The sequence below is a fragment of the Psychrobacter sp. CR212 genome, from assembly GCF_059693765.1.
In genome coordinates this window covers 461371-692056 of record NZ_JCATIF010000001.1, presented here as the reverse complement: position 1 = coordinate 692056, position 230686 = coordinate 461371, and the positions used below count along the sequence as shown (strand labels likewise).

Below are 230686 nucleotides of genomic sequence, written 5' to 3'. Positions count from 1 at the left end.
GCGCCCGAATCAAAAACAACAGTCACGGCAAATCTGTCTTGAATCTGTTTGCTTATACTTGTACAGCGAGTGTCCATGCTGCACTTGCTGGTGCCAAAAAAGTCACGAGCGTTGATTTGTCACAGAATTACCTAGATTGGGGCAAACAAAACTTTGCCTTGAACGGTCTAGACGTCAGCCGCAATAAATATCAATTCGTTGCCGCCGATATTTTTGAGTGGATCAAGGACAATACCGAGCAGTTTGATATTATCTTTATTGATCCACCGACGTTCTCAAACTCGAAGAAGTTCCAAGGCACCTTTGATGTGCAGCGTGATCATGCAGCTCTGATCAATCGGGCCATGAACCGCTTAACCTCTGATGGCGTCTTGTATTTTTCTAATAACTTCACTCGCTTTGAGCTAGATGAGCAGTTAGTCGAGCGCTACGATATTATTAATATCACCCAAAAGACGATCGGCTTTGATTTTAATATCAAAAAACCTATTCATCAAAGCTTTGAGATTCGTCATCGTCAGAGTCTATAGATAAGCATTTATGAGTGAGCAATGCTGCTATACTGGCAAATGCCATGAACAAGGTAGCTATAATGAGTAACGTAACTGCCTGAAACTTAAGTTTTTTGGCCAATGTATATGAAATATAACCATGACCCAATCGGCTTTGATTGGGTCATTTTTTGTTGTTATGATAGAGCATTACTAGGCGATGGATTTGCGCAGTGATAGCGTAAGCATCGCCTTTTATGTCATTAAATCTCTAACGTCTAATAATAAGGATAACACTATGGCTCTATCACTTAACAAAGGCGGTAACTTATCGCTAACGAAAACTGATCCAAATTTGACCAAGCTACTAATCGGTCTAGGCTGGGATGAGCGCGCCACCTCTGGTGCTGAGTTCGATCTTGATGCCAGCGTATTTTTGCTAAATGGTGCAGGTAAAGTGCGCGGCGACCATGATTTTATCTTCTATAATCAGCTGAAATCTGATAATGGCGCGGTCGAGCACACAGGTGACAACCGTACTGGCGAAGGCGATGGTGATGATGAAGTTATCAAAGTAAACTTAACCCAAGTACCTGCTGACGTTGATAAAGTAGTCGTGACGGTGACTATCCATGACGCTGCTACTCGCAACCAAAACTTCGGTCAGGTAGCCAATGCCTTTATCCGCGTTGTTAACGAAGAAACCGGTACTGAAGTGGTACGTTTTGATCTAGCAGAAGATTACTCTGTTGAGACAGCCATGGTATTCGGTGAAGTATATCGCCATAACGGTGAATGGAAGTTCCGCGCGGTAGGTCAAGGTTATTCAGGTGGCTTACAGGCGATGTGTCATCAGTACGGCGTTGATATCTAGAGCCTTATTTTTATTGGCATTTGGGCTATCAGCCATTCCGATTATCACGTCCAAGATATCAAGCGAGCATCGTTGCAAATAGTCACAATTTTTAATGCCCCAATGACTAGTAATGCTTTACGTTTCGTTTAAAATTATGCATAAAAAGTGGTTAGCAATAACCACTTTTTTGCGGCTTGTGTCTATAATAGACCAGCTTTACGCAACCAGATAGGATGTGTCATGAGACATTTTTATTTAGATATTATCTTCACAATCATTGCCTTAGCAATAGCGGCATGGTGGGGATATTCACATGGCGGTATGGGTGGGATGATAACCACGCTATCGATTACCGCTATTTTGGCCGTCATGGAGATTTCGTTATCTTTTGATAACGCGGTGGTCAACGCTTCAGTCCTTAAGGGCTGGGACGAATTTTGGAAAAAGATATTTTTAACCGTGGGTATTTTAATTGCGGTATTCGGTATGCGCTTGGTCTTCCCTATTGTCATCGTTGCGGTTACCGCTGACCTTGGTATGATGCAAGTGATCGATTTGGCCTTGAACAATCCTCAAGAATACTCAGCCAGATTGATGGCGCACCATGCTGAAATCTCAGCCTTTGGTGGTATTTTCTTACTATTGGTTTTCTTGAACTTTATTTTTGATGACAAAGATGTCCATTGGTTTGACTGGCTTGAGAGCCGTTTGGTCAAGCTAGGCAAAGTCGATGCGATGAGCGTATTTGTTGCGCTTATCGTCTTAATGATTGCGGTATCATGGGCCAGTGCAGAGCAGTCAAGTGCTGTGCTCATTGCTGGCGTTTGGGGCATTCTAGTATACCTTGGTGTACAGGTTGTCTCTGGTATGCTAGAAGGTGATCTCGAAGAAGACTTAGAAAACGAAGGAAGTGGCGCAGCCGCAACCAGCGCTATCATGAAAGGCGGTATCATTGGTTTCTTATACTTAGAAATCCTCGATGCTTCATTCAGTTTCGATGGTGTGATTGGCGCATTTGCCATTACCAATGATGTCATTGTTATCATGCTTGGTCTTGCCATTGGTGCGATGTTCGTACGTTCGATGACTATCTTCTTGGTAGACAAAGGCACGCTTGATGAGTTTATTTATCTTGAGCATGGCGCACATTACGCCATCGGTGCCTTAGCCATCATTATGCTGTTGTCAGTGAAGTTCCATGTACCAGAAATTATTACTGGTCTTATCGGTATTGCCTTTATTGGTTTTGCATTATGGGCGTCGCTGAAACATCGTAAAGCGGAAGCAGCAAGGCTTAATTAGCACCTGTTGTTCGCATGATGCTGTATAGCTTTGAGCAGGTCGTATCATCAGATATGGCCTGCTTTTTTGCGTTATAATGGCAGGCATGAGTCACACAGCGAATCCTTACCTATCGCTAAAATACATGCGTATTTTGCTTCACATACAATTTTTTCATCACTACTATACGTTATTCGGTTAGAATCTTCGTCCTTTAATTGCTCACCAAAAATGAGACCCTTCAAGCACTATGCAACAGATTCTTGATGATATTGCCGCACAGATGGCACTTGAAACCGATCGTGGAAAAGTAGCGGACTATATCCCGCAACTGGCCCATGTAGATCCAAACCAGTTTGGTATTGCAGTAGCGACACCTGACGGAAAGATGTATACAGCGGGCAATGCGAGCACTCTGTTTTCGATCCAAAGTATCTCCAAGATATTTACTCTAACCATCGCACTTGGCAAATTGGGCGATGGGCTTTGGACACACGTTGGTCGTGAACCCTCAGGTGATCCTTTCAACTCAATCGTCATGCTAGAACATGAAACTGGTCGACCACGCAATCCATTCATCAATGCTGGTGCCATTGCGGTGGTCGATGCGATCATGATGGGTACGAACCTAGAGAAATATTGGCTGAGATTCTACAGTTTGTGCACTTTATTACGGACGATGAGTCCATCCGTTTTGACCACAAAGTGGCAGCGTCTGAGATGGCGCACAAAGACCGCAACGCCTCGCTTGCGTACTTTATGAAATCCTTTGGTCGTCTCAAGCACGATGTAGATAAGGTGTTGGGGTTTATTTTCATCAATGCTCGATTGAGATGAATTGCCAGCAATTAGCCAGCGCTGGTCTATATTTGGTCTCTAACGGAGTTGATAAGCACTCAGGGGTACGTGTAATTAACGAGCACCGCGCAAGAAGGATTAACTCGCTAATGATGATGTGCGGTCATTACGATGGGTCTGGTGAGTTTTCCTATCGCGTCGGTTTGCCTGGTAAAAGTGGGGTTGGTGGCGGTATTTTGACCATAGCTCCCGGCAAAGGCTCTATCGCTGTCTGGTCGCCAGGGCTGGATCATATCGGAAACTCCAAGCTTGGGTTGAAAGCATTAGAGCTGTTTGTACAAGAAACAGGCTGGTCGGTTTTTGCCGAATAAAACCTTTATCTAAATACTTTTATTAATGGATTATTCAGTACAATATTACGTTTAAATTTTATTGAGTTGTCAAGCTTATAGCGGGTCGTACCAACATATCTGGTACGACCCGCTTTTTTTGGTTATGTCTTTGCAACCTAGGGTAGGTTTCTCTTCATTCTATGGCTTAATCCAAAGGAAACAGTCATTAAATAATTTACCTTTGCATAACAATACGTTAACCACTATTGCTAAGATGATTAAAAAGTATCAAAAATGCAGGGTTATTATGTCGCTTAGTAAGCATATAGTAAGCATATAGTAAGCGCACAAAATACGCCTTGCTTAGTGAGCAAACGCTTAGTATAGTAAAACGTAATGATATGCAGAACGTGGTATACAGCTAGGTTCTTTACCAGTTGCCCTTTCATATCAGTCACTGCACAACTTTTAATTTATTTTTTCGACCCAATCCACTTAATTATTAATCCAAAGGGTATTTGTATGGCTATTAGCTTAACAAAAGGCGGCAACGTAAACTTATCAAAAGAAGCACCAGGTTTAACCAACATCACAGTTGGTTTAGGCTGGGATCCACGCGCAACTGACGGTCAAGAGTTTGATTTGGACGCTATTGCCTTCTTAATCAACGAAGCAGGCAAAGTCCGTAACGATCAAGATTTTATCTTTTTCAATAACTTAAAGTCAGACAATGGCGCCGTTGAGCACACTGGTGATAACCGTACTGGCGAAGGCGATGGCGATGACGAAAAAATCAAAATAAATCTTGCTAGCATCCCAGCTGACGTGAGCAAAGTTGCCATTTGTGCGATTATCTATGAAGGCCAAGCACGTAACCAAAACTTCGGTCAAGTTGGCGATGCTTATATCCGTGTTGTAAATGATAATGGTCAATCTGAAATCGCCCGTTACGACCTATCAGAAGATGGCAGCACTGAAACGGCTATGATCTTTGGTGAGCTATATCGTCATAACGGTGACTGGAAATTCCGTGCCGTCGGTCAAGGTTTCAGCGGTGGTCTTGGACCATTAGCAGCGTCTTACGGCGTAAACGTGTAACGTTAAATTGACGTAAATATCTAGCGAGCCAAGCGTTGCTATCAGTTTTCTGATAGCAACGCCTATGAGCCATCAAGTGTGCCCTTTTAACGCATTTGATGGCTTTAAATTTAATAGGCTCATCAATATAAAAACGCTAAAACACATAGGTCTATTCCCCCCACATTAAGAGCACCTATTAAAGATATCAGAATAAGGATTTGCACCCCATGGCCGCAACATTCAGTTTAATCGGTACTATTGAGCCTTTTTTGCATTGTAATCTCAAAAAAGGTGATTCAATTTATTGTGAAGCCAATGCAATGGTAATGATGGAGTCTAACCTTGAGCTAAAAGGTAAGCTACAAGGTGGACTGATGCAATCGCTTATGCGCCGCTTTGCCAATGATGAATCGTTATTTCAACAGCAGATTGAAGCAGTCCATGGCGAAGGCGACTGTTTGCTTGCCCCCACACTAGATGGCGATATGCAAATCATCGAGGTGGGATCACAGCAATATACCTTGAGTGATGGTGCTTTTGTCGCGGCGCAAACTGGCGTTGATATCAGAGCCAATATTCAGCGTAATCTGGGCGGTGCGGTATTCGGTGATACTGGTGGCTTTATGGTCATGCAGACGCAAGGAAAAGGTCAGGTTGTGGTATCTGGTTTTGGCTCATTGTTTGAGATTGAGGTCACCCCAGACAAAGATGTCATTATTGATAATGGTCATGTGGTTTGCTGGGATTCAAATCTCGATTATAAACTGTCCGTCTCGACCAGCAAGAAAAAAGGCATCATGAGCAATATCATCAATTCCGTCACCAGTGGCGAGGGTATGGTTCTGAACTTTTCAGGAAGCGGTAAAGTCATTATTTGCTCGCGCAATCGTGACAGCTATCAAGGTTGGCTGCAGAGTGTCTTAGGAACGAGCTCAGGTGGACGCGGCGGCGGCGGTGGTTTTTTAGATAATATCTTATAGCGTTTTTTAGAACTATGTTTAAGCAGTTTTACTCACAATTATTATAAGGATACTCACATGGCAGTTAGTCTACAAAAAGGACAGAAGATCTCCCTAAGCAAAGAAGCAGGCGGCGAGCTGACTCAAGTCAAATTGGGTCTAGGCTGGGATGTTGCTCAAAATCCACAAGACAAAAAAGGTGGCTTTTTAGGTAAATTATTCGGCGGTGGTAGCGGCGGCGATTCTATCGATTTGGATGCTTCGTGCATTATGTTTGACGCAAACAAACAAGCGGTCGATGCTATCTGGTTCAGTCAGCTTAAATCAAAAGATGGCAGTATCGTCCATACAGGCGACAACCGTACTGGCGACGGTGATGGTGATGATGAAGTCATCAACGTTGATCTCTCAAGAGTCCCAGCCAACGTGACTTCACTAGTGTTTACGGTCAATAGCTTTACGGGTCAGACATTTGAGACCGTCGAAAACGCGTTTTGCCGTATTGTTAATGCCAATAACAACAGCGAAGTAGCTCGCTACAACTTATCAGCGCAAGGTGGACATACTGCTATGGTGATGGCAAAAGTTTATCGGCATAACAATGAATGGAAAATGCACGCTATTGGCGAGACTGCGTCTGGTCGCACCTTCCATGATTTAATGCCTGCAATTACGCCGCACGCATAACTGAGTTGAGCCTTTAATTGGATAACGACTTATCTGATTCATTGACTTAGTGTGTAAAAAGCCAGCCCGTCTATCAATAGATTGGCTGGCTTTTTTTAATCAGTCGCTTTTGTGCTCATGGGCTTTCTATTCTATTAGTATGGTTCAAACCATTACTTGCGCCCACGCTTCCAGCTAAATCCCCAGTTAAAGGCTTTGTCCATCTCCTGATGCCCTTTAAAATACTGATTAATACGCTCGACATTGATACTGCCTTGCTGATTGACCAAACGCGCGATGGCACACATCGGCAAGTTACTAGCCCCTTCTGTTAAACGGGTCTCAATCGGTGACTGATCGGGTACATGAATGGTCACGACGCCATCGGTTTTTTCCCAGTTTGGCGCGCCCTCATAAATAAAGGCAAAGATAAATACCTCCTCAATCTGTGACCACTGCTTACCATTGATATCAAGCCACTCACCGCCACTCACCTGCCCCGTTCTATCATCGGCTCGCAGGCATACATAAGGCGCTGATTGCAGGCTACCAAAGCGATTACCCAGTGCTTGAATCAGGGTTTTTTCGCCGTTTTTTAGATGAATCATCGCGCCAACATCTAGATCGATACCGCTTGATTGATGCTGTTTGAACAGATCACCCAATAGGCCTTTCTTGGGTGCTGACTTATTACCATCTGAACGTTGGTTCCAGTCTAAGTTCACTGAGATTTTGCCAAAATCATCGCGCTTTTTCAGATTGATGCTGGACTGATTTTTGGTTAAAGTGATTTTGTTTAGGTTGACCGACGGGGTCGCAGGAATCGGTGGCGGAGTACTCGCTTGAGAGGTATTGTCTGCTTTTTGCGTATTAATCGGCTGAGCCTGATTTTGCGTTGTATTTTGGGGTGCTGGCGCATCATCAGCAATCTCAACGCCAAAGTGCTCCGACAACGGTTTCAAGCCGCCATTAAATCCTTGCGCGATAAAGCGAAACTTCCAGTTGCCTTGTCTGCGATAACACTCCGCCAAAATAATGGCTTTTTCATTACGCCCAGCACTGCTCAGCTGACAAGTCATCAATACCTGACTGCCTTGTAGTACCTGAATATCGACATCGCCGACTTGTGCCAATGTCTGCGCGCTAGAGAATGCCAAAGCGATTTTTTCAATACTCGCAGGCTGCGCAAGCAGATTGATATCAAAAAATCCGTCACTGTCATGACCGCGAAAACTAACATTGCCATCATCGCTACGTTTCTGACCATAAAATATCATGTCACCATCGCCGCGTACTTTGCCATCAGTCGTCAGACGATAAGCGGCGCAATCAATGGCGTTTTGGCTTAAGATGCGAACACTAATATTATCAGTTGGTAATGGTGCATTGGCACCTGCGATCAGTTGCTGAGGTTGTTTCATCATACGTCCTTTAGATTCTTTATTATGTTGTCGTTGTTGTCATTGGCATGCTCACTATCGTCATATAGTAGCATGAATATTATGAACATTTTAAACCGAGCAATTGCGCTACTAGCTACAAGATCACTCTTACAAATCCTTTTGCCTATTTCATCAGGAGCATTTATAACCTGTGCCATTTGTATATAATATATGCTGCCAAAAGATCCTTATATCGGCCCATTCATCTGCCCCTATATATAACAGTAACGCTGAGAGAACTATGAATAACCTTGCTAACGATAGCGTCCACTCCACATCAATAGCTGCTTGGTTAGCTGAGGGTCAATCCAGCCAGCGCGATATGTTAGAGAGTTTGCAGAACTTAAAAAGCAAATCGAACAACCCCTTTAATATTATTGCCTCACACCGTCATAACCGACCTGAGATTTTTGAATTTGCTGATAGGGTCTATCGCGAACCATATCCAGAAAAAGCAGCCATAGAGGATGAGGCGCAAGAGATAACTGAGCCTGTTATACCTCGCTGGCAATTTGTCTTGGAACATACCAAAGAGCACAACGTTAAAGTATTATTAACGGGGCGCAATGGGGTCGATTATGAAGCGCATCGTGAGGCGTTTGATGCCGCTGGTATTCGTTTGCTTACAGGCGCAACCAGCGTAGCAGCACTAGAGTCGATCGAAGATAAATTTGCCTTTATGCAGCAATGCCATCATCATAATATTCCTGTCGCTGATGCTTGGCGCTTTGATAATGTGACAGAGCTGGAAGCATTACTTGCCGAACACGGTCATCAGCCCCTATGTGTCAAACCAGTTGTTGGTATTTTTGCTCAAGGATTTTGGCGCTTGGACTCAGGTAAAGAACCTGATGAACACTACGATAGTTTTGAGCATTTGTACTTTACCGAAGAGAAAAAAATCAATACCGCGCAGTTTATGCACGCTTATAAAAACAGTCTAATGGTACGTGAGCGCCCTATTCCTATGCTGCTTATGCCTTATCTATCAGGGCAGGAATACTCTATTGATGTGGTTTGTGAATATGGTGAGGTCTTGGCCGCCGTCACGCGCTATAAAACCGGCAAAATCCAGCATATCGGCTATGAGCAATCCGTCATGGATGTGGTGATTCCATTGATTAAAGCCTTTGGCTGTGACGGTATCGTCAGTGTGCAGACCAAAGCTGATGATGACGGTCAGCACCGTGTGCTTGAGATCAATAGTCGCCCCTCTGGTGGTATTGGTTACACAACGCATAGCGATGTGGATTTGACACAGGTCGGATTTGGCTATTGGCTTGGTCTAACTGATAAGCCAACACTGGCTGATATCATGCAACAAATAACACCCTGTCAAGTACGCTCCATTATGGTAGGCGTAAAAATTGAAGATACTGCTGAATAAGTAAAAATAAGCAGGCAACATAAAGAACGACTGACAACCGAGTATATATCCAATAAAAGGTAGACGATGACAGCACAGACCACACTCGTGTTAGGCGCTAATGCTGTTATCGCAGACGTGCGCTGCTCGGTCGCATTTTCTAGCACTTCTCCGCTTAAGTTTGGACAGCAGCTTGGGCTACTTTGGTTGCCATTAGATGCCAATCGTCAGGCTGTTTGTAGCCCTGCTTATTTACATGAGCCCAAAGACTGGGCAACGATAGATGATGCCAATAACCCAAGCAAATGGCAGCTTAATCTACCCAAATTGTTTGAGCAACAAGGTGTGCATTTTTTACAGCTGATTGCTTATGCTTACGATGAGCCTAGCCTGAACTTGCCTGCGGTTGAGCTAAGCAATGTTTGCCTGACACTGAATGATGGCGCACTTCGCTACGACTTTACAGCGCGCGAACGCCACGTCAAAGCTGCGATTATACTAGAGATATATCAGCGGAATGGACAGTTTAAATGTCGGGCGCTTGGCGAAGCTTCGACCCAAGGTTTGACGAGTCTTGAGCAGCGAGTACAAGTCAGTCTTGATGTTCGTCCACCCAACACACATGCACGTATCCAAGCAGCACAGCAACAGCAAGCCTGCCCTCACAATGAAATGCGTCCGCCTCTTCACGTGCAGGCAGGTGAGACATGGACAGGGACGGCGTTTGCCATTGATCCGCACCACTTGCTCACCTGCTATCATGTGATTGAGTCCGCTCAAATGATTGGCATACGCCAGCAAGGTCAGCCTGATCGCGAGGCACAAGTCGTGCTCAGTGATATCGGTAGCGACTCCGCTATTATCAGAGTCAGTGACCCCCTGCCCAGCCATATACCATTGGCACAGCAATGCAGTGACATATTGGGTGAGACCATTACTACATTAGGATTTCCATTATCAGGGCTAAGCAGTCAACTACAAGTCACACAAGGCTGTATCTCAGGGCTAACGGGCTTAAACGATGATATTCGTTATCTTCAGTTTACCGCACCCATTCAGCCTGACTCTAGTGGTAGTCCTTTACTACTACCAACCGGTGAGGTCATCGGCATGGTGACTGCCAGTCTCGTTCATGAACACGCCCAAAACATGAACTACGCGGTGAAATTTCAGTTATTATCTGCCTTAATTGCGAGCGCTTGTATCAGTTTGGAGAGTAAGGCTGATTTGACAAGTGCCACGCCTCTGACCACACCGCAACTGAGCAAGCAAAGTCGCAGTGCATTATGGCTGGTTGGCTGTCAGGGTTAACGACATACTACAATGATAAGATCAAAAGAAAAACGGTATTAATCAAGGACTGTTATATCAATGAAACTCAACAACATAGCCGTTCTTATCGATGCCGATAATGCTTCAGCTAATAACATTAATTATATTTTACGTAAGATAGAGAGTATCGGTAATGTTACTTGCAAAAAAGTCTATGGTGACTGGGGCAATGTACATATTCAAGGTTGGCAAGAAGCACTCTTAAAACACGCTATCGACCCAATACAACATTTCGCCTATGCTAAAGGTAAAAATACGACTGATATTGGTCTAGTTATTGAAGCTATGGACTTATTACATAGTGGTCATTATGACGGTTTTTGCTTAGTATCTAGTGATAGTGACTTCACTGCTTTGGCGTTACGCATACGAAAAAATGGTATCAAAGTCTTTGGTTTCGGTAAAAAGCAGACCGTTAAAGCATTCACACAAGCCTGTGACAGTTTTTACTACGTGGAGGATCTAGTACCTTTACCAAAAGCACTGCCCATTAGCGAGCACAAAGACACGCCTAGCTTTGATACTAAGACAAAACCATTGCTGCCTGTCGCCGAATCCAAAACATCACCCGAAAAATGGACAACCAAAGCACTTCAAAAGCAGACACATCTTATTAGCATATTAAACAAGCTGATAAAAGAAGACCCAAATTCTGCCAAAGGCTGGTCAAATTTATCTTATCTTGCCAGCCAGATTAAACAACACCATACAAATATCAAGTTAGATAGATATGGCTATGCAAAGTTTTCAGAATTAATTATAGCAATGGCGTTATATGACATCCGTACTGTGAACAAAGTCATTTCTATTAAACTAAAAAATGGTACATTGCCAATGTCCAGTGTAGCACCAAACGGCAATGTCACGTCAACATGGAATGAGAGTCGCCTAAAATGTGATACAAAATTATTAAATAGTCTGCGTGCTTCCATTATCGATCACCCGAAAGCCGACCACGAGCGCTGGGTGAATTTCGGTTTGATTGGCAACGCCATAAAAACACACTACCCAAATTTCGATCCTAAAAATTACGGTTATGCCAGACTCTCTAGCATGATTAGAAATATCGGAATATTTGAAACCAAAACGGTAAACTCTACGCTCTATGTACGTCATAAAGCTAAGTAAACACTAGCAACAAACAAAATCTGATAATACATAGGACAACAAGAAATAATGAATGATACAAATCAAGATATAACTTCTAACAAAACCTATAAACGCAGCATCACCCTACCTCGCGGCACCCTTGATCTGACCTATCAGACCAACTCAATGGCTAACAAAAATAGCCTGAAACAAAACGACAGTTATCAATTAGAAGATCTGCTTGGTTTTGCTCAGCGTATTAATCCAAAACGGGCGTTTTTGTTTGTCTCCAAAGTATTGGGCCGTCATATCCCCGTGGCACCCAGAACGATGCGAAATGCGTTTACTGACTTGGCCAATTTAGTTCCTAGCGATTTGCCCAAGCCAATTTTAGTTATTGGTATGGCAGAGACCGCTGTTGGTCTATCCGCTGGCGTGCATCAAGCGCTACAAACACGTTATCCAAATGCGTTATTGCTAAACTCTACGCGTCACACACAGCATAGTGACAATAACTCCGAAGCGTTATTAACAACGTTTAATGAAGATCACAGTCATGCCAGCCAGCATTTAATTTATCAAAGTACAGATAGCGTCACGCAAGAGCAGCTGCTTACCAGCAAAACGCTGATTATGGTCGATGATGAAGCTTCAACAGGCAACACTTGTGTCAATGTCGTCACGGCTTTACGTGCTGCAGGGCTCACTCAGCTAGAGCAAGTACATCTAACGACTTTGGTTGATTGGTCATTGGATCAAGAAAATACAAACCAGCAGACAGATGATATTATGCCTGCGCGTATGGCAGATCGCTTAACTGGTATTGAGTTTCATCGCCATCACTTACTGTCTGGCGCATGGCAATGGACAGACGCGCCCAACCCAGAGCCTATCACCATGCCATCGGTTGATACCACTGCCGCTGGTAGTCAAGCGCTTGGATTTACAGGTAACTGGGGACGTTTTCCCACATTAAATAGCACAGATGGCTTTAATAACTATCTTTCGAGCTTTCAGGCTGCATTTGCAAGCTTCCATAGTCAAGACAGCTTTGATGTCACTCAATTGCCAAAAAAAATATTGGTGTTGGGTAGCAATGAGTTTGTTTGGTTGCCGTTTTTGTTGGCGGAATGGCTTGAGACAACATCTCAAAACCTCAAAGCTGACACAAATGCTATCGTGAAATTTAGTGCATTAACCCGCTCACCAATTGCGCTTGGCGGCGCCATTACTACGATGCTGAGCTTTCATGATAATTATGGGCTTGGCATGACCAACTTTGCTTATAATGTTGACCCTGACGAGTGGGACTTGATTGTATTATGTGTAGAAACACCAACGGATAGCGTGGATGCGATGTGGAAAGGTTTGGATAATGTGGTGGTGGTAAGTCCGACAATTCAAACCATTCTTTAACTTTCATACTTACTGTTTATGGACGACGTCATGACTATCCCATTTTTCAAGCCCAGCGCCGATATTATCAAACCCTATGCCTTAATGGATTTGGACGATACACTTTTTCAAACCCAGCGCAAGATTGATGCTTGGCAAGTCCCGACTGCAGAGCCAGAACACTTAATTTGTGCGACAGTCAATAAGCAAAACGAGCCCCTAAGCTTTATGAGTCAGCGCCAAGCGACTTTTTTTAATTGGCTACTCAATAGCACTGAATTAATCGTAGTAACAGCACGTGACCGCAGTGAGATCGAACGCGTGAAACTGCCATTCGACAGTTGGCAAGTATTGACCCATGGTGCCATTATTTTAACGGCTGATGGGCAGTTACTAAGCGCGTGGCAGCAACATATGCATAGCAAGCTTGCACCGTTGCAAGATAAGTTAAACCAACTAAGCGAGCTGTTTGCTAGTCATAGCAAAAATGAGCAGAGTCATTTGGTATTTACGCCGCATGTCGATAGCTTTAACAATGGGTCTGTAAATGAAGAATTAACGATTTATCTAGCGATCAAACACGCGCAAAAAGACCATCAAGCATTAGTTGAACTGGCCAAAAAACTGTCCACGTTAATACGCGATTTTGAGCAAGATTTTTATGTGCATGTGAATGCCAATAATCTAGCGATATTACCGCACGCGGTACACAAGCGCCATGCTGTACAGTTTTTATTAGACAATCATTTAGACCATCAGCGTCCCAGTTTTGGCTTTGGTGATAGCTTAGCAGACTTGCCTTTTTTGCAGCTGCTTGACTGGTACGGTATGCCAAGCCGCGGTCAGATGCATGAGCAGTATCAGCCTTAGCCATCTGTCTAATTATTTGGGCTAGAACATCAGCCCAGAAAATCAGCCAAAAAGCAGACACAGAACCTCTCTTTTATCATCACGAGTGCTATTATTCATACTATGACTTTACCTAACATACAGACCAACAGAGCCAATCTAAACAATTACGGCTCAGGTAGCTACCTTGCCAGCGATGTGACCGTCCTGCTCGATATCGTCGATAAAGACGCTGTTGCTGATGTGCCCGTCAGTCAAAAAGAGGCACTCATTCAAAGTGGGCAACGTCACTACTCTGATATGTTGACCTTGGAGCAAGCGCCTACCGCGATGCATGAAGAGCTATACCAACAGGCACTAGCGCAAGGTGGTAAGAGAGCCGCAACTGATATCGCACGCTTAGCGCATACCCTACATCATGTCTTTTGTCATGATGTCAGTGACGAGCATCCGCTAGTCTTGATTAGCTTGGTACGGGCAGGTCTACCGATTGGTGTGCTATTGCAGCGTGCGTTATCTGACACAGATAGCAGCTATCATTTGCCAAGTATACATTATGGCATCAGTATCATTCGTGATCGCGGGCTAGATCCTGTGGCGCTGCAAATGCTGCTTGACGCTTACCCAAACAGTCCGATTGTATTTGTCGATGGCTGGACAGGTAAAGGCGCGATTTATAAGGAGCTTGCTCGTAGCTTAGAGACATTTAGCGATCCCATTCACACCAGCTTTGCCAATATTTTTCATCAAGGTGCTGATGTCATTCCACTACTGACCCTTGCCGATCCGGCGGGCGTTGCTTGGCTCGCCGCGAGCGCGGAAGATTGGTTAATTCCATCGGGTTTGTTAAATAGTACCGTATCAGGACTGATTTCACGCAGCTTATACACCGAGCCGTCATCTGGTCTACACCGCAGTGTCTTTTATGAGGATTTGATAGACGCAGATCATAGTTTGGCATTTATCGATCATGTTGATGCAGCCAGACGCTCATTGACTATGCTGCCAGAGCATTTGCCAACCTATCAGCAGCCGCGCTACCAGACGGCAGCATTAATAGATGCGCTCGCCACGGACTATGACATTACCAATCGCAACCGTATTAAGCCGACTATCGCCGAGGCGACGCGCGCGATACTACGCCGCGATCCAGAGCGTATATTGCTCGCGACCGCGGCGCATCCCGATACCGCACTACTGCGTCATTTATGTGCGCAGCGAGGCATCACTATTGAGGTATTAGGTGATAAAATACACCCTTATCAAGCCATCACCCTTATCAAGCAACGAGCCAAAGACAGTTAATGCTTTTGGCTTGAGCACCACTAGCGCGATTGAACGCTTGCCCTTTACACTCTATTTATGATGCCAATTATGTCAGATATAACAAACAACGAGTCAGCGACTTACCTTGACACTCAGTCCTATGATACCCTGTCTTATGCGCATCTGATTACTGAGCGTCATGCGATGGTCAGACCGCACACGCACCATCCCTACCAACTAGGGGCGAGCCTCTATATGCCTGCCACTCGCCAAGACATCTGGCAAGTGATTAAGCGTGACAAACTACCAACGATCAATAGTATTATTATCTGTTTAGAAGATGCCGTCAGTCATGAGGATGTGGAGTTGGCGCTTGAGCGTTTGCGCACGCTGCTGGGTACGTGGGCTGAGCATGTCAATAGCATCAATGATCCATCGCGAGCTGCTGCTATTCATACTCAGCATCCAACACGTCCACTGGTTTTTATACGTCCGCGTAGTCCGATGATGCTACAGCAATTAGCTGACTATGCTCATATTGATCTTATCGATGGTTTTGTCATGCCAAAGGTCGATATGTATAGCTTATCCAATTGGCGCATGGCCTGTCAGAACCTCAATGCTGACCATCTGCTGATGCCGACGCTCGAAACGGCTGCATTATTCAATCCGCATCATAATCAAGAGCTGGCGATTGCTTTTAAAGAAGCCTTTAGTCAGCCAGTATTTGCGCTACGTATCGGGGGTAACGACTTATTTGCCGCATTGCGCCTGCGTCGTCCGAAGAACAGCATTGTCTATGACACGCCTATCGGCACCCTTGCCTATCAGCTGCTTGGCTGCTTTGTACCGCATGGTTTTTATCTCACCGCACCTGTATTTGAGTATTTAGATCAGCCAACCCTCTTTATGCAGGAGCTAAATCATGATGTCAGTTTGGGGCTGGTCGGTAAAACGGTCATTCATCCAAGCCAAATTGCACTCGTGCAGCAAGCCTACTGCGTGCCATTAAGTAAATTGGATGAAGCACAGGCAATCCTGCACTCTGAGGCCAAGGCCGTATTTAAGTACAACAATACCATGCTAGAACCTGCAACCCACCGGGCATGGGCAACCGAAATCGTCAATCGTGCAGAAGCATTTGGCACTATCGATGATGGCCACAGCCAATACAGCTCACGGATGTAATCGTTAACTATGTGATACTTCAATACGATGCAAAAAGCCGCTACCTTTTATTAATAGCGGCTTTTTTTGTACATCTTTATATAGTTGATCCAATTTAAGAGCGGTACAAGGCAACCGAGTGCAGATGTATATGTCATACTTCAAGCGAGGTTAACGCTGTAACGCTTTTATAGTGGATTGACTATAGACTACTGCTAAAACAGTCTGACTTTATGCGAATTTGCCTCAGCAGCTTAGCATTACACACAGCTTGTCAAAAACTGGCTGAGCACTTGGTTCACTTGATCAGGCTCTTCCACTGTCGACGTATGGCCAGCGCCTTTAATAATAGCAAGCTTCGACCCAGCGATAGCAAAATGCATACGCTCAGACTTTTTATAAGGCGTCGCTGCATCCTCATCACCGACCACAATCAATGTCGGTATCGTGATATCACCCAGTTGCTCATAAGTGCCAGTGCGATCGATGACACCCATTGTTGCCTTGACGACACCGCCCTTACGATTGCTTTGCAGCATCGTGAGCCACTGTTTGCGATCAGATTTGCGCAGCTTATCGGCTAAAAAGGTACTGCCAAACATAATCGGCATGACTTTATTGCTCACGCGCTTCATCCCAAGCCATCGAATGGCTTTGACCAGTTTGCGGTACTCAGGAATATTTTTTGGATCTTCAGGGTCGGCTGACGTCTCAAGCAACGTGAGTGATAACAGCAAATCCGGTCGCTTAAGCGCAATACGTTGAGCGACAAACCCGCCCATGGATAACCCAACAAAGTGACATTTAGCAATAGCGAGTGCGTCAAGTAACCCTAGCGTATCTTCGGTCAAGGTCTCCATATCGTAGCCAGAATTGGTAATCTGTGACTGACCCTGCCCGCGAAAGTCAAACGCAATGCAGCGATAATCGGTTTGAAAATACTCTACTTGCTTGTCATACATCTGCGAGCTCCACAGCAGACCATGGGCAAACACGATAACGGGTTTTTGCGTGTCATTGGGCGCGCTGTCTTCATAATAGATATCGACATCGTTGACTTTTATCGTTGGCATAATCACTTCCTTGTTTGGTGAAAACTTTGATTAATCAGTTGGGCTGCGCATGACCTAACGCGCTACCTGCATAGTAGCATAATCTATTAATAAGTCAGGAACTCACCTTTTTATGAACCATGCGTATTATCTGTATCTTATTCATACACTCTTTTTGTTCATACAGACATGGCAGTTTATACGAGCAGCTCAAAGAGCTAACCGCCATATAGATGTGTCTTAGGCGCCCACAAAACCTGCTTTTATAATGCACGCAAGCTGCTATAGTAATCAGCATTGCGTTATTTATTACCATCAATTTGTCCCGCTGTCTTTTATACGGGTACCAAAAATCGCTGCTTAACACAGTCATTGAAAATAAGGAAATCTCAAATGTCACAGTCTATCGTTGATTATCAAGTGAATAATCACATTGCCACCATTACGTTTAACGATCCAAAAAGCTTAAATGCGTTTGGCACGCCACTAAAAAACAACGTGTTAATAGCGCTAGATAAAGCAGCGGCTGATGATCAAGTACGAGTCATTATCTTGCAAGGCGCTGGTGGTAATTTTTCAAGTGGCGGTGATATCAAAGAGATGTTATCTGAAGGATTGGACAAGGACGTTATCTCAACCAAGTTGAGAGGTATGGTAGAAGGCGCAGGCGAAGTCAGCTTAAAATTACGTAATGTCCATAAACCAATCATTGCCAAATTAGAAGGTGCCGTGGCAGGGGCTGGCATGAACTTAGCGCTTACCTGTGATTTTCGTATCGCAGCGGATAATGCAAAGTTTGTCCAAGCCTTTGTCAATATTGGTTTAGTGCCAGATGCAGGCGGTATTTATTTATTGAATCAATTGGTTGGTACAGCAAAAGCCACTGAGCTTGTGATGCTGGGTGATAAAATAAAAGCGGAAGATATGGCACGCTTAAATCTGGTCAATCAAGTGGTTAGTGTGGAAGAGCTAGACGCCACCGTTCAAGCATTGGCTCTAAGATTGAGCCAGCTGCCAGGTAAAGCCCTAGCCTCTATGAAACATATGTTCAATATGCACGCGTTTATGGGTTTGAACGAGGCATTAGATATGGAAGTGGAGCAGCAGACCATGATGGCAAAAACCGATGACTTTATCGAAGGCGTCAGCGCCTTTATTGAAAAGCGCAAACCAGTTTATCAAGGTAAATAGCTAATCGATGATTTAGTAATATTGTCAAAAAGGCTGCTAATTAGTAGCCTTTTTTTATGCCATACCATTGTCACTACTTGATGGCATAATTGTTATGATACAGACGCTGAATCATGTTGATAAGGTAATGAGAATATCTTGTCAAAAATCAAAGTAAAGGTAAAAGTATAGATTAAGAAGAATAGCAGCAGCGCCACTTCCATCATAAAAGCTTTTACCAAACCAACATCATACCAAACCATATATAGCGGTAAGCAAATCAAAACCAAACCGACTTCAAATATAAAGGCATGAACACTACGAATAAGCAGCGTGCGCTCTGCTATTTGCCTGCGCTCCTCCCAAGTCTCAAAAGCGGTGTTGTATACAAAGTTCCAAATGATGGCTGCTAGAGAGACCATCATCGCAACGGGCAATGATTCTGACGCATCGCTATTGCTCAGCTTCATTAATACAAAGGTAGACAAGATGATTGCGACAATCTCGAAAACAGCCACATAGACAATGCGGCGTTTGAGTGGGGATAAAGTAATCAACCAAAACTCCAAAGCACCTGTATTTAAACAAAAAAGTGCATATCAAAGTATCGGTCCGTCCCGAGATAGAAAAGATAAAAAAGAGGTAAGTGAAGTGCAGAGCCACGGTTTCCGCCTGCCCTTATATTATACATAAGATAACTGGAAAAATCAGTTAATGCTTATATCAGGGAAGCGTTATCGCCTTTATAAAGAAGTTTCAGCCTGCTGGTCAGAGACCATTAGATTTCTAATAACCTAATCACTTTATTTAATAAACAAAAGCTCTTTATTATTTTGGTACAAAGCTTTCCTTTATTGAAGTATTAATCTCGGGAAAAACTTTTCATTATTAAACGTACAATTCCTGCACACAGACCTAACAACGATAAAGCCATGAAAGTAACATATGTAATAAAGCCTACGTTACTTATAAAGTCATTATTAGTTTCTTTTCCGTATATGACACCGAATACAGCGCAGATACCAAGTAAGGAGTACAGAAATAAAACTAAATTAACTATTGTAAATTTTGACTTTTTATAAAGTCCTATATTTTTTACTCCTTTTATTCTAGCCGTTATACATAGACTTTCATCGTAATCATTAAGTAGTATGTTCAAAGTAAAACTATCATTAGAATTAAGTAATAAAGGCTGGACTTCAACCCTATCTTCCGTCCTTATAATAGTGGCGTTCAATTCACTTGGATTTTGTTCTAAGACTTCATATGTAAGTATATTCGTACTATTGCCTAACTGTACCCTAATAGGTGTGGCAAAATCATCTATAGCAATAGGTTGGTTTCCATCGTTAATCAATCTAATAGATACTAAGTGTACGTTTTCAACTAATTTATCTTCATACAAGATTTTAATCTTATCTTGAATTTTGTTTTTGATACCTACTAACTGTGTGTTTGAGATAATTTCATACGAAATTTTTTTTCTACTTTTTTGTAGGAAGTAGATAATGAGTGGGACAGTAATAGCTGCTATCACTGCTAAAAACCCTAATAATATTTCTACTGAAAGACTCATCTTAATTCTCATAACAATTTTATTGCTCGATTATACATATATTTTAAGAATTTTGAGTATAGACGTATGTCTATTATGACAACTCCTGTCGTGATTATAGTTAAATGTATTATTGATATTGAAAACAAAAAACCCCGCATCATCACGATACGGGGTTTCTATTTAAATAAGAACGATAGAACTTAAAAACGTTCTACTTAAGCGTCAACCAAAATTAAGTCAACTGAGCAACGTTAATTTTATCCGCTTCTTCAGTATACTCTTCCATACGGTCGAAGTTCATGTACTGATACACTTCCTCGCCCATGCTGTTGAGCATGCCAGCGTATTGCTGGTACTCGTCATTGGTTGGCAGTTTACCGAGTACTGCAGCGACTGCGGCAAGCTCTGCAGATGCTAGGTATACGTTCGCGCCTTGACCCAGACGGTTCGGGAAGTTACGCGTTGAGGTCGATACCGCAGTAGATTTCGGTGCGATACGTGCTTGGTTACCCATACATAGTGAGCAACCTGGCATCTCAGTACGAGCGCCGGCTTGTGCATAGACGTTGTAATAACCTTCTTCCATCAACTGACGTGCATCCATCTTAGTAGGCGGTGCAATCCATAGACGCGTCTTGAGGCTACCTGCTGGTACGTCTTGTAGCAATTTACCAGCGGCACGGAAGTGACCGATGTTGGTCATACATGAACCAATGAATACTTCATCAATGGTATCACCAGCCACGTCTGCCAAGGTCTTGGCATCATCTGGATCGTTCGGGCAGCAAAGGATAGGCTCTTTGATCTCGCTCATATCGATAGTGATGTCGATAGCATATTCAGCATCATCATCCGCACGCATAAGGCTTGGGTTCGCAAGCCACTCTTGCATGGCTTCGATACGGCGGCTGATGGTACGCGCATCGCCATAGCCTTCACTGATCATCCACTTAAGCAGCGTGATATTTGAGTTTAGGTACTCAGTTACCGATTCTTCAGATAGCGTGATGGTACAGCCAGCCGCACTACGCTCAGCTGAGGCGTCAGACAGCTCGAACGCCTGCTCAGCGGTCAAATCTTCTAAACCTTCGATCTCAAGGATACGGCCGTTGAACTCGTTGATTTTACCTTTCTTATCAACCGTCAAGTAACCTTCTTTGATCGCTTGATAAGGAATCGCATGTACGAGGTCACGCAAGGTGATACCAGGCTGACGCTCACCAACGAAACGAACACGGACAGACTCAGGCATATCAAGTGGCATCACACCAGTCGCCGCTGCGAAAGCAACCAGACCAGAGCCTGCTGGGAACGAGATGCCCATTGGGAAGCGAGTATGTGAGTCACCACCAGTACCAACGGTATCTGGCAGTAGCATACGGTTAAGCCACGAGTGAATGATACCATCACCTGGACGTAAGCTGACGCCACCACGGTTCATGATAAAGTCAGGTAGTGTGTGCTGAGTCTCAACGTCAACTGGTTTTGGATAAGCCGCAGTATGACAGAATGACTGCATCACGAGATCCGCTTGGAAACCCAAACATGCCAAGTCTTTTAGCTCGTCACGTGTCATTGGGCCAGTCGTATCCTGAGAGCCGACCGTAGTCATCTTAGGCTCACAGTACATACCTGGACGTACGCCTTCTAGGCCACACGCTTTACCAACCATTTTTTGCGCTAGCGTAAAGCCTTTACCCGTATCGGCTGGCTCTTCTGGCTTAGCAAACACGTCTGAGTGACCAAGACCCATGTATTCACGCGCACGGTTGGTCAAACCACGACCAACGATCAATGGAATACGGCCACCAGCACGCACTTCATCAAGCAATGTTGGCGAGCTTAGCGTAAACGTTGATAGCACTTCATCAGAGTCATGCTTGGTGATTTTGCCGTCATGTGGGTAGATGTCAAATACATCACCCATATTTAGGTTATCAACCGCGACCTTTTCGATTGGCAATGCGCCAGAATCTTCCATCGTGTTGAAGAAAATCGGAGCGATGTTGTTACCGAGTACTAGACCGCCACCACGTTTGTTTGGCACGTTAGGAATGTCTTCACCCATCAGCCATAGCACTGAGTTGGTCGCAGACTTACGGCTAGAGCCGGTACCGACAACGTCACCAACGTATGCAAGTGGGTGGCCTTTTTCTTTTAGCTCATCAATAAGTTTCATTGGACCACGCACGCCCTCTTCGTCAGCAGTAATGCCGTCACGAGAGTTTTTGTGCATGGCTAATGAATGCAATGGGATATCAGGACGGCTCCATGCGTCTTGCGCTGGTGACAAGTCATCCGTGTTGGTCTCGCCAGTAACTTTGAACGTCGTGTAAGTGGTTTTCTTTGGTACTTCAGGGCGATTCAAGAACCATTCTGCGTCAGCCCAAGATTGAACGACTTCTTTAGCAATGGTGTTGCCCGCTTCGGCTTTTTCAGTCACGTCATTGAACGCGTCAAATACGAGCAAAGTTTTCTTTAATGCTTCAGCAGCGTTTTGTGCGACTTCGCTGTCATCTAGTGCCGCAACCAATGGCTGTACATTGTAGCCACCTTGCATCGTACCTAGGATTTCAACCGCTTTTTGCTTGCTGATCAATGGTGATGACGTCTCACCTTTTAAGATAGCTGCCAAAAATGCCGCTTTGACGTAGGCTGCTTGGTCTACACCAGCAGGGATACGGTTTTCTAGCAAGTTCATCAAAAATGCTTCTTCGCCCGCTGGCGGGTTCTTTAGTAATTCAACCAACTCTGCTACTTGTTTTTCGTTCAATGGTAGCGGAACCGTTCCTAGCTCAGCACGTTCTTCGACATGTTTACGATAAGCTTCTAACACAATAGTCGTCCTCGTCAGTTGGGATTTAGCACATTACGTGGGTAGTCAGCATGACCGCCTGCGTCTATATACTATAGAAAATAATTATCCGTGCAATCATAGCTTAAAACGCTCTAAATGTTAATGGCTGAGCCTTCAAAAGGCTCATAGTAAGGCCATATCCAACATTTATTATAAAAATAGTCCCATCAATAATATGATTGCACACCTTATAATCGCTCGTATTTACGTACCTGCACTGATTGATAAAAACTTGCTTTATGAGTGCGCAGACACCATATGACTGTGATACGCTTTTATCAGACATTTCTATAAGACATCAAAGGACAGCCAATATGGATAGCAACACCAACTATGATAATGGCCTCAAGGTACGCACAGAAGTGATGGGTGAAGCACATGTCAAACGCTCGCTTGATACGGCGACTGGATTTACTCAGCCGCTGCAAGACTGGATTATAGAGCACGCGTGGGGCAGCACATGGCAAGATGAGTCAGTACTACCACGCAAATATCGCTCACTGATTACCATTGCTTTTTTAATTGCGCAAAAAAGCCCAAATGAGTTAAAAGGACATATCAGAGGCGCGATTAATAATGGCGCTAGCGTCGCTGAGATTCGCGAAGTGCTGATGCATAGCCTCCCATACTGCGGCGCACCTGCCACGCAAGAAGCGTTTCGCGCGGCTATCGAAGTGTTTAATGAGATGGGTATAGATATTGACAACTTAAACAAAAAGCCATAGCACAAAAGGTTGAATAATAAACCCTGAGCGCAATATCTGTTATAATAAAGACACCTATAAAGCATGCTGATAATTCCATAAACCCTTATACTATAAAGGGTTAAGAGATCATTGATTATGACTACTGCCGTACAAACCCATATTCCTGCGCCAAGAGTAAAACCAAAAAAAGCCATTCAAGGTGAAAAGCTGCGTGGCTACGATAAAGTCGCCCGCATCCCGATTAAAGTAATCCCGACAGTCGAAGCGAAGAAAAAGCCGGATTGGATTCGAGTAAAAATGTCCTCACCTGCCGAGGTGGCGCGTATCAAAGCCAAACTACGCGAACAAAAGCTCTATACTGTTTGTGAAGAAGCCGCTTGCCCGAATCTTGCGCAGTGCTTTGGTGACGGCACCGCCACCTTTATGATTATGGGTGATATCTGTACTCGCCGCTGTCCGTTCTGTGATGTCGGTCATGGTCGTCCGAACGAGCTTGATAAAGATGAGCCGCGCCACACTGCTGAGACCATTCAAGGCTTGGGTCTTAAATACGCCGTGATTACGTCTGTTGATCGCGATGATCTAAAAGATGGCGGTGCTGGACATTTTGTAGAAGTGCTAAACGAGTCAAGAGCGCTTAGCCCAAACTGCTTAATTGAAATCCTTGTACCCGATTTCCGTGGTCGTATGGACATTGCATTGGACTTACTGACAGAGACCGCGCCAGATGTGTTTAACCACAATATTGAAACCGTGCCACGTCTATACAAAGCCTTCCGTCCAGGTTCTGATTATCAGCATTCACTCGACTTGCTCAAGATTTATAAAGAGCGCCGTCCTGATATCGCGACCAAATGCGGCTTTATGGTTGGGCTTGGCGAGACCGAAGAAGAGGTCTATGCGCTACTTGATGATCTAAAAGCGCATGATGTCGATATGATTACGATTGGACAATATCTACAGCCTAGTAAGAACCATGCCCCTGTTGACCGTTATGTCCATCCAGACGAGTTCCAACGCTATATGGACTACGGCAAAAAGATTGGCTTCTTTAGCATTTGGGCAGGCCCAATGGTACGCTCAAGCTACTTTGCTGATCGTCAGTACTATGGCGAAGATTGCCCAGCACCTATCCGCAGCAAAAAAGCATTAGAAGCGGAAGGCAAACTTGGCTGCTAATTGCTGATTTGATTGTTGTTAAACCAATATCAAAGTACTAAAGATAATAGCTAAAAATATAAAAGGGTGAATAACATATTTTGTTATTCATCCTTTTTTATGACTTACTCTAATATCAGTGGCTAAAACTAAACAATCACTGTCGGCGTTGGTGCCGCACTTGTCTTTATATTGAATACCGCAATGCTAAGTACAATCACACCGCCTACGATACCTGTCATCAACTCAGGATAAATCAATAACAAGGCACCAATCGCTAAGATGATACGGGTTATGGTATTCATCTCACCTCTGAAGTACCCCTCAAGCGCTGAGCTTAATGCAATCACACCTGTCACTGAGGTCACAACGACTGTGATAATATCCAAAATAGGCGGTAGCGGGAAATCTTTTGCCGTGACAGCCAGCCCCGTCGGATCTATCATGAGCATCGTCGGACTATAAATAAACATAAATGGTACGATAAATCCGGCAAGTGCCAGTTTGAGCGACAAGAACCCTGTTTTCATCGGGTCGCCACCGGATATACCCGCACCAGCAAAAGCAGCCAGACACACAGGCGGAGTAATATTGGCAAAGATACCAAAGTAGAAGACAAACATATGCGCTGACAAGATTGGAATATCAAACCCTGCCAATGCCGGGGCTGCCATGGTCGCGGTAATGATATAGGCAGGAATAGAAGGTAGCCCCATACCCAAGACCATTGAAGCTAACATCGTCAAAATAAGCGTAAAGAACAATGACCCTGCGCCTAAGGTCACGATAGAAGATGTCATTACCGTACCAAAGCTGGTCAGACTGACCACACCAATGATAATACCGACGACTGCACAAGCCGCCATAACCGCGAGCGACTGGCGCGCACCGTCTTCTAATGCACCCAAAATATCAGAGAAGCTCATACGTGTTTCAGCACGTAGCATACTGATTACCACGGTAAAACCAATCGTATAAGCAGCTGCATATCCCACAGGTACATTTCTGATTAATAAGAAAATCAAAAAGACAATCGGTAATAGCATGTGACCGCGAGCTTTTAACACTTCTTTTACCGCGGGTAAGCTCTCTTTGGCGATACCTTTTAGGTCACGACGTCCAGCGCGAAAGTGCACTTGTGCAATGACCCCTAAGTAGTACAATATCGCAGGCAATAAAGCGGCAAGCGCAATCGTACTATACGGCAGACCAGTGGTCTCCGCCATAATGAACGCACTGGCTCCCATAATCGGTGGCAAAATCTGTCCGCCAACCGAGGCACTGGCCTCAACCGCGCCTGCAAAATCTTTATGATAACCAACCTTTTTCATCAATGGAATGGTAAAGGCACCCGTACTTACCACGTTTGATAATGCAGAACCATTAATACTGCCCATAAAGCCACTAGAAATCACCGCGACTTTTGCAGGTCCTCCTTTTTTGTGACCTGCGATGGCTAATGCCAAATCATTAAACAGCTGTCCCATTCCTGAGCGTGCCAAGAATGCACCAAAGAGAATGAACAAAAAGATAAAGGTCACTGACGCGCCAATCGCAACAGAATAAAGACCTTCGGTTTTTAGGAATAATTGACCAAAAATATCGCCCATGTCATAAGGACGAGTCAGCAATCTATCAGGCATGAAATCCATGTGACTGACAAACGGATAGGCCAAAAATATCCCTGCCAATATTGGCAAAATCCAACCGGTGATACGGCGACTGCCTTCTAGCACACAGACCACCGTGATCAGCGAAAATATCACGTCAAGCGGATTGGCCATGCCACCACGTGAGGTCACAATGTCTTGATATTCGTAGATCAAATAGCTCATACCAGATAAAGACAATAAAAACCAAATCCAGTCATACCAAGCGACTCGACTGCGACTGCTATTTTTACTGGCGGGAAAAATCAAGAAAATTAAGGCAAAACCAACACCGACGTGTACAGAGCGCTGTAGCAATGCAGGCATCGGGTTAAAGGTAATATAAAGATGAAAAAGTGAATAGAGTATACAAATACCAGCAATGAAATACTTTACTGGCCCTTGCGTAATATGACGTGTGATTGACTCTCGGTCATATTTTTCCAGTACTGCTTTGTTGATCGCATCTGCATCAGCATCTTTATCAACATTGGCATCTGGCGTGGTATTCACGCTACCGTGATCCGTCACTTGGGAGTTCATGACACAAGTCCTTTTTAAATCTATCAATTAAACCATACGTCTTAGGCATGATCACCACTTCAGAATAATCCGGCACCCACTGATGAATCAAAAAACGGTGACCAGTATAATCGATCTCGCCTTTGGTCAGTCTAGAGACTACCCAATTTAGGCTAGGTAGTTTTTCATTGATTTGGTAACCCAGATAGCCAAGTTTTTGTATGGGGGCCAGGGGTTCGGTCGAAGGCGTACCAGCACCAAATGCTTCAAAGTATGTGGTGGTGAGGAGTAGCATAGCCTCTTCTGTGCTGCTTTTTTCTATGCGTTGGTACTGCTCTTCCCACCACTGCTTTTCTACAGAATGTATCCAGCGCAGCTGAAAGTCAGGGTCAGTGAAATAACATACCTTGTCGTCGCTACCCGCTATCGCAACACGCACTTCGACCACAGACTGACGCGCGACACCTATCCATAGGGTCAAAAAAACCAGCGCGGCAAGTCCTGCAGCGCCAGTCGATAACCATAATAAATTATTTGGCGGCTTGTTCGTCATAGTACTTTTTAGCGCCAGGATGGATTGGGGCAACCATACCGTCACGAGCGGTTTCTAAACTGATATCGTTGGCCGCTTGGTGTGCCGTTTTTAGACCGTCCAGATTATCAAATAACGCCTTAGTCAATTTGTAGCCATCAGATTCAGACAGATCAGAGTTCACCAATAGCGCATTCATGATTGCGGCAGTTGGAATCGCAGCATCATTGCCATAAGTACCAGCAGGAATCTCAAAGGTATTGAAATAAGGCTTGGTTGCAATGATTTCTTTTAGCTTGTCTTGATCAATAGTAACCAACTGCAAATCCACGCCTTGCTCTAGCTCCATAAGCGATGAGTTTGGCAGACCACTACTAAAGAATGCGGCTTCAATCTTGCCCGCTTTCATACCATCAGCTGCTTCAGCAAAGCCCAAGTAATCGACAGTGATGTCATCATAAGTGATACCAAACCCTTCTAGTAGGGTTCGCGCATTGACTTCGGTACCAGAGCCTTGATCACCAACTGCGATGCGCTTGCCTCTCAAATCTTCAATATTTTTGATACCCGTGTCTTTCGTGGTCACGATTTGCACGACGTTAGGATACAAAACGGCAATTTGCTGGATGTTGTCAATAGGCTTATCGAAGTTATTTTTGCCTTCGACCGCGTCCGTGACCACATCACTGAGCGCCAAGACCATATCGACTTTGCCTTGGGTCAATAGATTGACGTTTTCGACCGATGCGCCCGTGGTTTGTGTCTTTGAGTTAACGCCAAAGTTTTTTACATAGACTTCGGACAATGCAGTGCCGATGATGTTATAAGGGCCAGACGCACCGCCTGTGGCAATGGTTAGGAACTTAGTATCGAGTGTATCGGTAGCCGCATCAGCTGACGTACTATCCGCAGCAGCCGTCTCATTGCCTTCTGAGCTTGGCGATGAGCAGGCGGTTAAGCCTAGCATGGCGCTTAATATCGCTGAAAAAAGTAAGGGAGATTTTAGAGAAGTGAGCATTAAGTTCATCCTTGAAATAATCGATTTAATACAATAAACGGCATTAATATATAGGTATTAATCCGTTACACCTGAGTAATAATATAGCAATTTTTGTGATAAATAAACAAAAGACTGTTTTCTCTTTTGCTTTCAATGCCTTATATTTCAAGCTTTTTGAGAAAATACTTGCATCTTTTATCATAGCCAAAACTTATATTGTTTCGCTATGTGAAACTTAGTTTCAACTTTATTTAACCAAATTTCGATGCTGTTGTAAACCTTTATCACGGTTTATGTGCATGCATTACGCTGTATATAGTCAATCCACTATAAAAGCGTTACAGCGTTAACCTCGCTTGAAGTATGACATAGATATTAAGTTCTAGTAATATAGGTTTCAGTCTTGTCCAGTGTTCATCTTTGAGCATGGTGCGAGGCATAGCGAACGATATCTTTTTTGTGTGAGGACTTAAAGATTAACCGTTCGCTATTTTTTGCCATTAATTTGTCGCCAATGTTTAACACTACTAAGATTATCTACGCCATTTTCGATTATTTTCATAATCCAGTATTCACTTTATAAAAAAATAAGGCCACGAATGGCCTTATTTTTTCAATAGCTACTTTTGATAATAAGGATAATCGCTATAGCCTATTTCCGTGCCACCATACATTGTGGCTGGATCTACCTCATTGAGCGGCCAATGATGAGCTATGCGCTCTGGTAAATCAGGATTAGCAATAAAAGGACGACCAAAAGCAAATAAATCTCCATAACCTTTAGATAACATATTGAGCGATTTCTCTACAGTGTATTTTCCCGCATAAATAATACGTCCTGAAAACTCAGCTCTAACCGCTTGATAAAAGGGCTCTGGTAAATCAGGTGCATTATCCCAATCAGCTTCTGCAATGGACAAATAAGCGATGCCCGCTTTCTCAAGTACTTTAACCGCTTCAATATAAGTATGATGAGGATCTGATTCTACCAGCCCCAAGTACACACGATCCTCACCGGTACTAGCAAACAAAGGCGCAAAACGGACGCCTAAACGATCAGCACCGACCACATCACTCACAGCAGCAACCACTTCTTTTAGGAACCGCAAACGATTCTCTAGCGAGCCACCATACTGGTCATCACGTTTATTGCTATGCTCAGAGATAAACTGGTTCACTAAATAACCATTGGCACAGTGCAGTTCTACCCCATCAAAACCCGCTTCTAAGGCGTTGCGAGCGGCTTGAGCGTACATCGTTATCAACTCGCTCACCTCTTCTGTGCTCAGTGCCCGCGGCTCACTTGGATCAGCTAAAGCACCTTCGCCTGGACCTGTTTCAATGAATACTTTGACATTATCAGCAGTAATAGCAGAGGGCGCTACAGGCTGATTTTGGTTGGGTTGTAAGCTAGTATGAGACACACGGCCAACGTGCCATAGCTGAGCAAAAATAATACCGCCCTTGGCATGTACCGCTTGCGTGATTTTTTTCCAGCCTTCAATTTGTGCTTGCGTATGAATACCTGGCGTCCATGCATAACCTTGGCCTCTGGGTTCGATCTGTGTCCCCTCCGTCACCATAAAGCCTGCAGAAGCACGCTGGGCATAATAACTTGCCATTAAATCATTAGGAATATTGCCAGGTTGCTTGCTACGAGAGCGCGTCAATGGTGGCATCACAATACGATTTTTAAGCGTATAAGGCCCAAGTTTTACAGGCGAAAACAGTGCACTGGTATTAGGAATAGTTTGTTTCATAACATTCTCTTTTATAGCAAACAGATAGGCTTATTACTTGAAATTTATCCGTTGTTTTAAGGTTTGATTGATCACTTAAGTAATATGAGTAATCATAAAGTTTTAGAGGTACAATTAGAAACAACGTTTTCTTGTTGAAGATACAATTATTAATGGTACAAATGATGAATGGTATAAATCGGCTTGATATCAAACAGCTCAGAGTGCTACAGGCATTGCTTGATCTAAAGAACCTATCAAAAGTTGCACGCAAAATGGGCTTAACCCAACAAGCTATTAGTGAGCAGCTGCGTAAGCTACGTGATCTATTTGATGATCGTCTGTTTATTCGTCAAGGAAATAGCATGGTGCCCACACCAAAAGCACTATCGATGCAGCAACCTATTAACGATATATTAAGACAGTTAGAGGTGCTCTTGGAGCCGGATGTGTTTACGCCGCAAACCTATAAAGGTGTTTTTACGATTAGTGTGACCGATTATGCGACGCAGGCATTATTACCGCAGTTGTTTAATCTAACGCGCCGTGAAGCGCCTAACTTAAAATTGATAGTGCGAGATTTTGCCTCAGACAACATCAATCAGCTTATTGCAGCAGGCGAACTTGATTTACTGCTTACCTTTCCAGAGTTTATCCCTGATAATTTATCTTATGTCACTTTGTTTGAAGAACAACATTTATGCATTACAGGTTATAAAAACGAGTTCGCAACAAAGGTGTTAACACTGGCACAAATTGCAGCACACCCGCAGCTGGTGGTATCGCCTTCGCGTGCCAACTTGCGCGGTTCTCATGATCAGTGGTTTGCCGAAAAAGGGCTTAAGCGAAACATTGTGATGTCAGTGCCTAGCTTTTCAGCTGTGCCAGATATTTTGCATACCACTGACATGATTGCTTTTTATCCCGCGCGACTACTGCCAAACAGTAAAGTTAAAGCGCTTAAAGTAGAAGCCTTACCGCCTACCTTTAAGATAATAGCCGCTTGGCATCCACGTACCAATGACAGTGGCATTCACCGTTGGCTAATCGAGCAATTACGAGATTTATAATGGGTAGGAGTAGTTAGTATAGTCAATCCCACCTAAAAATGTTATAAACTAACTATCAAATTCAATTGTTATTATAAAGACCATGACTTACTCTCTAGATTTTCGCAAACAAGTACTAAAAAGCTTAGACGAGGGTATGACCTTTGCCGAGGCATCTGAATTCTATAACCTCAGCCCAACCACCATACAAAACTGGAAGCGGCGTGTTCATAGTAAAACAACCAGGCAAACCAAACCCTATAAAATACCAGATGACGTGCTACTCAATGATGTCAAAGAACATCCTGATGATTATCAGTATGAGCGAGCACGTCGGCTAAACTGTAGTAAAACAGGCATTTATCATGCCCTAAAGCGCCTAGGCATCAGTCAAAAAAAAGACATTAGAACATCCAAAAGCCTGTCCGATCAAAAGAGCGATATATCACAGTAAGCTTAATAGCTTTAGGCAGCAAGGCTATCCCATCGTTTATATATACACGCGCGGCTTTGAGGCTGAAACCATTCGCTCTCATGGTTATGTACCGATTGGTAAGCCTTGTATCGATCGCTACAACTGGCAAGGTAAAAAGCGAACCAACGTTATCGGTGCTCTATATGAAAAGATGCTGTTTGCCCTAGATTACTTTAAGCACAACATTAACAGCAGCATATTCTATCGCTGGTGCAAACAAACCCTAATCCCAAGTCTTAAAACCAAATGCGTGATTGTGATGGATAACGCCAGATTTCATAAGAGCAAGCGTATTCAAAAGCTACTGAATAGGCATGGTCATCGTATTCTATGGCTGCCGCCGTACAGCCCTGAACTGAATCCTATTGAAAAGAAATGGGCTCAGGTGAAGTTTCTACGCCAAGGCTGGATGGAAAACGACTTAGCCAAATTGTTTTATGATGTTTGTCCTAACCATAACCCATAACAATTTTATTTTGAACTGACTATATGTTAAAAATAGTGATAAACGTTTGAATAAGGAACACGCCCTAGTGCCTATCATAATAAGTAGCACAAAAAGCTTCTTACAAATAAGGTATGTCTGATAGACGACCATGATGATCGGGTGGATGGTATAAATGGCGTAGAGAATATTGATCACATTCATTTTTGTCGTTAAATGGTGCTAGCAAATATAGATTTTATTACCCTGTCACGTAACACAAAAAAATAAGGTAAAATGGTCGACCAATCAGCGCCCAGTAAAATAAAATCATAACGACGCCACCTAACTGATCGACATTTTTGAAATAACGATCCATAAAAAATATATAGTTGATCCAATTTAAGAGCGGTACAAGGCAGCCGAGTGCAGATGTATCTGTCATAATTCAAGCAAGGTTAACGCTGTAACGCTTTTATAGTGGATTGACTATAGACCATTAAAACCTGTCAAGGAAGCTTATATGAGTAACACTCTCGATACCAGTAATGATAAAATTCTCTCCTCCGACAACACTCACTACTTACACCACAACTTTTTTGAGCCAAGTGACAAAAATATTGCCATCAGCGCGACGCTATTGATTGTGCATGGGATGGCAGAGCACAGTGGTCGCTATGCAGATTTTGCACAGTTCTTGGCGGACAATGGCATCGCTGTTGCAACCTATGATCATCTTGGTCATGGTCAAACCATCAAAACCGAAGCAGATTTAGGGTTTTTTGGTGAAGAGCATCCTGTGCAGTCGCTGCTAAAAGATGTGATTGTCATGGCAGATAGCCTAAAAGCACGTCACCCCGATGTACCGCATTTTGTGATGGGCCACTCCATGGGCTCGTTTATCGTGCGTAACGTACTTAAGCATCATGCGCATAATTTCACTGGGGCGATATTGATGGGTTCAGCGGACGTCAATCCATTGACCAAAGTTTTGCTACCTATCAATAAAGTATTGGCAAAAGTAGCACCTAGACAGCCAAACACCGTCCTTGCCAGTACCATGAATAAGGTATTGAATAGTCAACTAAAGGATCGCACCGCATCATCGAAGTTTGCTTGGTTGAGTGAAAATACTGCAAATATTGAAGCCTATGAAGCTGATCCAAAGACTGGTTTTGACTTTACCAATAATGGCTTTATGACATTATTTACTTTGATGGATACTGGACTAAATAAAGGCTGGGCCACCACCATTGCCAAAAACTTCCCAATGCTATTTATCAGCGGTGAAGATGATCCTATTGGTAACATGGGACGCGGTATTCGCCGCGTGGTCAAACGCCTACATAAACAAAAATTTAACCATGTTGACATTCAACTGTATTCCAATATGCGCCATGAAGTATTGCACGAGACAGACAATCAAACGGTTTATCAAGACATTTTAGCGTGGATAAAAAACATTGCACCAGGCGCTTAAAGCACGATAAACAATTCATCTTGATCAGTCTTGTGAGCGCTTCTTCTCGAGCACTGCCACAATGAAATACTAAACTTGTTTGCTAAAAGTGGTCAAATTAGCGACAATATGGCAAGCAAGTTTTTTGGCCCAGTTATCTTGTACAATCGTCCATATTTTACAAGTATTGTATTTTAAGCCGTCCGCCCAAGTTATGTCACTATAAATACGAGTCACCTCTCCCTTTTACTTATTTTAGGAATCTTTATGTCATTACAACAAACCATCGAACAAGCTTTTGAAAACCGCAACGAATACAGCCCAAGCAACATGCCACAAGACGTGCGTGACGCGATTGAGCAAGTACTCGAGCAGCTAGATAATGGCAGCCTACGCGTGGCCGAAAAGAAAGATGGCGAATGGGTCGTCAATCAGTGGGCCAAAAAAGCGGTACTACTATCGTTCCGTTTGAACGACAACTACGTTCAAGCAGCGGGCGAGCATGTGCAGTTCTATGACAAAGTGCCAACGAAATTTGCTAACTGGACTGAAGCACAGTTCAAAGAAGCAGGCGTCCGTGTGGTACCACCAGCCGTTGCTCGCAAAGGTTCATATATCGCAGCGGGTGCGGTATTGATGCCTTCTTATGTCAACATTGGCGCGTACGTCGATCAAGGCGCGATGGTTGATACGTGGGCGACCGTTGGCTCATGTGCGCAAATCGGCAAAAACGTGCATCTATCAGGCGGTGTTGGCATCGGCGGTGTTTTAGAGCCATTACAAGCCAACCCAACCATCATCGAAGACAACTGCTTTATCGGTGCGCGCTCTGAAATCGTTGAAGGCGTGATCGTCGAAGAAGGCGCTGTCATCTCTATGGGTGTCTATATCGGTCAATCTACACGCATCTATGACCGTGAGACTGGCGAGATCCATCGCGGCCGTGTACCAGCAGGCTCTGTTGTCGTACCAGGCAGCTTGCCATCAGAAGACGGCACTCACAGCTTGTACGCTGCAATCATCGTGAAAAAGGTAGACGCGCAAACTCGTGCAAAAACCGCTGTGAATGAGCTATTACGTTTAGACTAGTATTTTAATATTTATAGCCTCGTACCCGAACGGTACGGACGTCGATAAATCATAGTTACTAAAGACGCTGAAGAAAACTTCAGCGTCTTTTTTGCACCCTAATGCAGAGCGTTGCGTTATAATCCGTTTTTTGGTTTTGTTTTATCCAAACATAAAACGACAAATACCACACAGCCTGCCTTCTTCTTTATTACGATTGATAACCGCTCCATCGCCTTATCAACCTTTAACTGTATTTGACATATTATGAGTGAATCACTATTGCGCACCGCCGCTATCCCCGTCACTGACCCTGAAGCGGGGTTACGTTTGACTGAGATTTTCTATTCCCTACAAGGTGAGGCCCTGACTTCTGGCTTGCCGACGATATTTGTACGTCTAACGGGCTGTCCGCTGCGCTGCGTCTACTGTGATACCGAATATGCCTTTACGGGCGGCGAGCGTCAGTCATTAGAAACCATCATAGACACGATCAAAAGCTATCCATGTAAGCGCATTTGTCTGACTGGCGGTGAGCCATTAGCACAGCCAAATGCGATTGAGTTGATGAAACGCTTGCTCAGCGATGGCTATGAGATATCCCTTGAGACAGCGGGCGCGCTCTCGGTGCAAAATGTACCACCAGCCGTCAGCAAAGTGATGGATATCAAAACACCAAGCTCAGGCGAAGTGGACAAAAACTTATGGTCAAATCTCGAACATCTCACCGAGCACGATCAGATCAAGTTTGTCATCATGAACCGCACAGATTATGACTGGGCAAAAGAAAAATTAGTCGAGCATAAGTTAAATGAATTGGTCGGTACCGTTTGGTTTTCGCCGATGTTCAACGTGGCAGATGATGTCGATGAAGCGCTCAGCCCTGAGGTACCTGTGTTGGCAAGAGAGCTTGCTGAATGGATGCTGGCAGATGCCTTGCCCGTTCGTTTTCAGCTGCAACTACACAAAATTATTTGGGCAGATGCCAAAGGCAAATAAAAAGACAAACCATACGCTAGTCACTGATAGAACATCCATTTAGAACAATAAATATAAATACAAATACAGGCACGTACTTTCAAGGAGGAAACATGATTCGGCTGATCTTGCTAGGACTACTGTCAGGTGCGTTTTTTAGCTCAACCTTTGTATTAAATGAGCTGATGAGCGCTGCTGGTGGGCATTGGTTTTGGTCAGCGAGCTTGCGCTACGTATTTGTGCTACTACTACTGACGGCAATGATTGCTGTTCAACACGGTATGGGACGCATCGAAGAGCTTTGGGCGATTTTTAGTCAACATATAGGTTTCTGGTGCATTACTGGTAGTATTGGCTTCGGCGTGTTTTATACTGGCATCTGTTATGCAGGTGATCACGCCAGTGGTTGGGTTGTGGCGGCGACCTTTATGTTTACCGTCGTGACCAGTTTGCTTGTCTTACTGGCATTCGGACAACGCTTTGATAAAAAATTCATTTTTTATGCCCTGATTGTCTTCGTAGGCGTGGTACTGGTCAACGTCAGTGAAGGTTTGCACGCGCCTAGTGATGCCAATGCCATACCACTGACGCAAATGCTACTGTATGGCGCGCTGCCAGCACTGATCGCGGCGTTTAGCTATCCTATTGGCAATCAGTTGGTTTGGCAGGCCTCTTACAATGCGAAACAGCCTAAAGCTAGACACCAAGATAGGCATCAAGATAGTGAGCACCACTCGCAGCTGATGCGCGCCGAAACAGCATTATTGGCCAGCGCGCATGATACTGCTGATACGCATAGCGCTGACCGTGATACTGCGAACAACTCCACACTGCAAACCCTGATCAGACGTATTCCTGTTATCGAGACGGATCTGTTACAAAATGCCTTTAACAAAGTGTGGTTGATGACCGTCGGGAGTTTGCCATTTTGGCTCGTTTTAGGCATCATGGTGCGCCCTGAGTTACCTGGCAGCGCGCAGGTATTTAACACGCTACTGGTCGCCTTGTTATCAGGGGTGGCCGCGACCAGTCTGTTTTTATATGCGCGTGAGCACGCGGTGACCTCAAGTGAGGTCGCGGGCGTTGACTCGACCCAAGCCAGTGAAATCATTTTTGCTTTGATTGGTGGTATGATCCTGCTGGGAAATCCACTACCCTCAGCCTTAGGTCTGGTCGGTATTGTACTGATTATCATTGGCTTGATACTGTTTGCAAAAGATGGCTAAATGACGCTCTAACGATGCGCTGAGTTTTTTACATCAGCCAAAAATTCATTATTCAAAACAAAAACTCCATCATTTTGATGTTCAATATTTGGCAATATAACCATGGTTAATGATTTAATTTTTCCTGATATTCTATTATATTTATTGGACATGGTGGGTATCATCGCCTGCGCAATTGCAGGGACATTGCTCGCTCAGCACAAAGGCTTTGATATTGCTGGCTGCATCTTGGTTTCGATGGTCAATGCCATCGGCGGCGGTACGCTACGTGACATGGCACTAGATCGTCACCCACTATTTTGGATGATGGATCTCAACTATGTGATCGTCATTACCGTGACATCCCTTGTATTACAAATATTCTTTCATCTATATCACAAGATCGACAATGCGCTTAAGCTTTTCGATGCCATTGGTCTCGCGGCATTTAGCGTGATTGGCTTTAAGGTCGCATTGACCCAAGACATGTCACCTCTTATTGCTATCATGATGGGCGTCTGGACAGCCATTATTGGTGGGATGCTCCGTGATATTATCTGCAATGAGATACCATTAGTATTGCAGCGTGAGATTTATATCACGGCCAGTATCGCAGGATCTGTGACATATTTATGCCTGCAGTATGTCGGTGTCAGCGCTGGCATCAATGAGTTTATTATGTTGTTTGTCATCTTTGCGGTACGCATGCTGGCGCTCAGATTCGACTGGCATTTGCCCTCTATCCGTTTGGTTGCTTAAATAGCTGATCAAAAATGCAATGCTTTTTGTACATAAAAGCTGACAATCATCAAAAATAGTGAGAATGGCTTATGTTGGCTATCGTATTAGATCCTGCTGTCCTAATCACTACTTTTGATCCGCGCTCTTTGATCTATTTTTTTGATATGATTGGGATTATCGCCTGTAGCGTTTCAGGGACGATACTAGCCAAGCATAAGAACTTTGATGTCTTTGGTTGCTTGCTGGTGTCTATTGTCACAGCCATCGGTGGCGGCACCGTACGCGATGTGATTTTGGATCGTCATCCGCTGTTTTGGATGGTAGATATGAGCTATCTGACACTCATTACGATCTCTTCCCTAGCCATGCAGATATTTTTTCATCCAAACTCAAGACGCGTTGATAAGTTCCTCAAACTGTCCGATACCATCGGTCTATCCGCCTTTACGCTCATCGGTATCAAGGTCGCTGATAGTATGGGTACCAATGTGCCAGTGGCACTGTTGTTGGGGGTGATTACCATCATCGTTGGTGGCATCATTCGCGATATGATTTGTAATGAGATTCCACTGGTATTGCAGCAAGAGATTTATATCACTGCGGCGTTAACTGGGGGTATTCTATATTTTGCTCTAAAGAACTTAGGCGTTACCGATTGGGTTGCTGATATCTCTGCGATGAGTACGATTTTTACCTTGCGTATGCTGGCTATTCGTTATGATTGGCAGTTCCCCACTCTTGAGTGGAAGTACTGATGTTAAGTCAAAAAGTAGCAAATATTATCAGTACACTCAAACTTGACTGTACTGATAATATTTAAGCCTTAACCCTGCTCTACCACAGCCAAGTCTTTTACCATCAGCTGTAAGCTTTGTTTGCCATTCCATTCATTGATATCTAGCTGAAATAGTAAATGCACTTTTTTGGCACGGTAATCCCAAGCGTCATTGTCAAAGTTAAAACAGATTGCCTCGATTGGATATTGGACGTCTGGATAACGCAGCGATAGTTTAAGATGCTTGTCTTTTAATATCTTAAAACTCAATACCTCAAACACACCGTCAAATATCGGCGGTGCAAATCCATGACCCCAAATGCTAGCATCTGCTAAATGTTCAGCAAACCACAAGCTAAAATCTCCCGCTTGCAAAGGTCCATCAGTGAATTTCTGCTCTGCAAACACGTCATCATCCATTTGTGCCATCACCTCATTAAAGGCGTCGACAAATGGCTCAAAATTACGACGCTTTAGGGTCAGACCTGCTGCCATCGCGTGACCACCAAAATGACTGATGAGATCAGGCTGACGCTCGGCGACTTGCTCAATCGCATCACGAATATGCACGCCAGCAATTGACCGTGCTGATCCCTTAATCGCATCGTCTTCACCAGTCTGCTCTGTATCTGCTGGCGCAAAAACAATACTAGGTAGGTAATGACTTTCTTTTAAACGTCCAGCGACAATACCAATCACGCCTTGATGCCAATCATCCTGATACAGAACGATACTTCGAGTGTCTGTATGGCTTGTCTTATGAGTAGTGGCGAATTGAGTATTAACTTCTTGAGTAATGAGGTCATCGCCACTGTCATTTGTATTTTCATCGACCTCAATATCAGTTTCAGTAGCCAATGTCTGTACGATACTATCTGCCTGCGCACGCATCTCGCCTTCTACATGACGGCGTGTACGGTTTAGTTGCTCAAGCTCTTGCGCCAAACGCTGGGCGGTGCTCCAGTCTTCGGTCAATAGGCACTCAATCCCGATACGCATATTATCCATACGTCCAGCCGCATTGATACGTGGCCCTAACACAAAGCCAAAATCCTGTGCGTGTAATTGCTTGGGGTCACGGCCTGCTTGCTCAAGTAACGCTAAAATACCCATACAACAGCGACCTTGACGAATAGCAGATAGCCCATGATGGACCAAGATACGATTGTTTTTATCGAGTACGCCGACATCTGCGATCGTACCAAGCGCTACCAAATCTAAATACTGACTAACCTGCACGGTAGACTTGCCAGCGTCGCGGCGCAGCTTTGCCAATCGTCCGAGCACATAAAACGCGACCCCTACCCCGACCAGTGCTTTACTGGTGAAATTGCAATCAAGCTGATTGGGATTGACGACGGCTTCAGCAGGTGGTGTTTCTTTGGTCGTGAGATGATGGTCAGTGATAATTACCGTAATACCATCCGCTTGGGCGCGCGCCACACCTTCATGACTGGAAATACCATTATCGACTGTCACGATCATGTCCGGCTGATAGGTTTCGATGCCCAATTCGACAATCTCTGGCGTTAGCCCATAACCATATTTAAAACGATCGGGCACCAAAAAATCGACGACTGCCCCCATCTTTGTGAGTGCGCGCATCATCAGCGCGGTACTGGTTGCGCCATCACAGTCAAAGTCACCAACGATCAGGATACGCTGACCGTCATCGATAGCGATGTCCAATAGACGCACGGCTTCAGTGATACCGTGCAGCATGTCAGCAGGCAACAGGCCAGACAAACCAGTCTCCAGCTCATCAGGTGCAGTGATACCTCGGCCTGCATATAAGCGAGCAAGCGTCAATGATTGTGCGGCAAGTGGTTGCAACGCGGCGGGCAACTCGTCAATGCGAGTGCTGGTATTACGGGGGGTTAAATTTAGCATGAGCGTATTTTACTGCCTTTAATGCAGGGTCACAACGACAATTTATAGCGTCTCTGTACACTAGCTAATATTGCATTTATTTACCAAAGATGTTGGCTTAAATGGTAATTTGGAAAAAGGATTTATTCAGTGAAAACGTATCGCATGTGGCTCTTCATTTACAAAAAGGATGCATAGTGACCGTAGTTTTCTGCATTTTGCTACAAAGCAATGATTGTATGGCGCCTATAAATTCATAGAATAGTAAACAACTGAGAGACTTGCTAATTATTGACGGTTACATCATCAATATTTTAACTATTTATAAGGATACTTTATGAAAACCACACCAGCTGCTGAAAAATTACCAAATACGATCGATCCTAGCTTAGATCTTGATAAAGTCAAAAAAGAATGCCTCGATATGGTAAAAAAACGCGCCAGAATATCTGCTGGTGTTGCCATTGTTCCTGTACCGTTCTTTGATGTGGCGGTTGATGCCGGCATGCTGACGCAATTGATTCCTGAGATTAGCGAACGTTTTGGTTTGATTGAAGACCGTCAGTCAGCAATCGATCTTCAGTCACGCGAAGTGCATTGGAGCGCTGTCAAAGATCGCACTGTAGATTTTGCAGGATTGATGGCAACACGTGGTATCGTTAAGAAAACCATTCAAGGTTTTGGTGGTCGTATTGCCGCCAAACAAGTCACCAAATTTGTCCCATTAGGCGGTCAACTGGTTGCTGCGACCATGGGTTATACGATTTTTAAGAAAATCGCTACTGACCATATCAACGAATGCTATAAGCTTGCAAAAGACATTCAGCAAAAAGAACATGGTAAAAATGTTTAATAAACATTAGGCAACGCTATATTTACAAAGCCAGCTATGAGATTTTTTAGCTGGCTTTTTTGTGAGTAAGCGCATTGTAGACTGTCTCAGGCGACGGGTTAATGATGTCATTACTATATTTTACTGATAATATACCACTTTAGAGATTATCAAATACCTTAAAGGATTCACTTATGAAAAAACTTCTGGCATCGACCGTTATGCTGGCTACTGTCGCGCTAGCAGGCTGCACCACGACAGGTGCTACAAATGACGGCACAGGCACAGCAATTGGTACCGCAAATGAGATTGGCATGAATGTCTTTAAAGCGGCAATCGACAACCAATGCCGTAGCCAAATTGAAAAACAAACCGCTTGGCGTGTTGCAAGCGTCGCCATGACGGAAGCGCAGCAAGAGTCTGTTAAAAGTAACGTTTGTGGTTGCGTGAGTGAGCAAGCCCCGCAGCAAGTGACCATCGTTGAATTGGGTAATGCCGCTATCGATTCTCAGTATCGCGCTCAACTGGTCACTAGAGTTGTCGCCAAATCGCTTCAAAGCTGCTATGCCAGTTTTGTCAAATAGAGCACAATATTAATAAATAAAAAACGTCACAAAAAAAGGGGTGCGCTACCAATAGCACACCCCTTTTTTTGACGCTTTATACTATCTACTTACGTTATCGCATTTGCCTAAAATTTGTTTGAATCAGCTGGGTTTTGGGATAGAGCAGCTGTAAAAGGCAATGTCTGGCTGCGCCGGAAATACTTAGAGGAGCCATCAATAATTTTATCCACCTCTTTTACTAATTCGGTAATAACATCATCATAAACACCATGATACAGCTCTTTTTCAAATGCGGTAAAAGGATGCTTGCGTGACGCTGAACCAACCTCAGTTACCCCTTCCTTGCTATAAAAAATATCTACACGCCCATCACTATTTAACACACAGTTTAGTTGACCACCTTCAAGCTCCATCTCTACCCGCTCAGGCATAAAAATATAATCGTCCACGTTGATAAGCTTTTTTTCTACTTCCCGCTTAAAAAACGACTTGATATCAAACATAAGTACTTCCCTAATTTTATAATTATCAGATACGTGAGCATGCCTAACTTTATAGTTATCGCACAGCATTTACATAGATGCTTATTGGGTCATGCTTTACACAGTTATCTTATAAGATAGAGAGCGATTTTTTAAGGTGCGATATGTAAAACTGCGTTTGATGTTGGTAAAAATAAAGAGCTTGTCTCAAGTCTTATCATGACACTATCCTATTTATAGTGATTAAACCCAGCCTTGTTCACGAAATGATTTGAGCACCTCAACGAATACTGCCATCTCATCAGGTCTGCCAAGCGTTAGGCGATTGAAACCTGTGATGGGCGCAAACTCGCGACCAACCGCAATACCATGCTCGTGCATTCTGTTGACATAGGTTTGTACGTCTCCCTTTATCTCATGAAATATAAAGCTGGCTTGTGAGGGTAGATATTGATAAGCACCATAAACAATACGCCTAAATTGTGTCGATTCCAAAAACTCCGCTGCATATGGCAAACTACCGAACCCATCATGAGCCAATGCTTTGGAATACTGTATGAATTATAAGATTGATACCGATATGGTAAGTGGCACTGGGTTCTATTTCAATCTTTGTCAGCGTCCTCCTATCGAATAGACCAAAAAAATGAGGTGCTCAGTGCGCACCCCATTTTTTATATTATTTAATACAGACAATCAGATCAAATGCGCTTTAAGCTCCAGCACTTTATCGCGGGTCTTCGCCGCCTCTTCAAATTTCAAATCACGCGACATTTGCTGCATTTGCTTCTCAAGACGTTTGATTTCTTTAGCCAATAAATCAGGACTACGCAGGATATTGATATCCACATCAGGCAAATTGCTCTTGACTGGGATGGCCTGATTGTCATTGGCATCTAGGCTTTCGCCTGTATCAATCTTATCAGTGATGCTACGGCGCGCGCCTTTTGGCGTAATATTATGCTCAAGGTTAAAAGCAATCTGTTTGTCGCGGCGACGTTCTGTCTCATCTATCGCCTTTTGCATACTTGGAGTAATGTGATCTGCATAGAGAATGGCCTTGCCGTTCAAATGACGTGCTGCACGACCAATGGTCTGAATAAGTGAACGCTCAGAACGCAAAAACCCTTCTTTATCTGCATCGAATATCGCCACCAATGAGACCTCAGGCATATCCAAACCTTCGCGCAGCAAGTTGATGCCGACCAACACATCATGCTCACCAGTACGTAGCTCATGAATGATCTCCATACGCTCTACCGTATCGATATCTGAATGCAGATAGGCGACCTTGATACCATATTCTTTTAGATAGCTGGTCAAGTCCTCTGACATGCGCTTAGTCAGGGTGGTAATCAATACGCGCTCGTCTTTTTCACGGCGTTTGGTAATCTCAGACAGCACATCATCGACCTGTGTCAAGACCGGACGTATCTCGATCTCAGGATCAATCAGACCCGTTGGACGTACAACCTGCTCTACTACCTGCTCACTATGTTCAAGCTCATACAGCGCTGGCGTGGCACTGACATAAATGGTTTTGGGCTTAATGCGCTCCCATTCTTCAAACTTCATCGGGCGGTTGTTCATCGCACTTGGCAGACGAAAGCCATAGTTGACCAAGTTCTCTTTGCGTGATCTATCCCCTTTATACATTGCACCGATCTGAGAGACGGTCACGTGTGACTCATCGAGGAACAGCAGAGCATCTTCTGGAATGTAATCAAACAACGTCGGGGGCGCTTCCCCTGATGGACGACCAGAGAGATGCTGTGAGTAGTTTTCGATACCATTACAGTAGCCAAGCTGCTGAATCATCTCAAGATCATACTGAGTACGCTCTTTGAGACGCTGTGCTTCAATCAGCTTGTTGTTTTCACGAAAATACTCCAAACGCGACTCAAGCTCAGCGCGTATGGTTTCACTGGCCGCTTCTAACTTATTGCGCGGCGTCACATAATGTGATTTTGGATAAATGGTAATACGCGGCACACTACGTACGGTCTTGCCCGTTAACGGATCAAACCACGTGATTTTCTCCACTTCATTGTCAAACAAATGCACACGTACCGCCAGCTGCTCAGACTCAGCAGGATAGATATCTAGCAGTTCACCACGCAAACGATAAGTACCACGGCCAAAATCTAACTCGTTACGGGTGTATTGCATTTCAACCAAACGCTTAATAGTTGCGGTACGATCTATCTGATCACCAACCACTACGTGCAATAGCATTTTTAAATAACTTTCTGGATCACCCAAGCCATAAATACACGATACCGATGCGACGATAATCGCATCACGACGCTCAAGTAGTGCACGAGTGGCAGACAGACGCATTTGATCAATGTGATCATTGATGGCGCTGTCCTTTTCGATAAAGGTATCGCTAGCAGCGACATAGGCCTCTGGCTGATAGTAGTCATAGTAACTGACAAAATACTCAACCGCATTGTTCGGGAAAAACGACTTAAACTCGCCATATAGCTGCGCGGCAAGGGTCTTATTATGCGCCATGATGATGGTTGGGCGCTGACATTCAGAGATGACCTTAGCCATGGTATAAGTTTTACCAGAGCCCGTCACACCTAGCAATAGCTGTTCATCCATACCAGAGTCAATACCTTTGACCAGCTTTTCGATGGCTTGCGGCTGATCGCCTGCTGGCTCAAAATCGGTGACCATCTCAAAGGCACGGCTGGATATTTTCGTCCCAGACGCATTAACACCACTGATTTCAGCTTCGCCTTGGAGCTGAGCGGCCAATTGGTTTAACTGACGCGATGAGCGCGGTTCAGGCATTCTCATAGTAATTTTCTTCTTATTAAAGTTTATAACAATATGGAGTCTGAGCAGCGGTTTTTAAAGGCTTTTTAACGGATAATGACGAGTCCTATCTTATACATATTGCCATATTGCGCTACATAAAATATAAGTCTGTAAAGATACTATTTATCGATAAATAAACCTGCCGTTGTCATAAAAAACGCACACAGACTTTGATAAATTTACAAAGATTTTCATGGTTAACAAACCCGTTACACGACCACCTAACAAAGCCTAACACTGAGGGGTTCCAACATCGATTTAAGCTGCTATTATCGATCATGAATTAACAAGCAGGTGACTTATCAGCCGGTAGATAGAGATATTTCTGATATTTATTTTGGATTGATTGTCATCAGGTAAGAGTAAAAGACTAATAACAATACATTGAGATTTTCAGTCAATATAATAATTTTAAATAAATAACGGAGTAAAATATGAGAGAACGTTACGCAAGTGGAATTTCAGACGATACCGCAAAAAAAATGATTGATTTGCTAAACGCTAACTTAGCAAACGTTATTGATCTAACCCTAGATGGCAAACAGTGTCATTGGAACCTACAAGGTACTGGTTTCATCGGTGTGCATCAGTTGTTAGACGAAACATCAGATCGTATCCTTGAAGTATCAGATACTATTGCTGAGCGTATTGTGATTTTGGGTGGTCAACCAAATGGTCTGGCAAGTCGTGTGGTAAAAGAGTCTATCTTAGATGATTACCCAACTGATATTACTGAAGTAGATCAACACGTACGCGAGCTAACTAACCGCTACAAAAAAGTAGCAGAGGCATTAAGAGAAGCCATTGCTACTGCTGGCGACGCCGGTGATGAAGATACCGCCGACCTATTCACTGAAGCTAGTCGCATCATTGATAAAGATGCTTGGTTCATCGGTGCGAATGCGCCAAAGAAATAAGTATCCGTGAATTAGTGGGTATTTTAGACTCATAATTACGAATGAAAAAAGCCGTCATTATTGACGGCTTTTTTGTGTCTTACACTTTTTTGTGTCTTACACAATGAATGATGTATCGAATATTTAACAATCTACCTGCTGTCAATGAATGCGTCTACTGTATTTCCTTTTATTGACTTGCTTTATAGCTCAATTATCTTCTAATTTCAGAATATCAGCATTTGGTGCCGATAGTGTCAAAATTGCCTCTTGGAATACAGGGTTATCTCGGAACAAGTTTTCAATCTCCTCAAACTTTTGAGCGACATGTTCTTCTTTCTGATTGCCTGCGATATCCACTGCGGCGACCATAAAGATCTTTTTAGGACCAACCCACTCTAGGTGTAGATAGGACACACTATCGATATCTGGATGATTGAGCAGTTCGCTCAAGACGTATTCGTGCATACGGTCAGTGACTCTATACCCCACCAAAAAATCACGGTTACGGCTAATCAAAAATATCGCGACCACCCCCAGTAATAAGCCTACAATGATAGAACCAAGCGCATCCCAATAAGCCTCTCCAGTATAGGCATGCATGCCCATAGCGGCGGCGGCAACCACCAAGCCAATAACGGCAGCTAAATCCTCAAAAAACACACCGCGCAAAGTCGGATTGGAGGTATCTACCACATAGCCAAGCGCACTCACATCTAATGCTTCGCCGTGCTTTTTACTCTGTCTATAAGCCTGAACCAGCGAAAACCCCTCAAGCACAAAGGCGACTGCTAAAACGATAAAAGCAATCGTATAATTGGTCTCAGATTCAGTAGCGTTCCATTCCTTAATACCCGTATAAATAGACACAATCGAGCCTGCCGTAAATACACCAAAAGCAGCAATCATTGACCAGACATAGGATTCTTTGCCATAGCCTAATGGATGGCTCTTATCAGCAGGTTTAACAGATTTTTTTTCAGCGACAATGAGCAACGTACCATTGCCCGCATCCGCCCATGAATGAGCTGCTTCAGCAATCATGGAAGCAGATCCTGTCAAAAAGGCAGCCACGGTTTTTGCAATCGCGATAATGACATTGGCACCAACGGCAATCAATACCGTAATGAGCGAGCCTGAGTGCTCATCGTTGGTTTCAGGACTCTGATTTAGGACATGCTTTAACTCGGAATCATTTGGGGTTTGCAGACTGCTAGCACCGCGCGCACGATGACTCGGCACTTTAGAAGAAGCTGACGAATGATGTTGGGGATTACCAACGGATGGCTTTAGACTCATACTAAACTCACTGGAATAACATTTTGATAGTGAATATATTCACCATGGACGAATGGCTTGAAATACCTATCAGCTTAAAGTAAGCGCTTTACAATATCAGTGTCTTTTTAGTGAGTCGTTGTAGCGTAAGGCCGTTATATCATCAACATCTGATAACCAGATCTAGTGACTCTATTTGGCAATATCTTCAGGCTCGCCAAAATTTTGATTCAAGCTTTCAATATCACAACTGGGACGATGTGCGCTTTCCATACGCAGTTTTTTTCGCTCTATCGCTGCATCTGCTCGGCATTGCTGTAATTTATTCTTGATGACAAGCGGAGGGACAGGAGTTGGCTTGCCATTATCATCGATAGCAACCATTGTAAAATAGCAGCTATTGGTATGGCGCACGGTACGAGCACGCACATCTTCTGCCTCAACACGAATGCCAATCTCCATTGAGGTATTTCCCACATGATTGACACTGGCTGCAAAGGTTACTAATTCGCCCACATAAATAGGCTCACGAAACATAACTTGGTCCACGGACAATGTCACGACATAGCTACCACTATAACGACTGGCACAAGCGTAAGCGACCTGATCGAGCATCTTTAGCAAATCACCGCCATGGACATTACCGATAAAATTTGCCATATCAGGCGTCATCAATATCGACATATATAGTTCATGATTCAGTGGGGCTTTTTTGGCAGTCGAGCTGGTATTGTATTGCGGCATAACGTTCCTTAAATGGTTTGACACTTATTTGTTGTGCCTACCATTTATACAGTAGGACACCAAATAGCGCAAACAGCCCTGTGTCTCTAATCGGTCTAGGTTATGTAAATTAGAGCTATATAGGGCCAGCTTTTATGAATAAGGGCGATCTTGGTTAGCTCAACCAATGAAAACGATAAGCCAGCCAAGCGACAATCGCGCTGACTGACCCCGTTAAAACACCGCCCCATACAAAATCAACGAGCGCTGTATCTAGCGTAAAGCCCTTGTATAGTGCCAAGTTAGTAAAGTCATATGTACCGTAGGCCATTAGACCAATCAAACCACCAAGTAAGAAAATATGACCAACTGATGCACCTGCTTTGATTTGTGGATATAGAATCAATATGCAGAGTGCCAAGATATAAAACATATAAAAGATACCAGCGGCCATCATGTTAGGCTCATCCGCCAATAGATGACCGATGCGCGACTCATAAAAAGCCCCTTTCATGGTCGTCAGCCAAACAGCATCCACTCCTAGAAAGATAACCACCGCGGCAAGATAAATAAAAACGTAACCCATGATAATACCCCTTATAAAATGAATAAAAACGGATAAAACTTATAATGTCAGTCGTGGCTGAATAAAATCTAAAAATGCTAAAATACGCGATGATACGGCACTGTTTTTGTAATAGACCGCCTGTATGGATTCGCGATTGTTTGGTGTTACTATAGCCTCAGGCAACACCTCAACCAATCGTCCAGATTTCAAATCGTCACCAATCATAAAATTTGACAGTAAAGCGATACCTTGATGATTTAAACACAGCTGACGCAAAGTCTCGCCGCTACTGCCAGTCATATGAAAGTTCAGTTTCACTGGTGTTTTTAGTGGCCAGCTATTTAGCTTTGACGCATCGTTAAAGCCAATTAATTTATGAGTGCTTAAATCATTAATATGAGCTACTTCATTATGCTGATATAAATATTCAGGACTGACTACTAGCCGCAGCTGACTTTTACCCAATAGACGCGCATGCAAGTTTGAGTCTTTTAAATCGCCAATTCTGATAGCCAGATCCGTCTTATGCTCAAGCAAGTCGATGATATTGTCATGCGAGGTCAAATCAAGCGTAATATGCGGATACTGCTGCACAAACTCACCAACCAAAGGCGTCAGCTGATGCAATACAAACGGACTCGCAGCGTCAATTCGTAGATGCCCACTCGGCGCTTGTTTTAACAGCTTAATTGCCTCTTCACCGGTATATAACGTATTTAAACTCTCACGCGCATATCTAATAAAGACATGTCCTTCCTCCGTCAGCTCTAAGCGCCGTGTCGTTCTATTTAATAGCGTGCATTGCAGCGTATCTTCGAGTCTGGACACCGCACGAGACACTTTAGCGACTTGCTGATTCAGCAAGTTGGCAGCGCCAGTAAAACTGCCCGTATCCACTACGGTCAAAAATATCTCTATATCTTCTGTTTTAGCATGTCCCATCATCATGATGACCTTTACAAAATTAACAAAGGTATTTTGTCATTTGTGCTGTTTTTTGCAAACTATAAATCGGTCAAACTACGCGCATTATTTAATTATTAGGATGTCGTTATGCCACTCGCTTTATGGGCGCTTACTCTAAGCGCATTTGCAATTGGGACAACCGAATTTGTCATTGTTGGATTGGTACCAACTATTGCCACCGATTTGGGCGTGAGCTTGCCTTCAGCAGGGTTGCTCGTCAGCCTATATGCCGTTGGTGTCGCTATCGGTGCCCCTATCCTTACTGCACTCACTGGTCGCTGGAATCGTAAAATAGTACTGATGAGCCTAATGGGTCTGTTTGTCATCGGCAACTTGCTGGCTTGGCAAGCACCCAGTTATGAAACCTTAATACTTGCCCGTATCTTGACTGGTCTGGCACATGGTGTGTTTTTCTCTATTGGTTCCATGATAGCTACTAGCCTTGTCAGTAAAGAAAAAGAAGCCAGTGCAATTGCCATTATGTTTGCCGGACTCACTGTGGCGCTCGTCACTGGCGTCCCCCTTGGTACATGGATTGGACAGCATTTCGGTTGGCGCGCTACGTTTTTGGTCGTCTCAGCACTGGGTTTAATCGCTTTAATTGGTAGCGCTATATTAGTACCAAAAAACCTAAAAAAATCTATCCCTGCAACCTTCAAAGAGCAATTACAAGTCATTGTAAAACCGCAATTACTACTGGTCTATTTAATGACTATTCTCGGCTATGGCGGTACGTTTACGGCATTTACCTACCTAGCACCTATCTTAGAACAACAAACCAAATTTGCGCCATCAGCCATCGGTATTATCATGCTAGTATATGGCGTGTCCGTTGCTATCGGTAATATCTGGGGCGGCAAACTTGCAGATAAACGTGGCCCTATTAGTGCGCTTAGCATTATATTTAGCGCCTTAAGCATTATTCTTTTATTATTCACCTTTACTATGCAATCCAAGATCGCTGCTGTACTCACTATTTTGGTATGGGGTGCGTTTGCCTTTGGTAATGTACCGGGCCTACAAATCTACGTGGTCAAACAAGCTGAAAAATATACACCGAACGCTGTCGATGTCGCTTCTGGATTGAACATTGCTGCATTTAATATCGGTATTGCACTGGGCTCAGTCATCGGTGGTAGCGTGGTTGAAAATATGTCACTGCAAGATACAGCTTGGATCGGCGCTGTCATCTCTTTAATGGCATTAGCGGTCACACGCTATTCAGGTCTGCGTGATAAGCGTGGCCTGCAAGCATCATAGAACCTTTCAATGTAAAACTTCTCAATATACAACCTCTCAACATAAGGGTCTCAAACTGTTTATGCAGTATGAGACCATATAAGTGTTATGAAAAAGCCGTATCTATATCACTTAACTTATACTGTCGCTGTGTCTGCCATATCTGCGTCATGAAAGGCCGTCTCATCATTCGAAACCGTTTCGTTTTTTAAGACCGCACTTGGTAAATCGGAAAAATGCAGCGTGTCAATATTGTTAGGCTTCACCGCAGTGACTTGAACCACACCGATGGTACGCTCCAAGAATCCCCCTTCGCAGTAACAAAAATAAAACGCCCATAGGCGGATAAAGGCATCGTCATAGCCAAGCGCCTGAATCTCTGCTCGCTGTGCCATAAATGCAGCACGCCAATCACGCAGCGTATATGCATAATCAAAGCCATAATCATGTAGTTGCTTGATGACCATGTCAGTCTGCTCAGTAAACTGTGTCGTCAGCTCTTGGTTGGATAGCAGACAGCCCCCTGGAAAAATATGCGTTTGGATAAAATCAACCGAATCGATATAGTCTTGATAATTCTGATCGTTAAAGGTAATCGCTTGCAGCACCATGAGACCGGTCGGTTTTAGCAAGCTATTACATTTAGCAAAGAACGTCGGTAAGTACTCATGTCCCACCGCCTCAATCATCTCGATACTGACCAGCTTGTCGTATTGCCCCGTCAACTCGCGGTAATCTTGCTTAAGAAGCGTGACCTTATCAGACAATCCTGCCGCTTCCACTCGTCTCTGCGCCTCATCATACTGGGCATCAGAGATAGTCGTGGTGGTCACATGGCAGCCATAATGGGTAGCTGCATAGATAGCAAAACCACCCCAGCCCGTACCAATCTCAATGACACTATCATCAGCACTCAGCTGTAATCGCTGACATATGAGCGACAGTTTGTGCTGCTGAGCATCGCTAAGCGTCACGTCAGGCGTCAGATATACGGCTGACGAGTACATCATCGTATCATCCAAAAAACGCTGATACATATCATTGCCCAAGTCATAATGCGCTAGGATATTGGATTTAGAACCAGATTTGTCGTTACCACGTAGCTGATGCTTTGCTTTCTCAAATGCTTTACTAACGCCCGCAAAACGGTTTTCTAATTTATTAAGCACTTCAAGGTTGCGTGCTGCCAAACGGATCAGGCCCGTCAAATCATCCGTGTCCCATTCGCCATCGATATAACTGTCTGCCAAAGCGATAGAGCCACCAAGCAGCAGTTGACGATAAACCGCACTATCATGAATCTCTAACGTGACGTTTAGAGAATGTCGACCTACTGCTGAACTACTTGCTACCTGAGGAGTGACTTTGCCAAAGCTAGTTGTCTTTGCTGTTTGCTCACCAAAGGTCTCAATCAAAGTAAGACCGCCAAACTGGATGTGCTGTAATGCGCGAAATATCAGTTTACGAGCAATATGATTCACGCCGTCACTTACTGGTTGTAGTACGGCACTTTCGTTAACCACTCTACTCATGCGAGCGGTTAATTTCTCTAATTTTGTCACTGGTGCTCGGTCGGTCGGTCGTACTGACATCGTATGGTTGTCCTTGTCTAGGTTCTTTTATTTTGAAACTGACTATATAAAATGTGTTGCTGATTTTTGGATTTCTAGATTATCAATCGTTTAAAGTTTCGCTTTTTAAAGAGGCAGATGTTTTCTGATCACTGTCGGCTAGTTTTTCATCATAATTGATATAAGGCACTTTTTTGATCGCATAGAGTTTAAAGGCTTGCCCATAAATACGTGCTAACGAGGTCATGTTCATCAATGGGTTTTTTCGCAAGCTATTGCAAACGGTGGTTTCTGTCAGCGGCACCCCTGATATCTTTACACCCGTTTTTAGGACCTCACCGCGCTCATCACTGATATCAATAGCGATACGAACTTGCAAGCCTGTGCTTGACTGCTTATCTACCGTATGTTGTTGTGTACGTTTTACCGTCACCTGCCAGCGATATAGCTGATCGATAGGATTAAAAGGTGACACATGAAAGTCCTTGTCATGACAAAACTCAGTCTCTTCTCCTTCTAACAAAAACCCATAGTAATGACGCTTGTCCCATGGTGTATTGGATACTTCAGCCAATAAGTGCGTCGGCGTCTGCTGCTCATTAAACCCTAGGTAAAAATTGACTGGGCTAAAATACATACCTGCATTACGGCATACGAGTAATCCCACCATATCTCCTGTAGGACTGCTACCTGCATGTTTGATAAATGCTTGGCTCAGACGCTGCTCTAGTGCTTGATTAGACGGTAGGTCATTATCAATATCTTCGTTGCTATTTATGCTCTCATTGTCACTTATGCTCTCATTGTCATTTAGGCTCTCATTACTACTTAGGCTATTGAAACCCTCTAGATAATCATTAGGGCAAAATTGTTGTAGCGCCTTTGTCTTAGCTGAAAATAAAGGCAATCCCTTTGCCAGTAACTTCTTTGGTAATATCTTGCTCAGGTGTGACTCGCCTAAAACCTTATGCTCACCAAAAGCTGCCGTGTTTACTTCTGGCAGTGCCTGTCCTGCCGCCAATGCACCGATATTGATGCCCCAATAGCGATACGGATAAACAAAATTATTCACACTAGGTAGCAAACGGCTATGCCATGTCGTGCCCTCAAGCAATTGATGCGCTAATGCAGTAGTATCACAAGCTAGCTCATGACGTAACATATCATTAGTAGGTTTGGTGGACACGGTCATAGACACTCTCTTCGGTAAAGGCACATGATGATAGAACAATTTGCAATATTGCTCGCAAAGCTATTTGGCTTTACGGCGAGCAAATAAACCACGTTTTTTATTTTGATTATTATCATCAGCCGCACTCTGTAAGCGCTCAGCATACTCAACCAACTCCTGATTGGTGGTCGCAGTGTTAATCTGACGCTTATCAAGTTTGCGTGCCTTTGTGTCAGCTTTTACCGGCAAGTCCTTATAACGAAACGGCATATGTACGCTATCCGCAGCAGGCAAATGCGCTGGATCAACCTCGTCTTTTATATCGATATCATGGCCGAGCGCCTGACACACACGTAGACCGCTGCGTACGCCATCTTCATGAAAGCCATTAAACCAATATGCCCCGCAAAAATGCGTATGCAACCCTGTGCCAGAGATACTTGACCATTTGGTTTGCGCCTCAATCATTTTTAGATCGAACACTGGATGGCTATAATCAATGCTTTTGACGATTTGCTGATCATCTATCTCATGATTCAATGTGACCAAATAATTATGCTTCTTGGTCAGACGTTGCAAGATATTCATATGATACGTTAGCACGGGTTTTGCAGGTGCTTGTGTATTTACGCTAGCTTGATTCTTATCTGTCACATTGTCTGAAGGTTTTTCATCAATAAGGTAATTCCAGCTTGCCCATGCCAGTGGCTTCTTGGGTAAGACGCTCGTATCGGTATGCAATACAGCCGTGTTTTCGGTGAAGCGGAAGTGACTCAGCACCTCAGTTTCAGTGGTACTGGCATCTGTTAGAATCTTCAGTGCGGTGTCTGCATGACAGGCAAAAACAACCTCGTCAAATACAAGGTTCTCGATGTTGTTAGCATCACCTTTGTTCTGAACCGTCAACAGCACTTTCTCACCATCACGTGTCACAGACTGTACTGGACTATTGACTCGCACTTTGCCACCCGCTTTGATAAAGCGTGGAATCAGTTTATTAACGTATTGTTTTGAGCCGCCTTTAATCGTGAACCACTGCGGACGATTGACCACATCGAGCAAGCCATGATTGTCAAAAAATTGCGCAAAAAACACCAGTGGGAAATCTTGCACCTCATCCAGACTGGTTGACCAAATGGCAGATACCATGGGCAGCAGATAGTTATCAGTAAACAGCTGACCATAGTTTTGTTGAGCCAAGTAATTACCTAGCGTCTGCTCAGTAAATCCGCTAATGTCTTGCCCCGCAGCACGCGCACTATCATACTCTTGACGGAGCTGCTTAATGTGTTTATTAAACTGCAAGATATCTTTGATAAACTGCCAGAACTTTGGATTGAGTACGTTTTTGCGCTGCGATAATAAGGTGTTGAGCGTATGCCCATTGTATTCAAAACGACGTGCGGTATTTTTGACCGAAAAGCTCATATCCGTCGCCTGAAATGGCACTTGCAGATCGTGGAGCAAACGGAAGAAATTGGGATAAGTACGCTCATTAAAAACAATAAAACCGGTATCTATGGCGCTACTCTCTACGTTACTAGTCTTTGCTTTTTTGCCGTCCTGTAGTGCCACATCAATGGTATTTACATGCCCGCCGATATAATCATTGGCCTCAAAAACGGTCACCTCATGTTGCGCGCCTAAATAATGCGCACAGGTCAGTCCTGACACACCCGAGCCAATAATGGCGATACGTTTTTGCGCTGCCTGATGGTCAGCATTTTTGGCATCATTGCTGTCCGTAGTTTTTTGGTTATTTGCACGCTTGAAACGAATAAACGGCATAAAAGCATTCCCTGTTATATTTTTGCGGTTGTTATCGTGGATGATCTGCTTATCAGTAAGTTATTTCTTATTGAGTTTCTCACTCACTTGCTGCCAGACCAAATCAGGCAATGTGCCCAATGCTTTTAGTGGCATCGTTAATTTTTTGGGGAACTCAATAACCTCGTGCCCGCTTTCTATGCCATCACGGATGGCTTGACTGGCCTGCTTTGGCGTCTGGATAAACGGCATAGGAAAATCATTTTGCTCAGTCATTGGCGTTTCAACAAAACCCGGTACGACCAAGCTCACCGACACATCGTGTGGTGCGAGGCTAATCTGTAATGTTTTCATCAGATAATGGATAGCAGCTTTTGAGCTACCATAAGCTTCAGCACGGGCAAACGGCACGTAAGCAGACGCTGAACCGATACCGACTAGGCGACCTTTAGACGCAATGAGCTTTGGCAATACGCCTTCGATGGCATGAGACAACGTACCCATATTGACTGACATCACTTTCATAAATACCTCGCTATCGAAGTTTGGCATATCTAAATACTCACACATGCCAGCACCGCAAATCGCCAAATCAATGGTGTCGACTTTTTCAAACGCTGCAATGACTTTTTCACGATCCATCAGGTCCAAATCAATCGTCTCTGCGCCGAGCGATTTTAGCTCAGCCAGCGCCTCGTCATCACGGCCGACAGCATACACGGTATGGCCCTCTAGCAGATAATCCTTGGTCAATTGATTGCCAATACCAGAGGTCGCACCAGTAATAAGAATGTGTTGTTTTTCAGCAGAATCTGTCATCGTGAATATCCTTTTTAAATGTTCTTATAATATGAAAAGCGTATCGCTCAACAAAGAGCTGAATAGAGCTGTTTTTAAATTCGGATGCAAGCTTTCATCTGAGCGTATTTGTGCTCTGTTATATGGCTTGTTTTTATTAACCTATACGCCATCTTATTTAACAAACCTAAATAGTTATAGTAGTCGGCTATAGGTTTATTGTTGTGTCTTCGCAATTGCCACAACGAAACCATCTTATCTTTGCTGTGGTCTTCATATTTATACAGTGAGTCATGCTAAAAGACAGTCCGCAATGTTTTGTTATCGGGGTAATAAGACAGCGCTATATCAGCATGCTACAATATTAAAATAGCCGCGCAGACATGGATGAGCGTCTCATTTATGATCGAATTGTGGCTATCTTCACGACAAGATGAGGTGATTGTCTAAACTGCCCGATATCTTGTCCTGATAGTGATAAAAGCGTTATATAATTAATATCGATTTTTACCAATCCCACTCCCATATAAAAAAGGATCTCTCATGAGCGAGTTGCAACTGTCTGACCGCGTCAATAGCATCAAACCCTCTCCTACGCTAGCGATTACTAATAAAGCAAAAGAACTAAAAGCAGCTGGCAAAGACATTATCGGTTTGGGTGCAGGCGAGCCTGATTTTGATACCCCTGACCACATCAAAAAAGCAGCAATCGATGCCATCAATAATGGCTTCACCAAATACACCGCTGTTGATGGTACGCCAGAACTCAAAAAAGCCATCATAGAGAAATTCAAGCGCGACAATGACATCAGCTATGAGCCAAACGAAATCCTAGTATCGGTCGGTGGTAAGCAGTCATTCTTTAACCTTGCCCAAGCGTTTATCAATCCTGGCGACGAAGTCATCATCCCAGCACCATACTGGGTGAGCTATCCTGATATGGTTATCATCGCAGAAGGCGTACCAGTCATCGTAAAATGCCCCGCTGAGCAAGATTTCAAAATCACCGCTGAGCAGCTAGAAGACGCCATCACTGAAAAAACCAAACTGTTGGTATTGAACAGCCCTTCTAACCCGACTGGTATGATTTATACCTTGGATGAGCTAAAAGCCATCGCTGAAGTATTGAAAAAGCATCCACACGTGTATGTGGCATCAGACGACATGTACGAGCACATCCGCTGGACGGGTGATAAGTTCTACAATATCCTCAATGCCGCGCCTGAGCTAAAAGACCGTGCCATTATCCTAAACGGTGTGTCTAAAGCCTATGCGATGACAGGCTGGCGTATTGGCTATGCTGGTGGCCCTGCCAAACTCATCGGCGCGATGAAAAAAGTACAGTCACAGTCTACTTCATGCCCAACCTCCATCAGCCAAGTGGCTGCAGAAGCAGCCATCAGTGGCGATCAGAGCGTACTTGAGCCAATGGTAGCGGCATTTGAGAAGCGCTGCGACCTAGTCGTTAATGGTCTAAACGCCATCAAAGGGATCACTTGCTTGCGCCCTGACGGTGCGTTCTACGTGTATCCTGAAATCAAGCCACTCATCAAAGCCGCTGGCCTATCATCATGTACTGAGTTTTCAGCATGGTTACTAGAAAAAGTCGGTGTCGCGGTCGTACCTGGTGATGCTTTCGGTCTTGGTGGCTATATGCGTATCTCTTACGCGACTGATGAAGCCACATTGCAAGATGCCTTGTCACGTATCGAAAAAGCCATTGCTGACTTGGACGTTGCCGAATAAGTCACAAAGCATCGTTAGCCTTACAAGTGCTTTAACAAAAAAGACGCCGCGTCGTTTCTATGCGGCGTCTTTTTTATGGTTGTTTTTGCTATTTATCCGTAAAAGCCCTCTCCCTCATCATTAAAGTGATATTTTTTACGAGTTATGAAAAAAAACGCTTGACGTATTTTTTATCTTTGCTAGAATACGCCCCACTTAGCAAGAACTCGTTAGAGACTTCTAAGGCTCGTTGTAAGCGATTAGTTACTTACAACCTATTCTCCAATAGCTCAGTTGGTAGAGCAACGGACTGTTAATCCGTGTGTCCCTGGTTCGAGCCCAGGTTGGAGAGCCACATTTTAGTAGTAAACCTTTTGAGTCACTATAGATTCAATTATGGCATTTGCCAAAACCCCCATCAGTTTGATGGGGGTTTTTTTATGGCTTGTATTTGAAAGCAACTCTGCACTGACTCTACTGTCTTAATTAGCTTGGCAGCATAGGCAGCCAAACAACCAAGGCCAAAAGCGTCACTAGTAACACAGGAGGCGTAATCAGCAGGCCTATTTTTATATATTGTCCCCAGCTAATTTTGTAGTTTTTTTCTGCCAATACATGCAACCATAATAACGTCGCAAGACTGCCAATCGGTGTAAACTTAGGGCCCAAATCGTTGCCGATTACATTGGCATAAATCATCAGTTCTCGCGTCGCAGCGGGCACTTGCGCCTGATCAATCGCGAGCGCACCGACCAAAGTCGCTGGCATATTATTCATGATAGACGCGACAATGGCAGATAAAAACCCAGTCCCTACTGTGGCAATGACTGCGCCCTGCCCTCCTAGCCAGTTAAGCACGCGCGCGCCATAGGCGGTAAGACCTGCATTGCCCAAGCCATACACCACCAAATACATACCAATCGAAAACAGGACGATTTGCCAAGGAGCTTTGCGTACGACATCACTGACAGAAATCACCGCGCCGCGTCCGCCTTGCCACAAACGACCAGCGATGGCCATTAGCAACAATGCGATAGCGCCAGTGACAAGTGAAATAGGTAACCCTAGCGGCTCGGTCGCAAAATAAGCAACCAGTAGCAAACCCAACAATGGAAAAGCGGCGCGAAAGACCAATGGATCGGTAATAGCGGATGCAGGGGCACTTAGATTATCGACTGGATAGTGCTTAGGAATATGACGGGCATAGACCATCCACAATACCAGTAGCGTCGCCAATACGGACACAATATTCACGGGCACCATAACTGCCGCATAACGCCCAAAACCAATATCAAAATAATTGGCGCTAACGATATTAACTAAATTTGAGGTGACCAAGGGCAGACTTGCTGTATCAGCGATAAAACCCGTCGCGATGATAAAAGCTAAAGCGGAAGGTGGTGCAAAATTTAGGCGCAGCAAGATCGCAATCACAATGGGCGTCAGTAATAGCGCCGCCCCATCATTGGCAAAAAACGCAGAAATAAACGCACCCAATATAACAATCATCGGAAACAGCAGTCGCCCTTGCCCATTGCCAAGGCGTGCCACATGCAGCGCTGCCCAACCAAAAAATCCTGCTCTATCCAAGATAAGCGAGATGATGATCAGCGCCACAAAAGTAAAGGTCGCATCCCAAACAATATCCCACACGATACCGACATCTGATAGCTGCACGACGCCAAGCGCTAACGCGACCAAGGCGCCGCCCATCGCACTCCAACCGATACCCAACCCTTTCGGTTGCCATATTACCAGCACCAGAGTGACAACAAAAATAGCGAACGCAAGCATGGCACAGCCTTACTTAAATAATAATGTTAATGTGATTGTATTGGGGTAACAGTCTTAGCGTATCCGTATCAAAGCGACTTTTGATTGACGCGGTTCGATACTTCTTCAGCGCTCTCGACGCGTTCTGAATAGCGATCGGTAAGATACGCTGAGCGTCCGCGGGTAAGCCAAGTAAATTTCACCAACTCTTCGCAGACATCGACAAGACGCAGATATAACGGCGACATATCCATGCGATTGTTATCGTTAAATTCTAAAAAGGCTTTGGGTATAGAGGACTGATTAGGGATAGTGATCATCCGCATCCAACGTCCAAGAATACGCATCTGATTGACCGTATTAAAGCTTTGACTGCCGCCACTGACTTGCATTAGTGCTAAGGTTTTACCCTGTGTTGGACGCACGCCACCCAAAGACAGCGGAATCCAATCGATTTGCGCTTTCATGATACTGGTGATACTGCCATGACGCTCTGGACTCACCCAAAGCATCCCTTCTGACCACTGCGCCAACTCTCGTAGCTCTTGCACTTTTGGATGATCTGAATCTACATCGTCAGGCAGTGGCAAGCCTGATGGGTCAAACATCCGCACCTCACAACCATACCAGCGTAACAGTCGGCTCGACTCTTCCGCGGCCAATCTAGAGAATGAGCGCGCGCGGACAGAGCCGTACAACACCAATATTTTGGGCGCATGACGTGGGTCATTAGGCGCGATCAACGACTCAATGTCGATTGGTTGAATATTGTCGACATCGATATTGGGTAAATCGTCAAAGCTAGAATTTGCTGAAGCAGTAGACTCCGTTATTGATGCTGGTTCGGCCTTAGTGTTTGCCATGATAAATGACCTCTCCATCTTCTTTTGTGAAGCTACTGACAGGGTTTGCTAGCAGTTCAAACACGCGCTCTGAAGGACGACATAAGGCCGCACCTTTATCAGTCACCACGATCGGACGATTGATCAAAATAGGATGCGCGATCATGGCATCGATGATGTGATCATCAGAGAGCTCAGGGTTGTCTAGGCCAAGCTCATCATTAACCACCTCTTTACTTCTTAGCAACTCTCTTGGAGAGATTTGCATTTGGGCTAATAACTCAACTAAGCGTGCTCGTGTTGGTGGGTTTTTTAGATATTCCACCACTTCTGGCGTCTCTCCTGATGCTTTCATAATGGCAAGTGTGTTGCGAGAGGTTCCACAATTAGGGTTATGCAAAATTAAAGGTTTCATCGTCATCTTACCTATTTTATCAGTATGTTTATTGAATCGATTATTGGTTTAATGATTATCTTGCTCAGCAGACTCATTTACCCTGCATCCACTTAAACTGTCGATGAGTGAGGCACACAATTCTGGATGGCCTGCACAGCAGTCTTGTAATAAAAATTGAATGACGCTATCCATATGTGAGAGCGACGCCCGATAGATAATTTGCCGACTCTGTCGCTGTGAGACCACCCACCCTGCTCTTGACAGCACTGCTAGATGCGCCGACATGGTATTGTGCGGCACAGAGAGCTGACGGGCTACCTCACCCGCAGGGAGTCCTTCAGGCTCGTGGCTGACCAGCAACCTAAAAGCCTTTAGACGAGTGTCTTGAGAAAGTGCTGCAAAGCTTGCAGTAGCATTAGTTATTTCCATATGTCCAATAATATAGACATATGGAAATAATTCAATGATTTTTGGATGAAATTTTTTCTTTTGGAAGTATCAAAGAACACTCACTATCGTTCAATGAGCCAAACTACTTCTAGCACTAGTGGCTATTATCCTTGGGAGTAATACTGGATAAATTGATTGTATTTGTATTTATAGTTACAGCTTATGGGTTATAACAAGCGCGGTATTACCTAACGCTATAACTTACCGCTGATTTGATAGGTTGTATACTCGACCGACATGAATCAAGCTGATCAGCTTGATCAGTGGCTTTATAAGTAGCTGTGCACTACCAAGAATAAACAGCCACGTCCCATCTGTGGTGAGCGACTCTTTTAAAAAGAAAGACCTACCAATCAAAAACTAAATAGCGATAAGTAAATCATTGACTGCGCCCAACGCATCGTAACGTCGCTGTATCACAATATGATCTTGTCCAACCCCTAAATCTAGCTTTTTACTATCACTCAAAATGCATCCCTTATATATCTATATTTATTAGGCAAACAGATATATCAGGCTGCAAATGCCGCTGTCAACAGAAGGCGCTGTAAGGCGTACGAAAATAAAGAGATTAATACCTGCTATGGCTTATTTATCCAATAATTTTAAGACTAATTTTTACTTATATTACATATTACTGAAAATAGTGGCAAAAAGGATTTTCGATTGATGATCGTGCTATCGTGGGTGGCTCATCTGCAATATACCAAAATATGATGACATTAAGCAAAAACACCTAAACACAAAAAAACCCCAAGTAAACTAATACTTGAGGCGAAACTTGCTTAAACTTTACAGTCTAAATTCGTTTTAAATATGGCGCAGCGGACGGGACTCGAACCCGCGACCCCCGGCGTGACAGGCCGGTATTCTAACCAACTGAACTACCGCTGCTTAGGTCGTCTTAGCTTCTTGCTCTTATTTAAAGAGCCCACTTGCTAAAAAGTGGTGGGTGATGACGGATTCGAACCGCCGACATTCTGCGTGTAAGGCAGACGCTCTACCAACTGAGCTAATCACCCTGAGAACCGTTAAAAAATTGCACTGCAATTTTAGGTTCGCAAGAGAAAATTCCTTAAAGGGAATTTTCTGAAGCTTTTAAAGCAATCAAGCTTTTCAACTTCTAAAGCTATCATCAGCTGTCACACTCAATGTTAACTTAATCAGCTGGGCTTATCTAAGTAAGTCCTCTTGCTGTGGGTGTGTATTATATAGATTTACACTTGGCTGTCAAACGCTATTTTTCAATTTTTTAAATATTTTTCAATTTTATATCGAAATTTTTAGCAAGCATATGTTTTTATTGATTTTATATTTTCATAAAAAATCATTTTTTTTAGACTCGATACTTACTTATTGGTTAATGCTTGCTCAATGTCTTTTTTGATGGCATCTGGCTTGGTCGTTGGCGCATAACGATCGATGACCTGCCCTTTGCTATCGATTAAAAACTTGGTGAAATTCCATTTGATGCCATCTGTCAGTAGGCCACCTTTTTGGTCTTTAAGCCAGTCATAGATAGGATGAGCGTCTGCGCCATTGACATCAATTTTCGCCATCATAGGAAAGCTGACACCATAGTTTTTTTGACAAAACGCGCCGATCTCGTCATTGCTACCGGGATCTTGGCTGCCAAATTGATTACAAGGAAAGCCGATAACGACTAGCCCTTGATCTTTGTATTGTTGATATAACGATTCTAACCCTTCGAACTGCGGAGTGAATCCACATTTGCTTGCCGTATTAACGATTAGCAATACTTTATCTTTATACTCGGAAAACGCTTGCGAGCTGCCATCGATACGCTCAGCGGTAAAGTCATAAATAGTACTCATCATCTATCCTTAAATTGAGAATTTTATTATTTTGATTATTTGTTTCAATAACGCCGTTTTCTTTATCACATGAATATTAGAAACCCTTGAAAAGGAAGCACTCTGTACTTCCCCTCTCACACTTCTAAAATCAGATAAAGGACTTACTTCTCAGATTTATCCAAATCAATAGATACTGAGTTGATACAATAGCGCATACCTGTCGTCTCACGTGGACCATCAGGGAACACGTGCCCTAAATGTGCACCGCAGTTGCTACAGGTGACTTCGGTACGAATCATACCCAATGAGTTGTCAACATGCTCGTCTATCGCGCTGTTATCAATCCCTTGATCGAAACTTGGCCAACCACAACCCGCATCAAACTTGTTGCTTGAATCAAACAAACTGGCACCGCAGCCTTTGCAGCGATAAACACCATCATCAGTTGCATCGTTATAAACGCCTGTAAATGGACGCTCTGTGCCCTTTTCACGCATCACATGATACTCGTCAGCGCTCAAACGCTCTTTCCAGTCAGCTTCGGTCAATTGGCTGATTTCTTCTTTACTCAATTGATTGTCTTGCATAATGTACCCTTATTCGATTATTTATTATTGATAACTATTTTATCGCCATATTATTATAAAAACGATGGGTTATATGTGAAGGTTCACAACTCACTATTCAAGGCATATTTAAAAAGAGTACTGCCAATGCTAGGTGATTTACAGTGCTTTGGGCAGCACCCTTCTAATAAAATACAGTCAATAATATTCGCTTATCTATAGATGTGAGCAAGATATGAGCATCCAGCAAAGAGGAAAAGACACAATATTGCAAGTTATTCTTGCATTTTATAAAAAGCGTTTCTATCTCTTGCAATATTTTTTGTAATGCAATAATATCTTGCATTGGTAAGTTATGAAAAAATATTCAATTTTGTATCATCTATACACGTTCACTGATTGATAAAGGCTCAAATAACAATGTCCGATAGCAATAGTAAAAGCACGCAAGCAGAGCGGCTAGTACAGCTACGCCGAGACAAAGGATTTACCGCAGAGCAGCTAGCACAGGCAATGACAGCCGCTGGTGCAAAGGTCAGTCGCGGCGCTATCTCCAACTGGGAGCGCGGCACTAATGGTATTGTCTCATCTAAGCTACCGACACTGGCTCGTATTTTAGGCTGTAGCGAAGGCTATCTCTTGCGCGGTGATCTTCAAAGTGAAGATACTAGTATGCTTTTATCCGAAGACAACTATTTATCTCAAAGTATGGATTTAGAGACAGCTCACGCTTCAGCTAGCCCATCAGACAATGGGGCAGCTAAGACTCAGCTTGAGACTTTTCCCGACACCGATAAACATTCACAAACCTACCCGACAAAGGGTCACGCTATGAACACCATAAAAAAATCCGATAAATTACAAAACGTCTGCTACGACATTCGCGGCCCCCTACTCCAAACTGCCAATAAAATGGAAGCAGAGGGTAAGCGCATACTGAAGCTAAATGTAGGCAATCCAGCGCCGTTTGGTCTAGAAGCGCCTCATGAAATCTTGCGTGACGTGGCGATGAATTTATCTGAGGCAACGGGTTATTCGGACTCACAAGGGATTTTTTCGGCGCGCAAAGCCATTTTGCAATATTACCAGTCTAAAGGCCTCTTATCAGCAGTTGATGTGCGTGACGTCTATCTGGGTAATGGTGTGTCTGAGTTGATTGTCATGACCATGCAAGCGCTAATGAACGATGGCGATGAAGTCCTGATTCCGATGCCAGATTACCCACTTTGGACAGCAGCGGCTAACCTCGCTGGCGGCACCGCTGTGCATTATCGCTGTAATGAAGCAGACAACTGGCATCCTGATGTTGAGGATATTAAATCTAAAATCACTAGCAAAACAAAGGGCATCGTGGTTATCAACCCCAATAACCCGACAGGCTCCCTTTATAGCGATGAGTTATTAAAACAAATTATCGAAGTTGCTAAAGAGCACAACTTAATCATCATGGCGGACGAGATTTACGATCGTATTCTCTATGATGATAATGTACATACACCGATGAGCACCTTGACCGATGAAGTACTGGTACTCTCATACAATGGCTTGTCAAAGTCACACCGTATTGCCGGATTTCGCTCAGGCTGGATGATGGTGTCTGGACGCAAACAACACGCGACTGACTTTATTGAAGGCTTGGATATGCTGGCATCCATGCGCCTTTGCTCGAATGTTCAAGGACAGTATGCCATCCAAACAGCGATGGGCGGTCATCAGAGTATGCAAGACTTGACCTCCGAAACAGGTCGCCTATATAAACAGCGCGAAATGGCGGTTTCACGTCTCAATGCGATTAAAGGCATTTCTTGTACCATGCCGCAAGGTGCGTTTTACTGTTTTCCAAAAATGGATCCAGAGGTTTACCCTATCACGGATGATATGGACTTTATGATGGACTTACTCGTCGAAGAAAACGTGTTGATGGTGCAAGGCACAGGCTTCAACTGGGACAAACCCGATCATTTTCGTTTGGTCTTTTTGCCTAACTTGCTTGATTTAGAAAATGCGATGGATAGATTGGACCGATTTTTTGCAAAAAAACGCCAGCAGTTTGGCACTGAGTAAATATTCATATGACATTAAAAAACGCTTATCGGCGTCATGCTGATAAGCGTTTTTTATGGCTCTAGAATAAGCTTTAGTGCAGAGCTCTAGCGCCTTAAGATTAAAAAATATTGCTCAATACAATATAGCTGATTGCTGATAGACCAGCAGCAACTGGCAAGGTGATGACCCATGCCAAACCGATTGGTTTCATGAGCGCCCAATTGGTATCTTTATTGACCATACCAATACCCAATACAGCCCCAACCAAGGTATGCGTGCTTGATACAGGAAGACCCATCGTTGATGCGCCCATAACGACAGCAGCAGCGGCCAGCTCAGCTGAGAATCCAGAAGCTGGATGCATCTTCGCTAGATTGGTACCGACAGTTTGAATGACTTCTTTACCGATAAACCAAAGACCAACAATCAGTGCCACACCAAAAGTCAGCATAACAGCAGGTGGTACAGCCGCTTCGGTCGAGATGCTATTGGTACGAATGACATCCATAATCGCAGCAAAAGGACCAACCGCGTTGGCAATATCGTTTGAGCCGTGACTAAAAGCAAATGCTGACGCGGTAAAGACCTGCATCCAGCTAAACATAATAAAGGTGGCTTTGGTCAGATCTTCTTTGTGCTTGCCGCGGATACTTTTGGTATAAATATAAGTTGCAAGCCAAACGAGGGCTGCTATCATCCCCATGATTAAAAAGCCTTGCAGCGTCGTCATACCGTTATTGACGTTTTTCAAACCTTTAAAGATAACCAAGGAGGCCATCACTGCACCGCCCGCAGCCGCAATAATAGGCACCCATTGCTTCAATGCTTTTAAGGTATCGAGGTTGCTGCGCTCGTTTTCAAGCTTATAAAGTTCTTTGTAATAATCCGTCTCTAAATCTTCAACCAAGCAATCATCATCTTTATAGATTTCTTGATCTCGTAGCATCGCTGACGTGTAAGCCAATTGCTCTGACTCTGTCAAGCCATCCAAAAACTCTTTATGGTTTTGCTTTAATACTTTTTTATTGGCTTTTAGCTCACCAATATGCGCTTCTGTTCTATCATTATATTCAATGATATTTTTCTTGATTTGGCCATATAGTAGATAAGACAAAACGCCGCCTAGTAACGGTGATAGAACCCAAGAGATAGCGATAGTGCCAATCTTGCTCCAACTTACCGTTGATAACGCCATTTCAGTACCACCTAACGTGATACCCAATACGATGGAGCTACCCACCACTCCGCCAATAATTGCATGGGTGGTCGACACTGGCAGACCTTTTTTGGTAGCAAATAACAACCAAAACGCAGCAGCAAACAACGCTGAGAGCATGACATAAATAAACTGGTTGGGCTCGACTGAGAGGCCGTCTAAATCGACAATACCGCTTCGGATGGTATCGGTTACTTCACCACCTGCCAGTACGGCGCCCGACACCTCAAATATCGCTGCGATACCCAATGCTTGCGGGATAGTCAGCGTTCCTGCACCCACTGAAGTACCAAAAGAGTTGGCGACATCGTTACCACCGATATTGAATGCCATAAAGACACCAAACGCGGTCGCTATAATAAACAGCGTCGTTTGCTGACGCATGGTGTAATCTAAACCCCACCACAAAAAGTAGATGGTCATCGCAATCAATAAAATGGCAAAAAATAGATTTACTTTCGTAGAGCCGACTGATTGGGTTGGCCCTGTAGAACTGTTGCTAATACCCATACGTTAATACGTCCTGCGTAAGCTGATTGAAATTATATGCGATTAGTAACATTGCGCAGCCATACATGTGAGTTTTAAAACCACACACTAAAGTAGCATGATGATAAATACGCAACGTGCTTTTTAAACAATGAATGCTAAACAATAATATTTAGCGGATTTTGCTGCCGTACCTTAGAATCATTCATCTATGCTTGATTCAAGGCGTTGATAGGCTTCTCTGTAAAAACACATCACATATCAAAAAGCCGCAAAGTATATTGCCCAATCATTTGATTACAGCATCTTGCGGCTTATCTTTCTGGTGATGTTACGGTCTTTATCAGTACATTTTTTATCAATACAGTGTTTATCAATACTTAGATACGGCGATAATGTCTTTTAAATATCTGTACTCATCATAAAATATGCATCTGTCAGCGCATTTTATGACAGGGTAAAGACAATTGCGGCCCTATTATATTAAATATAATCACATAATGCATAATGATATTGCAAGATTTGTAACTGTGAGCGTGTCCACAGAACTCATCCTTTATCAATGACAGATTAAATTTCGTATGTTTCCCTAAGCAAAATTGGGGAAAAATGGTTTTTCAAAAGTATAAATAACTGGCAAATCTTAGTTATTTTGTGATAGCTAATTGCCATCAGATGCTTCCGATAACTGCTGTATGGCATGATCTAAGACGTCTAAACGCGCTTGTCGCTTTTCATTGGTCGCGATAATACACCACGGCGCTGTTTTTGTATTGGTGCGTGCCAGCATATCTGCTGCAGATTGCACGTAATCTGACCATTTATCACGATTGCGCCAATCATCATCAGTGAGTTTGAATTGCTTGTGCGGTGTATCTTGACGGGCTTCGAAGCGTTTTAGCTGCTCTTTTTTATCAATAGCTAACCAGTATTTAATGACCAACGTTCCAGCTGTTGTTAAGTCGGATTCGAAACGATTGATTTCATCATACGCGCGTTGCCACTCCTCATCGGTGGCAAACCCCTCAACACGCTCAACCAATACTCTGCCATACCAAGTCCGATCAAAGATGGCAATACGGCTAACACGGTTGGTTTGTTCATTGGGCAGTTTGGTCCAAAAGCGCCATAAATAAGGGTGCTGAGTCTCGTATAACATCGGTGCGCCGATATTGTAAATTTGATATTCACGTGGATCGAGTGCGGCAACTAGCCTTTTGATTGCGCCTCCTTTCCCAGCCGCATCCATGCCCTCAAAGGCAAAGACAACATGACGACCTTGACGCGCCCGTAGTAATTCAGCGAGACGTGTTTGCTTCTTTGCCAAAGCATCATTATATTCAGACTTACTAATCTTTGAATCATCAATATTGGTCAAGCTTTTCGGTATCTTTACCGGTTCAAACGGCGCCTGTTCAACTTTTGGTTTGGATTTTTTTGTCTTGGACGGTGGTTTTTTTTCTGCAGATTCAGTTGTACTGGTACGACTACTAACGAGCGCCATTTGCATAGCATGTAAGACTTCATGACAAAAATCATCAGCCGCTGCCGATTTATCATCACCATCAATGATGATCCAGTCATCTTGTTGCCGTAAGAGAGTGGCTGCAACCTCATTAAATTTTTCGATCACTGTTTTGCTGTTCCAGTCAATTTGATACAAAAACTGCGGATCAGCCTTACTATCTTGTAGACGGCTATGCAGTGTTTCCATATCCACATGGAACCAGCATTTCAGTAGCCGAGTGTGATTGGCTATAAGATCCTGCTCAAATGCTTTGAGCTCAGCTAACTGCTGCTGTAAATAGGCTTGCCATTTCGCAATAGGAAGCGCATTTTTATCGATATGTTTTTGATTTTTTGACTGCTTCTTTTTATCTTCGTTATTTGATGTTGCTATGCGCATGACGTTGTATAACAAGTCAGCATACCAATTACCAAAATAAACCATCACATCGCCATGGCGCGGCATCGCGCCGGTATGAACTTGCCAAATAGGCTGATAGCTTAGCGGCGCATGGCCGACGGTTGCCTCAACTTTAAGCAATCTTGGATCGACCCATTGCCTCAATTGCTTAACAGCGGTACCCTTGCCTGCCTGCTCCATCCCATTAACGAGTACCAGCAGCCCCGTTGGTTTATTGAGCGTTGGCGGTGTCTGTTGCCGGGTGGCTCTTAGCGCATACTGCGCCGTAACCAAGGCGAGCCTAAGGGCATCCTTGTCCATAGAAAACTGACTCAAAGGATTGGGCGTTAGGCGCTCCTCGACGACTTGCTCACTAAACTGCGAACTGACCGCTTGTGGTGCCTCTGGTTCAGTAGTATCATTTTTTTGGGACATGATTGGACTCACTTTTATTGTTATTGAATGATATTGTTATTACACTGCTTTGCCATTGAATGATATTAGATACTCTCGCTTGGCAGACTCTTTTTGACACTGCGTTTTATGCTAGAGTAATTTCATCAAGCTATTTCATCATAGCATTGCGCCAATCGAGTAAATAATATTGCTATGTAACAGTTTGGCATTTGTATTCTCATTTATTTTCTTTTATGGTGAACACAATTTTTAATACTTGCTAAAATAGCTATTCAAAAGCCTATGCGGTTAAACAACCACAATAACGCTGCCTCAAATTTTCAATATTATCTATTTTTATTATAGGATTTACTGCCATGACCGCTCTAGCCGACTTGCAACAGCATTTGACACGTTTTTGGGCTCTGCCTCACCATGAAAATGACGTATTGAGAGCCAAGCTCAATGAAGTACAAACATGGCAACAAGTACGTATCCGTCACACCCATCGTGCACTGTTTGAACAACCCAAAAACCAGCTAATGGCAGATTATTTTTTAACGAAGCTATATGGTGGTGATGAGTTCGAGATACTAGCAAAACAACTGGCCCGTATCCTGCCAAAAGCCAAAAAACTAGAACGTCTTGCCAAAGAGTCTGCATTAGAGGCTGGCAGCATGGGTATTCAAGCAGCAATTTTGGCCATTGAGCTGGATCTACATTTGGCTGAGTGGCTACTCGATCAAAACTTACCAGTGAACGCAGACAATATGCTAGCTGCCTACCGTGCGGTTGATGAGGAAGCTGAACGCCGAGTACAGATTGCCAACCTAAAAGACGTTTGTTACCGCACTGACAAACACTTAAATACCTTTATGCTCAAAAAGGCCTTTGCATTGGCAAAAAGTGCTGCTTATCGCAGCAATTACCAGCCACTTTATGATTTCATCGACGCAGGCTTCAAAGCTATGAAACCTTTAAGTAGTGTAAGCAGTTTTATTGAACCGTTTTGTGAACGTGAACTGCTAATTGTTGATGAAGTACATAATGGCGGTAAGCCAGTAGGGTTTGGTGTATCATAGAATCAATACGCTAAATAGCCAATTAATTCTTGGCATATCTCAGGCTGTACATAGCCTAATAAAAACAAATCTTAGGATAATGTGATGACCGACACATCAAGTAATAACAACGCTCATTTGCAGAACAAATTGGTAAAAGACAGTATCGATCACAACCAAGATATCAGCGCGCAAATATTACGCGCGCAGACAGCTGCATCTAATAAAGATAACAGCAATAATGACTTTACTAAAGTCCAAGACCTACCAACTGGAACGCCACAAGGCCAACAAACGACTATGCCAAATACCGAAAAACCAACCAGCACGGATACTTCAGTACGCACAGAAAGGCAAGCGCTTTTCAATCAGCGTGATGATATCAATAACCCACATACGCCTGAAACTGATGGCAATGAGCAAACTCACTTTGGCTATAAGACGGTCAACAAAGCCGAAAAACAAGCACGTGTGGCTGATGTATTCACCTCTGTCGCCAAAAAATACGACATCATGAATGATTTCATGTCATTTGGTATTCATCGTCTATGGAAGCGCTACGCCATTAGCCTATCAGGGGTTCGTGCCGGTCAGCATGTACTCGATATCGCGGGCGGTACAGGCGACTTAGCCAAAGTATTCAGCCGTGAAGTCGGTAGAAATGGCCATGTTGTATTATCTGATATCAATGCTGCCATGCTAGAAGTGGGCCGCGAGCGCTTAATCAATGCTGGCTGCAATAACGTTGATTTTATATTGGCGAACGCTGAGACGTTGGCACCATTTGATGACAACAGCTTTGATTTGGTCACCATCAGCTTTGGTTTACGTAATGTCACCGACAAAGATGCAGCGCTGCGTGCGATGTACCGTGTCCTAAAGCCGGGTGGTCGCTTATTGATTTTAGAATTCTCAAAGCCCGTGTTTGAGCCATTATCTAAAGCATATGACTTGTATTCATTCACAGCGCTGCCAATGATGGGCAAGCTGATTGCTAATGATTCTGAAAGCTATCAATACTTGGCAGAGTCGATTCGCATGCATCCTGATCAGCAGACGCTCAAACAGATGATGCAACAAGCAGGATTTGAGAACTGTGATTATCATAACTTGACTGCTGGCATTGTCGCTGTACATCGTGGCTTTAAAGCGTAAAGTACGATTAGCAATACTATATTAAACCAAACATACTACGCGCTGACTCAAAGGCGCTCACTTAATGATGCGAGAGCCTTATGCTGACTGTCTTACTATTGGCTGGTGCCGAAAAGCTGATTAACATTGCTATTGCGAGTGACGAGATTACCAAGGCAGGGTTAGCGCCGCTTGCTGGTAAAGTACTGCGTCTCAACATGGGTATGCCTGACATTCATTTGGACGTGTTGTTCACTCATGAACGGTTGCGTTTTGAGCCAGTCACGACAGACAGTGTCTTTGAGCCAAGTGGTCAGATGAATGAGCGCCAAAAAGCCAGTATGGAGCGCGCCCGTTTTGGTCATAGCCGTCCGGACTGTACCATTACAGTCGATAATCCAGCGCAGCTACTCAATCTGATGCGCGGCGCGGAGGGTAACTTACCAATCGCGGGCGATTACAAAATACTGATGCAGCTCAAACAGCTGGTGGCTGGCTTCGATCCTGATTTGGCTGGGCAGCTTGAGCCATTAATCGGCAAACCAATGGCCAGTCAATTACATCTTCTTATCTCTCAGCTTAAAGGTAGCTGGCGTCATAGTGCCAAACGTGCATTTGATGATGTCAGCGATTGGGCTAATGATGTGGCAGGCAATAGCGCGCCTGACCCTATTGAGGTCGCTGAAGTCAACGATCTCAAACAGCAGATTCTAAAGTTGCGTGCTGATGTCGAACGTGAAGAGGCCAAACTTGCGGCTATCAAAGCAGAGCAAGCACTTTCCCACAATAACTCGTTTCACCAGTAGTTTGTTTTATTAGTAGCTTGTCTTATCAATGATGAGCACACGCTATTACTGATAGCATTGTCTATAATGACGCATAGCGCCTACCCTATTTTCGTTTTTGTCCAGAGTACCCAATCCCATGCTATTATCTCACCGCGCCCGTCTACTAGAGCTTTGGCGTATCGCCGCAACTTATCGCCTTGATACCCATTTATCTGTCGAAGAAGCGCCGCAACTGCAACCTTTAGCACGCTTAATTCGTACGCATCCAGCAGCATGGGGTAAAAAGCATCAGCCAAATGGAATCAAGTACGCGCTTGAAGAGATGGGTACACTGTTTCTCAAATTGGGTCAATTACTCTCAACGCGTCGCGACTTGGTACCGCCTGAGATTATCGCTCAGTTAGTACAGCTACAGGATAAAGTTAAACCTTTCGACGCTGATATTGCTGTCGCTCAAATTGAGCATCCAAAACATGGCCTCGGTCAGTCCATCGATACATTGTTTGCACGATTTGATATTAAACCACTAGCGGCAGCCTCTATCGCCCAAGTCCATACTGCAGCTCTGCATGATGGGCGTGAAGTGGTGGTTAAAGTCGTGCGTCCTGATATTCGCACGGTGATTGTCTCTGATTTTGAATTATTGCGAGAACTGGCAAGTTGGGCATCGGCGCGTATCGAAGCGGCGCGTGCTGTTCATATCATCGATATTGTTGAAGACTATCGACAAGTAATGCTCAATGAGCTGGATTTGACCCTTGAGGCGGACAACACTACCCAGATGCGCAATAACTTCTTGGGTTCAGCATTGATGTATGTGCCTGAAGTATATGATGCTGCCAAAAACGTGATGGTCATGGAGCGTATCCAAGGCGTTCCCATCTCACAAGTTGAGGTGTTTGATCAGTTGGGTTATGACCGTGCCGCGCTTGCAGAGAAAGGCTTGACGATATTTTTCACCCAAGTCTTTCGGGATAACTTTTTTCATGCTGATATGCATCCGGGCAATGTGTTTGTTGAGACGCCACCTGTCAAAACATTACATGCAGATATGGCAGCGGTTGATTTGGGTCATCAGCCACGCTATATCGGGCTTGATTGTGCCATCATGGGTACCCTGTCAAAAGATGATCAGCTTATCGTGGCACGTATGTTACTTGCAGTCATGAATAACAACTTCACCGCGGTCGTCGACATCGTTAGCCGTGCAGGTTGGATACCACCAAATGCTGATAAACATGCGCTGATGCGTGATATGAAGCGTACCGTAGGCCCCATGCTACAAAAATCAATCAACGATATCGATTTTGCTGGTGTGCTGATGCAGATTTTAGACATTGCTCGTCGCCATCATATGAGTATCCCGCCGCAGCTGATGCTATTACTCAAAACCTTGGTACATGTAGAAGGGCTCGGTCGTGACCTCTATCCTGATCTTGATATCTGGTCACTTGCCAAACCAATCTTGAGTAGCTGGATTAAAGAACAGTTAGACCCGATGCGTAACTTACAACAGTTGCGCCAACAGTTACCTGAGCTACTCTTGTCTACTACCGACATTCCAAAGCTACTGGATCAAGGGCTACAAAGCCTTGCCTCACAAGGCTCACGGCAAGACAGCCAACTGCGTGAAATACAACAAATACGCGCCGATATGCTCAACGACCGTCGCCGCGACTGGTTGGCATTGGCAGGATTCGGAATCAATATTGGCATTGCGACTCAAGTAGGCTGGTTTGCACCTTTCTTTTATTTGTTAGCTATTGTGGTGGTCATTTGGCGTATCCTAGCTTAATTACCATAGGACAAATTCCTGTCAATGACACATATTAAATAGATATTGAATATGCTTTAATGCTAAATAGTCGCATTATCTATAGGATTCATCATGTCATCACTACCATTGTCACAGACTCATAATACTATCAAGCCAGATCATAGCTTGGCTATTACAGCCTTACAGGAACGTTTTAGCAAACAACTGAGTGTGAATTCGACAGTGCGTGAGCAGCATGGCCATACAATGACGTGGTTCACCAATCAGCCACCAGATGCAGTATTAACGGTACAGGACAAACAGGAAGTAGCAGCGGCGGTCGAGATTTGTAATCAGTATGAGATGCCAGTGATTGCTTTTGGTATCGGTTCATCTTTGGAAGGCCAGCTCAATGCACCTTATGGTGGGTTATGCATCGACATGCACGCAATGAATGCCATTTTGCAGGTTCATAATGAAGATTTGACCGTTACCGTTCAGCCTGGCGTGACGCGTGAGCAACTGAACCATTATCTGCGCGATGCAGGGCTGTTTTTTCCGATAGATCCCGGCGCCAATGCCAGTATCGGTGGTATGGTCGCCACTCGTGCGTCGGGCACCAATGCGGTACGCTACGGTACCATGAAAGATGTGGTACTCGCGCTCGAGGTTGTCACTGCGAGCGGAGATATCGTACGTACAGGCACGCGGGCCAAAAAATCTGCCGCAGGGTATGATTTAACACGGCTGAAATCAAAACATACATAGAGTCAAAGCAATAATCAAAAAAAATGCGCCTGCTTTTAATTAGAAGCAGGCGCATTTTTAATGCTCATTGTCATAACATTTGATCAATTGCCATCTGTGTTAGCACCCGTCCACGAGCAGTACGCAATACATACCCTTGTTGAATAAGGTAAGGCTCAATCACGTCCTCAAGCGTACCTCTATCCTCAGCCATTGCCGCTGCCACGGCTTCCACCCCAGCAGGACCACCATCAAAACGCTCGTGTAATATCTCTATATAGCGTCTGTCTAGATGATCGAGTCCTCGTCTGTCCACTGCCAACATGTCTAACGCACTGCCTGCAATGGCACCATTGATACTACCATCGCCTTTTACCTCAGCATAATCACGCACACGGCGTAACAGGCGGTTAGCAATCCTTGGTGTACCGCGTGCACGGCGGGCAATCTCTATAGCGCCATCCTCACTCATTGGTACACGCATCAGGCGTGCTGCTCGGCTCACAATTGTTGTGAGATCCGCAATATTATAGAACTCTAAACGCTGGACAATACCAAAACGATCACGCAGCGGTGAGGTCAATAGCCCAGCTCTGGTAGTTGCTGCCACCAATGTAAACGGTGGCAGGTCAAGTTTAATAGAACGTGCGGCAGGCCCTTCACCAATCATAATATCCAGCTGAAAATCTTCCATCGCTGGATAGAGTATCTCTTCAATGACCGAGCTCAAACGGTGGATCTCATCAATAAATAATACGTCACCCGCCTCTAAATTGGTCAGCATAGCAGCTAGATCACCGGGACGCTCAAGCACAGGCCCTGAAGTAGAGCGCAGATTACCCCCCATCTCGCGCGCAATAATATTGGCAAGGGTCGTTTTACCCAGCCCTGGTGGACCAAATATCAGGGTATGATCTAAGGCTTCATCACGGCCTCTCGCCGCACCGATGAACACCTCCATTTGCTCACGTACCACTGGCTGACCAATATACTCAGCCAATAATGCTGGTCGAATATTGGCATCAGGTGCATCATTTGCGCCTTCTAGCGGATTAATTAAGCGATCTTGCATCATAGAATTTATCATTATATTAAAAAATTAGGTAACAAATAGCATAACCAAACGCTGCGCATAAGTCATGCAAAACATCATAAAGTAGAGGCCAAAACGAAAATAAGCGACAATCAATGTCGCTTATCTGTTAAATGCACTATTTTGTTATTATCGATAGATAACTTTGGAACGTGAGCTTAAAAACCAGATAGCTGCTGCAATGTGGCTTTTAACAACCCCTGAGTGTCTACAAAGGTGTCACCCTTACTTTTAGCCGCTTTGATGGCGAGCTGAGCTTCTTTTTCTTTGTAGCCCAAGCTAATCAGTGCCCCTTCTACTTCAGCAATGATACTGCCGTCGTGAGAAACAGCGGTTTGCTGAGGCATGAGCTCAAACGAACCGTTGTCCACTTCGATATTCTTTAGCTTATCTTTTAACTCAATCAATAGACGTTGAGCGGTTTTTTTACCGATACCCGGTATGCGCGTCAATGCCGCCTCTGACTCTTGCTCAACATGCATTTTTAGCTCAGCCGCTGACATTGCAGACAGCATTGCCAATGCCATTTTTGCCCCAACGCCATTGATCTTAATCAATTGGCGAAAGACATCGCGCTCTTTACGGTCAATAAAACCATAGAGCAGTTGCGCATCCTCACGTACATGAAAATGTGTCCAAATACTCGCCTGCTCGTTAAGGTGCAATTGACAAAATGACGGCAATGGCAGCTCGATATCATAACCCACACCAGCGGTTGTCATGATACAAGCCGTTGGCGCCATTAAGTATTGCACCTGTCCGGTAATCAATCCAATCATCACTCACCTCTGTTGGTTATTATAAAGTTAAGTCCGCTGCCATTCATTATGCAAGACCACCTTTCACTAGCATATTCTATTGATTATATACGCCTAGCCTTATTGGTAAAAATCGACCATGCCTTCAAGGCTAATTGGACGAATTTTATGCGCTTGACCAGCGGAACCAAACGCTTCAAAACGATTGGTGCAGATGTCTGACATCGCGACCATAGAGGCTTTGAAGTATTTACGTGGATCGAATTCGCTTGGATTATTTGCCAAGAACTCACGGATAGCACCTGTTGATGCTAGACGCAGATCAGTATCAATATTTACTTTACGCACACCATGCTTGATCGCTTCTACGATCTGCTCAACCGGTACACCATACGTTTCGCCAATATCACCGCCGTTTTCATTGATGACTTTTAGCCATTCTTGCGGCACTGATGAAGAGCCATGCATGACAAGATGGGTGTTAGGGATACGGGCATGAATCTCTTTTACACGCTCAATCGACAAAATATCGCCTGTCGGTGGACGCGTGAATTTGTAAGCACCGTGACTCGTACCGATAGCAATCGCTAGCGCGTCAACATTGGTGTCTTTTACAAATTGCTCAGCTTCATCAGCACTGGTCAAAAGCTGCTCGTGATCTAATACGCCTTCTGCGCCAGAGCCATCTTCTTCGCCTGCCATACCGGTCTCAAGGCTACCTAGGCAACCGATTTCGCCTTCTACAGAGACACCGCACGCATGTGCCATTTTGACCACTTCACGAGTGACGCTGGCATTGTAATCATAATCCATTGGCGTTTTGCCATCTTCACCAAGTGAGCCGTCCATCATAACTGATGAGAAACCAAGCTGAATCGAGCGCTGGCAGATAGCTGGCGACATGCCGTGATCTTGATGCATAACCACTGGAATATGTGGCCATTCTTCGATAGCAGCAATAATCAAATGACGCAAAAATGCCGACCCTGCATAGTTACGTGCGCCCGCACTGGCTTGAACAATAACAGGTGAATCACAAGCATCCGCAGCCATCATGATTGCACGCATTTGCTCTAAGTTATTGACGTTAAAGGCAGGAACACCGTAGTTGTGTTCAGCGGCATGATCTAGAAGTTGACGTAAGGATATTAGGGCCATAAGACGCTCTCTGATTGGATTTTGAATAGTATTTTAAATGCAGCTTTGTAACAATCATTCCGCTATCTGCTCGACCATACTGACTGTATATATATCAGTCAAAGTCTGACTCATTTGGGATATGATTATCACGCGGTGATTATAGCAAAAATTGTGCTGTCTTCGTAGCAGTTGCCTGACTATTTGTCAGTCTAATCAGTCTCTTTCTCTCATTGGTGTCTACAACAACTGAACCATTTTATCTATCATACTCATAGCCCAGGACGCAAAAAGCCTTGGCAATCACCAAGGCTTTTCTAGTATTTCGAGGCTTATAGAGCAATGACTATGATAATGGATGACTTATAATAGTATCCAAAAAGTCAGTCATTTAATTGCTTAGTTATGGCGTAGCTTAGTACTGTTGTTCTGCATCAACTGCAACATCGTTAGCACCGTCAGCAACAGCATTAGCGCCATCAGCAACTGCTTCAGCAGTATTTTCGACCGCTGTATTAGTACCTTCAGCGATAGCATCACCAGTGTTCTCCAGAGCGTCTGTTGCAGCTGCACCAGCAGTGTCTGCACTTTCAGCAACTTCAGCACCAGCGTTTTGAGCAGCAGCTTCAGCTTCAGCAGCAGCAGCGTCTACCTCGGCAGCAGCAGCATCAGCGTTTGCAGCAGCATCATCGCCAGCTGACTCAACAGCAGCTTCAGTGTTCTCTTCTGTTTGTTGGCTACATGCAGTAACTGCAAAAGTACCAGCAAGTATGCTAGCAAGTAACAAATGACGTTTTAACATAATAAACCTCTCGTAAATAATGCATGTCAAGATACATGGTCGCGCTATTTTATAGAGTGCGAATGAGACATGCAATAATAATTTTCAGTGTAGAAACAAATAATTACTGCTTAATAATCAATGACTATAAATTTTAGCTATACCGATATAAATAAGCCAAATGAAAGTCAAAATATTATTTTCACAGACTACCTTAGATGTTTACTGTTAGTTGTACGTCTAGTGTTACGAAAATACTGAGTAACGTTAATTAGTTAAGCGTTAATTTGCAACGCAGCAACTGCTGGAAGCACTTTACCTTCTACAAATTCTAAAAATGCACCGCCGCCCGTTGACATATAACTGACACCATCAGCGACTTGATATTTATCAATAGCCGCCAAGGTATCACCACCACCCGCAATTGAAAAACCGTCGCTGTCTCTTACAGCTGTTGCTAGTATTTGTGTCCCTTGACCAAAAGCATCAACTTCAAAAACACCGACTGGACCATTCCACAAGATGGTTTTTGCATGAATAATAGCGTCGGCAAGTTCCTTCGCGCTTTCTGGCGCGATATCCAATATCATGTCGTTATCACCAATAGCATCAACAGACTTGATTGTCGCAACTGCCTTTTGCAATGAACCAGTAAAGTCAGCAAAATCGATGTCGTCTTTATCAGCAACAACCACATACTCAGGTAGTAGTATCTCAGTTTTGGTCATGATATCGCGCGCAGTATCGATCAAATCTACTTCGTATAGCGACGCGCCCACACTATGCCCTTGCGCCGCTAAGAAAGTATTGGCAATACCGCCACCAACGATAATTTGTGTACAGACTTCAGCTAAGCTATGTAGCACTTCTAACTTGGTAGACACTTTTGAGCCGCCAACGATGGCAAGCATAGGCAGAGCTGGTGTTTCAAGCGCCAGGCTCAAGGCATCAAGCTCAGCTGCCAACAAAGGCCCTGCACAAACAGTTTTTTCTGCTTGACGCATCGCTTGCGTCACGCCTTCTGTTGATGCTTGCGCACGGTGCGCGGTACCAAAGGCATCCATAACAAAGACATCACATAAATCCGCGTACTTCTTCGCTAACGTCGCATCGTTTTTCTTTTCACCATCGTTAAAGCGCACATTCTCTAGTAATACGACTTCGCCAGGTTTTACAGCAGCGCCTTGAGTCAGGTAATCATTATTCAGGCGCACTGGTGACGCTAATTGCGAGCCCAATTTGTCTGTCAAATAATCAGCAACTGGTGCCAATGAATAAATAGACTCAGGATTGCCTTCTGTTGGGCGTCCCAGATGTGAACAAACAATAACAGCAGCACCCTTCTCTAGCGCCATCTCAATAGTAGGTAGACTTGCTTGTAAGCGAGCATCACTGGTAACTTTACCGTCTTTAATAGGGACATTTAAATCTTCTCGGATCAATACCACTTTATCGGTTAAGTTCAGCTCGCTCATACGCAAAAAATTCATTACCTGCTCCTATGCATCAATATATCTATTAATTTACGATTACTATCATGATTGATATGACTGATAATTTTTTAACTATCATCTATTATATATGCTCTAACAATGAGCCTTATTAGACTGCACACTTGCTATCTTTATATGTCTTTATCACTGAGTCTTTATACTAACTATCACACCAAGTTACTGGAACAGATAAGTGAGTAGAAATCAGTGGCGGTGTATTCTATCAGTTTTCTATGAGATGCTCACAAGCAAACTTTCACGATTTTTAAAAACATGAAAATATTGAGTGAGTAATTTTACTCCAGCATTGATAGGAAACGGTTGTAACTGCTAGCTTTGAACTCATTCAATAAACAGTAACATTTCGTGGTGGTACTCAGCAGTCAGGCTCTTTATGATAGAAGCGTTGACAATAACAATAACTTTTTAGGAGAACACAATGAGTATCGACTTAGACACTGCAAAGCAAAATCTATTAAAACTAAAAGATGAGTACGAGTCTCGCATTGACAAAATAGAAGATCATATCCAAAACCCACAAGATGATCTCAATGAGCACTGGGAAGATCAGGCTATATCCTATCGTCAAAATGATATGCGCAAAAATTTAATGAGCGAGGCACGTCAGAGCCTAATCTATGTCGAAAATGCCTTAAGTCGTATCGAAAATGGTACTTATGGCGAGTGCGAGGTTTGCGGTGAACCGATTGAAGAGCAACGTTTAGAAGCGCTGCCCTACGCTACTTTGTGTATGGAACATGCTGAATAGCTAATAAATTTCACCTAGAACAAATTTTATACAGCAGGTGTTTTCCATTTAGAAAGTGCCTGCTGCCATTGATAGCAACGCTCGGCGATTTTTTCTACAGGCAAATCCATAATATCGCCTACTACCGCCATAAGCGCAATTGGTATGCCTGCCAGCTCTGAAATATTTTCTGCAGTTAATCCGCCTATCACACATATAGGTATGTCTTGTTGACAGCCTTCAATCAACTTCTGACGCGAGATAATATCAGCATTCGGTTTTGTGGTAGAATTAAATATGGCACCCATCGCAGCGTAGCTTGCACCATCATCCTTTGCCTCTTTGACTAATTCAATATTCCCATGGCAAGTTCGACCAATTATTTGAGTCGATTCAAGAGACTGCAAAGCATCACCAATTTTGCCATCTCCTTGCCCAAGGTGTACACCAATACCAAGCTTGGCTGCTATTGCAATATCATCATTCATAACGACTGGAACGTCATGTGCTTTGGCCAGCTTAACAATCTGTTTGGCTTCTTCATAAAGCGTTATATGACCATCTGGTAGACTAAGTGTTTGCTTGCGCCGAATCTGCAACAATGCGATTAGCCCTGTTGATAAGGCGGCATCTAACTTTTGATACAACAATTCAAATTCATCATCATTGGTCAGCAAATATAGCTTGGGTATCGCAGATGAGGTTGATGACTGGTTCATAAGGCAGATCCTTAATCTTAAACTCAACACAATAAAAAGGCTGTCATATGGTATAACAGCCTTTTTTACATATTTAAAACAGCGCGTCTATACGGTACGACGTGTCGCCAAGCTGTTTAGAATGTTTTTAGCATCGCCCCAACGTGTTGCTGAGCTGTTTGCCCCTAGGATGACGATAATTGCAGGGCGATTATTGACTCGCGTTTCCATCACAACACAGCGCCCAGCTTCGTTAATAAAACCTGTTTTTGAGATACCGATTGGGTAATCACCTGCACGAACCAAGCTACTAGTGTTGTTGGCTTTATAAGTGCGATTACCACTTGAGTAGTTTGAAACAAAGAAGTCATAGCTCTTGGTGGTAGAGAAGCGACGAATCACATCGTAGTTGCCAGCAGCACGAACCATTTTTACCAAATCATTCGATGAAGCAACGTTACGCTTATCAAGACCCGTTGGATCACCGAAAAACGCAGTAGTCATACCTAGATCTTGTGCTTTTCTGTTCATTGCACGGATAAAGGCATTGTAGCCGCCTGGATAGTTACGCGCCAAGCTCTTTGCGGCTGGGTTTTCAGACTTCATCAAAGCCATCAATAGCATCTCGGCACGGTTTAAACGATCGCCTGATTTTAGGCGTGAGCTGGCGCGCTTAGGCCCTACAAAGTCTTCTGGATCAAGCGTGATTTCTTCACGCATATCGAGACCGGCATCTAGCACAACCATGGCTGTCATTATTTTAGTAATACTGGCCATAGGACGCGCGATGTCAGCGTCTTTTTCGTAGATAGATTCGCCCGTTTCAGCATCAATCACCGCAACACTGCGCGAGTCTGTACTGATTGGGATCATATCACTGCTACCAAATGCGCCGCGATAAGTCGTATTGTATCGAGCGGTATTGTTACTGCTAGCAAAACTGCTGCTGTTTGTGATATTGGTCGTACCATAGCCGTTGTCGACTTTTTTGATAGCAGAGCCATTAGACTTGTACATGATGTTACGCGCTTCAGACAAGCTATCAGCACCGCCCCAACTCAAGCGTGCACTAGAAGCTGTCTCAGTGCTACCATTAATTGTAAGTGCGGCTTGTGCAACACTGCCCAAACTCAATGAAATCATAGCAGCGATCAATTGCTGTTTGGTTAATAGTAGTTGCTTCATTATGCCTCCTGCTGTCGTTATCACGCCAGTTACATACTGCCTGACGCCAAGAACGTACGTAGCGTTTACAGATGTGTTTGTAAGTACTCACATAGAGCTTTTGTATTTTTAGTGTATCATGGTTTACATTTAAGTTTAATCTATCAAACTGATTTAACGGTTTTTTTTAGCTTCATTCAAACTTTGATACAACTGATTTATATTTTAGAAACACTGATTAACAATACAGAAATATAACTTAACTTAGAATGTTATGATTCTTTGTACTTTATTATATTAAATGAAGATATTGATACAGCATATTAGCCGTATCCTATGTATTTAAAATAAAAAAATGTATTTAAAATAAAAAACTGCATTTAGAATCAAAAAACGGCTTATGTTAACTTTGTTTTTTCTGTTATTTAATCCTTGTAAAAACATTCATTCTGACAAACGATAAAGAGTATGGTTATGATTAAAGTGTTGGTGGTCGATGATCATGATTTAGTACGGATGGGTATTAGCCGTATGTTGTCAGACAGCCCCGATATCGAAGTAGTGGGGGAAGCAGATAGCGGTGATATGGCAATCAAACAGGCCAAGCAGTTACGTCCTGACGTGGTCTTGCTAGATGTCAACATGCCCAATATTGGTGGCCTTGAAGCGACCAAACGCTTGATTCAGCTCGATATGGGTATCAAGATTTTAGCTGTTAGTAGTATGTCTGCACAGCCCTACCCCTCAATGCTCATCAAAGCTGGTGTAAACGGTTATATCACAAAAGGTACGCCACTTGATGAGATGATACGCGCTGTCAAAAAAATCTATCAAGGTGGTCGTTACTTTAGCCAAGACGTTGCTGAGCAATTGGCGGACGTCTTATTGTCTGATAATGCCAGCTCGCCTTTCGATTTGTTAAGTGATAGAGAAAAGCAAGTGGCTATGATGGTGGTCAATTGCCAAAGCCCGCAGCAGATTGCTGACCAATTATTTGTCAGCGTCAAAACCATCAATACGTATCGCTATCGTATTTATGAAAAAGTTGGCGTTGATAGTGATGTGAAATTAACGCATTTGGCCATTCGCCATGGTTTGATTCAACCATAAGTTGCTTAGTATCTCCTTTGTCATCATGGTCAATTTATGAAACCTGCTGCCACCATCATTTCTGCCATCAGTCGCTATTTACACCACGATGATACACTTCCTTTGCCGCAGCTGCGCAGACTAGGCATTATTTACAGCAGTTATCGTTTTGTCGTCAGTATATTTTCTATGTTGATGGTATATATATCTGCACGCGCCGGTGATAGCGCCTCTCTCCCCAGTTTTTTACAGCAAACAGCCCTGAGCTTTTATGTGATGCTGAGCTTGATTTTGCTCGGGCTGTTTTACGTTGTCACAAAGCAGATGCGCCGACAGTTAGCGTTTGGGCTCGTATTAGACGTTATTATATTAAGTTTATTGCTGTATACAGCAGGTGAGCCGGACTTACAACTGACCATGCTCTATATGGTCGTTGTCGCCGCTAGCTTTATGCTATTGCATGGTTCACAAGCGCTAGTTATCACCTTGTTGGCTATTATTTTTGTTATCTATCAGCAGTTTTTTTATGCCATTGCCAATAGTATGAATTTGGCCAATTTGGGTGATGCTTTGCTGATGTCAGCAAGCTTCTTGGCAGTAGGGGGTTTGAGTTGGTCTATCTCACAACGTTTGGTACAGCTTGAGAAAGTTGCACAAAGTCATGCCAAAGAGGTTGAACGACTCAATGTCATCAATCAAGAAGTTATTACACAAATGGTCAATGGTGTGATTGTCATCGATAAACAGAATATCGTCCTTGCAAATCTTGCGGCCCACCAACTGCTCAGTATCACACAAGATTCATCATTGCCTGCATCTAGCACTTCAACCAATATAAAAGAAATGAGAGGCGATACGCCTCATGCCATTCTATCTAACTTTAAACAACAACTTAGCAAACAGCATTCTCAGCTACTCCAAGCTTGCTTGTCAGTGGCAACAGGACAATCGCGTACGTTTACGTACGATGTGCCTGAGGTGGCAAACGCTTCGATATTTGGTAAGCTACGCGTACAAATCATCCCGCTAAAAGATGATAGCAAATTAATCCTATTGGAAGACTTACGCCGTGAGCAGGCCAGCGCCCAACAATTAAAACTGGCGTCGTTAGGACAACTCACTGCCAGTATTGCTCATGAAATTAGAAACCCTCTAGCCGCCATCTCACAAGCCAGCCAACTACTGATGGAAGACTTGACCGAAATTGAGGCAAATGCATCAAATGTCAACATGACGGGCAATCATGAGCTCTATGAAATGATATTTTCACAAACCAAACGCGTCAACCGTATTATTGAAGATATTTTAAAACTGTCTCGTCAGCAAGCGGCCTCTCAGCAAGCCATTGTTTTGGCTGAGTGGATGCCAGTATTTTTGGATAATTATTTTCAAGGGCACGACATTTTTCTGCATCTAAAAACCCAACCAACCATATCATTTGATCCTCACCAGTTAGAACAAATTTTGATTAATTTGATCAACAATGGCTTGCGTTATAGCAGCTATAGCCATCCTCACGCTTACGTAGAAATCGAGATTTACTGTGCAGACAGCGATGTTATAATTGACATATTGGATGATGGTGATGGTATTAAAACTGAGGATTTAAAACATTTGTTTAATCCATTTTTTACAACAGACAAAGCTGGTACGGGCTTGGGACTATATTTATCGCAAGCCTTTTGTGAAGCCAATCAGGCACGTTTGCTCTATATTCCTGAACATGAAAAAACGTGTTTTCGTTTTATTTCGCCTGCTATTGACTCTGAAAATATCTTGCAAGCCGTGGAAGAAAATCTTTATTAATCCCAGTCATAAATCAAAATACTACTTAATCACAAATGTTTGAACATTACCTATTGGTAGCTAATAGCCACCGTACATGATTGATTTACAATTTTTTTTGTAAAAGAAGTTTACCCCTATTTATACCTCGCTATGAATATTTTTTAGCCATTGAACTCAATGAGATAATGTATGACAACAAGCGCGCTAGTCGTTGATGACGAAGTGGATCTATGCCGATTGATGCAAATCACTTTGACTAAAATGGGTATCAAAAGTGATGTAGCCTATACTTTGGCGCAAGCAAGATCATACTGGCAAGACAATACTTATGATTTTTGCCTCACTGACTTGAAACTACCTGACGGCTCAGGGTTGGAGCTGGTCAAAGAAATCAGCAACAGCTCGAATACACCGATAGCCGTCATCACTGCTCATGGAAGTATGGATCTGGCCATTGAAGCACTGAAGCTTGGTGCTTTTGATTTTGTCAATAAACCACTTGAGCTACCAAGATTACGTCAATTGGTAGAAAACGCTCTAAAGGTTATTCATCAGGATAATGGGGCACAAGCCACGCCTGAATCCTCACCTGAGCAAAAGATGCTGGACGCTAGACTAATCGGTGAGTCTGCGGTCATGCACCCTCTTAAAAACACCATATTAAAATTGGCACGCTCACAAGCGCCTGTTTTTTTATTTGGTGCGTCTGGTACAGGTAAAGAGGTCGTCGCTAGACTGATTCATGATTTAAGTCCGCGACGAGATGGCAGCTTTGTACCAGTAAACTGCGGTGCAATACCTTCTGAGCTGATGGAGTCAGAGTTTTTTGGTCATAAAAAAGGCAGTTTTACAGGGGCTGTGGCTGACAAGCAGGGATTGTTTCAGCAAGCCAATGGCGGTACTTTATTTTTAGATGAGGTGGCAGACTTACCATTAGCGATGCAGGTGAAGCTGTTGCGTGCTATTCAAGAAAAGACCGTGAGGGCCATTGGTGACACCAAAGAAGTACCAGTAGACATCCGCATTTTATCCGCTACTCATAAAGATTTGAGCCGCTTGGTACAGGATGGCGCATTTCGACAAGATTTGTATTATCGTATCAATGTGATTGAGCTTAAGCTACCGACATTGAATGATCGACGTGATGACATCCCTGTATTAGCAGAGCATTTTTTAGCCATGATTTCTGCTGAGTGGCAGCTAGAAATACCCCCATCTCTCACGCGTGAAGCCAGCGAACGTTTGCAGCGTCATGACTTTGCCGGTAACGTTCGTGAACTACGTAATTTACTTGAGCGTGCGGTGACGTTGGCGGAAACTTCGGACATTGATATCAGTCATTTAGGCCTACCTGATGTTAGTCACGACCCTAAAGATACGCAAGCTCATAGCAATGCGCAACAATCTAACCATTACGCAAATGAGCAAAACCAATCTCAACCAACTACCCAAACAATGTCTAAAGCAATAGAAAACCGTGCACAGACTCTTCAATCTGACAGTGAGATCACGGCTGTAAAGCACAAGCAAGAAACAACCAACTTGCACCCTTATCGTACTAATACCCAACACTACCCTTCAATGATACAGCGCTCAGTGCCCAATAATACAGAACCATCAACCAGCTCAAGTGATACGAATGAAAAAGTACCCATCCATCGTCCTATTCAACCAAAAGAGAATGAGACTACAAGGCTGCAAGAACCGCTTGATGGTCAATTGCCAGCCCAAGGGTTGGAGCATTATCTACAGGAACAAGAAAAGCAATTAATCATCACAGCCCTCAAACAAACTGGCTGGAACAAAACCCAAGCAGCAGAACTACTTGGGACGACTTTTCGCTCATTACGTTATCGTATGAAAAAGTTAGAAATTGCAGAAGATCAATCTGAGTAAGTCTTCTATCGGGCCATTGGATTTTTATTTCAGAGATTCAATGGCTGCCTGACGGTATATTATTAAATCTATCAACAATATACTAATTTGCAGTAGTCTTTCGAATGAAGCGGATGCCAGAATCGAGCGCGCGGGGTTTTAATAAATCCAGCGCCTGCTGCTCCCATGAGCTCTCACTTCCTGACAAAGTAATGTCAGGCTCAACGCCGATGACATCGATCTGCCTGCCTGATGCTGTCATATAATTAGCTACTGTCAACTTGACTGCTTGCTCGTCATTGAGTGGTATGACTGACTGTACTGAGCCTTTACCATAGCTTACTTCACCGATGATAGTAGCTCGTTTTTGTGCCTGTAAACTACTGGCCAAAACCTCTGCCGCTGATGCCGAGTAGCGATTTTGTAGAACAACCATAGGTAGAGGCTTAAGTATCGCATCCCCTTGGGTAGTTAGTACGCGCGATTTGTCTTGACGTGCTTGTACTTGTACCACATCGGTATCATTCATAAATAAACTGGCAACGCTCACCGCCGATGTAAGAACACCGCCCGGATTGTCACGCAAATCAAGTAAAATACCTGAGATAGGTGCATCTAAATTAATCAAACCTTCCAACAGCTTTTCACGGCTATTGTTCTGGAATGCAGGTAGTTTAACAATCGCAATGCCATCGACGAGTTTTGTCTCGACAATTTGAGGGTGACTGTTATTCCGCTGCAATGTCGTCGTGTGCTTGCGGCGACCCGCTTTAGAAGTGATGATATCTACTTGGGTACCAGCAATCCCTGTTAATAGCTGCTCAACGTCATTACTTTGCCGATTTTCGTCAAGTTTGAATTCACCAACTTGGTGTAAATAATCGCCCACTGCGATGCCTTTTTTATCTGCAGGCGAATCATCAATAACTTCTGTGATGATCCAATAGCCTACCTCTGGCTCATAAGTAACTTGGATACCGATATCACCTACGTCCCCTTCGGTAAAAGCGCGTAGGTTTTCATAGGCCTCCGCATCCAAAAACTCAGCATGGCTATCGAGCTTAGTTAGCATACCGCTCATTGCATTATTAAATAACTCCTCATCATTGACCGCGTCAACATACTGACGGCGCACTAAATCAACAACAGCAACAAAGGTCTTTAATGTCTCAGGAGAAATTGCATTCAATGATACTTGCGCAACCTCTGATGGAATACTGGTATCGATATTATCATCATCGTCCATTACCGCACTTTCGTCTGGCATACTGTCTATTGAGTCATCTGATTCGTCGGCAGCATTCAGCATCTCAGTATCATCTTCAGCCACTATATCATCGGCATTCAAACTGATAAGCTGTAGGCTTGATGTCGGACTAGCATCACCGACTGAGGTCACTGCTGCTTGCGCGTCTATACTGACAACACACAATCCAAGCAAACCTATTGCTAGACTGGGCTTAAAGCCTATAAACTTGAAGTATACGGGTTTGGACATAATGGTCGCTAGCGACGACTTCATCATTCGTTGGTCTAATTGTTTAGACAAAGATGCGCACACAAAAGAGATAGGATGCATAAAAAACTCATTTAAATAATAGAATGTATAAAGTTATTGTTATGTATTACCGTATAAGTTAACACCAAAGGCCTCTCTCAAACTAGGGCAGTTTTGCAAATCGTCAAGCAAAATCCATCATAAAAAAAGGGAAAGGTAATAGCTACCCTTCCCTTTTCTGGTTTATATCATTCAGCTAACGAGCCATGTCTTTACAGATTATCCGATGTACGGATAATCTGAGACAACTGGCTTAAGATGCTGAAACCAATAAACTCTCACCAGTCATTTCGGTGGGTGCATCAACATTCATTAGTGCCAAAATAGTCGGTGCCACATCACTGAGCTTACCGCCACGACGTACCTGTAGTTTTTGTGTGCCTACGTAAATCAGCGGTACATGCTCTGTCGTATGCTGAGTATGTACTTGACCACTTTCGTAGTCTTGCATTTGCTCACAGTTACCGTGATCAGCTGTGATCAGCATATCGCCGCCAGCCGCTTTTACTGCCGACTCGATACGGCCCACACAGACATCCAACGCTTCGACCGCCTTTACCGCAGCATCAAAAACCCCTGTATGACCTACCATATCTCCATTGGCATAATTGACAACGAGCACATCATATTGGCCAGATTCAATCGCTTCTACTAATTTATCCGTCACTTCAGGCGCGCTCATCTCAGGCTTCAAGTCATAAGTGGCAACATCTGGAGAAGGTACTAGGATACGCGTTTCGCCATCATACTCTTCTTCACGGCCACCACTAAAGAAAAACGTCACATGCGCATACTTCTCAGTTTCTGCGATACGTAGTTGGGTTTTACCTTGATCCTGCAGATACTCTCCCAAGGTATTGGCCAAAGACGTTGGATAGTAAGCGATGCTGGTTTTTGGATTATCCGCCAATACATCAGAATACTTGGTCAACATCACAAAGGCGGCAAGTTTTGGCTGCTTTTGACGGGCAAAACCTGAAAACTCATGATCAGGTAAAACAAAGGCTTGGGCAAGCTCGCGAGCACGGTCGGCACGGAAGTTCATAAAGATCAGCGCATCATTGTCTTCGACGGTATAAGGCACCTCATCACGTCCGATGACAGTCGTCGGGCTGATAAATTCGTCAGTCTCACGTGCCTTATAAGCCGCTTGGACAGCACCGTCCGCACGTGTCGAAAAGCGATCTGCCTTACCTTCAGTGATCAGCTCATAAGCTTTTTGTACGCGATCCCAGCGGTTGTCTCGGTCCATTGCATAGTAGCGACCGATGATGCTGGCAATCTGTACGCGCCCGCCTTCATAATGAGCATTAAGCTTATCAATGTAATCGCGCAAACGATTGATATATTTATCCGCAGATTTGGGCGGGGTATCGCGGCCATCTAAGAAACAATGGATAAAGACGTTTTTGGCACCATGAACCAATGCTGAATGGCACATACCCTCGATATGGTCTTGATGTGAGTGAACACCGCCGTCTGAGAGCAGACCCATAATATGTACGTTACCGCCAAGCTCATTGGCCGCTTTTACTGCGTCAACCAATGCTTCGTTTTTGTAGAATTCGCGATTGGCAAGCTCATTTGAGATGCGAGTCGAGTCTTGATAAAGAACACGGCCAGCACCCAAATTCATGTGGCCAACTTCTGAGTTACCAAACTGACCATCTGGCAGACCTACATCTTCTCCTGAAGCAGAAATCAGTCCATGAGGGTATTTTTGGTAAATCCTATCTAGATTTGGCATATTTGCCGCAGCAATGGCGTTATCTTTATCTTCTTCACGATGACCGAAGCCGTCTAATATCATTAAGACATGCGGCGTTTTTTTATTATGTGCGCCGTCTTCTTGCTTACTGCTGAGCTGCTGCGCCTGATTGTCGCCAATAGATTCTGATGCTTGCTGGGTACTGGTCATATATTACCGCTCCTCGAGTGAATGAACGCCTTCAATGCTATGTTAGGGTATGGAAAGCCCTATATATTAACACATATCTTAAAATAGCTGAAAAACTGACAATATTTTACTAATGAGCAGTCCTTTTACATAGTTATCTAGAGTACGACATATATCGCCTATACCAATCGTCAATACTGCGTATCAATCTGTAAATCCTACTTGCAATCATTCATCTCATTGGTTAAGATGAATCTATTCTGAAGTGTTGGCTAGTAGATGTTTATTCCCTGAGCCGATAATGCTTTACCAGGATGTGGTACCTATCGTCTCATTGTGTATGCCTGCACCGTTTGCGGTGTATCAGGAAACCTGCAGAGAGGATGACGCATCCGCCCTGAACTTCACGGTTCATAGGTCACCATCTTACAGCGGCACTTCGGTTGTTTTATTCGGCTAATCAATATATTAACGATGATTAACATATTGGCAACCACTAAAAAGCCCCTTTCGTTAATGACGGAAGGGGCTTTTTCTATGCCTAATGAATGACTAAATCACTGTTACTCGTCATTAGCAGATTTGGTAATTTTTTTCACATCTTTAGGGATGTTTTTGGCCGTACCATCAACAGTCGTATGCTGTTTGAATACGTCACCAAATGGGTTTTGCTGTTGTTGACCAAATGGATTTTGGCCGCCCATTTGACCACCCATCTGTTTTGCCATCATTTCCATCATTTTTTGCTGATTGTTCATGACATAGTTATTGGCAAAGTCCTTGAGTTTCTTTTGTACTGGTGGCAAGATCACGAGTAGCGCGAGCACATCACTCAGCACACCTGGAATAAGTAGCAAGATACCAGCGACTGCCATGGCAATGCTCTTAATCATGGTGGACTCTGGTGGACGCATTGCAGGATTCATCATACCACCTGCTTTCATCTGCTGAGCCATTGGATTCAAAGAAGCCATACCTTTGCGTATAAGAGAAATACCGATCACTGCTGCGACAATAAACCACATGAATACCCACCAGCCGCTCATAAACTGAGCAAGCAAATACCACAGTAGCATCTCGATAATAAACCAAACGATGGCTATACCAACTATCTGACCCATAAAGTGTCGTCCTATAAAATAAAAACCAATAAATTGAGCGCCATGCAAATTAAAATGGCTAACATATGATGTATATGGGGATTGGTTGCTATACTATCAAACTTACGGCTGATTTTTAAGCCATAAAACAAAATGTAAGCAAGACGGAATACTATGGCAATTATTATCGGGATCGACCCAGGGTCACGCATGACGGGTTATGGAATAGTCCAGCAGACGGGTGATAAGCTCACTTATATCGATGCAGGCACGATTCGCACAGATACCAAAGAGATGCCTGAACGCCTCAAGCGTATTTTTAATGGATTGACCCGCATTACGCAGCATCACTTAAAATACACTGACGAGCCTATCTATACGGCGATTGAACAAGTCTTTATGGCAGAAAACCCTGATTCTGCACTCAAGCTTGGGCAAGCACGAGGCGCGGCTATTGCAGCGATGGTCGCCTTGGATTTAGAAGTATCAGAGTATACTGCTCGGCAGATCAAACAAGCGGTGTGCGGCTATGGTGCTGCTGCTAAAGAGCAAGTGCAGGAGATGGTTTGCCGCATACTACAGTTAGAAGTCGTACCACAGCAGGATGCAGCCGATGGTCTTGCTTGTGCTATTTGTCATGCGCACTCAAGCCATTCTATGAATAAAATACTACTTAATAGCTCTATGCGAGGACGCGGTGGCTCTAAGAAAAAGGGTCGTTGGCGTTTGACCGAAGAAGATTTGGGTAACTTGCGTTAAAGATAGGCGTTAAAGCAGACAAGCTTTAAAACCAATAGGCATTAAAATAGTGAGACAATAAAAAACACGCGCCATTGGATGCGTGTTTTTTATGAGTACCAGCACTGTCACTTTATCATTTGCAAGACGAAATTATAGCGGACTACTCTACGACTGCACTTTCAATGACAGCATCGAGTACATATGCATACTTTTCATCATCATTATCATTTTCTGTTGTCTCATCTGACTCTATTAATTCGTTAGTCTCTAATCGGTAGCGCTGCAATCGTAATACTTCTTCGTGCATACCGTCATGCTGGTATCCATCTATTTCTCCCGCAAATACTCTCCACTTCCCTTCACTAACTTTGACACCTTGGTCGTTGTAAGTGACAGGCCTAACTTGGAGACACTGCTTTTCACCATTCATATCACAATTGACTTCTTTGGCATTCACTGCCCAAAATACCGTCTCGCCCTTACTATTGTATTTCGCTTGTGGTGTGAGTCTGCCATTCCATACCAAAGTGACATTATCGTTGGTAAACTGAGTCAATACTGGGCTGTCACCTTGCTCTATTTTTAACTCACTATTTCCTAGCATTAATGTATTTAATGTGTTTTCTGCCATATCAAGATCGCTACAAGACATTTTGGTGCTCATTCCTTCCTCGATACCCAATGTATGTCCTTGCAGCTGATAAGCAGCGCTTATTGTATTACAACCGACACTATAGATAAGTGTTTCTGGATTAAATACCAGAGTCCCCTGACCATCGATATCTGTAAGCTCACTTATAGGCTGCTCATTGGCATCCGTTGCCCTAACCAAGCTCCAACGATGACGAGACAAAGTATTCATCAGCTTTTCTTCGGGAGTAAATGTCGTCGAGCCAGATTCAGTAGTTGCTGAGTTGGTATCCGAGGCCCTATCCTCGATCGCTAGTGAGTCTATTTTTTCACCAGTATTGGAGATACCTGATCCTTCATTGTCGTGAGCCGTGTTTTCTTTTTGACAAGCGCTCAGCACCAAGCTCACCGCCACAATACTTGGCAATAAAAACGTTGTCAGTGCTGATTTTTTGGCTCTACCTACCATATTACGAACCTCTTAGTAAGCGTATATCAATTTTCTCGATTACTTATTTCTATATACTTGCTGGTCTTGCATGTTTTGAAAAAACATTTAATTAACTGTTCTGGAATATCGTTATTATAATCACGTTAAATTAACCACTATAGACCGAGCATTATTAGCTTATGTAATAAAATGTTGATTTTTATTATGTTTGAAATTCTTTTATTACTCTGCTATCTATAGTCAGATGACCACAAAAATGTTATACAATAAATCAACTAAACGATTACCAGTATAAATGACCATGACTTACTCCCTAGATTATCGCAAACAAGTTTTAAAAAGCTTAGATGAGGGCATGACCTTTGCCGAAGCTGCTGTTTTCTATGATATCAGTCCAACGACTATCCAGAAGTGGAAAAAGCGTCTTCATAGTAAAACCACCCGATATATTAAGCCCTACAAAATAGAGGATGAAGCCTTAGCTCAAGATGTCAAAGACCACCCTGACGATTATCACTATGAGCGAGCACAGCGTTTTAATTGTAGCCCAACAGGCATCAGCAAAGCCTTAAAGCGTATTGGTGTTAGCAAAAAAAAAAACACTTGAGCATCCCAAAGCTTGTCCACTAAAGAGGGCTCACTACCTAAAAAAACTTAACCACTACATCGCTCAAGGCTTTGCTATTGTCTACATGGATGAGAGTAGCTTTGAGAGTGAAACGATGCGCCCTTGTGGCTATGCACCCATTGGTAGCCCCTGCATTGGCAGTTACAACTGGCAAGCCAAAGAGCGAACCAACGTCATTGGTGCGCTCTTTGGCAAAATGCTGTTTGCACTCGACTATTTAAAGACCAACATCAATAAAGAGGTTTTCTATCACTGGTGCAAGTTCACGCTGATACCAAAGCTTAAGAAGAAATGTGTGATCGTTATTGATAATGCGACCTTTCATAAGCGCGTTCAAAAGCTGCTTAACAGGCATGGTCATAGGCTTCTATTCTTACCACCTTATAGTCCTGACTTAAATCCCATCGAGAAAAAATGGGCTCAAGTGAAGTTTTTACGCCAAGGTTGGATGGAAAATGACTTATCTAAATTGTTTTATGATATTCATCCAAATCATAACTCTTTTGTAGTGCAGTGACTATAATGTCGTTAATTTCATGGACAAAAAAAGGATAGCTAATACATATTAGCTACCCCCGATATTATCTTTAATGAGCAAGCATCTAAAAACAATAGAACTTGCGATGTATCTCTTTATCTAATCATTGATTTCCGCAGGCTTAGCTTTAGCCATGTTTTTGATGCTGAAGCGCTCATTCATCATTTGATAAAAACGGGCTAGGTTTTTGCCTTGCTCATTCGGATCAACTTTGAGCACTTTACCAAAATCTAAGCCCAAATATAGCACGATATCTGCAAAGCTTAGCTGCTCACCCACCAGATACTCACGACCTTCTAGGATTGTCTCAAAATACCCCATGGCTTTGACAGCACGGGCAATTGATGGCGCAACAAATTCTGGCACTTGTTCAACACGCTGGGCTTTAGACGGATGACTGTGCTGAAACGCTAGCATTAAATTATACATCACCTCAAACTCAGCAATACGGCGCATCGAGCACACTTGGGCACGCTGTATCACGTCATTGCCCATAACAGAACGCTCACCATAGACGCGATCCAGATACTCACAGACTGCTTGTGAGTCATTGAGCACGGTGCCATCGTCTAGTGTTAAGACAGGCACTGTCTGCATCGGATTTATTTTGGTAAATTCGTCTGACATCTGCTCATTTTTGGCAAAATCAATATCAATCACATCAATGTCATCCATATCATCAACATCAATCCCTTTTGATGCCAATAAAATAAGGGCTTTGCGCGGGTTGGGTGCTATACGGGTGACGTATAATTTTTTCATGATGAACTCCTTGTAAGAATGATTGAATAGAAATTTAGCGCTGATACGCTTTATTATGATGGTGGCACTAATGAGCACCCTATCTATTGATACTCCATACCATAGTTATAGCCTACTCTGACCGTCATGGCAAAGGCTTATTATTCATGAGGTAAAAATAGCAAAAGCCCCATAACTTTAAGTCACGGGGCTTTATTTAATCATATTTATGCAACCAGTCCAGTTATTTATTAGGGGCTGGGGTCGTACGTAGGTACGGCTTGATTTCTTTATGACCTTTTGGGTATTTGGCAGCAATATCTTCGTTTTTGACACTTGGTGGAATGATTACGTCATCACCGTCCTTCCAATCTACAGGCGTCGCGATGTTATATTCATCCGATAATTGTAGCGCATCAATAACACGGATAATTTCATCGAAGTTACGACCACAGCTGGCTGGATAGGTCAGAGTCAGACGTACTTTTTTGTTTGGATCAATGATAAACACGCTGCGAACTGTCGCGGTGTTATCAGCATTTGGGTGAATCATATCATACAAATCCGCAACCGTGCGATCAGAGTCTGCAATGATAGGGAATTTCACCGCAGCGCCTTGTGTCTCTTCGATGTCGCTGACCCAGCCTTTGTGATCTTCTAAGCCGTCCACTGACAAAGCAATCGGCTTGACATTGCGTTTTTGGAACTCACCGCCCAATGCAGCGGTGCGGCCAAGCTCAGTAGTACAAACTGGCGTATAGTCGGCAGGATGCGAAAACAATACCACCCAGCTATCACCCGCCCAATCATAAAAATTAATATCACCCTCTGTGGTGCTTGCATCAAAGTTTGGTGCGGTGTCGCCTAAACGTAAATGTGCCATACTAAATTCCTTATTTATATGAATGATGAGCGCTGAGCTTACTGTCTTATGCGCCCTATTATTATAAACCGATTATTGCAATGTGCGAGACGGTTTGATCATTTGCTTATCCCGTCTAGTGCATCAATAAAACTCACTTTATAGTACCAAACTGGTTATGAATGTCTTGTGAAGGATTGTAATGCGGTTATTCCATTTAACCCTAAGTAGATATATCGATTATTTCTTAAACCACCATCCCTGCATCCCATAAGCAAAACTCACCAAACTTGCCTTTTTTGCTCACGCCTCCAGCCACACGCCCAGCATCAGTCAATACTAGCTCACCATCTTGCGCTTCTAAGTAACCCGCTGCAAGCAACTTATCATTTAACTCTTGGGTCTTGAGACCTAATCCTTTAGCAAGCTTGGCGGTGGTCAGTTTAGAATAACTAGGTGCGGCGTCTGTTGTAGACGTGATGGTTGCGTTGGTAGGATCGCTCATTGTTTTGGTGCTAGGTTCAGGCTGGTTCTCAGTTTCAGTGACTTTTTCAAGAGACATCCTAACTTCATCACTGATACGAATAATGCGTTGCGCTTCTTCATAAGTATCAGCATAAAGCTTAGCATCGTCATTACGATAAATCAGTACGCCCATCTCATTATTATTGACTTGGCTAAATTCGTACAGGTTCAAACTGGTAATAATGCACTCGTTTTCATTCAGGTAGCATTTCGCATGCAAGTTTTTGCAAAAGCTGGTACGAATAAACGTTAAGTTTTTTAACCAGTTTATTTCTTCTGGATGTAAGTCATTTTTGCCATAGACAATGCGAATATCGATTTTTAGACGGTTGCGATCTTCTAGCAGCTCTTTAATGCGTTCATTCAGCTTTAAATATGGGCTAATAATAATCAACCGATCAGACGCATTTTTAATCAATTCTTCTAAATGATAAGTCGTCCCACTGCTATTCAAAAATTTTGCCATGCTCACTTCCTTAGATATGACTGTCAAAAACTTCATAATTATTCACAAAAAAGCCCATCTCTAGCGTACTAGAAATGGGCTTGCTTGCAAACTACTATTGTTCAGTATTGTTTCAAAACATCATTTTAGCAATGACATTTTTAGAGACGGGGCCAACAGAGATTACGCGGGCTTATAGCTATCGCGCAAACTAACGATTTGGTTAAAGACTGGCTTATCCGTGCTGTGATCTTCGCTATCGGTGATAAAGTACCCTTCACGCTCAAACTGGAAACGCGTACCAGCGTCAGCATGGGCTAAAGATGGCTCAACGACAGCATCCAGCTCAGTGAGCGAGTCAGGGTTTAGTGCTTGATGGACATCAGCGACGCCACTTGGGTCTTCAGCACTGAATAGCTGCTCGTACATGCGCAAGGTCGCTGGTACACCTTGACTGGCTGATACCCAATGAATCACCCCTTTCACCTTACGGCCTTCAGGATTGTTGCCCAACGTAGCAGGATCAATTGTCGCTTTTAGCTCAACAACATTGCCGCTCTCATCAGTGATATGCTCAGTGACGGCTATCACGTAAGTGTTACGCAAACGAATCTCTGGCTTTTCTGGAGACAGACGCTTGTAGCCTGCTGGCGGTTCAATCTCGTAATCACCTTGATCGATATACAAAGTCTCGGTAAACGGAATCTCGCGCTCACCCATATCGACGTTAGGATGGTTCGGCTGCGTCAACCAAAGGGTCTGCGTGGCATCGTCAAAACGCGCGTTCACGCTATCGGCTTTTTGCGACTCCCAGCTACTAACCGCCTCGCTAAAGTTGGTAATCGTCACTTTCAATGGTTTTAACACTGCCATACCGCGACCAGTAGTCGTCTCTAATGACTGACGAACGCTAAACTCTAGCAAACGAAAATCAACCACGCTATCGGCTTTGGTCACGCCCACACGCTCACAAAAGTCACGCAAGCCCGCTGGCGTATAACCACGGCGGCGCATACCAGCGATAGTCGGCATACGTGGATCGTCCCAACCGCTTACGATACCTTCATCGACGAGCTGCTTAAGCTTACGCTTACTGGTCAATGTATGATCCACATTTAAGCGGCTAAACTCGTACTGATGCGGCGGGACATCAAAGCCGATTTTTTCGATGACCCAATCATAGAATGGACGATGGTCTTCAAACTCAAGCGTACATAGTGAATGGGTAATACCTTCGAGCGCATCAGAGAGTGGATGCGCAAAGTCATACATTGGATAAATGCACCATTTATCACCAGTCTGATGATGAGATTGGTGCATCACGCGGTAAATGACAGGGTCACGCAGGTTCATGTTCGGGCTTGCCATATCGATCTTGGCGCGCAATACCGCCTTACCTTCAGCGTACTTACCGTCTTTCATATCATTGAACAGCGCTAGGTTTTCCTCGACACTGGCATCACGCTGCGGAGATGGTTTGCCTGCTTCATTGAATGAACCACGGTTATCGCGAATCTGCTCAGGCGTTTGCAAATCGACATAGGCATCGCCTTGCTCAATCAACTGTATTGCCCATGCATGTAGCTGATCAAAATAACTTGACGCGTGATACGCCTCGCCTGCCCACTCAAAACCGAGCCATTTCACATCATTTTCGATATTGTCAATATAATCTTGTTTTTCTGCAGTTGGGTTGGTGTCATCAAAACGCAGGTTACACACACCGCCGAACTCTTTGGCCACACCAAAGTTTAGGCAGATAGATTTTACGTGACCTAAGTGCAAGTAGCCATTTGGCTCAGGCGGAAAACGTGTGACAATTTGCTGGTATCTTTGCGCATTGACATCGTCACGAATGATATTACGAATAAAGTCGTTTTTTACTTCGTCTTTTTGTGCATGGTTGCTTGAGTGCTCACTCATCGGATATTGCTCCTAACGCAAATTGTCAATTTGTGATACGTGCCATCACGCATCACAAAACGTTCAAAATAAATTATTAAAATAAATTGGGATATAAAAACTCAGATAACGCGTCCGCATTATCACAATTTGTCAAAGCTGATCAAAAATGGCTAAAGTTGCGTTATTCTATCAGCTTTTGCAAACGCATTAACAGCCTGATACATGACACGGGATAAAAAAGCCGTTAGACTACCCGTAACTTTTTAACCACCAACTTTTAACAACCACTTGACAGCGCCATTTAAGGCGCTGCAATCAAAAAGGAATATCCCATGGTAGACATGCCACCAGTAGTAGAACTTGACACCAATATGGGTGCGATCGTTATCGAACTCAACGAAGAAAAAGCACCAAAGACCGTAGAAAACTTTTTGAACTACGTAAAATCTGGTCAGTATGACGGTACGATTTTCCATCGCATTATTGATGGTTTCATGATTCAAGGCGGCGGAATGGACGCTGAGATGAATGAAAAACCAACCAACGCGCCTATCGAAAATGAAGCGGATAATGGTTTGAAAAACGATAAAGGTACTATCGCAATGGCGCGTACCCAAGATCCACATTCAGCAACTAGCCAGTTCTTCATCAACGTAAAAGACAATGACTTCCTAAACCACACTGGCAAAAATATGCAAGGTTGGGGTTACACTGTATTTGGTAAAGTCACCAGCGGCATGGATGTGATCGAAAAAATGAAAGGCGTCCCAACTGGTCGTTTCGGCATGCATGCTGATGTGCCAAAAGAGCCAGTTGTTATCAACTCAGCAACCATCATTACCCAGTAATAGTCATTCAATAGCAGCTAGTCAGTAGTCAGTAATAGTTACTTAGCGATAGCTGTGAATGAGCGAGCATTTTCTAGTAGAACTTACTAAGGAATGCTCGCCATACGATAAGTCACGAGGATCAAGATAAATGCAACGTTTTAATCACTTAATCACGACCCGCCCTCATCAAGTGCGGCAAGTATTGATTAGCGATTTGCATTTATCGCCTCAGGAGCCTGCCTTAGTGCAGGCTTTTTTGGCGCTGCTCGATGACTGTCTTGCTCTGCCCGCGCTCAAACGCCTCTTTATATTGGGCGACTGGTTTGAGGTGTGGCTGGGTGATGATATGTATTTATCCCTATTAAAAGAAAAAAGGTCAGAAGACGAGCAGATGGCACATTGGCTAACCCCATTGATTGCAAAGCTAAAACAGCTACGTATCAATGGCTGTGAAATATTAGTCATGCACGGCAACCGTGATTTTTTGTTAGGACAGCCGTTTTGCAATCTGTTCGGTGGGGAGCTGATAAGCGAGCCGTATACTTTGACTGTTGGTCAGCAGAGTTATCGTTTAGAGCACGGTGACGCACTCTGTACCGATGACAAGAAATATCAACTCTTTCGCAAAATTATGCGTAATCGTCTGACTCAGTGGTATCTGCTTAATAAGTCGTTAGAGAAACGCTTAGCCATCGCAGACAACATGCGCAAAAAAAGCCAGCAGAACAATGCTACTAAAGCGGCTTATATCATGGATGTGAATGATGAGGCCGTACGTCAAGCCATTACTGACAGCGATGCTTTATTGCACGGACATACGCATCGTCCAGATATTCACCAGGCGACTGCTGATAAAAAACGCTACGTGCTTGGCGACTGGCGCTTGCTAGATAAAGACACTCGCCAGCCGAAAGTAAGCGCTGTGATTGGTGCAGTGACAGATGATCAGCATTTAGATGACCGTTTGAATAGTAATAATTTAAGCAGTGATGATGCTGAGTTTGAGTTATATGAGTTTGAATGTCTTATTCGCTAAAATGCGTTTAATGGCGCTTTAAACTTAATGGCGTTTTAAACAACGCATCTAAAAAATATCTCTTCATTTAAAAAAGGGTCTGTTGATAGTTCAACAGACCCTTTTTACGTTTACTACAATCTTGAACTGCTTATCGCTCGCTATCTAATCCATCAATTTAAAGAAATGCTGACGATAATGCTTTAGCTCACGAATAGAGTCGCGGATATCGTCTAAGGCCAGATGACTGCCCCCTTTTTCAAAGTTCTTTAGAATGTCAGGACGCCAGCGGAAACACAGCTCTTTGATTGACGATACATCAAGGTTACGATAATGAAAGAAGCGCTCAAGCTCTGGCATTTGGCGTGCCATAAAGCGGCGATCTTGACAGATAGAGTTGCCGCACATTGGCGATTTACCACTATCGACCCATTTACTCAGAAACTTGATGGTTTCAGCTTCCGCTTCCGCCAATGTCACCGTGCTACGACGCACACGGTCGACCAATCCTGACTGACCATGTTGCTTGGTATTCCAGTCATCCATCTTATTTAAGACTTGATCCGATACCTTGATCGCAAACACAGGCCCTTCAGCAAGCACATTCAAATCTTCGTCAGTCACGACAGTGGCAATCTCGATAATCTCATCGTTTAAGGTATCAAGTCCGGTCATTTCTAAATCAATCCACACCAGCCCTTTTTTGCCTTGATTTTTGATCTTAATTTTATTGGGATGGTCACCGGTAGCCATAAAATATCCTATCATTCATAATTTTGAAAAAACAACTTTAAAAAAACAATTGAAAAAACATATTACACGTAGACACCCGTGCTCAGACAGTATTGCAACACGCTACTTGGTTTAGAAAACCTATAGAGTCGTACAATATTACAAAACCCCTGTCTGACGCAGACGCTTTAGGCTGTATGTTAGCAAATTTTCACGCTACACTTAGCAATATTTTTATAATAGGTTAAAACCCATGGCATTAATCCGGCAACGCAAACTGACCAAACAACAGATTCGTCGCATCGACAAACAGCAATTGTTAAGTCAAGACAGCATCGATGACAGCTTGATGGATGGCGTGGTCATGGCGCATTACGGTAAGCAACTAGAAGTACAGGTAACAAGTCTACCTGCAGTGATACCTGAGCAGCCAGAGATTGCGCCTGATGATCCAGAGCCATTTTGGCAAGCGCTTGAGCTCGGCGATATTTGGCGCTGCCATGTACGCACTAACTTGCCGATGCTAGCCGCTGGTGACCAAGTGCGTTGGAGTGCCGACTCCAACACAGGCTTTGGCCGTATCGAAGCCGTCAAACCGCGTACGTCATTGGTCTCTCGCCCTGACCGTTATCATAAGCTCAAACCTGTTGCCGCCAATGTTGATATTCTGGCCATCGTCTTTGCGCCATTGCCTGCCGCCGCTCCTACTTTGATCGATCGCTATCTGGTCGTCTGCCATCACGCGGGCGTCAAACCACTGCTCGTCCTCAACAAAGCCGATCTGTTGGCACAAGAAAACGGCGTCGATACGAGTGAATTATTGGCACAATATGCTGCGCTCGGTTATGAGAGCGTCCTGACGTCGGTCGATTGCCCTGAAAATATCGCCGAAAGTGACGAGCAAGAAGGCCTCGATGAGCTAAAACGCTACATAGATAAAAAGCTGGTCATCTTTGCAGGGCAGTCTGGTGTTGGCAAAAGCAGCCTTATTAACGCCCTACTTCCCGAGTCTGGTCAAAGCGTCAATATCATCTCACAAAACTCTAAGCTTGGTCAGCATACGACAACGACAAGCCGATTGTTACCATTTAACCCCGAGGATTTGACGCAAGGTGGTATCGTCGATACACCAGGTATTCGCGAGTATGGCATTTGGCACCTCACACCTGACGATATCATCTCAGGCTTTATTGAGCTGGCACCACTAGCTGGCAGTTGCCAATTCCGTGACTGTCGTCACACCCATAACAGCAAAGGCTGCGCGCTGTGGCAAGCCGTGGCTGACGGTACCGTATTACAGCGCCGCGTTGAAAATCTCGTGACGCTACGAGAGGAAGCTGATACTAAGCCTTATTAAGCCCAATTAACGTCATTTCAAAGGCAAAATGATAGATTGATTATTGACCGTGTCATCGCCCGTTTACTATAGATGACCTTATCGGTATAATAGCGCCTTGTTCACTATCATTGGGCTGGCTTTTCTCAGCTCAATAGAACACCTATTTTTTTGGAGGTATGGTTTGGATCGTGCGCTGGAATTTGTGGGCAACCACCCGTTTTTATTTGGTATATTAGCCGTACTTGCTATCCTGTTTTTTACCATTGAAAACAAACGTAGCGGTAGAAAAATATCGCCCAACACCCTTGGCATGATGGTCAACTCTCAAAACGCGCAGCTGATCGATATTCGCGCCAAGAAGAAGTTTGAATCAGGCTATATTCAAGGCAGCCGCAACATCCCGTTCACTGATCTCAAAGAGCGCTTAGCAGAGATTCGTGCGATTGAGCAGCCAGTGATTATTATCTGCGATATGGGTGTGCAAGCAGGCGCTGCGATTCAGATGATTGGTAAAGACAGTGTTTATCGCTTAGAGGGCGGTATTGGCGGCTGGCAAGGCGCTGGTATGCCATTGGTTGGTGTAAAAGACGCTAAATCAAAAAACAAAGCTAAGACCAAGCCTAGTTTAAGCAAATAATAGATTGGCTAAAATATAGCTTCTGACTAAAAAAAGCATCCGATTAACGATAGCAAAATAAAAAGACACCTTAGCAATAGGTGTCTTTTTTTATATCCTGTTTATACTGCTACTGAGGGTTTTAAACTAAGACGGCTTGAATTTGTCATGCTCATCCCCACTGTAGTAATGAGCACAGTTGAATACATGTGCACTTTACTCATTGATAACAGATTCTATCAATACTTAGACTATGATAATTTATCAGGCTATCTATAATAAGTTTGTTATCTCATAAATTTATAAATAAGGATTTACCATGACTGTATCTGTTAAAGTTTATACGACCCCTATCTGCCCATACTGCTCAAACGCCAAACAACTACTAAAAACCAAAGGCGTTGATTACGAAGAAATCAGCATGCATGACATGAGTAGTGAAGATCGTCAAGCGCTGATGAAAAAAACCAATAACTATCGCACTGTGCCACAAATTTTCGTTGGTGAAACCTTTGTAGGTGGCTTTGATGAGCTCAACCAAATGAACCAGCAAGGCAAACTTGACGAGCTATTAGCGGGTTAATCTGCTACCTTGCTTTACTGTCTGTCTTTATTGGTTTGAAGATGGACAGTGGCAGACTCAAAAGCCATAGTGAGACGTAACCATAAAAAACATCGAGATTTGATCTTGGTTTATATTACAATGCTTTTTTAAAATCGTAGTTTGACCCATTATTTGATTTAATTTTAGAGGATTTATCATGGCTGAAGAACAAGCACAACCACAATTGGCACTAGAGCGTATCTATGTAAAAGATATGTCACTTGAAGTACCAGGCGCAAGCGTATTCACCAAAGAGTGGAACCCAGAGCTTGATATCAATTTGTCTAGCAATGCTGAAAAATTAGATGACGATCATTACCAAATCGTCCTAACCGTTAGCGTCACGGCAAAAAATGCTGAAGAAGCGGCATTTATCGCTGAAGTACATCAAGCAGGTATCTTCTTGTTAAAAGACATCCCAGAAGATCAAATCGGTCAAATCTTGGGTGCATACTGCCCTAACGTGCTGTTTCCATATGCCCGTGAAGTCATCAGCGACATTGTAACGCGCGGTAGCTTCCCGCAATTGCTACTAGCCCCTGTCAACTTTGATCAAGCGTACGCGCAAAGCCAGCAACAAGCACAAGTTGATGCCCAAGGTAATGCGTAAGGGATACTTGAAGGTATATGAGCCTATTGCGTCATATATTTTGATGAGAAAACCGTTTACTTATAATGAGTAAGCGGTTTTTTTGTGGGTGATTTTCAATCATGAGTCAGCAATATGCTGAATGCTTTTTATAGAAGATAAAATTATCCAATATATAAATATTAGCCATAAAAAAACCCTGCTATTAAACAGGGTCTTCAACGACCACATCGACTGGCTAAATTAATTAGCTAAAATCGAACATTAGCCTTTTAACGCAGACAAAATCTGCTGCTTAACCTCTTCGATATCTTGCGTGCCATCAAACTTATCGTAGTTTGGTGAATCTGCGCCCTCGGCGGCTTTTTCTTGATAAAAACCAACCAATGCAGAGGTTTGCTCATGGTAAGTCGACAGACGGTCGCGAATGGTCGCTTCTTGATCGTCTTCACGCTGGATAAGTGCTTCGCCCGTTACGTCATCTATGCCCTCAACCTTTGGTGGGTTGTGCTGCACATGATATACACGGCCTGAACCTGGATGTTGACGACGACCAGACAGACGATTAACGATCTCATCATCGGGCACACTAATCTCTACCACGTGATCGATGGCAACATCAGCATCGGCAAGGGCTTGCGCTTGAGGAATCGTACGTGGAAAACCATCAAAGATACACCCGTTGGCACAATCAGGCTTTGCAATACGCTCTTTTACGAGATTGATAATGAGGTCATCAGAAACCAGACCACCAGCATTCATGATATCTTTGGCTTTTTTGCCAAGCTCGCTGCCTTCTTTGATAGCAGCACGTAGCATGTCACCCGTCGATATCTGCGGAATATCATATTCCTGAGAAATAAACTGGGCTTGAGTACCTTTACCGGCGCCTGGTGGACCTAGCAAAATAATACGCATCATTACACGACTCTCCTGAATTCAATGTGATTTTGGGATTACTACAACTTAGGGATTAACTGATTGCCAAGACACCTTACCTTGTGACCTGACAAACCTCAAGTTTTTTTCTAATTAGGGTCATAAGTTGCCATGACTTATCTTTCCATATAACACTGTTAAGCCTTTTGTAGTCAACAGCATTTATATGAAAAATACTTACAATAACCAGCCATAATACTAGGGGATTTGTTGATTGATTTCTACATTGGCCTGATTTTGGTCGGCACGAATCACAACAGGATTACCTGATAAGTCTCCTGACTCTGCGATAGCTGTGCCGCTGTGACTAATACGCGCAATAACAGCCAACTCAACCTTATCAGAACGGGCTGATCTTAGGGTACGCTCTGGCATCATCGCATCAATATCGCTTAGGCTAATAGTAGCCTCGCCCTGCTTAATCGCACTAATTGGCAAACGCTTGGCAGCAAATGGCGGGCCACCATTCACATCACGAATCGCCACAAACAGCACGTCATCGGCTTTGATCAATGGCAGTAGGCTTGAATTAATCTTGACGGTCACCTCAATGCCCTCAGACGCTTGTTGCTGCTGCATGGTCACATTGGCACTGAGCTCATCTAGACTGGATAGCGCCTGCGTATGGTCGCCTGGTTTAGCTGAGATACTGTCACGCAAGCGTTTGATCCAACCTTGTGCTTGATCAAAGTTATTTGCTCGCGCCTCACCCATGGCCATGAGCATTTGCGCGCCTTCATGCTGTGGGTTTTTGGCCAATACAGTTTCTAGCACTCGGCGACTATTTTCGTCTAGCTGACCCTTATTAGCAAAGAAATTAATCTGCGCGTAAGTAATCGCAATCTCTTCATTATAAGGTGACAAACGATAAGCACGTGATAAGGCCTCTAGTGCTGAATCGGTCGCCTCTAATGATAAGAACAACTCTGATAGGCGCATCCAACGATTGTAATCGTACGCATGGCGATAGACGTTGGTCTGCATGGCACTAATCAGCTGATTGCCATCTTCAATCGCCCAAGCAGGTGGCTGGTCAATCTTGCCAGTTAATAAGTCATCCGCCACTTGACCTACTTTGTCTTCGCTTGCCCAAAGCTCAAAAACAGGCGTGCGATCTCCAACCATCAAGTACGCCATGGCAGACAGCACAGGTACCCAAAAGACAATGATCAATCGGCTTTTGATACCAGGCGTGACCATAGGTGCGACTTCACGCTGAGCATCCAAAAGCTGGCGTTCAAGCTCAAGTTTTTGGTTTTGATAGTGATGCTCATCAATGATGCCACTGTCTTTATCTGTTTTCAGCTCTGCTAAGCGCTCACGAAATACAGCAACGTTGATACCTAATAGCTGATTGTCCAAAGGCTTACTATGCGTACGCGGTGCTCTCAACCATGGTTTGATAGCTATAACAGCAAGCAATAAGGCGGTCAGTAAGCTCAGCGCAATAAATAAGCCAACCGTAGAAAATATGGTCATTTTTTGCCCCCAAGGCTTGTAATATCGTGAACGTCTTTATTATCAGCACGTGACAATAAGCGCTCAAGCTCCGCTTTTTCGGCAACAGATAGCGCCTCAGCGGTATTATCTGCTGTCATGCCGCTTGCACCACTGGCAACAAGCTGACGTCGTTTACTTTGCCAAAACCAACCTACTAACAAGATGATGAGCAATAATGGTGGGAAAAACCATAAGATCCACGTTGAAGGACGCACTGGTGGCTTATAGCTGATAAAGTCGCCATAACGTTCCTGCATATAGGCACGAATCTCACCATCGCTACGACCATCTTTGACCAAATCGTAGGTTTTTTGCTTTAAGTCTTGGGCAATTGGGGCATCAGAGCCTGCTAGGTTTTGGTTCTGGCATTTTGGACAACGCAGCTCTTCGATAAGACCACGATACTGTGCCTCTTGCTGTACAGAGTCAAAATCATAGACATCAATAGCAGCAAAACTGGCCATACTGAATAGACAAGCGATAAGCAAGCTTGCTAACTTTATCGTAACGGATTTTATTTGATATGCTATCATTGACACGCCTCCTCAACCTGACTTGGCTCTAAACTGACGCCATTATTATTGGCATCATTAAGCACCATCAAGCAAGGCGCAATACGGCTTTGCCAGTTGCTCTCATTGACCTCACCGATAATATGCTGACGAATAATCCCTTCACCATCGACGACAAAAGTCTCAGGCGCGCCTGTCAGTCCCAAATCTAAAGCAAACTGCCCCGATAGATCCTGAATAGACATCGAAAACGGGTCGCCGCCTTTATTCAAATATCCTAAGGCATCCCCAATATCATCTTTATAGTTGACACCGACCAAATTGACACCGCGCTCCTCCAATTTCATTAAGAAAGGATGCTCGATGATGCAAGTAGGACACCATGATCCCCAGATATTCATCAAGAACGGCTCATCAGGCAGGTTATCATTGGTCATGATACGACTGGTATCTGACAATAGCGGCAACTCAAAAGCCGGTACTGGGCGCTCAAGTGCCGTATTGGTCACGATATCCGTCGGTTTGCCCAAGCGCATATACAGCATGGCAACCAGACCAATAAAAATCACCAGCGGAATCAAAAAACCTAATTTAAGCGACTTTTTGCGTTTGGTATTCTTATTGCTTTGCTGAGCCTGTTTATCAGGTGCATTGTTTGAGGTCGTCATATTACTGATCCCCTGTCTTGATAGCTTGCGATTCCAAATCTGCCACCGTAGCAAAGCCTGATTTTTTGGCAGCGATTTGCGCAGGTGTTCTGGTTTTCTTAATACGGTAACGATTGTCTAGCATACTGAGCAATGCACCAAATGCCATAATCAGCGCACCTAGCCATATCCAGCGAATGAGCGGTTTGACATAGATACGAAATGCCCATTCGTTGCTGTTTTCGGCGATCGGCTCACCAAGAGCGACATACACATCACGCATAAGACTGGCATCAATCGCCGCCTCAGTCATCGGCATCATACTGATAATATAGTTACGTTTTTCAGGATGTAGCGTCGTCACCGTTTGACCGTTTTTACTGACCGTAACCTCAGCTTGTGTGGCGTCAAAGTTACTGCCTTTTACTTCGCTAAAACCTTTTACGGTAAAGTCATACCCTTGGACATTGACACTATCATTTGGTCCCAGCGCCACATCACGCTCAATACTGAGCGTACTGGTAAAGGCTACCCCAATAACTGCAACGATGACCCCAATATGGGCGATTTGTTGACCCCAATAGCTCAAACGCAGCTGACGTAATCCGTTTAATCGACTCGGTGCATTTTTGGTTTTATCTTTAAAATCGATCACCATCCATAATAGCACCCAGAAACTCACTGCCAACGTGACGCCAATATTTAGCATCGCTGATGGACTCGTAAAATAGGCAATAATCGCCGCCAACACCAGACTGCTCACAGCGATAACCATGCCAGCACCTAATAATGGGCGGCTGTCTTGTTTCCAGCGAATATTAGAGCCCATACCCATCGCCACGAGCAAAAGCCACGTTAAGGGTACAAATAGCGCGTTGAAATAGGGAGGGCCAACAGATACCTGACCTAAATTGAAAGAGTCGGCAATAATAGGATATAGCGTGCCAAGCAATACCACCAAAGTCGAAATCAAAATAATAACGTTATTAATCACCAAGAATGACTCGCGTGAGATCAGTCGATATTGACTCTCAACCGTCAAACGCCAACCACGTACCGCAAACATCAGCAGACCACCGCCGATAATGACGCCTAGAATGGCTAGAATAACGAGACCACGCGTCGGGTCAGCAGCAAATGAATGGACTGAAGTGATCACCCCTGAACGTACAAGGAATGTACCTAGCAAACTAAGTGCGAAGGCAAAAATGGCAAGCATGATCGTCCATGCTTTGAACACACCGCGCTTCTCAGTGACCGCAAGTGAGTGTAGCAATGCCGTACCTGCCAGCCATGGCATCAGTGAGGCGTTCTCTACTGGATCCCAAAACCACCAGCCGCCCCAGCCAAGCTCATAATAAGCCCACCATGAGCCAAGTGCGATACCAACCGTCAAGAAACCCCAAGCAGCTAGCGCCCACGGACGCGACCAGCGTGTCCACACCGCATCCAAGCGCCCTTCCCACAACGCTGCCATACAAAAAGCAAATGGCACGACCATGCCTACGTAGCCCATGTAGAGCATCGGCGGATGAATAATCAAACCAAAATCTTGCAAGACAGGGTTTAGATCCGCGCCATCAACTGGCAAATTGGGCAAGGTACGATCAAATGGTGACGAGGTAAAGATCAGCATCGCTAGCATCATCATCTGCACGCCTGCCAATATCACAAGAACACGCGCACGCATGGATAGCGGTAATCCGCGGCTAAAATAAGACACCAGCGCACACCAAGTGGCCATAATGGTCATCCAAAGCAGCAATGACCCTTCATGACCGCCCCACGTTGCAGATAGCTTGTAATACCAAGGCAGCAACGTATTGGAATGCTGCGTAACGTAGACGAGGCTAAAGTCATTATAATAAAAGCCTGCCATCAGTGCAGTAAATGATATGACCATGGCCGCAAACTGCGCCCATGCAAGACTTGGTGCTAGACGTTGCCAAGCGACGTGGTCGCGCATGACACCAATGGTTGGTAGTACTACCTGCAAAATCGCCAGTATAAAAGCGGCCAGCAAGGCAAAATAACCCAATTCTGTGATTAACATACGGTCTAACCTTGTTTACCTTGGATACCATTAAGGGTTCACCGATGGCATCGCTAGCCACTGGCAAACGCTAAATAGTCCCTTTATGCGGTCATAGTTTACGGTTAAAAACTGAGGTTTCGATAGCTGTAGAAGCACCTAAAACCCGCTACTATCATTGTGACGTATCAATCTGAATGATTGATACAAAATGCTGACCTATCATTGGCCTTGCATTGTTTTATTGACTCAAACTGTATGAGATATTGTTGTTTTTGACTATTTGAAAATACTGATTATCGTGTTATTGCTTATGGCATCGAGGGGAAAAATACCAATACCAGATGTAACCACCCTGCCACAAACCCAGTCAGACCACCCAAGATAATCAGCGTCATCTCATCCTCACGAAAAGCAGGACGCAGCAGATTCTGAAACTCACTGGGCGTCAGCGCCCTTATTCTATCGCGAAACAGACCAAAAATCTTACTGGCGCGACTTTCATTGAGCTCAGGATCTCGCAGTGGCACCATAGTCGCCACAATCGACTTATCAATAATAGTGTTTTTGAGCTGTCCATAATCGCGGCGACCCAGCCCCACACGCAATGTCGTACTAATAACTGGTGACTCAAGCACCGTATATAGATGCGACTTCATCAGCTCACGAGTTTGCGCTGAGCGATCACCATACATCATCTCGTTCATGATGTTCTCAAGGGTAACCAAATCTTTTACCACAATCTCAGCAAAAACTTCAGACACTTCCTCTTGGCGCTTCATAAAGCCGCCCTGCAGACGATACCTTGCGATATGAGGCATGACTGGCTTGATAAAGGGGAAGCGGCTCTGCACCGAAAAAAGCTTTAAATACGGGATAAAATGCGGCTCTACTGGGTTAAATACCATCCAAATGGCAATCCAATTGGTCAAAAATCCCCAAATCGCAGCAAAAAATGGCACCGTCCAATGCTGCGGCACCACTAAAAATATAAACATCTGGATAATACCAAATACCAAACCAATCAAAGCACTGATGTGCCAGATAAAATTGATCTCTTTTTGCCCAACCTTCAAGAACATATTGACCATCAAACGACGATCGTTCTCCATCGTATTGACGATCATCTTGCGCATATCGACCAAATCTTCGACATGATACGTCAAATCTGTCACTAGCGACTGCATGATGCTAGGCAGTTCTTTATGGGCTTGGGCATAGACACGGCGCTTTAGGGCATAAGGCAGGTTACCCCATAGTGCGGGTGAATGATCCAGCATAATCTCATCAATCAATGGCTCAAGGTTTTTGTCAACCGTATCAGTGACAAATAGCGCCATTTGCTCAGGTTCCATCGCTTTAAAAAACTCATCTAATGAGCCGAGCTTTGACAATGTCTGATCAACGATAACCCCTGATATTTTGCCTGCCTTGCGTGGGACGATACCTTGCCAGCCGATACCTGGTAACCCAAAAAATGGAAAATTTGGAATACGAATACCCCAAAACTTAATGGGATAAAACAGCATCTTGAGCGCCATCCATACATGCACCCACGTAACAAATGCCGTCACTGGTGGAATAGTTAGCATGGCAAAAAACTCTGGGTGCTCAGCGATCGTCTGCCACAATGAATTTATGTCCATGACTTTTCTAGTTCCTGACAGGTTGATTGTCGTTGCTAATATGGTCGCGACTGATAACAAGCCGCTAGCAAAATTGAAACGTCTCAAAAAGACGCTCTGTCTCTAACCACTACTATAAAATAAATCGCCTGATTTTAGCATACTTGCCATTTTTTAGCACATGGACACCCTTGGCAAGTTGTGACTAAAGATAACATCTTTTAAATCCTATATTGAGCCATAAATATACTGAGATAGCGCATCGCTTATGCAATATATGACCACAACAAAATAAGCATCTGAGTACTGCGCCTACTCATTTGTTCTGTTATAATTTGTAGTCAAACGATAGACACCATCTACGTACAAATCAATGCGCGTTGATTTTAGATCATATAGCGCTATGTGATTGAAATCCTTTGTATTATCCTTTAGACTCACCGCGTTTTGGTTAACCAACCTGCCCTTTTACCTCTTTATTATTGACTCACTGACCGATTGGGCTCTGATTTTCTATGAATAAACCACTAACTCCCAATACCGAACAGGTCAACAGTACCTTTACCAACCGTATTATTATCTTTGGAATTTTAATATTGCTGGGTTTGGGCGGCCTGATAACGCGTTATGGTTATTTGCAAGTCTATGCCCATGATAAGTACACCACCCAGTCAGACAATAACCGCATTAAACTGATATCAGCACCGCCTAGCCGCGGTTATATTTATGATCGTAACGGGATAATTTTGGCGGATAACCAGCCAGTTTTTACCGCCATGCTAAGCCCTGATGAGGTTGACAACCCTGAGCGCACGCTCAGCTTGCTGGCGCCTATTTTTGATTTGACAGCAGAAGACATCACAGATATTTTGGCGCGCTTGAACAAAAACAAAAACGACCCTGTGACCATCAAAATCGACTTAACAGAGGCACAGCTGGCTCAGTTCAGTGAGCGTAAGCCATTCTTTCGCGGTGTTTCTATCCAAAGTAAGCTGACGCGTGATTATCCTTATGATGAGCTATTTGCTCATGTGATCGGTTACGTTGGTCGTATTAACGATAAAGAGTCTAAGCGTATTGATAAGGACCGCTATGCAGGTACTGATCTGATCGGTAAGATTGGTATTGAAGACTATTACGAAGATATTTTGCTTGGGCAACCAGGCTATCAGTCGGTAGAAACAGATGCTCACGGCAATATCCTACGTCAATTGGACACGAAACCGCCTACCTCTGGTAACGATATCACGTTGAGCTTGGATTATGGGCTGCAAAAGGTCGCCCAGCAGCAGCTAGATGGCCGCCGCGGTGCAATCGTCGCAATAGATCCCAAAAATGGCGATGTGCTGGCCTTTGTCAGTAACCCAAGCTATGATCCCAATCCTTTTATCTCAGGGATTTCGTTCAAAGACTATGATGCCCTGCGAGAAGATCTCGATCAGCCCTTGTACAATCGCGCCCTCCAAGGGACATACCCACCTGGCTCGACCATCAAACCATTCGAGGGTTTAGGCGGTATTCACTATGGCTTGCGAGATTGGAATAGTACCATTTATGATCCTGGCTATTTTAGTTTACCAGGAGACAGCCATCGTTTCCGTGACTGGAAGCGCGGGGGTCATGGTACGGTTGATTTAAAGAAATCTATCCAAATGTCGGTTGATACTTACTATTATAAACTGGCCTATGAGATGGGTATTCAGCGTCTACACGACTGGATGGTGCGCTTTGGTTTTGGGGACAAGACTGGTATTGATCTTCCTAACGAAAAATCAGGCATCATGCCATCACCGAAATGGAAAAAAGACACGTATGATAAAGACTGGCTACCGGGTGAAACCATCTCTGTCAGTATTGGACAAGGCTATTTCTTAGCCACGCCACTACAGATTGCTAATGCCACTGCCATGACCGCCAGTAAAGGTAAACATATTACCCCGCATTTGCTCAAGAGCAGTGACGGTGCAGCAGAAGTCAAAATCATCGACAAACCTGATGGTAAAATCGACTATAACGGTCAGCCTTCTGACTGGTTACGTATGCATGATGCAATGGAAAGCGTGGTAGAAAACGGTACTGGACGCGGTATCTATACCCCGCGCTATCGTATCGCTGGCAAGACAGGAACAGCACAGGTAAAGTCTATCGCTCAAGGCAAACGCTATGATAAATCAGCGATTGACAAACGTCACTGGGATCATGCGTGGTTCAATGGTTTTGCCCCTGTCGAAGACCCTCAAATCGCGCTGGCGGTCTTGGTCGAAAACGGTGGCGGTGGTAGTACGACTGCCGCGCCTATCGGCCGTGCCCTATTTGACTACTGGATGCTACAACGCAAAACTGATCCGGTACTGCCGCCGTCCGCTGATGAGCTCAAAGTCATCAAGCGCCAAAAGGCCTTTGAGAAAGCCTTGAAGGATGCCTTGCGTGAAAAAGAAGCAAAAGCGTTAGCAGAACAAGAAGCGGCAGAGGCACAAGCAGCAGCAGCCACCTCTGAATAGCGACATTTTGATAGACATCTCTAACCATTACCCGTCATGTCTAATAAGTAGAGATGCCTCAAAAAAAAGATAATAAAAGAGACACGAGCATGAAAAAACCCTCACGCGGACGCACAGCGAAAAAGAACCCTAAAGCAAAAAGTGCCGCAGCCGGTGATGTACGTATCATTGGTGGGCAGTTCAAGCGCCGTATTGTCAGCTTCATCGAGGCAGATGGCCTGCGCCCAACACCCGACCGCCTGCGAGAGACATTATTTAACTGGTTATTGGCCGATATTCACGGTGCACGCGTACTCGATAGCTGTGCAGGCAGTGGCGTATTAGGGTTTGAGGCGTTGTCCCGCGGCGCAGCTCACACCACTTTTATTGAAGTTAATACGGCACAAAGCAACATGCTACGTCAAAGTGCTGAGCAATTACGCCTTGATACCGCAGCTTACACGGTTATCACTGGCACGGCTGAGGAAGTACTGAGTCAACACCAGCCGATTGAGCACCCGTTTGACATCGTCTTCATCGATCCCCCTTATGCTCAGGATCTATGGCAGCCTATTTTGAGTACGCTGATTACCAATGCATTGATTGACCAATCAACGCTAATTTATTTAGAAGCGGATAAAGATTTAACACCTCAGCTTGAGCAGCTAGAAGAGCAGCTTAATGAAAATCGCGACGCCCAACTAGAGACAACTCAGCAAATGATATGCTTTGAATGCGTAAAGCAAACCAAAGTTGGACAAGTTGTCGCTGGACTTTATCGGCTGTCACCGTCATAATTACACCCTAATTGCTAAGCGCATCATTAGCAGTTATTTGTTAAGCAATATTTAGTAAACCCTTCAATACCTGTAAAAATGTTTAAAACCGCTTAAAAACTGGCCAAACGCTGCAGTTTAATGTATAAAGGCGAAAATAAACCCCAATGCAGCTTGCAAGCGTAGGCGCTACTGCTTATAATGTGCAGTCTGTTTTTTGAGAGCCCCGTTCCCAGCTAAACTCTCAACGAATTCTAATTTTAAGGTTTTATCATGAAAACACTTAGTGCAAAACCAGCTGAAGTGACCCATGACTGGTATGTCGTAGATGCTGACGGCAAAACCCTTGGTCGCTTAGCCACTCAAATCGCAACTCGCTTACGTGGCAAGCACAAGCCTTCTTATACTCCGCACGTAGATACTGGTGACTTCATTGTTGTCATCAACGCAGAAAAAATCGCAGTAACGGGTAAGAAAGCGCAAGACAAAAAGTACTATCGTCACAGTGGCTACCCAGGTGGTATTAAAGAAACCAACTTCACAAAGCTGATTGCACATAAGCCCGAAGATGTTCTATACAAAGCAGTTAAGGGTATGCTTCCAAAGGGCCCTCTTGGCTATGCGATGATCAAGAAGCTGAAACTATATGCGGGTACTGAACATCCACATACTGCACAGCAACCTAAAGAACTAGACATCTAAGGATATACTTATGGAACGCAATTACGGAACTGGTCGCCGCAAGACGTCTACTGCTCGTGTCTTTTTATCAAAAGGTACTGGTAGTATTGTTGTTAACGGTAAGCCACTAGACGAATACTTCAGCCGTGAAACTTCACGCATGGTTGTTCGTCAGCCATTAGAACTACTAGACTCTGCTAACCAGTATGACTTATATGTCACTGTTGCAGGCGGTGGTATCAGTGGCCAAGCTGGCGCAATCCGCCACGGCATCACACGTGCATTGATCGAAGCTGACGAAACTTTGAAGCCTGCCCTAAAAGCAGCTGGTTTTGTTACTCGTGATTCACGTCAAGTTGAACGTAAGAAACTGGGTCTACGTAAAGCACGTAAACGTCCACAGTTCTCAAAACGTTAATCAAAGCACTTTCTTATCTTTTTGCTGCTGTTGTCTTTTTCTCGGAGCGATGGTAGCAAACTCAAATAAGAGAAGCGTTTTGCAAAACCTTATAAGCTGGTCACAGCTTATAAGGTTTTTTTATGCCTGCTGATTGGCCTATAGGTAGTGTGGCTATAGTAGAACCTCAATAAAATTGATACAGCATAGGAAACGCGCTCGAACGCTACTTTTCTTGCTTGCTGTGACTGCGTCTCCAGAGGCTGCGAAAAATAGCGTTTAATCTTGCTATACCATTTTTATAATGGTTTCACTATATCTCTCATTGCAATAGCTATCGATATACGTACTTTATATTAGCACTGCAAATTAAGAACCTTATAAACATTCTCACTTGCAAAGCATTTGAGCCTACCCCATCATATCAATAACTTTTCATCATTAGCTGCAATGTGATACACGGTGCGGCAGAAGGATATTATGAAAGCGCCAGAACAATACGATCCTAGCAAACCCTCCAACACTAACGGCATACCATCATCCAGTAGGCAGCAATCCAATAAGTCGCCTGCTATACCTGCTGGCACCCCAACGATTACGCAAAATCAAAAGCGTACCGCGCAAGCAGAAAACAAGCCCTTTCAATGGCAGTTTTTATTGCCAAAGTATTGGGGTATCTGGTTGTTGTTTTTGGTGATGTTACCCATGATATATTTGCCACTGCGTTGGCAGTTTTGGCTAGGTCGTAAGCTCGGCATATTGATTTATAAAGCTGCAGGCTCACGTAGGCGTGACACTCTGATTAATCTAAAGCTGGCGTTTCCAGAAAAGCCAGAAGCTGAGCGTGAATTGATGGCCAAGCAAGTTTTTGTCAATCAAGGTATTGGGGTGTTTGAAACCCTATGTGCTTGGTTCCGTCCAAATATATTTACTAGAACGGTATCTATTTCGGGATTACAGCATCTTGTTAATGCGCAAAACGAGCAGCGTCCGGTTATTCTATTGGGTGCGCATTATACGATGCTGGATTTGGGCGGCTTACTGTGTTCTCAATTCTTCCCTGTCGATTGTATGTACCGTACGCAAAACAACCCTTTACTGGACTGGTTTATCTATAATGGTCGTACCAATATATTCGGTAAGCAAATCTCCAGCCGTGACATGCGAAGCCTAGTCACCTCTATCAAAGCAGGTCATGTGATTTGGTATTCCCCCGATCAGGACTATGGTCTAAAACAAGGGGTTATGGCGCCATTCTTTGGCGTGCCAGCAGCGACCATCACCGCATCACGCCGTATGGCAAAATTAGGCAGCAAAACGCATCCACCCGCCGTGATGGCGCTACACACCTATCGGCAGACACCAGATAATCTACCACGTGGTAAGCGACCTCATTATCACTTGACCATCACCCCAGAGCTTGAGAACTACCCAAGTCAAGATGAGGTTGCGGATGCTACTCGGGTTAATGAAGTTTTAGAGGGACTCATACGTATTGATCCGACTCAGTGGATGTGGTTTCATCGGCGCTTTAAACATGGGCCAAATGGTCGTACGGATATCTATAAGTAGGCCTTTATTTTCAAAAGGGCTGATAAAATTTGCTATACTTTGCAACTGCTATTTTGCACTTTTAGTCACGCATTATAATAATTTGACAAACAAAACAACGGATTTTTCATGAGCGACAATCACAGTTCTGGACAAGCAGCCCCACATAAACGCATTTTGACAGGAATCAAACCGACGGGCATTCCGCACCTTGGTAACTACGTTGGTGCAATTCGTCCTGCCATCCAGTCTATTCAAAACAGCGATAGCGACGCTTTTTTCTTCTTAGCGGATTATCACAGCATTATTGGTTGCCATGATCCTGCGATCATTCACGAGTCAACCAAAGCCATTGCCGCGACATGGCTCGCCTGTGGTCTCGATCCTGAGCGCGTGACTTTTTATCGTCAGTCAGATGTGCCTGAAATTCTAGAATTGTCATGGATTTTGAGCTCCTCATGTGCCAAAGGCCTCATGAACCGCGCTCATGCCTACAAAGCAGCGGTCGATGCCAATATGGAAAAAGAAGACGTTGATCCTGACCAAGGGATTAACATGGGGTTGTTTGGCTACCCTGTATTGATGGCCGCTGATATTTTGATGTTTAATGCCACGCATGTACCTGTTGGCCGTGACCAAATTCAGCACATTGAAATGGCGCGTGATATAGCAGGTACATTTAATCATCGTTACAAGCCATTGTTCACTGAGCCTGAGGCCCTGGTCGACGACAACACGCCGCTACTCACAGGTCTCGATGGTCGCAAAATGAGCAAAAGCTATAACAACGTGATTCCGTTGTTTGGCGAGTTTAATAGCCAAGCCGATCCTGAAAAAATGATGCGTAAGGCCATCATGCGTATTGTGACCAACTCACAATTGCCAGAAGAGCCAAAAGATCCTGACGCGTCAGCAATTTTTGAGATTTATAAAGCGTTTGCTACGCCTGAAGAAATTGCTAATTTGCGTGCGCAGTATGAATCAGGTATTGGCTGGGGAGACGCCAAAGAGCAGTTGTTCCAACAAATCAATAACGAGATCGCCCCTTTTCGCGCGCGCTATCAAGAATTGATGGCCAATCCAAAAGAGCTAGAAGAAATCCTACAAATGGGCGCAGATAAAGCCCGTCGTCATAGCCGTAAGCAGCTGGATAAAGCCCGCCGTGCCATTGGTATTCGCCCACTAGCGAAGCTTAAATAAATGACTTCTGATCGTTTATAATGCCGACATTTAATCCAAGCCATTTTTTATCTTACTGTCAGTCTTTATATAAGACTGACAGTACGTATGATTCTAAGCAAGTAGACAGACTCAATCGTCACCGCCATGTAGAACCAGATTCTGCTGAATTTTTGGCCAATATTGCTACGATAACCAAGTCAAATACAGTATTAGAGATTGGTACTTCAACGGGTTTTTCGACCCTATGGCTGGCTTATGGTCTACGTCATCAGGCTCAATATGACTTTATATCGTTAGACATCGATAAAAGCCGCAGTGAAGCTGCTCACCAGCATCTGCAAAATACGGGGCTATCTGACTCTGTCAGATTAATCGTACAAGACGCCTTTATTTTTTTAAATAGCAATGAAGATGTCTTTGACTTGGTATTTTTGGATGCAGAGCGGCAATTCTATCTCGATTATATCCGAGGTCTGCATAACGCATTGGACGTCGGTAGTGTACTTATTGTCGATAATGTCATCTCTCATCGCGATGAGGTGAGCGAGTTCTTGGCAGAATTCACCAACGATTCTCGTTATATTTGTCATACGTTAGATGTTGGTGCTGGACTATTTATGGCAGTGCGCCAGGAACATTAAGTATTATGGATACATCCAACACGACTGCTCTACGCATCTATCAGACGCCAGTACAGCATCTACCAGACGATCTTTATGTTCCGCCACAAGCGTTTGCGATTTGGTTAGAACAATTTGCAGGTCCTTTGGATTTTTTATTATATTTGGTCAAAAAGAACAACGTTGATTTGACCCAAATGCCTATCTTACCCATCACTGAGCAGTATCTTGCCTATATCAGTGAGTTAGATACTGAGCATTTTGAATTGGCAGGTGATTATCTGCTAATGGCGTCGACGCTGATTGCTATTAAAACCGAATTACTATTGCCTACCCCTGACACGCCTACCGATGAGCGCGATCCAAAAGCCGAGCTGATTGAGCGCCTAGAAGAGTACGCGCAAATCAAAGTGGCCAGTCAGCGCTTAGATGATTTGGTACGTTTAGAGCGCGATGTGTTCTTAGCGATGGTCAGTATGCCCAGTCAAGACGTTATGAATGCTGAGCTGCCTAGCTACTCGCCTACTCTGCTGATCGATAGCTTGTTTAAAATGCAGCTACAGCCAGACTATCAGATGCATACTATCAAAACTGATATCGTGCCGCTCTCTGATCGTATCGCTAGTATTAGCCGGCAGCTCAGCACTGAAGGAGCGCGCTCCTTTTATGAGCTACTAGACAAAGCACAGGGTAAGATAGGCGTGGTCGTGAGCTTTGTCGCCGTGCTTGAACTGATTAAGCGGCAATTAGTTGGTGTGGTCTATACAGAACCCAATAATGATGCAAGCACGTTAATGAAATATGATACCGATCCATCCGATATAAACAATCAATCCCAAGAACTAACACTACAGTGGTTGGCCTAACCAGCATCAGGTTAGCCGCCAAACCTGCTATTGATCCCATGATATTAAAACAAGAGCACATTTTAGATGGTAGATATTGACGACTCAAAACAGCCTATTGAAGCAAAGCCTACACGTGCCGCTGCTACTGCCTCTATTGAGGAAGATCATACCTCTCTTGAAGATGTGAGCAAGCACATCGAGGTGCTGCTGCATGCATCAGAGGCGCCGCTGACAGCTCACGCGTTAAGAAAACATTTATCATTATCTACTAAGGAATTAAAGCAAGCCTTAGAGGTGCTAGAGCGACGGTTAGAGACCGGTGTGCTGAACCTACATGAGACAGCCAGCGGCTATCGATTGCAAATTTCCGATGATTATAGCGGCTTGATTCAGCAGGTTTTTCCGCAGCGTCAAGAGCGTCTGAGCCAAGCCTTACTTGAAACTTTGAGCGTTATTGCGTATAAGCAACCTGTGACACGTAGTGACATCGAGCAAGTGCGCGGTGTGACGTTATCAAGCAATATACTACGCCAGCTATTTGATAAGGGGTGGATCATTGAAAAAGGCTTTAAGGAGACCTTAGGTCGCCCAGCGCTCCTTCACACCACCGCACAATTTTTGGATGCATTTGGGCTGAGTCATTTAGATGAGCTACCACCAATGCCAGATATGGACTCCATACGAGCTATGTCTTAATTTTTCTGCTGACCAAACTATCATTACGCTCATAAAAAAGGACAGATCATATAAGAGCCGTCCTTTTTATTTGGCTATTACTCTTAGGGGTTGTCACTCTTAGAGGCTCTCAACCTTAGATAAATAGCAAAGCATCATAATCTGCTTCATCAGTTAGCTCGTTCTTATTGATTGATAATATCAACACCTTTTGGTGGAGTAAACTTAAACTGACTGCTGCCGATACTTGGATTCATTTTGATACCACTAAACTTAATAGAGGTCGTTTGACCTAGCGTATCATTCAATACCATCATCACAGGTTTGCCGCCACTAAAGCTCATTGATAAGCTCTTAAAGCTGGCATTATCAGATTTTGGGTACAACACATAGTAGTTCTTATTGCTGTACGGCTGAGTGATTTTAAAGTTTTGATCAATCTTGCTTGGATCACCTGACAACAATAGCGCTGGCGTATTACCGACTTGACTGTCGACGTTCTGCTTAGTCGCTTGCTCTAGATCTTTGTCATAGATCCACATAGAGTTGCCATTGGCAACGATCAATTGCTCTGAGGGTGATTTGGTTTCCCAGCGGAAGTTATTGGGACGCTGTACACTCATAGAGCCTTTAAAAGTACCACTACTAGCGCCTTTGGTAGTTTGACTAAAGTTGGCAGTCATACTCTTGGTGTTGGTCAATAGCTTGTTCAAGCGCTTAGCAGCTGTTAGGTTATCAGCAGGCGCTGCTGTGGCTGTTTGAGTCAATGCCATCATTGGCGCTGCGATACCTAACGATGTCATTAATACACCTGCTAAAGCACCACTCATCATCTTCTGTTTGGTTGATTTTTTCGTAGATAAGTTCATCATAAATCCTCTCTAAAAAAGCATAATCGCTTTAAAGTTGTTGCTAAAAATAAAATGTTCTATTGAAATTTTTGTTTTCTATAAATACTGATTTTACCAAGTTAAAACTGGTAACCATCAGCAATGGCAACAGTGTGCCAGTTTTTTTATTACGCGCCTAGTCATGATTTGCAATCTTTACTACGGCTGCCATACACGCTTGTAACCAATGCAGTTACACGGTAAAAGTTTGCATTTAGCATCGTTATTTAGCAAAACCGAGGTAATGAATACAGCTAAACCTTTAAGTAGGTAAGTTAACAGTATAAAAGAGCAAGAAATATGTCTGCTACAACCGAATGCTCATCTCAATTTTGGTAAGCAATTTCATTATTAAGACTAATGGTTTCAAAAGATAACGTGCTTTCTGCCTTCCATCATTAATAATGCATAAATTAATAGATAAAAATTTGCTAGAAATCCTAAAAAAATAGCCATGATGATGAAAGTTTCAGTTCCCTCTAAATAACTTCTCATTACTTTAGAGTTACCCGCTGACGTAAAACCAAAAAACCAAATCCAGCCTAAGTTGATAGCGATAAGTAGCGATGCAGTTATAAAGATAGATCTTTTGGGATTTTCTCCCACTTCATGATTCAACTTATCTGAGTTTCTTGCAGCCAGTTTGAATTCTCTGACAACCTCGAATGATAATCCTTTCAAAAAATAAGCAGCTGTTATAGCAATAAAAATCATTATGAAGTACAAGACTGTAACGTCACTCAACAGTCTTATTCTACCCGAGGCTAGCTCCATGGATTGAGCGAAGGGTGTTATTCCCGTAAAATCTGAGAAATAATTTCCAAACATTAACGGCGTAAAAAACACGAGCACGAATCCATAAAGATAGATGTATTTAAAAGGTGATAAGTCATTAAGGATATTTAGCATGGTCTTATGAGAAATATAGTGCTGTTTTTTCATTTTTTCTTCAAACCTATCCACGATTTCATTTATTACCTGATCAAATCTTTTATTAGATCTCTTGCAAAAGTACCAGTTCATTGACTTCCACTGACGGAGTTACAAGGGCTGACGATGACTTATGCAAGAAGTCTATTCAAACTATCCGTCTTTCATAAAAAGATATTAGTTAAGATTGTTGAAATAGTATATTTTAAGAGCTAGCGTTGAGTGATATTGTTCAAAATACCATTCCTTAATCCTTATCATTAACTTACGATACCCTACAAACGCAAAAGCCCCTACTACCATAAGGCAGTAAGGGCTTTTTTAATTATCCAATCGTTTTATTCAAAGAATAAAATGACCTAAATAGATAATTATGCGTTTTCAACCGTTACATAACGACGGTTAAATTTACCTTTAGTCTCAAACTTTACCACACCATCATTTAATGCAAATAAAGTATGGTCACGACCCATGCCAACGCCTTCGCCTGCGTGGAATTCTGTACCACGTTGACGAACGATGATGTTACCAGCTGTGATAGCTTGGCCACCAAAGATTTTTACGCCTAGCATTTTTGGGTTTGAATCACGACCGTTACGGCTTGAACCGGCAGCTTTTTTATGTGCCATGAGAAAATCTCCTTGTTAATGTGACTTATCGCTTATGCGACAACTCTTAAGCATTTAGTGCGCTATTTAGCAAACATTGCTAAACGGGTAATTAGGCATTAATGGCTTTGATTTTTAACAAGGTGTACCATTGGCGGTGACCTTGCTCTTTGTGATAGTGCTTACGACGGTTGTGCTTGATGATACGGATTTTTTCGCCGCGACCATGCTCAACCACTTCAACTTCTACGCTAGCGCCTTCAACAACAGGCTGACCGATTTTGACGTCATCGCCGTCAACAACCATCAACACGTCTTCAAATTTGATTGTTTCGCCTTTTTCTGCTTTTAGCAATTCAACTTTAAGCAATTCATCGACGACTACACGGTGCTGCTTACCACCACTTTTAATTACTGCGTACATTGTATGACTCCGTTTAACCCGTGTGCCGTGGTAGATATTATACCTACGCTTCAATAACGAACACGACAGGGAAAAATTAAAGGCGTTATTTTACGTTTTCTGAATGATAAAAGCAAGCCGATTGTCTGGTTTTAGCAGCGCGTATTAGGTCTTATCATCTTAATAATCATAGCGATAGCCTAGCTAGCCTTAAGCGTAGTATTATAGCTCATTAAATCAATAACATATAGCTTATTTTATTCCATACTTATTCAATAGCTATTTCTGTTTTTATTGAGACGGCTTAATAGCTATTACTTAGCAACTACTCTATAAATTTCACTTAGTCTGACGCTATGACGCAATATTGTCGATAGCAATGAGCCGGCTGCGGCCTAGTGACTAAAACCAATAACACATATTAATCACCAATTAACCAAATAGGCTGTGCTATTATAGGCAAATCTTAAAACCCATCTAATAAATACGACTCTATATTATGACCAGCACTTCTTTAGCTTCTTCAGACCTTGCATCTCAAGCGCCTAATTATACGGACATTCAAAGCATCGTCGCTCATGATTTTGACATTATGGATGAGCAAGTCTTTGGTAGTCTCAACTCAAAAGTACAGCTCGTCATGAGCGTCTCTCAGCATGTAATCAATGCCGGTGGTAAGCGTATGCGCCCGCTGATTACGCTATTGTGTGCCCGTATGTTTGACGACAATCCATCAGAAAAAGCGATGCACCTAGCAGCCATTACTGAGATGCTACATACTGCCACCTTAGTGCATGACGATGTGATCGATGAGTCAGGACAGCGCCGCGGTAAACCGACGGCAAACGCCACATGGGACAATGCCACAGCCGTATTGGTCGGTGACTATCTGATTGCCCGTGCTTTTAATCTTTTGGTTGGTTTTCAGAGCTTGCCATTGTTGCAAGTATTCTCAGACGGGACTTGTGATATTGCTGAAGGCGAAGTATTGCAGCTACAACATCAGCATAACCCTGCCGCAACAGAAGAAGACTACTTACGCATTATCGATGGCAAAACCTCTCGCCTGTTTATGATGGCGACTCAAGGCGCGGCTATTTTGCAAGACAAAACTGAGTATATGGCGGCATTAGGCGACTTTGGACAGCACTTTGGTAATGCGTTTCAAATTATTGATGATGTCCTTGATTATAGTGGCGATAGCGACGTAATGGGCAAAAACCTAGGCGACGATCTTGCTGAAGGTAAACCTACTCTGCCAACTATCAAAGCACTCGAACTACTAAAAGACAGTGACAATGAAGGTTATGAGCAGCTAAGAATTGCGGTACAAACGGGTAAAACACCGAATGCTGAGCAGCTGATTGAGTTGGTACGCAGTTCCGGCGCATTAGATTACTGTAAACAGCGTGCACTAGAGGAGACGAGATTGGCCCAGCAAGCACTGGGCACACTGCCTGACAACCGTTATCGTCAAGGCTTGTACCAACTGACAGAATTGGCCAGCGCGCGATTGGTATAATGACATATGAATCGTCTGTGTTATTAGCTAATTGAGACGGCTCATTTTTTAGCAGCGTTTTTGAGCAACCGAGCCATAAATATTCATTGATCAAAAGCAACAGTCTCTAAAAAGACACCCTCTTAAAACGGGTGTGTCAGCCAAATAGTTACCTTTCTTTAAGTTTCATAAATCCTGACGGCACTATAATTGTGCCAGGATTTTTTAATGGTTAAATGCTGATTGACCACGCTCATTAGAGGTTACTGACTGGTCTAAGTCGCTATATTTTAAAGGTCATAATTAGGGGTTGATAAATTAGTCAATTTGTTGACAAAGCAGATTTTTGGCGATTTTAAACCTCAATAACACTATGGCTTTACAATTATAACAAAAAATTACAATAAATTTGCATAGCGGGTTGTATGTCTTCTTATTAGCTGCTGGTTGGTGTAGCGGTTACTATGGCGGGATTTTATTTACTCAGCGAGCACAGTGCGGTCAGTTTTTGTCAGCTTTCCTATCGTGAATCACTTGACTGCGGGGTAAACCCTATAGTTTATAATAACGCCTTAAATTTACTTGACGTCCTATAATTAGCTAGCGGTACTGCCCTATTTATCAATTTTATCAATAGCTTCTTATTTTTTGGCTATAAACTTCTATAAAGTTTCTTATTGCTCTTCGAAAAATAAGCTATTTTTTGATTATGATACGCTCTACCTCTATACCATTTATTCTATATTTTACTACTCTACCGAGGACCTTGATGAAGCATTCTTATCTTGCGCTTGTAATAGCATCTGTACTATCGGCTACAGTACTGGTCGGCTGTGACAATAAAGAAGACGCCGCTGCGGGTGAAAACGCTCAGCAGCAGATGCCGCCCGCTGTCGTCAACGTCCAAACTGTCAGCTTCGATACTGTGCCTCAAGTTCAGACTTTCTCTGGTCGTACTGCCGCTTATCAGACGGCTGATGTACGCCCTCAAGTCAGCGGCGTAATTGACGAAGTACTGTTCCGTGAAGGCAGTAACGTCAAAAAAGGCCAGCCGCTTTATCGTATCAATACTGACAACTACACGACCTCGGTCGCTAGTGGTCAAGCGGCGGTCGCGCAAGCACAGGCTAATCGCCAAACCGCTATCGCCAATAATGCCAATGCTAAAGCAGAGTTAGCCAGTCGCCAAGCCTCATTAGCACAAGCGATAAATGACTTTCAGCGTCTAAAAGGCTTGGTTGAGATTGACGCTATCTCCAAGCAGCAATATGACCAAGCGCAAACTCAGGTACGTACAGCGCAAGCGGCTCTAGAGAGTGCTCGCGCTGCAGTCGGACAAACTGAAGCGAGCATTAGAAGCGCTGAGGCTGGGATTAAAACCGCGCAATCAAACTTAGATGCTAGCGCTTTGGATCTCAATCGTACTATCGTCCGTGCACCGTTGACTGGTCGTAGTGACCGCTCAAGCGTTACTGCAGGAACCTTAGTTAACGCCAGTCAATCTGAGCCTTTAGTGACGATTTCGCGCTTAGACCCTATCTATGTCGATATCAGTCAGTCGTCATCTGAGCTATTGCAGCTTCGTCAGCAAATAGCAGACGGTTCAGCTCAGCCAGGCATGAACTCAGTTGAGTTGGTGCTAGAAGATGGCTCAGTGTATCCAGTGCGTGGCAAGCTTGCGCTGTCTGAAGCTAAAGTCGATCAATCTACTGGCGCGGTGACTCTACGAGCTATTTTCCCAAATCCTAATAACGTGCTACTGCCAGGTATGTATGTCTCAGCGCGTCTGACTCAAAGCGTCATTCCTAATGCAGCCTTAGTGCCGCAAAGCGCTGTAATGCGTACGCCTAAAGGCGATTCACAAGTCTACATCGTTGATGAAAATAATAAAATCCAAGTCCGTCCTGTTACCATTAATGGTACTTATGATGGTCAATGGGTGGTCACCGATGGCTTAAGTAGTGGCGATAAGCTAGTGGTTATAGGCGGCTCTAAAGTTAAGCCTGAGCAGGAGGTCGTGGTCAAGCCGTTAGAAAACGCTAATGGTGCACCTGCAACGCCTACCGCCAAAACACCACAGCAAGCTGCGAAAACGGTAGCTGATGACACTTCTGAGCAGGACACTGCTACCACCGCTAATTAATTCCATTCAAAGATAGGAAGACCTAGGGATATACTATGTCACGTTTTTTTATTGATCGCCCTATTTTTGCATGGGTGTTGGCCATTTTGGTCATGCTTATCGGGGTAATCTCGGTTGTTAATTTGCCGATTGAGCAGTATCCGCGTATCGCACCGCCCACCGTTTCTGTTAGTGCCACTTATCCTGGTGCCAACGCCCAAACCGTTGAAAACTCTGTGGTGCAGATTATTGAACAACGTATGAAAGGGCTAGATGGCTTGATGTACATCTCCTCATCGAGCTCCTCAAACGGTAGCGCTTCAGTGACGCTTACCTTTGAGAACGGTACCGACCCTGATACGGCGCAAGTACAAGTACAAAATAAACTGCAAGCGGCGATGAGCGCGTTGCCTGAGGCTGTTCAGCGTCAAGGTGTCAACGTTAATAAGTCCTCCAGCAGCTTTTTGATGGTGCAGGCATTTATTTCTGAAGATGGCAGTATGGATCGTGCCGATATTGCCGATTATATCAACTCCAATGTGCTTGACTCGATCAGTCGTGTGGAAGGGGTTGGTGAAGTTCAGGTGTTTGGTTCTACTTACGCCATGCGTATCTGGCTAGATCCTGCACGCCTACGTAGCTATAACATGGTGCCCTCTGATGTTGTCAATGCCGTACGAGCACAGAACGCTCAGGTATCTGCAGGTCAGCTAGGACAAGCACCTGCTGACACAGATCAACAGGTGATTAACGCCACCGTCAGTGTACAAAGCTACCTGCAGACTCCAGAAGAGTTTAGAAACATTCTACTAAAGACAGACAGCTCAGGCGCGCAGGTACGTCTCGGTGATGTCGCAGACGTAGAGATTGGTAGTGAAAACTATAGCGTCAACTCCTTGTATAACGGTCAAGAAGCGGCAGGTCTAGGTATCTCATTGGCTGCAGGCGCAAACGCGCTAGAGACCCGTGAGGCGGTCGGCGCACGTATGGCCGAGCTAGAAACCAACTTTCCAGCAGGCCTAAGCTCTGTTGTGCCTTATGACACAACGCCTTTCGTGAAGCTTTCTATCGAGCAAGTCGTGAATACGCTTATTGAGGCTATTGTCTTGGTGTTTATCGTCATGTTCATTTTCTTGCAGAACTGGCGCGCCACCATCATTCCTACTCTTGCCGTTCCAGTGGTCTTGCTAGGTACTTTTGCTGTGCTTTATATCGCAGGCTTTAGTATCAACGTCTTGACGATGTTTGCAATGGTACTCTCCATCGGTCTACTGGTTGATGATGCGATCGTTGTTGTCGAAAACGTCGAGCGAATATTAGAAGAAAACCCTGATATTTCGGTCAAAGATGCAACCGTTCAGTCGATGGGCGAGATCAGTAAGATCGTTATTGGTATTGCGCTGATTTTGTCTGCCGTATTTGTACCGATGGCCTTCTTTGGCGGCTCAACAGGTGTTATTTATCGTCAGTTCTCTATCACCTTGATCACGAGCATGGCGCTGTCAGCCATGGTGGCTCTAATCTTCACCCCTGCCCTATGTGTGACCTTGCTAAAACGTGGTAAGAGCCATGAAAAAGGCAGTACTGAACAACAAAAAGGCTTCTTTGGCTGGTTCAACCGCGGGTTCTTTAAGCTAAGCCGCTCTTATGAAAACTTCGTCGGCAAAAGTATTCGTTTTAAGTGGTTGTACCTGATCGGCTATGCCGCCATCATCGGTATTATGGCAGTGGTGTTCTTGCGTATTCCAGGTTCGTTTTTGCCAGAAGAAGACCAAGGTATTATGTTCACCTTAGTCCAGCTTCCTGCAGGCTCTACGCTAGATGAGACGCAGGATGTACTGGATAAAGTCAGAAATTATTACGACACGCAAGAAGGCGACAATATTGCCTCTGTCTTTACCGTTGCTGGTTTTAGTTTTGCAGGTCAAGGCCAAAACATGGGTCTGGCATTCGTTCGACTGTCAGATTGGGAAGAGCGCTCAGGCGATGAAAACACCGCGCAAGCCGTTGCTGGTCGTGCCATGGGTTATTTCTTTACCCAGTTAAATGAAGCGCAAGTTTTTGCTATCGTACCGCCTGCGATTACTGAGCTTGGTAATGCCAGTGGTTTTGATTTGATGCTACAAGATGTGGGTAACCTTGGACACGAAGGGTTACTTGAAGCCCGTAATATGCTGCTAGGTATGGCTGCACAAAACGAAAATGTGGCAGGCGTACGTCCTAATGGTCAAGAAGATGCACCGCAGCTCAAAGTCAATATCAATCAAGAACAAGCCGCCGCTTATGGTCTATCTTTAGGCAGTATCAATAGCGTTATCTCGACCGCCTGGGGCTCAAGCTACGTCAACGACTTTATCGATCGTGGCCGTATCAAGCGTGTCTATGTTCAAGGTGAAGCCAGTAGCCGTACCAATCCTGATGACATCGGCAAGTGGTATGTGCGCGGCGAAACCGGTAACATGGTCTCTTTCGATGCTTTCTCAAGTAGCGAATGGCAGTCAGGCTCACCGCGTTTGACTCGTTATAACAGCTTACCTTCGATGAATATTCAAGGTAATGCGGCACCTGGTCTTAGTACTGGTGAAGCCATGTCAGCTATGGAGAACATGATCAGTCAGCTCCCTGAAGGTATCGGTTACGAATGGACTGGGTTATCACTTGAAGAACAAAAATCAGGCTCGCAAGCTCCTATGCTTTATGCGCTATCGATTCTAGTTGTCTTCTTATGTCTAGCTGCGCTTTATGAGAGCTGGTCTATCCCCTTCTCTGTCCTATTGGTTATTCCACTTGGGGTATTGGGTGCGGTGATATTTACGTGGTTACGCGGTTTTGCTAACGACATCTACTTGCAAGTGGGTCTACTCACCGTCGTTGGTTTGTCCGCCAAAAACGCCATCTTGATTATTGAATTTGCCAAAGAGCACCAAGAAGAAGGCTATAGTCTCAGAGAGGCCGTCATGACCGCAGCGCGACAACGTCTACGTCCAATTATTATGACCTCGCTTGCCTTTGGTATCGGTGTTGTGCCATTAGCCATAGCTACTGGCGCAGGGTCAGGCAGCCAAACTGCTATTGGTACCAGTGTCGTAGGTGGTGTGGTTAGTGCCACTTTACTAGGTATCTTCTTTATTCCGATGTTCTATATTTGGGTGCGTGGTATGTTCCCTTATAAGGGCAATGAAGCTCACAATGGTAAAGGGGATGATGATGATAACCATCCAAGTGGTAACGGCGGCGGTGATAATCCGGTCCCATCTGCCCCTACAGAAGATAAGCAATCATTAACTCCTCCTGCGAGTTATCAGCCTGTAAGCTTTGGAGATAATACACAATGAGTTCTTTATTCTTAACCTCTAACTCAGCCGTAAGAGCGATAAGCTCTAAAGCTTTACTAGCTACTGGTAAATCATCGCGCCTACTTGGCCTGAGCTTTTTGGCTCTGAGTATGGCCGCTTGTAATACTATCCCTAAAGCAGATACAAGCCCCGTTCTCGCTGAGCCTAACCTTCCGATCGAGCAAGCTTATGGCGCTTTTGGTGATGAGACTGTCAGCACCTCTGAGCAGCCAAGTATCGCAGGACAGCGCTGGCAGGACTTTTATAGCGATGAGCGCCTAAAAGCTCTGATTGCGTTAGGACTGGAAAATAACAAAGACTTTGAGAGTGCCCGTTTGGCTATCGAAAAAGCGCGCGCGCAGTATCGTATTACTGATATTAATGATTTGCCGACTATCAATGGTCAAGCAGAATACTCACGCCAAAGCCAATCCTCTCCGCGCGTTGAGACGCCTTTTGGCAGTACTGGCGGTAGACAGACGACAGATAGCTACAGTGTCAATCTCGGTTTGGCAAGCTATGAGCTGGACTTTTGGGGCCGAATCGATAGCCTAAAAGATCAAGCGTTGCAGAGATTTTTGTCAACGACGGCAGCCAAAGACTCTATTCAAATTAGTCTGATTAGTAATATCGCGCAGAGCTACGCGAATCTTAGCTATAGCTTAGCGCAGCTCAAACTCGCCGAGGCAACTGTTGAGAGCCGTGAGCGCTCGTTGTTTATTGCGCAAGAGCGCTTTAAAGCCGGTATTGATCCTAAGCTGCCTTCCTTGCAATCTGCAGCAGCTTTAGAGAGTGCAAGACTTGCGGTACTACGTGCGCAAAGCAGTATTTTGACCTCCAGAAATGCTCTGCAGTTCTTATTAGGAGCGCCGGTACCTACTGAGCTTATCCCAGCACCCGCTGTCAGCAATATCACCAATCACGAGGTGTTTAGTGCCGGCTTGCCAAGCGAGCTGCTACGCTATCGCCCTGATGTATTACAAGCGGAATACGATCTAAAAGCCGCGGGCGCAAATATCGCTGTCGCCCGTGCCGCTTATTTCCCAACGATAAGCTTAGCCAGTAGCGTTGGTGTCCGTAGCGATGGCTTGAGCGACTTGTTCGATAATGATGCAGTCGGCTGGTCATTTGGCCCTAATATCAGCGTACCCATCTTTGATGCTGGACGTTTGGATGCAAACTACGATGTCGCACAAATCGAGCGCGAACAAACGCTTGCCAGCTATGAGCGCTCAATTCAAACGGCGTTCCGTGAGGTCTCCGATGTGCTCGCTACTCGCGCAACTCTAGGCGAGCAGCTCGCAGCTCAGTACCGCCTGCAAGATAACTTTGATCAGACTTATGAGATTGCTGATGCGCGCTTTAAAGCTGGTATCTCAAACTATCTCGATGTCCTTGATGCTCAGCGCTCATTGTTTGACACTCAACAAGGCATTCTAGACTTAGAGCTACAAAAAATCATCAGTCAAATCGAGCTATATCAAGCGCTTGGCGGCGGTGCCAATCTCGATACACCTGTCGCGATTCCGGTTCCGCAATATACTAACTTGGCCCAAGTTGGTACTTTATTAACCAAAGATGCCGAGTCGCAAGCGGCCTATGCTATCGACGCTGCTAGCTCAGCGCGAGTAGCTGCAGCACCAGAAGCCGCCGCTATCAAACAAGCACAGACGCCTGTGAAGGTTGACTTTAAGCCGACTGCGATTGTCGATATCGATAATGACAACGACGCTGATGCAGCGGTTGGGGTATTGACTGAAGAGACACCTACTGAGCAAGTACCAGTGCCACAGATTGTCACTCCATAAAGATGGTTATATAACATTTGATAACTAGCTAGCGTATTATTTTTATAACAATTAGCTCTACCTTCTTGGTGGGGCTTTTTGTTGTTATGTGCTACCTTTAGTAGTTATATATAAATAGTAGCTATATATAAAAGCTAAAAATTTTAGCTGCATCTGATGCTTTACTTATTTAATGATTACCCCTCAAACTTACTAAAACTAATAATAAGGAAAAAACAATGTCTTATACGTTTAATCGTCAATTCCCCGAGACTCGCCTGCGCCGCTTGCGCTACAACGATAATATCCGTGCTATGATTCGTGAAGTCGAGCTTCACCCCAAACATTTCATAGCCCCAGTATTTGTATTAGAAGGTAGTAATCAGCGCGAGGCCATCGCCAGTATGCCGGGCGTTGAGCGCTTATCGATAGACCTATTGATTAATTATGCCAAAGAGCTTTTAAGCGAGGGCGTGACGACTATCGATATTTTCCCTGTTATCGACAACTCGCTAAAAACTCCTGATGGCAAAGCGGCCTATGATGAGAATGGACTAAGCGCGCGTGCCGTAGCAGCACTAAAAGACGCAGTGCCTGAGATGGTGGTGATGACCGATGTGGCGCTCGACCCTTATACGTCACACGGTCAAGACGGCTTGCTTGATGACAGTGGTTATGTGGTCAATGATGACACCGTTGAGGTGCTGGTCAAGCAAGCACTCGTCCATGCTAGAGCTGGCGCTGATATCATCTCTCCAAGTGATATGATGGATGGCCGTATCAAAGCCATGCGTGATGCCTTTGAAAGCGAAGGTCTTGTCAATACCGCTATCATGGCTTACTCTGCCAAATACGCTTCTGCTTATTATGGGCCGTTCCGTGATGCAGTCGGTAGCGCCGGCAACCTAAAAGGCGGTCATAAAAAACAATATCAGATGGACTTTGGTAACCGCGCTGAAGCTTTGCACGAAGTGGCGATGGACATCAATGAGGGCGCAGATATGGTGATGATTAAGCCTGGTCAGCCCTATCTCGATCTGATCCGTGAAGTCAAAGACACCTTTGGCGTACCGACTTTTGCCTATCAAGTCTCCGGCGAATACGCGATGCACATGGCAGCTATTCAAAACGGCTGGCTGACTGATGCGGTGATCCTAGAATCGCTTATTGGTTTTCGCCGCGCCGGTGCCGATGGTATCTTGACTTACTTTGCACTTGAGGCAGCTCGGCAGTTAAATAATGGTTAATATCAATTAAAATGCCTTTTACATTGTAAAACACCCCAGCTGCTTCCCAGCTGCTTCATAGTCGCTGGGGTGTTTTTTATTGAAATTCTATTTATGCTTAGCCTTTTTTGTTCACATGTATAAAGCAAACATGTCTATAGCTGATCACGATGATGGGCTGTCGTAAAATCAATAGCAGGGCCAATAGGGATGATACGAGTGGGGTTGATATTGGCGTGGCTGGTGTAATAGTGCTGCTTGATGTGCTCCATATTTACTGTCTCAGCGATACCAGGCACTTGGTATAGATCACGCAGATAGCCCCACAGGTTTGGATAGTCGATAATGCGGCGTAGGTTGCATTTAAAATGCCCAACATAGACCGCATCAAAACGAACTAAGGTGGTAAACAGTCGCCAATCCGCTTCGGTGATAGTGCTCCCTGTGAGGTAACGCTTATCTGCTAGGCGCGCTTCCAGTGTATCTAGCGCGGCAAACAGCTCAATCACCGCCTCTTCATAAGCCTCTTGTGTGGTCGAAAATCCAGCCTTGTACACCCCATTATTAATCGTCGTATAGACAAACGCATTGATATCATCGATTTCTGGCAATAACGATGCTGGCGAGAAATCGCCTGCTAGTGCGCCAACGTCGTCAAAAGCTGAATTGAACATCCGAATGATCTCTGATGATTCATTACTCACAATCGTATTGGTCTTTTTGTCCCATAAAATCGGAACAGTAACCCGTCCCGTATAATTGGGTTTTGCTTTAATATAAAGCTCATAAGCATAATCTGCATGGATAAGCGGATCAGGGATTACTCCCTCGCCCTCTGCAAACGTCCAACCATTATCTCCCATGTAAGGGTTGACCACAGAGATCGGAATGATCTGCTCCAAACCTTTGAGCTTACGATAAATTAAAGTACGGTGTGCCCAAGGACAGGCTAGCGACACGTACAGGTGATAGCGATCAGGCTCAGCCTTAAACCCGCCTACGCCCGTAGGACCTGCACTACCATCTGCGGTGATCCAGTTCCTAAACCCGGCATCTTCACGCTCAAATCGCCCGCCGTTTTCTTCCGTGTCGTACCATTTGTCTTGCCACTTACCATCTACCAATAAGCCCATGTCATCCTCCGACTAGTTCTAATTTTCGTTGAATACCTAGTTGACACAAATGACTTTACATCATTGCTCTTATGACAACCACATTCGTTAGAGGAATATGATATCAGTTATAAGAGCTTACTCATTAATTTTTACGCTGTTATTAACAATAAAAACTAAACTGGTTAAAATAAATATTTAGAAAATATACATAAAAAGCATACTGTAGTATTTGATAATAACGCGTGACGTCAAATATTATGATAATAAAATAAGATAATTATAAAAAAGGCTTGCAAAGTCTGAAAAACTTGCTAAAATGCATGGCCTAAATAGGCGTATAGCTCAGTTGGTTAGAGCGCTACCTTGACATGGTAGAGGTCGTTGGTTCGAATCCGATTACGCCTACCAGATTCGAAAAGCCCCAATCTTTTTGATTGGGGCTTTTTTTATGCCCGTAATATAAGGGCTGTAGCGGAATAGATAGATTAATATTAATTAGACTTTAGACCTTTCTACATTTAAACAATTAGCACTGAAAAATCTGTGTGCCCAAAATGTGCCCAAGTTGCGCCTTCCCTTAATTTTTCCTATTTATCAATATAGTCTTTTTGACCTCTACTCTAGTTGTTCTAAAACCACCCTAAAACTAATTTACTTTTCTTCATCTAGCGACTCGTTAGGTACATAAGTAAATAAGTCGCCTACGCCAATATCTAATGCTTCACAAATCTTATCCATAGTCTCGAAATCGATTCTTGATGTTTGCTCATTATAGATCTTGTGCATAGTCGACTTGCTAATTCCTGTCATTCTTATCAAATCTGCCACTTTCATACGCCGTTCAGCTAGTAGTACCGGTAAATTACATAAAATCATCAATAATTCCTTAATAGACTAAAAAAAGTACTTGCATCGACTTACGATAGCTAGTAAAGTAATTCTATCGAATAACAAAATACTTTCATAGAATTATTTGTTATCTCGATAAAAAAACCTAGTTATTTAATTGGCTTACAAGGAATTTATTATGTCACATACCTACCTAACTACCCAAGAGCTTTCTGAGCTCATTAAGTATAACCCTCGTACGATACGTAATGAGCTCAAAGATACTGTGCTTATCGAAGGTATTCATTACATCCGGCCGTTTGGTGGACGCAAAATTTTATATGTTTGGGAAGAGATCGAAAAAGATATGCGTACTGGTGTTACCGGTAGCATCAACGCTATGGCACTACAATAAGGAGAACTATCATGGCTAGTATTAGGACACGTAAGGGTAGCAATATGCTATTTGTCGACTTTCGCTATATGAACAAACGCTGTAGGGAGACGACAAACCTCGTTGACACGCCAGCGAATCGTAAGAAGCTTGAAAAAGTGATTGAAAAAATGGAAGCGGAAATTACTTTGGGTATATTTAGCTATGCTAAGTATTTCCCCAAAAGCGATAAATGCGATGAGATGATGGCATTAAGCGATCGCAAAGACTGTATTCAAAGTGACATCACTTCATTCGAACAGTTTGCTCTACTATGGTTTTCTGAAAAAGAGATCGAGTGGCGTGATACTTACAAACGTAAGATTAAAGAAATTATTGATATGTATTTATTGCCTAAGTTTGGCACTAAGCCTATCCATATCATAAAAAAGACAGATGTATTAGCCTTCCGTTCATCCCTCGCCAAAGTGACTTACGGAAAAGCTAACAAGCATCTGTCAGCGGCACGCATCAATTCGATAATGGTACCTTTAGGTATGATACTAAAAGAAGCCTCTAAACGCTACCAGTTTGAAAACCCTTACTATGATATCAAGGCACTCAAACAACCGAAGACCGATATCCAACCGCTGACTTTAGAAGAGGTTTGGACGTTCATTAATGGTGTTAGAAAAGACTATCGCAATTATTACTTGGTGCGTTTTTTGACAGGTATGCGTACTAGTGAGATTGATGGGTTGACGTGGGAGAACATTGACTTTAATCGACGTGAGATTGTGATCAAACAAGCTTATGTTAAAGGCAAAATTGTTCCTCCTAAGACTCAAGAGTCTTATCGTGCGATTCAAATGTCACCTTGGGTCTACGATGCTCTAAAGGAACAGCAGGCCATCACTTATAAGCGATCTGACTATGTGTTTTGCGCGCATACGGGTGAGCCACTTGATTACAACAACGTGAATAAACTTGTTTGGCACCCTACTCTTAAGATTTTAGGTCTCAAAAAGCGTAATGCTTATCAGACTCGTCATACTGCAGCAACGCTCTGGCTAGCGGCTGGCGAGAGTCCTGAATGGATAGCAAGTCAAATGGGACATGCGACAACTAAGATGCTATTCAATACCTATAGTCGGTATGTACCGAACATGACTAGGCAGGATGGCAGTGCGTTTGAAGCATTGGTCAATCGCAGTCAGATTGCTCAGGCATCTAACGATAAGGGGCCTCACAATGAAGATGATTGATTACGATAAGCTGCATGCGACGTTTAAACCTAGTGGCTATGTCAGTAATGGCGCAGATAATATTGCTAACTATCTCATTTGTGAGCTCTGTATTCAGTCAGGTACTGGTTTGGCTAGGTTCCTGAGTATTGATAGTTGCTTTGATAATTATATGGCGCTGCGCATATGGGTACAGAAGCGCTTAGATGTCAATCCTGACTATGTCGTTGATGATATGTGTAGTCAGCTACAGAGTGAGCTCTACGAGCTACTACCACAAACTGGCTATGGATACTAAGGAGGGTATTATGAGCATGAACTTCGTCTTTGATTCAGCTTTTGATGATACAAAAAAGCGTTTGTGCCATGAGTATTGGTCCTATATGTCTCCCAGTGATTATATAGCGCATTTAGAACTGCTTTGTTACGACCACAACATAGAGTTTGATGAATTGTTTGCTACACTTGCAAAATGTCAGGTTTATTTAGATGACGTACACTGTGAGTACTGTGGTCGTCCATACCAGCTTGATGTACCAGCAGATATACCTTATGCAAGAAGTTTGCGCTCTTGGTTTTGTGAGGGGTGTATCAGCTTTTCAGGTGGTCAGATTACTGTAAGTAGATAGACTAATAAGTGTAATTAATTACCAGATAACTTAGGTTATCTGGTTTTTTATTGCCTTTTAAATCTTTAACGACATTTGTTGTCGCGAATGCTTCAATTATATGTTGTTACCCTTACTAAATTAAGATATTGTTATCCTAAATATTTTAAACAACTTATGTTTGGATAATAGCGCACCAATGAAAAATCTAAATATTCAAAATAAGCAAGCAGACTCTCTTGAGCAGAAGTTTATTGCGCATGTACGGCAAAGTGATGGCGCTGAGCAGCTACTCTATGATCATTTAACAGGAACGGCAGAAATAAGTAGGGCGCTAGCCCTGAAAATCGGGCTGCCATTATCAGGTGAATTGATTGGACTGGTACATGACCTTGGCAAATACAGCACGGCGTTTCAAGAATATATAAAAGAGTGTGTCATCCATGATAACTATAAAGAACTGGGTTTAGATGAAGATGAAGAGGCTGAAATATTACGTAGAGGGAAACCAACGAAAGGCTCAGTGGACCACTCTACAGCGGGCGCTATTTATCTTAAAGAGCAGTTTGAAAAATTAGGCTCAAGTTATCTAAAAGCACATACACAACAAAAAATCCGCCGCTATGAGGGGCAACTACTGGCGGATATGATGTTCATTTGCGTGGCATCACATCATAGCGGTCTTGTTAATGTCGTCGGACAAAATGCCCAACCATATTTACTCAACCGCAAAAACAAACCTGAAGAAAAAACCCACTATACCCAAGCCCTAGAGCGTGCCAAGCAAGAGCAGCTGTTTGCGCAATTGGATGACAGCTTTAAAAAAGACACGCTTAAAGAGTTTCAAGGCATTGTCAAAAAAATCATGGCTGATAGTCGCGCTACGGACAAGCAAAAAGACTTTTATTTGGGATTTTTGACTCGTTTACTGTTTAGCTGTCTGATTGATGCTGACCGTAGCAACAGCATCGCCTTCGAACACCCAAATCAAGCCCATCTTTTAGACTATAAGCGACCAAACTGGCAAATCGCGATAGATAAAATCGAAACCCTTTATCAAGGCTTCGCTGATAAAGCAGAGCACAGCCCGCCAAACCCAATCAACGAACAACGTAACCACATCGCTCAAACCTGCCTACACGCGGCGCAGTCTGACCAAGGTATTTTTACTTTGACCGTACCAACAGGTGGCGGCAAAACGCTTGCCAGCCTGCGCTTTGCTGTGCAGCATGCTAAACGCCACAACCTCGACCGCATTATCTATATCATCCCTTTTACCAGCATCATTGAACAAAACGCTGCTGAGGTGCGCAAAATTTTAGAAGAAGAAGGCCCCAAAGGTGTCTTTGATGGTCAATGGGTGTTAGAACAACATTCAAACCTAGAGCCTGACGTACAGACGTGGCAGAGCAAACTGATTATGGATAATTGGAACGCTCCCATTGTATTTACCACCATGGTACAGTTTTTAGAAAGCTGCTTTGGCGGCGGCACCAAAGGCGTCAGACGCTTGCATCAGCTAAGCCGTGCGGTGCTCATTTTTGATGAGATACAGACATTACCAATGAATTGCTACTACCTATTTTGTAGCGCGCTCAATTTTTTGACCACTCACGCCAACTCTAGCGCCGTGCTGTGCACCGCCACCCAGCCCGTACTGGACAATTTACCGATAGCACACAATGGCAGCTTGAACTCTGCTACCGAAATCATTGGCGAGCGCACTCAGCTACATACCCTATTCGATACTTTGCAGCGCGTCGATATTCATGACCATACTAAAAACCCTCAAGATTTAGATGGCTTGACAAATTATGTTAATCATAATTTTGCTCAATTTAGCAGCACCTTGGTTATCGTTAATACTAAGACGTGGGCCAGTCAGCTGTATCAGAAACTATCAGACACCGTGCCTGAAAACGAGCTATATCATTTAAGTACGTCCCAATGCGCTCGCCACCGTAAAGACTTATTAGACCAAATTAGAAACCGTTTAAAACAAGGCTTACCGACTTTGGTTATATCAACCCAACTGATTGAAGCTGGCGTGGATGTGTCATTTCGTTCCGTCGTGCGCTTTTTGGCAGGTCTTGACAGTATTGCGCAGGCGGCGGGACGCTGTAACCGTCATGGTGAGATGCGTGACGACCAAGACAAGCCTGTCAAAGGGCAAGTATTTATCGTACGTCCAGAGAGCGAAAACCTAAGTAAACTGCCTACCATCGCTCAAGGCAAGGCCATCATGAGCAACATTCTGTCCCAATGGGCGCATAACGCGTATGGCGATGTACATTTGCTGCACCCCGACATCATGCAGCAGTTTTTCCATCACTACTATCAGACCGAGCACGGTATAAAAGAAATGGCATATCCCATTAAAGACAGTAAAGGTAAATCTGTAGGTACAGAAACCTTATATAACTGGCTGAGCAGTAACAACACCAATCCATTGACTAATAATAACAATGCGCAGCGGCATCAAGCTGAGCAATTTCCGCAGCTTTGGCAGTCCTTTATGGACGCAGGGCGCACATTTAAAGCCATAGACGCACCAACCAAAGCCATTATTGTGCCGTATCTTGAGGAAGGACGGCATTTGATTAGTGCCCTTTACAATACAAGCGTGAGTGACAGTCACTTTTATCAGCTGGTACACGACGCCCAGCAGTACAGTATCAATGTCTTTCCATTTATGTTGGATAAACTCATGGACGAAAACGCCATTCACCAAGTACGAGACACTGGCATTCTTACTCTATCAGAGACGTTTTATGATGCACAGATGGGGCTGAATATCGCAGGTGATGGCAAGCTGGATTTTATGGATTTTGGAATGTAGTAGGTTAAACAAAAATGGCAACGACTGTGGTAAGACAGACGTTGCCAAGTGCTTTCTAGCCTATTTAGCTTATAGTTTCAATCCACATCATAAAATGATGAATAGTAATTATACCATAAAACAATATCTCTCAAAATTGCCTTTTTAGTTTATAGAACTTGTAATTATAAATTATTAGCTATAGTATGAGTATGTAGTCATTGATTACATTCACTCATCATAGAAGGAAAAGATTTATGGCAGCTCTATTAGTTACTTACGATTTAAATTCGCCCGGACAAAAACATGCCAAAGTTCTGGAAAAAATCAAAAGCTTTGGAGGTTGGGCTAGACTTTCCGAGTCAAGTTACGCAATCACCACTTCCTTAACTCCAAGCCAAGTTTACTCACAATTTGAAAATTTAATAGATGCTAATGACACCATTTGGATAATTACACTGAAAAAACCTTATTCTGGTTTTGGTTCAAAGGATATTATCGACTGGTTAGATAATAGTCTGACGTATTAGACATATTATTGATGCAAGTTTCTTTTTGAGACTTGCATTACTCAATAAAAGGAACTGACATGCTATGAAAGAAAACCAAATTGAATTTTTACTTACAGGGCGTCATGCCCTGTTTACCGACCCCATCACTCGTATTGGTGGCGAAAAAACCAGCTATCATTTGCCGACTTATGAGGCTTTAAAAGGGGTTTGTAAATCTATTTACTGGAAACCCTCCATCATCTGGTATATCGACAGAGTGCGCGTCATCAATCCTATCCGCACACAAACCAAAGGTGTCAAGCCGATTAAGTTTAATGAAAGCGGTAACGACTTGGCGTATTACACCTATTTGCATGATGTCGCCTATCAAGTGCAAGCGCACTTTGAATGGAACATGCACCGCCCCGAGTTAGCCGCTGACCGCATTGATGGTAAACATTACAGTATTGCCCAGCGCATGCTGAATAAAGGCGGACGCCAAGACATCTTTTTAGGTACACGCGAGTGCCAAGGCTATGTTGAGCCTTGCGAATTTGGTAGCGGTAAAGGTGCTTATGATGACGTTGATGAACTGGGTTATGGCTTGATGTTTCATAGTTTTGCCTACCCTGACGAGACTGGCTTGGACGCACTGCACAGTCGATTTTGGCAAGCCGTTATGCACTTTGGCGTTATTGATTTTCCAAAGCCTACTGACAACTTAACGCTAGATGCCCAAAACGGGATGCCAAACCGCTTTGTCCGCAATATGAGCGCCAAAGACTTTGCCCTTGATAATAACATGCAGTCAGTAAGTCAGACGGAGGCCTCGTTATGAGCTGGTTACAACGACTTTACCAAACCTATGAAGCCGCCAGTCAAAACGCCGACCTACAAGCGCAAGACCAGAAGCTGATGCCTTATTATCATGTCAATCAAAACGTGCAAATTGTCATCACGATTAATGACAAAGGTGACTTTGTCCGTGCTGAGGTGTGCCGCGATGACAATGGCAAAGTCAAATCAAAATACCTTGCCATTCCTGCGACCAATGATTCTGCCAATCGTACATCAGGCGCAGTAGCACATCCACTATCCGATAAGTTGCAATATGTCGCTAAAGATTTTTTTGATTACAGTCAGAATAAAAAAGATTTGTATCCATTATATGAAGACATATTATCTACATGGTGCAGCTCAGAACATTCACACCCCAAAGCACAGTCCGTCTTAACTTACGTCAAAAAAGGCACGCTGGTCAAAGATTTAATCGACGCTCATGTTTTGATTGTTGACCCTGATAACAAAAGCAAGCTTGCCTACCCTGAACAAGCCAGCGATTATCCCGATAGCATTTTAGCGGCGCTCAATAAAAACAAAGGCGTCTTTGATCAGGGCGCAGCATTTATTGTGTGGAATGTCATTGCCAGTAGCTTAGACACCCCTACTCAGCACGTCACCGAGACATGGCGTGATGACAACTTGTTTGCCGCATGGCAGCAGTTTTACGCCACTTTAGACAGTACCGATGGCTTTTGTTACATCACTGGCAACACCAGTCCACTCGCCAGCAAGCACCCCAACCGCATCTTACGCAGCTCAACCAATGCCAAACTCATCTCTGCTAATGATGCGACAGGCTACACATTTCGTGGTCGCTTTACCGATACAACAGGTATGCAGGCAGCAGGTATTAGCGCCGTGGTCACCGAAAAGGCGCACGCCGCGCTATCATGGCTGCTGTCGCGACAAGGACGTGAAGAAGCGGGACAAGCCATCGTTGCATGGTCAATATCAGGTATCGAAGTGCCGCAACCAACCAGCGTCGCCGCACCGCTGGACGTACTAGACGCATCTAAGACATCTGACAACGACGGTAATGACTTTGAAGAATATGACGATGACGAAGCATCAGACACAGAACCTACGTTTCAGCACCGTAACGACTTGGGTTATCGCTTTGCCACACATTTACGCAATACCTTACAAGGCTACCGCCAACAACTGCCCGAGCATCAGCAAATCTCTATTATTAGCTTAGAGGCCGCCACTCCTGGACGTATGGCGGTGACGTACTACCATGAAAGTATGCCCAGTGAATATATAGACGCCTTACAAGCGTGGTATACGCAGTTTGCGTGGTATCACACTTATAGAGATGATGACAGCAACCAACAACGACTGGGTATTCAATCGCCTACCCCAAAGCAGATTGCACAGGTCGCCTATGGCGCACGCCTGTCCGATGCGTTAAAGAAACAAGTGGTCGCTCAAGTATTGCCCTGTATCGTTGAAGGAGAAGCACGCCGCTTTCCTAGACAGCTGGTCGAGCTGTGCATCAAACGCGCTTGTAACCCACTGGCCCTTGAGCACTGGGAGTGGGAGCAGGCGCTAAGTACAGCGTGCGCCTTATACCGTGGCTATTATTTAAGACAATCAGACGATAAAAAAAGGAGCTATACCGTGGCACTACAACCTGAGCTTACCAGCCGAGACTATCTATACGGACGTTTATTGGCAGTTGCTGAAGACATCGAAAGCCTCGCGCTATATGTCGCTGGAGAAAAGCGCAACACCACCGCCCAGCGCTATATGCAACAGTTCGCCAATCGACCTTTTACCACATGGCGCAACATTGAGCTGGCACTAAAGCCTTATGAAAACCGCCTAAAATCCAATCGTGGCGGCTACTTGGCTAAAAAACAGCAGCTGATTGATGAAATTATGAGTGCATTTACCAGCGACCGTTTTACCGATGATTCAGCATTATCGGGAGAATTTTTATTAGGATATCACAGCCAAAAAATGCAATTTAAATTAGACAAAGAGTACGCGAAAGCCGAAGTAGAAAATGATAGCGATGCTGCATAACCCAATCAGTGTCCAACAACACCCTATTTTTTTAATGACAAATAAGAGGAAACCTCATGAGCGCCAACGAAAATACTTTAAACCATAAAATTGATTTTGCCATCATTATTGAAGTGAATAATGCCAATCCAAACGGCGACCCCCTAAACGGTAACCGTCCTCGTACTGACTTTGCAGGGAATGGCGAGATTACTGATGTGTGTCTAAAACGCAAAATCCGCGATCGACTACAAGAGGCGGGTGAAACTATTTTTGTACAGTCGGATGAGAAAAAAACGGATGGCATGACCAGCTTAAAAAATCGTGCTTATGACGAAGACGTTGGTTTAGGTAAAAATGCCTTTGAAGCCAACAAAAAAGAAAACATTGAAGCCAAACGTGATGAAACAGCGCAAAAAGCTTGTGAAAAATGGTTCGATGTACGTGCCTTTGGTCAAGTGTTTGCCTTTAAAGCAGATGCTAAAAATGCTGATGGTGTCTCTATCCCTATCCGTGGTCCTGTCAGTATTCAATCTGCCTTTAGCTTACAGCCTGTTGATATCACCAGTACCCAAATCACCAAAAGCGTCAGTGGTGAAGGCGATGGTACGAAAAAAGGCAGCGATACGATGGGTATGAAGCACCGCGTGGATAAAGGCATCTATGTGACTTATGGTGCGATTACGCCGCAACTGGCGGAACGTACAGGTTTTAGTGATGCTGATGCCGACAAGATCAAAGAGATACTCCCTAAGCTGTTCGAAGGTGACGCTTCCTCTGCTCGTCCTGAAGGCAGCATGCAGGTCAAAAAGGTCATTTGGTGGGAACATAGCAGCAAATCAGGGCAACACTCATCTGCTAAGGTGCATCGCAGTTTAAAGGAATTGCTTGATAATCACGGCGCATTTGATGAAGACGCGTTAAAGTCAGCTTTAGCAGAATTAGAGCCTAATATTATTGAAGGGTTTTAACCTTTAACTTTTCGTATCGTCATAGATATTGAGCAGGCGTAAACGATAAGCGCTTGCTCACCTTTTTAATTAAAAAGGCGGACACAAATGCAAACCCTCTACCTATCCCGCTTGCAGCATTACTTATTCTGTCCGCGTCAGTTTGCGCTGATTGAGCTTGAGTGCGCGTGGGCGGAGAATGTCTTTACTGCCGAAGGGCAAGTCATGCACGAAAAGGTCAACAGTGGCGGACACGATACGCGTGGCAATATAAAGACCGTGCGCACGCTACCGCTTGGCCATCGCGCACTTGGATTAGAGGGGGTTGCTGATGTGGTCGAATATCACACCGATGATACAGGCGCACAAATTCCGTTTCCTATCGAATACAAACGCGGTAAGCCCAAATCACATCGTGCGGATGAAGTGCAATTGTGCGCGCAAGCACTATGCTTAGAAGATATGCATGATTGCACCGTCAGTGAGGGCGCGCTGTTTTATGGTAAAACCCGTCGCCGTCATACGGTAGGTTTTGATGAGGAGCTGCGGCAAATTACCTTAGATGCGATTAACGAGTGTCGGCATATTATTGAATCTAAGCAGACGCCAAAGCCAAGTTATAGTACCAGTAAATGCCGAAATTGTTCACTCAAAGACATCTGCCATCCTAAGGTTTTTAATAAAAATGCCAAGGCTTGGTTAAACAAAAAAATAGTGACCAGTTTAGAAGAAACGGATCACTAATTTATTAATGTATTTGCATAAAGCAGTGAAGCTATTAATCCTTTTGTTGCGGCTGCGCATCATTCTTCGGCTGTTGTGGATTTAACTGCTTGCCTTTATTACCTTGATTCTGGTCATAGGCTTTGTTAGTACCGTCAGACCCTTTGTTAGGATTTTGCATATCAGCTTCGTTATTGGAGTAACTCATGTTTTATTCCTTGATAATAGTTGAGAAGTAGTCCATTTAACCTAGCACAATAAAGAGCTATATTCAAAAATACACAGCTGAACGCTAGAAAATAATGATTAGGAAACCCTATGCGCTCATTAAAAAATACCTTATTCGTGCAAACCCAAGGCGCATGGCTCAATAAACAGGGCGAAAACGTCGTTATGAATATCGACTATGAGGTCAAAGGTCGCGTCCCTATTCATAAGCTCGATGCGATTGTCTGCTTTGGGCAAGTGTCGATATCACCTGCACTGATGGCGCACTGTACCGAAAACGCCATTACCATCACTCATCTGAATCAATATGGTAAGTTCCAAGCGCGTATCGAAGGTGCGGTCAGTGGCAATGTACTCCTTCGCCGTGAGCAATATCGCATCAGTGACGACCCTAAGCGCGTACAGCCAATCTGTCATAGTATTATCTTAGGTAAAGTCCATAATCAACGCCAAGTCATTCGCCGCTATCTGCGCGATTATAAAAGCCAGCTAGATGAGCCTACAATTAAAAGCTTGGATGGCGCACAGCAGCGTTTGGAGCGCGGTCTCAATAAGATATTGACTACGCAAAACTTACCTGACCTGTTAGGCCGTGAGGGTGAGATGGCGAGCGTTTACTTTAGTGTGTTTCCATATTTTATTCGCAACCCTGACTTTATCTTTCCTAAACGTACTCGCAATCCGGCCACTGATGCGGTCAATGCCTTACTCTCTTTTACTTATACTCTAATGACTCATGATTGTCGTAGTGCACTTGAGACCGTAGGACTTGACCCTGCATGCGGAGTATTTCATCAACTGCGTCCTGGACGCCCGTCACTAGCTCTTGATTTGGTAGAAGAATTTCGCCCTATCGTGGATCGCTTTGTATTATCACTTATTAATAAAAAGCAGCTGGGTAAATCAGACTTTAAGACTGAAGCGAATGGCGCAGTTTGGCTCAAGGATGAAGCAAGACAAACATTTTTTAAGGCATGGCATGATCGTAAGCAGCAAACCATTTATCATGAATGGTTTGAGGAAAGCGTGCCCTTTGGTTTACTACCGCATTTGCAGGCGACAATTATGGCGCGTCATATTAGGGGCGATATTGATGCTTATATTCCTTTTTTGTGGAAATAAATTGCTGCATAAAGAATAAATAAACAAGGAAGGTCATTATGATGATATTGGTCACTTACGATATCAGCTCAGAGGGTGCATCGAGTGCCAAACGTCTGCGCCACATTGCTAAGCATTGTTTGAACTATGGACAGCGGGTGCAATATTCGGTATTTGAGATTGAGGTTAATCCTGCTGAATGGACAATGCTTCGAGCCACGCTTGAGGATATCATTGATCATAGCGTTGATAGTTTGCGCTATTATTATCTTGGTAAAAACTGGCAAAATAAAGTAGAACACATTGGGGCAAAACCTGTGCTAGACTTAAACGATGTCTTGCTATTTTAGCCGTTATCATCATAAATAATCACTTTTAAACCTACTACTTGACTGTTATAAGGTCAATGCGAACCTATAGCTTACATAAAATCTCTAGGAGACTCGCAAAGGGACCGCAATGCTATTTAACAACTTGATTTTACTACCTTTATTTTCTCACATTAAAAACTTGGTAAGCAAGATGTTTGCCAAATTCGCCTACAGTTTAGATATTCGCATATTCCGAGGTTTTTTCTTAACTTTATTAGCGACTTAAACTAGGGGCTTTCGCACCCATCACGGGTGCGTGGATTGAAACCCTTGCGCTTTGCTTGAGCATCATTATCCTCATTCGCACCCATCACGGGTGCGTGGATTGAAACAATCCTGTTTTATCAATCATAACGCCCACCTATTCGCACCCATCACGGGTGCGTGGATTGAAACCATCTGCTTTGCTTAAGTCTAGAAAAGAAACGCTTCGCACCCATCACGGGTGCGTGGATTGAAACGCGCTAGTGTCATTGCATACGTGGCGAGCTTAATTCGCACCCATCACGGGTGCGTGGATTGAAACAATTTCTACCGTGTTACTGGCCTTATCGGACATTGTTCGCACCCATCACGGGTGCGTGGATTGAAACTTAATAACCTTTATAAACTTTTATAACCTTATATTCGCACCCATCACGGGTGCGTGGATTGAAACGTTGACAGCATCTGCTACTTGTGTAGCTGTCATTTCGCACCCATCACGGGTGCGTGGATTGAAACACCACGGGTTACACCCAAACCATCTGCCATTGCTTCGCACCCATCACGGGTGCGTGGATTGAAACTGTTAAATTCTGCGATATCACCGTAAATCTCCCTTCGCACCCATCACGGGTGCGTGGATTGAAACTGCCCGATGTTTTAGTTATTGCATCGTAACGCTTTCGCACCCATCACGGGTGCGTGGATTGAAACTTGCCTTTGTTGCGCGCCTCAATCTTTTTAGCTTCGCACCCATCACGGGTGCGTGGATTGAAACACTAAAATCTATGCGAAGTGGATCAATACAGAGTTCGCACCCATCACGGGTGCGTGGATTGAAACATTAGTTATACCGCCAACCGCCTGACGCACTTGTTCGCACCCATCACGGGTGCGTGGATTGAAACCCTTATCCTGAGACAGGGTTTACTAAAGAGTTTGTTTCGCACCCATCACGGGTGCGTGGATTGAAACCCGCTCAGCCCTTAAGTCAGCAGCAAGCCAAAATTCGCACCCATCACGGGTGCGTGGATTGAAACTTCCGCGATAGAATTGGCTGATTGAGTATTATCTTCGCACCCATCACGGGTGCGTGGATTGAAACTGCCACATTGCTTTGTTGTACTGTATCCATGGTTTCGCACCCATCACGGGTGCGTGGATTGAAACCACATAAGTTAAGTTGGGCGCTTGCGCTACAATCTTCGCACCCATCACGGGTGCGTGGATTGAAACAATGCCGTCCCACATTTTTTCGAGCACATTTTTTTCGCACCCATCACGGGTGCGTGGATTGAAACATCACTGCGGCTCTAGACGCTCCTTACTGGGAAGTTCGCACCCATCACGGGTGCGTGGATTGAAACATCAATATCGATAGTGGCCGTTAAACCGTGTACATTCGCACCCATCACGGGTGCGTGGATTGAAACATGACTTTATCAACAGTCGTATAGATAAATCCGCCTTCGCACCCATCACGGGTGCGTGGATTGAAACAATCATGCGCTCAGCCTCTTTTAGCATCAACCCTTCGCACCCATCACGGGTGCGTGGATTGAAACAAAGAGCTTGGCGACCAAGCGCAAAAAGCGGGCTTCGCACCCATCACGGGTGCGTGGATTGAAACGGTAACCGAAAAGGAGCTAAAAGATGCAAGAGCTTCGCACCCATCACGGGTGCGTGGATTGAAACGTTAGCTGGAAACGACTTTTTAAAAACAAAATCTTCGCACCCATCACGGGTGCGTGGATTGAAACAGCGGCACGCTTATTTGCGCTCGTAAATATCTTTTCGCACCCATCACGGGTGCGTGGATTGAAACGCAGTGCGCCAGCCTCGGCACATTTGGCAAGTTGTTCGCACCCATCACGGGTGCGTGGATTGAAACTCCTACAAGAAATGGTGCCAGTATGATGACTTTTTCGCACCCATCACGGGTGCGTGGATTGAAACCTCTAATAATGTAAAAGTTGAGGATTTTGAAGTTCGCACCCATCACGGGTGCGTGGATTGAAACCTGAGCTTTACAATGCCCATGAATGATGAAGTTTCGCACCCATCACGGGTGCGTGGATTGAAACCTGTAGGGAGTCCTTTGCTTGATATTATCTGCTTCGCACCCATCACGGGTGCGTGGATTGAAACAGATCCGATGCCCACGGAAAAAACCGCAGATGTTCGCACCCATCACGGGTGCGTGGATTGAAACTACGTCAGCTCTTGTTAGGCTTGCTATGACAGTTCGCACCCATCACGGGTGCGTGGATTGAAACAGATCCGATGCCCACTGAAAAAACCGCAGATTTTCGTACCCATCACGGGTGCGTGGATTGAAACGCCAAATATTGCTGCCTCTCTATTTTATCCTCTTTTCGCACCCATCACGGGTGCGTGGATTGAAACCTAATGAACTTAAAGAGGCTACTCGGGCCTATATTCGCACCCATCACGGGTGCGTGGATTGAAACCTAATGAACTTAAAGAGGCTACTCGGGCCTATATTCGCACCCATCACGGGTGCGTGGATTGAAACTAAGTCAGCTCTTGTTAGGCTTGCTATGAAAGTTCGCACCCATCACGGGTGCGTGGATTGAAACCAAAACAAAGAATGCCTAACATCAGACGTGGACATTCGCACCCATCACGGGTGCGTGGATTGAAACGATATGTTTTGGACAAGCAATAAAAAACCCTAAGATTCGCACCCATCACGGGTGCGTGGATTGAAACATAAGAATAAAAACCGTCATGCCTCTTGTTAGCTTCGCACCCATCACGGGTGCGTGGATTGAAACGTTAGCTGGAAACGACTTTTTAAAAACAAAATCTTCGCACCCATCACGGGTGCGTGGATTGAAACGTTTTATGTCGTCTGCTTTGCAGCGGTGCCAATGGTTCGCACCCATCACGGGTGCGTGGATTGAAACGGCTATCCATTGTAGTGAGTTGACAGGCGTGCGTTCGCACCCATCACGGGTGCGTGGATTGAAACAGACCAGAGCGGCGGAAAAAACGGCGTACAAGTTCGCACCCATCACGGGTGCGTGGATTGAAACTAAATATCGCCACTCGTGATGACGATGATGCACTTCGCACCCATCACGGGTGCGTGGATTGAAACGCAAACGAGTGTAAAACTCTAAACGCTCTGCATTAATTCGCACCCATCACGGGTGCGTGGATTGAAACGTTTTATGTCGTCTGCTTTGCAGCGGTGCCAATTTCGCACCCATCACGGGTGCGTGGATTGAAACAATGCTGGTGGTAGCAAACAGCAATTATCAGGATTCGCACCCATCACGGGTGCGTGGATTGAAACTTTTGTGGCGTAACCTGTTACAAGGCAGGTTTTATTCGCACCCATCACGGGTGCGTGGATTGAAACAATCATGCGCTCAGCCTCTTTTAGCATCAACCTTCGCACCCATCACGGGTGCGTGGATTGAAACTATTAGTGCGTCACACTCAGCACGTTTCTTACTTCGCACCCATCACGGGTGCGTGGATTGAAACATCGAGTAGTGCCAAAAACAAAGGCACTCGCTCTTCGCACCCATCACGGGTGCGTGGATTGAAACGCGTGATAACCAATAGTAAAATCGTAATTATCTTTTTCGCACCCATCACGGGTGCGTGGATTGAAACATCGAGCAGTGCCAAAAACAAAGGCACTCGCTCTTCGCACCCATCACGGGTGCGTGGATTGAAACTTCATGTCCGACCATGTAAGAGTCTTTATATCTTTCGCACCCATCACGGGTGCGTGGATTGAAACAATTACTACCCTATCATCATTACTTGCTTGTTTTCGCACCCATCACGGGTGCGTGGATTGAAACGTCTGATTTGCACATATCCAGTCGTATGATTGTTTCGCACCCATCACGGGTGCGTGGATTGAAACATATAATCATTAAATACTATTGACAAATTATAGTTCGCACCCATCACGGGTGCGTGGATTGAAACTTTACTTTAAATCTGATGTATCTGAACCTGACGATTCGCACCCATCACGGGTGCGTGGATTGAAACAATTATTGCTTTTTACTTAATTACTAAATAGGGTTCGCACCCATCACGGGTGCGTGGATTGAAACAAAGAACATAAAAAAGCATCAGATTATATTGATTTCGCACCCATCACGGGTGCGTGGATTGAAACCTGTAAAAGAGTTTAGGTCACAAAATCAAGGTCATTCGCACCCATCACGGGTGCGTGGATTGAAACATCATAATTTACTGACAAAATGAAGGTAGGTTTTTCGCACCCATCACGGGTGCGTGGATTGAAACAGGTATATCATAAATTGGTTGTGACTCGATAAGTTCGCACCCATCACGGGTGCGTGGATTGAAACCTGCGATCGCATTAACTCATTTTGGTAATGACTTCGCACCCATCACGGGTGCGTGGATTGAAACGACCTTGATAGTGGTATTTATGACTACCTAGGCTTCGCACCCATCACGGGTGCGTGGATTGAAACTTTATGTGCCTATTATCACTGATTGCCCACCTATTCGCACCCATCACGGGTGCGTGGATTGAAACTGACCCACCTAGCTAGACTGCATAATCTCGGTTTTCGCACCCATCACGGGTGCGTGGATTGAAACTGACCCACCTAGCTAGACTGCATAATCTCGGTTTTCGCACCCATCACGGGTGCGTGGATTGAAACTGACCCACCTAGCTAGACTGCATAATCTCGGTTTTCGCACCCATCACGGGTGCGTGGATTGAAACTGACCCACCTAGCTAGACTGCATAATCTCGGTTTTCGCACCCATCACGGGTGCGTGGATTGAAACAACCTCTCCCCTCTGTCTTGCATAGATAATATATTCGCACCCATCACGGGTGCGTGGATTGAAACAGCCATGCTTGCGTTGCTGTTTCATCATATACTTCGCACCCATCACGGGTGCGTGGATTGAAACTATCAGTAAATTATGACGCTAATATTGGCGATATTCGCACCCATCACGGGTGCGTGGATTGAAACGATAATTACTATATCATCATTACTTGCTTGCTTGTTCGCACCCATCACGGGTGCGTGGATTGAAACCCTTGCTTGGTTGCGTGAATTGATGAAACTATTTCGCACCCATCACGGGTGCGTGGATTGAAACATCATACATACTTGATAGTCTTCATTGACTAAATTCGCACCCATCACGGGTGCGTGGATTGAAACTATCCAATCGCTAACACTTATTTTATATTGTCCTTCGCACCCATCACGGGTGCGTGGATTGAAACAATTACTACCCTATCATCAATACTTACTTGCTTTCGCACCCATCACGGGTGCGTGGATTGAAACCAAACTGACCTGATGCTATCTGACCTTGCAGCCTTCGCACCCATCACGGGTGCGTGGATTGAAACTCGCTGGTGGGGTAGTAGTTGATTGTGTGACCTTCGCACCCATCACGGGTGCGTGGATTGAAACTTAACTATCTCGTAGTTAGCAATGGCGGCCTTTTTCGCACCCATCACGGGTGCGTGGATTGAAACATAGACCACAACGTCCATATCAATCGCTTTGCTTCGCACCCATCACGGGTGCGTGGATTGAAACTGCGAACTCAACCACACCGTCCTCAACATCTAATTCGCACCCATCACGGGTGCGTGGATTGAAACTCTTATTCCCTTCTCAATATCAATGGTAAATGGCTTCGCACCCATCACGGGTGCGTGGATTGAAACCGTGTCTCAGTGCGGCGATGTGGGGCGGTACGTTCGCACCCATCACGGGTGCGTGGATTGAAACGTTATCATATGCGCTATCTATCGTGTGATAGTCATTCGCACCCATCACGGGTGCGTGGATTGAAACAAAACGATTACTACGTTGGGAAGCGCGTATAAAAGTTCGCACCCATCACGGGTGCGTGGATTGAAACGTTTTTGTTAATGATTTTGGTTACAACGTACTAAATTCGCACCCATCACGGGTGCGTGGATTGAAACATTATTAGTAGCTTATTTTGCATTGGTTTAAGTTCGCACCCATCACGGGTGCGTGGATTGAAACTTTAGTTAACCGCTTTTCAATACGTTGTGATATATTCGCACCCATCACGGGTGCGTGGATTGAAACAGCAACTTGCGCTGCAAACTTCGGACTTGCAATTTCGCACCCATCACGGGTGCGTGGATTGAAACTATTCGCTATCACTACAGCCGGTTTTATTTTATTCGCACCCATCACGGGTGCGTGGATTGAAACTACCTCAATTTGATGTTGATGATAATTTTTATTTTCGCACCCATCACGGGTGCGTGGATTGAAACTTTAGAGCCAAACGAATCAGCAGTATTTAAAGGTTCGCACCCATCACGGGTGCGTGGATTGAAACTTGAGCAGGTAGCCCCTTGGTTACTTGCGATGTGTTCGCACCCATCACGGGTGCGTGGATTGAAACTGCCAACTTGGGACATAACTCGTTAGCCTTAATTCGCACCCATCACGGGTGCGTGGATTGAAACTACTGATGATAAAGACATCTACAAGAGCAAGCCTTCGCACCCATCACGGGTGCGTGGATTGAAACCTTATCTTGAAGTTAAGGATAGCGTAGGTATGCCTTCGCACCCATCACGGGTGCGTGGATTGAAACTGCTTGTCCTAGATAAACCTTTCTAGCCAATGTTCGCACCCATCACGGGTGCGTGGATTGAAACTAGCTGTTGGCGTTTCTCGTTTAATTCGTCAAGCTTCGCACCCATCACGGGTGCGTGGATTGAAACCAGCCTTGTTTATTTTCCAAAGCACATTCAGCCATTCGCACCCATCACGGGTGCGTGGATTGAAACACCAAACGTATGATATTGCAATCTATAGCAATTTCGCACCCATCACGGGTGCGTGGATTGAAACGAGAGCGGTAGCTTTTACAGCTTCTTGGCTTGGATTCGCACCCATCACGGGTGCGTGGATTGAAACTGTGAAGGCAAACGAGCATGAAAAGTGGTGTCTTCGCACCCATCACGGGTGCGTGGATTGAAACAGAGCCTAAATATATTCCTATAGATACGGTAGCTTCGCACCCATCACGGGTGCGTGGATTGAAACTGTGAAGGCAAACGAGCATGAAAAGTGGTGTCTTCGCACCCATCACGGGTGCGTGGATTGAAACAGAGCCTAAATATATTCCTATAGATACGGTAGCTTCGCACCCATCACGGGTGCGTGGATTGAAACATTATCATTTGACTGTTCCCTATGGTTTGAAATTCGCACCCATCACGGGTGCGTGGATTGAAACAAACGTAATCGTTTTGAAACCATCGTTATTCTCAATTCGCACCCATCACGGGTGCGTGGATTGAAACTCTTGTTATTAATTCTTGGTCTCTTTCTTTGGTTCGCACCCATCACGGGTGCGTGGATTGAAACCGGAAACATGAGACATAACACGCGCCGTCTTGCTTTCGCACCCATCACGGGTGCGTGGATTGAAACGATTTAGATAGAAAAGACGGTTATTTGATTGTATTCGCACCCATCACGGGTGCGTGGATTGAAACACTTCGAGTGATTTGCATTTACCCTGGGATGACTTCGCACCCATCACGGGTGCGTGGATTGAAACAACCACGACACCACCAGTCCGATTTATATAATTTCGCACCCATCACGGGTGCGTGGATTGAAACGTAAAATCATTAAAAAGTATTGACAACTTATACCTTCGCACCCATCACGGGTGCGTGGATTGAAACCGCATTTTTGGAAATAACTTCCGCATCTTTTATTTCGCACCCATCACGGGTGCGTGGATTGAAACATGATCTGAAGATAATCGACCATTACTACACCTTCGCACCCATCACGGGTGCGTGGATTGAAACTATCAAATATGGTGTCGGCCAAATCACATGGTTTCGCACCCATCACGGGTGCGTGGATTGAAACTTTCCATGAGCCAGTGACAAAGTTGGATTTTATTCGCACCCATCACGGGTGCGTGGATTGAAACTTGTATTGCTTGCTCTTTGCTTGCTGCGAGTGATTCGCACCCATCACGGGTGCGTGGATTGAAACTATTTTATTAGCGTTCAATATACGCTGGTAGGACTTCGCACCCATCACGGGTGCGTGGATTGAAACCCTGATGTGTCAGACATTGACCGTCTGCTTGGTTCGCACCCATCACGGGTGCGTGGATTGAAACTAGCTTACGAGACACACGGACAGGCTTTGCTTTATTCGCACCCATCACGGGTGCGTGGATTGAAACTGCGTTAGTAAGAGGCTTGCCGAGCGTCCGTGTTTTTCGCACCCATCACGGGTGCGTGGATTGAAACATGGCAGCAGGTGAGGATTATGACGGTAATTTGGTTCGCACCCATCACGGGTGCGTGGATTGAAACTGCATAAACCACTCAAGCGACTCTTGCCGCGTCATTCGCACCCATCACGGGTGCGTGGATTGAAACTTTTGTAGCTTGTAATACACTGGTTTGTCATAGTTCGCACCCATCACGGGTGCGTGGATTGAAACTTTTTGTCTTTACTATTGTCTTTAATCTTTATGTTTCGCACCCATCACGGGTGCGTGGATTGAAACTTTTTGTCTTTACTATTGTCTTTAATCTTTATGTTTCGCACCCATCACGGGTGCGTGGATTGAAACATTATTAGTAGTCTATCAGTTGAGTTATTTTGCATTTTCGCACCCATCACGGGTGCGTGGATTGAAACCTTAAAACTGGAATTACTAATGTGTTAGGCTTTTCGCACCCATCACGGGTGCGTGGATTGAAACTACCAGATAGACCAATAACCCAAACGGCTAATATTCGCACCCATCACGGGTGCGTGGATTGAAACCTTAAAACTGGAATTACTAATGTGTTAGGCTTTATTCGCACCCATCACGGGTGCGTGGATTGAAACATCTAATGTGCCCCATCTGTTACGACCATCTAAATTCGCACCCATCACGGGTGCGTGGATTGAAACGCTTGATAACTCCCCTAAAAAACATTGCTCAATTTCGCACCCATCACGGGTGCGTGGATTGAAACCCTGCATTGCTGCGTGTTGCACGGTTGTACGTATTCGCACCCATCACGGGTGCGTGGATTGAAACACCATTAGATGGTGAACCTAATTCACTAACTATTCGCACCCATCACGGGTGCGTGGATTGAAACCCTGCATTGCTGCGTGTTGCACGGTTGTACGTATTCGCACCCATCACGGGTGCGTGGATTGAAACACCATTAGATGGTGAATCTAATTCACTACCTATTCGCACCCATCACGGGTGCGTGGATTGAAACGATGAGCCGCGCCGCTACTGGTTAATGATTATGTTCGCACCCATCACGGGTGCGTGGATTGAAACGCTGGCAAGTTGTAGGCCGTAATAGCGCTCGTCCAATTCGCACCCATCACGGGTGCGTGGATTGAAACCAGAAGTAGAAATGCCCGACTACTGGAAAGGTTTCGCACCCATCACGGGTGCGTGGATTGAAACACTAATCCGCATTTTGTGAAAGGTAAGCGGATGTTCGCACCCATCACGGGTGCGTGGATTGAAACCCTGCATTGCTGCGTGTTGCACGGTTGTACGTATTCGCACCCATCACGGGTGCGTGGATTGAAACACCATTAGATGATGCCTCCAATTCACTACCTATTCGCACCCATCACGGGTGCGTGGATTGAAACGATGAGCCGCGCCGCTACTGGTTAATGATTATGTTCGCACCCATCACGGGTGCGTGGATTGAAACTAAGTGCGTCTTTGGCTGGTACATTGACCAGTTTCGCACCCATCACGGGTGCGTGGATTGAAACGCCAGTTTCAGCAATCGTTTTAGCTGACGGCTGTTCGCACCCATCACGGGTGCGTGGATTGAAACACGAAAGTTTTAGACAATCAGCACTGATAGACTTCGCACCCATCACGGGTGCGTGGATTGAAACGCAGGTGGTAAAACTTACGAAGTACCAGTTAAGTTCGCACCCATCACGGGTGCGTGGATTGAAACACAGCCATGCAGTCGCTATCGCAGGAAACATCTTCGCACCCATCACGGGTGCGTGGATTGAAACATCATAATGACGAACGGTAATGAATCTAAGAATTTCGCACCCATCACGGGTGCGTGGATTGAAACGCCATATTCGCCGCGACCCGTACTGGTGAGCTGTTCGCACCCATTACGGGTGCGTGGATTGAAACTAACGCCAAGCCTTTATTAATCATCTTTGCGTTTCGCACCCATCACGGGTGCGTGGATTGAAACCTGGTTGCCGCGATGCGGTAGGATGTGATCGACGTCGCACCCATCACGGGTGCGTGGATTGAAACTACTATGTCTCCTTAAACCCTCACGACAACCATCGTCGTCTACCCTTTATTCGCTCTTGAATTTTCAAGCACGCTGTCTCTACAATCAAAGGCATCTCTAATCACGTAAATACTCGTGATTGGATATGCCTTTCTTTATGCCATCCATCTACTGAGACAGCCATGTATGCGCTTGTTGATTGCAATAGCTTCTATGCCAACTGTGAGAAGCTCTTTCGCCCTGATCTAAGAGGTAAGGCAGTGGTCGTACTGTCTAACAATGATGGCTGCGTGGTCGCTCGCTCCAGTGAGGCAAAACAGCTCGGTATCAAGATGGGTGTGCCGTACTTTCAGGTTAAAGAGTTCTGCGAGAAGAACGACGTTACCGTCTTTAGTTCAAACTACACTTTATATGCTGATATGTCTCACAGAGTCATGAGCACCCTCGAGAAACTGTGTCCTACCGTTGAAGTCTATTCTATAGATGAAGCCTTTTTATACTTAGCCGATTATCCTACTGCGATGACTGATCTTGATAGCTATGGGCGTAAGCTCAAAAGCATCGTTGAGCAGTACACCGGCATTCCAGTATGTGTGGGTATGGGCAGTACTAAGACCATGGCAAAGCTTGCCAATTATGCTGCTAAAAAGCACCCCGCTACTAAAGGCGTCTGCGTGCTAGATAATCTTCGATGGATCAGACGTATCATGCAGATCACCGATGTCGGTGAGGTATGGGGCGTGGGTCGTCGTTACAAGGTCAGACTCAATAAGATGGGTATTCATACGGTCTATCAGCTCGCCGTCTGTGAGCCTGCGAAAATAAGGCAGCACTTCGGGGTGGTACTCGAGCGCACCTGCTTAGAGCTTAATGGTCAAAGCTGTCTTGGTATTGAGGCGGTAGAGGCTAAGAAGCAGATCATCTCTTCTCGTTCTTTCTCCTCTCGTATTACTTGCCCTGATGAGCTGAGCCAAGCGGTCTGTAGTCATGCGGCAAAAGCGGCAAGCAAGCTGCGCAAACAAGACAGTGTTTGTCATTACTTAAGCGTCTTTGCTAAGAATAGCTCGTTTAGTCAAACAGAGAGTTATACCTCTATATCCGGACAATGTCAGTTTATAACCCCAACCGCTGATACTAGAGTGATGGTAGCCGCTGCTCGGCAAATACTGACGCAAATATTTAAAAAAGATGTTCGCTACGCTAAAGCAGGCGTTATGCTCTTTGATATCTGCCCGCATGATGAGGTTCAGCCTGACTTGTTTGCAGACGATAGTAGCGACAATCAAACCAACCAACAAAGTACCTCAAAGAGCGCAGAGGTTATTGCCGTTATGGATCAGCTTAATAAAAGATATGGTCAAAACAGTAATCAGCAGTCTGCTGTGTTTATCGCAAGCGAAGGCATCAAAGACAAGCAGTCATGGCAAATGAGCCGGGATATGCTATCGCCTTGCTATACCACGAATATTAACCAAATACCCAAAGTAGATTAAACCAGAGGTGGACTCAATGACGGTTAAGATAATAGGAAGGCTCACCGATGAAGGTGAGACGGTATTGCTCTCGCTTTATAGCGATAGAGTCAAAGCAGGCTTTCCAAGCCCAGCGACGGACTATGTGCAAAACCGCATTGATCTAAACACACTGCTTATTCACAGTCCAACGACAACCTACTTGGTAGAAGTCGAAGGCGATAGCATGATCGATATGGGTATCTACCCCAATGATATCTTGATTGTAGATCGCTCATTAAGCGCTAGGAATAAAGATATCGTGATTGCACTAGTCGATGACGGCTTTACCGCCAAGCAGCTGATACTCGGTGAGCATATTATCTTACGAGCTCACAATGAGAACTATGCAGATATCGTGGTGAAAGGCTCGCTTGAGCTGTTTGGGGTGGTGGTGAGTAGTGTTAGGCGGTTTAAGAGGTGAGAAATAATAAAAAATTCTTTTTATGTCCTAAGATCAGATATCAATCTGCATCCATGTCATATAAGCTCTTGATCCTAATATTTAAGCAGCACACTGGTAAATCTCTATCTAAGATCCGTAAGCCGTTGTCCTAGAATTCCACTCTGTCTACCCTATCCACGTGCTTGCTAACTCTAGCTCATTTCTAAAGCGCTTCAGAGCAAATTATCATTGCTCTTCTATAAGTAACTCTAAAAGTAAAATGATGCGTCACGTATTGTCGTCTAGTTGACGAGGTGGGATCTAATTGATAGCAAGTAATAGTAAGATAAGAGTAGAGGTCAATAAATGAAGCATATCGACCACATTAGATCATTATCTTAGTGGAGTGTTTATGAATCCATCAAAATCATTAACAGTTGCCAAGCTGCAGACAACTCCTGTGCTCATATTTGAAGGCGTTCTTGAACTATATAATCTTTATACCTGTCATATCAGACCCTTCATTAGTGAAGCCTTTAAACTTAAGCATAGCGCTGCTTGGACTAAAACCACATTATTTATCAAAGAAGACAAAAGATGGTTTTTAGTCAATAATTTTGAGCTTTTTCACTTGATCAAAAGTCCTGATGTTGATTTTAATGTACTCGGACAAAAAGTGTCTGTGAGATATATCCCAAAAGATCAGTTTAATTTCGACATCAGTTTTTACGAGCTTATTGATCTCATCGCAAAATACAATAAAGAAATAGATATCAAGCTCATTTACACGCAGCTAAACGAGATCTTGGATCAAGAGATAAACCAAAAATTATTTGGCAAAAATATTTTTGCTATTACTACATTTTGTCGGCTTATAAATATAAGTGAGCAAACCTATTACAAGCGACCTTCTGAGGGTGTTTTATGACTGAGAATGCTCATGAAGAGCTAGAATGGCTTGATACGCCAGCATTAACAGAAATCATTAAAAAAATTGATAATGACCAGAATTTTATATATCCAGAAGCAGTATCGACTGCCATATCTGAGATCACTTTAGCAGTACACAATAGCTATAGCCAGCCAGATGATAATCCCCAAAATCTACTAAGATTAATATTACAGGTATTACAAAGAAGGCCAGTTCCTCGGCTTTCTATGACTATTAGTAGATCAGAATTAGCAAAAAAACCACTCATCATGCAATTGCTTATTCTCATGCAACATTCTATCAATGAACATCAGCATGACTACCTACAGAAACGGTTAATTTGGCTAGCCATAGCAATGCACACCAGTGTGATACTGATGCAGCATAGTACAAAACAACACACCAAAAATATACTGATGCAATTTAAACAGGCGCAGTTTTCAAGATCTTCTAGACGAACATGGATTTGGCGTGAACTACCTGATTTACCTCAAATGACCATGAGTTTGGAAAGCATACTCACCATTTTCACTGATCTATTAGAGCAGCAAAAAAGTGCATATGAATTGTTAAATGATAAGCAAGCTACTCATGCCGAAGAAAAGAAAGTGGCAAAAGATAAACTGAGCCAAATAGAGAAAATAACGACCGCCTATCAACACGCGCACGTGCCACAGAAGCCAAAACCTAAGCGTAAAAAGCTACCTAAGAACATTAAAGTTAAAGCTATCAACCTAGCAGATAACACATCAAAATATCCTGTAGACACCACTGCAACTAGGCATAACTGGAATACTACGTCCAGCAATGATGCATGGGGTAGCACACGTGACGATATAGAACACAGTGCTATCGCCATAGATCTTGCATTTTTAGACCCTAATACAGAAACCTATGAAGATCTAACTACTAGCTTTGAAGAGCGTATTGATCACCATGAGGCACCCTATGTCAGCTATGGCGAATATCCAAACCCGTTAATCAAATACTCTATACCGCTCCAAACTATAGATTTATCGCTACAGCAAAACTATATGTCTCAGCGCAATCTCGCGCTTAACTCTAACACGCGCTTACTCTCCCTTGCCGGCTACCAAGCGTTATTTGCTGCGCTCAACCAAGATGCAAGCACCTTATTAGAAACAGAGACTGATACAACCTGTGCTGGTATTTTATTGTTATCTATGATTACTGGGTTGCCAGTTAAATCCTTACTAATACCCGGCTATATCGGTCATCCTAATATTTTCAAAATCAAAGGTAAAAAATACTACATTGAACACAGTTTAGGTATTACTAAAAGATCGACAAGCCAAACATTGCCCGAAAAGGATTATGAAAATACTTCTGATACCATCAAAGTTCCACTACCATCATGGCTTATAGATGATTTACTTGCTTGCGAGTTGCCGTCAAAAGAAGATTTTACGGCTTATCTTGCCGCCTTGCGTAGCAGCCTTGGATTGCCGTACCTGTCCGTCAATCGTATAGAGACCGCACTACATGTCGTGCTCTCTCGTTATACACCTAATTGCCATGCGCATATCGCCGATATCATCTGTCGCACGCCTGCGTCCCATGCTCCTGCGATGTACTATAGTAGCCACACTAGCGAAGCACTTATGGCTCACTATAAATCAGCACTGAACATATTTAATAGCAATAGTAATTTTGACCTGACTTATATCTCCGCCTGGCATAAATATACGGTGGGGTCAGGGTTTGCGTTGAAGATTGAAACAGTTTGCGACATCATAAATGAGATGAAGTACTGGACCGATCAAAGTTCAAACGATGAGGAGCACTTTAACAGAACCAGTATTTTTGTATGGTTTGTCTTTTGCCTTTTAACCGGCGTGCGACCAAACAACGGTCTTGGCAGAATGTACGATATTGATCTTGATATGGGTTGGCTGCTCATCAATGACAAGCCTGTTAAGAAGGTCAAAAGTGATCGTCTCATTCCGCTATGCCCGACACTGATACGCCATCTAACAGACTATAGAGCGTATTTGATTAATTATCAGGCAAAGCATCAAGGTTATCATGACATCAGCGCTATCATTGACAATATCCGTTTGGGTAATGATGAAGCACTATTAAAGCTGTTGTATGAACGAGCTCCTACTGCTAAATCCCCTACTCTTAAAGACATTAAGCGTGGCGATGCTTATCATATGACCAAACACATCATTGACGCCAATCCCTATTGGACACGCCACTTTGTTCGTACGCAGCTTGAAAATCTTGGCGTTTCCTTATCGCTGATTAACACAGTTATTGGTCATGAAAAAGCTCGTCAAGAAGTATTGGGACGTTTCTCATCAAGTAGTAAAGCAGATATTAAGCGTGTAGCGTCCGTGTTTGAACAGATCGCAGCACAGCTTGGGTTATCAGATATCACAATCAATCATTATCCTAATTCAAATCATGTCGGCACAAGCACTGCAGAGGTTGATCATGCTAATAAATGAAATAAAGCTGCCAAAAATTATTGATGACTTAGCAAAGTTTGATGGTAGAAAAAAGCGCTACGTGCCTTACCCATCTATACTCAAAGACAGTGACACGGCAAGGACACGTGAGATAAAGCTACTCGCCGACTTACAAACCGAATGGGAGTCGTTGAAAAGGGTTCATCCTGGAAGTATCGGATTCATACAGTCTTTTAATAAATACTACCAACAAGCGCTTTGGCCCAATGAGCGCATCTTTTCATTTTCGCCAAGCTCTAGCGATTATTTTGATTTGTCATGGCTATCTTGGAGTCAATCTTTAAGCCAGTTTCAGATAGAGCTTTACAGGCAATTGGAGCCATTGTCCCAAGAGGGATTTGATGAGTTTCAGTCAATCATTGAAAATAAAATAGCAAAAGCTTACGAGTCATCTAGAACACTCAAACATGTTTGGCAAATCATCGTCAAGTTCATTGACTATCAAAATAAGCACTATATGCTTGCTGAGCATCACTATCCTAAGATAATCGCGCCACAGCCTACTAAAATCAATCCACTAATTACAAATACAGCTTGGTTAAAAGACGGTAAGGCGCTGGTCAAAATCATTCGCGCAGTAGAGCATCATTGGGAGCAGAACACCAATTACAGCCAAGAGCAGATTATAGGCTGGCTGATATTCTCAGGAATTGTGTATGGCGGTATCAATGAGGTACAAATGCTTCAAGGGTGGCTTATCTCATTGCTCACCAAAGAGTATCAGCCATTCATCAAAGAAAGGATAATGGTCTCGCCGCGTTTTGTACAAAAGCACTTTGGTAACGAGCGCGAAGAAGAAAGTGATAAGCTTTATAACACCAAGCAAATCATTGTAGATGTGGTCAGTCAGTGTTGGCTGATGCGTTATCATAAAAACAGCAGTCAAGCAGAAATCAAACATATCATTGCCAAGCTGTCAGAAGATAAGATAAAGCGATACTTGACCGTGGCTTTGTCTGACGTGATCAAGCCTTTAGGTATTAAACCACTTCCCTTTTCAAGGTTTTTATATTACGCCAGTTATTACTGGGAGGATTTCGATGACGCTAGTATCGACCATGCTTCAGTTGGGGTGCTGCGAGGTATGCATAATACTGCAGGATTAAGTACGCAAGACTTTGGTCGGTTCTTGAACCAAAAATATCAGTATAAAGAGGAGCCGTATAATCTAGAACATATTTTGACGCTGTCTATCAGCAAAAGCTCTGTTAATCAAAACGAGTCATCTAGTAGTAGTTCTACCAAAAAGATAGAGGTTAGAAAGTCTGATTTAATTATGAATCTGACTAAAGACTTCAAAACGGATGAAAAACAGAAAAAGAAAAAAACCAGCAAAAAGCCGCCTACTCTTATTGAAAGAGTACAAAAACGTTATAAGCAATACGATGACTTAAGTGAAAAAATTTTATTAGATTGGGTGTTGAATTTACTCAATCGAAAAGAATCAAAATCGCTTAGCAATGAGTCTATTTTGAAATATATCAGAACCATAGGCTATGAATGGTTATATTTCACAACAGCGCAGCCGCTTGATATTTGGTCAGAAGAAGAGTTTGAAGAGCTCTATGAAGACATCTTAGAATACAAAGCTGTCGTACGAAACAATACTGATATTGGATATTCTGCCAATTTATTAAAGAGTATGCACAACTTGGCTAAGGAGAAATACAACCTACCCTCCGTGAACTTCCAACACACCAAAAATGGTCGGCGTGTACGTGCGGAGCTGATATCACCGCAAGCGTACCAAGCCATTATTACGCAGATACTGGGTTCTGTAGATATATTGGAGCGGGAGATGTTCGCGCTTTTATTTATCTTAGTCTATCGTACTGGGATGCGCAAAAAAGAGCTGTTGGGACTTAAGTATAATGACATCGAAGGCTTAAAAACAGCTGTACCATCAGTGGTAATAAGGCCCAATAGCTACCGTCCAACTAAGACTCAAAGTAGTATTCGCCGCGTTCCCTTATTTGCCCTCCTCAAACCTAATGAGCTGAATTTTTTTATTAATTTTGTGCAGAGTAATATTGGCGACAGTTCAAACAAATTTATCTTTACCTTATCATCGGATCAGCGCCTTATTGATGACCATGTTCCGTTGCAGTTACTCAAACGAGTTTTAAAAGACATATCGGTAGATGATAATGTAGCAGAGCATACCTTTCATGGGTTTAGGCATACAGCAGTGAGTAACCTATCTTTAGCGCTAGTAGGCCATTCAGATCTCGTAGAAGCCCTTACCGATTATGATGAAAGCGACGTAATTCGCATCAAACAAGGCATACTCGGAGAGCATACAGATGCACAGGATCGCTGGTATGCTCTCTCAGGTATTATGGGACACTTATCGCCTGAGCGGAGCTTTGAGTATTACAACCATTTTGCCACGCTGATGGCGACCTATGCGCTTAGTAAAGCAGATATAACCTTGCCAGAACGGACGCTGTATAACGTAATAGGTTTTACGAATAAAAAGCTTAAAGAAAATAATGCGACTGTTCGTAATGGTAGCGTCAGCATACCTAGTATACGTACGCTGTTATTTAAAAATATCATAGAAGGCAAACGCAAGTCACCGAAGTTTACGATAGAGAACTGTGATAAGAAATTTCTCTTGAGTACCAATACGCCAGTCACTAATGAGCTGTTTGGTCGTTATGGTCTAAACCGAGTACAACTGCTACTACAGACTTATGATAAAGAGATTCCTTTAAGTAAAGCAGCCCAGTTAGCAAATATCTCTATTCACGATGCAAAGGTTCTAATAGAGCGTGCGAGCGAGGTTGCCGCTATCACTACCAAACGCGGCAAACCTCGCTTTGTTAAGCTATCAGATTCAAATACCCCTGTACTGAGTCCACTGAACATTCAATACCAAAGTGATTTAAGATTGCTCTCGCTTTTGTTAAGTAATGCCTACCGTCTACGAGAAAAGTCAGGGACTGATTGGACTTGGTTTATTGAGATATGTCGTGAAAAACTGTCTGTTAGCAGAGCATACCTACCATTTAGAAAAGAAGATAAGAAAGAGTTGAAGCGTTTCATTGACATTGGTAAGAAACTGCTGCCTCTGAAACGTTGGCTGGTAAGTAGCCACGAAGATCTATTGATGCAAACTATGTCATCTACTGACTATCAAGACATTAAGCAACAATCTAATGAGTCGAAAAACGCTCTCCATATCGGTATTGCTAGTCAAGACCATAGAGAGCAGATGAACAAATGGCAATACTCACCGCTACTACGGTTTTTTATTCATATGATGCTCATTACAGATGAAAAGCTATCTATTTTGAGTTAAGTTTCTTACATTAAAATCTTTTAAAATGAGCTTGGTTATCGGAATAAATAGATTTGCTAGTTTAAGGGAAAATATGAGCTTGCTGGATAGTGGTGATTTAGAAGAAAAACAGAAATTAGATAAGAAGCTGACACAGCAAAAAATACTACTGGGTGCTGTTCTTGTAGATGCTTTAGAGAAGGATTCATTAGACGGTTTAAGGGAATATACAGCCGATAATCTGTTGGATTTTTTGAGCAGACAAACGGATAAGGATTTAATGGCAGATTTGGTAAAAGGGCTTGATACTGAGTGAGACACTTAACAAGACGACTGAAGCAATTCAAAGTATTAACATTAACTAGAAAAGTTCAAATAGTCATTCTGCTATTAACTTGGATATCGCTAATAGCTTGGGCAATACTGAGTTGGCAAGGTAGAGACTTCCCTTTAGAGTCTGAGCTTAATTATAGTGAAGGTATTGTAGGTAGTTTGAATGTTGGTGAGGGAAATCACATTTTTATGTTATTAGATCTCAATGACCTTAACCGTAAAGAAGTATATGGGTGCAGCTATTCAGCTTTTGACACTGACTCCTCTTGTTTTGGCAAAAAATATTTAGAACCTATTGAAGGTAAAAAAGCCGTGATAGGGTGGTATATACAGAAAGATTTTCTAGGGTTTCATAATGGAATTAGACAGATGGTAAGTCTTAATGTGGAAGATGTCGAAGCTGAAATTAATGAGGTAATCACTTATCAGGGGACTTTAGACACTATAAAGGGTATGAATACGTATATGAATACGGGTTTTATTATATTTATAGCATTCTTTTATTACTGGGTTTGGCGTTTTATGGATTTTATAGAGTGAAAAGGATACGGTACCCTAGTGAGGACTTGAACGCTAAGCTATGGGCTAATGGTATCAAGGTTTTTAATTATCAGTATAATATTAGTGTACTTGGCAGTGTACTTCATGCCCATTATCACACTCTTTTTTGTATCATACCTTTGCTGCCTTTACTTAACCTAAGAAATAGTTAATATTAATCATTAACCAATATATAGAACTAAATCACCTCTAATCTCTTCAGCCTCATCAAGCTTTTCAAGAAACAATTTAATTCTAGAAAGAATATAACTTCTTTCAGGTACATAATAGATATCATCTTCTTTTAATAAAAAATCTTTAAACAATTTTAACTCCGATCTAACCTCATCGAAATTGCCTCTCTCCACCTCTATACCATATAAAAAAAATTTTAACCAATACAATTCTTTCTCTTCAGCAAATTTATACCAATAATCTCTATAAACTCTATAAACTCTATAAACTCTATAAACTCTATAAACTCTATAAACTCTATAAACTCTATAAACTCTATAAACTCTATAAACTCTATAAACTCTTTCAAAGGATATCGGGAAAGAGAACCTCTCTTCAAATGATTTTATAGGTGTATCAACCATACCCATAACAGACATATTATTTAAATCTATATATTAATTTGACGTAGTAGTAGGGAAATCATTTGTACTTAGGATTTCCCCATGAATTTGGTGCGAATGGATATGAAACAAATCCACTGTCGACTCTCTCACGATACAATTCTAGGTTGGCTGACTCAAATGGCTCATCGAACCATTCGTCCCAAAGCAACATTAAAAAATCATGGTGTCGATCTTCCCATTTTTTTCTTTGCTGTTCATTCCATTCGTTATAATCCTCTACCATATCTTTTATATTAAAATCAATTCCTGGTAACTCAGCACTTGAAACTAATATATTTTTAGTTAAGATATATCTAAGATCTTCTTTATAAAGCTCTTTGTTCTGTTTTGAATTCCATAGCCCATCATGATGGCCAATTCCAAAACTATCCTCGGATGTTTCTGGCAAGTCTTTTAAACCGTTACCTATCCACCGTCTTATAGCGTAGCGTGCATCTAGCTCACAGCTAAAATCTAAACTCTCAAACTCCTCTTCTTCACGATAATGTTCGATTGAATCTTGAGAAAAAACTAAATTAAGTAAACTTCCAATATGATATGGACAGACGTCAATCATGATTACTCCTTAAGGTTTGATATAGTCAGGAATGGTATAAGTTTTACCTTGTTCAATGTTAGGAAAAGCAGTATATGGTCTGCCTGACTCCTCACCAAAATTGACTATCACCGTATTAGTTCTTCTATACTCTCCTGCAGTGCCATTTTTAACATTCTTTTTAGTATTACCCATAAACCCATCACCGACTGGTCTATCAAAAGTAATTACTACGCTACGTACTTCTGGGTTTCTTGCAAATTCAGCTTCTGCTTTAGAAATTGCAGTATTCATGTCAGTAGAGTTAAAGAATTTAGATGCATTTGCTGGTCTTGCTTTTGATCCGGTTTCAGGATTGGTACCTTTCATTGCACGATCATATTGTTGTTGTAGGGTCGTATATGGTCCATGTTTTGTATCATAATGTGGGTTCTTAGTCCCACTGGCAATATCAGCTTTTTTCTTTTGACTTATTGCAGTGTCAGCTTTACCGTTTGGATTTCCAGAGAGTACATTATTTAAGTCAGTATTTTGGTTGTTATTAACTCTTTGTTTCTGAATCTCTTTTTCAGTTGCCTTAGCAGCAGCCCCTTTCGCAATACTATTTTTTGCAATATTCGTAACAGTTTTAGCAGCTCCATATCCTAGAAGTGCATAATCTTCAGGGTGTATTGGCGTTGTAGCGCCAGAACCCACATTAGCCACTTGACCGGCAGCAGCTCTAGTTTGTGACTCCAACGCTGTGCCTAAATTTCTTCTTGGGTCATTGCTACGTAGGGATGTACCTCCGTTTGGTGGTGAAGGTGGGTAGGTGTTTGTCAATAAGGTATTATAGTTATACTGATTGTTATCAGCATTTAAGAACCCTATATTATTCCCTTTATTATCAGTAATCCTATTGCCTTTATTATCTTTTAAATAAACTATACCCTTAGCATTTTTAGACATCTCATTTATTATGGATTCAGCTTTTTTGTAGTCTGCGAGGTAAGCGTCTCCAAGTGAAGCTCCTAACTGGCTTGATGCATCAACGCCATTATTTATGCCTTGCTTGTATTGGCCATACTTTTTATTACCTTGTGCATCTACTTTTGCGTATGCTGCACCATAAAGCAGATTTAACCAGTACTCTTCTAAACCCTTGTTTCCTTTAGATAGTAATTTTGCACGGCGTTTAAGTTGTTTAATCTCACTAGGATGCAGCTGTCTATTGTTTGCATCCACATTAGTAGCAGTTACCGTACTTGATGTATCCAGTCCAGCCGCAGTACCAGCACCTAGTAAAGTCAAACTGACCACACCGCTTGCTGTACCATTAGCAATATCTTCACTCATGCCCTTATCAATGAGCGCTTTAGCTAGCTTAGCTTGTACCTCATCAAGCGTAGGCGCAGCAGCAGCCACACCACCTGTAGTTAATGCCCCTTCTACACTACCTGTGCCTAATGCTCCAAGTGCCGTGTGAGCAGCAACTCTATAAATACCGCCTTCATCCCATTTGCTGATAGCTTCATTTTTCTCCGCATTACTAAGCGTAGTGTCAGCTATGATCGCTTTGATTCGATTATTGGCAAAGTCTCCTACCGCCTTCGGCGCTTCCTTGCCAAAGTCTTTAGTAATCTGCGTCTGCGCGCCAAGCTCCTCATTCACTCGACCAGCATCAAAGCTATTCTCAAGTTTACCCGCTAGGGCTTCACGGTTCTCAGTGGTGAATATACCCTCTTCATCATTGTAGCCACTGACCCCGCCTTTGGTGATACTGCTATCGCTATCGCCATCAGTACCATAGCCAAGCCCATTCATGGTCGCTTGTGGTTTACCTGTGGTTTTACCAGCACTTAAGCCAACAGAGATCGCATCGCCCTCATAGCTTGTGGTGTTCATAATATCGGTTGAGGTAACGCCTTGCTTGAAGACGATATTGCTCTTGCCATTGGCTTGAGCCTCCTCTGAGGTCGTGAACACAGCTCCTGTGAAAGTGCCTTTGCCTTCAACCACTAAATCGGCTTCATTGGCGAAAATGCCTGACTGCTCACCGACTGCTTGATAGTTGGCATTAAGGTCAGTCTTGCCACCATTAACGGAAAGACTAGAGCCCGCACCACCGCCTGCTATGTCAATATCAGCACTAAAACCCATGTTCTTTTGCTTGCTGTCGTAGGTGGCGGTGTCTTGTAGTGACTCTATGTTGACGTCACCACCGATAGTGCCTTGGGCACGACCTGTATTAATTACCCCGCCTTTGATGTTGACGTCATTACCGATATCAAAGGTGGTGGTGCTGCCAACGTTGATTTGGCTGTTGGCATAAGTGGTGCTGTCACTATTGGCATAACCTTTGCCACGGCTGGCACTGGCAGTGATACCTGCACTAGTGTTTTGACCAAAGCTGGCATAACCACCAATAGCCGTACTTGAGCTTTTATTATTACTACGCGTGTTGCTATTTTGGGCGACACCATTGACGTTAAAGTCATTGTCCGCTTGGAATAAGGCATCATTGCTGACGGTGAGATTACTGCCATTGATATCAATATTGCTGTCTGACCCTGCCCCTGTGGCGATCAAGGCAAGATTGTTGGTGGTGATGCTGGAGCCTTGACTCTTCTCCGTATAGCTGCTGCTGTTCGATTGGCTCTTTTGACTACCGATGGTGGCTTGGATACGGGTGTTGCCCACTCCTTTTAGATTGCCGCCTTGTAGCGCCGTTAGGGCGTCTCCCCCCTGCTCAGCGAGTGCTTTTGTCTTAAGAACAGCGGCGACGCCAGCCATGCCTTTCATGCGTGTACTGCCTGTGTTACCAGCAGCCTCTTCTAGATCTCTAATAGCGTTGACATTATCCACTAAACTATTAGAAACAGAGACGGTCAGACCGCTTTGCTTAAACTTGCTTTCGCTTTGATTGGTATAGACATTTAGGGCATTATCGATGTTAATCTCTCTGGCACGTACCACAGTATTGCCACGGTTGGCATCTTTGATATCTTTACCAGTGTCAGCGCCCATACCTGCGACAAGGTTGCTACCAGTCTGTTGATAGGTGTGCCCAGCATCAATGATGACGTTGCCATCAATCGCACCTACTTTACTGGCGCTATGAGTACGCGCCGTTTTGTCATTACTGTCATCGGTTTGTTGCTTACCGATAGTGAAGCCAATTCCGCCACTTGTGCCAAACAGTCCTGATTTTTTGGTTTGACTAAACGAGCTTTCACTAGAGGTATTCTCAGCCGCTAGAATGTTGACATCACCACTAGCGGTGAGCTGGGTGCCACGATCACTGATAGCGTTGGTGCCAGTGAAATTGATGTCTTGTCCAGCTTTAACGATAACTTTATCGCCTTCGATATTGCTGCTGATGGCTTGGTCGCTTTGCATGTCATAGCGATCTTGAGTGGTGGTTTTACTCAAGAAACCCTTATCAGTGGTTTTCACCGCAGTACTGAGGTTCTGTTTGTTTCTTCCTTCTGTAAAATCGACATTGCCGTCAGCTAAAATACCAACCGTGCCATTAGCACCGGTTATTTGGCTGGCAACTCCTGTGATATTTTTGCCTGCTTTGAGGATAAGGTCATTTGTACCGCTCAGTTGACTGCCGATATCAGTAGATTCACCTTGCTTAAAGTAGTTATTGGCATCACCAATACTGTTGGTTTGGTAGCCCACGTTGACAGCATCAAGCTTAATATCGCCTTTGGTGTCAATGACACTACGGCCTCCTTGATTTTCAAAGCGTCCAGCAGCAAAGGTCGTATCGCCCCCAACGTTGGCGACAAAAGTGTTCAATGGGTTACCGGTGTCATCTACCTGATCTTTGAGACCATCACCAACATAGATACTGGCTATTTGGCTGATGCCAGTACGTGTACTGTTGCTAGCCCCTTTGACAGAACTGGTACTATAAGTGAGGCTTTGATTGTTCAAGTCGCCACCTACATCAAGCTGCATGGCACTGTCTGCGCCAATAGTGGCACTAAGGTTGTTTAAGTCGTTAGCCGTGCCAATCTGGACGTAGTTGCCTTTGATCAGACCGCCATTCGCATTGGTCAAGTTTTTTGCATTGATGTTGAGGCTTTGATGCCCAACAATATTGCCTTGGTTATTCAAGTCACCTGTCAGCTGCATATCAATACGGTTAGCCGCAATTAAATTGCCTGTACCATCAATTTGATCGACGGCTTGGTGGGTGTAGACTTTGGGAACGAGTACCTTTTGACTGCTACCATCATCTAACGTAATGCTCTGCTGTACCAGCCAGACGATATCGGTGGTCAATTTGGCGACTTGGTCATCAGTGAGCGCAATCCCTGGACGTAGGTTTAGCGTCTGCGCAGTGGTGATACCCGCATCCATAAGCCCTTGGTACTGCGCGTCTTGATTGCTGTAGTCTTCTAGATAGTAGCGACCCGTCAGCATCATAATCTGATCACGGATATACTGCTGCTCATAGTAGCCATCGCCGAGGCGCTTTTGCGTGATATTAGGGTCCAGCTGTAGTCGATCTAGCATGTAGTCAGATGATAGCCAGTTTTTATAGTTGGCAAAGGCAGGATCGGTCTCAATGAGGTAATCGGCGCTGCTGTCTGGATTGGTGCTATACAGGCTGCTGTTTGGTAGCGTTGGCGCGTCATTACTGCTACGAATTTCTTCTGTCGGGATATTGCTGGTTTGTGGCGCGTTACTGTCCGTCACCTCATAAGCCACGACGGTTTTGTGTATATTTTGGTTTAAAATAGGGAGCTGAAAAGTGTTTATTACCCTACTATCATCAGCCACTGTATAAGGACCATTCTCATAAGTATAAGGACGATCACTCAAAGGGTTGTCTGATCTGGTTTTATCTTTAGTTCTATAAGAGTAATAAATACTGTTAACATTTTTTAGTACCGTATTGCCCTCAGTACTAATATTTTGAAAACCGAAGCGAGAAGTTTGGGTAGGATCATCCTCTAAAACTAATGTAAGACCATCAATTACTAAACTATGATCATTAATCGCTTTAGGCGCATTTATAACAAGATTACCTCCTGCTCTGATTAAACTTGCATCACTCGTTTTGGTCTGCTCTTCGTACCGTTCAACATCATATTTAAATTTTTCATAGTTGTTGAAATCACCATCAACTGTTCTTAATGTTTTCTCCCAATCATCATTCCAGCCATGAACATAAATTTCAATATCTGCTTCATCATATCTGACGGTTTGGTTATCAGGTGAATATTCAATGACCTGATTGCTACTAACAAGAACGTTTTCTTTCTCAAAATCCGCGTTCACATTATTGAGCGTGTCCGTCGTGATACTCATATCCCCTACCGATTCGATAGAAGCGCCTTTATTGGTGACGGTGGTCGCACGGCCTATGGCTTGATGCTCAGCATCTAAGCTACCACCAATATGTAGCTCGCCATTACTCAGTATTTTGGCCTGAGCATTAAAGTCTGAGTTAAATTTGCCTGCGCGTGCCTGGTTGGGATCATTATTTAAGCTCACAACGCCAATATCAAGGCGAGTACGCGCAGCAATTACTGGTGCTGGGGCGGTTGTACTGGCAGTTATAGCACCAGTCACAGCATCAGGGCTATTGTTCAGCGTCTTAGCTGATATGGCAATATGGTCACCAAAGATACGACCATTACTGTGGTTGTTGACACGATCTCCAGCTGTAAGATAGGTGTTTGCACCATTGATCAAACCGCTATTATCAATATCTTTTGCCGCATTAAGTGCTGTTGTGCCATTGCTAATCAGCTCAGCATCTTTTTGATTACGGATATTTTGTGCGTTGATATTGAGCGCATTTTGTGCAGACAACGTATCTGAATTGGTAAAGTTACCTTGCGTCTTTATGATCAGATTACCCGCTTGTATATCGCTATTAGTACTGTTGATAACAATATCATCAAAGACATCGATAGTGGCGCGCTCAACACCAATCATGGTGCCAGCCGTATTGCTATAGCCTTTAGCAGCCACATTGAGGTTTTGATTGGTTTTTATATCACCTTTGTCATTAATAAGCATGCCATCGGTATCAATACTGAGATTGCTTTCGCTGCTGAGTAATGCTTGCGTGTTGTCTAGCGCTGTACTTTTGATACGAATACTGTCGTTGGACTGTACCTTGCCATTGGTATTGTTAAACTGGCCCACTGCTTGCAAGTCAATTTTACCTGATGCCGCAATAATCCCGTTCTGATTGTCAATGCCATCGGCGGACTGGATACTAATACTGTTGGTCGCGGTAATCTGACCTTCAGTATTATCAAAGTCAGCCAATTGCCAATCAATTTGATCGAGTTGCAAGCGACTGTCTGTATTAAAGGCGCTAGCATTATTAGCGATATCAAGCGTACTGACCGCTAAGCTGGATTTGTCTTGGTTAGCCACACTATCGGTTGCAACATTGATCTTACCATTACTATAGATACTGCCCGTATTGGTGAGATTATTTGCGTTAATATTGCCATCGCGAGTAATAACGGGTAATGGCGCAGGCGTTTCAGATGGCTGACTGGTTGGATTTGTACCCACACTACTGCCGTTGTTGGCAGTCGTCGGCGGGGTTTTAGAAGGCGGCATACTGGGCGCCGTGCTCGCGTCAGCATATAGGTCTTGACCAATAATACCGCCTTGCTTATTGAGCAGCTGAGAGCTATCAATGGCAAGGTTACCTGAGCCCGTTTGTAGTAGTGAGCCGCTGTTGTTTAATGATGCCGCTTTTACATCAAAGCTACCTGTAGATATTTCGCCTGAGTTATTGATAGCGCCTGTTTGCTGGAGTTGTAACGTATCGCGGCTACTGATTACGCCGCTGTTATTTAAGGCCGCACTCTCAACCTCAATACCCTCGCGAGAACTTGCAATCGTCCCTGAATTATCAACATCAAAGCCTTTGGTGACGATGTTAACTTTACCTTGATTGGCAATCAGACTACCCGAATTGATCAGGTTGCCATTGTTATCGAGTTGCAGACCACCAGTGCTTGCCACGATACTACCAGCATTGGTGACCCCCATACCTTTATCCGTACCAATCAGACGGATTTTCCCTGCGTACATGGCACCTAGGGCTGAGACATCCAATGCCACACCCGTGGCGTTATTAGTAGCATTGTTATTAGAGGTAATATCGTTAGCAGTAACAACGGTATCAGCCCCCTCTTCCTCATAGCTGACTTGGTTACTGCCTGTAATAACATCTAGATTTTTAGCATAGACTCCTGCATTAATCTCAGCAGTCTTGGCAATGATTTGGGTATAGTCACTACCTAGGCTGTCCATACCATCGCCATCGATGCGAACCTTCCCACCTGTCACATCAAAGCCAGTGAGTTTGCCTTGATCCATTAAGGCTTGCCCCGTCGTCAGTGTGGTACGGGACGCATTGATAAAACCGCAACCAGCACAGGTAATACCAGCAGGGTTGGCGATGACCAGCTCTGCTCGGCCACCTGCGATCTCAGTGTAGCCGCTGAGACGGCTCGGATCGCTTGAGTTGACCTCGTTTAGAATAACGCGAGCCTCACCGCGTGCTAGATACGGGTTACCCTCTATCCATCCTGCGAGCTGAGTCTGTGCATTTTTACGGCTGTTATTGAGAATGGCGCCATCAGCACCGACATCAAACTGACTAAAGACGTTGCGTGAGACCCCAGCTTTACTTGGCGTCTGAATATTGACTTGGGTTGTGCCATTGGATGATTTTAGTATGGTGGCTTGCTGAGCGGCAGCCGCGTTGCGATCAGCGACAATGTTTGTGCTATCAGCATGGGCGTTATGACTGACACTACCAACCATGGTCGCAAGCCCTAGCGCTAGCAGCATATGCGCACGTAGGGGCATAAACCTGCCGCCTTGATAGTAGCCCTGCCCATGAGCTGACCCTAATGTCTGCGAAGTGCCTGCTACTTGGCCAATAGTGCTGCCACTGTCCGTAGGATTACTGGTTTTACCTTGAGAGCGTGCGGCCTCTGACACCACCATGAGCATTCCGCGGGCTTTGTTAAAGATAACTCGGTAGCATTGAGCGTTCATGGTGACGTCCTTTGAGATAATTTTGTATACAAGAAGTTTGATAGCAAATATAGTTTTGACAACGATAGGATTTAGTACTGCCATCCTAGGCTAAAGCCTGTGACCCATTCTTTATCGCTAAAATTGTCTGGCTGGGCCAGTGGATAGCCAGCAAATACGTCATAACTGGTTCTAAATGGGGTGACGTAGCCTTTGACGCCTACAACGCCGCCAACCAAATGATGACCGAGCAGCAAATCATCTTGCTCATCATTATCAAGCTTGACGTAACCTGCATCGACACCTGCATAAACGGCATGGGGCTTGTCCCCAATATAAGCACTCAGCTCTTGTCTTAAAATGGCACCATGATCCCCGCTCAAGCTGCGCTCACCATCGAAGCCGCGCACACTATAACGACCACCGATACTTAAGCGATCATTGGGCACCAGTGCCTCAGTGGCATACTGACCTTTGAAGGCCGCATGATAATTCAATGCTTGATTGGCAATTTGCATAGGATGATTTACATCTACACCAACCTTTACGATACCCGCACGCGCACTGCCTTCATTAAATAACGCCTCAGGCGGGTCGATGGCGTCAAATGCACCCGTACCGCGTTGATACATCACATCGCCAATCCACTGGGTTTTACCAATGACCGTCTCGTAGCCTACCCCTCCTTGATAGCCTGCTGTGCGGCGCTTTTGTACCTCAACTTCGGTATCATCGATAAAGTTGCTTTGCTGCTTGGCAAAACCGCCCGCTTTTAGATAGGTTTTGCTGTGATTATCACGGTGCACTAAATGGCTAACGAGCACGTCGGTGTTGTAAGACTCGCCGCTATAGACGTAGTCTTGATTGACGCCAGCGACCGTTTGATCGTAGTTGTAGCCGCTATGGGTGATAGTAAGCTGGGTATTATCAACCGGCAACACATAGCCAACGTTATAACCCCAGCTGCCATCGCCATCCTCATTACCGCCGTCTAAATCATGATTGTAGGACAGATAAAGTAAATCGTTATGCCACGTTGGGTTGTCGAGTGACAGCGTCACATTGCCTTGATAGACGCCTGTGCTGTCTTGACCTGAGTCATCTACCGTTGCCGATAGACGCCAGCGCTTGCCCTGCTGCCATTTGACTTGGATATCACTATAGCCAGGTGTTGTCATACGACTGCTTGGGGCAATAGAGAAATCGGCGTCAGCGGTCGGCACGCGTTTAAAGTTCTCTAGCGCCTGCTCGATGTCGCGTACATTGAGCAGATCGCCAGACTTCATGGGCATGGCAGGGGCAAAGTTGGCAGGGTTGCCACTACCGTCAGTATAGATAGGACGGGACGCTTTAATGTCGGTGGCGATAATTCGATCAATACGGCCTGGGATGAGGGTTAGGAATAGGTTGCCCGATTTGAGGTTCTGGTTTTCTACCAAGACGCGGGTGGTGACATAGCCTTTTTCAATAATGCGGTTTTGGACGTTGGTGATCAGCTGGTTGATGTCGTTGGCGGACAGGCAACTGCCTAATAAAGAACCACTACCTGTCGTATAAGGCATCAGGGCAAAGGTGAACTTGTCGCTCAGCTCGCCTGTTAGGTAAATATGATTGATGTCGAAACAAGCGGTTGAGGCGGGATCAGTACTCTGAGGGCTAGCTGATACAATAGGAGCTGAAGGTGCTTGTTGATAGGTGTCAGTATTTATATTGACATTGGGCTTAACCAATTGCTGCTGTTTTAACGCCTCACTACGCTGCTGTTGATATTGTTCCGGTGTAATGGCTTGAGCGCTCATAGTAACCAGAATGCTAGCCATACTAAGTGATAAAGCACTCAACGCGTGATTTTTGATGCTCGCTTTTGAAATATCTGTATACATAAGTTCACCATTTTTATAATGGTGGATTATGCTACCGACTGATGTTCAATGCAAGCTGTTTTGTATTCATTAGCTCATTGTTTTGATATGATTTTTTAGAATAACCTTGTAACTATCCCCTAAAATAGCACAGCTCAAACGTAGAATTTCTCATAAAAAACCCATAAGGCGTTTTGATATGAGCAAACGAATGACCGAGACCCAAATAGTATCAATATTAAAAGAAGAAGACGCTGGGATACCTGCTAAAAAGCTGTGCCGTAAATACGGGATTGCTAGCTCGACTTTTATAATGAGGAACGTTAAGAAACAGTCTGGGAGACTGTTTTAGTGACGCAAGACGAAGCGATAGCGAAGTTAGATCCAAGTATGGAGGTATGGAAGCCTCTGATGTTAAACGATTAAAAGAGCTTGAAGAAGAAAACCGTAGGCTTAAACAGATGTATGCTGACTTAAGCCTTAAAGCGCAAATGCAGAAAGAGATCATAAAAAAGCTATAGCGCCTGCCCTTGAGCGCAAAGTCTGGGCGCAAGAATTACAGGCGCAGTATGATGTCAGCATTGCAGTGAGTTGTCAGGTTGTCTGCATGAGTCGAACCGCTTACTACTATAAGCCTAAGCTATCTGATGATAGTGAGATTATTGATGTCTTAAATAAGCTTACTGACAAGCACAATCGTTGGGGTTTCCCAAAGTGCTTTAAACGCATACGTAGCTTGGCTATTCTTGGAATCACAAGCGAGTACACCGTGTTTATACCGCGTTAAACTTAAACCTACGCCGTAAGTCTAAAAGACGGCTACCAGCACGTAACCCCCAGCCGTTAAGTGTGCCAAATACATTGGGTCATACTTGGTCAATGGACTTTATGAGCGACAGACTACACAACAATATTCGCTTTCGAATCTTTAATGTGATTGATGATTACAACCGTGAAGTATTAGGTATTGATATTGGTACCAGTATGCCCTCACTTCGAGTAATTCGTTACCTTGATCAGTTGGCTGAGTGGCATGGCTATCCTAAGCAAATTCGTGTGGATAACGGCAGTGAGTTTACATCCAGCATATTTACTGATTGGGCATCAGCTCATGGCATCTATATTGATTATATCGAGCCTGGCTGTCCTTATCAGAATGCTTATATTGAACGGTTTAATCGTAGTTACCGCAATGAGGTTTTAGACTGTTATCTTTTTAATAATTTAAACGAGGTTAGTAAGCTAACCGAAGACTGGATCACGGTTTATAACAACGAAAGACCCCATGATTCACTTAATGATATGACACCTGCTGAGTACAGGCAGGTGGCTTAATTATTCTACGATGATGTTGTGTTAAGAATGGGGTATTTACAAACTGACTATATATCCAAATGAGCCATTTATTTAATTCACCTTATATTGACTAATGCGCTTCACAAGTCCGAAAATAGTATGAAATCGTGATCGGTGCGCTATACAGGAATCGAACTCTAAGCTGTATACTCAATATTTAGAGTGCTTTCAATAACTGTCTATTAACTTGTAGCGCACCTCAATGTTTTTGAGAGCTCAGCAACTGATTTGAGAGAGTTGTACTATAAATAATAATGTTTATAAGACTAAATTACGATAATTTTTGTCTTCTAAACCATCTCGGCAGTTGTACATTGGTCGAATTTGTTAGCCCATTTAATAAAGCAACGAGCAAAATCAAAAAAACGCCTATATATTGAATACCTGATAACATTTGATGAAGGAGCAACACTGCCAAAAATATTGCGGTCAAAGGTTCAAAGATAGTAAATACTGACGCGCGTGTGGCTGGTAGTTTTTCTAATGCTTTCATATATAATGCAAAAGGTGCAATCGTACCTACCAAAGATAAGCCCAGTACATATATCCAGCTAATAACGGGAAGCTGTATCAGCTTATAATAAGTTGTATACGTGGTAGGAATGAACAATAATACAATGCCACTGAACAAAATTGACGTAAAAAAGACAAGTGGTGCAGAGTGTTTATGATGCATGGCGCGTTTACCAAGCACACCATATAAAGAGTAACAAATGCCAGAAAGCAGCCCAACGGCAATACCCAAATTCCCTTCAGTAGTGCCACCCATCGTAGTCATACCAACGCCAATCACTGCTACAATTGCTAACAATGCAGCTTTATAAGTAATTCGCTCATCTAATAATAGGTGCGAGAATATCAAGCTAAAGACTGGTGCCGTATAGAGTAATGCGACTGCTGTGCCTGCTCCCACATGAAGCACTGCAAATAAGTAGCAAACCGTCATACCCAGTACGCCAATTAGGGATTGTAGACCAAGCCCAAACCATTGACCGAGTGTTAGCCTACTTAATGGTTTCCAGATCTTAGGCAACATCGTTATAGCAATAATAGCTGCCGTTATGATACGCAATATCGTAATTTGCCAACTACTAAAACCTAATTGACTAAGATAAGTCGAAAATATACCAAGTGTGCCCCAACATATGGCCGCCATGACAATTTGTATGGTGCCAATCCATGGCTTGACATCAACCGCTATAGGTCTGGTTTTTAATACTTCCACGACTAGTCACCTCTATTATTGAACATAAAATGTTCGTAATATCATTGAGTAAATATAAAAATGGTACAAAATAACTGAGTGTTAATCAGCATTAGCTTATCTATACAACTCATACTTGCCAGCCTTACTGAATACGTAAACCGCTGAATTTATGACTATCAGTCAATAAACTCAGCGGTTAGTTTAGGCTCTGTTAAGTATTCATAAATATAAGTATCTATATCTAAGCGCTGACAGCTTCTTCTGATATGGCTTTGACTCTATTAGGAACCAATACACTAACGACCACGTAAGTGATGGCTGATGCAGCTGATCCGATAAGAGGTCCCTCTACCCAGCCGACAATACCTGATGTTAAGAGATAACTACTGCAAACAGCACCGACGATAATAGAGGCAATAGCAGCTATCGTTGAGCCTTTATAAAAGATAGTCACCAAAAGTACACCAGATAGAGCTGCCATTAAAGTACCGCTAGAGAATATGCCTAGATAGCTAAGCATCGCTTCAGGTAAGAAGAAAGTACAAATGAAGGCGATAGCAGCCACAATAGCGACCCACAATCTATTCAGTTTCAATAGTTCAGCCTCAGTGCGAGGTTTATTGTCAAATATAGCCAAACGCAAATCATGTGAGGCAGCAGTTGATAAGGTATGCAAGATAGAGTTTGCCGTAGACTTCATAGCAAAAAGAATAAACAAAGTGATCACACTACCCACCACACTTGGAATAGCATTGGCTAAATACCAAGGCATTGCTTCATCGGGATTGATCAGACCTGGGTTTTTGATACGAACATATAAGCCAACGATAGGCACCAAACTCAAAACACACCCTAGAATGGCCGTATAAAAGCCTGTTTTGGCAATACTAATATTAGATTTCATCGCCAAAAAACGTACTGACATATAAGGCAATGCAGTACTAAAGATAAGCGCATAGACAAATACTAGAAAAACAGAAGCTTTGGCATTACCATATGGGTTAGAACTCTCTGGATTGACAAGGTTTGGATCTATCGCATTCAGCTGCGTCATCATATCTGCTAACGGAATGTCAGTGAACACCTGAACCACTATATAAATGGCAGCAGTGGCCATCCCAATCACCATAAAAGTATCAGTCCAAGCAACAGCGAGCAATCCGCCTGCCATGGTATAAATAGTAATAATCACCAATAAAAGCGCAGAAGCCAGAAGAGGTGAAATACCGAGCCAGCTACTACCCAACATACCAAGCGCTCTAATCTGAGCCGTCAAAAATACGGTCAAAAATATAATCATGCCCAAAGACGTGATAATACGCAAAGTGCGAGCAGATATTGAATTTCGATCATTACAGTGCAAGTTGACAATAAATTCAGGAATGGTACTACTACCCATCTTCATGGCTCTATTACGCAAATAGACCGCAAAGAATAATACGGCGACGACCATGGCTGGTGCAAAAAAGAAATTACCTAAAAGCTCAATCGTCCCGTATTGGTATGCGGCACCAGGTGAACCCATAAAGCCCCAACCACTAAACCCAGTCGCCACGACAGTACCTGCTATAACAAAAGGCCCTAATGAGCGACCGGCTACTAAAAAACCACTTTCCTCATCTGCTGACATGACTTTTGACGCTTTACTAGCCAATACAATGAGAAGTGCAATTGCTGCTAACAATATCATCCAATTAATAAACATGTCGATTCCTCGTATCATTTACTACATTACTTGTTATGACGCTCTACGAAGAAATAACTCACTGCCAGTAATAGCGTCAGTACATTAATGGTCAAAAACCAAAATAACGTCCAGCTGTTAAGAAACAGGTCCATAGTGTTATTTCCTTAATAAGTAAAATGTGAAAATAATTGCATTGTGCGAGGCGCATCATCATCTATGTTGGCGGGCTTAAAATAAGAAACTTATTCATGGTAGCCCACTCAATATAGACAGTATTTATTGATGACACTCCCCTACATTAACGACCGATAATATTATGCTCAGGGCCGTACTTAAAGCCTGTGATATTATCAGCGCCCGTCTCATTGATGACTAAAATATCATGCTCTCGATAACCGCCAGCACCCGGCATGCCCTCTGGAATCATAATCATCGGCTCCATAGAGATGACCATACCTGGCTCAAGCACTGTTTCAATATCTTCACGTAGTTCAAGTCCTGCCTCGCGTCCATAATAATGGCTGAGCACACCAAAAGAATGTCCGTAACCAAAGCTGCGTTTTTCTAATAAGTCGTATTTTGCATAAACTTTATTCAGCTCATGTGCGATATCGCAGCAGCGCACGCCAGGTTTTATAAGCTCAAGACCTGCTTCATGCACTTCACAATTTATCTGCCAGTAGCGTAGTGAATCTGCATCACATTTATCCAAGAACAATGTGCGTTCAAGCGCGGTATAGTAGCCTGCTATCATAGAAAAACAGTTAAGACTCAATATATCACCCGACTGGACACGACGATTGGTTACTGGATTGTGGGCACCATCCGTATTAATACCTGACTGAAACCATGTCCATGTATCCATGAGCTCTACTTGACTAAACTGCTCCCCAATAGCCTTCACCATCGCTTGTGTAGATGCCAAGGCAACTTCGTATTCGGGCACGCCATCATAAACAGCCTGTACCAATGCCGCCCCACCAATATCACAGACCTGAGCGCCCTTTGTTATTAGCGCTATCTCTTCAGAGGACTTAACCATTCTCATGGTCATACATGCTAGGCTAATATCAACAAACTCTACATTGGGTAAAATAGCTTTGAGCTTAGCAAAGCGATCCATTGGTAAATGATCAAACTCAATACCTACACGGCCGTGATGAGGAATTTGTTGAGCAATGGCTTTGAAATAGTTATCACGCTGCCAATCAGTGTAAACAATATTATTGTCGCCCACAGTACGCCGCCAAGGCTGTCCACCATCGATATTGGCAGAGATTGACACGACTTCTTTTGAAGTAACGACTAGTCCATAAGGTCGCCCAAAAGAGCAATATATAAAGTCAGAATAGTAATTGATGTTATGTATCGAGGTGAAAAGCGCCGCCACAATGCCATGATTATCTAAATACTCACGAAGTTTCTCATGACGATTTGCATATTCTTGATGACTAAAAGTCGGTTGCACTTTCTGGCCGTTTTTAATTTCGATTAGACTTGGGAGATACAGATTATCTAATGAGCCATCTAAAGAGGTTAGGCTTAATGAATTCATCGATTTTCGAGAAAAATCTGTAGAAGATAACGTGCTAGTAAGGTCTTTTAGTGCTGACATGGAACGTCTCCAAAGTAGGTAATAATTAACTGAGAACACGTTCGATAATAGAGGTAAAATTAATAAGGTATTTTTTCATAAGCGACATTTTATGTTTATAATCGGACATATAGAAAAACAACTTAACATTAGCCAGAATTTTAGGTATGTTCTGAAGGCGATAAAAAATGACTCAGATAACTGAAAAGATGATAGACAAGCCTAGGCGTATTGGGTTTCTACTGATTAATGGCTTTACCATGCTCGCGTTCAGCAATATCATTGAGCCACTTCGAATGGCGAATTATGTGAGCGAGCAACTCTTATACTCGTGGGTGGTGGCAGGGTTCGATGACAATAAAACCAGTAGTAGTAACGGTATTAAGTTAAGTCATACTGCACCACTCGACTACTTATTAACCTGCGACTTGGTATTTGTATGCGGAGGACACCAAACAGATTACTTGGAATCTAGTAGGCTCATTACCTTAATTCAGCGATTGGCAGTACGGGATATTGCACTTGGCGGTTTGTGTACAGGAGCGCTAGCATTGGCTGCTGCGGGCTTACTTGAGCAGCAAGCAGCCTCATTGCATTGGGAGAACATCAGCGTAGCCCAAGAAAGCTATCCAGGTGTTATTTTTAATGACCAAATATTTACAATAGCACCGCAGCTATATTCTTGTTCAGGTGGAGCTTGCGCATTGGATATGACTTTACATATCATCAATAAGCATCATGGTCATCATATCGTTTCCAAGATACAAGACATGTTTATTATCACCTCTATACGTGAGCCTACTTACGTACAGCATATGCCCAAGCCAAAAATACTGAGCAGTAGCTATACCAATGTAATAGATGCTATTGCATTGATGAAAACCAATCTTGAAGAGCCTTTAAGCGTTAAGGATATTGCCCATCATCTTGGACTATCAAGTAGACAATTACAGCGCATATTTAACAAAAATTTTAGTTGTTCACCGCAACAGTATTACGTGCGATTGCGCCTTGAACACGCCAAATATATTCTTAAACATACTACGCTGCCTATTAGCCAAATTGTACTAGCAAGCGGCTTTATCGATAACAGTGCATTCTCTAGCGCCTTCAAAAAAAACTATGGCATAACACCAAGCCATTACAGGCAAGAGAATCAGCTGATATAACCTATTTTTTATTGACGCAGTAACTAGGATGGTATTCTTTGACTACCCTAAAGACATCAGAAAATCACTTTATGATTATGTTTGATGATCGTATTAGTAAGCCTTTAATCTAAACGGCAGTTACATAGAATCTAGGATAAAACCTCCAAATTAAAAAAGCCATAAAAGTCATTGCTCCTATGGCTTTACTATTTTTCATATATTGAAACTTAGACTTAGCTTTGAGTGAGCTATGCTGAAGAAACCGTACAACTAAACTTGGTAAACTAAGCGTAATAACAGGAGTTTACCATGACCAAGAAAGTAAGAACTTATAGTGAAGAATTCAAAGCCGAAGTCGTCAAGAAGATATCAGACAACAACGGCAATATTTCAGCGACCGCAAAGCAGCTTGGCATCGCCATGCAAACCTTATCGAACTGGAACAACAAAGCCAATCAAGGCAAACTTGCAGGAACAGCTCAATACGATCTTGATCTTATAAGTGCTCTTCAAGAGATAAAGCAGCTCAAACGCCAGCTTAAGGTTGCCGAAGAGGAGCGCGAAATACTAAATGAGGAGGGATAAAGCGAAGCACTGCTTCGCCCCGACGCAAGATAAGAGCTATGCTCGAATGAGGCCACGGCGTACTTCGCGAATGAGGAACGTTAAGAAACAGTCTGGGAGACTGTTTTAGTGACGCAAGGCGAAGGGCTATGTCCGCAGTGACAGCTAGTCAAGTACGTCTTTATCAAGGATAACCAGAAAATATTTAGCATTACCTGCATGTGTCACGTATTAGATGTTAAGCCATCAAGCTATTACATCTGGCTAAGTCGTCATATCAGCTGTCAGCAGATTCATCGCAATCAGTGTGAGTTGCTAGTTCGCGTCGTGGCTCATGATGAGACTAAGCAGCGCTATGGCTATGAGCGATTGCATGCTTACCTTACAGGGCAAGGGTATGCCATAAGTAAATATATGGTTAGACGCATTAAAGAAGAGTGCGGCATTAAATGCCGTCGTCACAAGCGCTTTAAAGTCACGACCAACTCAAACCATAACAAGCTTATCTATCCAAACCGTCTAGAACAGAAATTTAATGCCAATCGCCCTAATGAGGCTTGGGTCAGTGACATCACTTATATTTGGACAGATGAAGGTTGGCTATACTTAGCAGGTGTTAAAGACTTATACACCAAAGAGCTTGTCGGTTACGCTATTAACAAGCGTATGACCGCTGATCTAGTATGCAAAGCATTGAACATGGCCATCAAGAACAAACGACCTACTAAAGGGCTAATCGTTCATTCTGACAGAGGCAGTCAGTACTGTAGCCATGCCTACCACAAGATCATTAAACAGCATCAGTTTACAGGATCTATGAGTGGCAAAGGCAATTGTTTCGACAACGCTCCGATAGAAAGTTTCTGGGGCGTATTAAAGAATGAGTTGGTGTATCACGAAGACTATAAAACAAGGTTCGAAGCCATCAGCGATATCATTGGCTATATTGAGCTGTACTACAACCAAACGAGGATTCAAAAGGGTTTGAGTTATAAATCGCCAAGACAGGTGTGGTTTGATTATTATCGTCAAGCTGCGTAACTAAAATCTCCCAAGTTTAACTGTACGGATTTGACGGCAGGGGTCAATCTTGGTCGCTTTACTTTGATATGGTAAGACTGTCAAATTTAGGGGACTGTAATCAAACACTGGTGTAAATTTTATAAGTATGCTCCAAGGGAACCAGCTATTTAACCCTTTGAACCTATTAATAGACTACTTAAAACAGACTGGTATAATGGAACCACTTATACCAGTCTGCTGAACTAACTCTTAATGTATCCAAAGTCATCGTACCTTGCATCATACTCTTTTTATTACATCGTCTACTTTTACATGCGTTTTAGTATTTTGTAGTAGTCATTACCCTGTTTAAGTGTTTGCGCTGACATACTATAAAAGTGCTAAGCACTATTATCGCTTGGCACTAATATGCTTCTATCCTACGTGACAACCTCCAAATTACTGACTAAATCATGACTGCTAACAACGTTTTGAACGTCAATAAAGGTACTTTTGCCTAACGCACCAAGGTTGTAGTTTGCAAACTCATGATATAAATTAACCACATCACCCATAATCAATAGCGCAGGTGTTGGTAATTTTGCCTCAGCTTGCTGCTCCGCGATATTACCAAGCGTACCGATAAGAAGCTGCTGCGTTGGCAAACTGGCATGACTAATCACAGCAAAAGGTGTATTACTGTCGCGCCCTGCGGCAATTAGCCCTTGGGTCATCTCATCTAGTCGATTCAACCCCATATAAAAGACAACCGTCTGCGTACTGTCTAAGAGTTCATCGTAGTCATTATTAGGTGCGCCCAACTTTTTGCAAGCGGTCACAAATTTTACGGCTTGCGCATGATCACGGTGTGTCAAGGGAATACCTGCTCTACTTGCGGCCGCACTAGCAGCAGTGATACCAGGAATAGATTCAAAATGAATACCATGACGCACCACTTCTTGCAGCTCCTCTCCGCCGCGTCCAAATATAAAGGGGTCGCCACCTTTGAGCCTAACGACCGTTTTGCCTGCTAGCGCGTGTTTGACCAGTAGCTCATTGATACCTTCTTGTGGTAGTGCGTGATTGGCACGGCGCTTACCGACAAATATCTTCTCTGCCGTCAGCGCACACATATCTAAAATATCCTCTGAAACTAAACTATCATAGAGCACGACATCTGCTTTTTGCATTACTCGTAATGCTTTTAACGTGAGTAGCTCAGGATCGCCAGAACCTGCACCAACCAGATGTACCGTGCCCGTTTTCACATTTTTTTCTATACCTGATGGCTCATCGCTCACTCTAATATGACAATTTATATTGGGTAAATTCTGTGAAGTTAATGCGGCAATGAAGGTAGATGAATCAGTCATGGTAATAACTCCTAATAACACTGTTAATAACGCGCAACTCTGCACCTAACAATGGCATACCTAAGAAAAGAAGAGCATATAAAATACGGTGCAAGCCCTATGCCATATTAACGATCAAACTTTGCAACAAGCACTACTTAAGACGCATACCTATCGATCAAGGCATTAATTTGACTCACACATGAACCGCAGTTAGTCCCTGCTCGGCATGCCTTTCCAACCGCGTGGGCACTCATACACTGCTGCTTGGTAATTGTTTCGATAATAATATTCTCTCCAACAGCCATACATGAACATACTAATGCACCTGGATCAACATACCCCGTCGCTGGACGACCTGCCAGCAACCACTTATAGCGTTGGTTCTCTGGTATCGCATCAGTACTGGCAAAGCAATTGTTAAGCCAATGCATACTGGGTAGCTGCGCCACTTGCGGCGCAAAACAAATGCTGAGCAGTAGCTGATCGCTTGGTATGTCAGACTTTGACGTACTAATCGATGCCCGATCTATCACTTTATTATTTGCCTCTACCTGCGTCGAGACGAAGCGAAGCTGCTTTGCTTGCTTGCTGCAAGTAAAGGCACTATTGATCGATTTATCGGTGAGAGATGTTTGATAGGTATTGATAAAATTTTGCCAGTACTCAGCGTCAAGCAGTTTACTGATGACTTTGTCTACAGGACTGGCTAAAGTAATCAAGACGCTATTGGTTTGACGACTTAAACTCCATGTCAATGCGGGTAATGAGTTTGATCTTTCAGAAATTGTATTTGTATCAAAAATTGTATTTGTATCAAAAGAAGGTATCAGCACTCCTTGATCCTCAGGCTCTTTCTCAAAATCTAATAAAGTCTCACGCAGATGCACTATCATGGTGTCTTGTAGATCAGGATGCACCAAAATCTTGCCATAAGTTTTCATCGGCACAGGCATCACGCTGATTGCAGAATTTTTTAATTCAGGCTGTCCTGAATGTGGATCAACGATCGTTGGGATCAGCGTGCCTACGCGAGCAAAACGAGCAAAGGCGTTGCTCCAATGCATCGGCATAAAGGCATCGCCTGCACTCATACTGTCGCTGATGGCAACTTGGGCGAGCACCTGACTGTCTGTAGTGGTGCTCGCGACCGTACGCGGCGGCTGGCTATTTATTGATAAGTTTTTCTCATAGCAGGGACGTAGCTGTACATAATCGCCTTGGTCAACACCGAGCTGCTTGGCATCATTTGGATGCACGGTGAGCGTTGGTACAGACTCGTGTTGGTTGAGCTGCGGTGCAAGTCCTGTGCGCGTCATCGTATGCCATTGATCGCGAAGCCTACCTGTAATCAGCCGTAGGTCTAATGCCCCTGAGTCATTCTGATGAAACGTATGACTGCCGTTATTTTTTTTACTATGAGCGCTTTTCGAGCTCAATCGTTGCGTATGCCTATTGGGTATACTGGCGTGACTGGGAGGCGTAATGGCAATAAATTTCGTTTTGCTAGGTGTAATACGTGCGCCGCCCCACTGAAACGGTGTCATGACATCATATGCGTCATGACTGAAAGAGAATACGTTTTTATTTTGCTGCTTAAGATGGTTTGGGCTTTCCTCTATCGATGCTATCGCCCCTACTACCATTGGCGAAAGATCTTTTGCTAAATTAAGATGGCGCGGTTGATTGTTTTCTGATACATCTTGACTGGTATCATTTCTATAAGCTGTCAGAGCGATATGCTCATTAAATATATCCCTAGGATGCTGATAATCAAACCCTGTCAAACCCATGCGTTTAGCGACTTGCGATAGTATCCACCAGTCAGGCTTTGCTTGTCCGAGTGCAGGCATTAACGCCCGCTGGCGCGAGATGCGGCGCTCCGAATTGGTCACTGTGCCTGATTTCTCCCCCCAACCCTGTGCAGGCAAAACAATATCTGCACACTTAACCGTATCGCTGTCGACGGAGCAGTCAGATACAATCACCAAATCACAGGTAGCCAATGCGCGGCGAAACTTATCAGCCTCAGGCAAGCTGACGACAGGGTTGGTCGCCATAATCCAGATGGCTTTGATACGGCCATCTAGTATGGCATCAGCAGCATCGCAAGCTTTTACCCCAACTTCTGCGGCAAGCGGTTGCGGCGCTTGCCAAAAATCAGCCACCAAATGACGATGCTGCTCGTTGTCTAGGTCTAGATGTGCGGCAAGCAGGTTAGCTAATGCACCGACTTCGCGCCCGCCCATCGCATTTGGCTGACCGGTGAGTGAAAACGGACTTGCACCTACTCGGCCCACTCGCCCAGTATACAAGTGAGTATTGATAATGGCATTGACCTTGTCGGTACCACTTGCAGATTGGTTGACACCCATGCTAAATGCCGTGACGGTTTTATCATTTGCAGCGACCAGCGCATAAAACTCCTGTACCAGATCCGCACTGATACCACATGCCGTCGCCACTTTATCAATCGTCCATGTTTTTGCGGCCTCTAAGGCGGGCTTAACATCATGACACTGCTTAAGATAGTCTTTATCACCACAGCCTTCTTGCTCAAGATAATGCAGCAGTCCGTTATATAAGTGCGTATCCGTGCCAACAGCAACGGGCACGTGCAAATCGGCAAATTCACAAGAATCAGTACGACGCGGATCAATCACGATCAGTTTTTTATTAGGATCACGCTTTTTGGCGGCTAAAAACCGTCCGAATAAGATAGGATGGCACCACGCCATATTGGAGCCCACCAGCACCAATAAATCACAAGACTCTAAATCTTCATAATTACTAGGCACTAAGTCTGCACCAAAAGCACGCTTATGCCCTGCAACCGCTGAGGACATACAAAGACGCGAATTGGAATCGATATTATTATTACCAATAAAGCCTTTAATGAACTTATTGGCAACGTAGTAATCCTCAGTAAGCAGCTGCCCTGACACATAAAACATTACGCTGTCACGCCCGTGTGTCGCGATAGTGTTATTCAAACGACTGGCAATATCATCCAATACTGCCTCCCACTCGACAGGCTGCGTATCTATCGGTTGTCCTTTTGCTATTGTTCGCTGTTTGTCTTGATAATAAGGCTGTGTCAACCTGCGTTCAGTGCCCAATGTTTGTGCCAATGCACTGCCTTTTGAGCAGAGTTTGCCGAAGTTTGCTGGATGATCAGGATCGCCTGTCACGCTGACTACACCTGCCTCATCGATGTTTGCTAGTACGCCGCAGCCTACGCCGCAGTAAGGACAAGTGGTACGAATAGGACTGATCAAATCCTCAGTGTAAGTTGTAATGCGAGAGGACGGTACGACACTGAGGGATTGATCGTCATTTAAGATGGTGCTGCTCATGAGGCCTCTCCTATTAGGTGTGCGTCACTTGGCACGGCAGATTCGGGCCCAGCTGCTTCTATTTTCTCTACATCGCAATAGGCTTCGCCAAAGATAAGGTCTTCTTTTATCGAGGATATGTCACTGCCATCAGTGATCAGCTGACTATAAAACCCGCTTTCACTCACATCACCGTACAGTACCGTGCCAATAAGTTTGCTTGCTTTAATATAGAGACAAAGATAATGATCGAGGCTCGTTTGCTGATAAACCACGCGCTCTATCTGTGCCATTTCAATATCATCAAAAGCAATCTGACCTGCTGAAAAAGCGGCGATGCCAGATACTTTTAATTTTAAAGATAAAGGCTTGCTGATAAAGGGACGCCAGTGGTTTTTGTATTCGGTTATTCGTGAGTCACTACTAAGTCTCCTACTACTTGAGACGCTCGACTCTTTTAGGACAGAAACCAAAGTATCCACCTGTTGGTTGACAGGGGCTACCATACCGAACAGCTCACCATCCAGTTCTATACACTCACCAATCGCATAGACATGAGGACAGCTTGTATGCATAAAGTTATCTACGAGGATACCTCGGTTAACATCAAGACCACTTTGCTGCGCCAGTGTCGTATTGGGGATGACACCAACGGCCATGACAATAAAGTCTGCTGGCAGTGTGCGGCCATCCTTTAACAACAGACCATTAACCTCGTGTTGATCATTGACCGTAATACATTCTGTGTTGGCTAACACCTCCAGCTTGACACTTCGACTGAAGAGCTCTGCTTGTAGCAGATGAGCGGCGGGCATATCAAGCTGTCGGTTGAGAACATGACTATCGACATGAACCACTGTCATATCTGCCCCTTGAGACGCCAAAGCACAAGCGGCTTCCAGACCCAGCACCCCACCACCAATGACAAGACCCTTTTTTGCTTGGCGCGCGTACTCCGTCAATACCTGCACATCAGCAATCTCTCGAAATACATGAACCCCCTTAGCATCATGATTGGTAAAAGGGATGACGCGAGCTTGTGAGCCAGTAGCAAGCACCAGCTCGGTATAATCTAGGGCTTGTCCATCACTCAATTTGACACGCCGCTTATTGGTTTCAATTGCATCTACCGACGTGCCAGCCAATACCGTGATACCCAATTGCTCATATTCTGCTAGCTCGTATAAATATGTCTCTTCAAAAACCGACTCTCCTGAGAGTACGGGTGACAGCATGATACGGTTGTAGCCCACTTGCGGTTCTTTGCTAATCAGCGTGATGGGTAAATGAGCTGCGCCTTTTTCTTGGCTGCTTTGCTGCTGGGCACGTGCCAGCTCAATGGCAAAACGACTGCCTGCCATCCCAGCGCCTATAATAACGATGCCCGCAGTAGTCTGACGTCTAGAAGAAGAAGCATTGGTAGAGAAAGCAGTATGGGTTGGTTCTGGTGAATCAAGTGACATAGGAAAATCATTCCTTAGCCGCAACACGCAGCGTTGAGTAAAATGGCTTGTCGTACTATTTACGTTTAACAAGGTTCTATGAAAAATAAATCAGCAACGATATGATAATGACAAATTGAATAAAGCAAATGCTGTGCCAAACCAATAAGGGATGACGTATGATCAGCGGTTCAGGGTCTCTGGTATTGTTACTATTATCGGGATTAAAGTCTTGTAAGAACTCGCCAATCGCTTGATACCTTGCCTGCGTACTAGAGTGTAGTGCACGCATCAACGCTTGCTGGCTGGTAGCGGGTACTCGGTTTTGACGCAGGCGCTCGGCAGGTACGATCAGTGAGGCGGATGGGTTCATCAACTCTTGCGAGCTAAATGGTAGCTCACCTGTGAGTAACTCATAACCAATCACGGCAATGGAAAACAAATCAGAATGCACGCCTTTTGGGGCATCGGTGTAATATTCTGGTGCAGCGTAGTGCAAATCGCCATTAGGAGGACGCGTACTGTCTTTTAGTATGGAGGAGCTAGCAGAGCCAAAGTCGATTAACTTGACCGCACCTGATTGAGTTAATAATATATTTTCAGGCTTGATATCTTGATGCAGTAGGTAGTTTCGATGCATCACACGGACCGCCATGCCGATCTTAGTGAGTAAATCGTAAGTTTGCCAAATATCACAAGGGGCTTGACGATCCATAAAAACTCGTAGGCTCTCCCCTTCGATATATTCCGTTAAATGATATAAATAAGTGCTACTGGCAGGCACTGGGTAGTAGCGCAAAAGCCCCGACGCATTAGACGCATTGAAAGTAGCATTCAGTTTTTTAGAGACATCACTGGTTAAAAGCGCGTCATGGGAGGATACGCTATTGGGGTTCACTTGATTGTAAGCGGGCTCACCAATACGTTTGTGCTTGGACAGGCTCAAACCGATTTTACGTTCCTTTAAAAACTCACGTAGATAATGCCCATCAGCAATGACATTGAGACTTGGCGATTTCAAAACAAATGCATGCTGATCGTTATCCTCTACTAAATACACCTCACTGCGAGCCGTACGCGCGATGATTTTTTTGATCACAAAATTATCAATCTGTGCCCCTACTGCCAAGCCCGTTGGTAAGCGATAGTGATTGATATCCTGAGCGTGACTACTGTCGCTATCCACACCCTGATCAAGCGCAATGCCGTTATCTGTTTCTCGGTGCGTTTTACTCTTTATGATTTTATCGTTCATACCGAGCATGATTACACTGAGATTATCGTGGCTACCCTCGCTAAAGGCGTGCTCACATAAACGCTGGCTCATCTGAAGATGGTCGATGATTTGATTGGGACATGCTACTGATTGGTGCATGGCCTGTACCGCAGCACACAGCTCAAACTGTAACTCTGCTGGCGTAATTGACTCATAAACCCCATCGGTCATGAGCGCCAAACACTCGTTTTGGTGCAAAGTGAACACAGATTGTTGCAGCTCCACTCGTGTGTCAGCACCGATAGCAGCAGACAGTGCTCCTTTATCCCGTCCGTGGTGGATATGATGGTCTTTGGTCAATAGCACCATACTGTCGATACCGATACGATAGATACGAGAATCGCCCGTATGAAACAGATGAATACGGTCGCCTATGCATAGCAATCCTGATAAAGTCGATAATAAAGCTGGCAGGCGCTCATACGCTTGCGGGAAATAAAGCGCATCATTGGCTTGGTGCACCGCCTCCTTAATCACGATGGCAACTTGATCGTCATCAAAGCGGTGTAGTGGATTTGGCGATTGCTCTTGAGATTCGTTTGATATCTCATTTGCTTGCACCCTATCTGTCTGTACCATCTCTGCAAGTTTTGAGGTGATATGGTGTGCCACCGTGTTTATCACTGACTGACTGGCTTGTTTGGGAAACTGGCAAGCACTGACCCCATCAGCCATCAGCACCAATAAAGGCGCTGTAAAAGAGGGATGAGCCCCATGAAGCGCTGACGATGATAACGATGGAAACCCATAAGGTAGGCAGGTCGTTATGAGTAGGCTATCTTGATTATCAGCTTTGCGTCCTGCCATCGTAAAAAAATCAGGCAGCCACAATGCAACGTCCGCATCATGGCTGCTTACTTGATTTGTTTGTTTAGGCGCTTGTTTGACGCTCTCATGCATAGTTTAGCTCACTTGTATTTGAGCAAAGCTGCCATCTGGCATCTCTTCAATGATGACGCCTTCAGGCTCTTTTAATAAAAACAGCGCCAAGAAGCCAACCACAGCCGTTGCGGCAATCACAAAGAAAAACACCTGATACGATACCAGACTTAGTACAGTTAGATAGACCACTGACCCTACGTTACCGTAGGCGCCTGTCATCCCTGCAAACTGCCCGGTCATACTGCGTTTAATCAAAGGAATCACAGCGAACACTGCTCCCTCACCCGCCTGTACAAAGAAAGAGCAGAACATAGTAATCAATAGCGCAAGCGCGATCGGCCATGAAGAGTCAACGATACCCATCAACAGATAACCAACAGCCAAACCTGCGGTGAGAATCAAAAGAGTGATTTTACGACCGAATTTATCACTCAACCAGCCGCCGCCAGGACGCGACATCAGATTCATAAAGGCGTAGCTTGATGCCAAGACACCTGCCATGACAATCGATAAGTTAAAAGTCTCTTGATAAAAAAGCGGCAACATAGACACCACGGCCAACTCTGAGCCAAAAGTCGCAAAGTATAAAATATTCAAAATACCGACTTGCTTAAAGTCATATCGGTGAGCTTTTGGCACAGGTGTGGTAAATACTTCCTTATTAAAACGATAACTACTGATAAATTCATAAACATATAACACCACCAACGCAATATAGACAATGTTGACACTTGCCTGATTCAGCAAACTCACACCAGCTGGTGATAATTTCCACGCTAATAAGGCCAATGCCAAATACATTGGCAGTTTAAATACCATCATGAGCCAGAAGTCACCTGATGAAGTCACCATCATGGCACCCGATTTTTTAGGTTTGAAATACGTAGCACCCTTAGGGGTATCACGTACCATCTTATAAAAAATCACGCTATAGAGCATCATAACCATCCCTGAGGTAGCCGTTGCATAACGCCAACCTTCCTCACCGCCAAAGACAGCAGCGGCCGCAATAGCGACTGTCGGTAGTAGCAGTGCCGCGGCGGCAGAGCCGAAATTTCCCCAGCCCCCATAGATACCTTCAGCTGTACCCAGCTCATTGGCAGGGAACCAGTCACTCATGAGACGAATGCCAACCACAAACCCTGCACCAACAAAACCTAATAAAAAGCGTGATAGGGCTAGCGTATTGTAGTCTTGTGCAAAAGCGAAGGTGAAACAGGGAATTGCCCCAATGGCTAAAATTGCAGTGTAAACAAGCCGAGGACCAAAGCGATCGGTCAACATGCCAATGATGACCCGAGCTGGGATAGTCAAGGCAACATTTAATATCAATAAAGTTTTTACCTGGTCTTTGGTGAGGTTCAAACTCTCCCCAATCGCAGATAAGAATGGCGCATGGTTAAACCACACGAAAAAGGTGAAAAAAAACGCCATCCACCCAAGATGGAGAATTTTGTTTTTACCGCTAAAAGAAAAGATATTCAGGTTGTTTTTATTTGGCACATCAGGTTTCGATAAAGGCATAGACGATTTCCTCAAATGGCTAACATTAAAGTTATAAAAACACGTTATGAGTCAGAAACTTATCAGTTGCGACCATTAAGAGAGTGCAATGGATGTGCCAGCTGCAAATATAAAATTGACATAGATATAAAACATCATCTTTTTTAATAGGGCTATTCTTTGTACCAGATGGCTCTAAAGGCATCCCAATTAAATAATATTGCTTAGATAAAACTAAGTTACCTCTCGGTTAAGTAAAGTAAGCGATGCACCTTTAAAGTGACAATCGAAACCAATTTGGTGCATTTTTGCAACTATTTTGGTGCATAGAATATAAATAATAGTTGCTAAAAAGATTATGTTAAGCAATTACTTACCATAGAAAATAGTATCGCCAAAAGTACTGGCATGACCTTATAAACTGGTAAGGCTACATATTTTTTAACTATATAAGGGTTCGATAATTGAATGTCATTAATTGTGTTTGGCACGATTATTGAGGGCTTAATCGTTATAGGCATCTAAGTATTAACGACTATCTATCATTGAACCATCTAAAAATTAACTTGCGACTTTTGGATGGGACATTAGATGAAAGTATTTAAGCAAACACATTACTGAGGATAGGCATATGAGCAGCACTATAGTAAGTACGATGAATAAAGCTAAATTAGTGGTGATTGGTAACGGTATGGTGGGACATCACTTTATCGAGCGAGCCATAGAGCAAGGCTTACACGATCAGTTTGAGATTCACGTATTTGCTGAAGAGGATCGCCCAGCTTATGACCGGGTGTATCTATCAAGCTATTTTGAACATAAAGATGTGAGTAAACTAAACTTAGTGGACTTGAGCAGGTATGAGGATGCGCAGATTCAGTTGCATCTCAATCAGCGAATCACAAACATCGATGCCGCCAATCAATGTATCAGCACGGAAGACGGTACCCAGATAGACTATGCTGAATTGGTATTAGCAACAGGTTCCTATCCGTTTGTGCCGCCAATTCCAGGGCGCGAGCATCCGCACTGTCATGTCTATCGTACGATTAAAGATTTGGATGATATTCTCAGTACTGCTGAGAAGCCAAAAGTCAAAAAAGGTGTCGTGGTCGGGGGTGGCCTGCTTGGCCTTGAGGCAGCCAAAGCCCTAGTCACACTAGGATTAGAGACTTACGTAGTCGAGTTTGCGCCTCAGCTGATGGGCGTACAGCTCGATGCTGCTGGCGGTGATATTTTAAAGCGTAAAATTGAAGGCCTTGGCGTCAAAGTACTAACAGGTAAAAATACTAAGGCCATTATCGACAATACCCTATCGAATGAAGCATCGTGTCATTTAACCATGCAGTTCGCTGATGATACCTCATTAGATACCGACATGATCGTCTTTAGTGCGGGTATTCGTCCGCAAGATGGCATTATCAAAAGCAACCCTGAATGCGGTATTGAAATCGGCACCCGTGGCGGTATTCTGATTGATGAGGCCTGCCGTACCAATGCCCCGAATGTATATGCCATTGGAGAGTGCGCCGTATGGGACAACACCGTTTTTGGCTTGGTCGCGCCAGGTTATAGCATGGCCAGTATTTGCGCCGCTCAAATTGCAGGCGATCACGCTCAGACCTTTACAGGCGCTGACATGAGCACCAAACTCAAATTGATGGGTGTAGATGTGGGCAGTATCGGCGATGCGCACGGTGCAACAGAAAACAGTTTGAGCTATTTATACCAAAACCCTGCTGAGGGTATCTATAAAAAACTGGTAACCACAGCGGATAATAAGCGGCTACTGGGCGCTGTATTGGTAGGTGACACTGAGGATTACAACAATCTCTTGCAGCTATTTCTAAACGATATTGACCTGCCTACGCATCCTGAAAGCCTGATCCTACCCAACGTAGAAAAACCCACCATGGGTATCGAGAACCTGCCCGATAGCGCCACGATTTGCTCTTGTTACAACGTCACCAAAGGTGCTATTTGTGCCGCCGTTGAAGACGGTGCCTATACCATGGCAGAGGTAAAATCATGTACCAGTGCCGGTACCGGCTGTGGTGGCTGTGCACCTATGGTAAAAGACACATTAGGTTATCAACTAACCGCGCTTGGTTTTGAAGTCAATAATGATCTGTGTGAGCACTTTGCTTACTCACGTCAGGAGTTGTATAGCTTGATTCGGGTACAAGGCATTAAGACATTTGATGCGCTATTAGATGAGCACGGTAGTGGTCATGGCTGCGAGATTTGCAAACCAACCGTTGCCTCTATTTTGGCGTCTTGCTGGAATGATTATGTACTCAAACCCGAACTCACACCACTGCAAGACAGCAACGATTACTATCTAGGCAATATTCAAAAAGATGGCACTTATTCGGTCGTGCCACGCGTGCCTGGCGGTGAAATCACTGCAGATAAACTTATCATACTCGGACAAGTCGCCAAAGAGTTCAATCTGTATACCAAAATCACTGGCGGTCAGCGCGTCGACTTATTTGGCGCACGTTTAGACCAACTGCCCGATATCTGGACACAACTGGTAGATGCTGGGTTTGAGACAGGGCATGCTTATGGTAAATCTCTGCGTACAGTGAAATCTTGTGTGGGCAACAACTGGTGTCGCTACGGTGTCGATGACAGTGTGGGTTTAGCACTTAGACTAGAAGACCGCTACAAAGGAGTACGCTCACCACATAAAATAAAAATGGGCGTATCTGGATGTACCCGTGAGTGCGCTGAAGCGCAAAGCAAAGATTTTGGAATTATTGCCACTGAAAAAGGTTGGAATCTCTTTGTCTGCGGTAATGGTGGCATGACCCCGCGTCATGGAGAGCTATTCGCAACGGATCTTGATACGGATACAGTTGTCAAATATATCGACCGTATTATCATGTTTTATATCAAGACCGCAGATAAGCTTCAACGTACCTCTAAATGGCGCGAGAGCCTTGAAGGTGGACTTGAGTATCTACAGGCCGTTATTATTGAGGACAGTTTAGGTATCGCTGAGGAGCTAGAGTCACAGATGCAACTACTCATCGACAACTATGTTTGTGAATGGAAAGCCACCATTACTGATAGTGAAAAGCTCAAACGTTTCCGTCATTTTGTTAATAGTGAACAAGGCGATGACAATGTGGTATTCGTCACTGAGCGAGAGCAGATTCGCCCTGCAACCGACATGGAAAAGACGCAAATAAAAGTGACCGAATTAGCGTAATCTTAACGTGTCGGCGTCTATTAATATTGGACGCTAAATAATATTTTTTGTTGTTGGACTCATTTATATTTTACTATTAAGGATCTTCTGATGACTCAGCTCACTGTGTGTAAAATCAATGATATTATTCCCGAGACAGGTGTCTGTGCGCTCGTAAACGGAAAACAAGTGGCTATTTTTTGCACGAAGCAGACACAGTTATTTGCGCTTGATAATTATGATCCGTTCAGTCAAGCCAACGTCTTGTCTAGAGGTCTGATTGGCGGCACGACTATTACCAACGAGGATGGCTCTGCTGAAAATGTGCTATATGTCGCCTCACCTATTTATAAGCAGCGCTTTAATCTTGTCACAGGTCAATGCCTAGATGATGAAAACATTATACTCGACACGTATAAAGTCGAGCTTGAGGGGAGCGATGTCATCGTAAAATATAACTAGGTATTTGTGTGTCTAGCACATACTACCTTCTAGACTATTTAAGCAGCCTTTGGCTTTAAGAGTCGAAGGCCGTTTTATTCTTCATCAAATCTTTTTTCATTCCCTAATAAATTAATGAGACTGATATCTGCTAGGAAGTTATCGATATTAAACAAGACTAGAAAAGCTATTTGTGACCATTTATAAATCAACACTAAAATGATAATGCACATTTATCACATAGGAGTAAGACATCTTGCTTTATTTTCTACAACCAATAACTGCACAGTAGATGTATAACAAAGTCTAAGCGCTTTTATCATCTTGAGCAATCAGCTTGGGCTCTATGTTGGTCTCCTGTACATACAAAAAAGATCTTGTAGATGCAACCCTCTTATAAAGTTAAGACTTCCTTATCGTATCGAATATTTTAGACATTCATAATGGAACTACTCATATTATGTCACTGAATGGGTTGTCTCTATTACCGCTTATTTGTATACTTTATTGCTGCCATAGCAGACTTGAACAATATAGTTTTATCATAAAACCAACTCATAACTCGTACTGCGCCCTGATGCTACAGATTTTTGCATCATATCCTTCTCTATTAAATCATTAATATCTCGTAGTGCCGTGTCTATAGAACACTTAGTCATGGTCGCCCATTTTTTAGTGGTGAGTTTGCCATAAAAATCAGTCAGCAAAATATTTAACATCTTCACTTGCCTATCATTTAAAGCATGCTGTCGATGCGTCTGCCAAAAGCCTGCCTTATTGATAATTTTATCCGTGGTTTCTTGAGCTATAATGAGGGATTGCTCTAGCGTTTGCAAAAACCACACCAGCCAATCCGTGATATCTTTATCACCTTTTTGCGTACGTTCTAATATTTTGTAATAGTCGTTGCGCTGTTTGAGAATTTGCGCTGACATACTATAAAAGCGTTGGGCACTGTTATCGCTTTTTGCCAGCATTCGTTCTGTGAGTGCTCGTGTTAGTCGTCCGTTTCCATCATCAAATGGATGCAGAGTCACAAACCATAAATGAGTAACACCTGCTTTTATGACCAAATCTATATCGTCTTGCTTATTTGACGAAGTATTAAACCATAATAGAAATTTGTCTAGCTCATCTGGCAACCTATCTGCACTGGGGGCAACAAAATGAACCTGCTCACGACCATACCCACCGGACACTACTTGCATTGGTCCTTTACTATCATCACGGATACTGCCTGCTTGAATACGATAAAGCCCACTATATCCATTTGGAAATAATGCTCGATGCCATCCGAGTAGATCATCTAATAATAACGGTTGTTGATAACGATAGGTGGCACTTAGCATCATATCTACCACTGCATCGATCTCACGAGTAGTGGTTGGCATACTGGCATTATCCAGCCCTAAGTGCCGCGCAACTGAAGAACGAACTTGCTCATCATTTAGCGTCTCACCTTCTATCTCAGAAGTTTTGATAATCTCTAAGGTCACCGCATCTAATTGTGCCTCAACATTCAGATCGAACCCTAGTGTTAGTAGCTTTCCTAATAAATGGCCTTGTAATATCCGCACACGACTGACGAATGGCAATAGCTTCTTGTCCGACCATTGCCATTCAGTCCAATTTGAGTGCTCATGAATATAAGTAGTATGCTTCATACGTTCCCCAGAGATATGCAGAGATTAGAACGGTAATCTCCTTAGATTATGCAGAGAATAAGCAGTAGAAACAATACGTAGAAATTCAAAAACGATAATAGCAGACGTAATAAGAATAGATTCTCAACGAACACACATAGTTTTTTTGTTCTGAGAAGAGCTTGAATGGTAGAGGGTGCTGCCTTTCATTCAAAATTTCAGGCAGCACCCTCATACACTTAAGCGTCGGTATGACCTGGTAGTTTACTAGCCAAAACATCTACTTTTTCAATAGACGGTGGCTCTGAAAATAGCTCATCGGCCTGATCCATCAAAGCAGCTGCAACCTTACCAGATAAATGTGCTTGGCGACCCGCCTCATCAGGAAATGCATCAAAAATACCAAATGTTGTAGGTCCAAGACGTAGGCCAAACCACGCAACTGTCGCAGGTTCTTCCATTACAATAGGTAAACCGCCTTTAAGGAAAGCTTCCACTTCGTCTTCTTTACCCGGTTTAGCTTCAAGACGGACATATAAAGCTGTTTTAAGCATGACTAAAACTCCACAATTGATTAGAATGAAAACTGATTCTGACATTTCTAATGTATGCATGTCAGACAGTTTTGTCGTATAAAAGTTAAAAAAATTTCCCATAGCTGAGCTAAAATCTGGGTTTTTATTTCGACATAATACTATTGTTGCAGAATTGCACCATATTCCACATTGTCTTCTAACGCTTTTTCAATCGCTTGCGTCTGACCTTTGATCTTTCTGACACGTCGCAGAATCTTTTTTTGTCTTCAACCTCATTAGGCATCAGACCTCCTTATTTGCTAGCATTAATACTATGGTACCCCATAGTATAAAAAAGCAATATTTTTTATAAACCTTAAAAATTTAGGTAGTGTTTCAAATGCAGTGATAAAATTATCCCTTTGATTACTTGAAATTCGGGTATAGTGAATACCCAACTGTTTCAACTAACTACAAACCTGTTACACTTGTGTTTTAAATCTACTTTCTATGCTTGAAGTGTCAACAAACTCTATACAGAATCTGAGAAATATATGAGTGCAGAAGCCACATCTATCAACCTCCTATCCCCTGTCATACTGCTCACAGCGGCAGTGATTTCAGTCCCCTTAATCAAGCGCCTAGGATTAAGCTCGGTATTGGGATATTTAATTGCAGGATTAATTATTGGTCCATTTGGACTAGCGTTTTTCTACGATTCTGCGTCCATTCTGCATGTTGCTGAGCTTGGTATTGTGATGTATCTGTTTGTGATTGGACTAGAAATGCGTCCATCGTATTTATGGAGTTTAAGAAAAGAAATTTTTGGATTAGGCACATTACAGATTAGTGCCTGTTCATTGGGGCTAATGGCGGTAGGCTTGGCCTATGGCTATTCTTGGCAAGTGAGTTTTGTGTGTGCTGCAGGCTTTGTACTCACCTCGACTGCAATTGTGATGCAACTTTTGGGAGATCGTGGAGACATTGCTCAACCACGAGGACAAAAAATTGTCTCGATCCTGCTTTTTGAAGATTTATTGATTGTCCCTTTATTGGCAATTGTCGCTTTTATCGCACCAAATCAAGTTGTTGAAAGTACTTCCGCGCGTTTGCAGAGCATTGGGATTGGTTTAATATCAATTGCAGGTTTAATCGCTGCAGGCTATTGGTTGCTTAACCCTTTATTTCGTTTATTAGCCGCAGCCAAAGCCCGTGAAGTCATGACTGCAGCAGCACTCTTAGTGGTACTCGGCGCAGCATTACTGATGCAAGTTAGTGGCTTATCGATGGCAATGGGGGCATTCCTTGCAGGGGTATTACTCTCCGAATCCACTTTTCGCCATGAGATTGAAGCAGATATTGAACCGTTTCGTGGCATATTGCTCGGATTATTTTTTCTGGGCGTAGGCATGTCATTAGACGTTAACGTCATAAAAAATAACTGGGCGTTAATTTTAAGTGCTGTAATTGTGCTGATGTTTGTCAAAGCATCCATCATTTATCTGACTGCACGCTTGGCCAAAAGTTCACACTCTGAAGCACTCGATCGCGCATTACTAATGGCTCAAGGGGGGGAGTTTGCTTTTGTACTCTTTGCTGCCGCCTTGAGTGCTCAAATCATTAGTGCTGAGGAAAGCTCAAACCTGACTGCGATTGTAATCTTGTCGATGATTTTGACCCCGATTGTTGGCATTCTATTTAAACGTTTTACCCAAACTAAAGAACAAACTTCTTTAGAAAATGTCCGTGTTGCTGAAGGACTTTCTGGAAAAGTACTGATGATTGGTTTCGGTCGTTTTGGACAAGTCTCCAGTCAATTATTGCTTGCTCGAGGCATTGATGTGTCCATCATTGATAATGATATCGACATGATTCAAAACGCTGAAAGATTTGGATTTAAAATTTATTATGGCGATGGTTCTCGTTTAGATATTTTACATGCCTCTGGAGCAGATACGGCTGAAGCCATTGTTGTTTGCGTAGACCACAAAGAAACGACGAATAAGATCGTAGAGTTGGTGCAAAATGAATTTCCTATGGCCAAGTTACTGGTTCGCTCTTATGACCGTGAGCATGCGCTGCATTTAGTAAAACAAAATGTGGATTACATGATACGCGAAACCTTCGAGTCGGCAATGCTATTTGGCGGTGCAATTTTAGAAGAACTGGGTGTTGACCAGAGTGATGTTGAAGACATTAGCCAAGAAATCCGAGAACTAGACAAAGAACGTTTTGGAACTGAAACTGCAGCAGATGATGTCTATGCTGGTATCGGCTTGCAATATACAGGACCGCGTCCGACTGCACCTTTAATTAAACCAAAGCAAACAGGGCAAATTCTAAATGAAGATGGCTCTCAACCTTGACTACTCCACCGGCAATATTCCCCCCGATTGATGAAAGCTCGGTTATATAAAGACCAATTGGTTGTACGATAAATTTTAGGTGCAGGATTATTCATTTGAAAATTATATTGTGGAATAAGCCTTAGAAATAGTTTTGTGCAACAAAGCCTATCTTTAGTGAGCGGATGATATTTATTATTCATTATTTAGGAATTATTAAATCCTATAAATATCATTTATTGGATTAATTTACTTTGGTATTGTGCATATCATCCCCCAGTTAAGAATAAGGAACAACTATGAATAAGATGATGAATGCGCTTATCCTAGAAAATTTTGGTGATCATGAATTTAAACGTGTAGAACTCCCTATACCTCAACCAGAGGCTGGGCAAGTTCTGGTACGTATTCATGCGAGTGGTGTAAACCCTATTGATTATAAAATTCGTCTTGGTGAAGCACCGTATGCTATGCCAGAGCTTCCTGCCGTATTGGGAACGGATATGGCTGGGGTTGTAACTGCTGTTGGTGAAGGTGTCACCCACTTCAACGTCGGAGATGAAGTTTACGGTCTGATTGGTGGCGTTCGTGGTCTTCAAGGATCTTTAGCAGAATATGTTGCAGTAGATGCTGATCTGATCGCATTAAAGCCACGGAATATCTCTATGCGCGAGGCAGCAGTACTACCATTGACGTTCCTCACCGCTTGGGAAGGTTTAGTGGATAATGCGAAGGTCCAACCAGGGCAAACTGTACTGGTTCAAGGTGGTGCTGGTGGCGTTGGTTATATGGCGGTTCAGCTTGCAAAAGCACTTGATGCAAATGTTTGGGCGACTGGTCGTACAGCTGATCAATCACTGATTTCAGAACTCGGTGCAACACCTCTCGATTACACAACAGCATCTTCCGATGACATTATTGCTGCAAGCCCTGAGGGTCAAGGTTTTAACATTGTTTACGACACTGTGGGTGGTCCAGTACTCGAAGCTTCACTTTCCATGACGACTCACTATGGCCACATCACCAGCTGTGCTGCATTTGGCAATCATAATTTAGCGAATTCATCTCTACGGTGTGCCACAGTGTCTGGCGTATTCGTCCTAATGCCGACGTTAACAGGCAATCGCCGTTCTCATCATGGTGATGTCCTTAAGACCGCGACTCGTCTCGTTGAGGAAGGTAAACTGCGTGCTATTGTTGATCCTCGTCATTTTACTCTAGACCAAGCGATTGAGGCTCATGATGCTGTTCAAGATCGCTCTGCGAATATTAAGGTAGTTATCGATGTCATTTAACGCACTTCAGGCCAAGACTTGGCGCTTCAATTGTATTGGAGATACAGATGTTCTGACATTAGAAACACTTCCTGTTGCTTTACCAGCCGCAGGAGAAGTTCTAATACAGATGAAAACGATCGGACTCAACCGAGCTGATGTAATGTTTCGGCGTGGTACTTATATTCAAAAGGCCGTATTCCCTTCTCGTCTGGGATATGAGGGAGCAGGCATAGTTCTTGCGGTAGGTGAAGGTGTACGCCAATTTTCTCCAGGAGATGCAGTATCGATTCTTCCGACTGACAATCTAGCCAAATATGGGACATATGCGGACAAGCTTCTGATTCCAGAAAATTTTTTAGTTCACAAACCCGATAGTTTAAGCTGGGAAGAAGCGTCTTCAATCTGGATGCAGTATTTAACGGCTTGGGGTGGTGTAATCCATGCTGGTGGATTATCGAAAGGAAAAACGATCTTGATCACAGCAGCTTCAAGTAGCGTAGGACTAGCTGCGATACAGATAGCTGAAGCAGCGGGTACTAAGGTCATTGCAAGTACACAGACGATAGAGAAAAAGCAACGTTTACTGGATCTCGGTGTTAAAGATGTTATAGCCAGTGAAGATGAACCCGATTTGTATGAGGCGCTTGTTTCACGTTTGGGTGGAGAACATCTTGATGTCGCCTTCGATGCTGTAGGAGGGCCACATATCGAACAGATTGCAAAAGCGATGTCTGTGGCAGGAACTATGGTTATGCATGGTGCACTTAGCCCGGAGAACACACCATTTCCCCTTAAAATTGCATTACGCAAGAGCTTAACCATGCGAGGTTTTTTGTTCCTTGAGGTTCTCCATGACCCTGTTCTAAGGGAGCAAGCCAGACGATTTATTCTGAGCAGTATAGGTGCAGGATATCTTCGTCCAGTGATCGACCGTTGCTTTAACTTTGAGGACATGCATGACGCTCAGCGCTATCTTGAATCAAATCAGCAAATAGGAAAAATTGTAGTTACTCTAGATACATGATGGTCTTATCTGATTCAGGTTTCTATATGGCCCAGCACTTCCACTAAGTAATCAAACAATGCTCGGATTCGCAAAGGTGTCGGGCCTCGCTGTGGACGATATAAATACAGGCGCCAAACGGGAGAGGTTTCCTCATGAAGTATATGAATGAGCTTACCACTCCTAAGCCACGGCAAAACTAGAAATCCAGGCATGTGTCCGAATCCAACGCCAGCGAGAATAGCTTGAAATTCAGCTTCTAGATCATCTGTAATAAAACGAGGCTTTGATGGCGTGAAGCTTCGACTTTCGGTGAATGTCCATGGCCAGTAACGCCCTGTTTTATGATCGAATAGTGCTGTTAGAGGGTATTTATCAAGGTCAATAATTTTTTTGGGCATTCCAACCTTATCAATTAACTCTGGAGTACCCACAGAATAAAATTTTACTTTAGCCAATTCCCTTGCCACATATCGATTGTCCGGCAAAAATCCAAATCTGATCCCGATATCTATCCGCTCATCGATCACATCCGAGTGTGAATCTGTTAGCACACAATCCACGACAATATCTGGATAACGTGTGGCAAATTCTGCTAGTGCAGGTACTACCAATTTACGCCCTAACACAGACGACACAGTAAGGCGGACAGTCCCACTCATTTCATCTCGTTTTTCCTTGGTGTCTTTTACAAGCAAAGCATCGATCGATTCCACCGCAAGACGTGCTTGCTTTGCCAGACGCTCACCATCAGCGGTAATTTTAATTTGTCGAGTACTCCTGTAAAACAGAATCTCTCCGCGCTGCTCTTCTAGCTCTTTTATTGCCCGTGTCACTACCTGTGGGGAAATACCCAGCTGAGTTGCTGCCTCTTTAAAATTTCGAGATTCTGCTGCGACACAAAAGATACGCATCATTTCCAATTTGTTCTGCATGTCCAATCCTATGTTATGGTAATTATTCCGTAAATAGGAATTCTGAAAGATAATATTATTCATTTATTATACCTAACAAGGCTGTAATACTTAACCCTCAAATATAATTGACAGATAGGTTGAAGGTTACTTGTATGAATAATATAGAAAATAAAGTTATTGTTATCACTGGTGCAAGTAGTGGTTTAGGTGAAGCTACTGCTCGCTTACTTGCTAAAAAAGGTGCAAAGGTTGTCATTGGTGCTAGACGTACTGAAAAATTAGAGGCTATTGTTCACGACATTCGTGCTGAAGGTGGTCAAGCTGAATTTATTGGTGTGGATGTAACCAAACCACATGAAGTGAAAGCACTTATTGAAAAGGCATTAAGCGCATTTGGTCAAATCGATGTATTGGTAAACAATGCTGGATTGATGTCTATTGCACCATTAAGTGAGCTAAAAGTTGATGAATGGGATCGTATGATCGACATTAATATTAAAGGTGTTCTTTATGGAATAGCAGCTACCCTACCTGTTTTCCAAAAACAAAACTTTGGACACTTTATTAACCTCTCATCTGTTGCAGGGGTAAAAGTATTTAGTCCAGGAGGTACTGTTTATAGCGGTACTAAGTTTGCTGTAAGAGCCATCTCAGAAGGCCTTCGTCATGAAGTTGGGGAAACAATTAGAACGACTACTATTGAGCCTGGTGCAATTGAGTCAGAACTAAAATTCGGTTCTTCTCATAAAGAAAGTTCAGAGTTTGTTACTGATTTCTACAAACAAGCCATACCAGCTGACTCAGTCGCTCGAGCAATTGCTTATGCAATTGAACAGCCTGCGGATGTAGATATTAATGAAATTGTTTTGCGCCCAACGAGCCAAGAGTTTTAATGATTGAATAACATAAAATGGGAGCACTTCGCTCCCATTTTTACTATATTTTTTTAAAGTTGAGGACATATCTATGAAAGCCGTATCGTATGTTATAAACAACCATGATGATTTTAAAAATTCATTGGTAGATATTGAAAAAGCGAAGCCTACGCTTAAGGAGCGTGATGTACTGGTAAAAGTTCAGACAATCTCTGTGAATCCAGTTGATACTAAAGTGAGAAAAAATTCGTCTGAAGCAAATAATCGTATTTTAGGTTGGGATGCCGTTGGGGAAATTATTGAAGTTGGCTCAAAAGTTACCTCGTTTAAAGTAGGGGACTCTGTTTGGTATGCTGGCGATTTAACCCGAGATGGTAGTAATGCTGAGTATCAAGCAGTCGATGAACGAATTATCAGTCTTAAACCAACTACAGTATCTAATGCAGAAGCAGCAGCATTGCCATTAACTGCCATAACGGCATGGGAAATGCTGTTTGATCGGCTTCAAATTTCAGAAACAGAAGTTGGCAGTATTCTAATTATTGGTGGTGCAGGCGGTGTAGGATCAATCGCTATTCAACTCCTAAAAGCAAAAACAAATCTGACCGTTATAGCAACAGCTTCACGTGAAGAAACGAAATCATGGGTGGAATCACTTGGTGCCGACCATGTCATTGATCATAGCAAAGATTTAAATGCACAAATCGAGACACTAGGCATTGAAAAACCAAAATACGTATTCTCTACCAATCATACAGAAACCTATATCAAGCAAATAGTTTCTCTGATTGCACCACAAGGCAAGCTTGGATTGATCGATGATCCACAAACATTTGATATTATGCCGTTTAAGACTAAATCTATTTCTATCCATTGGGAATTGATGTTCACCCGTTCAATGTATGAAACCGATGATATTGAAAAGCAAGGTGATCTATTGCAACAGGTTGCCCAATTAGTTGACCAGCAAAAAATTAGAAGTACCCTCAACCAAAATCTAGGCAAAATTAACGCTGCAAACTTGGAGAAGGCGCATAAGTTACTTGAATCAGGCAAGTCAAAAGGCAAAATTGTACTAGAAAACTTCTAAAACAAATTCAAGGTGAAATAATGACTATTTCAATAATTGCGAACTTTAAGGCAAAATCAGATCAAAAAGAGACGTTAGAAGCGCTTTTAAAAAGTGTAATAGAGCCTACGCTTCAAGAAGAAGGGTGCTTGAAATATGAACTTTATATTAGCGAAAATGACTCGAGTAGATATTTCTTCTTAGAAGAATGGCGTAGCAGGGAGGATTTAGATATCCATATGGCCACTGATTATATTCAAAGTTTATTTGGTAATATCCAATCGCTCATTGAATCAAGTGATATTGTAGAAATCAAAAAAATATAGCTGTATAGTCAATCCACTATAAAAGCGTTACAGCGTTAACCTTGCTTGAAGTATGACAGATACATCTGCACTCGGCTGCCTTGTACCACTCTCAAATTGGATTAACTATATTCGGACATTATGATGAAGTATTCTTCAAATTAACATAGAAACTTAGAAAGCTAACAAAAAATGGGAGCTATAAGCTCCTATTTTTTGAGTGAACCGCCCCGACTATATCGGAGAGTGGATTGCTTGAGTCAGTCAGCTTTGTCTGACTCACTAAGACTATCATAGTATCGTCTCTCAAACTAAAAAGGCGACACATAACCAATTTTACTATGCAAACGGGTTTTGTTAAACCAATCGACCCATTCAAGGGTTGCCAGTTCAACATCGTTCCCACCAGTCCAGTTTTGCTTTAAATAATGAATCACCTCGGTTTTCTACAGCCCGTTAACCTTTTCAGCCAACGCATTGTCGTATGAATCACTTTTGGTACCAACAGAGGCAATGACGCCAGCATCAGCCATTTTATCAGTATAGCGAATAGATAAGTACTGAACCCCTCGATCACTGTGATGAATGACATCTTTGGGATGGTTTCTATCTGCTATTGCTTGGTTCAATACCGCCATTACCATATCAGTATTCATACGATTAGAGACTTTCCAGCCCACAATAGCGCGGGCAAACACATCAATGATAAAAGCGGTATAGACCCAGCCGCACGTTGTTTTGATATAAGTAAAGTCAGCAACCCACAGCTGATTGGGTTGACGTGCATTAAAGTTACGATTGACTAAGTCATCAGCGCGTTTTTGGTCGTCACGGCTGTTGGTGGTAATCTTGCCTCTGCCACGCCAGATGCCTTGTAGGCCATACTGCTTCATTAATCGCTCTACGGTACACCGAGCAACCTTTAACTCGTCAGCTTTCATTTGCTGCCAGACTTTACACGCACCGTAACGGCATTTGCTGTCCTGCCAAATACGTTTAGTCTCATTAAGGTAGAAATCGTCATGCTGACTACGCTGTGAACGTTTTTCAGGCGTTTCTCCTAGCTCTTTAGCCCGATAATAGGTTGATGGGGCAATCGGTAATACTCTACAGATCAGCTCGACCCCATAACTACCTCTATAGTCATCAATAAACTGAACCATTATCTGGGTGGACGGCCCTTCTCCGCCTGGACTTCAAGACCAGCAGCTTTCCTGATGATCTCATTGGCTTGCTTGAGCGCTTTATTCTCGCGCTCGAGATCCTTAATACGCTGCTCTTGACTTTGAGCTTGCAAATTTGCAGGAATGGTTTGGTCTATGTGCTTTTTATGCCAGGAGCGTAGAGTTTCAGGTGTGCAGCCAATCTTAGAGGCAATGGCTTGAGTCGCCGACCAGTTGGAGGGATAGTCGCTCGACGCTTCAATCAGCATACGGACGGCGCGTTCTTTAATCTCAGGAGTGTAGGTTTGTCTTTTCATTGTCGTATTCTCTTGGAGCGTTGAGCCTTCGACAATACCGGGGCGGTTCAAATACTCAAATACTCAAATACTCAAATACTCAAAATTATTTTGAGGATCTGTAATAATCCTGCCAAATAAAAGTGGTCTGTTATCAAAGTTCCTCTAATATATTCTGTTTAAGTAAGAAAAATATTGATTACGTTTCAAGTTACAGTATTTTAGCCGAATCTTTTATAAACGAATCATTATCGCAACGATGATACTAACACCAGCTCAAGCTTAATTGCTAAGGCAGATTTTCCTGCGTATAGCAGGATTTGTTCTAACTATTCAAACCATCTGCTTCATTTTTAAAGATTTCTACAACCACAGAGAAAATATCGTCCCAAACCTCATCATTTGCCAAAAACGGATAATCTTTCAGTAGCTTATTACTTTTAATACCCTTATTTTGTAGCATGCTGCGAATGATTCTATCGGCATAGCTGTTGGGCATCTCAACAATCTCTTTTATCGCCAGTCGTGCATGGTCATGCTTTCTTAGGTACTGTGACTCGTTATGCATCTCTTTTTCAATAACATGAGCAATGAGTCCTGATAAGTACTGAACGTGAGGCGTTAGATCCATAAAGCGCCATGCAGGTTGAATGAGGTGAGTGTTTTCAAAATTTAAGTTTGAGCGAATACCATCAGGGTAGGTAACTGCCTTTTTATCAAAGCTGTAATGATCACGGATTTGCTTCATAAGCGGCACAGAGACTCGGTCTAAAATCTTATCATAGGCATGACGGTCTGAGGGATGCTCAGCAATGGCTTGTGATATAGGTAGGATAATCGGCTCATGAGTGATTTGGTCTCGTCTGAGGACATCATTAATCAAAAAGCGATGTACGCGGCCATTGCCATCCGCTAGCGGATGAATATACACAAAGGCAAAGGAGTCAACAGCACTACGCATCAGTGCTGATTGTCCCTCAGTCTTTTCCATAAATACCCGTAACCCTGCTAGCTTGTTAGCAATGTCATCAGCAGGTGGCGCAATATAGTGCACAATCTCTTTAAAGCCATTGACCTGAGTATGCGACACAAAAACTGGTGATTGACGGACACCATACTGCTGGATAACTGTTTTGCTACCGAGTATCTCTTGTTGCAACTCTGCTAGTGATTCAGGATCAAGCGGAATGTCACCGGTACCGGTACGCCGTGCCATCACATCGGCAAAACGTTCAATACGTTTTAACTCTTTTCCCTCACCTTCTATGGTAAAGCTGGCTTTACTCTCTCGTAGTGTCATCCATACGGAGGCGCGCATCAGTAAGTCTTGCCCAAATTCATCGTTAAGTTTGTCAACCATCGTGGCAATATCGAGTGCAGCTGCTTGCGTAAAGGCCTCTGTTTTCACCAGCATCGGACAGAAATGACGAGTCCCTGCTAGATTGTCATTGATACGCCAGCGGGCGTTCTTAATAACCTGCGAAGGACTTGAAGTAACCAATTTCTTGGTATCCAAAGCATCCACATAGTTACCGCCTATATTGCTCGGTACCTCTAAACGCTCATCCATAAGCCATTCATATAAGAAAGCCATTCTACGGGCATAGCTGCCTGTCGGCTCAGCGTTTACCCATGCTTGCACGTCATTTGCCCCTATCTGCTCAAATAGACGAACCAGTAACTCTAAACTCAGTACTTCATGACGCATGTGAAACTGTAAGTGCGCAATGGTAGTGTCCAGTGGACGCGCGGTTTCCTGATAAGCGTTATGAATGACATCACCGTCTTTATAGGTTTGTCTGCGCCCACCGATACTGCTGCTGACATATAAAGGGGACACCAGCTCTATGCTGGCATAATGGACAAGCCATGCTGCGCCAATAGGATCTGAGATAGGGGTATTCATCATGAGTGGCTCAAGCGATTATAGATAAGCCATTTTGCGTAAAAACAATTATGAATGCAATATAATGATTATAATGAAGCATTATTGCATTAAAACGATTTTCGTATGACATTGCGATTCCTTTAAATCAAGACCAAAGGTCACGTTGAGTCGATATTTAAAATACCTCAGCTATTGACCTGCTTTAAGACACGATAAACGGTAGCTACGCCAACACCAACCGCCTTAGCGATCTCTTCTTTTGTCATATTGTTTTGACTGGCCAATGCTTTAATACGATTGTATTTTGCGGTATTGGCTTTCTTACCAGTGGGTTTATAGCCACTGTTGGCCAATCCTTGTTTAATGCGCTCTCTACGCTTGTCATTATCAAGCTTTGCCATGGTCGCTAATAAATCGATCAGCATATCGTTAATCACTTTTAGGATCTCACCTGTCATACCGTCACTCATCGTATGTGTGGTTGGTAGATCAGCCACCACCAATCGTAAGCCCTTATCTTTAATACGCTGCTTTAGAATCGAAAAATCATCTTGAGATAGTCTGCTTAACCTATCCACGCTTTCAACCAATAAAATATCGCCTTGCTCGGCGTCCTTTAGCAACTTAGCTAATACTGGTCTATCGAGCTTTGTACCACTGAAGTGCTCAACGTAATCAACATAGCTATCACCATAGCGGCTACTGAAGGCAACCAAATCTACTAATGCTCTAGTAGCGTCTTGGTCCTTAGTGCTGGCTCTCACATAAATACGAACGGTCATAACGCCCCTCTATTACTTAGACTTAATAATTGATGTTCATTGATAATAGCAAGATATTACTATCATTTAAGATCAAAAAAAGTCAAATGATAGCTCAATTATCATTTAGAGGTTTTATGTTTTGGGTGTAGGCTACTAGTATCAATGGTTTCATTTGCTAAGATAGTCGCAATGTACTTCATTGTTTACATACAGTGAGCTTTTGGAGCATTATTTTTATTTATATAAGCGCTGCTATAGAGAAAGAAATGACAAATACACTCTCGATTAGATCTTACAATCATCAGACTAAAGGACACTCTCATGACTTTCATCAAATTGTTTTACCGCTTCGAGGCGTTATAAACATTGAGGTTGAAAATTATATTGGTAAAGTTACTCCACGGGAATGTGTTGTAGTCAAAGCATACGAAAAACATTATTTTAATGCTGAAGAAAATGCAAAGTTCATTGTTGTTGATACAGATTCTTTACCAGATCATATCCTTGATTCGGAAAAAATTGTCTTTTCAATCAGCTCGACATTAATATTATTTTTAGAGTTTGCTGAAAGTCAGTTAAAGAACCAAATTCATGCTGAAATTGAATCATTGATGTTTACTACTTTCTACAAACTTCTAGAAGAACAAAAATTATTCGTTCAGTATGACCATAGAATTAGAGAAGTAGCGGACTATATTAATAACAACCTTTCTCATAACTTATCTATAGACGCTTTAGCAGGTATTGCTTGTTTGAGTGCTACACAGTTTAAAAAGAACTTTAAGTCACAGACTGGTCAGACAGTAACTGAGTACATTACAGAGCTGAGAATGCAAAAGGCTCAAGCTTTATTACTACATACTGACTCACCCATTTCTATCATTGCTGAATTAGTTGGTTACGCTAATGTCAGTGCATTTAGTCGCCGTTTCTCAAAGTATTTCGGTATCCCACCTTCTAGAGTTTTCTAAGTAAAACGCGTCTGACTAATCAACAAAACCGTCCAATCTGCAAAATCCGATATTAATAGCTCTCTATAATAGTATTATTCAATATAACCTTGAGAGTACCTATTATGTTTCAGGTGAAATCCAGTTTGAGCGCAGTTGTATTTGTGGTTATTACTAGCATTCTTTGGGGTACAACAGGTACTGTATCTGCTTTTACGCCTGATGTCAGTCCTTTAGCAACTGGTGCGTTCGCAATGGGCGTAGGTGGTGTGCTACTAGTAATAAACGCTAGAAAACACATAATTAATGATAAGGTAAAATTAATTTCTCAGCCTAAGGTTTTATTAATAGGAGCAATATGTGTTGCCATTTATCCATTAGCTTTTTATTCTTCTATGCGTCTAGCTGGTGTCGCTATTGGAACAGTTATCTCAATTGCTAGCGCGCCATTTTTTACGGTAATAATGGAGCGTCTAATCAGCAATAAAAGGATTAATAAAAAATGGGTAGTAAGTTTTCTATTTGGTGCCATTGGTGTCAGCTTACTGACTATAGGAAAAACTAGAAATATTGACCTGGATTTAGTGGCGAACAGTCAAAAATGGGGAATATTACTAGGTTTGGTTGCAGGATTAACTTATGCCACATACTCGTGGTCAGCACGGCAACTGATAGAGACAGAGGTGGACTCTAAATCTGCAATGGCAAGTATGTTTGGTCTCTCCGCAATCGTATTGTTACCTTCATTACTATTTACAGGCGATAATCTATTTTTAGATGCTAAACATATAACAGCTGCTCTATACATGGCAATTGCACCTATGTTTATAGGGTACTTGCTTTTTGGTCAAGCACTGAAAGTCATTGAGGCAAGCCAAGCTACATTAATTACATTATTGGAGCCTATCGTAGCGACAATACTTGCGGTTATTGTTGTTGGAGAGATTTTTTCTCCTATTGGTTGGCTAGGTATGTTTCTAATGATTATTTGTCTTTTATTACAAATAGTTAAAGTTCCAGCTCCGAGGTATTTTAAGAGAAGTCATATTTTCTAAGAATTTTGAGTATACCCTTATTGAGCTGTTTCCTACTAAAGTTTATTTACCTGCCCTAAGAACAATATCGCATCGGTTTTATTGTCTTTAATCATAAAGATAAACGGATGATCGGCTTTGAATACAGGTGGCGGAGCAGACGCAGCAGTTGCATTGGCAACAATACCCGTCGCTGCTGCCGCTTCGGTGCCTTTCTCATCCACGATGACCACTGCTTTATGATGGACATCGTCAATTTTTATGGGCGGGCTATTATCGAATAAGTTGAACCCAGCACCTTTTTCAAAAGCCCTTGGCATACCCATATCCGTGAGTAGGTTTTTCATCTGGTAGCTTGCTTCAAGCTTGAACTTTGGCAGATGAACATTCACTTCTTGAGTGACTAAATCTTCACTCCATTGCTTAATCGTATCAGCGCTCAAATCCTGCACCAGCTGCTGCATTGCTGCTTTGTCTTTCGATTTTGGTAATACTACGAGCATAGATAAGTCATCACCCTTGTAAGGCAATTGCACGACCTGCACTTGCTTATCCTCGCTATAACCAAAATGCTCCTGTAGTTGCATCATTTTGATGTTAGGACTCGTACCTATATGATTATAAAAAGGCTGCTCAGTGGTGCTCTGAACCTCGAAAGGTACTTTCCAATCGCCCTTAAAGTAAACGGCGTTGGTTAATACGGCAACTGTGATGGGCTTGATACTGCCCTTTGGTAGCAACTCAGGAATCAATTGATTGGTATGCTGAGCAATTTTTTTATTAATGATGAGGCGCGAAGGATTAGGATTGCTTTCAAAATCAAGGTTAGTCACTTGCCCCCCGTAATAACGTTGTACCGTATCTACGTAGGATTTAGTAGGTGTTAACCCTTGTTCCATCCATAAATCGTTAACCGTGGCAAGTTTATAATCAGGATTGGGTTTGTTAAATTGATTATAGAGCGCGGCGCTATTGGGATTGAGAATATCCCTTGAGGGATAATGAAAGGTCTTTTGAATTTGTTGCTTCGTTTCCCCTTCTGCTGCGATATAGAGCATTGCCATTGCAGTAGACAAGCTATAGGGTGAGAAAAAGACATTTTTATCTAATTGTTTTGGCTGCTTATTTATTTGCTGATATAGCTCAATAGCAAACTGGTTATTGGCACTAACCACTTGAGAGATACCATCTGCTGTCGCAGCAGAGTCGTCAGCAGCAACAAAATCCTTATCAGTCTTTGGGGGCGAAGCGTTCTCAGTCTTGCTTGCTATAGGTTTATTATTCACCACCTGCATCGGCTGGCTATTAATAAGACTGCTATTACAACCGCTCATGGCGATTAAGCTGCCCAAAGCAAACATACCCATAATGAGCTTGCTTGTAGACTTTTCATAAACGTATTGATTATTACCTTTCACGATTTTGTATCCTTTCAAAACTCGAATGATATTCTAAGTATATATAAAGGTTTGGCTGAATCCAGTAAACATATGCTAATACTAATTGGAGCATATCTGTGAGCATAATATTTAACTACACGGACCTGCTATAAATAACGCTAACTTACAGCCAAAGATCCAAGTCCTCACTAGGGAACCGCACCAGTGAAATTGGTTTGTCATAGGCATACGTTGGATACCGCTTAGACTTATCTTCTATGTGGGCGCAATTTCTATTGCACCGGCAACGGCACAACCCTGATATGTTCTACCTGCATAGCTTAATGTGGCAATAAATTCATTTTGATAGCCATTGTCATCAATACAGATATTTTTTCGTATATTCAAAATAATAGGTTGCCCGTTTATTGTGCTCTCGTATTCGAAGCCGTTAGTATTAGCGGAGCCCACTACCACAACTGTTGTGGGCTTTAAGAAATTTGCCTCTATACTTAGCTCATTTCCTTCAATCACTATTCGCCAAATTTTTCCTTTGTTTCCAAAAGCAGTAAATGCCCCTGACGCTACCGGCGCTTCTATTGTAGGCTGCTTACTCAGATCCGTGGTGTCGGCACGATGGTTACTACAAGCCACTAGAGCTAAGCTGCCCGTTAAGCACATTGCCGTTAGAAGCAAAGAACGCATAATTTTTCCTTTAATATAATAAGAGAACACTACTATTTAGCAGTGTTCTCTTTGTTTACGTGATGAAATTCAGGTTTTTACTACCATAGGTAGGTTTACGGTAGAACTAGAAGTTAGGGTCGTTACAGGTGGCCTTATTCAGTAACTTACCAACGTACTCTCTATATTAGTAATACTAATATAACATATCTATAAAGGTTGACAGTGTGGAGTAAGATAAAATCGTTTTTTTACTGTTTGAGTGTTTAAAATATGAAAAACTTAACTGCTGCTATTCTAATTGCGCTTCCTGTTCTAATGGTAAGTCCTACAGTAATGGCCGCATCTTCAGATGCAGTGGCTAAAACTGTTGATGTTCAATTTAAAAAAGGCGCTAGTTCAGCTAACTATTATGGGAAATTAAAGGGTAGTAAGTACGATTCCTATACATTTTATGCCAAAAAGAACCAAAAGCTTTCTGTTAAAACAACGGGAGGGAATGTAGATTCTTATTTATTTAATAAGAATCTATCAGATTCTGTCGACGTAGGAGAGTATTCCTCTAAACTAGATAACCAAGATTATTACAAGCTCCCATATTCAGGTAAATATGAATTGCGTATTCTTCAGCCACGCTCTCAAGCTTCTAGAGGAAAAACACCTGCGTATTGGCTAGAAGTATCTATTTTATAGTTATATAAGCTTAATATTATAATGCTGACCTACTCTATCACATATACAGACTGTAATACTCATGCTGAGTATTACAGTCTGTGTAGCGCACCGATCACAAATAAAATTTGTATGGTAAGTACACTGGAACTATTTCTTAGCCCACAGCCAAAGTGAGCTATGCTGACCCCTGCCGTCAAATCCGTACACATAAACTTGGGAGATTTTAGTTACGCAGCCTGACGATAATAATCAAACCACATCTGTCTTGGCGATTTATAACTCAAACCCTTTTGAATTCTAGTCTGATTGTAGTACAGCTCGATGTATCTAATAATATCGTTGATCGCTGCAAATCTAGTCTAATAATCCTGATGATATACCAGCTCATTCTTTAAAGTGCCCCAGAAGCTTTCTATTGGAGCATTGTCGAAGCAATTACCTTTGCCACTCATTGAGCCTATAAACTGGTGCTGTTTAATGATCTTATGATACGCATGGCTACAGTATTGAGCTATGCTGAAAAAACCGCACCAGTGAAATTGGTTTGTCATAGGCATACTTACAATAGATTATAGTGCAATGGGAAGATAGAACTAAGACAATTAAAGAGCTGATTAAAGAACTCCAAAGTTTTGAGGATTACAACTTGATTGTTATGATAACTAATGATGAAGGTGAAACATTTAACTCGGTAAAGTTGGTTAGCAAAGGGTTTGTAGCTAATAAAGATGATCCTGATAAATATAAGAAAGTTTATTTTGCTTTACACTTCTAAGCTTTAAGACCATCTAAGACAGTTAGTTAGTTTTTTTAATCCCTAAACCCATGAAAATCGGTCGGGGGATGATTTTTTTGCCGTGTGCAGAAAAAAGCAAGTCAAAGATTTTTTTATTAGCTGCTTTAGCGATAACCATTATTTAAGACAATCTCGTTAAAGCAGCTATGACCTAACCTTTAAATGTTAAAAGTTAAGAGTAAATTTGAAAAATTAAGGAGTTAAAATGACTTTACGACATTCTTCTTCACGCTTTTCGAAAATTTCATAACCTTTAGCAGCGTCAGACAAATTCATACGGTGAGTAATAATAGCTTCAGGTGATAAATCACCATTTTCAATATACTCTAATAATTGTGGTAAATACTTGTGTACATGGGTTTGGCCCATTTTGAAAGTAAGCCCTTTATCAAAAGCGTCACCAAATAAGAAACCATGAATAGGTCCTGCATACACACCCGGAACACTAACGACCCCGCCACGACGCACAGCTGCAATACATTGACGTAAAGCTGCACCACTTGACCCTTCAATTTTTAAATTGGTCATTATTGTTTCTAGCATACTGCCTTTGGCTTCAAAGCCAATCGCATCAATAACGCCGTCAACGCCGCGATGTCCTTTGGTCTGTTCAATGATGAATTCAGCAGCATCTACCTTATCGAAATTAACTGGAATAGCACCGTACGTATCTTTGGCATACTGCAAACGGTAGTCATTATGATCTACCACGAAGATCTGCTCAGCGCCTAACATTTTGGCACAAGCTGCTGATAACAACCCCACAGGACCCGCACCATAAATAGCTACGGTTGAACCTTTAGTAATATTGGCATTAGTCACGGCCTGCCAAGCAGTTGGTAAAATATCTGATAAAAATAAAACCTTCTCATCTGACAGTGAGCCATTTATTTTGAACGGATTAAAATTACCTTTAGGAACCCGTACAAATTCTGCTTGTCCACCAGGAATCCCACCATATAAATGGCTAAAACCAAATAAAGCAGCCGGTGGCGGAATTATTTTTTTATTAATAGCAGCGCCTGGGCCTGTATTTGTAGTCTCACAAGCGGACATTAGGTCATGCTGACAGAAAAAGCAGTTACCACATGCAATAACAAAAGGAATAACAACTCTATCGCCTTTTTTAACAGCAGTGACTTCAGAGCCTACTTCTTCAACCACACCCATAAACTCATGACCGAAGATATCGCCTTCCTCGGTTGCAGGCATTTTGCCACGATACAAGTGTAAATCTGAGCCACAAATTGCAGTTGCAGTCACACGTAAAATAACATCATCTTTTTCTTGCAGTTTAGGCTCTGGGACATTGTCCACTCGCACATCTTTAGCACCGTGGTAAGTTAAAGCACGCATAATTTCTCCAATTAAGTAAAGCTTGCAAAATCTTGATAAACAATAATCTGTGATAATACAAGATGAAAGTTATTAGAATCAATGGTTTATGTTATCTAAGTTAAGTATTACTCAATTATATTAGCACCTTGAAAAAAAAGATTTATAATCAACGTGTGTTAAAAAGGTTGCGTGTTGTAAGTAAAAAATTGTAGTGGTCAACTAATTTAGGACACTAATAAAATTCAAACCTACATCGCCATTCCTTATAACTCTGAGTCGAGAACGGATAATAATTATAAGCGTTGGGGCAACTTTTATGACCGCCAAGATCTTGTAGTGGCATAATTAAATCGGCCCATGTTTAAGAGGTTATACTACCCCAAAGAGGATAATTAGTATGACGACCAAACGCCAAAAATACACCCGAGAATTCAAGTTAGAAGCCATTAGCTTAGTCGTTGAGCACAAACGCAAAGTTGCTGAGGTTGCCCAGTCGCTAGGCATTGGTACTTCCACCTCAGACAACTGGGTACGCAAGTATAAAAAAGAGAAACAAGGTATTGCCCCAACCGAAGGCCTAGCACTAACCGATGATCAGCATCGCATTCAAGAGCTTGAGAGAGAAGTCAGACAGCTTAAAATGGAGAAAGACATATTAAAAAAGGCTTCCGCTCTGCTGGCATCGGACAGCCTGAACGTCTATCGCTAATTAAGACACTAGCAGAGCAAGACAGACAACTGAGCACACGCAAGCTATGTGACTTATTTGGTGTAGTCAGAAGCAGTTACTACTATAGTCAAGTCTAAATAAAAACAATACAGGACAATAAATTCATTTGATTCAACGCTATTTTTCTTGCTTGCTGTGACTGCGTCTCCAGAGGCTGCGAAAAATAACGTTGAATCTTATTGTATCGATTTTATAGTAATCTAACTATATGGTATACGATCTAAGCCTATAGATATAAACTCGTTAAGTTAAAAGCCTTAATACGCCAGATATTCAATGATTCTAAGCAGTCGGCTGGCGCTCGCACTGTGGTTGCCATTTTAGCCAATAAGCACGAAATAACGCTGACGCGTTATTTAGCGTCTAAGTTTATGAAAGGCATGGGACTAATGAGCTGTCAGCTCAAGACCTGTTTGCACGGCGCGTGGTGGGCTTTAGTGTCTCAGACTCTCCCAATAGCACTTTGATCGCCAAAGCGCTACAGATGGCGTATCAGACGAGACTCAAGCCTAATGGAGTGCTGTTTCACTCTGATCAAGGCACGCATTATACCAGTCAGGAATTCGCTGAGTCAGTCGCAAGTTGTCATGGCATGGTTCAAAGTATGAGCCGAAAAGAAAATTGTTGGGATAACGCCCTCACTGAACGCTTCTTTAGAAGCTTTAAGACAGAGTGGATGCTAAAGGGCGGCTACGAAGATATTGCTGAAGCATCAAGTGCTATCACTGACTATATTTGGGGCTATTATCAAGCTGTGAGACTGCACAGCTTCAACAACTCTTTAATACCATTAGAGACAGAGAGACGCTACTTTAATCAAAACCTCTTATCAGGTGTATAAAATTAGTTGACCACTACAGTCTATATCCAAGAAATAGGTTTAGAACGGCTTAAAAATATAATTCCCTAGTATCGACTATATTTATAAACATTTTTTATCCCCTCGTTTTGTGTACTTGTAGGTATACTTTGCGAGCGTCATTCGAGGTTTTCAATGGTTAAACAACATCGACAAGCACTGGTGGTTGAAGGCGGCGGCATGCATGGCGCATTTAGCAGTGGTGTCTTAGACGCCTTTTTACAACAACAATTCAATCCTTTTGATCTTTGTGTGGGCGTCTCTTCAGGTTCAACTAACGTTGCTAACTATTTGGCCGCACAACAAGGCCGCACCCTACATATTTACTTGGATCATTCCCTTCGATCTGAATTTATTCATTACGGTCGTTTCCTTAGGGGCGGTGACTTACTGGATCTAAAGTGGATGTGGGATATGGTAGAGCAAGAATATCCACTGGATCAGGCACAGTTATTTGCCAATCATGCTGAATTTTACATGGTGTTAACACATGCTATTTCAGGAGAAGCGATCTACATCAAAGCGGCTAAAGACAATGTTTTGGATGGATTAAGGGCATCAAGCTCTATCCCAGTGCTGACCCGCCAAGCGGTCGAGATATTTGGTGAACCTTATTTTGATGGTGGTGTGGCAGATGCTTTGCCCGTACAGTGGGCGGCTGGGCAAGAGAGTATTGATAAGCTCATGGTCATACGTACTCGCCCGCAAAACTACGCTAAAGCAAGCAGTAAAGCTGATCAGCTATTGGCTAAATATTATACTAAGCAACGACATGGTTTTGCCCAAAGCTTGTTGACGCGAACCCAACGCTATAACGACTCGGTACAATTTTTACAGACGCCATCATCACAGAAAATTTTAGAGATTTGTCCACCCGACTTAAAAAACATGGCGAGTCGATTGTCCAAAAATAAAGCCAAAATCCGTTATAGCTATGATGTGGGACTAGAAATTGGACACAAGGCGATTGAAGATTGGCATCAGCTTTAACCTTTTTAAGTAAAGGAGAGGCATCAAAAAAAACACAGGGTTCGAATATAAGAAATTGGCTTAGATAATCTTAGATAACCTTTGAATCACAAAGGTTAGTAACTAAGCTAAAACAAGATAAGTAATGATATAATGACCCGATAATTGATACTCTATGAAAGGTTTATACGATGGCTCGTACCGCTAGCGCATTGCACATTTTAGTCAAACAAAAAGAATTGGCAGAAGATATTATGGCCAAGCTCAAAAAAGGCGCAGCATTTGATGTGCTGGCCAAACGATACTCAACCTGTCCATCAGGCAAAAAAGGCGGTCATTTAGGTGAGTTCGAAAAAGGTCAAATGGTAGGACCTTTTGATAAAATCTGCTTCAACGGTGAGCTTTTTACCCCTCATTTGGTAAAAACCAAATTTGGCTGGCATGTGGTCAAAGTGCTTTACAGAACGTAAGCGTTAGACTGTAAAAACGCAAGTCGCCGCTTTAATGGCAAGACGACTGAACCATTCAATTTAGGCTTTTTTCTTAGCAAAAAAGCTTTTTATCAGGTAAAACGGTGCTTTATGTATAACAATTCCTCGACTCGTCTCAATAAATACATCAGCGAAAGTGGGATTTGTTCCAGACGCGATGCTGACCGCTTTGTTGAACAAGGTAATGTATACATCAATGGCAAGCGTGCATCGGTGGGTGATCAAGTGGCTGCTGGAGACGTAGTAAAAGTCAACGGACAGCTGATTGAGCCACGCGAGCCTGATGATTTTATTTTTATTGCCTTAAATAAGCCAGTGGGCATTGTCAGCACCACGGAAAGCTCTGAGAAAAACAACATTGTCGATTTTGTGAGACATTCGGTACGTATTTTCCCGATTGGGCGTTTGGACAAAGACTCTCAAGGATTGATTTTTTTGACCAACAATGGTGATCTGGTCAATAAAGTATTGCGTGCTGGCAATAACCACGAAAAAGAGTATCTCGTGACGGTAAATAAGCCAATCACGGATAGCTTTATTGAGGGTATGGCGAGTGGCGTGCCAATGCTGGGCAAGATGACAAAAAAATGTCCCGTTACTAAGGTGGCACCCAACGTCTTTAACATAACGCTCATTCAAGGTTTGAACCGTCAAATCCGCCGTATGTGTGAGCATTTTGGTTATGAGGTCGTCAAGCTTGAGCGTACGCGGATTATGAATGTAAGCCTTAAGGGGCTTCCTGTCGGCGACTGGCGAGACCTCACAGCAACAGAGCTATCGACCCTGCTTAAAGCTGTCGAAAAATCCTCGTCGCAAGACAATCATTCGGGCAAAAAATCGCGCAATGCACCACGAAAAAAACCGCGTACTGACGCTCAATCAAAGTCAAAATCCTCTGCAAAATCAGCAGGTACTGCAAAGGGGCGCAATAAGTACGCTAAAGATGATGCCAGAAAGCCAGCAGGTTCTAAAGGTAGAGATGGGCGTCCTGCCAGTCGTGGCAAGAATGCTGCAGGCAATGGTAAACCTGCCACAAACGGCAGACGTCCCTCAAAAGGTCGAGGGTCCAAGCGATAATAATTGTCTAATTTCATCACATCGCTGTCATAGTGATCAAAACGATGAAGATACGACACTTTAAAAGAATTAGGGCGATATCCGTTGATAGATATCGCTCTTTTTTGCTTTGTTCAATCCAGTTTATGTGCACAAATCTATATACTACTGACCATCGTATCAGGTGATAAAATCGCTGCAAGTTCCTCATTACTGAGCAGCTTTTCTTGTTTGACCAGCTCCGCCACGCCCGAACCACTCAGCAACGCATTTCCTGCGATACGACTGGCATTTTCATAACCGATATGTGGTACCAGTGCTGTCACGATACCGATACTGTTTTCGACATGCTGCGCACAGCGAGCTTTATTGGCGGTTATGCCTTGAATACAGCGCTCATCGAGCATACGAATCGACTTCTCTAATAGGCGCGCATTGTTTAGTAGGTTATAAACAATCAGCGGCTCCATTGCATTGAGCTGCAGTTGCCCTGCTTCTGCCGCCATGGTAATCGTCATATCTATACCCATTACCTGAAACGCAGCTTGGTTCATGGCCTCAGGAATCACAGGGTTGACTTTGCCCGGCATAATCGATGAGCCAGGTTGCATCGCTGGCAAATTAATCTCGCCCAAGCCCGTACGCGGCCCGCTCGATAGTAGACGTAAATCGTTGCTCAATTTAGACAGTTTAATAGCTAGGCGTTTGAGCGCACTCGAAAACGTAATAAACGCGCCCATATCGGCACTAGCGGCGATCAAATCTTCAGAGAGCGTCACTGGCAGACCACTGATCGTCGCAAGCTCACTAATCGCTAAGCGGGCATAACCTTTGGGGGCGTTAATACCCGTACCAATCGCCGTACCGCCCAAGTTCAACTCACATAACTGTAAACAAGCATCTTCGATTCGCGCCGTTTCACTGCCTAGATCACTGGCGAAAGCGTTAAACTCTTGCCCCAACGTCATCGGTACTGCGTCTTGCAATTGAGTACGACCCATTTTTAGAATGCTGCTAAATTCTTTGCCTTTGATAGCTAAGCTGTTTTGTAGCTTGATAATGGCCTCTTGCAGTGGTTTTGCCGCAAATACCATCGCCAAACGCGCCGCACTAGGATAGACGTCATTGGTCGACTGAGAACGATTGACGTCATTGTTGGGATGGAGATGGCTATATTGACCGTACTCAAACCCCATCTTTTTTAAGCCAATATTGGCAATCACTTCATTGGCATTCATGTTGGTTGACGTGCCCGCCCCGCCTTGGATGAGATCAACAATAAACTGCTCATGATGCTCGCCTTGTATCAGATCGGTACACGCATCAGTGATGGCGCTGAGCTTCTCTTCACTGAGTAGACCGTGCTGATAATTGGCTTTTGCAGCGGCGGCTTTCACCATTGCCAGTGCTTTGATCAAATCAGGAAAATGGCTGATTGACACGCCGGTAATGTCAAAATTTTGCGCGGCGCGTTGGGTTTGGATTCCGTATAGTGCGGTTGCAGGAACGGCTTGCTCACCGAGTAAGTCTTTTTCAATACGAGTATGGGCTTTATTATCGGTCAGGTTATCTGTATTTTTCATATTTTTATAACTTCTTAGACATAAGAGAGATTTAAGAAGTAGGCCGACAAAAATGACTCTGTTGAGTGTTTTGTCTTGACGCTACTCAATATGAGCGCCATCGTAACCGAGAATTTAGCACAAGAAAAACGCAAATATTTCGCTCTCAGCCCCAAAAATTTTGCTGCTTAATAGAAAATATGACAGATAAGGTTGTTCTATGAAAAAAAATGCGCGCTTTTAAGTTAGGTTTTTGGAAAATATTTATGTGATAGGAAGGATTTTATGAGAAATTTTTTATAAGAAAGCTTATTGATTGAAAAAATAGATTGATTGCTAATTATAAGCGGTACAAGCAAATACTTAGCCTCAGTGAGAAAAGCTAGGGTTGATAAGACTCTTGACTCACTTACAGCCCCAACACCTGCTTTAGAGCGTTGATTTGTGGCTGCTCACGATCGCTATAACGATATGCCAATACAACCTCGCGCACCAAACTATTATCTCCTAAATAATGAATTTGAACGGGCGGCGTACTTCTAATCCATAGCCCAGCATACGGAATCAAAGCCACCCCCAGCCCCGACTCCACCATCCGAACGATAGCATCCAGATCATTAATCTCCATGATCGTATTTACCTTGATGTCCTGTTGTTTAAAGAACTTGTTTATCTTTGCGCCTGCTGAGGACTGTAAGGTGTAATGGATAAAAGGATGCTGCTCAAGCGTTTGTCTGAGGCTATTAAAGGGCCATTTTTTAGGGATGATGAGCACGTAGGGTTCGGTCATAATGGACTGCGTCACAATATCTTTTGGCAAGGCAAATGCTGGCTGTATGGTAATCGCCGCATCTATCTCCCCAACTTCTAGTTTCTCAAATAACTCTACGGCACGCCCGGGGACAATTTCTGTCTGCATTAAGGGGGCAAGTAACGTAATCGCCTTTAGTGCCTCTGGCAAGATACCCACTTGCACGGAGTTTATCGAGCCAATCCTAAGCTGACCATAGTAGCTGGCAATATCAGTATCTGAGGACAACTGCATCGTGGAATAGAGCGCCAAAATCTCTTTGGCAATCGGCAGCACGCGCTTGCCTTGCGGGTTTAGGGTAATGGCACGGGCAGAGCGGGTGAATAATGCCAATCCCAAATTGTCCTCGAGCGTTTTTATTTGTGCACTGACCGCAGACTGGGTCAAGTTGATGTGCCGAGCAGCGGCAGCAAAACTGTCTAACTCGCAAACGGCGACGAAGGTTTTAAGCTCTCTTATCATTGATATCACCACACTTATATATTACGTCTTATGCTTGAATACGCGCGTTACGTCTATTAAGCTCATTCATTTCAAAGACGATGGCTTTCTGTCCAAAGTAGCTCATTAAGCCTTCGCCGTGACTACCATAGTCTACTAGTTGACCTTTATTTATCACCCTGCTAAATTCTAAGACGATACATAATGTATCATTTTATTTGACTTAAGTTTGATTTAAATAAGCCGTTATCTCTACATGATTACCCTATCACTATACTTTTCTCATCACTTTTTTTCATCGTTGGACTGGTGATATTGAGTTCATGCTAAGGATAGCTATTATGAACAACCGTCTATTAGGATTTTTCGTGGAGCAATAGTTACCATCCAAAAACCACTATGAAAAGCATGGACTGTTAAGGGCCTAATTCTATCACCCAAATAAAGATTACAAAAACAGCCCATCGTTTTCATTGATGGATCAATACCTTTTTATAAACTGTCTTTTTATAAGAAGAATAATGAGCCGCAACCATTATATTTCACCGTCTATTTTTTCCATGGAAGGAAATCAAAATCATGAGCATTTTTGCTATTTTGTTGTCTTTGTCCCTCTTAATGTATTTTGCCTATCGAGGCGTGAGCGTCTTAGTTTTGGCACCTCTACTCGCTATCTTGGCAGTGGTATTAAGTGGACAGAGCAATCAAACGATGGGGATCTATACTGAAGTCTTTATGCAAGGTCTTGGCGGCTTTGCTGTCAAATACTTTCCCCTATTTATCTTGGGAGCTATTTTTGGCAAATTGATGGAAGATTCTGGTTACGCCTATAGCGTCGCCCGCAATTCTTAACGCACTAGAAAATTACTGGTTGTTATAGTGATGTAATAATAGAAGGTCTAGGATGGTTAGCAGATGTCATTGCTAAAAAATTCGATTATAGTAGATATTCCTTATAATAACTGCTACTTACAGTAGCTACTAATAGCATTCATCCAAATAGACTGAGGGATTAAATCATGAAAACATTAGGATTATGTATTGCCGCAGGACTGGGCTTAAGCGCTTGTGCGAGCGGTGGAACGATGGGTAACACCAACCCAAACAACATAGTGACCGATTACCCTGTTGAGACCGCCATGCTCAATATCTATACCAAACAACGTAGTGAAAATTTGGTTGCCACTATCGGCAATCAAACGGCCTCAGCAGATATTCAAGTCACGCCTAAAGGCAATATGGTCTTCAATAATAAAAAGGTACAAGGTACTGAGATCAACACGATCAATAAAGTGAACAATCAAATCACTAA

The 230686-nt window shown here is 43.6% G+C and carries 181 protein-coding genes, 4 tRNA genes, 1 other RNA gene, 9 pseudogenes, 1 CRISPR repeat array and 1 other annotated feature (2 of these 197 running past the window's edge); of the genes and pseudogenes, 109 read left to right on the top strand and 86 right to left on the bottom strand.

What is annotated here, in order from left to right; translation table 11 throughout:
* From rlmKL to AC58CZ_RS02925, 7 genes and pseudogenes are all read left to right on the top strand, one after another.
* Positions 1-530 carry the 3' end of a bifunctional 23S rRNA (guanine(2069)-N(7))-methyltransferase RlmK/23S rRNA (guanine(2445)-N(2))-methyltransferase RlmL gene (gene rlmKL / locus AC58CZ_RS02955; RefSeq protein WP_093068083.1) on the top strand. It extends 1765 nt beyond the left edge of the window, so the window shows 530 of its 2295 coding nt (coding positions 1766-2295); its start codon lies beyond the left edge, outside the window; the stop codon is at positions 528-530.
* 259 nt (positions 531-789) lie between these two features.
* Positions 790-1365: a TerD family protein gene (locus AC58CZ_RS02950; RefSeq protein WP_058024753.1), complete on the top strand. Its 576-nt coding sequence runs from the start codon at positions 790-792 to the stop codon at positions 1363-1365.
* 222 nt (positions 1366-1587) lie between these two features.
* The gene (locus AC58CZ_RS02945; protein ID WP_071001908.1) at positions 1588-2649 is read left to right on the top strand and encodes a DUF475 domain-containing protein; all 1062 of its coding nucleotides are present in this window, start codon (positions 1588-1590) and stop codon (positions 2647-2649) included.
* A gap of 229 nt (positions 2650-2878) precedes the next feature.
* Positions 2879-3797, top strand: a pseudogene (locus AC58CZ_RS02940) (glutaminase).
* Positions 3798-4280: 483 nt separating this feature from the next.
* A complete protein-coding gene (locus tag AC58CZ_RS02935; RefSeq protein WP_093068076.1) occupies positions 4281-4856 on the top strand; it encodes a TerD family protein in 576 nt (191 codons plus the stop codon).
* A 209-nt stretch (positions 4857-5065) separates the two neighbouring features.
* Complete coding sequence (locus tag AC58CZ_RS02930) at positions 5066-5818, top strand: TIGR00266 family protein (protein WP_093068073.1); 753 nt, start codon at positions 5066-5068, stop codon at positions 5816-5818.
* A gap of 57 nt (positions 5819-5875) precedes the next feature.
* Positions 5876-6484, top strand: a complete 609-nt coding sequence (locus tag AC58CZ_RS02925) for a TerD family protein (protein ID WP_058024749.1) — start codon at positions 5876-5878, stop codon at positions 6482-6484.
* 152 nt (positions 6485-6636) lie between these two features.
* Here AC58CZ_RS02925 and AC58CZ_RS02920 read toward each other — a convergent pair whose 3' ends face one another.
* Positions 6637-7884: a TerD family protein gene (locus AC58CZ_RS02920; RefSeq protein ID WP_186475511.1), complete on the bottom strand. Its 1248-nt coding sequence runs from the start codon at positions 7882-7884 to the stop codon at positions 6637-6639.
* A gap of 262 nt (positions 7885-8146) precedes the next feature.
* Here AC58CZ_RS02920 and AC58CZ_RS02915 point away from each other — a divergent pair, with 262 nt between their 5' ends.
* From AC58CZ_RS02915 to AC58CZ_RS02885, 7 genes are all read left to right on the top strand, one after another.
* Positions 8147-9292, top strand: a complete 1146-nt coding sequence (locus AC58CZ_RS02915; protein ID WP_494223421.1) for an ATP-grasp domain-containing protein — start codon at positions 8147-8149, stop codon at positions 9290-9292.
* Positions 9293-9358: 66 nt separating this feature from the next.
* On the top strand, positions 9359-10582 hold the full coding sequence (locus tag AC58CZ_RS02910) for a trypsin-like peptidase domain-containing protein (protein WP_494223422.1): 1224 nt from the start codon (positions 9359-9361) through the stop codon (positions 10580-10582).
* A gap of 60 nt (positions 10583-10642) precedes the next feature.
* Complete coding sequence (locus AC58CZ_RS02905) at positions 10643-11731, top strand: NYN domain-containing protein (protein ID WP_071001916.1); 1089 nt, start codon at positions 10643-10645, stop codon at positions 11729-11731.
* Between the two features lie 48 nt (positions 11732-11779).
* Entirely contained in the window at positions 11780-13108 is a 1329-nt protein-coding gene (locus tag AC58CZ_RS02900; RefSeq protein ID WP_339605574.1) for a phosphoribosyltransferase domain-containing protein, read from the top strand.
* A gap of 30 nt (positions 13109-13138) precedes the next feature.
* A complete protein-coding gene (locus tag AC58CZ_RS02895; protein WP_339605573.1) occupies positions 13139-13957 on the top strand; it encodes an HAD hydrolase family protein in 819 nt (272 codons plus the stop codon).
* Positions 13958-14059: 102 nt separating this feature from the next.
* Complete coding sequence (locus tag AC58CZ_RS02890; RefSeq protein WP_240366182.1) at positions 14060-15241, top strand: cysteine protease StiP domain-containing protein; 1182 nt, start codon at positions 14060-14062, stop codon at positions 15239-15241.
* A 69-nt stretch (positions 15242-15310) separates the two neighbouring features.
* Complete coding sequence (locus AC58CZ_RS02885; RefSeq protein WP_494223423.1) at positions 15311-16390, top strand: HpcH/HpaI aldolase/citrate lyase family protein; 1080 nt, start codon at positions 15311-15313, stop codon at positions 16388-16390.
* Between the two features lie 239 nt (positions 16391-16629).
* Here the strand turns inward: AC58CZ_RS02885 and AC58CZ_RS02880 are convergent, their stop codons facing one another.
* Positions 16630-17442: an alpha/beta fold hydrolase gene (locus AC58CZ_RS02880; protein WP_494223424.1), complete on the bottom strand. Its 813-nt coding sequence runs from the start codon at positions 17440-17442 to the stop codon at positions 16630-16632.
* 372 nt (positions 17443-17814) lie between these two features.
* Between AC58CZ_RS02880 and AC58CZ_RS02875 the strand changes: the two genes are divergently transcribed.
* The gene (locus AC58CZ_RS02875) at positions 17815-18612 is read left to right on the top strand and encodes an enoyl-CoA hydratase-related protein (protein WP_494223425.1); all 798 of its coding nucleotides are present in this window, start codon (positions 17815-17817) and stop codon (positions 18610-18612) included.
* Positions 18613-18704: 92 nt separating this feature from the next.
* Here AC58CZ_RS02875 and AC58CZ_RS02870 read toward each other — a convergent pair whose 3' ends face one another.
* The 3 genes from AC58CZ_RS02870 to acnB all read right to left on the bottom strand — a co-directional run bounded on the left by AC58CZ_RS02870 (position 18705) and on the right by acnB (position 22985).
* Positions 18705-19148 carry a PACE efflux transporter gene (locus AC58CZ_RS02870; protein WP_494223426.1) on the bottom strand — a complete coding sequence of 148 codons (444 nt, stop codon included), beginning with the start codon at positions 19146-19148 and terminating at the stop codon, positions 18705-18707.
* A 305-nt stretch (positions 19149-19453) separates the two neighbouring features.
* Positions 19454-20167 carry a hypothetical protein gene (locus AC58CZ_RS02865; protein ID WP_494223427.1) on the bottom strand — a complete coding sequence of 238 codons (714 nt, stop codon included), beginning with the start codon at positions 20165-20167 and terminating at the stop codon, positions 19454-19456.
* 214 nt (positions 20168-20381) lie between these two features.
* Entirely contained in the window at positions 20382-22985 is a 2604-nt protein-coding gene (acnB, locus tag AC58CZ_RS02860; RefSeq protein WP_494223428.1) for a bifunctional aconitate hydratase 2/2-methylisocitrate dehydratase, read from the bottom strand.
* A gap of 335 nt (positions 22986-23320) precedes the next feature.
* Between acnB and AC58CZ_RS02855 the strand changes: the two genes are divergently transcribed.
* Positions 23321-23731, top strand: coding sequence for a carboxymuconolactone decarboxylase family protein (locus AC58CZ_RS02855; protein ID WP_286708033.1), 411 nt, complete (start codon positions 23321-23323; stop codon positions 23729-23731).
* 117 nt (positions 23732-23848) lie between these two features.
* A complete protein-coding gene (gene lipA / locus AC58CZ_RS02850; protein ID WP_186474195.1) occupies positions 23849-24892 on the top strand; it encodes a lipoyl synthase in 1044 nt (347 codons plus the stop codon).
* Between the two features lie 128 nt (positions 24893-25020).
* On the opposite strand, the gene AC58CZ_RS02845 is transcribed toward lipA, so the two are convergent.
* The 4 genes from AC58CZ_RS02845 to AC58CZ_RS02830 all read right to left on the bottom strand — a co-directional run bounded on the left by AC58CZ_RS02845 (position 25021) and on the right by AC58CZ_RS02830 (position 30334).
* Entirely contained in the window at positions 25021-27063 is a 2043-nt protein-coding gene (locus tag AC58CZ_RS02845; RefSeq protein WP_339605569.1) for a TRAP transporter permease, read from the bottom strand.
* Positions 27035-27595, bottom strand: coding sequence for a DUF1850 domain-containing protein (locus AC58CZ_RS02840; RefSeq protein WP_093068016.1), 561 nt, complete (start codon positions 27593-27595; stop codon positions 27035-27037). Before AC58CZ_RS02840 ends, AC58CZ_RS02845 begins: the two co-directional genes overlap by 29 nt.
* Positions 27573-28592: a TAXI family TRAP transporter solute-binding subunit gene (locus AC58CZ_RS02835; RefSeq protein WP_284719533.1), complete on the bottom strand. Its 1020-nt coding sequence runs from the start codon at positions 28590-28592 to the stop codon at positions 27573-27575. The genes AC58CZ_RS02840 and AC58CZ_RS02835 overlap by 23 nt, the downstream gene beginning before the upstream one ends.
* Before the next feature lie 602 nt (positions 28593-29194).
* Positions 29195-30334, bottom strand: a complete 1140-nt coding sequence (locus AC58CZ_RS02830) for an alkene reductase (RefSeq protein WP_339605568.1) — start codon at positions 30332-30334, stop codon at positions 29195-29197.
* Between the two features lie 164 nt (positions 30335-30498).
* On the opposite strand from AC58CZ_RS02830, the gene AC58CZ_RS02825 reads away from it, so the two are divergent.
* The 9 genes from AC58CZ_RS02825 (at position 30499) to AC58CZ_RS02785 (ending at position 38467) form a co-directional block, all read left to right on the top strand.
* Positions 30499-31383, top strand: coding sequence for a LysR family transcriptional regulator (locus tag AC58CZ_RS02825; RefSeq protein ID WP_058025278.1), 885 nt, complete (start codon positions 30499-30501; stop codon positions 31381-31383).
* 82 nt (positions 31384-31465) lie between these two features.
* A complete protein-coding gene (locus AC58CZ_RS02820; RefSeq protein WP_339605567.1) occupies positions 31466-31816 on the top strand; it encodes an IS630 transposase-related protein in 351 nt (116 codons plus the stop codon).
* Positions 31791-32303, top strand: a complete 513-nt coding sequence (locus AC58CZ_RS02815; protein WP_339605576.1) for a transposase — start codon at positions 31791-31793, stop codon at positions 32301-32303. The genes AC58CZ_RS02820 and AC58CZ_RS02815 overlap by 26 nt, the downstream gene beginning before the upstream one ends.
* 481 nt (positions 32304-32784) lie before the next feature.
* Complete coding sequence (locus AC58CZ_RS02810) at positions 32785-33741, top strand: alpha/beta fold hydrolase (protein ID WP_494223429.1); 957 nt, start codon at positions 32785-32787, stop codon at positions 33739-33741.
* A gap of 246 nt (positions 33742-33987) precedes the next feature.
* Complete coding sequence (dapD, locus tag AC58CZ_RS02805) at positions 33988-34809, top strand: 2,3,4,5-tetrahydropyridine-2,6-dicarboxylate N-succinyltransferase (RefSeq protein ID WP_071001928.1); 822 nt, start codon at positions 33988-33990, stop codon at positions 34807-34809.
* Positions 34810-35055: 246 nt separating this feature from the next.
* Entirely contained in the window at positions 35056-35787 is a 732-nt protein-coding gene (gene queE, locus AC58CZ_RS02800) for a 7-carboxy-7-deazaguanine synthase QueE (protein WP_240366176.1), read from the top strand.
* A gap of 92 nt (positions 35788-35879) precedes the next feature.
* On the top strand, positions 35880-36992 hold the full coding sequence (locus AC58CZ_RS02795) for a multidrug resistance efflux transporter family protein (protein WP_474735397.1): 1113 nt from the start codon (positions 35880-35882) through the stop codon (positions 36990-36992).
* A gap of 102 nt (positions 36993-37094) precedes the next feature.
* Positions 37095-37730, top strand: a complete 636-nt coding sequence (locus AC58CZ_RS02790) for a trimeric intracellular cation channel family protein (RefSeq protein WP_240366174.1) — start codon at positions 37095-37097, stop codon at positions 37728-37730.
* 71 nt (positions 37731-37801) lie between these two features.
* A complete protein-coding gene (locus AC58CZ_RS02785; RefSeq protein WP_071001932.1) occupies positions 37802-38467 on the top strand; it encodes a trimeric intracellular cation channel family protein in 666 nt (221 codons plus the stop codon).
* 68 nt (positions 38468-38535) lie between these two features.
* Here AC58CZ_RS02785 and recJ read toward each other — a convergent pair whose 3' ends face one another.
* The gene (gene recJ / locus AC58CZ_RS02780) at positions 38536-40377 is read right to left on the bottom strand and encodes a single-stranded-DNA-specific exonuclease RecJ (RefSeq protein ID WP_494223430.1); all 1842 of its coding nucleotides are present in this window, start codon (positions 40375-40377) and stop codon (positions 38536-38538) included.
* Positions 40378-40693: 316 nt separating this feature from the next.
* Here recJ and AC58CZ_RS02775 point away from each other — a divergent pair, with 316 nt between their 5' ends.
* Positions 40694-41209 (top strand): hypothetical protein, encoded by a 516-nt coding sequence (locus AC58CZ_RS02775; protein ID WP_071001934.1) that lies wholly within the window; start codon positions 40694-40696, stop codon positions 41207-41209.
* Positions 41210-41382: 173 nt separating this feature from the next.
* Positions 41383-41772: a hypothetical protein gene (locus AC58CZ_RS02770; protein ID WP_071001935.1), complete on the top strand. Its 390-nt coding sequence runs from the start codon at positions 41383-41385 to the stop codon at positions 41770-41772.
* 107 nt (positions 41773-41879) lie between these two features.
* Here AC58CZ_RS02770 and AC58CZ_RS02765 read toward each other — a convergent pair whose 3' ends face one another.
* From AC58CZ_RS02765 to uvrB, 3 genes are all read right to left on the bottom strand, one after another.
* Entirely contained in the window at positions 41880-42257 is a 378-nt protein-coding gene (locus tag AC58CZ_RS02765) for a hypothetical protein (RefSeq protein WP_071001936.1), read from the bottom strand.
* 222 nt (positions 42258-42479) lie between these two features.
* Positions 42480-42752, bottom strand: a complete 273-nt coding sequence (locus AC58CZ_RS02760; protein WP_494223431.1) for a hypothetical protein — start codon at positions 42750-42752, stop codon at positions 42480-42482.
* Positions 42753-42932: 180 nt separating this feature from the next.
* The gene (gene uvrB, locus AC58CZ_RS02755; RefSeq protein WP_494223432.1) at positions 42933-45044 is read right to left on the bottom strand and encodes an excinuclease ABC subunit UvrB; all 2112 of its coding nucleotides are present in this window, start codon (positions 45042-45044) and stop codon (positions 42933-42935) included.
* A gap of 455 nt (positions 45045-45499) precedes the next feature.
* Between uvrB and dps the strand changes: the two genes are divergently transcribed.
* Positions 45500-45982: a DNA starvation/stationary phase protection protein Dps gene (dps, locus tag AC58CZ_RS02750; RefSeq protein WP_058025104.1), complete on the top strand. Its 483-nt coding sequence runs from the start codon at positions 45500-45502 to the stop codon at positions 45980-45982.
* A gap of 189 nt (positions 45983-46171) precedes the next feature.
* On the opposite strand, the gene AC58CZ_RS02745 is transcribed toward dps, so the two are convergent.
* The 4 genes from AC58CZ_RS02745 to AC58CZ_RS02730 all read right to left on the bottom strand — a co-directional run bounded on the left by AC58CZ_RS02745 (position 46172) and on the right by AC58CZ_RS02730 (position 49475).
* Positions 46172-47260: a cation diffusion facilitator family transporter gene (locus tag AC58CZ_RS02745; RefSeq protein ID WP_494223433.1), complete on the bottom strand. Its 1089-nt coding sequence runs from the start codon at positions 47258-47260 to the stop codon at positions 46172-46174.
* A gap of 171 nt (positions 47261-47431) precedes the next feature.
* Positions 47432-47983 (bottom strand): acyl-CoA thioesterase, encoded by a 552-nt coding sequence (locus tag AC58CZ_RS02740; RefSeq protein ID WP_071001939.1) that lies wholly within the window; start codon positions 47981-47983, stop codon positions 47432-47434.
* 154 nt (positions 47984-48137) lie between these two features.
* Entirely contained in the window at positions 48138-48548 is a 411-nt protein-coding gene (locus AC58CZ_RS02735; protein WP_071001940.1) for a DUF2177 family protein, read from the bottom strand.
* A gap of 39 nt (positions 48549-48587) precedes the next feature.
* Entirely contained in the window at positions 48588-49475 is an 888-nt protein-coding gene (locus AC58CZ_RS02730; RefSeq protein WP_071001941.1) for a LysR family transcriptional regulator, read from the bottom strand.
* A 108-nt stretch (positions 49476-49583) separates the two neighbouring features.
* On the opposite strand from AC58CZ_RS02730, the gene AC58CZ_RS02725 reads away from it, so the two are divergent.
* Positions 49584-50756, top strand: a complete 1173-nt coding sequence (locus AC58CZ_RS02725; RefSeq protein WP_494223434.1) for an MFS transporter — start codon at positions 49584-49586, stop codon at positions 50754-50756.
* A gap of 116 nt (positions 50757-50872) precedes the next feature.
* Here AC58CZ_RS02725 and AC58CZ_RS02720 read toward each other — a convergent pair whose 3' ends face one another.
* The 4 genes from AC58CZ_RS02720 to AC58CZ_RS02705 all read right to left on the bottom strand — a co-directional run bounded on the left by AC58CZ_RS02720 (position 50873) and on the right by AC58CZ_RS02705 (position 56063).
* Positions 50873-52327, bottom strand: coding sequence for a class I SAM-dependent methyltransferase (locus tag AC58CZ_RS02720; RefSeq protein ID WP_494223435.1), 1455 nt, complete (start codon positions 52325-52327; stop codon positions 50873-50875).
* 82 nt (positions 52328-52409) lie between these two features.
* Positions 52410-53498: a DUF1365 family protein gene (locus tag AC58CZ_RS02715; protein ID WP_494223436.1), complete on the bottom strand. Its 1089-nt coding sequence runs from the start codon at positions 53496-53498 to the stop codon at positions 52410-52412.
* 60 nt (positions 53499-53558) lie between these two features.
* On the bottom strand, positions 53559-55265 hold the full coding sequence (locus AC58CZ_RS02710; protein WP_494223437.1) for an FAD-dependent oxidoreductase: 1707 nt from the start codon (positions 55263-55265) through the stop codon (positions 53559-53561).
* Positions 55266-55325: 60 nt separating this feature from the next.
* Entirely contained in the window at positions 55326-56063 is a 738-nt protein-coding gene (locus tag AC58CZ_RS02705) for an SDR family NAD(P)-dependent oxidoreductase (protein WP_093068775.1), read from the bottom strand.
* A gap of 522 nt (positions 56064-56585) precedes the next feature.
* On the opposite strand from AC58CZ_RS02705, the gene AC58CZ_RS02700 reads away from it, so the two are divergent.
* Together AC58CZ_RS02700 and AC58CZ_RS02695 are read left to right on the top strand one after the other, a co-directional pair.
* Positions 56586-57788 carry a pyridoxal phosphate-dependent aminotransferase gene (locus AC58CZ_RS02700; protein ID WP_240366165.1) on the top strand — a complete coding sequence of 401 codons (1203 nt, stop codon included), beginning with the start codon at positions 56586-56588 and terminating at the stop codon, positions 57786-57788.
* 258 nt (positions 57789-58046) lie between these two features.
* Positions 58047-58122: transfer RNA gene (locus AC58CZ_RS02695), tRNA-Asn, on the top strand.
* A 131-nt stretch (positions 58123-58253) separates the two neighbouring features.
* Here the strand turns inward: AC58CZ_RS02695 and AC58CZ_RS02690 are convergent.
* The 9 genes from AC58CZ_RS02690 to msrB all read right to left on the bottom strand — a co-directional run bounded on the left by AC58CZ_RS02690 (position 58254) and on the right by msrB (position 63633).
* A complete protein-coding gene (locus AC58CZ_RS02690) occupies positions 58254-59561 on the bottom strand; it encodes an arsenic transporter (protein WP_071001947.1) in 1308 nt (435 codons plus the stop codon).
* Positions 59562-59629: 68 nt separating this feature from the next.
* Entirely contained in the window at positions 59630-60403 is a 774-nt protein-coding gene (arsH, locus tag AC58CZ_RS02685; protein WP_223333026.1) for an arsenical resistance protein ArsH, read from the bottom strand.
* Positions 60390-60797, bottom strand: coding sequence for an arsenate reductase (glutaredoxin) (arsC, locus tag AC58CZ_RS02680; RefSeq protein ID WP_093068772.1), 408 nt, complete (start codon positions 60795-60797; stop codon positions 60390-60392). Before arsC ends, arsH begins: the two co-directional genes overlap by 14 nt.
* 48 nt (positions 60798-60845) lie before the next feature.
* Positions 60846-61208 (bottom strand): ArsR/SmtB family transcription factor, encoded by a 363-nt coding sequence (locus AC58CZ_RS02675; protein ID WP_093068769.1) that lies wholly within the window; start codon positions 61206-61208, stop codon positions 60846-60848.
* A 222-nt stretch (positions 61209-61430) separates the two neighbouring features.
* Positions 61431-61586, bottom strand: a complete 156-nt coding sequence (locus tag AC58CZ_RS02670; RefSeq protein WP_197496725.1) for a YrhK family protein — start codon at positions 61584-61586, stop codon at positions 61431-61433.
* Positions 61587-62046: 460 nt separating this feature from the next.
* Positions 62047-62123, bottom strand: a tRNA-Asp gene (locus AC58CZ_RS02665).
* 52 nt (positions 62124-62175) lie between these two features.
* Positions 62176-62251, bottom strand: a tRNA-Val gene (locus AC58CZ_RS02660).
* 327 nt (positions 62252-62578) lie between these two features.
* Positions 62579-63064, bottom strand: a complete 486-nt coding sequence (locus tag AC58CZ_RS02655) for a glutathione peroxidase (RefSeq protein WP_286708526.1) — start codon at positions 63062-63064, stop codon at positions 62579-62581.
* Between the two features lie 143 nt (positions 63065-63207).
* Positions 63208-63633 (bottom strand): peptide-methionine (R)-S-oxide reductase MsrB, encoded by a 426-nt coding sequence (gene msrB, locus AC58CZ_RS02650; RefSeq protein ID WP_058025889.1) that lies wholly within the window; start codon positions 63631-63633, stop codon positions 63208-63210.
* Between the two features lie 399 nt (positions 63634-64032).
* Here msrB and AC58CZ_RS02645 point away from each other — a divergent pair, with 399 nt between their 5' ends.
* A complete protein-coding gene (locus AC58CZ_RS02645) occupies positions 64033-65676 on the top strand; it encodes an aminotransferase class I/II-fold pyridoxal phosphate-dependent enzyme (protein WP_093068767.1) in 1644 nt (547 codons plus the stop codon).
* A 100-nt stretch (positions 65677-65776) separates the two neighbouring features.
* On the opposite strand, the gene AC58CZ_RS02640 is transcribed toward AC58CZ_RS02645, so the two are convergent.
* Complete coding sequence (locus AC58CZ_RS02640) at positions 65777-67384, bottom strand: inorganic phosphate transporter (protein ID WP_093068765.1); 1608 nt, start codon at positions 67382-67384, stop codon at positions 65777-65779.
* A 640-nt stretch (positions 67385-68024) separates the two neighbouring features.
* Complete coding sequence (locus tag AC58CZ_RS02635) at positions 68025-69704, bottom strand: ATPase (protein WP_093068763.1); 1680 nt, start codon at positions 69702-69704, stop codon at positions 68025-68027.
* Positions 69705-70042: 338 nt separating this feature from the next.
* Here AC58CZ_RS02635 and AC58CZ_RS02630 point away from each other — a divergent pair, with 338 nt between their 5' ends.
* The 5 genes and pseudogenes from AC58CZ_RS02630 to AC58CZ_RS02610 form a co-directional block, all read left to right on the top strand.
* A complete protein-coding gene (locus AC58CZ_RS02630; protein WP_071001955.1) occupies positions 70043-70747 on the top strand; it encodes an FFLEELY motif protein in 705 nt (234 codons plus the stop codon).
* A gap of 84 nt (positions 70748-70831) precedes the next feature.
* A complete protein-coding gene (ubiE, locus tag AC58CZ_RS02625) occupies positions 70832-71881 on the top strand; it encodes a bifunctional demethylmenaquinone methyltransferase/2-methoxy-6-polyprenyl-1,4-benzoquinol methylase UbiE (protein WP_071001956.1) in 1050 nt (349 codons plus the stop codon).
* Between the two features lie 80 nt (positions 71882-71961).
* Entirely contained in the window at positions 71962-72666 is a 705-nt protein-coding gene (locus AC58CZ_RS02620; protein ID WP_071001957.1) for a ubiquinone biosynthesis accessory factor UbiJ, read from the top strand.
* 118 nt (positions 72667-72784) lie between these two features.
* Positions 72785-74443 (top strand): ABC1 kinase family protein, encoded by a 1659-nt coding sequence (locus AC58CZ_RS02615; RefSeq protein WP_071001958.1) that lies wholly within the window; start codon positions 72785-72787, stop codon positions 74441-74443.
* A gap of 93 nt (positions 74444-74536) precedes the next feature.
* Positions 74537-75154: pseudogene (locus tag AC58CZ_RS02610) on the top strand (FAD-binding oxidoreductase); the annotation flags it as partial.
* 88 nt (positions 75155-75242) lie between these two features.
* Here the strand turns inward: AC58CZ_RS02610 and ruvB are convergent.
* The 5 genes from ruvB to AC58CZ_RS02585 form a co-directional block, all read right to left on the bottom strand.
* Positions 75243-76223, bottom strand: a complete 981-nt coding sequence (gene ruvB / locus AC58CZ_RS02605; RefSeq protein ID WP_058025939.1) for a Holliday junction branch migration DNA helicase RuvB — start codon at positions 76221-76223, stop codon at positions 75243-75245.
* Positions 76224-76402: 179 nt separating this feature from the next.
* A complete protein-coding gene (ruvA, locus tag AC58CZ_RS02600; RefSeq protein ID WP_071001959.1) occupies positions 76403-77023 on the bottom strand; it encodes a Holliday junction branch migration protein RuvA in 621 nt (206 codons plus the stop codon).
* A 99-nt stretch (positions 77024-77122) separates the two neighbouring features.
* Positions 77123-78160 carry a class II fructose-bisphosphate aldolase gene (gene fba / locus AC58CZ_RS02595; protein WP_071001960.1) on the bottom strand — a complete coding sequence of 346 codons (1038 nt, stop codon included), beginning with the start codon at positions 78158-78160 and terminating at the stop codon, positions 77123-77125.
* A gap of 394 nt (positions 78161-78554) precedes the next feature.
* Complete coding sequence (locus tag AC58CZ_RS02590) at positions 78555-78941, bottom strand: hypothetical protein (RefSeq protein WP_093068760.1); 387 nt, start codon at positions 78939-78941, stop codon at positions 78555-78557.
* A gap of 254 nt (positions 78942-79195) precedes the next feature.
* Positions 79196-80410 (bottom strand): phosphoglycerate kinase, encoded by a 1215-nt coding sequence (locus AC58CZ_RS02585; RefSeq protein WP_093068757.1) that lies wholly within the window; start codon positions 80408-80410, stop codon positions 79196-79198.
* Between the two features lie 442 nt (positions 80411-80852).
* On the opposite strand from AC58CZ_RS02585, the gene AC58CZ_RS02580 reads away from it, so the two are divergent.
* The gene (locus tag AC58CZ_RS02580) at positions 80853-81182 is read left to right on the top strand and encodes a TraR/DksA family transcriptional regulator (RefSeq protein WP_058025902.1); all 330 of its coding nucleotides are present in this window, start codon (positions 80853-80855) and stop codon (positions 81180-81182) included.
* Positions 81183-81208: 26 nt separating this feature from the next.
* On the opposite strand, the gene AC58CZ_RS02575 is transcribed toward AC58CZ_RS02580, so the two are convergent.
* Positions 81209-81880 carry a thiamine phosphate synthase gene (locus AC58CZ_RS02575; RefSeq protein ID WP_093068754.1) on the bottom strand — a complete coding sequence of 224 codons (672 nt, stop codon included), beginning with the start codon at positions 81878-81880 and terminating at the stop codon, positions 81209-81211.
* 87 nt (positions 81881-81967) lie between these two features.
* Complete coding sequence (locus AC58CZ_RS02570; protein ID WP_075107573.1) at positions 81968-83044, bottom strand: serine hydrolase; 1077 nt, start codon at positions 83042-83044, stop codon at positions 81968-81970.
* Between the two features lie 453 nt (positions 83045-83497).
* Here AC58CZ_RS02570 and AC58CZ_RS02565 point away from each other — a divergent pair, with 453 nt between their 5' ends.
* The 3 genes from AC58CZ_RS02565 (at position 83498) to AC58CZ_RS02555 (ending at position 87796) form a co-directional block, all read left to right on the top strand.
* Positions 83498-84133 (top strand): response regulator, encoded by a 636-nt coding sequence (locus AC58CZ_RS02565; RefSeq protein ID WP_058025905.1) that lies wholly within the window; start codon positions 83498-83500, stop codon positions 84131-84133.
* 36 nt (positions 84134-84169) lie between these two features.
* Positions 84170-85918, top strand: a complete 1749-nt coding sequence (locus tag AC58CZ_RS02560; RefSeq protein ID WP_494223438.1) for an ATP-binding protein — start codon at positions 84170-84172, stop codon at positions 85916-85918.
* A gap of 171 nt (positions 85919-86089) precedes the next feature.
* Positions 86090-87796 (top strand): sigma-54-dependent transcriptional regulator, encoded by a 1707-nt coding sequence (locus AC58CZ_RS02555; protein ID WP_427647535.1) that lies wholly within the window; start codon positions 86090-86092, stop codon positions 87794-87796.
* Between the two features lie 82 nt (positions 87797-87878).
* On the opposite strand, the gene AC58CZ_RS02550 is transcribed toward AC58CZ_RS02555, so the two are convergent.
* A complete protein-coding gene (locus AC58CZ_RS02550) occupies positions 87879-89021 on the bottom strand; it encodes a S41 family peptidase (protein WP_406947892.1) in 1143 nt (380 codons plus the stop codon).
* 565 nt (positions 89022-89586) lie between these two features.
* Positions 89587-91251, bottom strand: coding sequence for a 2,3-bisphosphoglycerate-independent phosphoglycerate mutase (gene gpmI, locus AC58CZ_RS02545; RefSeq protein ID WP_494223439.1), 1665 nt, complete (start codon positions 91249-91251; stop codon positions 89587-89589).
* 233 nt (positions 91252-91484) lie between these two features.
* On the opposite strand from gpmI, the gene ssrS reads away from it, so the two are divergent.
* Positions 91485-91680: non-coding RNA, 6S RNA (gene ssrS / locus AC58CZ_RS02540), on the top strand.
* A 113-nt stretch (positions 91681-91793) separates the two neighbouring features.
* Here the strand turns inward: ssrS and AC58CZ_RS02535 are convergent.
* Positions 91794-92351 (bottom strand): FxsA family protein, encoded by a 558-nt coding sequence (locus AC58CZ_RS02535; RefSeq protein WP_284719553.1) that lies wholly within the window; start codon positions 92349-92351, stop codon positions 91794-91796.
* Between the two features lie 153 nt (positions 92352-92504).
* On the opposite strand from AC58CZ_RS02535, the gene ruvC reads away from it, so the two are divergent.
* A complete protein-coding gene (gene ruvC, locus AC58CZ_RS02530; RefSeq protein ID WP_093068736.1) occupies positions 92505-93089 on the top strand; it encodes a crossover junction endodeoxyribonuclease RuvC in 585 nt (194 codons plus the stop codon).
* 142 nt (positions 93090-93231) lie between these two features.
* Here ruvC and AC58CZ_RS02525 read toward each other — a convergent pair whose 3' ends face one another.
* Positions 93232-94170, bottom strand: coding sequence for an META domain-containing protein (locus AC58CZ_RS02525; protein ID WP_093068734.1), 939 nt, complete (start codon positions 94168-94170; stop codon positions 93232-93234).
* Positions 94171-94453: 283 nt separating this feature from the next.
* Between AC58CZ_RS02525 and AC58CZ_RS02520 the strand changes: the two genes are divergently transcribed.
* Both AC58CZ_RS02520 and AC58CZ_RS02515 read left to right on the top strand, forming a co-directional pair.
* Complete coding sequence (locus AC58CZ_RS02520; protein ID WP_494223440.1) at positions 94454-94759, top strand: IS630 transposase-related protein; 306 nt, start codon at positions 94454-94456, stop codon at positions 94757-94759.
* On the top strand, positions 94734-95297 hold the full coding sequence (locus AC58CZ_RS02515; RefSeq protein ID WP_494223441.1) for a transposase: 564 nt from the start codon (positions 94734-94736) through the stop codon (positions 95295-95297). Before AC58CZ_RS02520 ends, AC58CZ_RS02515 begins: the two co-directional genes overlap by 26 nt.
* Positions 95298-95417: 120 nt before the next feature.
* On the opposite strand, the gene AC58CZ_RS02510 is transcribed toward AC58CZ_RS02515, so the two are convergent.
* From AC58CZ_RS02510 to AC58CZ_RS02495, 4 genes are all read right to left on the bottom strand, one after another.
* Positions 95418-96080, bottom strand: coding sequence for a glutathione S-transferase family protein (locus AC58CZ_RS02510; RefSeq protein WP_212564336.1), 663 nt, complete (start codon positions 96078-96080; stop codon positions 95418-95420).
* Between the two features lie 223 nt (positions 96081-96303).
* Positions 96304-96942 carry a peroxiredoxin gene (locus AC58CZ_RS02505; RefSeq protein ID WP_071001971.1) on the bottom strand — a complete coding sequence of 213 codons (639 nt, stop codon included), beginning with the start codon at positions 96940-96942 and terminating at the stop codon, positions 96304-96306.
* 226 nt (positions 96943-97168) lie between these two features.
* Positions 97169-97912, bottom strand: a complete 744-nt coding sequence (locus tag AC58CZ_RS02500; RefSeq protein WP_223333051.1) for a phospholipase D family protein — start codon at positions 97910-97912, stop codon at positions 97169-97171.
* 162 nt (positions 97913-98074) lie between these two features.
* Entirely contained in the window at positions 98075-99814 is a 1740-nt protein-coding gene (locus AC58CZ_RS02495; RefSeq protein ID WP_427593644.1) for a glutamine--tRNA ligase/YqeY domain fusion protein, read from the bottom strand.
* Positions 99815-100128: 314 nt separating this feature from the next.
* On the opposite strand from AC58CZ_RS02495, the gene AC58CZ_RS02490 reads away from it, so the two are divergent.
* Both AC58CZ_RS02490 and AC58CZ_RS02485 read left to right on the top strand, forming a co-directional pair.
* Positions 100129-100644 (top strand): peptidylprolyl isomerase, encoded by a 516-nt coding sequence (locus AC58CZ_RS02490; protein ID WP_087040198.1) that lies wholly within the window; start codon positions 100129-100131, stop codon positions 100642-100644.
* A gap of 130 nt (positions 100645-100774) precedes the next feature.
* A complete protein-coding gene (locus AC58CZ_RS02485; protein WP_289115466.1) occupies positions 100775-101662 on the top strand; it encodes a UDP-2,3-diacylglucosamine diphosphatase in 888 nt (295 codons plus the stop codon).
* Between the two features lie 144 nt (positions 101663-101806).
* Here AC58CZ_RS02485 and orn read toward each other — a convergent pair whose 3' ends face one another.
* The gene (gene orn, locus AC58CZ_RS02480; protein WP_058025917.1) at positions 101807-102394 is read right to left on the bottom strand and encodes an oligoribonuclease; all 588 of its coding nucleotides are present in this window, start codon (positions 102392-102394) and stop codon (positions 101807-101809) included.
* Between the two features lie 232 nt (positions 102395-102626).
* On the opposite strand from orn, the gene rsgA reads away from it, so the two are divergent.
* From rsgA to secB, 4 genes are all read left to right on the top strand, one after another.
* Positions 102627-103730, top strand: a complete 1104-nt coding sequence (gene rsgA, locus AC58CZ_RS02475) for a ribosome small subunit-dependent GTPase A (protein WP_071001976.1) — start codon at positions 102627-102629, stop codon at positions 103728-103730.
* A gap of 163 nt (positions 103731-103893) precedes the next feature.
* The gene (locus AC58CZ_RS02470; RefSeq protein WP_058025919.1) at positions 103894-104349 is read left to right on the top strand and encodes a rhodanese-like domain-containing protein; all 456 of its coding nucleotides are present in this window, start codon (positions 103894-103896) and stop codon (positions 104347-104349) included.
* A 298-nt stretch (positions 104350-104647) separates the two neighbouring features.
* Positions 104648-104911: a glutaredoxin 3 gene (grxC, locus tag AC58CZ_RS02465; protein WP_058025920.1), complete on the top strand. Its 264-nt coding sequence runs from the start codon at positions 104648-104650 to the stop codon at positions 104909-104911.
* Positions 104912-105089: 178 nt separating this feature from the next.
* On the top strand, positions 105090-105542 hold the full coding sequence (gene secB, locus AC58CZ_RS02460) for a protein-export chaperone SecB (protein WP_058025921.1): 453 nt from the start codon (positions 105090-105092) through the stop codon (positions 105540-105542).
* A gap of 243 nt (positions 105543-105785) precedes the next feature.
* Here the strand turns inward: secB and adk are convergent, their stop codons facing one another.
* From adk to AC58CZ_RS02430, 6 genes are all read right to left on the bottom strand, one after another.
* Complete coding sequence (adk, locus tag AC58CZ_RS02455; protein ID WP_071001977.1) at positions 105786-106442, bottom strand: adenylate kinase; 657 nt, start codon at positions 106440-106442, stop codon at positions 105786-105788.
* Positions 106443-106658: 216 nt separating this feature from the next.
* The gene (gene ccmI, locus AC58CZ_RS02450; RefSeq protein WP_289115471.1) at positions 106659-107939 is read right to left on the bottom strand and encodes a c-type cytochrome biogenesis protein CcmI; all 1281 of its coding nucleotides are present in this window, start codon (positions 107937-107939) and stop codon (positions 106659-106661) included.
* A complete protein-coding gene (locus AC58CZ_RS02445) occupies positions 107936-108424 on the bottom strand; it encodes a cytochrome c-type biogenesis protein (RefSeq protein WP_379542903.1) in 489 nt (162 codons plus the stop codon). Before AC58CZ_RS02445 ends, ccmI begins: the two co-directional genes overlap by 4 nt.
* A 65-nt stretch (positions 108425-108489) precedes the next feature.
* A complete protein-coding gene (locus tag AC58CZ_RS02440) occupies positions 108490-109140 on the bottom strand; it encodes a DsbE family thiol:disulfide interchange protein (RefSeq protein WP_083328848.1) in 651 nt (216 codons plus the stop codon).
* Position 109141: 1 nt separating this feature from the next.
* A complete protein-coding gene (locus AC58CZ_RS02435; RefSeq protein ID WP_494223442.1) occupies positions 109142-111172 on the bottom strand; it encodes a heme lyase CcmF/NrfE family subunit in 2031 nt (676 codons plus the stop codon).
* Positions 111173-111462: 290 nt separating this feature from the next.
* A complete protein-coding gene (locus AC58CZ_RS02430; protein WP_252962546.1) occupies positions 111463-112797 on the bottom strand; it encodes a DUF445 domain-containing protein in 1335 nt (444 codons plus the stop codon).
* 494 nt (positions 112798-113291) lie between these two features.
* Between AC58CZ_RS02430 and mrdA the strand changes: the two genes are divergently transcribed.
* The 9 genes from mrdA to scpB all read left to right on the top strand — a co-directional run bounded on the left by mrdA (position 113292) and on the right by scpB (position 122007).
* Entirely contained in the window at positions 113292-115277 is a 1986-nt protein-coding gene (gene mrdA, locus AC58CZ_RS02425; RefSeq protein ID WP_071001981.1) for a penicillin-binding protein 2, read from the top strand.
* An 89-nt stretch (positions 115278-115366) separates the two neighbouring features.
* Positions 115367-116053: a 16S rRNA (guanine(966)-N(2))-methyltransferase RsmD gene (rsmD, locus tag AC58CZ_RS02420; protein ID WP_071001982.1), complete on the top strand. Its 687-nt coding sequence runs from the start codon at positions 115367-115369 to the stop codon at positions 116051-116053.
* Positions 116054-116305: 252 nt separating this feature from the next.
* Complete coding sequence (gene rplM, locus AC58CZ_RS02415) at positions 116306-116734, top strand: 50S ribosomal protein L13 (protein WP_071001983.1); 429 nt, start codon at positions 116306-116308, stop codon at positions 116732-116734.
* 10 nt (positions 116735-116744) lie between these two features.
* Positions 116745-117131 (top strand): 30S ribosomal protein S9, encoded by a 387-nt coding sequence (gene rpsI, locus AC58CZ_RS02410; RefSeq protein ID WP_058025929.1) that lies wholly within the window; start codon positions 116745-116747, stop codon positions 117129-117131.
* Between the two features lie 459 nt (positions 117132-117590).
* Entirely contained in the window at positions 117591-118682 is a 1092-nt protein-coding gene (locus tag AC58CZ_RS02405) for an LpxL/LpxP family acyltransferase (RefSeq protein ID WP_071001984.1), read from the top strand.
* 108 nt (positions 118683-118790) lie between these two features.
* A complete protein-coding gene (locus AC58CZ_RS02400; protein ID WP_093068706.1) occupies positions 118791-119861 on the top strand; it encodes a tryptophan--tRNA ligase in 1071 nt (356 codons plus the stop codon).
* A gap of 20 nt (positions 119862-119881) precedes the next feature.
* Entirely contained in the window at positions 119882-120484 is a 603-nt protein-coding gene (locus AC58CZ_RS02395; protein WP_430284001.1) for an O-methyltransferase, read from the top strand.
* Positions 120485-120489: 5 nt separating this feature from the next.
* Positions 120490-121329 (top strand): segregation and condensation protein A, encoded by an 840-nt coding sequence (locus AC58CZ_RS02390; protein WP_430284000.1) that lies wholly within the window; start codon positions 120490-120492, stop codon positions 121327-121329.
* 66 nt (positions 121330-121395) lie between these two features.
* Positions 121396-122007, top strand: coding sequence for an SMC-Scp complex subunit ScpB (scpB, locus tag AC58CZ_RS02385; protein ID WP_240366137.1), 612 nt, complete (start codon positions 121396-121398; stop codon positions 122005-122007).
* Between the two features lie 164 nt (positions 122008-122171).
* Here scpB and lolA read toward each other — a convergent pair whose 3' ends face one another.
* From lolA to rplU, 4 genes are all read right to left on the bottom strand, one after another.
* Complete coding sequence (gene lolA, locus AC58CZ_RS02380) at positions 122172-122855, bottom strand: outer membrane lipoprotein periplasmic chaperone LolA (RefSeq protein WP_277077928.1); 684 nt, start codon at positions 122853-122855, stop codon at positions 122172-122174.
* 387 nt (positions 122856-123242) lie between these two features.
* The gene (locus AC58CZ_RS02375) at positions 123243-123818 is read right to left on the bottom strand and encodes a hypothetical protein (protein ID WP_430283999.1); all 576 of its coding nucleotides are present in this window, start codon (positions 123816-123818) and stop codon (positions 123243-123245) included.
* A 359-nt stretch (positions 123819-124177) separates the two neighbouring features.
* Positions 124178-124435: a 50S ribosomal protein L27 gene (gene rpmA / locus AC58CZ_RS02370; RefSeq protein WP_058025936.1), complete on the bottom strand. Its 258-nt coding sequence runs from the start codon at positions 124433-124435 to the stop codon at positions 124178-124180.
* A 91-nt stretch (positions 124436-124526) separates the two neighbouring features.
* Positions 124527-124838 carry a 50S ribosomal protein L21 gene (gene rplU / locus AC58CZ_RS02365; protein ID WP_494223443.1) on the bottom strand — a complete coding sequence of 104 codons (312 nt, stop codon included), beginning with the start codon at positions 124836-124838 and terminating at the stop codon, positions 124527-124529.
* 478 nt (positions 124839-125316) lie between these two features.
* On the opposite strand from rplU, the gene AC58CZ_RS02360 reads away from it, so the two are divergent.
* From AC58CZ_RS02360 to hemB, 5 genes are all read left to right on the top strand, one after another.
* Complete coding sequence (locus AC58CZ_RS02360) at positions 125317-126339, top strand: polyprenyl synthetase family protein (protein ID WP_494223444.1); 1023 nt, start codon at positions 125317-125319, stop codon at positions 126337-126339.
* A gap of 748 nt (positions 126340-127087) precedes the next feature.
* Positions 127088-128461, top strand: a complete 1374-nt coding sequence (locus AC58CZ_RS02355) for an efflux RND transporter periplasmic adaptor subunit (protein WP_093068689.1) — start codon at positions 127088-127090, stop codon at positions 128459-128461.
* Positions 128462-128496: 35 nt separating this feature from the next.
* A complete protein-coding gene (locus AC58CZ_RS02350) occupies positions 128497-131775 on the top strand; it encodes an efflux RND transporter permease subunit (RefSeq protein WP_494223445.1) in 3279 nt (1092 codons plus the stop codon).
* Positions 131772-133583 (top strand): efflux transporter outer membrane subunit, encoded by a 1812-nt coding sequence (locus tag AC58CZ_RS02345; protein ID WP_071001994.1) that lies wholly within the window; start codon positions 131772-131774, stop codon positions 133581-133583. The genes AC58CZ_RS02350 and AC58CZ_RS02345 overlap by 4 nt, the downstream gene beginning before the upstream one ends.
* Positions 133584-133801: 218 nt before the next feature.
* Positions 133802-134809, top strand: a complete 1008-nt coding sequence (gene hemB, locus AC58CZ_RS02340) for a porphobilinogen synthase (RefSeq protein ID WP_071001995.1) — start codon at positions 133802-133804, stop codon at positions 134807-134809.
* 134 nt (positions 134810-134943) lie between these two features.
* Here hemB and AC58CZ_RS02335 read toward each other — a convergent pair whose 3' ends face one another.
* Positions 134944-135921, bottom strand: coding sequence for a glutathione S-transferase family protein (locus AC58CZ_RS02335; protein WP_071001996.1), 978 nt, complete (start codon positions 135919-135921; stop codon positions 134944-134946).
* A 313-nt stretch (positions 135922-136234) separates the two neighbouring features.
* Here AC58CZ_RS02335 and AC58CZ_RS02330 point away from each other — a divergent pair.
* A tRNA-Val gene (locus AC58CZ_RS02330) sits at positions 136235-136311 on the top strand.
* 243 nt (positions 136312-136554) lie between these two features.
* On the opposite strand, the gene AC58CZ_RS02325 is transcribed toward AC58CZ_RS02330, so the two are convergent.
* Entirely contained in the window at positions 136555-136779 is a 225-nt protein-coding gene (locus tag AC58CZ_RS02325) for a helix-turn-helix domain-containing protein (RefSeq protein WP_071001997.1), read from the bottom strand.
* Between the two features lie 151 nt (positions 136780-136930).
* On the opposite strand from AC58CZ_RS02325, the gene AC58CZ_RS02320 reads away from it, so the two are divergent.
* The 10 genes from AC58CZ_RS02320 to cas4 all read left to right on the top strand — a co-directional run bounded on the left by AC58CZ_RS02320 (position 136931) and on the right by cas4 (position 146809).
* Entirely contained in the window at positions 136931-137146 is a 216-nt protein-coding gene (locus AC58CZ_RS02320) for a hypothetical protein (RefSeq protein ID WP_025645163.1), read from the top strand.
* Between the two features lie 11 nt (positions 137147-137157).
* Entirely contained in the window at positions 137158-138369 is a 1212-nt protein-coding gene (locus AC58CZ_RS02315; RefSeq protein ID WP_494223446.1) for an Arm DNA-binding domain-containing protein, read from the top strand.
* A complete protein-coding gene (locus AC58CZ_RS02310) occupies positions 138356-138646 on the top strand; it encodes a hypothetical protein (RefSeq protein ID WP_494223447.1) in 291 nt (96 codons plus the stop codon). Before AC58CZ_RS02315 ends, AC58CZ_RS02310 begins: the two co-directional genes overlap by 14 nt.
* A gap of 10 nt (positions 138647-138656) precedes the next feature.
* On the top strand, positions 138657-138977 hold the full coding sequence (locus AC58CZ_RS02305) for a hypothetical protein (RefSeq protein ID WP_494223448.1): 321 nt from the start codon (positions 138657-138659) through the stop codon (positions 138975-138977).
* Positions 138978-139155: 178 nt separating this feature from the next.
* The gene (cas3, locus tag AC58CZ_RS02300; protein ID WP_427643017.1) at positions 139156-141795 is read left to right on the top strand and encodes a CRISPR-associated helicase Cas3'; all 2640 of its coding nucleotides are present in this window, start codon (positions 139156-139158) and stop codon (positions 141793-141795) included.
* 236 nt (positions 141796-142031) lie between these two features.
* Positions 142032-142304: a hypothetical protein gene (locus AC58CZ_RS02295; protein WP_071002003.1), complete on the top strand. Its 273-nt coding sequence runs from the start codon at positions 142032-142034 to the stop codon at positions 142302-142304.
* A gap of 64 nt (positions 142305-142368) precedes the next feature.
* Positions 142369-143103, top strand: a complete 735-nt coding sequence (gene cas5c / locus AC58CZ_RS02290; protein WP_071002004.1) for a type I-C CRISPR-associated protein Cas5c — start codon at positions 142369-142371, stop codon at positions 143101-143103.
* Complete coding sequence (gene cas8c, locus AC58CZ_RS02285; RefSeq protein WP_071002005.1) at positions 143100-145136, top strand: type I-C CRISPR-associated protein Cas8c/Csd1; 2037 nt, start codon at positions 143100-143102, stop codon at positions 145134-145136. The genes cas5c and cas8c overlap by 4 nt, the downstream gene beginning before the upstream one ends.
* A gap of 56 nt (positions 145137-145192) precedes the next feature.
* On the top strand, positions 145193-146086 hold the full coding sequence (gene cas7c / locus AC58CZ_RS02280; protein ID WP_071002006.1) for a type I-C CRISPR-associated protein Cas7/Csd2: 894 nt from the start codon (positions 145193-145195) through the stop codon (positions 146084-146086).
* Positions 146087-146173: 87 nt separating this feature from the next.
* The gene (cas4, locus tag AC58CZ_RS02275; protein ID WP_071002007.1) at positions 146174-146809 is read left to right on the top strand and encodes a CRISPR-associated protein Cas4; all 636 of its coding nucleotides are present in this window, start codon (positions 146174-146176) and stop codon (positions 146807-146809) included.
* Between the two features lie 34 nt (positions 146810-146843).
* Here cas4 and AC58CZ_RS02270 read toward each other — a convergent pair whose 3' ends face one another.
* Positions 146844-146996: a hypothetical protein gene (locus AC58CZ_RS02270; RefSeq protein WP_197496727.1), complete on the bottom strand. Its 153-nt coding sequence runs from the start codon at positions 146994-146996 to the stop codon at positions 146844-146846.
* A gap of 110 nt (positions 146997-147106) precedes the next feature.
* Between AC58CZ_RS02270 and cas1c the strand changes: the two genes are divergently transcribed.
* The 9 genes from cas1c to AC58CZ_RS02225 all read left to right on the top strand — a co-directional run bounded on the left by cas1c (position 147107) and on the right by AC58CZ_RS02225 (position 168497).
* Positions 147107-148138 carry a type I-C CRISPR-associated endonuclease Cas1c gene (gene cas1c, locus AC58CZ_RS02265; RefSeq protein WP_494223449.1) on the top strand — a complete coding sequence of 344 codons (1032 nt, stop codon included), beginning with the start codon at positions 147107-147109 and terminating at the stop codon, positions 148136-148138.
* 38 nt (positions 148139-148176) lie between these two features.
* The gene (gene cas2 / locus AC58CZ_RS02260) at positions 148177-148467 is read left to right on the top strand and encodes a CRISPR-associated endonuclease Cas2 (RefSeq protein WP_093068657.1); all 291 of its coding nucleotides are present in this window, start codon (positions 148177-148179) and stop codon (positions 148465-148467) included.
* Positions 148468-148724: 257 nt separating this feature from the next.
* A CRISPR array of direct repeats spans positions 148725-159039; the repeat unit is 32 nt; unit sequence TTCGCACCCATCACGGGTGCGTGGATTGAAAC.
* A gap of 162 nt (positions 159040-159201) precedes the next feature.
* Positions 159202-160512 (top strand): Y-family DNA polymerase, encoded by a 1311-nt coding sequence (locus AC58CZ_RS02255; RefSeq protein ID WP_071002010.1) that lies wholly within the window; start codon positions 159202-159204, stop codon positions 160510-160512.
* A 16-nt stretch (positions 160513-160528) separates the two neighbouring features.
* Positions 160529-160954, top strand: coding sequence for a LexA family protein (locus tag AC58CZ_RS02250; protein WP_025645154.1), 426 nt, complete (start codon positions 160529-160531; stop codon positions 160952-160954).
* Positions 160955-161327: 373 nt separating this feature from the next.
* Positions 161328-161843: a hypothetical protein gene (locus AC58CZ_RS02245; RefSeq protein ID WP_071002011.1), complete on the top strand. Its 516-nt coding sequence runs from the start codon at positions 161328-161330 to the stop codon at positions 161841-161843.
* A complete protein-coding gene (locus AC58CZ_RS02240) occupies positions 161840-164320 on the top strand; it encodes a site-specific integrase (protein WP_494223451.1) in 2481 nt (826 codons plus the stop codon). The genes AC58CZ_RS02245 and AC58CZ_RS02240 overlap by 4 nt, the downstream gene beginning before the upstream one ends.
* Positions 164307-167645, top strand: a complete 3339-nt coding sequence (locus AC58CZ_RS02235; RefSeq protein ID WP_494223452.1) for a tyrosine-type recombinase/integrase — start codon at positions 164307-164309, stop codon at positions 167643-167645. Before AC58CZ_RS02240 ends, AC58CZ_RS02235 begins: the two co-directional genes overlap by 14 nt.
* 73 nt (positions 167646-167718) lie before the next feature.
* A complete protein-coding gene (locus tag AC58CZ_RS02230) occupies positions 167719-167940 on the top strand; it encodes a hypothetical protein (protein ID WP_071002014.1) in 222 nt (73 codons plus the stop codon).
* Positions 167937-168497: a hypothetical protein gene (locus AC58CZ_RS02225; RefSeq protein ID WP_071002015.1), complete on the top strand. Its 561-nt coding sequence runs from the start codon at positions 167937-167939 to the stop codon at positions 168495-168497. Before AC58CZ_RS02230 ends, AC58CZ_RS02225 begins: the two co-directional genes overlap by 4 nt.
* A 182-nt stretch (positions 168498-168679) precedes the next feature.
* Here the strand turns inward: AC58CZ_RS02225 and AC58CZ_RS02220 are convergent, their stop codons facing one another.
* From AC58CZ_RS02220 to AC58CZ_RS02205, 4 genes are all read right to left on the bottom strand, one after another.
* Positions 168680-169111 (bottom strand): hypothetical protein, encoded by a 432-nt coding sequence (locus AC58CZ_RS02220; RefSeq protein WP_497413133.1) that lies wholly within the window; start codon positions 169109-169111, stop codon positions 168680-168682.
* Positions 169112-169154: 43 nt separating this feature from the next.
* Positions 169155-169694, bottom strand: coding sequence for a hypothetical protein (locus tag AC58CZ_RS02215; RefSeq protein WP_494223454.1), 540 nt, complete (start codon positions 169692-169694; stop codon positions 169155-169157).
* A gap of 9 nt (positions 169695-169703) precedes the next feature.
* Positions 169704-177710 (bottom strand): two-partner secretion domain-containing protein, encoded by an 8007-nt coding sequence (locus tag AC58CZ_RS02210; protein WP_494223455.1) that lies wholly within the window; start codon positions 177708-177710, stop codon positions 169704-169706.
* 71 nt (positions 177711-177781) lie between these two features.
* A complete protein-coding gene (locus AC58CZ_RS02205; RefSeq protein WP_494223456.1) occupies positions 177782-179572 on the bottom strand; it encodes a ShlB/FhaC/HecB family hemolysin secretion/activation protein in 1791 nt (596 codons plus the stop codon).
* Positions 179573-179750: 178 nt separating this feature from the next.
* On the opposite strand from AC58CZ_RS02205, the pseudogene AC58CZ_RS02200 reads away from it, so the two are divergent.
* Positions 179751-180886, top strand: a pseudogene (locus AC58CZ_RS02200) (IS3 family transposase).
* A 292-nt stretch (positions 180887-181178) separates the two neighbouring features.
* Here the strand turns inward: AC58CZ_RS02200 and AC58CZ_RS02195 are convergent.
* From AC58CZ_RS02195 to AC58CZ_RS02185, 3 genes are all read right to left on the bottom strand, one after another.
* On the bottom strand, positions 181179-182132 hold the full coding sequence (locus AC58CZ_RS02195) for an EamA family transporter (protein ID WP_494223457.1): 954 nt from the start codon (positions 182130-182132) through the stop codon (positions 181179-181181).
* Between the two features lie 223 nt (positions 182133-182355).
* Complete coding sequence (locus tag AC58CZ_RS02190) at positions 182356-183819, bottom strand: sodium:solute symporter family transporter (protein ID WP_494223458.1); 1464 nt, start codon at positions 183817-183819, stop codon at positions 182356-182358.
* 280 nt (positions 183820-184099) lie between these two features.
* On the bottom strand, positions 184100-185356 hold the full coding sequence (locus AC58CZ_RS02185) for a M24 family metallopeptidase (protein ID WP_494223739.1): 1257 nt from the start codon (positions 185354-185356) through the stop codon (positions 184100-184102).
* A gap of 227 nt (positions 185357-185583) precedes the next feature.
* On the opposite strand from AC58CZ_RS02185, the gene AC58CZ_RS02180 reads away from it, so the two are divergent.
* Both AC58CZ_RS02180 and AC58CZ_RS02175 read left to right on the top strand, forming a co-directional pair.
* A complete protein-coding gene (locus tag AC58CZ_RS02180) occupies positions 185584-186564 on the top strand; it encodes a helix-turn-helix domain-containing protein (protein WP_494223459.1) in 981 nt (326 codons plus the stop codon).
* Between the two features lie 291 nt (positions 186565-186855).
* Positions 186856-188151, top strand: a pseudogene (locus tag AC58CZ_RS02175) (IS3 family transposase).
* 401 nt (positions 188152-188552) lie between these two features.
* Here the strand turns inward: AC58CZ_RS02175 and cobA are convergent.
* The 5 genes from cobA to AC58CZ_RS02150 form a co-directional block, all read right to left on the bottom strand.
* Complete coding sequence (cobA, locus tag AC58CZ_RS02170) at positions 188553-189485, bottom strand: uroporphyrinogen-III C-methyltransferase (RefSeq protein WP_494223460.1); 933 nt, start codon at positions 189483-189485, stop codon at positions 188553-188555.
* 137 nt (positions 189486-189622) lie between these two features.
* Positions 189623-192820, bottom strand: coding sequence for a molybdopterin-dependent oxidoreductase (locus tag AC58CZ_RS02165; protein ID WP_494223461.1), 3198 nt, complete (start codon positions 192818-192820; stop codon positions 189623-189625).
* Positions 192817-194262: an FAD-dependent oxidoreductase gene (locus AC58CZ_RS02160; protein WP_494223462.1), complete on the bottom strand. Its 1446-nt coding sequence runs from the start codon at positions 194260-194262 to the stop codon at positions 192817-192819. Before AC58CZ_RS02160 ends, AC58CZ_RS02165 begins: the two co-directional genes overlap by 4 nt.
* Positions 194263-194338: 76 nt before the next feature.
* Positions 194339-196417 carry a protein kinase domain-containing protein gene (locus AC58CZ_RS02155; RefSeq protein ID WP_494223463.1) on the bottom strand — a complete coding sequence of 693 codons (2079 nt, stop codon included), beginning with the start codon at positions 196415-196417 and terminating at the stop codon, positions 194339-194341.
* A 3-nt stretch (positions 196418-196420) separates the two neighbouring features.
* Positions 196421-197923, bottom strand: a complete 1503-nt coding sequence (locus AC58CZ_RS02150; RefSeq protein WP_494223464.1) for a NarK family nitrate/nitrite MFS transporter — start codon at positions 197921-197923, stop codon at positions 196421-196423.
* A 610-nt stretch (positions 197924-198533) separates the two neighbouring features.
* Between AC58CZ_RS02150 and nirB the strand changes: the two genes are divergently transcribed.
* Together nirB and nirD are read left to right on the top strand one after the other, a co-directional pair.
* Positions 198534-201119, top strand: a complete 2586-nt coding sequence (gene nirB, locus AC58CZ_RS02145; protein WP_494223465.1) for a nitrite reductase large subunit NirB — start codon at positions 198534-198536, stop codon at positions 201117-201119.
* A 90-nt stretch (positions 201120-201209) separates the two neighbouring features.
* Entirely contained in the window at positions 201210-201560 is a 351-nt protein-coding gene (gene nirD / locus AC58CZ_RS02140) for a nitrite reductase small subunit NirD (RefSeq protein WP_058024904.1), read from the top strand.
* 521 nt (positions 201561-202081) lie between these two features.
* Here the strand turns inward: nirD and AC58CZ_RS02135 are convergent.
* The 3 genes and pseudogenes from AC58CZ_RS02135 to AC58CZ_RS02125 all read right to left on the bottom strand — a co-directional run.
* Complete coding sequence (locus tag AC58CZ_RS02135; RefSeq protein ID WP_494223466.1) at positions 202082-203203, bottom strand: DUF4172 domain-containing protein; 1122 nt, start codon at positions 203201-203203, stop codon at positions 202082-202084.
* Positions 203204-203421: 218 nt separating this feature from the next.
* The gene (locus tag AC58CZ_RS02130; protein ID WP_058024906.1) at positions 203422-203736 is read right to left on the bottom strand and encodes a putative quinol monooxygenase; all 315 of its coding nucleotides are present in this window, start codon (positions 203734-203736) and stop codon (positions 203422-203424) included.
* A 143-nt stretch (positions 203737-203879) separates the two neighbouring features.
* Positions 203880-204001, bottom strand: a pseudogene (locus AC58CZ_RS02125) (metal-sensing transcriptional repressor); the annotation flags it as partial.
* Positions 204002-204251: 250 nt separating this feature from the next.
* On the opposite strand from AC58CZ_RS02125, the gene AC58CZ_RS02120 reads away from it, so the two are divergent.
* From AC58CZ_RS02120 to AC58CZ_RS02110, 3 genes are all read left to right on the top strand, one after another.
* Positions 204252-206063 carry a monovalent cation:proton antiporter-2 (CPA2) family protein gene (locus tag AC58CZ_RS02120; protein WP_493921444.1) on the top strand — a complete coding sequence of 604 codons (1812 nt, stop codon included), beginning with the start codon at positions 204252-204254 and terminating at the stop codon, positions 206061-206063.
* A gap of 278 nt (positions 206064-206341) precedes the next feature.
* Complete coding sequence (locus AC58CZ_RS02115) at positions 206342-207337, top strand: alcohol dehydrogenase catalytic domain-containing protein (protein ID WP_493921445.1); 996 nt, start codon at positions 206342-206344, stop codon at positions 207335-207337.
* The gene (locus tag AC58CZ_RS02110; RefSeq protein ID WP_493921446.1) at positions 207327-208343 is read left to right on the top strand and encodes a zinc-binding dehydrogenase; all 1017 of its coding nucleotides are present in this window, start codon (positions 207327-207329) and stop codon (positions 208341-208343) included. Before AC58CZ_RS02115 ends, AC58CZ_RS02110 begins: the two co-directional genes overlap by 11 nt.
* Before the next feature lie 14 nt (positions 208344-208357).
* On the opposite strand, the gene AC58CZ_RS02105 is transcribed toward AC58CZ_RS02110, so the two are convergent.
* Positions 208358-209257, bottom strand: coding sequence for a LysR substrate-binding domain-containing protein (locus AC58CZ_RS02105; protein ID WP_491359122.1), 900 nt, complete (start codon positions 209255-209257; stop codon positions 208358-208360).
* A gap of 134 nt (positions 209258-209391) precedes the next feature.
* On the opposite strand from AC58CZ_RS02105, the gene AC58CZ_RS02100 reads away from it, so the two are divergent.
* From AC58CZ_RS02100 to AC58CZ_RS02090, 3 genes are all read left to right on the top strand, one after another.
* Positions 209392-210132, top strand: coding sequence for an SDR family NAD(P)-dependent oxidoreductase (locus tag AC58CZ_RS02100; protein ID WP_494223467.1), 741 nt, complete (start codon positions 209392-209394; stop codon positions 210130-210132).
* Between the two features lie 73 nt (positions 210133-210205).
* A complete protein-coding gene (locus AC58CZ_RS02095; protein WP_494223468.1) occupies positions 210206-211204 on the top strand; it encodes a zinc-binding alcohol dehydrogenase family protein in 999 nt (332 codons plus the stop codon).
* Between the two features lie 20 nt (positions 211205-211224).
* The gene (locus tag AC58CZ_RS02090; RefSeq protein ID WP_075107531.1) at positions 211225-211509 is read left to right on the top strand and encodes a putative quinol monooxygenase; all 285 of its coding nucleotides are present in this window, start codon (positions 211225-211227) and stop codon (positions 211507-211509) included.
* Positions 211510-211799: 290 nt separating this feature from the next.
* Here AC58CZ_RS02090 and AC58CZ_RS02085 read toward each other — a convergent pair.
* From AC58CZ_RS02085 to AC58CZ_RS02075, 3 genes and pseudogenes are all read right to left on the bottom strand, one after another.
* Positions 211800-212968 (bottom strand): annotated as a pseudogene (locus tag AC58CZ_RS02085) (IS3 family transposase).
* Positions 212577-212693: a sequence feature (AL1L pseudoknot), on the bottom strand. (Overlaps the previous pseudogene by 117 nt.)
* Positions 212969-213272: 304 nt before the next feature.
* Entirely contained in the window at positions 213273-214856 is a 1584-nt protein-coding gene (locus AC58CZ_RS02080) for a Fic family protein (protein ID WP_494223469.1), read from the bottom strand.
* A gap of 164 nt (positions 214857-215020) precedes the next feature.
* Complete coding sequence (locus AC58CZ_RS02075) at positions 215021-215617, bottom strand: recombinase family protein (RefSeq protein WP_494223470.1); 597 nt, start codon at positions 215615-215617, stop codon at positions 215021-215023.
* Between the two features lie 248 nt (positions 215618-215865).
* Here AC58CZ_RS02075 and AC58CZ_RS02070 point away from each other — a divergent pair, with 248 nt between their 5' ends.
* Together AC58CZ_RS02070 and AC58CZ_RS02065 are read left to right on the top strand one after the other, a co-directional pair.
* A complete protein-coding gene (locus AC58CZ_RS02070) occupies positions 215866-216570 on the top strand; it encodes a helix-turn-helix domain-containing protein (RefSeq protein ID WP_494223471.1) in 705 nt (234 codons plus the stop codon).
* 104 nt (positions 216571-216674) lie between these two features.
* Complete coding sequence (locus tag AC58CZ_RS02065; RefSeq protein WP_494223472.1) at positions 216675-217604, top strand: EamA family transporter; 930 nt, start codon at positions 216675-216677, stop codon at positions 217602-217604.
* Positions 217605-217639: 35 nt separating this feature from the next.
* Here the strand turns inward: AC58CZ_RS02065 and AC58CZ_RS02060 are convergent, their stop codons facing one another.
* Both AC58CZ_RS02060 and AC58CZ_RS02055 read right to left on the bottom strand, forming a co-directional pair.
* On the bottom strand, positions 217640-219001 hold the full coding sequence (locus AC58CZ_RS02060) for a serpin family protein (RefSeq protein WP_494223473.1): 1362 nt from the start codon (positions 218999-219001) through the stop codon (positions 217640-217642).
* A gap of 237 nt (positions 219002-219238) precedes the next feature.
* Complete coding sequence (locus tag AC58CZ_RS02055; protein WP_494223474.1) at positions 219239-219667, bottom strand: hypothetical protein; 429 nt, start codon at positions 219665-219667, stop codon at positions 219239-219241.
* 252 nt (positions 219668-219919) lie between these two features.
* Between AC58CZ_RS02055 and AC58CZ_RS02050 the strand changes: the two genes are divergently transcribed.
* Entirely contained in the window at positions 219920-220339 is a 420-nt protein-coding gene (locus AC58CZ_RS02050) for a PPC domain-containing protein (protein WP_494223475.1), read from the top strand.
* A 209-nt stretch (positions 220340-220548) separates the two neighbouring features.
* On the opposite strand, the pseudogene AC58CZ_RS02045 reads toward AC58CZ_RS02050, so the two are convergent.
* Positions 220549-220833: pseudogene (locus AC58CZ_RS02045) on the bottom strand (IS3 family transposase); the annotation flags it as partial.
* A gap of 62 nt (positions 220834-220895) precedes the next feature.
* Here AC58CZ_RS02045 and AC58CZ_RS02040 point away from each other — a divergent pair.
* Entirely contained in the window at positions 220896-221096 is a 201-nt protein-coding gene (locus AC58CZ_RS02040; RefSeq protein WP_494223476.1) for a hypothetical protein, read from the top strand.
* 213 nt (positions 221097-221309) lie between these two features.
* On the opposite strand, the gene AC58CZ_RS02035 is transcribed toward AC58CZ_RS02040, so the two are convergent.
* Entirely contained in the window at positions 221310-222473 is a 1164-nt protein-coding gene (locus tag AC58CZ_RS02035; RefSeq protein WP_494223477.1) for an alcohol dehydrogenase catalytic domain-containing protein, read from the bottom strand.
* A 379-nt stretch (positions 222474-222852) separates the two neighbouring features.
* Between AC58CZ_RS02035 and AC58CZ_RS02030 the strand changes: the two genes are divergently transcribed.
* The 6 genes and pseudogenes from AC58CZ_RS02030 (at position 222853) to rluF (ending at position 226581) form a co-directional block, all read left to right on the top strand.
* The gene (locus AC58CZ_RS02030) at positions 222853-223164 is read left to right on the top strand and encodes a transposase (protein WP_494223478.1); all 312 of its coding nucleotides are present in this window, start codon (positions 222853-222855) and stop codon (positions 223162-223164) included.
* A 278-nt stretch (positions 223165-223442) separates the two neighbouring features.
* Positions 223443-223652, top strand: a pseudogene (locus tag AC58CZ_RS02025) (hypothetical protein); the annotation flags it as partial.
* On the top strand, positions 223580-224026 hold the full coding sequence (locus AC58CZ_RS02020; RefSeq protein WP_497413135.1) for a DDE-type integrase/transposase/recombinase: 447 nt from the start codon (positions 223580-223582) through the stop codon (positions 224024-224026). The pseudogene AC58CZ_RS02025 and the gene AC58CZ_RS02020, both read left to right, overlap by 73 nt.
* A gap of 153 nt (positions 224027-224179) precedes the next feature.
* Entirely contained in the window at positions 224180-225034 is an 855-nt protein-coding gene (locus tag AC58CZ_RS02015) for a patatin-like phospholipase family protein (protein ID WP_494223479.1), read from the top strand.
* A gap of 170 nt (positions 225035-225204) precedes the next feature.
* Entirely contained in the window at positions 225205-225483 is a 279-nt protein-coding gene (locus AC58CZ_RS02010) for a peptidylprolyl isomerase (RefSeq protein WP_071002033.1), read from the top strand.
* Positions 225484-225594: 111 nt separating this feature from the next.
* On the top strand, positions 225595-226581 hold the full coding sequence (gene rluF, locus AC58CZ_RS02005) for a 23S rRNA pseudouridine(2604) synthase RluF (RefSeq protein ID WP_494223480.1): 987 nt from the start codon (positions 225595-225597) through the stop codon (positions 226579-226581).
* A gap of 137 nt (positions 226582-226718) precedes the next feature.
* Here the strand turns inward: rluF and AC58CZ_RS02000 are convergent, their stop codons facing one another.
* Both AC58CZ_RS02000 and AC58CZ_RS01995 read right to left on the bottom strand, forming a co-directional pair.
* On the bottom strand, positions 226719-228143 hold the full coding sequence (locus AC58CZ_RS02000; RefSeq protein ID WP_494223481.1) for an aspartate ammonia-lyase: 1425 nt from the start codon (positions 228141-228143) through the stop codon (positions 226719-226721).
* Between the two features lie 388 nt (positions 228144-228531).
* Positions 228532-229395, bottom strand: a complete 864-nt coding sequence (locus AC58CZ_RS01995; protein ID WP_494223482.1) for a LysR substrate-binding domain-containing protein — start codon at positions 229393-229395, stop codon at positions 228532-228534.
* 558 nt (positions 229396-229953) lie between these two features.
* Here AC58CZ_RS01995 and AC58CZ_RS01990 point away from each other — a divergent pair.
* Together AC58CZ_RS01990 and AC58CZ_RS01985 are read left to right on the top strand one after the other, a co-directional pair.
* Positions 229954-230214: pseudogene (locus tag AC58CZ_RS01990) on the top strand (GntP family permease); the annotation flags it as partial.
* Positions 230215-230393: 179 nt separating this feature from the next.
* Positions 230394-230686, top strand: the start of a protein-coding gene (locus AC58CZ_RS01985; RefSeq protein ID WP_494223483.1) for a hypothetical protein. The gene runs 403 nt beyond the window's last position; the window shows 293 of its 696 coding nt (coding positions 1-293); its start codon is at positions 230394-230396; its stop codon lies off the right edge, out of view.

Bases quoted from the DNA above. Each gene is read 5' to 3' on its own strand.
- AC58CZ_RS02245 (WP_071002011.1), top strand. From the start codon at position 161,328: ATGAATCCATCAAAATCATTAACAGTTGCCAAGCTGCAGACAACTCCT.
- AC58CZ_RS02205 (WP_494223456.1), bottom strand. From the start codon at position 179,572: ATGTATACAGATATTTCAAAAGCGAGCATCAAAAATCACGCGTTGAGT.
- cas8c (WP_071002005.1), top strand. From the start codon at position 143,100: ATGAGCTGGTTACAACGACTTTACCAAACCTATGAAGCCGCCAGTCAA.
- AC58CZ_RS02090 (WP_075107531.1), top strand. From the start codon at position 211,225: ATGACTATTTCAATAATTGCGAACTTTAAGGCAAAATCAGATCAAAAA.
- AC58CZ_RS02930 (WP_093068073.1), top strand. From the start codon at position 5,066: ATGGCCGCAACATTCAGTTTAATCGGTACTATTGAGCCTTTTTTGCAT.
- AC58CZ_RS02855 (WP_286708033.1), top strand. From the start codon at position 23,321: ATGGATAGCAACACCAACTATGATAATGGCCTCAAGGTACGCACAGAA.
- AC58CZ_RS02890 (WP_240366182.1), top strand. From the start codon at position 14,060: ATGACTTTACCTAACATACAGACCAACAGAGCCAATCTAAACAATTAC.
- nirD (WP_058024904.1), top strand. From the start codon at position 201,210: ATGACTCAGCTCACTGTGTGTAAAATCAATGATATTATTCCCGAGACA.
- AC58CZ_RS02570 (WP_075107573.1), bottom strand. From the start codon at position 83,044: ATGAAGCAACTACTATTAACCAAACAGCAATTGATCGCTGCTATGATT.
- orn (WP_058025917.1), bottom strand. From the start codon at position 102,394: ATGGCTACCGGTGACCATCCCAATAAAATTAAGATCAAAAATCAAGGC.
- AC58CZ_RS02490 (WP_087040198.1), top strand. From the start codon at position 100,129: ATGGTAGACATGCCACCAGTAGTAGAACTTGACACCAATATGGGTGCG.
- AC58CZ_RS02810 (WP_494223429.1), top strand. From the start codon at position 32,785: ATGAGTAACACTCTCGATACCAGTAATGATAAAATTCTCTCCTCCGAC.
- AC58CZ_RS02675 (WP_093068769.1), bottom strand. From the start codon at position 61,208: ATGGAAATAACTAATGCTACTGCAAGCTTTGCAGCACTTTCTCAAGAC.
- AC58CZ_RS02825 (WP_058025278.1), top strand. From the start codon at position 30,499: ATGAATGGTATAAATCGGCTTGATATCAAACAGCTCAGAGTGCTACAG.
- AC58CZ_RS02925 (WP_058024749.1), top strand. From the start codon at position 5,876: ATGGCAGTTAGTCTACAAAAAGGACAGAAGATCTCCCTAAGCAAAGAA.
- AC58CZ_RS02430 (WP_252962546.1), bottom strand. From the start codon at position 112,797: ATGGACATAAATTCATTGTGGCAGACGATCGCTGAGCACCCAGAGTTT.
- AC58CZ_RS02725 (WP_494223434.1), top strand. From the start codon at position 49,584: ATGCCACTCGCTTTATGGGCGCTTACTCTAAGCGCATTTGCAATTGGG.
- cas5c (WP_071002004.1), top strand. From the start codon at position 142,369: ATGAAAGAAAACCAAATTGAATTTTTACTTACAGGGCGTCATGCCCTG.
- AC58CZ_RS02395 (WP_430284001.1), top strand. From the start codon at position 119,882: ATGCCGACATTTAATCCAAGCCATTTTTTATCTTACTGTCAGTCTTTA.
- AC58CZ_RS02095 (WP_494223468.1), top strand. From the start codon at position 210,206: ATGAAAGCCGTATCGTATGTTATAAACAACCATGATGATTTTAAAAAT.
- scpB (WP_240366137.1), top strand. From the start codon at position 121,396: ATGGTAGATATTGACGACTCAAAACAGCCTATTGAAGCAAAGCCTACA.
- AC58CZ_RS02065 (WP_494223472.1), top strand. From the start codon at position 216,675: ATGTTTCAGGTGAAATCCAGTTTGAGCGCAGTTGTATTTGTGGTTATT.
- AC58CZ_RS02210 (WP_494223455.1), bottom strand. From the start codon at position 177,710: ATGAACGCTCAATGCTACCGAGTTATCTTTAACAAAGCCCGCGGAATG.
- AC58CZ_RS02120 (WP_493921444.1), top strand. From the start codon at position 204,252: ATGAGTGCAGAAGCCACATCTATCAACCTCCTATCCCCTGTCATACTG.
- rluF (WP_494223480.1), top strand. From the start codon at position 225,595: ATGTATAACAATTCCTCGACTCGTCTCAATAAATACATCAGCGAAAGT.
- AC58CZ_RS02920 (WP_186475511.1), bottom strand. From the start codon at position 7,884: ATGAAACAACCTCAGCAACTGATCGCAGGTGCCAATGCACCATTACCA.
- AC58CZ_RS02440 (WP_083328848.1), bottom strand. From the start codon at position 109,140: ATGACGACCTCAAACAATGCACCTGATAAACAGGCTCAGCAAAGCAAT.
- AC58CZ_RS02900 (WP_339605574.1), top strand. From the start codon at position 11,780: ATGAATGATACAAATCAAGATATAACTTCTAACAAAACCTATAAACGC.
- AC58CZ_RS02360 (WP_494223444.1), top strand. From the start codon at position 125,317: ATGACCAGCACTTCTTTAGCTTCTTCAGACCTTGCATCTCAAGCGCCT.
- AC58CZ_RS02575 (WP_093068754.1), bottom strand. From the start codon at position 81,880: ATGAACCAGTCATCAACCTCATCTGCGATACCCAAGCTATATTTGCTG.
- lolA (WP_277077928.1), bottom strand. From the start codon at position 122,855: ATGAACTTATCTACGAAAAAATCAACCAAACAGAAGATGATGAGTGGT.
- AC58CZ_RS02915 (WP_494223421.1), top strand. From the start codon at position 8,147: ATGAATAACCTTGCTAACGATAGCGTCCACTCCACATCAATAGCTGCT.
- AC58CZ_RS02560 (WP_494223438.1), top strand. From the start codon at position 84,170: ATGAAACCTGCTGCCACCATCATTTCTGCCATCAGTCGCTATTTACAC.
- AC58CZ_RS02185 (WP_494223739.1), bottom strand. From the start codon at position 185,356: ATGAATTCATTAAGCCTAACCTCTTTAGATGGCTCATTAGATAATCTG.
- AC58CZ_RS02495 (WP_427593644.1), bottom strand. From the start codon at position 99,814: ATGAGTGAGCACTCAAGCAACCATGCACAAAAAGACGAAGTAAAAAAC.
- AC58CZ_RS02405 (WP_071001984.1), top strand. From the start codon at position 117,591: ATGAAAGCGCCAGAACAATACGATCCTAGCAAACCCTCCAACACTAAC.
- AC58CZ_RS02400 (WP_093068706.1), top strand. From the start codon at position 118,791: ATGAGCGACAATCACAGTTCTGGACAAGCAGCCCCACATAAACGCATT.
- dapD (WP_071001928.1), top strand. From the start codon at position 33,988: ATGTCATTACAACAAACCATCGAACAAGCTTTTGAAAACCGCAACGAA.
- AC58CZ_RS02235 (WP_494223452.1), top strand. From the start codon at position 164,307: ATGCTAATAAATGAAATAAAGCTGCCAAAAATTATTGATGACTTAGCA.
- AC58CZ_RS02130 (WP_058024906.1), bottom strand. From the start codon at position 203,736: ATGCTTAAAACAGCTTTATATGTCCGTCTTGAAGCTAAACCGGGTAAA.
- AC58CZ_RS02740 (WP_071001939.1), bottom strand. From the start codon at position 47,983: ATGCCGCAATACAATACCAGCTCGACTGCCAAAAAAGCCCCACTGAAT.
- AC58CZ_RS02100 (WP_494223467.1), top strand. From the start codon at position 209,392: ATGAATAATATAGAAAATAAAGTTATTGTTATCACTGGTGCAAGTAGT.
- AC58CZ_RS02715 (WP_494223436.1), bottom strand. From the start codon at position 53,498: ATGACCGTGTCCACCAAACCTACTAATGATATGTTACGTCATGAGCTA.
- AC58CZ_RS02845 (WP_339605569.1), bottom strand. From the start codon at position 27,063: ATGAACTCCCAAGTGACGGATCACGGTAGCGTGAATACCACGCCAGAT.
- AC58CZ_RS02255 (WP_071002010.1), top strand. From the start codon at position 159,202: ATGTATGCGCTTGTTGATTGCAATAGCTTCTATGCCAACTGTGAGAAG.
- AC58CZ_RS02435 (WP_494223442.1), bottom strand. From the start codon at position 111,172: ATGTTAATCACAGAATTGGGTTATTTTGCCTTGCTGGCCGCTTTTATA.
- AC58CZ_RS02705 (WP_093068775.1), bottom strand. From the start codon at position 56,063: ATGACAGATTCTGCTGAAAAACAACACATTCTTATTACTGGTGCGACC.
- AC58CZ_RS02585 (WP_093068757.1), bottom strand. From the start codon at position 80,410: ATGAATTTTTTGCGTATGAGCGAGCTGAACTTAACCGATAAAGTGGTA.
- cas2 (WP_093068657.1), top strand. From the start codon at position 148,177: ATGATGATATTGGTCACTTACGATATCAGCTCAGAGGGTGCATCGAGT.
- AC58CZ_RS02165 (WP_494223461.1), bottom strand. From the start codon at position 192,820: ATGAGCAGCACCATCTTAAATGACGATCAATCCCTCAGTGTCGTACCG.
- AC58CZ_RS02790 (WP_240366174.1), top strand. From the start codon at position 37,095: ATGGTTAATGATTTAATTTTTCCTGATATTCTATTATATTTATTGGAC.
- arsC (WP_093068772.1), bottom strand. From the start codon at position 60,797: ATGAAACCTTTAATTTTGCATAACCCTAATTGTGGAACCTCTCGCAAC.
- AC58CZ_RS02640 (WP_093068765.1), bottom strand. From the start codon at position 67,384: ATGGGTATTAGCAACAGTTCTACAGGGCCAACCCAATCAGTCGGCTCT.
- AC58CZ_RS02055 (WP_494223474.1), bottom strand. From the start codon at position 219,667: ATGCGTTCTTTGCTTCTAACGGCAATGTGCTTAACGGGCAGCTTAGCT.
- rsmD (WP_071001982.1), top strand. From the start codon at position 115,367: ATGAAAAAACCCTCACGCGGACGCACAGCGAAAAAGAACCCTAAAGCA.
- AC58CZ_RS02830 (WP_339605568.1), bottom strand. From the start codon at position 30,334: ATGAAACAAACTATTCCTAATACCAGTGCACTGTTTTCGCCTGTAAAA.
- secB (WP_058025921.1), top strand. From the start codon at position 105,090: ATGGCTGAAGAACAAGCACAACCACAATTGGCACTAGAGCGTATCTAT.
- AC58CZ_RS02500 (WP_223333051.1), bottom strand. From the start codon at position 97,912: ATGGCAAAATTTTTGAATAGCAGTGGGACGACTTATCATTTAGAAGAA.
- AC58CZ_RS02220 (WP_497413133.1), bottom strand. From the start codon at position 169,111: ATGTCTGTTATGGGTATGGTTGATACACCTATAAAATCATTTGAAGAG.
- AC58CZ_RS02770 (WP_071001935.1), top strand. From the start codon at position 41,383: ATGAAAAAACTTCTGGCATCGACCGTTATGCTGGCTACTGTCGCGCTA.
- AC58CZ_RS02000 (WP_494223481.1), bottom strand. From the start codon at position 228,143: ATGAAAAATACAGATAACCTGACCGATAATAAAGCCCATACTCGTATT.
- AC58CZ_RS02190 (WP_494223458.1), bottom strand. From the start codon at position 183,819: ATGTTTATTAATTGGATGATATTGTTAGCAGCAATTGCACTTCTCATT.
- AC58CZ_RS02700 (WP_240366165.1), top strand. From the start codon at position 56,586: ATGAGCGAGTTGCAACTGTCTGACCGCGTCAATAGCATCAAACCCTCT.
- AC58CZ_RS02155 (WP_494223463.1), bottom strand. From the start codon at position 196,417: ATGCATGAGAGCGTCAAACAAGCGCCTAAACAAACAAATCAAGTAAGC.
- adk (WP_071001977.1), bottom strand. From the start codon at position 106,442: ATGATGCGTATTATTTTGCTAGGTCCACCAGGCGCCGGTAAAGGTACT.
- AC58CZ_RS02110 (WP_493921446.1), top strand. From the start codon at position 207,327: ATGTCATTTAACGCACTTCAGGCCAAGACTTGGCGCTTCAATTGTATT.
- ruvC (WP_093068736.1), top strand. From the start codon at position 92,505: ATGGCAATTATTATCGGGATCGACCCAGGGTCACGCATGACGGGTTAT.
- AC58CZ_RS02355 (WP_093068689.1), top strand. From the start codon at position 127,088: ATGAAGCATTCTTATCTTGCGCTTGTAATAGCATCTGTACTATCGGCT.
- uvrB (WP_494223432.1), bottom strand. From the start codon at position 45,044: ATGAGAATGCCTGAACCGCGCTCATCGCGTCAGTTAAACCAATTGGCC.
- msrB (WP_058025889.1), bottom strand. From the start codon at position 63,633: ATGCAAGACAATCAATTGAGTAAAGAAGAAATCAGCCAATTGACCGAA.
- AC58CZ_RS02325 (WP_071001997.1), bottom strand. From the start codon at position 136,779: ATGATTTTATGTAATTTACCGGTACTACTAGCTGAACGGCGTATGAAA.
- cas1c (WP_494223449.1), top strand. From the start codon at position 147,107: ATGCGCTCATTAAAAAATACCTTATTCGTGCAAACCCAAGGCGCATGG.
- AC58CZ_RS02550 (WP_406947892.1), bottom strand. From the start codon at position 89,021: ATGGACGATGATGATAATATCGATACCAGTATTCCATCAGAGGTTGCG.
- ccmI (WP_289115471.1), bottom strand. From the start codon at position 107,939: ATGACCATATTTTCTACGGTTGGCTTATTTATTGCGCTGAGCTTACTG.
- AC58CZ_RS02945 (WP_071001908.1), top strand. From the start codon at position 1,588: ATGAGACATTTTTATTTAGATATTATCTTCACAATCATTGCCTTAGCA.
- AC58CZ_RS02295 (WP_071002003.1), top strand. From the start codon at position 142,032: ATGGCAGCTCTATTAGTTACTTACGATTTAAATTCGCCCGGACAAAAA.
- AC58CZ_RS02835 (WP_284719533.1), bottom strand. From the start codon at position 28,592: ATGCTCACTTCTCTAAAATCTCCCTTACTTTTTTCAGCGATATTAAGC.
- nirB (WP_494223465.1), top strand. From the start codon at position 198,534: ATGAGCAGCACTATAGTAAGTACGATGAATAAAGCTAAATTAGTGGTG.
- AC58CZ_RS02315 (WP_494223446.1), top strand. From the start codon at position 137,158: ATGGCTAGTATTAGGACACGTAAGGGTAGCAATATGCTATTTGTCGAC.
- AC58CZ_RS02070 (WP_494223471.1), top strand. From the start codon at position 215,866: ATGACAAATACACTCTCGATTAGATCTTACAATCATCAGACTAAAGGA.
- AC58CZ_RS02035 (WP_494223477.1), bottom strand. From the start codon at position 222,473: ATGCGTGCTTTAACTTACCACGGTGCTAAAGATGTGCGAGTGGACAAT.
- rpsI (WP_058025929.1), top strand. From the start codon at position 116,745: ATGGAACGCAATTACGGAACTGGTCGCCGCAAGACGTCTACTGCTCGT.
- AC58CZ_RS02630 (WP_071001955.1), top strand. From the start codon at position 70,043: ATGACCGCTCTAGCCGACTTGCAACAGCATTTGACACGTTTTTGGGCT.
- AC58CZ_RS02015 (WP_494223479.1), top strand. From the start codon at position 224,180: ATGGTTAAACAACATCGACAAGCACTGGTGGTTGAAGGCGGCGGCATG.
- AC58CZ_RS02710 (WP_494223437.1), bottom strand. From the start codon at position 55,265: ATGCCGTTTATTCGTTTCAAGCGTGCAAATAACCAAAAAACTACGGAC.
- queE (WP_240366176.1), top strand. From the start codon at position 35,056: ATGAGTGAATCACTATTGCGCACCGCCGCTATCCCCGTCACTGACCCT.
- ubiE (WP_071001956.1), top strand. From the start codon at position 70,832: ATGACCGACACATCAAGTAATAACAACGCTCATTTGCAGAACAAATTG.
- cas7c (WP_071002006.1), top strand. From the start codon at position 145,193: ATGAGCGCCAACGAAAATACTTTAAACCATAAAATTGATTTTGCCATC.
- AC58CZ_RS02635 (WP_093068763.1), bottom strand. From the start codon at position 69,704: ATGTCCCAAAAAAATGATACTACTGAACCAGAGGCACCACAAGCGGTC.
- AC58CZ_RS02160 (WP_494223462.1), bottom strand. From the start codon at position 194,262: ATGTCACTTGATTCACCAGAACCAACCCATACTGCTTTCTCTACCAAT.
- AC58CZ_RS02230 (WP_071002014.1), top strand. From the start codon at position 167,719: ATGAGCTTGCTGGATAGTGGTGATTTAGAAGAAAAACAGAAATTAGAT.
- AC58CZ_RS02820 (WP_339605567.1), top strand. From the start codon at position 31,466: ATGACTTACTCTCTAGATTTTCGCAAACAAGTACTAAAAAGCTTAGAC.
- AC58CZ_RS02115 (WP_493921445.1), top strand. From the start codon at position 206,342: ATGAATAAGATGATGAATGCGCTTATCCTAGAAAATTTTGGTGATCAT.
- AC58CZ_RS02590 (WP_093068760.1), bottom strand. From the start codon at position 78,941: ATGTTAAAACGTCATTTGTTACTTGCTAGCATACTTGCTGGTACTTTT.
- AC58CZ_RS02375 (WP_430283999.1), bottom strand. From the start codon at position 123,818: ATGAAAAAACAGCACTATATTTCTCATAAGACCATGCTAAATATCCTT.
- ruvA (WP_071001959.1), bottom strand. From the start codon at position 77,023: ATGATTGGATTGATTACCGGACAGGTGCAATACTTAATGGCGCCAACG.
- AC58CZ_RS02010 (WP_071002033.1), top strand. From the start codon at position 225,205: ATGGCTCGTACCGCTAGCGCATTGCACATTTTAGTCAAACAAAAAGAA.
- AC58CZ_RS02535 (WP_284719553.1), bottom strand. From the start codon at position 92,351: ATGGGTCAGATAGTTGGTATAGCCATCGTTTGGTTTATTATCGAGATG.
- AC58CZ_RS02075 (WP_494223470.1), bottom strand. From the start codon at position 215,617: ATGACCGTTCGTATTTATGTGAGAGCCAGCACTAAGGACCAAGACGCT.
- AC58CZ_RS02080 (WP_494223469.1), bottom strand. From the start codon at position 214,856: ATGATGAATACCCCTATCTCAGATCCTATTGGCGCAGCATGGCTTGTC.
- AC58CZ_RS02030 (WP_494223478.1), top strand. From the start codon at position 222,853: ATGACGACCAAACGCCAAAAATACACCCGAGAATTCAAGTTAGAAGCC.
- recJ (WP_494223430.1), bottom strand. From the start codon at position 40,377: ATGCTAAATTTAACCCCCCGTAATACCAGCACTCGCATTGACGAGTTG.
- AC58CZ_RS02620 (WP_071001957.1), top strand. From the start codon at position 71,962: ATGCTGACTGTCTTACTATTGGCTGGTGCCGAAAAGCTGATTAACATT.
- AC58CZ_RS02270 (WP_197496727.1), bottom strand. From the start codon at position 146,996: ATGAGTTACTCCAATAACGAAGCTGATATGCAAAATCCTAACAAAGGG.
- AC58CZ_RS02310 (WP_494223447.1), top strand. From the start codon at position 138,356: ATGAAGATGATTGATTACGATAAGCTGCATGCGACGTTTAAACCTAGT.
- AC58CZ_RS02785 (WP_071001932.1), top strand. From the start codon at position 37,802: ATGTTGGCTATCGTATTAGATCCTGCTGTCCTAATCACTACTTTTGAT.
- AC58CZ_RS02305 (WP_494223448.1), top strand. From the start codon at position 138,657: ATGAGCATGAACTTCGTCTTTGATTCAGCTTTTGATGATACAAAAAAG.
- grxC (WP_058025920.1), top strand. From the start codon at position 104,648: ATGACTGTATCTGTTAAAGTTTATACGACCCCTATCTGCCCATACTGC.
- rpmA (WP_058025936.1), bottom strand. From the start codon at position 124,435: ATGGCACATAAAAAAGCTGCCGGTTCAAGCCGTAACGGTCGTGATTCA.
- AC58CZ_RS02720 (WP_494223435.1), bottom strand. From the start codon at position 52,327: ATGTCAGTACGACCGACCGACCGAGCACCAGTGACAAAATTAGAGAAA.
- AC58CZ_RS02615 (WP_071001958.1), top strand. From the start codon at position 72,785: ATGCTATTATCTCACCGCGCCCGTCTACTAGAGCTTTGGCGTATCGCC.
- AC58CZ_RS02935 (WP_093068076.1), top strand. From the start codon at position 4,281: ATGGCTATTAGCTTAACAAAAGGCGGCAACGTAAACTTATCAAAAGAA.
- AC58CZ_RS02565 (WP_058025905.1), top strand. From the start codon at position 83,498: ATGATTAAAGTGTTGGTGGTCGATGATCATGATTTAGTACGGATGGGT.
- ruvB (WP_058025939.1), bottom strand. From the start codon at position 76,223: ATGCAAGATCGCTTAATTAATCCGCTAGAAGGCGCAAATGATGCACCT.
- AC58CZ_RS02520 (WP_494223440.1), top strand. From the start codon at position 94,454: ATGACTTACTCCCTAGATTATCGCAAACAAGTTTTAAAAAGCTTAGAT.
- AC58CZ_RS02690 (WP_071001947.1), bottom strand. From the start codon at position 59,561: ATGCTTGCGTTCGCTATTTTTGTTGTCACTCTGGTGCTGGTAATATGG.
- cobA (WP_494223460.1), bottom strand. From the start codon at position 189,485: ATGACTGATTCATCTACCTTCATTGCCGCATTAACTTCACAGAATTTA.
- AC58CZ_RS02510 (WP_212564336.1), bottom strand. From the start codon at position 96,080: ATGAAAAAATTATACGTCACCCGTATAGCACCCAACCCGCGCAAAGCC.
- rplM (WP_071001983.1), top strand. From the start codon at position 116,306: ATGAAAACACTTAGTGCAAAACCAGCTGAAGTGACCCATGACTGGTAT.
- AC58CZ_RS02880 (WP_494223424.1), bottom strand. From the start codon at position 17,442: ATGCCAACGATAAAAGTCAACGATGTCGATATCTATTATGAAGACAGC.
- AC58CZ_RS02910 (WP_494223422.1), top strand. From the start codon at position 9,359: ATGACAGCACAGACCACACTCGTGTTAGGCGCTAATGCTGTTATCGCA.
- AC58CZ_RS02745 (WP_494223433.1), bottom strand. From the start codon at position 47,260: ATGAGTCTAAAGCCATCCGTTGGTAATCCCCAACATCATTCGTCAGCT.
- AC58CZ_RS02555 (WP_427647535.1), top strand. From the start codon at position 86,090: ATGACAACAAGCGCGCTAGTCGTTGATGACGAAGTGGATCTATGCCGA.
- AC58CZ_RS02655 (WP_286708526.1), bottom strand. From the start codon at position 63,064: ATGAGTACTATTTATGACTTTACCGCTGAGCGTATCGATGGCAGCTCG.
- AC58CZ_RS02905 (WP_071001916.1), top strand. From the start codon at position 10,643: ATGAAACTCAACAACATAGCCGTTCTTATCGATGCCGATAATGCTTCA.
- AC58CZ_RS02580 (WP_058025902.1), top strand. From the start codon at position 80,853: ATGAGTATCGACTTAGACACTGCAAAGCAAAATCTATTAAAACTAAAA.
- AC58CZ_RS02390 (WP_430284000.1), top strand. From the start codon at position 120,490: ATGGATACATCCAACACGACTGCTCTACGCATCTATCAGACGCCAGTA.
- AC58CZ_RS02215 (WP_494223454.1), bottom strand. From the start codon at position 169,694: ATGATTGACGTCTGTCCATATCATATTGGAAGTTTACTTAATTTAGTT.
- rplU (WP_494223443.1), bottom strand. From the start codon at position 124,838: ATGTACGCAGTAATTAAAAGTGGTGGTAAGCAGCACCGTGTAGTCGTC.
- hemB (WP_071001995.1), top strand. From the start codon at position 133,802: ATGTCTTATACGTTTAATCGTCAATTCCCCGAGACTCGCCTGCGCCGC.
- AC58CZ_RS02105 (WP_491359122.1), bottom strand. From the start codon at position 209,257: ATGCAGAACAAATTGGAAATGATGCGTATCTTTTGTGTCGCAGCAGAA.
- AC58CZ_RS02895 (WP_339605573.1), top strand. From the start codon at position 13,139: ATGACTATCCCATTTTTCAAGCCCAGCGCCGATATTATCAAACCCTAT.
- AC58CZ_RS02345 (WP_071001994.1), top strand. From the start codon at position 131,772: ATGAGTTCTTTATTCTTAACCTCTAACTCAGCCGTAAGAGCGATAAGC.
- AC58CZ_RS02735 (WP_071001940.1), bottom strand. From the start codon at position 48,548: ATGGGTTACGTTTTTATTTATCTTGCCGCGGTGGTTATCTTTCTAGGA.
- AC58CZ_RS02485 (WP_289115466.1), top strand. From the start codon at position 100,775: ATGCAACGTTTTAATCACTTAATCACGACCCGCCCTCATCAAGTGCGG.
- AC58CZ_RS02730 (WP_071001941.1), bottom strand. From the start codon at position 49,475: ATGATGGGACATGCTAAAACAGAAGATATAGAGATATTTTTGACCGTA.
- AC58CZ_RS02765 (WP_071001936.1), bottom strand. From the start codon at position 42,257: ATGTTTGATATCAAGTCGTTTTTTAAGCGGGAAGTAGAAAAAAAGCTT.
- AC58CZ_RS02335 (WP_071001996.1), bottom strand. From the start codon at position 135,921: ATGGGCTTATTGGTAGATGGTAAGTGGCAAGACAAATGGTACGACACG.
- AC58CZ_RS02865 (WP_494223427.1), bottom strand. From the start codon at position 20,167: ATGAGTCTTTCAGTAGAAATATTATTAGGGTTTTTAGCAGTGATAGCA.
- AC58CZ_RS02180 (WP_494223459.1), top strand. From the start codon at position 185,584: ATGACTCAGATAACTGAAAAGATGATAGACAAGCCTAGGCGTATTGGG.
- AC58CZ_RS02250 (WP_025645154.1), top strand. From the start codon at position 160,529: ATGACGGTTAAGATAATAGGAAGGCTCACCGATGAAGGTGAGACGGTA.
- AC58CZ_RS02320 (WP_025645163.1), top strand. From the start codon at position 136,931: ATGTCACATACCTACCTAACTACCCAAGAGCTTTCTGAGCTCATTAAG.
- cas4 (WP_071002007.1), top strand. From the start codon at position 146,174: ATGCAAACCCTCTACCTATCCCGCTTGCAGCATTACTTATTCTGTCCG.
- AC58CZ_RS02350 (WP_494223445.1), top strand. From the start codon at position 128,497: ATGTCACGTTTTTTTATTGATCGCCCTATTTTTGCATGGGTGTTGGCC.
- dps (WP_058025104.1), top strand. From the start codon at position 45,500: ATGAGAGAACGTTACGCAAGTGGAATTTCAGACGATACCGCAAAAAAA.
- lipA (WP_186474195.1), top strand. From the start codon at position 23,849: ATGACTACTGCCGTACAAACCCATATTCCTGCGCCAAGAGTAAAACCA.
- AC58CZ_RS02875 (WP_494223425.1), top strand. From the start codon at position 17,815: ATGTCACAGTCTATCGTTGATTATCAAGTGAATAATCACATTGCCACC.
- AC58CZ_RS01995 (WP_494223482.1), bottom strand. From the start codon at position 229,395: ATGATAAGAGAGCTTAAAACCTTCGTCGCCGTTTGCGAGTTAGACAGT.
- AC58CZ_RS02240 (WP_494223451.1), top strand. From the start codon at position 161,840: ATGACTGAGAATGCTCATGAAGAGCTAGAATGGCTTGATACGCCAGCA.
- AC58CZ_RS02645 (WP_093068767.1), top strand. From the start codon at position 64,033: ATGTCCGATAGCAATAGTAAAAGCACGCAAGCAGAGCGGCTAGTACAG.
- AC58CZ_RS02525 (WP_093068734.1), bottom strand. From the start codon at position 94,170: ATGGTAGGTAGAGCCAAAAAATCAGCACTGACAACGTTTTTATTGCCA.
- AC58CZ_RS02135 (WP_494223466.1), bottom strand. From the start codon at position 203,203: ATGAAGCATACTACTTATATTCATGAGCACTCAAATTGGACTGAATGG.
- rsgA (WP_071001976.1), top strand. From the start codon at position 102,627: ATGGCATTAATCCGGCAACGCAAACTGACCAAACAACAGATTCGTCGC.
- AC58CZ_RS02445 (WP_379542903.1), bottom strand. From the start codon at position 108,424: ATGGCCAGTTTTGCTGCTATTGATGTCTATGATTTTGACTCTGTACAG.
- AC58CZ_RS02885 (WP_494223423.1), top strand. From the start codon at position 15,311: ATGTCAGATATAACAAACAACGAGTCAGCGACTTACCTTGACACTCAG.
- AC58CZ_RS02950 (WP_058024753.1), top strand. From the start codon at position 790: ATGGCTCTATCACTTAACAAAGGCGGTAACTTATCGCTAACGAAAACT.
- AC58CZ_RS02505 (WP_071001971.1), bottom strand. From the start codon at position 96,942: ATGGCACATTTACGTTTAGGCGACACCGCACCAAACTTTGATGCAAGC.
- cas3 (WP_427643017.1), top strand. From the start codon at position 139,156: ATGAAAAATCTAAATATTCAAAATAAGCAAGCAGACTCTCTTGAGCAG.
- AC58CZ_RS02775 (WP_071001934.1), top strand. From the start codon at position 40,694: ATGAAAACCACACCAGCTGCTGAAAAATTACCAAATACGATCGATCCT.
- fba (WP_071001960.1), bottom strand. From the start codon at position 78,160: ATGGCCCTAATATCCTTACGTCAACTTCTAGATCATGCCGCTGAACAC.
- mrdA (WP_071001981.1), top strand. From the start codon at position 113,292: ATGAATAAACCACTAACTCCCAATACCGAACAGGTCAACAGTACCTTT.
- arsH (WP_223333026.1), bottom strand. From the start codon at position 60,403: ATGGCAAACACTAAGGCCGAACCAGCATCAATAACGGAGTCTACTGCT.
- AC58CZ_RS02150 (WP_494223464.1), bottom strand. From the start codon at position 197,923: ATGCCTTTATCGAAACCTGATGTGCCAAATAAAAACAACCTGAATATC.
- gpmI (WP_494223439.1), bottom strand. From the start codon at position 91,251: ATGACCAGTACCCAGCAAGCATCAGAATCTATTGGCGACAATCAGGCG.
- AC58CZ_RS02795 (WP_474735397.1), top strand. From the start codon at position 35,880: ATGATTCGGCTGATCTTGCTAGGACTACTGTCAGGTGCGTTTTTTAGC.
- AC58CZ_RS02050 (WP_494223475.1), top strand. From the start codon at position 219,920: ATGAAAAACTTAACTGCTGCTATTCTAATTGCGCTTCCTGTTCTAATG.
- AC58CZ_RS02840 (WP_093068016.1), bottom strand. From the start codon at position 27,595: ATGACGAACAAGCCGCCAAATAATTTATTATGGTTATCGACTGGCGCT.